This is a genomic window from Pseudomonas sp. GW822-FHT06D10 (assembly GCF_058799535.1).
Map to the genome: position 1 here is coordinate 87,518 of NZ_JBXALN010000005.1, position 224,115 is coordinate 311,632.

The 224,115-nt window shown below is 63.4% G+C and carries 206 protein-coding genes and 2 tRNA genes (1 of these 208 running past the window's edge); 97 read left to right on the forward strand and 111 right to left on the reverse strand.

The features are described from left to right. The 5 genes from AC1RL5_RS17715 to AC1RL5_RS17735 all read left to right on the forward strand — a co-directional run. Positions 1 to 165 (forward strand): RebB family R body protein (locus AC1RL5_RS17715; protein WP_368994943.1); only part of this gene is annotated, 165 nt, incomplete at its 5' end. A gap of 54 nt (positions 166 to 219) precedes the next feature. Beyond that, the gene (locus AC1RL5_RS17720) at positions 220 to 534 is read left to right on the forward strand and encodes a RebB family R body protein (protein WP_011058564.1); all 315 of its coding nucleotides are present in this window, start codon (positions 220 to 222) and stop codon (positions 532 to 534) included. A 379-nt stretch (positions 535 to 913) separates the two neighbouring features. Beyond that, positions 914 to 2,356, forward strand: a complete 1,443-nt coding sequence (gene gabD, locus AC1RL5_RS17725) for an NADP-dependent succinate-semialdehyde dehydrogenase (protein WP_011058565.1) — start codon at positions 914 to 916, stop codon at positions 2,354 to 2,356. 177 nt (positions 2,357 to 2,533) lie between these two features. Next, positions 2,534 to 3,811: a 4-aminobutyrate--2-oxoglutarate transaminase gene (gabT, locus tag AC1RL5_RS17730; protein ID WP_011058566.1), complete on the forward strand. Its 1,278-nt coding sequence runs from the start codon at positions 2,534 to 2,536 to the stop codon at positions 3,809 to 3,811. Positions 3,812 to 3,949: 138 nt separating this feature from the next. Beyond that, positions 3,950 to 5,164 carry a response regulator gene (locus tag AC1RL5_RS17735; protein WP_011058567.1) on the forward strand — a complete coding sequence of 405 codons (1,215 nt, stop codon included), beginning with the start codon at positions 3,950 to 3,952 and terminating at the stop codon, positions 5,162 to 5,164. Between the two features lie 94 nt (positions 5,165 to 5,258). On the opposite strand, the gene AC1RL5_RS17740 is transcribed toward AC1RL5_RS17735, so the two are convergent. Then, the gene (locus AC1RL5_RS17740) at positions 5,259 to 6,251 is read right to left on the reverse strand and encodes a GGDEF domain-containing protein (protein WP_103407940.1); all 993 of its coding nucleotides are present in this window, start codon (positions 6,249 to 6,251) and stop codon (positions 5,259 to 5,261) included. A gap of 216 nt (positions 6,252 to 6,467) precedes the next feature. Next, complete coding sequence (desA, locus tag AC1RL5_RS17745; protein WP_011058569.1) at positions 6,468 to 7,652, reverse strand: delta-9 fatty acid desaturase DesA; 1,185 nt, start codon at positions 7,650 to 7,652, stop codon at positions 6,468 to 6,470. Between the two features lie 146 nt (positions 7,653 to 7,798). Between desA and dibA the strand changes: the two genes are divergently transcribed. From dibA to AC1RL5_RS17775, 6 genes are all read left to right on the forward strand, one after another. Then, complete coding sequence (gene dibA / locus AC1RL5_RS17750; protein ID WP_011058570.1) at positions 7,799 to 9,718, forward strand: phosphodiesterase DibA; 1,920 nt, start codon at positions 7,799 to 7,801, stop codon at positions 9,716 to 9,718. Between the two features lie 300 nt (positions 9,719 to 10,018). Beyond that, the gene (oscA, locus tag AC1RL5_RS17755; RefSeq protein ID WP_011058571.1) at positions 10,019 to 10,201 is read left to right on the forward strand and encodes a sulfur starvation response protein OscA; all 183 of its coding nucleotides are present in this window, start codon (positions 10,019 to 10,021) and stop codon (positions 10,199 to 10,201) included. A gap of 171 nt (positions 10,202 to 10,372) precedes the next feature. Next, a complete protein-coding gene (locus AC1RL5_RS17760) occupies positions 10,373 to 11,383 on the forward strand; it encodes a sulfate ABC transporter substrate-binding protein (RefSeq protein ID WP_011058572.1) in 1,011 nt (336 codons plus the stop codon). Between the two features lie 150 nt (positions 11,384 to 11,533). Continuing rightward, a complete protein-coding gene (gene cysT / locus AC1RL5_RS17765; RefSeq protein WP_011058573.1) occupies positions 11,534 to 12,352 on the forward strand; it encodes a sulfate ABC transporter permease subunit CysT in 819 nt (272 codons plus the stop codon). A 12-nt stretch (positions 12,353 to 12,364) separates the two neighbouring features. Beyond that, complete coding sequence (cysW, locus tag AC1RL5_RS17770) at positions 12,365 to 13,237, forward strand: sulfate ABC transporter permease subunit CysW (protein ID WP_011058574.1); 873 nt, start codon at positions 12,365 to 12,367, stop codon at positions 13,235 to 13,237. 3 nt (positions 13,238 to 13,240) lie between these two features. Further along, positions 13,241 to 14,230, forward strand: coding sequence for a sulfate/molybdate ABC transporter ATP-binding protein (locus AC1RL5_RS17775; protein WP_011058575.1), 990 nt, complete (start codon positions 13,241 to 13,243; stop codon positions 14,228 to 14,230). 141 nt (positions 14,231 to 14,371) lie between these two features. On the opposite strand, the gene AC1RL5_RS17780 is transcribed toward AC1RL5_RS17775, so the two are convergent. Next, positions 14,372 to 14,896, reverse strand: a complete 525-nt coding sequence (locus tag AC1RL5_RS17780) for an Mpo1 family 2-hydroxy fatty acid dioxygenase (RefSeq protein ID WP_041115120.1) — start codon at positions 14,894 to 14,896, stop codon at positions 14,372 to 14,374. Positions 14,897 to 14,998: 102 nt separating this feature from the next. On the opposite strand from AC1RL5_RS17780, the gene AC1RL5_RS17785 reads away from it, so the two are divergent. After that, positions 14,999 to 15,685, forward strand: a complete 687-nt coding sequence (locus tag AC1RL5_RS17785) for a Crp/Fnr family transcriptional regulator (RefSeq protein WP_011058577.1) — start codon at positions 14,999 to 15,001, stop codon at positions 15,683 to 15,685. Positions 15,686 to 15,770: 85 nt separating this feature from the next. Here AC1RL5_RS17785 and uraH read toward each other — a convergent pair whose 3' ends face one another. Together uraH and AC1RL5_RS17795 are read right to left on the reverse strand one after the other, a co-directional pair. Beyond that, on the reverse strand, positions 15,771 to 16,181 hold the full coding sequence (gene uraH, locus AC1RL5_RS17790) for a hydroxyisourate hydrolase (RefSeq protein WP_011058578.1): 411 nt from the start codon (positions 16,179 to 16,181) through the stop codon (positions 15,771 to 15,773). Between the two features lie 99 nt (positions 16,182 to 16,280). Beyond that, positions 16,281 to 16,769, reverse strand: a complete 489-nt coding sequence (locus AC1RL5_RS17795; protein ID WP_011058579.1) for a GlcG/HbpS family heme-binding protein — start codon at positions 16,767 to 16,769, stop codon at positions 16,281 to 16,283. A 136-nt stretch (positions 16,770 to 16,905) separates the two neighbouring features. Between AC1RL5_RS17795 and AC1RL5_RS17800 the strand changes: the two genes are divergently transcribed. Both AC1RL5_RS17800 and AC1RL5_RS17805 read left to right on the forward strand, forming a co-directional pair. Next, the gene (locus tag AC1RL5_RS17800) at positions 16,906 to 17,586 is read left to right on the forward strand and encodes a heavy metal response regulator transcription factor (protein WP_072452174.1); all 681 of its coding nucleotides are present in this window, start codon (positions 16,906 to 16,908) and stop codon (positions 17,584 to 17,586) included. After that, positions 17,573 to 18,961, forward strand: a complete 1,389-nt coding sequence (locus AC1RL5_RS17805) for a sensor histidine kinase (protein ID WP_492589473.1) — start codon at positions 17,573 to 17,575, stop codon at positions 18,959 to 18,961. The genes AC1RL5_RS17800 and AC1RL5_RS17805 overlap by 14 nt, the downstream gene beginning before the upstream one ends. 124 nt (positions 18,962 to 19,085) lie before the next feature. Here the strand turns inward: AC1RL5_RS17805 and AC1RL5_RS17810 are convergent, their stop codons facing one another. Next, positions 19,086 to 20,090, reverse strand: coding sequence for an AraC family transcriptional regulator (locus AC1RL5_RS17810; RefSeq protein WP_041751902.1), 1,005 nt, complete (start codon positions 20,088 to 20,090; stop codon positions 19,086 to 19,088). A gap of 99 nt (positions 20,091 to 20,189) precedes the next feature. On the opposite strand from AC1RL5_RS17810, the gene AC1RL5_RS17815 reads away from it, so the two are divergent. Next, the gene (locus AC1RL5_RS17815) at positions 20,190 to 21,263 is read left to right on the forward strand and encodes a fatty acid desaturase (RefSeq protein ID WP_093407334.1); all 1,074 of its coding nucleotides are present in this window, start codon (positions 20,190 to 20,192) and stop codon (positions 21,261 to 21,263) included. Between the two features lie 113 nt (positions 21,264 to 21,376). After that, entirely contained in the window at positions 21,377 to 21,823 is a 447-nt protein-coding gene (locus AC1RL5_RS17820; RefSeq protein ID WP_072452171.1) for a pesticin immunity protein, read from the forward strand. Between the two features lie 82 nt (positions 21,824 to 21,905). Here the strand turns inward: AC1RL5_RS17820 and AC1RL5_RS17825 are convergent, their stop codons facing one another. Genes AC1RL5_RS17825 through AC1RL5_RS17835 form a run of 3 tightly spaced genes read right to left on the reverse strand, consistent with a single transcriptional unit; the run spans position 21,906 to position 25,938 of the window. Beyond that, complete coding sequence (locus tag AC1RL5_RS17825) at positions 21,906 to 23,516, reverse strand: arylsulfatase (protein ID WP_123577285.1); 1,611 nt, start codon at positions 23,514 to 23,516, stop codon at positions 21,906 to 21,908. 14 nt (positions 23,517 to 23,530) lie between these two features. Next, positions 23,531 to 24,346 (reverse strand): ABC transporter ATP-binding protein, encoded by an 816-nt coding sequence (locus AC1RL5_RS17830; RefSeq protein WP_011058586.1) that lies wholly within the window; start codon positions 24,344 to 24,346, stop codon positions 23,531 to 23,533. Further along, the gene (locus AC1RL5_RS17835; protein WP_011058587.1) at positions 24,343 to 25,938 is read right to left on the reverse strand and encodes an ABC transporter permease; all 1,596 of its coding nucleotides are present in this window, start codon (positions 25,936 to 25,938) and stop codon (positions 24,343 to 24,345) included. Before AC1RL5_RS17835 ends, AC1RL5_RS17830 begins: the two co-directional genes overlap by 4 nt. Before the next feature lie 368 nt (positions 25,939 to 26,306). On the opposite strand from AC1RL5_RS17835, the gene AC1RL5_RS17840 reads away from it, so the two are divergent. Next, positions 26,307 to 27,329, forward strand: a complete 1,023-nt coding sequence (locus AC1RL5_RS17840) for an ABC transporter substrate-binding protein (protein WP_041115133.1) — start codon at positions 26,307 to 26,309, stop codon at positions 27,327 to 27,329. 151 nt (positions 27,330 to 27,480) lie between these two features. Here AC1RL5_RS17840 and AC1RL5_RS17845 read toward each other — a convergent pair whose 3' ends face one another. Beyond that, positions 27,481 to 28,401: a LysR family transcriptional regulator gene (locus tag AC1RL5_RS17845; protein ID WP_011058589.1), complete on the reverse strand. Its 921-nt coding sequence runs from the start codon at positions 28,399 to 28,401 to the stop codon at positions 27,481 to 27,483. 183 nt (positions 28,402 to 28,584) lie between these two features. On the opposite strand from AC1RL5_RS17845, the gene AC1RL5_RS17850 reads away from it, so the two are divergent. Continuing rightward, a complete protein-coding gene (locus AC1RL5_RS17850) occupies positions 28,585 to 29,490 on the forward strand; it encodes a TauD/TfdA dioxygenase family protein (RefSeq protein WP_072452203.1) in 906 nt (301 codons plus the stop codon). Positions 29,491 to 29,613: 123 nt separating this feature from the next. Here AC1RL5_RS17850 and AC1RL5_RS17855 read toward each other — a convergent pair whose 3' ends face one another. Together AC1RL5_RS17855 and AC1RL5_RS17860 are read right to left on the reverse strand one after the other, a co-directional pair. Continuing rightward, complete coding sequence (locus AC1RL5_RS17855; RefSeq protein WP_492589474.1) at positions 29,614 to 31,230, reverse strand: alkaline phosphatase family protein; 1,617 nt, start codon at positions 31,228 to 31,230, stop codon at positions 29,614 to 29,616. Positions 31,231 to 31,470: 240 nt separating this feature from the next. Beyond that, positions 31,471 to 32,415, reverse strand: a complete 945-nt coding sequence (locus tag AC1RL5_RS17860; RefSeq protein WP_011058592.1) for a LysR family transcriptional regulator — start codon at positions 32,413 to 32,415, stop codon at positions 31,471 to 31,473. Between the two features lie 154 nt (positions 32,416 to 32,569). Here AC1RL5_RS17860 and AC1RL5_RS17865 point away from each other — a divergent pair, with 154 nt between their 5' ends. Both AC1RL5_RS17865 and AC1RL5_RS17870 read left to right on the forward strand, forming a co-directional pair. Beyond that, positions 32,570 to 34,942, forward strand: coding sequence for a TonB-dependent receptor (locus AC1RL5_RS17865; RefSeq protein ID WP_492589475.1), 2,373 nt, complete (start codon positions 32,570 to 32,572; stop codon positions 34,940 to 34,942). Positions 34,943 to 35,008: 66 nt separating this feature from the next. After that, on the forward strand, positions 35,009 to 36,346 hold the full coding sequence (locus AC1RL5_RS17870) for an aryl-sulfate sulfotransferase (RefSeq protein WP_236185408.1): 1,338 nt from the start codon (positions 35,009 to 35,011) through the stop codon (positions 36,344 to 36,346). Positions 36,347 to 36,410: 64 nt separating this feature from the next. Here AC1RL5_RS17870 and AC1RL5_RS17875 read toward each other — a convergent pair whose 3' ends face one another. The 5 genes from AC1RL5_RS17875 to AC1RL5_RS17895 form a co-directional block, all read right to left on the reverse strand. Then, a complete protein-coding gene (locus AC1RL5_RS17875; protein WP_492589476.1) occupies positions 36,411 to 36,752 on the reverse strand; it encodes a hypothetical protein in 342 nt (113 codons plus the stop codon). Further along, a complete protein-coding gene (locus tag AC1RL5_RS17880) occupies positions 36,749 to 37,186 on the reverse strand; it encodes an SMI1/KNR4 family protein (protein WP_011058596.1) in 438 nt (145 codons plus the stop codon). The genes AC1RL5_RS17875 and AC1RL5_RS17880 overlap by 4 nt, the downstream gene beginning before the upstream one ends. Before the next feature lie 95 nt (positions 37,187 to 37,281). After that, entirely contained in the window at positions 37,282 to 37,953 is a 672-nt protein-coding gene (locus AC1RL5_RS17885; RefSeq protein WP_047335383.1) for a hypothetical protein, read from the reverse strand. A 75-nt stretch (positions 37,954 to 38,028) separates the two neighbouring features. Continuing rightward, positions 38,029 to 38,244: a helix-turn-helix domain-containing protein gene (locus AC1RL5_RS17890; RefSeq protein ID WP_011058598.1), complete on the reverse strand. Its 216-nt coding sequence runs from the start codon at positions 38,242 to 38,244 to the stop codon at positions 38,029 to 38,031. 9 nt (positions 38,245 to 38,253) lie between these two features. Then, positions 38,254 to 38,832: a hypothetical protein gene (locus AC1RL5_RS17895; protein WP_065364767.1), complete on the reverse strand. Its 579-nt coding sequence runs from the start codon at positions 38,830 to 38,832 to the stop codon at positions 38,254 to 38,256. 227 nt (positions 38,833 to 39,059) lie between these two features. On the opposite strand from AC1RL5_RS17895, the gene AC1RL5_RS17900 reads away from it, so the two are divergent. Continuing rightward, positions 39,060 to 39,311 (forward strand): helix-turn-helix transcriptional regulator, encoded by a 252-nt coding sequence (locus tag AC1RL5_RS17900; protein WP_072452164.1) that lies wholly within the window; start codon positions 39,060 to 39,062, stop codon positions 39,309 to 39,311. Further along, positions 39,311 to 40,507: a type II toxin-antitoxin system HipA family toxin gene (locus tag AC1RL5_RS17905; RefSeq protein WP_093407305.1), complete on the forward strand. Its 1,197-nt coding sequence runs from the start codon at positions 39,311 to 39,313 to the stop codon at positions 40,505 to 40,507. The genes AC1RL5_RS17900 and AC1RL5_RS17905 overlap by 1 nt, the downstream gene beginning before the upstream one ends. A 179-nt stretch (positions 40,508 to 40,686) precedes the next feature. Here AC1RL5_RS17905 and AC1RL5_RS17910 read toward each other — a convergent pair whose 3' ends face one another. The 4 genes from AC1RL5_RS17910 to AC1RL5_RS17925 form a co-directional block, all read right to left on the reverse strand. Then, a complete protein-coding gene (locus tag AC1RL5_RS17910) occupies positions 40,687 to 41,163 on the reverse strand; it encodes a DUF6392 family protein (RefSeq protein ID WP_019095364.1) in 477 nt (158 codons plus the stop codon). A 150-nt stretch (positions 41,164 to 41,313) separates the two neighbouring features. Continuing rightward, positions 41,314 to 42,519: a CynX/NimT family MFS transporter gene (locus tag AC1RL5_RS17915; RefSeq protein WP_072452162.1), complete on the reverse strand. Its 1,206-nt coding sequence runs from the start codon at positions 42,517 to 42,519 to the stop codon at positions 41,314 to 41,316. Beyond that, positions 42,506 to 42,967 (reverse strand): nucleoside deaminase, encoded by a 462-nt coding sequence (locus AC1RL5_RS17920; protein WP_072452161.1) that lies wholly within the window; start codon positions 42,965 to 42,967, stop codon positions 42,506 to 42,508. The genes AC1RL5_RS17915 and AC1RL5_RS17920 overlap by 14 nt, the downstream gene beginning before the upstream one ends. A gap of 28 nt (positions 42,968 to 42,995) precedes the next feature. Next, positions 42,996 to 43,658 (reverse strand): ankyrin repeat domain-containing protein, encoded by a 663-nt coding sequence (locus AC1RL5_RS17925; RefSeq protein ID WP_011058603.1) that lies wholly within the window; start codon positions 43,656 to 43,658, stop codon positions 42,996 to 42,998. A gap of 108 nt (positions 43,659 to 43,766) precedes the next feature. Between AC1RL5_RS17925 and AC1RL5_RS17930 the strand changes: the two genes are divergently transcribed. The 11 genes from AC1RL5_RS17930 (at position 43,767) to AC1RL5_RS17980 (ending at position 53,638) form a co-directional block, all read left to right on the forward strand. After that, positions 43,767 to 44,630: a LysR substrate-binding domain-containing protein gene (locus tag AC1RL5_RS17930; RefSeq protein WP_011058604.1), complete on the forward strand. Its 864-nt coding sequence runs from the start codon at positions 43,767 to 43,769 to the stop codon at positions 44,628 to 44,630. Positions 44,631 to 45,142: 512 nt separating this feature from the next. Beyond that, positions 45,143 to 45,958 carry an energy transducer TonB gene (locus AC1RL5_RS17935; RefSeq protein WP_011058605.1) on the forward strand — a complete coding sequence of 272 codons (816 nt, stop codon included), beginning with the start codon at positions 45,143 to 45,145 and terminating at the stop codon, positions 45,956 to 45,958. 55 nt (positions 45,959 to 46,013) lie between these two features. Next, positions 46,014 to 46,739, forward strand: coding sequence for a MotA/TolQ/ExbB proton channel family protein (locus AC1RL5_RS17940; RefSeq protein WP_011058606.1), 726 nt, complete (start codon positions 46,014 to 46,016; stop codon positions 46,737 to 46,739). 1 nt (position 46,740) lies between these two features. Next, positions 46,741 to 47,142: an ExbD/TolR family protein gene (locus AC1RL5_RS17945; RefSeq protein ID WP_011058607.1), complete on the forward strand. Its 402-nt coding sequence runs from the start codon at positions 46,741 to 46,743 to the stop codon at positions 47,140 to 47,142. A 315-nt stretch (positions 47,143 to 47,457) separates the two neighbouring features. Then, positions 47,458 to 48,039: an alpha/beta hydrolase gene (locus tag AC1RL5_RS17950; protein WP_103407121.1), complete on the forward strand. Its 582-nt coding sequence runs from the start codon at positions 47,458 to 47,460 to the stop codon at positions 48,037 to 48,039. Positions 48,040 to 48,096: 57 nt separating this feature from the next. Beyond that, entirely contained in the window at positions 48,097 to 49,029 is a 933-nt protein-coding gene (locus AC1RL5_RS17955; protein ID WP_011058609.1) for a sigma 54-interacting transcriptional regulator, read from the forward strand. A gap of 392 nt (positions 49,030 to 49,421) precedes the next feature. Further along, positions 49,422 to 50,204: a MetQ/NlpA family ABC transporter substrate-binding protein gene (locus AC1RL5_RS17960; RefSeq protein WP_011058610.1), complete on the forward strand. Its 783-nt coding sequence runs from the start codon at positions 49,422 to 49,424 to the stop codon at positions 50,202 to 50,204. Positions 50,205 to 50,672: 468 nt separating this feature from the next. Next, a complete protein-coding gene (locus AC1RL5_RS17965; RefSeq protein ID WP_011058611.1) occupies positions 50,673 to 51,338 on the forward strand; it encodes an amino acid ABC transporter permease in 666 nt (221 codons plus the stop codon). Next, positions 51,319 to 51,978, forward strand: coding sequence for an amino acid ABC transporter permease (locus AC1RL5_RS17970; RefSeq protein ID WP_015633731.1), 660 nt, complete (start codon positions 51,319 to 51,321; stop codon positions 51,976 to 51,978). Before AC1RL5_RS17965 ends, AC1RL5_RS17970 begins: the two co-directional genes overlap by 20 nt. Next, positions 51,975 to 52,757 (forward strand): amino acid ABC transporter ATP-binding protein, encoded by a 783-nt coding sequence (locus AC1RL5_RS17975; RefSeq protein ID WP_011058613.1) that lies wholly within the window; start codon positions 51,975 to 51,977, stop codon positions 52,755 to 52,757. Before AC1RL5_RS17970 ends, AC1RL5_RS17975 begins: the two co-directional genes overlap by 4 nt. Next, a complete protein-coding gene (locus AC1RL5_RS17980; protein WP_019095357.1) occupies positions 52,754 to 53,638 on the forward strand; it encodes a transporter substrate-binding domain-containing protein in 885 nt (294 codons plus the stop codon). Before AC1RL5_RS17975 ends, AC1RL5_RS17980 begins: the two co-directional genes overlap by 4 nt. Before the next feature lie 224 nt (positions 53,639 to 53,862). Here the strand turns inward: AC1RL5_RS17980 and AC1RL5_RS17985 are convergent, their stop codons facing one another. Further along, positions 53,863 to 55,059: an AAA family ATPase gene (locus tag AC1RL5_RS17985; protein WP_093407285.1), complete on the reverse strand. Its 1,197-nt coding sequence runs from the start codon at positions 55,057 to 55,059 to the stop codon at positions 53,863 to 53,865. A gap of 274 nt (positions 55,060 to 55,333) precedes the next feature. Between AC1RL5_RS17985 and AC1RL5_RS17990 the strand changes: the two genes are divergently transcribed. The 3 genes from AC1RL5_RS17990 to AC1RL5_RS18000 are packed head-to-tail and all read left to right on the forward strand — an operon-like array spanning position 55,334 to position 60,578. Then, positions 55,334 to 56,428, forward strand: coding sequence for an efflux RND transporter periplasmic adaptor subunit (locus tag AC1RL5_RS17990; RefSeq protein WP_011058616.1), 1,095 nt, complete (start codon positions 55,334 to 55,336; stop codon positions 56,426 to 56,428). After that, complete coding sequence (locus AC1RL5_RS17995) at positions 56,425 to 57,495, forward strand: efflux RND transporter periplasmic adaptor subunit (protein WP_093407280.1); 1,071 nt, start codon at positions 56,425 to 56,427, stop codon at positions 57,493 to 57,495. Before AC1RL5_RS17990 ends, AC1RL5_RS17995 begins: the two co-directional genes overlap by 4 nt. Further along, positions 57,492 to 60,578, forward strand: a complete 3,087-nt coding sequence (locus tag AC1RL5_RS18000; protein ID WP_011058618.1) for an efflux RND transporter permease subunit — start codon at positions 57,492 to 57,494, stop codon at positions 60,576 to 60,578. Before AC1RL5_RS17995 ends, AC1RL5_RS18000 begins: the two co-directional genes overlap by 4 nt. A gap of 174 nt (positions 60,579 to 60,752) precedes the next feature. On the opposite strand, the gene AC1RL5_RS18005 is transcribed toward AC1RL5_RS18000, so the two are convergent. The 11 genes from AC1RL5_RS18005 to AC1RL5_RS18055 all read right to left on the reverse strand — a co-directional run bounded on the left by AC1RL5_RS18005 (position 60,753) and on the right by AC1RL5_RS18055 (position 72,158). Further along, on the reverse strand, positions 60,753 to 61,379 hold the full coding sequence (locus tag AC1RL5_RS18005; protein WP_125062558.1) for a class I SAM-dependent methyltransferase: 627 nt from the start codon (positions 61,377 to 61,379) through the stop codon (positions 60,753 to 60,755). 152 nt (positions 61,380 to 61,531) lie between these two features. Then, the gene (locus AC1RL5_RS18010) at positions 61,532 to 62,176 is read right to left on the reverse strand and encodes a methionine ABC transporter permease (RefSeq protein WP_015633738.1); all 645 of its coding nucleotides are present in this window, start codon (positions 62,174 to 62,176) and stop codon (positions 61,532 to 61,534) included. Then, positions 62,166 to 63,290 (reverse strand): methionine ABC transporter ATP-binding protein, encoded by a 1,125-nt coding sequence (locus AC1RL5_RS18015; protein ID WP_492589477.1) that lies wholly within the window; start codon positions 63,288 to 63,290, stop codon positions 62,166 to 62,168. The genes AC1RL5_RS18010 and AC1RL5_RS18015 overlap by 11 nt, the downstream gene beginning before the upstream one ends. A 1-nt stretch (position 63,291) precedes the next feature. Further along, a complete protein-coding gene (locus tag AC1RL5_RS18020) occupies positions 63,292 to 64,101 on the reverse strand; it encodes a MetQ/NlpA family ABC transporter substrate-binding protein (protein WP_019095353.1) in 810 nt (269 codons plus the stop codon). 112 nt (positions 64,102 to 64,213) lie between these two features. Next, the gene (locus AC1RL5_RS18025; protein ID WP_047335399.1) at positions 64,214 to 65,581 is read right to left on the reverse strand and encodes an LLM class flavin-dependent oxidoreductase; all 1,368 of its coding nucleotides are present in this window, start codon (positions 65,579 to 65,581) and stop codon (positions 64,214 to 64,216) included. Beyond that, complete coding sequence (locus tag AC1RL5_RS18030) at positions 65,581 to 66,780, reverse strand: SfnB family sulfur acquisition oxidoreductase (protein ID WP_015633742.1); 1,200 nt, start codon at positions 66,778 to 66,780, stop codon at positions 65,581 to 65,583. Before AC1RL5_RS18030 ends, AC1RL5_RS18025 begins: the two co-directional genes overlap by 1 nt. 39 nt (positions 66,781 to 66,819) lie before the next feature. After that, a complete protein-coding gene (locus AC1RL5_RS18035; RefSeq protein ID WP_072452150.1) occupies positions 66,820 to 68,061 on the reverse strand; it encodes an SfnB family sulfur acquisition oxidoreductase in 1,242 nt (413 codons plus the stop codon). A 599-nt stretch (positions 68,062 to 68,660) separates the two neighbouring features. Beyond that, positions 68,661 to 69,422 carry an L-cystine ABC transporter ATP-binding protein TcyN gene (tcyN, locus tag AC1RL5_RS18040; protein WP_093407270.1) on the reverse strand — a complete coding sequence of 254 codons (762 nt, stop codon included), beginning with the start codon at positions 69,420 to 69,422 and terminating at the stop codon, positions 68,661 to 68,663. A 4-nt stretch (positions 69,423 to 69,426) separates the two neighbouring features. Further along, positions 69,427 to 70,092: a cystine ABC transporter permease gene (gene tcyL / locus AC1RL5_RS18045; protein WP_492589478.1), complete on the reverse strand. Its 666-nt coding sequence runs from the start codon at positions 70,090 to 70,092 to the stop codon at positions 69,427 to 69,429. Further along, positions 70,092 to 70,889, reverse strand: coding sequence for a cystine ABC transporter substrate-binding protein (gene tcyJ, locus AC1RL5_RS18050; protein ID WP_011058628.1), 798 nt, complete (start codon positions 70,887 to 70,889; stop codon positions 70,092 to 70,094). Before tcyJ ends, tcyL begins: the two co-directional genes overlap by 1 nt. A gap of 273 nt (positions 70,890 to 71,162) precedes the next feature. Further along, positions 71,163 to 72,158, reverse strand: coding sequence for a D-cysteine desulfhydrase (locus AC1RL5_RS18055; RefSeq protein WP_072452149.1), 996 nt, complete (start codon positions 72,156 to 72,158; stop codon positions 71,163 to 71,165). A gap of 189 nt (positions 72,159 to 72,347) precedes the next feature. On the opposite strand from AC1RL5_RS18055, the gene epsC reads away from it, so the two are divergent. Together epsC and betT are read left to right on the forward strand one after the other, a co-directional pair. Next, positions 72,348 to 73,274: a serine O-acetyltransferase EpsC gene (epsC, locus tag AC1RL5_RS18060; RefSeq protein ID WP_011058630.1), complete on the forward strand. Its 927-nt coding sequence runs from the start codon at positions 72,348 to 72,350 to the stop codon at positions 73,272 to 73,274. A 386-nt stretch (positions 73,275 to 73,660) separates the two neighbouring features. Then, a complete protein-coding gene (gene betT, locus AC1RL5_RS18065; protein ID WP_161466434.1) occupies positions 73,661 to 75,622 on the forward strand; it encodes a choline transporter BetT in 1,962 nt (653 codons plus the stop codon). Positions 75,623 to 75,631: 9 nt separating this feature from the next. On the opposite strand, the gene AC1RL5_RS18070 is transcribed toward betT, so the two are convergent. Together AC1RL5_RS18070 and AC1RL5_RS18075 are read right to left on the reverse strand one after the other, a co-directional pair. Next, positions 75,632 to 75,889 carry a hypothetical protein gene (locus tag AC1RL5_RS18070; protein ID WP_015633747.1) on the reverse strand — a complete coding sequence of 86 codons (258 nt, stop codon included), beginning with the start codon at positions 75,887 to 75,889 and terminating at the stop codon, positions 75,632 to 75,634. Positions 75,890 to 75,941: 52 nt separating this feature from the next. Beyond that, positions 75,942 to 76,682 (reverse strand): SDR family oxidoreductase, encoded by a 741-nt coding sequence (locus AC1RL5_RS18075; RefSeq protein WP_019094920.1) that lies wholly within the window; start codon positions 76,680 to 76,682, stop codon positions 75,942 to 75,944. 133 nt (positions 76,683 to 76,815) lie between these two features. On the opposite strand from AC1RL5_RS18075, the gene AC1RL5_RS18080 reads away from it, so the two are divergent. Beyond that, a complete protein-coding gene (locus AC1RL5_RS18080) occupies positions 76,816 to 77,706 on the forward strand; it encodes a LysR family transcriptional regulator (protein ID WP_011058633.1) in 891 nt (296 codons plus the stop codon). A gap of 145 nt (positions 77,707 to 77,851) precedes the next feature. On the opposite strand, the gene AC1RL5_RS18085 is transcribed toward AC1RL5_RS18080, so the two are convergent. Further along, positions 77,852 to 78,898 (reverse strand): LacI family DNA-binding transcriptional regulator, encoded by a 1,047-nt coding sequence (locus AC1RL5_RS18085; RefSeq protein ID WP_492589479.1) that lies wholly within the window; start codon positions 78,896 to 78,898, stop codon positions 77,852 to 77,854. A 205-nt stretch (positions 78,899 to 79,103) separates the two neighbouring features. Between AC1RL5_RS18085 and AC1RL5_RS18090 the strand changes: the two genes are divergently transcribed. The 3 genes from AC1RL5_RS18090 (at position 79,104) to mgrA (ending at position 84,021) form a co-directional block, all read left to right on the forward strand. After that, entirely contained in the window at positions 79,104 to 81,362 is a 2,259-nt protein-coding gene (locus AC1RL5_RS18090; RefSeq protein ID WP_492589480.1) for a TonB-dependent receptor, read from the forward strand. Between the two features lie 143 nt (positions 81,363 to 81,505). Further along, complete coding sequence (locus AC1RL5_RS18095) at positions 81,506 to 82,834, forward strand: LLM class flavin-dependent oxidoreductase (RefSeq protein ID WP_492589481.1); 1,329 nt, start codon at positions 81,506 to 81,508, stop codon at positions 82,832 to 82,834. Between the two features lie 149 nt (positions 82,835 to 82,983). After that, positions 82,984 to 84,021 (forward strand): L-glyceraldehyde 3-phosphate reductase, encoded by a 1,038-nt coding sequence (gene mgrA / locus AC1RL5_RS18100; protein WP_019094917.1) that lies wholly within the window; start codon positions 82,984 to 82,986, stop codon positions 84,019 to 84,021. Positions 84,022 to 84,116: 95 nt separating this feature from the next. Here mgrA and AC1RL5_RS18105 read toward each other — a convergent pair whose 3' ends face one another. Continuing rightward, on the reverse strand, positions 84,117 to 85,304 hold the full coding sequence (locus AC1RL5_RS18105; protein ID WP_072452145.1) for an HlyD family secretion protein: 1,188 nt from the start codon (positions 85,302 to 85,304) through the stop codon (positions 84,117 to 84,119). Positions 85,305 to 85,381: 77 nt separating this feature from the next. Here AC1RL5_RS18105 and AC1RL5_RS18110 point away from each other — a divergent pair, with 77 nt between their 5' ends. Continuing rightward, entirely contained in the window at positions 85,382 to 86,977 is a 1,596-nt protein-coding gene (locus tag AC1RL5_RS18110; RefSeq protein ID WP_492589483.1) for a DHA2 family efflux MFS transporter permease subunit, read from the forward strand. Between the two features lie 14 nt (positions 86,978 to 86,991). Here the strand turns inward: AC1RL5_RS18110 and AC1RL5_RS18115 are convergent, their stop codons facing one another. Next, positions 86,992 to 88,038, reverse strand: a complete 1,047-nt coding sequence (locus tag AC1RL5_RS18115) for a GlxA family transcriptional regulator (protein ID WP_011058640.1) — start codon at positions 88,036 to 88,038, stop codon at positions 86,992 to 86,994. Positions 88,039 to 88,328: 290 nt separating this feature from the next. Here AC1RL5_RS18115 and AC1RL5_RS18120 point away from each other — a divergent pair, with 290 nt between their 5' ends. The 8 genes from AC1RL5_RS18120 to lpdA all read left to right on the forward strand — a co-directional run bounded on the left by AC1RL5_RS18120 (position 88,329) and on the right by lpdA (position 97,105). Next, positions 88,329 to 90,191 carry a fatty acyl-AMP ligase gene (locus tag AC1RL5_RS18120; RefSeq protein WP_011058641.1) on the forward strand — a complete coding sequence of 621 codons (1,863 nt, stop codon included), beginning with the start codon at positions 88,329 to 88,331 and terminating at the stop codon, positions 90,189 to 90,191. Then, positions 90,188 to 91,096: an acyl-CoA desaturase gene (locus AC1RL5_RS18125; protein WP_015633759.1), complete on the forward strand. Its 909-nt coding sequence runs from the start codon at positions 90,188 to 90,190 to the stop codon at positions 91,094 to 91,096. The genes AC1RL5_RS18120 and AC1RL5_RS18125 overlap by 4 nt, the downstream gene beginning before the upstream one ends. A 31-nt stretch (positions 91,097 to 91,127) precedes the next feature. Next, positions 91,128 to 92,084 (forward strand): acyl-CoA desaturase, encoded by a 957-nt coding sequence (locus AC1RL5_RS18130; protein WP_015633760.1) that lies wholly within the window; start codon positions 91,128 to 91,130, stop codon positions 92,082 to 92,084. A 52-nt stretch (positions 92,085 to 92,136) separates the two neighbouring features. Next, positions 92,137 to 92,457: an acyl carrier protein gene (locus AC1RL5_RS18135; RefSeq protein WP_011058644.1), complete on the forward strand. Its 321-nt coding sequence runs from the start codon at positions 92,137 to 92,139 to the stop codon at positions 92,455 to 92,457. 18 nt (positions 92,458 to 92,475) lie between these two features. Next, on the forward strand, positions 92,476 to 94,455 hold the full coding sequence (locus tag AC1RL5_RS18140) for an alpha/beta fold hydrolase (RefSeq protein WP_015633761.1): 1,980 nt from the start codon (positions 92,476 to 92,478) through the stop codon (positions 94,453 to 94,455). Positions 94,456 to 94,492: 37 nt separating this feature from the next. Beyond that, entirely contained in the window at positions 94,493 to 94,690 is a 198-nt protein-coding gene (locus AC1RL5_RS18145; RefSeq protein WP_011058646.1) for a rubredoxin, read from the forward strand. A 202-nt stretch (positions 94,691 to 94,892) separates the two neighbouring features. Further along, positions 94,893 to 95,654 carry an alpha/beta hydrolase gene (locus AC1RL5_RS18150; protein ID WP_169892889.1) on the forward strand — a complete coding sequence of 254 codons (762 nt, stop codon included), beginning with the start codon at positions 94,893 to 94,895 and terminating at the stop codon, positions 95,652 to 95,654. Further along, positions 95,651 to 97,105 (forward strand): dihydrolipoyl dehydrogenase, encoded by a 1,455-nt coding sequence (lpdA, locus tag AC1RL5_RS18155; RefSeq protein WP_011058648.1) that lies wholly within the window; start codon positions 95,651 to 95,653, stop codon positions 97,103 to 97,105. Before AC1RL5_RS18150 ends, lpdA begins: the two co-directional genes overlap by 4 nt. Before the next feature lie 57 nt (positions 97,106 to 97,162). Here the strand turns inward: lpdA and tauD are convergent, their stop codons facing one another. From tauD to AC1RL5_RS18190, 7 genes are all read right to left on the reverse strand, one after another. Further along, complete coding sequence (gene tauD, locus AC1RL5_RS18160) at positions 97,163 to 98,002, reverse strand: taurine dioxygenase (protein ID WP_072452143.1); 840 nt, start codon at positions 98,000 to 98,002, stop codon at positions 97,163 to 97,165. Positions 98,003 to 98,264: 262 nt separating this feature from the next. Continuing rightward, on the reverse strand, positions 98,265 to 99,104 hold the full coding sequence (gene tauC / locus AC1RL5_RS18165) for a taurine ABC transporter permease TauC (protein ID WP_492589485.1): 840 nt from the start codon (positions 99,102 to 99,104) through the stop codon (positions 98,265 to 98,267). Beyond that, complete coding sequence (gene tauB / locus AC1RL5_RS18170) at positions 99,101 to 99,895, reverse strand: taurine ABC transporter ATP-binding subunit (RefSeq protein ID WP_011058651.1); 795 nt, start codon at positions 99,893 to 99,895, stop codon at positions 99,101 to 99,103. The genes tauC and tauB overlap by 4 nt, the downstream gene beginning before the upstream one ends. Positions 99,896 to 99,922: 27 nt before the next feature. Further along, positions 99,923 to 100,897 carry a taurine ABC transporter substrate-binding protein gene (gene tauA, locus AC1RL5_RS18175; protein WP_492589487.1) on the reverse strand — a complete coding sequence of 325 codons (975 nt, stop codon included), beginning with the start codon at positions 100,895 to 100,897 and terminating at the stop codon, positions 99,923 to 99,925. 173 nt (positions 100,898 to 101,070) lie between these two features. Further along, complete coding sequence (gshA, locus tag AC1RL5_RS18180) at positions 101,071 to 102,654, reverse strand: glutamate--cysteine ligase (RefSeq protein ID WP_026020196.1); 1,584 nt, start codon at positions 102,652 to 102,654, stop codon at positions 101,071 to 101,073. 215 nt (positions 102,655 to 102,869) lie between these two features. Then, on the reverse strand, positions 102,870 to 103,253 hold the full coding sequence (locus tag AC1RL5_RS18185) for a PaaI family thioesterase (RefSeq protein WP_011058654.1): 384 nt from the start codon (positions 103,251 to 103,253) through the stop codon (positions 102,870 to 102,872). Beyond that, positions 103,253 to 105,577, reverse strand: coding sequence for a Tex family protein (locus AC1RL5_RS18190; protein WP_207239915.1), 2,325 nt, complete (start codon positions 105,575 to 105,577; stop codon positions 103,253 to 103,255). The genes AC1RL5_RS18185 and AC1RL5_RS18190 overlap by 1 nt, the downstream gene beginning before the upstream one ends. A 359-nt stretch (positions 105,578 to 105,936) precedes the next feature. On the opposite strand from AC1RL5_RS18190, the gene ompR reads away from it, so the two are divergent. Further along, a complete protein-coding gene (ompR, locus tag AC1RL5_RS18195; RefSeq protein WP_011058656.1) occupies positions 105,937 to 106,677 on the forward strand; it encodes an osmolarity response regulator transcription factor OmpR in 741 nt (246 codons plus the stop codon). A gap of 105 nt (positions 106,678 to 106,782) precedes the next feature. Then, on the forward strand, positions 106,783 to 108,096 hold the full coding sequence (locus AC1RL5_RS18200; protein ID WP_011058657.1) for an ATP-binding protein: 1,314 nt from the start codon (positions 106,783 to 106,785) through the stop codon (positions 108,094 to 108,096). 81 nt (positions 108,097 to 108,177) lie between these two features. Here the strand turns inward: AC1RL5_RS18200 and rimK are convergent, their stop codons facing one another. From rimK to rimA, 3 genes are read right to left on the reverse strand one after another with little or no spacing between them, the layout of a single operon-like run. Beyond that, positions 108,178 to 109,083 (reverse strand): 30S ribosomal protein S6--L-glutamate ligase, encoded by a 906-nt coding sequence (gene rimK, locus AC1RL5_RS18205; RefSeq protein ID WP_007931744.1) that lies wholly within the window; start codon positions 109,081 to 109,083, stop codon positions 108,178 to 108,180. After that, positions 109,080 to 109,562 carry a retropepsin-like aspartic endopeptidase RimB gene (gene rimB / locus AC1RL5_RS18210; protein ID WP_007931742.1) on the reverse strand — a complete coding sequence of 161 codons (483 nt, stop codon included), beginning with the start codon at positions 109,560 to 109,562 and terminating at the stop codon, positions 109,080 to 109,082. The genes rimK and rimB overlap by 4 nt, the downstream gene beginning before the upstream one ends. Positions 109,563 to 109,578: 16 nt before the next feature. Next, a complete protein-coding gene (gene rimA / locus AC1RL5_RS18215) occupies positions 109,579 to 110,358 on the reverse strand; it encodes a S6 modification regulatory phosphodiesterase RimA (protein WP_011058658.1) in 780 nt (259 codons plus the stop codon). Positions 110,359 to 110,473: 115 nt separating this feature from the next. Here rimA and AC1RL5_RS18220 point away from each other — a divergent pair, with 115 nt between their 5' ends. Next, the gene (locus AC1RL5_RS18220) at positions 110,474 to 110,878 is read left to right on the forward strand and encodes an RNA-binding S4 domain-containing protein (protein WP_011058659.1); all 405 of its coding nucleotides are present in this window, start codon (positions 110,474 to 110,476) and stop codon (positions 110,876 to 110,878) included. Positions 110,879 to 110,916: 38 nt separating this feature from the next. On the opposite strand, the gene AC1RL5_RS18225 is transcribed toward AC1RL5_RS18220, so the two are convergent. Then, entirely contained in the window at positions 110,917 to 111,729 is an 813-nt protein-coding gene (locus AC1RL5_RS18225) for a phosphatase PAP2 family protein (RefSeq protein WP_011058660.1), read from the reverse strand. 98 nt (positions 111,730 to 111,827) lie between these two features. Between AC1RL5_RS18225 and hslO the strand changes: the two genes are divergently transcribed. Together hslO and AC1RL5_RS18235 are read left to right on the forward strand one after the other, a co-directional pair. Beyond that, positions 111,828 to 112,730 (forward strand): Hsp33 family molecular chaperone HslO, encoded by a 903-nt coding sequence (gene hslO / locus AC1RL5_RS18230; protein WP_011058661.1) that lies wholly within the window; start codon positions 111,828 to 111,830, stop codon positions 112,728 to 112,730. A gap of 179 nt (positions 112,731 to 112,909) precedes the next feature. Further along, a complete protein-coding gene (locus AC1RL5_RS18235) occupies positions 112,910 to 114,454 on the forward strand; it encodes a phosphoenolpyruvate carboxykinase (RefSeq protein WP_011058662.1) in 1,545 nt (514 codons plus the stop codon). Between the two features lie 115 nt (positions 114,455 to 114,569). Here AC1RL5_RS18235 and AC1RL5_RS18240 read toward each other — a convergent pair whose 3' ends face one another. After that, positions 114,570 to 115,424: an EamA family transporter gene (locus AC1RL5_RS18240; protein WP_176876777.1), complete on the reverse strand. Its 855-nt coding sequence runs from the start codon at positions 115,422 to 115,424 to the stop codon at positions 114,570 to 114,572. A 40-nt stretch (positions 115,425 to 115,464) separates the two neighbouring features. Next, positions 115,465 to 115,818 carry a DUF1493 family protein gene (locus tag AC1RL5_RS18245; RefSeq protein WP_072452140.1) on the reverse strand — a complete coding sequence of 118 codons (354 nt, stop codon included), beginning with the start codon at positions 115,816 to 115,818 and terminating at the stop codon, positions 115,465 to 115,467. Positions 115,819 to 116,051: 233 nt separating this feature from the next. Between AC1RL5_RS18245 and AC1RL5_RS18250 the strand changes: the two genes are divergently transcribed. From AC1RL5_RS18250 to AC1RL5_RS18270, 5 genes are all read left to right on the forward strand, one after another. After that, the gene (locus tag AC1RL5_RS18250) at positions 116,052 to 117,209 is read left to right on the forward strand and encodes a YfaP family protein (RefSeq protein ID WP_093407248.1); all 1,158 of its coding nucleotides are present in this window, start codon (positions 116,052 to 116,054) and stop codon (positions 117,207 to 117,209) included. Between the two features lie 67 nt (positions 117,210 to 117,276). Continuing rightward, positions 117,277 to 118,407 (forward strand): polysaccharide deacetylase family protein, encoded by a 1,131-nt coding sequence (locus tag AC1RL5_RS18255; protein WP_492589488.1) that lies wholly within the window; start codon positions 117,277 to 117,279, stop codon positions 118,405 to 118,407. Positions 118,408 to 118,575: 168 nt separating this feature from the next. Beyond that, the gene (locus AC1RL5_RS18260; RefSeq protein ID WP_492589489.1) at positions 118,576 to 120,510 is read left to right on the forward strand and encodes a RecQ family ATP-dependent DNA helicase; all 1,935 of its coding nucleotides are present in this window, start codon (positions 118,576 to 118,578) and stop codon (positions 120,508 to 120,510) included. A 104-nt stretch (positions 120,511 to 120,614) separates the two neighbouring features. Beyond that, the gene (locus AC1RL5_RS18265) at positions 120,615 to 121,841 is read left to right on the forward strand and encodes a 3-hydroxyacyl-CoA dehydrogenase (protein ID WP_492589490.1); all 1,227 of its coding nucleotides are present in this window, start codon (positions 120,615 to 120,617) and stop codon (positions 121,839 to 121,841) included. A 67-nt stretch (positions 121,842 to 121,908) separates the two neighbouring features. Further along, positions 121,909 to 122,343, forward strand: a complete 435-nt coding sequence (locus AC1RL5_RS18270) for an acyl-CoA thioesterase (RefSeq protein WP_072452135.1) — start codon at positions 121,909 to 121,911, stop codon at positions 122,341 to 122,343. A 188-nt stretch (positions 122,344 to 122,531) separates the two neighbouring features. Here AC1RL5_RS18270 and AC1RL5_RS18275 read toward each other — a convergent pair whose 3' ends face one another. The 3 genes from AC1RL5_RS18275 to AC1RL5_RS18285 form a co-directional block, all read right to left on the reverse strand. Next, positions 122,532 to 123,005 carry a glycine zipper domain-containing protein gene (locus tag AC1RL5_RS18275; RefSeq protein ID WP_011058670.1) on the reverse strand — a complete coding sequence of 158 codons (474 nt, stop codon included), beginning with the start codon at positions 123,003 to 123,005 and terminating at the stop codon, positions 122,532 to 122,534. A 299-nt stretch (positions 123,006 to 123,304) separates the two neighbouring features. Next, positions 123,305 to 125,653: an FdhF/YdeP family oxidoreductase gene (locus AC1RL5_RS18280; RefSeq protein WP_072452134.1), complete on the reverse strand. Its 2,349-nt coding sequence runs from the start codon at positions 125,651 to 125,653 to the stop codon at positions 123,305 to 123,307. Between the two features lie 281 nt (positions 125,654 to 125,934). Continuing rightward, positions 125,935 to 126,822 carry a LysR family transcriptional regulator gene (locus tag AC1RL5_RS18285; protein ID WP_072452133.1) on the reverse strand — a complete coding sequence of 296 codons (888 nt, stop codon included), beginning with the start codon at positions 126,820 to 126,822 and terminating at the stop codon, positions 125,935 to 125,937. A 136-nt stretch (positions 126,823 to 126,958) separates the two neighbouring features. Here AC1RL5_RS18285 and lysM point away from each other — a divergent pair, with 136 nt between their 5' ends. Beyond that, the gene (lysM, locus tag AC1RL5_RS18290) at positions 126,959 to 127,399 is read left to right on the forward strand and encodes a peptidoglycan-binding protein LysM (protein WP_011058673.1); all 441 of its coding nucleotides are present in this window, start codon (positions 126,959 to 126,961) and stop codon (positions 127,397 to 127,399) included. Between the two features lie 68 nt (positions 127,400 to 127,467). On the opposite strand, the gene yrfG is transcribed toward lysM, so the two are convergent. Then, positions 127,468 to 128,130, reverse strand: a complete 663-nt coding sequence (gene yrfG / locus AC1RL5_RS18295) for a GMP/IMP nucleotidase (RefSeq protein ID WP_015633779.1) — start codon at positions 128,128 to 128,130, stop codon at positions 127,468 to 127,470. Positions 128,131 to 128,354: 224 nt separating this feature from the next. Here yrfG and nudE point away from each other — a divergent pair, with 224 nt between their 5' ends. Together nudE and cysQ are read left to right on the forward strand one after the other, a co-directional pair. Continuing rightward, positions 128,355 to 128,921, forward strand: coding sequence for an ADP compounds hydrolase NudE (nudE, locus tag AC1RL5_RS18300; protein ID WP_011058675.1), 567 nt, complete (start codon positions 128,355 to 128,357; stop codon positions 128,919 to 128,921). Between the two features lie 11 nt (positions 128,922 to 128,932). Further along, positions 128,933 to 129,760: a 3'(2'),5'-bisphosphate nucleotidase CysQ gene (gene cysQ / locus AC1RL5_RS18305; RefSeq protein WP_011058676.1), complete on the forward strand. Its 828-nt coding sequence runs from the start codon at positions 128,933 to 128,935 to the stop codon at positions 129,758 to 129,760. 141 nt (positions 129,761 to 129,901) lie between these two features. On the opposite strand, the gene AC1RL5_RS18310 is transcribed toward cysQ, so the two are convergent. The 7 genes from AC1RL5_RS18310 to rfbB form a co-directional block, all read right to left on the reverse strand. Further along, a complete protein-coding gene (locus AC1RL5_RS18310) occupies positions 129,902 to 130,357 on the reverse strand; it encodes a YiiD C-terminal domain-containing protein (protein ID WP_011058677.1) in 456 nt (151 codons plus the stop codon). A 37-nt stretch (positions 130,358 to 130,394) separates the two neighbouring features. Then, positions 130,395 to 131,801: a sigma-54-dependent transcriptional regulator gene (locus AC1RL5_RS18315; RefSeq protein WP_041115218.1), complete on the reverse strand. Its 1,407-nt coding sequence runs from the start codon at positions 131,799 to 131,801 to the stop codon at positions 130,395 to 130,397. 74 nt (positions 131,802 to 131,875) lie between these two features. Then, positions 131,876 to 133,684: a sensor histidine kinase gene (locus AC1RL5_RS18320; protein WP_011058679.1), complete on the reverse strand. Its 1,809-nt coding sequence runs from the start codon at positions 133,682 to 133,684 to the stop codon at positions 131,876 to 131,878. A gap of 34 nt (positions 133,685 to 133,718) precedes the next feature. Next, positions 133,719 to 134,600, reverse strand: a complete 882-nt coding sequence (rfbD, locus tag AC1RL5_RS18325) for a dTDP-4-dehydrorhamnose reductase (RefSeq protein ID WP_015633783.1) — start codon at positions 134,598 to 134,600, stop codon at positions 133,719 to 133,721. Beyond that, positions 134,597 to 135,142: a dTDP-4-dehydrorhamnose 3,5-epimerase gene (rfbC, locus tag AC1RL5_RS18330; protein WP_072443790.1), complete on the reverse strand. Its 546-nt coding sequence runs from the start codon at positions 135,140 to 135,142 to the stop codon at positions 134,597 to 134,599. Before rfbC ends, rfbD begins: the two co-directional genes overlap by 4 nt. Continuing rightward, the gene (rfbA, locus tag AC1RL5_RS18335) at positions 135,139 to 136,014 is read right to left on the reverse strand and encodes a glucose-1-phosphate thymidylyltransferase RfbA (RefSeq protein ID WP_072452131.1); all 876 of its coding nucleotides are present in this window, start codon (positions 136,012 to 136,014) and stop codon (positions 135,139 to 135,141) included. The genes rfbC and rfbA overlap by 4 nt, the downstream gene beginning before the upstream one ends. Further along, entirely contained in the window at positions 136,011 to 137,093 is a 1,083-nt protein-coding gene (rfbB, locus tag AC1RL5_RS18340; RefSeq protein WP_072452130.1) for a dTDP-glucose 4,6-dehydratase, read from the reverse strand. The genes rfbA and rfbB overlap by 4 nt, the downstream gene beginning before the upstream one ends. A gap of 231 nt (positions 137,094 to 137,324) precedes the next feature. Between rfbB and AC1RL5_RS18345 the strand changes: the two genes are divergently transcribed. From AC1RL5_RS18345 to AC1RL5_RS18360, 4 genes are all read left to right on the forward strand, one after another. Then, positions 137,325 to 140,243, forward strand: coding sequence for an aminotransferase (locus tag AC1RL5_RS18345; protein WP_207239918.1), 2,919 nt, complete (start codon positions 137,325 to 137,327; stop codon positions 140,241 to 140,243). Between the two features lie 265 nt (positions 140,244 to 140,508). After that, complete coding sequence (aguB, locus tag AC1RL5_RS18350) at positions 140,509 to 141,387, forward strand: N-carbamoylputrescine amidase (RefSeq protein WP_011058685.1); 879 nt, start codon at positions 140,509 to 140,511, stop codon at positions 141,385 to 141,387. Positions 141,388 to 141,392: 5 nt separating this feature from the next. After that, complete coding sequence (aguA, locus tag AC1RL5_RS18355; RefSeq protein WP_011058686.1) at positions 141,393 to 142,499, forward strand: agmatine deiminase; 1,107 nt, start codon at positions 141,393 to 141,395, stop codon at positions 142,497 to 142,499. A 244-nt stretch (positions 142,500 to 142,743) separates the two neighbouring features. Further along, the gene (locus tag AC1RL5_RS18360) at positions 142,744 to 142,944 is read left to right on the forward strand and encodes a hypothetical protein (RefSeq protein WP_011058687.1); all 201 of its coding nucleotides are present in this window, start codon (positions 142,744 to 142,746) and stop codon (positions 142,942 to 142,944) included. Between the two features lie 82 nt (positions 142,945 to 143,026). Here AC1RL5_RS18360 and AC1RL5_RS18365 read toward each other — a convergent pair whose 3' ends face one another. Further along, positions 143,027 to 145,126: a TonB-dependent receptor gene (locus tag AC1RL5_RS18365; RefSeq protein ID WP_207239919.1), complete on the reverse strand. Its 2,100-nt coding sequence runs from the start codon at positions 145,124 to 145,126 to the stop codon at positions 143,027 to 143,029. A 262-nt stretch (positions 145,127 to 145,388) separates the two neighbouring features. Between AC1RL5_RS18365 and AC1RL5_RS18370 the strand changes: the two genes are divergently transcribed. The 3 genes from AC1RL5_RS18370 to AC1RL5_RS18380 all read left to right on the forward strand — a co-directional run bounded on the left by AC1RL5_RS18370 (position 145,389) and on the right by AC1RL5_RS18380 (position 148,023). Further along, positions 145,389 to 146,084 (forward strand): DsbA family protein, encoded by a 696-nt coding sequence (locus AC1RL5_RS18370; RefSeq protein ID WP_093407220.1) that lies wholly within the window; start codon positions 145,389 to 145,391, stop codon positions 146,082 to 146,084. A 27-nt stretch (positions 146,085 to 146,111) separates the two neighbouring features. Further along, a complete protein-coding gene (locus AC1RL5_RS18375; protein ID WP_093407216.1) occupies positions 146,112 to 146,501 on the forward strand; it encodes a nuclear transport factor 2 family protein in 390 nt (129 codons plus the stop codon). A gap of 238 nt (positions 146,502 to 146,739) precedes the next feature. Further along, on the forward strand, positions 146,740 to 148,023 hold the full coding sequence (locus AC1RL5_RS18380; RefSeq protein WP_072443798.1) for an OprD family porin: 1,284 nt from the start codon (positions 146,740 to 146,742) through the stop codon (positions 148,021 to 148,023). An 80-nt stretch (positions 148,024 to 148,103) separates the two neighbouring features. Here AC1RL5_RS18380 and AC1RL5_RS18385 read toward each other — a convergent pair whose 3' ends face one another. Then, the gene (locus AC1RL5_RS18385; RefSeq protein ID WP_041774032.1) at positions 148,104 to 148,952 is read right to left on the reverse strand and encodes a hypothetical protein; all 849 of its coding nucleotides are present in this window, start codon (positions 148,950 to 148,952) and stop codon (positions 148,104 to 148,106) included. Positions 148,953 to 149,088: 136 nt separating this feature from the next. On the opposite strand from AC1RL5_RS18385, the gene AC1RL5_RS18390 reads away from it, so the two are divergent. Beyond that, positions 149,089 to 149,754, forward strand: coding sequence for a hypothetical protein (locus tag AC1RL5_RS18390; protein WP_232643933.1), 666 nt, complete (start codon positions 149,089 to 149,091; stop codon positions 149,752 to 149,754). A 5-nt stretch (positions 149,755 to 149,759) separates the two neighbouring features. Then, a complete protein-coding gene (locus tag AC1RL5_RS18395) occupies positions 149,760 to 150,455 on the forward strand; it encodes a tetratricopeptide repeat protein (protein WP_011058694.1) in 696 nt (231 codons plus the stop codon). 72 nt (positions 150,456 to 150,527) lie between these two features. On the opposite strand, the gene AC1RL5_RS18400 is transcribed toward AC1RL5_RS18395, so the two are convergent. The 13 genes from AC1RL5_RS18400 to AC1RL5_RS18460 all read right to left on the reverse strand — a co-directional run bounded on the left by AC1RL5_RS18400 (position 150,528) and on the right by AC1RL5_RS18460 (position 163,659). Then, entirely contained in the window at positions 150,528 to 151,658 is a 1,131-nt protein-coding gene (locus AC1RL5_RS18400; RefSeq protein ID WP_492589492.1) for a lysozyme inhibitor LprI family protein, read from the reverse strand. 24 nt (positions 151,659 to 151,682) lie between these two features. After that, positions 151,683 to 152,069, reverse strand: coding sequence for a c-type cytochrome (locus tag AC1RL5_RS18405; protein ID WP_011058696.1), 387 nt, complete (start codon positions 152,067 to 152,069; stop codon positions 151,683 to 151,685). A gap of 79 nt (positions 152,070 to 152,148) precedes the next feature. Next, the gene (locus AC1RL5_RS18410; RefSeq protein ID WP_492589494.1) at positions 152,149 to 152,943 is read right to left on the reverse strand and encodes a hypothetical protein; all 795 of its coding nucleotides are present in this window, start codon (positions 152,941 to 152,943) and stop codon (positions 152,149 to 152,151) included. Positions 152,944 to 152,956: 13 nt separating this feature from the next. Further along, a complete protein-coding gene (locus tag AC1RL5_RS18415; RefSeq protein WP_492589496.1) occupies positions 152,957 to 153,784 on the reverse strand; it encodes an acid phosphatase in 828 nt (275 codons plus the stop codon). A 35-nt stretch (positions 153,785 to 153,819) separates the two neighbouring features. Next, positions 153,820 to 154,671 (reverse strand): MipA/OmpV family protein, encoded by an 852-nt coding sequence (locus AC1RL5_RS18420; protein ID WP_492589498.1) that lies wholly within the window; start codon positions 154,669 to 154,671, stop codon positions 153,820 to 153,822. 213 nt (positions 154,672 to 154,884) lie between these two features. Then, a complete protein-coding gene (locus AC1RL5_RS18425; RefSeq protein ID WP_093407193.1) occupies positions 154,885 to 155,919 on the reverse strand; it encodes a DUF1254 domain-containing protein in 1,035 nt (344 codons plus the stop codon). A gap of 161 nt (positions 155,920 to 156,080) precedes the next feature. After that, entirely contained in the window at positions 156,081 to 157,064 is a 984-nt protein-coding gene (locus tag AC1RL5_RS18430) for a helix-turn-helix domain-containing protein (protein ID WP_011058701.1), read from the reverse strand. 578 nt (positions 157,065 to 157,642) lie between these two features. Beyond that, the gene (locus AC1RL5_RS18435; protein ID WP_492589499.1) at positions 157,643 to 158,557 is read right to left on the reverse strand and encodes a toll/interleukin-1 receptor domain-containing protein; all 915 of its coding nucleotides are present in this window, start codon (positions 158,555 to 158,557) and stop codon (positions 157,643 to 157,645) included. A gap of 262 nt (positions 158,558 to 158,819) precedes the next feature. Further along, positions 158,820 to 159,791, reverse strand: a complete 972-nt coding sequence (locus AC1RL5_RS18440; RefSeq protein ID WP_492589500.1) for a hypothetical protein — start codon at positions 159,789 to 159,791, stop codon at positions 158,820 to 158,822. A 148-nt stretch (positions 159,792 to 159,939) separates the two neighbouring features. Then, positions 159,940 to 160,422 carry a TIR domain-containing protein gene (locus AC1RL5_RS18445; protein ID WP_286836842.1) on the reverse strand — a complete coding sequence of 161 codons (483 nt, stop codon included), beginning with the start codon at positions 160,420 to 160,422 and terminating at the stop codon, positions 159,940 to 159,942. A 1-nt stretch (position 160,423) separates the two neighbouring features. After that, entirely contained in the window at positions 160,424 to 161,854 is a 1,431-nt protein-coding gene (locus AC1RL5_RS18450; RefSeq protein WP_492589501.1) for an SIR2 family protein, read from the reverse strand. Positions 161,855 to 162,406: 552 nt separating this feature from the next. Beyond that, the gene (locus AC1RL5_RS18455; RefSeq protein WP_492589502.1) at positions 162,407 to 162,682 is read right to left on the reverse strand and encodes a hypothetical protein; all 276 of its coding nucleotides are present in this window, start codon (positions 162,680 to 162,682) and stop codon (positions 162,407 to 162,409) included. After that, the gene (locus tag AC1RL5_RS18460) at positions 162,679 to 163,659 is read right to left on the reverse strand and encodes an integrase domain-containing protein (protein ID WP_492589503.1); all 981 of its coding nucleotides are present in this window, start codon (positions 163,657 to 163,659) and stop codon (positions 162,679 to 162,681) included. Before AC1RL5_RS18460 ends, AC1RL5_RS18455 begins: the two co-directional genes overlap by 4 nt. A gap of 1,108 nt (positions 163,660 to 164,767) precedes the next feature. Between AC1RL5_RS18460 and AC1RL5_RS18465 the strand changes: the two genes are divergently transcribed. Next, positions 164,768 to 165,115 carry a hypothetical protein gene (locus AC1RL5_RS18465; RefSeq protein ID WP_492589505.1) on the forward strand — a complete coding sequence of 116 codons (348 nt, stop codon included), beginning with the start codon at positions 164,768 to 164,770 and terminating at the stop codon, positions 165,113 to 165,115. 31 nt (positions 165,116 to 165,146) lie between these two features. On the opposite strand, the gene AC1RL5_RS18470 is transcribed toward AC1RL5_RS18465, so the two are convergent. The 4 genes from AC1RL5_RS18470 to AC1RL5_RS18485 all read right to left on the reverse strand — a co-directional run bounded on the left by AC1RL5_RS18470 (position 165,147) and on the right by AC1RL5_RS18485 (position 169,200). Further along, positions 165,147 to 166,466 (reverse strand): tyrosine-type recombinase/integrase, encoded by a 1,320-nt coding sequence (locus AC1RL5_RS18470; protein WP_492589507.1) that lies wholly within the window; start codon positions 166,464 to 166,466, stop codon positions 165,147 to 165,149. A 173-nt stretch (positions 166,467 to 166,639) separates the two neighbouring features. After that, positions 166,640 to 166,715 (reverse strand) — tRNA-Thr (locus AC1RL5_RS18475). Between the two features lie 113 nt (positions 166,716 to 166,828). Further along, positions 166,829 to 167,785, reverse strand: a complete 957-nt coding sequence (gene speB / locus AC1RL5_RS18480) for an agmatinase (protein ID WP_015633801.1) — start codon at positions 167,783 to 167,785, stop codon at positions 166,829 to 166,831. Between the two features lie 29 nt (positions 167,786 to 167,814). Continuing rightward, positions 167,815 to 169,200: a sodium:solute symporter family protein gene (locus tag AC1RL5_RS18485; RefSeq protein ID WP_072452123.1), complete on the reverse strand. Its 1,386-nt coding sequence runs from the start codon at positions 169,198 to 169,200 to the stop codon at positions 167,815 to 167,817. Positions 169,201 to 169,398: 198 nt separating this feature from the next. Between AC1RL5_RS18485 and AC1RL5_RS18490 the strand changes: the two genes are divergently transcribed. Beyond that, on the forward strand, positions 169,399 to 170,043 hold the full coding sequence (locus AC1RL5_RS18490) for a hypothetical protein (protein WP_011058704.1): 645 nt from the start codon (positions 169,399 to 169,401) through the stop codon (positions 170,041 to 170,043). 53 nt (positions 170,044 to 170,096) lie between these two features. On the opposite strand, the gene AC1RL5_RS18495 is transcribed toward AC1RL5_RS18490, so the two are convergent. From AC1RL5_RS18495 to AC1RL5_RS18535, 9 genes are all read right to left on the reverse strand, one after another. Beyond that, positions 170,097 to 170,318 (reverse strand): formate dehydrogenase subunit delta, encoded by a 222-nt coding sequence (locus AC1RL5_RS18495; protein WP_011058705.1) that lies wholly within the window; start codon positions 170,316 to 170,318, stop codon positions 170,097 to 170,099. Continuing rightward, entirely contained in the window at positions 170,315 to 173,212 is a 2,898-nt protein-coding gene (gene fdhF, locus AC1RL5_RS18500) for a formate dehydrogenase subunit alpha (RefSeq protein ID WP_072452121.1), read from the reverse strand. The genes AC1RL5_RS18495 and fdhF overlap by 4 nt, the downstream gene beginning before the upstream one ends. Further along, entirely contained in the window at positions 173,209 to 174,768 is a 1,560-nt protein-coding gene (locus tag AC1RL5_RS18505; protein ID WP_103407094.1) for a formate dehydrogenase beta subunit, read from the reverse strand. The genes fdhF and AC1RL5_RS18505 overlap by 4 nt, the downstream gene beginning before the upstream one ends. After that, entirely contained in the window at positions 174,768 to 175,244 is a 477-nt protein-coding gene (locus tag AC1RL5_RS18510) for a formate dehydrogenase subunit gamma (protein ID WP_019093898.1), read from the reverse strand. The genes AC1RL5_RS18505 and AC1RL5_RS18510 overlap by 1 nt, the downstream gene beginning before the upstream one ends. Positions 175,245 to 175,648: 404 nt before the next feature. Continuing rightward, positions 175,649 to 176,464, reverse strand: coding sequence for an ABC transporter permease (locus AC1RL5_RS18515; RefSeq protein WP_072452119.1), 816 nt, complete (start codon positions 176,462 to 176,464; stop codon positions 175,649 to 175,651). Between the two features lie 7 nt (positions 176,465 to 176,471). Beyond that, a complete protein-coding gene (locus AC1RL5_RS18520) occupies positions 176,472 to 177,308 on the reverse strand; it encodes an ABC transporter permease (RefSeq protein WP_011058710.1) in 837 nt (278 codons plus the stop codon). Positions 177,309 to 177,318: 10 nt separating this feature from the next. Then, entirely contained in the window at positions 177,319 to 178,431 is a 1,113-nt protein-coding gene (locus AC1RL5_RS18525) for an ABC transporter substrate-binding protein (RefSeq protein ID WP_072452118.1), read from the reverse strand. A gap of 85 nt (positions 178,432 to 178,516) precedes the next feature. Further along, on the reverse strand, positions 178,517 to 179,608 hold the full coding sequence (locus tag AC1RL5_RS18530) for an ABC transporter ATP-binding protein (protein ID WP_019093895.1): 1,092 nt from the start codon (positions 179,606 to 179,608) through the stop codon (positions 178,517 to 178,519). Between the two features lie 149 nt (positions 179,609 to 179,757). Further along, positions 179,758 to 180,675: a LysR substrate-binding domain-containing protein gene (locus tag AC1RL5_RS18535; RefSeq protein WP_053155967.1), complete on the reverse strand. Its 918-nt coding sequence runs from the start codon at positions 180,673 to 180,675 to the stop codon at positions 179,758 to 179,760. A gap of 283 nt (positions 180,676 to 180,958) precedes the next feature. On the opposite strand from AC1RL5_RS18535, the gene AC1RL5_RS18540 reads away from it, so the two are divergent. After that, positions 180,959 to 182,542 (forward strand): zinc-binding metallopeptidase family protein, encoded by a 1,584-nt coding sequence (locus AC1RL5_RS18540; RefSeq protein WP_161466411.1) that lies wholly within the window; start codon positions 180,959 to 180,961, stop codon positions 182,540 to 182,542. 383 nt (positions 182,543 to 182,925) lie between these two features. Here AC1RL5_RS18540 and AC1RL5_RS18545 read toward each other — a convergent pair whose 3' ends face one another. The 6 genes from AC1RL5_RS18545 to AC1RL5_RS18570 form a co-directional block, all read right to left on the reverse strand. Further along, positions 182,926 to 184,557: a BBE domain-containing protein gene (locus tag AC1RL5_RS18545; protein ID WP_093407164.1), complete on the reverse strand. Its 1,632-nt coding sequence runs from the start codon at positions 184,555 to 184,557 to the stop codon at positions 182,926 to 182,928. Between the two features lie 294 nt (positions 184,558 to 184,851). Then, on the reverse strand, positions 184,852 to 186,063 hold the full coding sequence (locus AC1RL5_RS18550; RefSeq protein ID WP_072452201.1) for a methyltransferase: 1,212 nt from the start codon (positions 186,061 to 186,063) through the stop codon (positions 184,852 to 184,854). A gap of 49 nt (positions 186,064 to 186,112) precedes the next feature. Further along, positions 186,113 to 186,802: an ABC transporter permease gene (locus tag AC1RL5_RS18555; protein ID WP_072452116.1), complete on the reverse strand. Its 690-nt coding sequence runs from the start codon at positions 186,800 to 186,802 to the stop codon at positions 186,113 to 186,115. Continuing rightward, entirely contained in the window at positions 186,802 to 187,494 is a 693-nt protein-coding gene (locus AC1RL5_RS18560) for an ABC transporter permease (RefSeq protein ID WP_011058717.1), read from the reverse strand. Before AC1RL5_RS18560 ends, AC1RL5_RS18555 begins: the two co-directional genes overlap by 1 nt. Positions 187,495 to 187,559: 65 nt before the next feature. Continuing rightward, positions 187,560 to 188,312, reverse strand: a complete 753-nt coding sequence (locus AC1RL5_RS18565) for an ABC transporter substrate-binding protein (RefSeq protein ID WP_011058718.1) — start codon at positions 188,310 to 188,312, stop codon at positions 187,560 to 187,562. Between the two features lie 13 nt (positions 188,313 to 188,325). Further along, positions 188,326 to 189,099: an ABC transporter ATP-binding protein gene (locus tag AC1RL5_RS18570; RefSeq protein WP_011058719.1), complete on the reverse strand. Its 774-nt coding sequence runs from the start codon at positions 189,097 to 189,099 to the stop codon at positions 188,326 to 188,328. A gap of 565 nt (positions 189,100 to 189,664) precedes the next feature. On the opposite strand from AC1RL5_RS18570, the gene gabP reads away from it, so the two are divergent. From gabP to AC1RL5_RS18585, 3 genes are all read left to right on the forward strand, one after another. Then, on the forward strand, positions 189,665 to 191,056 hold the full coding sequence (gabP, locus tag AC1RL5_RS18575; RefSeq protein WP_011058720.1) for a GABA permease: 1,392 nt from the start codon (positions 189,665 to 189,667) through the stop codon (positions 191,054 to 191,056). Positions 191,057 to 191,244: 188 nt separating this feature from the next. Next, a complete protein-coding gene (locus AC1RL5_RS18580; protein ID WP_492589510.1) occupies positions 191,245 to 193,275 on the forward strand; it encodes a DKNYY domain-containing protein in 2,031 nt (676 codons plus the stop codon). A 358-nt stretch (positions 193,276 to 193,633) separates the two neighbouring features. Then, positions 193,634 to 193,954 (forward strand): hypothetical protein, encoded by a 321-nt coding sequence (locus AC1RL5_RS18585; protein WP_011058722.1) that lies wholly within the window; start codon positions 193,634 to 193,636, stop codon positions 193,952 to 193,954. 82 nt (positions 193,955 to 194,036) lie between these two features. Here the strand turns inward: AC1RL5_RS18585 and AC1RL5_RS18590 are convergent, their stop codons facing one another. Beyond that, entirely contained in the window at positions 194,037 to 194,447 is a 411-nt protein-coding gene (locus AC1RL5_RS18590) for a hypothetical protein (RefSeq protein WP_011058723.1), read from the reverse strand. A 259-nt stretch (positions 194,448 to 194,706) separates the two neighbouring features. Between AC1RL5_RS18590 and AC1RL5_RS18595 the strand changes: the two genes are divergently transcribed. From AC1RL5_RS18595 to gltS, 3 genes are read left to right on the forward strand one after another with little or no spacing between them, the layout of a single operon-like run. Next, entirely contained in the window at positions 194,707 to 195,432 is a 726-nt protein-coding gene (locus tag AC1RL5_RS18595; protein ID WP_019093890.1) for an IclR family transcriptional regulator, read from the forward strand. Positions 195,433 to 195,450: 18 nt separating this feature from the next. Next, the gene (hutG, locus tag AC1RL5_RS18600; protein ID WP_093407147.1) at positions 195,451 to 196,389 is read left to right on the forward strand and encodes a formimidoylglutamase; all 939 of its coding nucleotides are present in this window, start codon (positions 195,451 to 195,453) and stop codon (positions 196,387 to 196,389) included. A gap of 52 nt (positions 196,390 to 196,441) precedes the next feature. Continuing rightward, a complete protein-coding gene (gene gltS / locus AC1RL5_RS18605; RefSeq protein ID WP_065364941.1) occupies positions 196,442 to 197,650 on the forward strand; it encodes a sodium/glutamate symporter in 1,209 nt (402 codons plus the stop codon). Here the strand turns inward: gltS and AC1RL5_RS18610 are convergent, their stop codons facing one another. Continuing rightward, positions 197,651 to 198,628 carry an alpha/beta hydrolase family protein gene (locus AC1RL5_RS18610; protein WP_041115266.1) on the reverse strand — a complete coding sequence of 326 codons (978 nt, stop codon included), beginning with the start codon at positions 198,626 to 198,628 and terminating at the stop codon, positions 197,651 to 197,653. A 49-nt stretch (positions 198,629 to 198,677) separates the two neighbouring features. After that, positions 198,678 to 199,007 (reverse strand): hypothetical protein, encoded by a 330-nt coding sequence (locus AC1RL5_RS18615; protein WP_065364819.1) that lies wholly within the window; start codon positions 199,005 to 199,007, stop codon positions 198,678 to 198,680. 122 nt (positions 199,008 to 199,129) lie between these two features. On the opposite strand from AC1RL5_RS18615, the gene AC1RL5_RS18620 reads away from it, so the two are divergent. From AC1RL5_RS18620 to AC1RL5_RS18635, 4 genes are all read left to right on the forward strand, one after another. After that, positions 199,130 to 199,471, forward strand: coding sequence for an isochorismate lyase (locus AC1RL5_RS18620; RefSeq protein WP_011058729.1), 342 nt, complete (start codon positions 199,130 to 199,132; stop codon positions 199,469 to 199,471). Between the two features lie 252 nt (positions 199,472 to 199,723). Then, a complete protein-coding gene (locus AC1RL5_RS18625; RefSeq protein ID WP_103407092.1) occupies positions 199,724 to 200,182 on the forward strand; it encodes a hypothetical protein in 459 nt (152 codons plus the stop codon). Positions 200,183 to 200,384: 202 nt separating this feature from the next. Beyond that, the gene (locus AC1RL5_RS18630; protein WP_207239929.1) at positions 200,385 to 201,425 is read left to right on the forward strand and encodes a DMT family transporter; all 1,041 of its coding nucleotides are present in this window, start codon (positions 200,385 to 200,387) and stop codon (positions 201,423 to 201,425) included. Positions 201,426 to 201,720: 295 nt separating this feature from the next. After that, entirely contained in the window at positions 201,721 to 201,999 is a 279-nt protein-coding gene (locus tag AC1RL5_RS18635; RefSeq protein WP_103407090.1) for a hypothetical protein, read from the forward strand. Positions 202,000 to 202,061: 62 nt separating this feature from the next. Here the strand turns inward: AC1RL5_RS18635 and AC1RL5_RS18640 are convergent, their stop codons facing one another. The 5 genes from AC1RL5_RS18640 to AC1RL5_RS18660 all read right to left on the reverse strand — a co-directional run bounded on the left by AC1RL5_RS18640 (position 202,062) and on the right by AC1RL5_RS18660 (position 207,277). Next, positions 202,062 to 203,216 (reverse strand): Fic family protein, encoded by a 1,155-nt coding sequence (locus tag AC1RL5_RS18640; RefSeq protein WP_072452109.1) that lies wholly within the window; start codon positions 203,214 to 203,216, stop codon positions 202,062 to 202,064. 321 nt (positions 203,217 to 203,537) lie between these two features. After that, positions 203,538 to 203,613, reverse strand: a tRNA-Phe gene (locus tag AC1RL5_RS18645). A gap of 105 nt (positions 203,614 to 203,718) precedes the next feature. Next, positions 203,719 to 203,991: an oxidative damage protection protein gene (locus AC1RL5_RS18650; protein WP_011058732.1), complete on the reverse strand. Its 273-nt coding sequence runs from the start codon at positions 203,989 to 203,991 to the stop codon at positions 203,719 to 203,721. After that, positions 203,988 to 205,055, reverse strand: coding sequence for an A/G-specific adenine glycosylase (gene mutY, locus AC1RL5_RS18655; RefSeq protein WP_011058733.1), 1,068 nt, complete (start codon positions 205,053 to 205,055; stop codon positions 203,988 to 203,990). The genes AC1RL5_RS18650 and mutY overlap by 4 nt, the downstream gene beginning before the upstream one ends. Beyond that, complete coding sequence (locus AC1RL5_RS18660) at positions 205,052 to 207,277, reverse strand: AsmA family protein (protein WP_072452108.1); 2,226 nt, start codon at positions 207,275 to 207,277, stop codon at positions 205,052 to 205,054. The genes mutY and AC1RL5_RS18660 overlap by 4 nt, the downstream gene beginning before the upstream one ends. Positions 207,278 to 207,619: 342 nt before the next feature. Here AC1RL5_RS18660 and AC1RL5_RS18665 point away from each other — a divergent pair, with 342 nt between their 5' ends. From AC1RL5_RS18665 to AC1RL5_RS18695, 7 genes are all read left to right on the forward strand, one after another. Continuing rightward, a complete protein-coding gene (locus tag AC1RL5_RS18665; RefSeq protein WP_072452107.1) occupies positions 207,620 to 209,281 on the forward strand; it encodes an OFA family MFS transporter in 1,662 nt (553 codons plus the stop codon). A 237-nt stretch (positions 209,282 to 209,518) separates the two neighbouring features. Continuing rightward, entirely contained in the window at positions 209,519 to 210,112 is a 594-nt protein-coding gene (gene hisB / locus AC1RL5_RS18670; protein ID WP_011058736.1) for an imidazoleglycerol-phosphate dehydratase HisB, read from the forward strand. Beyond that, a complete protein-coding gene (hisH, locus tag AC1RL5_RS18675; RefSeq protein WP_019093880.1) occupies positions 210,112 to 210,750 on the forward strand; it encodes an imidazole glycerol phosphate synthase subunit HisH in 639 nt (212 codons plus the stop codon). The genes hisB and hisH overlap by 1 nt, the downstream gene beginning before the upstream one ends. Next, the gene (locus tag AC1RL5_RS18680; RefSeq protein ID WP_011058738.1) at positions 210,751 to 211,011 is read left to right on the forward strand and encodes a DUF2164 domain-containing protein; all 261 of its coding nucleotides are present in this window, start codon (positions 210,751 to 210,753) and stop codon (positions 211,009 to 211,011) included. It begins immediately after the preceding gene. 42 nt (positions 211,012 to 211,053) lie between these two features. Continuing rightward, positions 211,054 to 211,791 (forward strand): 1-(5-phosphoribosyl)-5-[(5-phosphoribosylamino)methylideneamino]imidazole-4-carboxamide isomerase, encoded by a 738-nt coding sequence (gene hisA, locus AC1RL5_RS18685; protein ID WP_019093879.1) that lies wholly within the window; start codon positions 211,054 to 211,056, stop codon positions 211,789 to 211,791. A gap of 9 nt (positions 211,792 to 211,800) precedes the next feature. Beyond that, a complete protein-coding gene (gene hisF, locus AC1RL5_RS18690; protein WP_015633827.1) occupies positions 211,801 to 212,571 on the forward strand; it encodes an imidazole glycerol phosphate synthase subunit HisF in 771 nt (256 codons plus the stop codon). A gap of 63 nt (positions 212,572 to 212,634) precedes the next feature. Next, complete coding sequence (locus AC1RL5_RS18695; protein WP_011058741.1) at positions 212,635 to 213,390, forward strand: substrate-binding periplasmic protein; 756 nt, start codon at positions 212,635 to 212,637, stop codon at positions 213,388 to 213,390. A 38-nt stretch (positions 213,391 to 213,428) separates the two neighbouring features. On the opposite strand, the gene AC1RL5_RS18700 is transcribed toward AC1RL5_RS18695, so the two are convergent. The 5 genes from AC1RL5_RS18700 to gpmI form a co-directional block, all read right to left on the reverse strand. Further along, positions 213,429 to 214,235, reverse strand: coding sequence for a divergent polysaccharide deacetylase family protein (locus tag AC1RL5_RS18700; protein WP_492589512.1), 807 nt, complete (start codon positions 214,233 to 214,235; stop codon positions 213,429 to 213,431). A 115-nt stretch (positions 214,236 to 214,350) separates the two neighbouring features. Further along, the gene (locus AC1RL5_RS18705) at positions 214,351 to 215,661 is read right to left on the reverse strand and encodes a S41 family peptidase (RefSeq protein WP_011058743.1); all 1,311 of its coding nucleotides are present in this window, start codon (positions 215,659 to 215,661) and stop codon (positions 214,351 to 214,353) included. A 31-nt stretch (positions 215,662 to 215,692) separates the two neighbouring features. Beyond that, the gene (locus AC1RL5_RS18710; RefSeq protein WP_093407104.1) at positions 215,693 to 216,979 is read right to left on the reverse strand and encodes a murein hydrolase activator EnvC family protein; all 1,287 of its coding nucleotides are present in this window, start codon (positions 216,977 to 216,979) and stop codon (positions 215,693 to 215,695) included. 174 nt (positions 216,980 to 217,153) lie between these two features. Further along, on the reverse strand, positions 217,154 to 218,068 hold the full coding sequence (locus AC1RL5_RS18715) for a DUF1460 domain-containing protein (protein WP_207239932.1): 915 nt from the start codon (positions 218,066 to 218,068) through the stop codon (positions 217,154 to 217,156). 165 nt (positions 218,069 to 218,233) lie between these two features. Then, complete coding sequence (gene gpmI / locus AC1RL5_RS18720; RefSeq protein ID WP_011058746.1) at positions 218,234 to 219,775, reverse strand: 2,3-bisphosphoglycerate-independent phosphoglycerate mutase; 1,542 nt, start codon at positions 219,773 to 219,775, stop codon at positions 218,234 to 218,236. Positions 219,776 to 219,939: 164 nt separating this feature from the next. On the opposite strand from gpmI, the gene AC1RL5_RS18725 reads away from it, so the two are divergent. Genes AC1RL5_RS18725 through secB form a run of 3 tightly spaced genes read left to right on the forward strand, consistent with a single transcriptional unit; the run spans position 219,940 to position 221,129 of the window. Then, a complete protein-coding gene (locus AC1RL5_RS18725; protein WP_011058747.1) occupies positions 219,940 to 220,353 on the forward strand; it encodes a rhodanese-like domain-containing protein in 414 nt (137 codons plus the stop codon). After that, positions 220,353 to 220,607: a glutaredoxin gene (gene grxC / locus AC1RL5_RS18730; protein ID WP_492589513.1), complete on the forward strand. Its 255-nt coding sequence runs from the start codon at positions 220,353 to 220,355 to the stop codon at positions 220,605 to 220,607. The genes AC1RL5_RS18725 and grxC overlap by 1 nt, the downstream gene beginning before the upstream one ends. A gap of 42 nt (positions 220,608 to 220,649) precedes the next feature. Next, positions 220,650 to 221,129, forward strand: a complete 480-nt coding sequence (gene secB / locus AC1RL5_RS18735; RefSeq protein WP_011058749.1) for a protein-export chaperone SecB — start codon at positions 220,650 to 220,652, stop codon at positions 221,127 to 221,129. Between the two features lie 95 nt (positions 221,130 to 221,224). On the opposite strand, the gene trmL is transcribed toward secB, so the two are convergent. After that, complete coding sequence (gene trmL / locus AC1RL5_RS18740; protein WP_047283558.1) at positions 221,225 to 221,680, reverse strand: tRNA (uridine(34)/cytosine(34)/5-carboxymethylaminomethyluridine(34)-2'-O)-methyltransferase TrmL; 456 nt, start codon at positions 221,678 to 221,680, stop codon at positions 221,225 to 221,227. Between trmL and AC1RL5_RS18745 the strand changes: the two genes are divergently transcribed. Continuing rightward, positions 221,679 to 222,119, forward strand: coding sequence for a hypothetical protein (locus AC1RL5_RS18745; RefSeq protein ID WP_011058751.1), 441 nt, complete (start codon positions 221,679 to 221,681; stop codon positions 222,117 to 222,119). The genes trmL and AC1RL5_RS18745 overlap by 2 nt on opposite strands. 765 nt (positions 222,120 to 222,884) lie before the next feature. Here AC1RL5_RS18745 and ntrC read toward each other — a convergent pair. Further along, a protein-coding gene (gene ntrC / locus AC1RL5_RS18750) for a nitrogen regulation protein NR(I) (RefSeq protein ID WP_047283560.1) crosses the window boundary here: on the reverse strand, positions 222,885 to 224,115 show its 3' portion. 206 nt of this gene lie beyond the right edge of the window; 1,231 of the gene's 1,437 nt are visible here — the last part of the coding sequence; the start codon falls outside the window, past its right edge; its stop codon occupies positions 222,885 to 222,887.

Consider the following 224,115-nt stretch of genomic DNA (forward strand, 5'->3'; position numbering starts at 1 on the left):
CAGCAGCAAAACACCCTGGCCCAGGCGGCCACCAACCAGGGCGTGATGCAGATCTACAGCGTCGACACCACCGCCGGGGCGGCGGCCACCGAAAAAGTCGCCCAGGGCGGGGTCTCCGACAACCTCACCAGCCTGTTGACGGTTCTCAAGTCCTTTCAGAGTTGATGGCTGAAAGCCTGATTTTCCGTTGAACCTACCTGCTGAAAAAATGGAGTTTTTATGAGCACAGTCAGTCCGCAAATCACCGATGCCGTCACCCAGACCAACGTCAAGGTCGTCGCCGAAGCGCCAGCCATGTCGATGGGCACCATCTACCAGTCCATGGGCCAGTCCGTGGCCATCCTGTTCCAGAACTCGGTTTCGGCGCAGCAGCAGCAAAACACCCTGGCCCAGGCGGCCACCAACCAGGGCGTGATGCAGATCTACAGCGTCGACACCACCGCCGGTGCGTCGGCCACCGAGAAAGTCGCCCAGGGCGGTGTGGCCGACAACCTCACCAGCCTGTTGACGGTGCTCAAGTCGTTCAGTAGCTGACCGTTCCCCAGGCGCCATGCCAGCGCCCCCGCCGCCTGCCTAGGCTGCGGGGGCGTTGTCTTTTGCCCGGCGGCATGGGAGGTTGAAGCGGATTTTTTACCGCTAGGCGCCTTTACGTTCTTTTTTTCGAACAGCCTATTGTCCTTTACCCCCGTTGACCCTAGGATTCGTTTGAGATTTCAAACGCTCTTGCCTGGGTGCCCAAACGCACGTCTATTCTTGTGTGCGACTTTTTCGTGCTTTTACCCAGTGAACGATTTTCCTGACGGCAGCCTGGCCACGGGCTGGTGACAGCGCCCCGGCGCTCTCCTCCTGACCTGGCGCCTTTCTACAATCACAATTCGCCCCGCGTATGCGCGGTGCTGTTAAGGAAGCCGACATGCAGCTCAAAGACGCCCAGTTGTTCCGCCAACAAGCCTTCATCGATGGAGCTTGGGTCGACGCGGACAACGGCCAGACGATCAAGGTCAACAACCCCGCTACCGGTGAAATCCTCGGTACCGTGCCAAAGATGGGCGCTGCCGAAACCCGCCGCGCCATCGAGGCCGCCGACAAGGCCCTGCCGGCCTGGCGTGCCCTGACTGCCAAGGAGCGCGCCACCAAGCTGCGCCGCTGGTATGAATTGCTGATCGAGAACCAGGACGACCTGGGTCGCCTGATGACCCTGGAGCAGGGCAAGCCGCTGGCCGAAGCCAAGGGCGAAATCGCCTACGCCGCCTCCTTCATCGAATGGTTCGCCGAAGAAGCCAAGCGCATCTACGGTGACGTGATTCCCGGCCACCAGCCCGACAAGCGCCTGATCGTGATCAAGCAGCCGATCGGCGTGACCGCGGCCATCACCCCGTGGAACTTCCCGGCGGCGATGATCACCCGTAAAGCCGGCCCGGCCCTGGCCGCCGGTTGCACCATGGTCATCAAGCCCGCTTCGCAAACCCCGTTCTCGGCCCTGGCCCTGGTGGAACTGGCGCACCGTGCCGGCATCCCGAAAGGCGTGCTGAGTGTGGTCACCGGCAGCGCCGGCGACATCGGCGGCGAGCTCACCAGCAACCCGATCGTGCGCAAGCTGTCGTTCACCGGCTCTACCGAGATCGGTCGCCAGCTGATGGCCGAATGCGCCAAGGACATCAAGAAAGTCTCCCTGGAGCTGGGCGGCAACGCGCCGTTCATCGTGTTCGACGACGCGGACCTGGATAAGGCCGTCGAAGGCGCGATCATCTCCAAGTACCGCAACAACGGCCAGACCTGCGTCTGCGCCAACCGCCTGTACATCCAGGATTCGGTCTACGACGCCTTCGCCGAGAAATTGAAGGCAGCAGTGGCCAAGCTGAAGATCGGCAACGGCCTGGAAGAAGGCACCACCACTGGCCCGCTGATCGACGAAAAAGCCGTGGCCAAGGTCCAGGAACACATCGCCGACGCCCTGAAAAAAGGCGCGACCCTGCTGGCCGGCGGCAAGTCCATGGAAGGCAACTTCTTCGAGCCGACCATCCTGGTCAACGTGCCCAAGGATGCAGCCGTGGCCAAGGAAGAAACCTTTGGCCCACTGGCGCCGCTGTTCCGCTTCAAAGACGAAGCCGAAGTCATCGCCATGTCCAACGACACCGAGTTCGGCCTGGCCTCGTACTTCTATGCCCGTGACCTGGGCCGTGTGTTCCGTGTGGCCGAGGCCCTGGAATACGGCATGGTCGGGGTCAACACCGGCCTGATCTCCAACGAAGTGGCGCCGTTCGGCGGCATCAAGGCCTCGGGCCTGGGCCGTGAAGGTTCCAAGTACGGGATCGAGGATTACCTGGAAATCAAATACCTCTGCCTGGGTATCTGATCCGGTTTCAAGCGCCGGGGGCACGAGAGCGCTGTCCCCCTGCGCAGCTTTAAAAAACGCACTTTTCAAGGTGGCCCGGGACCGCTCCGACAGTCGATCATCGCATGCTGTCGCAGGCGCTTCCCCGCCCCGCAACCCTTGAATCACACCGCTGCCGCAGCGGTGAATGAGGACACTATGAGCAAGACCAACGCATCTTTGATGAAACGCCGTGAAGCCGCTGTACCGCGCGGTGTTGGCCAGATTCACCCGATCTTCGCCGACAGCGCGAAGAACGCCACCGTCACCGACGTTGAAGGCCGCGAGTTCATCGACTTCGCCGGCGGTATCGCGGTACTGAACACCGGTCACGTGCACCCGAAGATCATCGCCGCAGTGACCGAGCAATTGAACAAGCTGACCCACACTTGCTTCCAGGTCCTGGCCTACGAGCCTTACGTGGAGCTGTGCGAGAAAATCAACGCCAAGGTGCCAGGTGATTTCGCCAAGAAAACCCTGCTGGTGACCACCGGTTCCGAAGCCGTCGAGAACGCCGTGAAGATTGCCCGTGCCGCCACTGGCCGCGCCGGCGTGATCGCCTTCACCGGCGCCTACCACGGCCGCACCATGATGACCCTGGGCCTGACCGGCAAGGTCGTGCCGTACTCGGCTGGCATGGGCCTGATGCCAGGCGGCATCTTCCGCGCGCTGTACCCGAATGAACTGCACGGCGTGAGCATCGACGACTCCATCGCCAGCATCGAGCGCATCTTCAAGAACGACGCCGAGCCTCGTGATATCGCCGCGATCATCATCGAGCCAGTACAGGGCGAAGGCGGCTTCTACGTCGCGCCCAAAGAGTTCATGAAGCGCCTGCGCGCCCTGTGCGACCAGCACGGTATCCTGCTGATCGCTGACGAAGTGCAGACCGGCGCTGGCCGTACCGGCACCTTCTTCGCCATGGAACAGATGGGCGTTACCGCCGACCTGACCACCTTCGCCAAGTCCATCGCCGGCGGCTTCCCGCTGGCCGGTGTCTGCGGCAAGGCCGAGTACATGGACGCCATTGCTCCAGGCGGCCTGGGCGGCACCTACGCCGGTAGCCCGATCGCCTGTGCGGCGGCCCTGGCGGTGATGGAAGTGTTCGAGGAAGAGCACCTGCTGGATCGCTGCAAGGCTGTTGGCGAGCGCCTGGTGACCGGCCTCAAGGCCATCCAGGCCAAGTACCCGGTGATCGGTGAAGTGCGTGCCCTGGGCGCGATGATCGCGGTGGAACTGTTCGAGAATGGCGACAGCCACAAGCCGAACGCCGCTGCCGTGGCCCAGGTCGTGGCCAAGGCTCGCGACAAGGGGCTGATCCTGCTGTCCTGCGGCACCTACGGCAACGTTCTGCGGGTTCTGGTACCGCTGACCTCGCCGGATGCCCAGCTGGACAAAGGCCTGGCCATCATCGAAGAGTGCTTCGCTGAACTCTGATGACGCTGTGACCTGATCGACAGAAAAACCCGCTTCGGCGGGTTTTTTTTCGCCCTCAGGCGGCTCCAGGGGGATTTGCGTTGTATGGAAGCCCGCGCATTGACTAAGGTGCAAGGGATTGCCTAGGGAGCGTGCTGCATGACCGCTGTTGATTTACCCGCTGTACCTCGCGTGCTGATTGCCGAGGCTGATCCCTGGTCTCGTGATTTGCTCAAGCAAGTGCTGTTGAACGTGCGCTGTGATGCGCGTCTGGACTTGTGTGCCGACGGTCAGGAGGCCATGGACCTGCTGAGCGCCAAACCCTATGACCTGATCATTGCCGATTGGGAGCTGCCGGGCATCGATGGCCTGTCGCTGCTGCGCGCGGTGCGCCAGCGCAAGCGCAACCCGGTGCAGCCGTTCATCCTGTTGAGCGTGCGCAGCGACAGCGCCAGCGTGCGCGAGGCCTTGCCCCTGGCGCCCACTGCCTACCTGACCAAGCCCCTGAACATGGAAGGGCTGACCCAGCGCCTGCAGGGCCTGCTGCTGGACGCCGGCCAGGAAGTCTCCTGCGAGGTGCCGGCCCTGGCGCCGGGCATGACCCTGTGGCCCTTTCTCGAACGCCGGCGCGATGTGGCCGACGGCGCGCCGCTGCTCACCGACGTGCAACTGGCGGTCAAGCGCAGCCTCAACCCCGAAGGCCTGGACCTCAAGGTGCTGGAGGAAGAGATCCGCACCGATCCCCAGGTCACCGCGGTGCTGATCGCTGCAGCCAACAGCGCCGCGCAGCACCATGGCGACGGCGTGCAGACCCTGTCCCAGGCCCTGCATCGGCTGGGCACCGGGCAGAGCATGAACCTGATCCTCGGCCTGACCCTCAAGCGCAGCGCGCGCCTGAGCGATCCGGCCCTGGCCGACTATGCCGAGCGCTATTGGGAGCTGTCCCTGCATACCGCGGAATACGGCCGGACCCTGGCGCGCCTGCTGGACCTGGACCAGGAGCGCTGCTACTGCGCCGGGCTACTGCATCGCCTGGGCGACCTGGCGCTGCTGCGTTGCCTGCAGGAGTGGAAACAGGCCGGCGGCGAGCTGGACGACCAGGAAGAAATCGGCGATGCCCTGGAGCGCTTTGGCGCGGCCTACGGCTCGGCGCTGCGGACCCGCTGGCGCATGCCCCTGGAACTGCGGGAACTGATTGCCTCGATCTACCAGTTGGGCGGTGGGGTGTATTCCCGCGAGGCGCTGGTGATGAACCTGGCGGCGCAGCTGGCGCGGCTGACCGAGCACGAAGGGGTGGAAGAGATCGCGCGCTGCAAGACCGCGCGGCTGCTGAAGGTCGGGCTGCCGGAACTGACCCGCCTGCGCAAGGGCTGAACCACTGTAGGAGCCGGCTTGCCGGCGAAGAGGCCTTCGAGTCTTGTGCAAGCCTTGCGGGCCAGCCAGCTCCTACGGGCGAGTGATCGCGGGTTTATCCGGTGATGATGCGGTTCTTGCCCTGGCGCTTGGCTTCGTACATGGCGCTGTCGGCGCGGGCGAACAGGTTGTCCAGGCTTTCGTCTTCCGCCAGCAGGCCGGTCAGGCCCTGGCTCACGGTGATGGTGAACGTCTGGCCCTGGTGGCTGAAATTCTGGCGCTGGATCTCCCGTTGCAGGCGCTCGGCTACCTGGCGCGCCATGTCCGCGGTGCAGCCGGGAAAAACCGCGGCGAACTCCTCGCCACCGATCCGCCCGAACAGGTCGCCGCGACGCAGGGCCGCGCGCCCGCTTTCGGCGATGCGCTGCAGGACGATGTCGCCTTCGGGGTGGCCGTAGGTGTCGTTGATCACTTTGAAGTCATCGATATCCAGCAGCAAGAAGGCCAGGGACGAACCTTGCAGGCGCGCCTGCTCGAACTCGCGGTGGGCGCATTCGAAGAAGTGCCGACGGTTGCTGCTCTGGGTCAGCACGTCGGTGGTGGCCAGGCGTTGCAACTCGGTTTCCAGCTGCTTCTTTTCGGTGATGTCTTCGGCGATGCCGACCACGATCAGGCGTTGCCCGGGCTCGGCATTGCGGTTGATGAAGCATTTGTCGCTGAGCCAGCGCACCTGGCCCTGGGCATCGATGATGCGGTACTCGCGATCTTCCACCGCGCCCTTTTCCAGGACCTGGGCCAGGCTGCGCTCGGCGTACTCCAGGTCATCGGGGTAGATGCTGTCGCGCCATTGATTGCAGTCCGCCAGGAGCAGGCCTGCGGGGCGACCGAAGATCCGTTCATAGGCCGGGCTGACGTACAGCACCTGGCGGCTGTCCCAGTCGAAGGCCCAGAGTACCGCGTTGACACTGACCAGCAGCGAGCTGAACAGCTGCTCGCGTTCGGTCAGGCGGGCCACTTCGCCCTGTGCATGCATCAGGGCCATCAGGGTTTGCGCGGCTTCGGGCCACTGTGGAAGCGCAGAGGGAGTGTGTGGGTTCTTGTTGACCATCGGCACAGATCTCAAAGGGCGTGCCGCGCGCCGTTAGGCAGCGGCTACAACCAAGCCCGCCTGGATGGCGAAGTGTTGTTTGAGATAGGGGATCGGGCGCTAAGTTCCCGGCCGCTACAGCGATAGCGCGAGCGCCCGCCAGACGGTCGAGAGGGGCCTGCAAGGCTTGATTTCAGAAGGGCAGCCCCTCGCCACGGGAGTGGCGAGGGGCTGGGGTCAGGCGGTGGTGGGACGCAGGGAATAGGTCTTGAGCTGATGGGCGAAATCGCGCAGGGACTGAATGCCGCTGGCCTCGGCCTCGTGTACCCAATCCTTGATGGCCGCGAGCATGTCGTGGCCGTTGGAGCTGGTCTTGACCCAGATCTGCTGCAGGGCCAGACGCTTCTCGTAGATCACCTTCAAGGCCTGGCTGTGCTCCAGCATGCTCTGGATGCGCAGGTGGTGGCGGTCTTCCAGCAGGCTGGTTTCCCGGGACAGCAGGCGCTTGGCACGGTGGAACTGGTGGCGCACCGAATGATCGACCTTGGCCAGTTCCTGTTTCACCAGCGGGCCGATCACCAGCTTGCGGTACTGGGCCATGATCTGGAACCGGTTGTTGAGGATGGCCATGGCGGTGTCCATGTCCAGGTGGCCCTTGCCTTCGACCCGGTGGGCGATGGGCGCCACGCGCTGGACCCTGGCCAGACGCAGGAAGCTGAAGACCTTGATCCAGGCCCAGCCCAGGTCGAACTCCCACTTCTTCACCGAGAGCTTGGCCGAGTTGGGGTAGGTGTGGTGGTTGTTGTGCAGCTCTTCGCCGCCGACGATGATGCCCCAGGGCACCAGGTTGGTGGCGGCGTCGCGGCATTCGAAGTTGCGGTAGCCCACCGCATGCCCCAGGCCATTGATGACCCCGGCGGCCCAGAACGGAATCCACATCATCTGGATGGCCCAGATGGTGATGCCGATGGTGCCGAACAGCAGCAGGTCGATGGCTGCCATCAGCGCCACGCCGCCCAGCTTGTAGCGGCTGTAGAGGTTGCGTTCGATCCAGTCTTCCGGGCAGTTCTTGCCGTAGATGCGCAGGGTCTCCGGGTTCTTCGCCTCTTCGCGATACAGCTCTGCGCCCTTGCGCAGCACGGTGGACAGGCCCTTGACCACCGGGCTGTGGGGGTCGTCGGCGGTTTCGCACTTGGCGTGGTGCTTGCGGTGGATGGCGGTCCACTCGCGGGTGTTCTGCGCCGTGGTCAGCCACAGCCAGAAGCGGAAGAAATGTTTCAGGCCGGCGTTGAGTTCCAGGGAACGGTGCGCGGAATAGCGATGCAGATAGACCGTGACCGCGACAATGGTCACGTGGGTCATCAACAGGGTGACTGCCACCAGTTGCCAGGCGGACAAGCCAAGTAAACCTTCATACCACATAGGCGATAAGGCCCTCGATAAAGAAAAAAACAGCCCAGGCATTATCACTAAGCCCACTGAGAAAACCAGTCGCCCTTTCAGATAAGAGTGGCGGAATGTTTCTTCCTCTATAATCCCAAACTTTTCGTGTGGAAATAGACGGACTTATGTCGGTTTCTTATCGCAATGGTTTGCGTGCCGCGCTGCTCTATCTGCTGTTGTCGCTGGTCTGGTTGCAGTTCAGTGGTTATTTATTGAGCAGTTTCTTCGATGAGTTTTCCGATCGGGCCCATTGGCAACTGGTTGGCGGCTATGCCTGGGCGGTGGTCAGCGCGGTGCTGATCTTCTTCGCCCGGGCCCGTCTGCTGCGGGTGTTGGGGGCCGATCGCTGGCTGCGCCACCAGCAGAAGGACCGCGAGCGCCTGCGCCAGGCGGCGGCGGTGTTCGACTGCACCCGCGAAGGGGTGCTGGTGAGCGATACCCAGGGGCAGATCGTCCACGTCAACCGCGCCTTCATCGAAATCACCGGCTACCAGCGCGAAGAGGTGCTGGGCCGCCAGCCGAGCCTGTTCAAGTCCGGGCATCATTCGGCGCAGTTCTATCAATCGATGTTCGACTCGTTGCAGAAGACCGATGAGTGGAGCGGTGAAATCTGGAATCGGCGCAAGAGCGGCGAGATCTACCCGCAATGGCAGACCATCCGCGCGATCCGCGATGAGCAGGGCGAGCTGACTCATTACGTTGCGGTATTTTCCGACATCAGCGCGATCAAGGATTCCGAGCACGAGCTGGCTCACCTGGCCCATCACGATCCGCTGACCGACCTGCCCAACCGCCTGCTGTTCACCGACCGTGCCGAACAGGCCCTGGCTTCGGCGCAGATCCACAAGCGCGGCTGCGCCATGCTGATGATCGATCTGGACCACTTCAAGATGATCAACGACAGCCTGGGGCACAACGTCGGCGACCAACTGCTCAAGGCGGTGGCCGAGCGCCTGGGCGGGATGTTCGGCCCGGGCATCACCCTGGCGCGCCTGGGCGGCGACGAGTTCGCGGTGCTGGCCGAAAGCTGCCCGCAGCTGGTGCAGGCGGCGGCCCTGGCCCAGCGCATCATCGACGGCCTCAAGGAGCCCTTCCAGCTCGGCGAGCAGCAGGTGGTGATCAACGCCAGTATCGGTATCAGCCTGTTTCCCAGCGACGCGCTGAGCGCCAGTCAACTGCTGCGCAACGCCGATGCGGCGCTGTTCAAGGCCAAAAGCGCCGGGCGCAACGGTTACGCCCTGTACACCGAGGAGCTCACCGCCCATGCCCAGCAGCGGGTGGAAATCGCCTTCGAGCTGCGCCGCGCTCTGGACCAGCAGGAACTGCGGGTCTACTACCAGCCGGTGCACGACCTCAAGACCAGCCGCCTGGTAGGCGTCGAGGCCCTAGTGCGCTGGGAGCATCCCGAGCGCGGGCTGGTGTCGCCGGCGGAGTTCATACCGATTGCCGAGCGCACCGGGATGATCGCCGAGATCGATGCCTGGGTCATGCAGCAGGCTTGCCGGCAGATGTGCCAGTGGCAGGCCGATGGCGTGGTGCTGTCGTTTATCGCGGTGAATGTCTCGACCCGCCTGTTCGCCCGCAGCGAGCTGTACCAGCAGGTGGCCCAGGTGCTGCACGAGACCGGGCTGGACCCGGCCTACCTGGAGCTGGAGGTCACCGAAAGCGCGGTGATGGACGATCCCGAAGTGGCCCTGGAGCAGATGCACCGTTTGCGCGAGCTGGGTATTCGCCTGGCCATCGACGACTTCGGCACGGGCTACTCCTCCCTGCTGCGGCTCAAGCGCCTGCCGGTGCAGAAGCTCAAGATCGACCAGGGTTTTGTCGCCGGCCTGCCGTTCGACGAGGACGATGCAGCGATATCCCGGGTAATCATTGCCCTGGCCCAGAGCATGGGCATGCAGGTGCATGCCGAGGGTATCGAGCAGGTGGAACAGGCGCGTTTTCTTCTGGAACACGCCTGCGACCTGGGCCAGGGCTACTGGTTCGGCCGGCCGATGCCGGCGGCGCAACTGGTCTGGAGCAACGCCCCGCAGATCCGTTGATCCCTGTAGCCGCTGGCGCAGGCTGCGAACGGTTTGGGCGGCATACCGACGTGGCAGGCGCGGTGTTGAGGTTTGGCGCAAGGGCGCCAGGCAAGGCCCTGGGGGCCTTTGCGCAGCCTCGCTGAAGCTCGGCAGCGGCTACAGGGTTGGGGCTAAGCTGCTGTCAGCTCGAATAATTTCTTCTGGTTATATAAACATTCTTAAATAGTATTTTTAAGAATATCCGGCCCTATCTAGTATTGCTCCCACGCCGCAAGCAGTGCCGCCACTGCCAGGCACATCCCACTCAGGAGCAACACCATGAGCGCATCTCTACGCAGCGTTGACGGCCAGGACGAAGCAACCATCTTGCGGGAAATTCAAAGCGCACTGCGCGACCTGCGCTTCGGTGCGGTGGAAATCACCGTGCACAACGCCCAGGTCGTGCAGATCGAACGCAAGGAAAAATTCCGTCTGCAGCAGCCCGGCCACAAACCGAGTTGAAAGTACCTCGCTGAACACCGCGTCACCCTCTCGCGAACGAGAGGCCCGACTGGTCAACCGGAGGGCGTCATCCATGACCCCCTGCACGAATCCCAGCGTTCCTTTTCGAATGCGGGCTGAAATCGCCATAAGAAAAATGCCAGCACCTTAAAAAATTTCAGGAGCTTCACCATGTCGTCGATTCGCCGTTATGCCCTGGCCGCCCTCGCCAGCGCCGTTTTCGCCGGTTCCGCCGTTGCCAAGGACTATGAGCTGCTCAATGTGTCCTATGACCCGACCCGTGAGCTGTACCAGGATTACAACGCCGAGTTCGTGAACTTCTGGAAGAAGGACCACCCGGGCGACAACGTGAAGATCCAGCAATCCCACGGTGGCTCCGGCAAGCAGGGCCGGGCGGTGATCGACGGCCTGCGCGCCGACGTGGTGACCCTGGCCCTGGCCGGTGACATCGACGAAATCGCCAAGCTCGGCAAGACCCTGCCGGCGGACTGGCAGAAGCGCCTGCCCGACGCCAGCACGCCCTACACCTCGACCATCGTGTTCCTGGTGCGCAAGGGCAACCCCAAGGGCATCAAGGATTGGGGCGACCTGATCAAGAAAGACGTCTCGGTGATCACCCCGAACCCGAAAACGTCCGGTGGTGCACGCTGGAACTTCCTCGCCGCCTGGGCCTACGGCCTGAAGGCCGGTGGCAGTGAGGCCAAGGCTCAGGAATACGTCAAGGAGCTGTTCAAGCACGTACCGGTGCTGGATACCGGGGCCCGCGGCTCGACCATCACCTTCGTCAACAACGGCCAGGGCGACGTGCTGCTGGCCTGGGAAAACGAAGCTTTCCTGGCCCTCAAGGAAGACGGCGGCGCCGACAAGTTCGATATCGTCGTGCCTTCGCTGTCGATCCTCGCCGAGCCGCCAGTGGCGGTGGTGGACAAGAACGCCGAGAAGAAAGGCAACACCCAGATCGCCGAGGCCTACCTCAAGCACCTGTACAGCCCGGCCGGCCAGGAAATTGCCGCGAAGAACTTCTACCGCCCACGGGACAAGGACATCGCCGCCAAATATGCCCAGCAGTTCCCGAAACTGGACCTGGTAACTATCGACAAGGACTTCGGCGGCTGGAAAACTGCCCAACCGAAATTCTTCAATGACGGTGGCGTGTTCGACCAGATCTACACGGCGCAATAACCCTGTTGTAGGGGCTGGCTTGCCAGCGAAGGCGCCCCTGAGGGCAAAGCACGACTTGCGGGCCCTTTGGCCGGCAAGCCGGCTCCTACCAGGCAGAGCCCGCATTGAGTTGCGGGTTTTGCGTATCCGTTCCGTTAACCAAGGACTCTTATGTCGCGTCGTATCTCCCCCGTCATACCCGGCTTCGGGCTGACGCTGGGCTACACCTTGGTGTACCTCAGCCTGATTGTGCTCATCCCCCTGGCGGCGATGTTCGTGCATGCCGCGCAACTCACCTGGGAACAGTTCTGGGCGATCATTTCGGCGCCACGGGTGCTCGCCGCGCTCAAGCTGAGCTTCGGTACCGCGTTGTATGCGGCCATCATCAACGGCGTCATCGGCACCCTGCTGGCCTGGGTCCTGGTGCGCTACAGCTTCCCCGGGCGCAAGATCATCGATGCCATGATCGACCTGCCATTCGCCCTGCCCACCGCCGTGGCGGGCATTGCCCTGACCGCGCTCTACGCGCCCACCGGCCTGGTGGGGCAGTTCGCCACCGACCTGGGTTTCAAGATCGCCTACACCCCCCTGGGCATCACCCTGGCACTGACCTTCGTCACCCTGCCATTCGTGGTGCGCACGGTGCAGCCGGTGCTGGCGGACATCCCCCGTGAAGTGGAAGAAGCCGCCGCCTGCCTGGGTGCCAAGCCGTGGCAGGTGTTCCGCCATATCCTGGTACCGGCCCTGCTGCCGGCCTGGCTCACCGGTTTTGCCCTGGCCTTTGCCCGGGGCGTGGGCGAGTACGGTTCGGTGATCTTCATCGCCGGCAACATGCCGATGAAGACCGAGATCCTGCCCCTGCTGATCATGGTCAAGCTCGACCAGTACGATTACACCGGCGCCACTTCCATCGGCGTGCTGATGCTGGTGGTTTCCTTCATTCTGCTGCTGCTGATCAACCTGCTGCAGCGGCGCATCGAACGACCTTAAGGAGGCGCGACCATGTCCCAATCGTCCATTTCCGCCGCGTCCTCCGCCAACGCCGCCCGCCGTGGCAGCGCCACCTCGCGGCGCCTGCTGATCGGCCTCGGCTGGCTGATCTTCGCCCTGTTCCTGCTGCTGCCGCTGTTCATCGTGGTGTCCCAGGGCCTGAAGCTCGGCCTGGGGGCGTTCTTCGATGCGATCTTCGAGCCCGACGCCCTGTCGGCGCTGAAACTCACGGTGATCGCGGTGCTGATCTCGGTGCCCCTGAACCTGGTGTTCGGGGTCAGCGCGGCCTGGTGCGTGAGCAAGTACTCGTTCCGCGGCAAGAGCATCCTGGTGACCCTGATCGACCTGCCGTTCTCGGTGTCGCCGGTGATCGCCGGCCTGGTCTATGTGCTGATGTTCGGCGCCCAGGGCCTGTTCGGCCCGTGGCTTTCGGACCACGACATCCAGATCGTCTTCGCCTTGCCGGGCATTGTCCTGGCCACCATCTTCGTCACCGTGCCCTTCGTTGCCCGGGAACTGATCCCGCTGATGCAGGAGCAGGGCACCCAGGAAGAGGAGGCCGCCAGGTTGCTGGGGGCCAATGGCTGGCAGATGTTCTGGCACGTCACCGTGCCCAACATCAAATGGGGCCTGATCTACGGCGTGGTGCTGTGTACCGCCCGGGCCATGGGTGAGTTCGGCGCGGTGTCGGTGGTTTCCGGGCACATTCGCGGGGTCACCAACACCCTGCCGCTGCACGTGGAAATCCTCTACAACGAGTACAACCACGTCGCCGCCTTTGCCGTCGCCAGCCTGTTGCTGATCCTTGCGTTGTTCATCCTGCTGCTCAAGCAGTGGAGCGAATCCCGAATCAACCGCCTGCGCGCCAGCGCCGCGGAGGAATAAGTCATGTCGATCGAAGTCCGTAACGTCAGCAAGAACTTCAACGCCTTCAAGGCCCTGAACAGCATCAACCTGGACATCCAGAGCGGCGAGCTGGTGGCCCTGCTGGGCCCGTCCGGCTGCGGCAAGACCACCCTGCTGCGGATCATCGCCGGGCTGGAAACCCCGGACCAAGGCAGCATCGTGTTCCACGGCGAGGATGTCTCGGGCCACGACGTGCGTGATCGCAACGTCGGTTTCGTGTTCCAGCACTACGCCCTGTTCCGCCACATGAGCGTGTTCGACAACGTTGCCTTCGGCCTGCGCATGAAGCCGAAGAACCAGCGCCCCAGCGAGAGCAAGATCGCCGAGAAGGTCCACGAGCTGCTGAACATGGTGCAGCTGGACTGGCTCTCCGACCGTTACCCGGAACAGCTCTCCGGCGGCCAGCGCCAGCGTATCGCCCTGGCCCGCGCCCTGGCGGTGGAGCCCAAGGTGCTGCTGTTGGACGAACCCTTCGGCGCCCTCGACGCCAAGGTGCGCAAGGAGCTGCGGCGCTGGCTGGCGCGGCTGCACGAAGACATCAACCTGACTTCGGTATTCGTTACCCACGACCAGGAAGAAGCCATGGAAGTGGCCGACCGCATCGTGGTGATGAACAAGGGCGTGATCGAGCAGATCGGTTCCCCGGGCGAGGTCTACGAGAACCCGGCCAGCGACTTCGTCTACCACTTCCTCGGCGACTCCAACCGCCTGCACCTGGGGGAGGACAACCACGTGCTGTTCCGGCCTCACGAAGTGTCGCTGTCGCGTTCCGAACTGGAAGACCACCACGCCGCCGAAGTACGGGATATCCGTCCGCTGGGGGCCACCACCCGGGTGACCCTGAAGGTGGAAGGGCAGAGCGAACTGATCGAAGCCGAAGTGGTGAAGGACCACGACAGCCTGATCGGCCTGGCCCGTGGCGAAACCCTGTTCTTCAAGCCCAAGGTCTGGCAGAAACACGCCAGCCTCTGACCCCGCCGACATCACGCCCGCTGTAGGAGCTGGCTTGCCAGCGAAAGCGTCCTTCAGGTTTGCACCTGGCTCGAAGGCCTCTTTGCCGGCAAGCCGGCTCCTGCGGGGGCCGGCCCAATATTCCCGAAGCGTTCCCGGGCTTCAGACCATGGCTTTCTTGTGCCGCAGGGCCACCGGCCCGGAACGCTGCTCGATGGCCTGCTTCAGGTCATGGCGCAGCCCCAGCAGGAAGGCCAGTTCGGCCACCACGAACAGCGGGCCGACAATCAGCCCCGAAAGGTCGTCGACGAAGGCCGGCTTGCGGCCCTCGTAGTAATGGCCGATGAACTGGATCACCCAACCGATCACGAACAGGCCCAGGCCGCTGCTCAGCCAGAGCCCGGTACTTTGCGCCGCCAGCACCTGGCCGGCCCACACCGATAGCGCCATCAGCACCGTCATCAGCACCCCCAGGCGCACTTCCAGGCGCAGGTAGAACACTGACGCGGCCAGGGCCAGCAGCAACGCCGGCGACCACGACAGCCCGGCCATGCTCCAGGCGGGACGCGACAACAGCACGGCCACCGCCACCACAATCATCGGAATGCCGATAAAGTGGCTGGCGATATTGCGCGGGTCGCGGTGGTAGGCGGCGTATTGACTGAGATGATCAACGAGGCTTTTCATTGTTGTTCCTCCGTTAGGGTGGCTCGATCATGCCCGGCGGCGGTGCTCGGCTCTGTCAGCTAGGCGACAATCATTGCGATGCCCTGAGGGAAAGACCTGTTCATGGACCTGCACCAGTGGCGTGAATGCCTGATGACCGGCCAGTGGTTCAGCCACCTGCCGGCTTCCTTACAGAATAGTTTGCTCGACAGTGCGCGCCTGCGCCGGCTGACGGCGGGGCAGTGCCTGTTCCGGCGCGGCGATCCGCCCTGCGGGCTGTACGCGGTGCTGGAGGGCACGGTGCGGGTGGGCGCGGTCAGCGAGCAGGGCAAGGAGGCCTTGCTGAGCCTGATGGAAGCGCCCCACTGGTTCGGCGAGATCTGCCTGTTCGACGGCCAGCCCCGTACCCACGATGCCTACGCCGAGGGCGCCTGCACCCTGCTCCAGGTGCCGCAGGCGAACCTGCTGCAACTACTGGAGCAGCAGCCGCAATACTGGCGCCAGTTCGCCCTGCTGATGAGCCACAAACTGCGCCTGGCCTTTATCAACCTGGAGCAGTTGAGCCTGATGCCGGCCCCGGCGCGGGTGGCCAGCCGCCTGCTGGCGATGGCCGCCGGCTACGGTGAAGTGGCCCAGGCCCGCCGCGTGCTGCAACTGCCCCAGGAACAACTGGCGCTGATGCTCTCGCTGTCGCGCCAGACCACCAACCAGATCCTCAAGGAGCTGCAGCACCAGGGCATCCTGCGCCTGAGCTATGGCGAGATTGAAATCCTCGACACCGAGCGCCTGCGCGCCCTGACCTCGCCATAGAAGCCCCCGCGATGTCCCGGCCTCCCGTAGGAGCTGGCTTGCCAGCGAAGAGGCCCGCGAGATCGCCTTCGCCGGCAGCCGGTTCCTACGAGCCACGATAGGTCGAGAACCCATAAGGGCTGAGCAACAACGGAATGTGGTAATGCTGCTCGGTCTGCCTGACCTCGAAGATCACCGGGATCTCCGGAAAGAAGGTCTCGCGCTTGGCTTGCCTGAAGTACTCGCCGGTCTTGAACACCACCCGATACTCGCCGGCCGTCAGCGCCCGGCCCGCCGGAAACAGCTCGGCAATCCGCCCCTGCTCATTGGTCACCCCTTCGGACAAGGGCTTCCAGTCCTGGCCCACCTGCTGCTCCAGGGTCACCTTGACCCCCGGCGATGGCAGGCCGTTCTCCAGGTTCAGCACGTGCACGCTCAACGGATTGCCTGCCGCCAGGGCCAGGCTCGACAAACCACACAGGCCGATGGCCGCCAGACTATTACGCAAAACATTCATGCCCCACTCCTTCCTCGATTGAACAAACAACAGAACCTGTAGCCGCTGCCGAGCCCGCGAGGCTGCGAACGACCGCAACGCGGGCGCAGGCTTTCACGATCACTCACGCCCGGCCTCGGCAGCCAACCCCACCCGCTGCGCGGCCTGGAGCGCACATGCCTCGTCCTGCGCCGCGCCACCGGCCCCGGCAATCCCGATGGCCCCCACCAACTGCTTGCCGGCAAACAACGCAAGGCCGCCGCCGAGCAACAACAGCTCCGGCAAGGTATTGAGATTGGCCGCCTCGGGGTTGTTGCGCGCCCGTTCGGCGAACAGCCGGCTCGAAGTCTTGGTCGACAGCGCGGTGTAGGCCTTGCGCTGGCTGGCCGGGCCGTTGTGCGGGCCCACCCCATCGCCGCGCATCGCCACCAGCAGGTTGCCGCCACGGTCCAGCACCGATACCGCCGCGGTGCACTGGGCCAGGCTGGCATCGGCCAGCTGGCGGGCGGTGGCCAGGTCCAGTTCGGCATGGCGCGGCAGTTCGAGCGCCGCCAGGGCCGTGCCGGCGAGGCTCAGGCCGAGGCCCAGGACAAGAGGTTTGCAGATCATCGAACGAGCTCCATAAAGACCGGTGGCCACCTTAGCCAGCGCACTCCGTCAGAACTCCGTCGTCTTGATTACAAGTTTGTAATGGGCAAGCGCGCGCCGGGCGCCTAGCCTGTGCCGATCATTTCCGAGGTGCACCATGCGTTTGCTGGTAGTTGAAGACGAATCCAAGACCGCCCATTTCCTTGCCAAGGGCCTGGGAGAGTCCGGCTTTGCCGTGGACGTGGCCCTGAACGGCCTTGACGGGCGCTATTTCATCGAGCAGCAGGAGTACGACCTGATCATCCTCGACGTCATGCTCCCCGGCCTCAACGGCTGGCAGTTGCTGCAACTGGTGCGCCAGCGCGGTGCCACCCCGGTGCTGTTCCTCACCGCCCGCGACGCTATCGAGGACCGGGTCCGCGGCCTGGAACTGGGCGCCGACGACTATCTGCTCAAGCCCTTCGCCTTTGCCGAGCTACTGGCCCGGGTGCGCACCCTGCTGCGCCGCGGACCGCTGCGCGAGGCCGAGTCCTTCAGCATCGCCGACCTGGAGATCGACGTGCTGCGCCGTCGCGTCAGCCGTGGCGGCCAGCGCATCGCCCTGACCAACAAGGAGTTCGCCCTGCTGCACCTGCTGGCCAGCCGCCAGGGCGAAGTGCTGTCGCGGACCCTCATCGCCTCCCAGGTGTGGAACCTGAATTTCGACAGCGACACCAATATGGTGGAAGTGGCGGTACGAAGGTTGCGGGCCAAGGTCGACGACCCCTACATGCCCAAGCTGATCCACACCGTGCGTGGCGTCGGCTACCAGCTGGAAGCCCCGGATGAAGCGCTCTAGTTCCATCGCCTGGCGGCTGGCCCTGGCCTTTGCCGCGGTCTGCGCCCTGGTGCTCAGCGTGATCGGGGTGTTCCTCTACCGTTCCCTGGCCGGGGAAATCGCCTACCGCGACGACCTGGCCCTGCTCGGCCGCCTGGAACAGGTGCGGGCCCTGCTGCAGGACAGCGACAGCCTGGATGCCCTGCAAGCCCGGCCCCGGCTGTACCAGAACATGCTGGGCAACCAGGAAAGCCTGCTGCTGGTGCTGCGGGCCGATGGCTCGACGGTGATCGACATCAACCCGCGCCGGCAGCCCCTGCCCGCGCTCGACCCCATTGCGCTGCAACAGGCGCCGCAACGCACCGATGTCCGCCTCTGGCCGGGGGCGGACGATGTGCCGGTGGCGCTGCTGGCGGGCCAGGCCCGGGGGCCCAAGGGCGAAGCCCTGACCGTGGTCGCCGGCAAGGTACTCAGCGAGCGCGAGCAGATGCTCGCCAGTTACCGCCTGCGCCTGTACCTGGCGGTGGGGCTGGGGGCCTTGCTGGCCTTCGCCCTGGGCCTGCTGCTGTTGCGCCGGGGCTTGCAGCCCTTGCGCCAGCTCAGCGAAGCGGCCCGCCAGATCGACCTGCGCAGCCTCGACCGGCGCCTGCACACCAACGGCATCCCGGCGGAATTCCACGAGCCGGTGCAGGCCCTGAACGCCATGCTGGCGCGCCTGGAAGAGAGTTTTGAGCGCCTGTCGCAATTTTCCGCCGACCTGGCCCACGAGATCCGCACGCCGTTGCACAACCTCCTGGGCAGCAATGGCCTGGCCTTGAACCAGCCGCGCAGTGCGGCGGAGTACCAGGAAGTGCTGGCCTCCAACATGGAAGAGTTCGAGCGCCTGGGACGCATGGCCGAGAACCTGCTGTTCCTGGCCCGGGCCGAGCAGGCCGATGCGGTGCTGGACCTGCAGGCACTGTCACTGGCCGGTGTCGGGGCGCAACTGTGCGACTACTTCGAAGCCCTGGCCGACGACCGCCAGTTGCGCCTGGAGAACGGTTTTTCCGGCGAGCTGCGGGCTGACCAGCAATTGCTGCAACGGGCCCTGGGCAACCTTCTGGCCAATGCCGTGCGTCATGCCGATGCAGGGTCGCTGATCCGCCTGCGGCGCCACGACGAAGCGGGCTGGTGCTGGTTGCAGGTGCACAACCAGGGCCCGGCGATCGCCCCCGAGCACCTGCCCCGGCTGTTCGACCGTTTCTACCGGGTCGACCCGTCCCGAGCCGAGCCGGGGGACTCCGGGGGTCTGGGGCTGGCCATCGTGCACTCGATCATGCTGCTGCATGGCGGCCAGGTGCGGGTCACGAGCGATGAGCAGGCCACGGTATTCGAACTGGGCTTCCCCCTCCTGTAGCCGCTACCGAGCCTGCGAGGCTGCGACAAGGCCGCCAGGCCTTCAGCGGCCTGCAGTATTTGCGCCCGCGTTGCGGTCGTTCGCAGCTTCGCAGGCTCAGCAGCGGCTACAAGGCTGCTGGGGCTTAGCGCAGGCCGTCGCGAAACTGCCCCGGGGTCATCCCGGTCCAGCGCTTGAATGCCCGGCTGAAGCTGCTGGCATCGGCAAACCCCAGCAGGTAGCTGATCTCGCTCAGGGAGCATTCCAGGTCCCGCAGGTGCAGCAGGGCGAGGTTTTCCCGGCATTCGTTGAGCAGGGTGTCAAAGCGCGTGCCTTCATCCGCCAGGTGCCGTTGCAGGCTGCGCAGGCTCAGGTGCAGGGCCTGGGCCACTCGCTCGGCCGAAGGTTCGCCTTCGGGCAATTGGGCTTCGATCACCCCGCGTACCTTGCGCTCCCAGGTCAGGGGCCGCAGTTGCAGGAGGGTGCGCTTGAGCACCGCTTCGTTGTGCTCGGCCAGCTCCGGGTTGGCGTCGTCCAGGTGGCTGTCGAAATCGTGCAGGCCGAACTCCAGGCAGTCGTCCACGGCGGCGAATTGCACCGGGCAGCGGAATACCTTGTGCCACTGGCTCGGGTCCGCCGGGGCCGGGCGCCGCAATTGCACGGCCAGCGGCGCGTAGTCACGGCCCAGGCGGTTGCGGCAGGTGCGCACGTAGATCGCGGCAAAGGCGTCGATGGCTTCGAAGGCCGGTTGCGGCGAGCCTTCCGGCACCTTGAGGAAGAACCGGTAGCGGTCCGCTTCCCGGGTCAGGGCCAGTTCCAGGGCGTCGCTGACCACCTGGTGATAACGCACGATGCGTTCGAACACTTCCCGCAGGCTGCCGCTGGCCACCAGGGCGTAGCCCAGGGCATGGAAGGTGGTGGGGCTGACAAAGCGCGACACCCGCAGGCCGATGGCCGGGTCGCCGCTGGCCTGCACGGCGAGATGCCACAGGCGGGTGGTGGCCGACAGCGGGTAGCGGGCGTTGGGGTCGTCCATCAATTGCGGGTCGAGCCCGGCTTCGCGGCACAGTGCGGCGCTGTCGAGGTCCAGAGCGTCCAGTTGCTTGCGCAAGGCGCGGGTCCAGCTGGCAAGGGAAGTGGCTTCGGTCATGCGATTGGCGCGTCCGGTCAACAGGTTGGCGTTTACGGCTAGCGCCCGGAGCCGGGGCTCGGGGCAGGATGCACACATCACTGACCAGAGGATGGAATCATGCAGGGTATTTCTGCAAGCCCCGAGCGGATGAACGCGCAACAGCGGGCGGCGCATGTACGCCTGGTGGTCCTGGCCCGGGGCGATGAACTGCGCCGGCGTTTTCCCTTGCTGCGGCACCAGGACGCGCTGGGCGCGGGGATCCTTGCGTTCGCTCTGTCGGGGATGCTGGGGTCAGCGCTGCTCTATGTCACGGGTCACCTGGCCTGGTGGGCGTGCCTGCTGCTCAATGCCTTTTTCGCCTCCCTGACCCACGAGCTGGAACACGACCTGATCCACAGCATGTACTTTCGCAAGCAGCGCCTGCCCCACAACCTGATGCTGGGGCTGGTGTGGCTGGCGCGGCCGAGCACCATCAACCCCTGGGTGCGCCGCCACCTGCACCTGAATCATCACAAGGTGTCCGGCAGCGAGAGCGACATCGAGGAGCGCGCCATTACCAACGGCGAGCCCTGGGGCATCGCCCGCCTGCTGATGGTGGGGGACAACATGATGGCGGCCTTCATCCGCCTGCTACGGGCGCCGGGGGCCAGGCGCAAGCTGGGCATCCTGGTTCGTACCCTGGCGGTGTACGCGCCGCTGGCATTGCTGCATTGGGGCGCCTGGTATGTGTTCCTGGGCTTTCATGGGGCCAACGGCGTGGCCGCCCTGCTGGGCAGCCCGATCCAGTGGTCGCAAGACACCGCGTCGCTGATGCACTACGTCGATATCGCCGTGGTGGTGATCATCGGCCCCAACGTGCTGCGCACCTTCTGCCTGCACTTTGTCAGTTCCAACATGCACTACTACGGCGACATCGAGCCGGGCAACGTGATCCAGCAGACCCAGGTACTCAACCCCTGGTGGATGTGGCCGTTGCAGGCCTTCTGCTGCAACTTCGGCAGCACCCACGGCATCCACCATTTCGTGGTCAGGGAGCCGTTCTACATCCGCCAGATGACGGCATCGGTGGCGCATAAAGTGATGGCCGAGATGGGCGTGCGCTTCAACGATTTCGGCACCTTTGCCCGGGCCAACCGCTTTACCCGGCAGGAGCGCGAAGCGATGCAACCGGCGCATAACGCCCGGGCTTGAGGGGGCGGACTGTCTTTCTGGTTAAATATCCAAGGACCGATAACGTTAAGCCAAGGTCACGCGGTGCCGGGAAACGCCCGGAATCCGCGAAGAGGCAACGACAGGGAGACAGTATGAGCAGTGCGGTAAGGCGATTGATCGCCGTTGCCTTGATGAGTGTGGGCAGCGTGTCGCTGGCCGACTCGGTGGCGCAGGGCAGTGACGAGGCACTGGCGCTGAGTATCTTGAAGCATCTGGAAGTGAACGGTTTTCGCAATTCCTTGCGGCCGCGGCATTACCCGGACGGCACCACGCTGGGCCAGACGCCCTATCGGATCTACGAGAAGGCCGCAGGCGCCGAGGGCACCTACAGCGCGGTGGACGAAGAGCAAAGCTGGGTCTACAGCGTCAGAGTGATGGAGCAGGGGAAGCAGGGCATCGCCATCTGTTTTGTCGACCAGAGCCTGCGCGGCAGCTACTTGGCCGCTTCGCCGTTGCGGGTCGAGAAAAACCGGGCTGGGCATTACATCGTGGTCAAGGAACTGCCGAATACCCCGGCTTGCCGCATCACCCGAGGCTGAGGCCAGCGCCTGGCGCAGCCCGGGGGACGCTTTTCGCTGGCAAGCCAGCTCCTACATGGTCCGATTGCCAGCTCCCCCCGGGTCAATCGGGCTGGAACGGTGATTCGCTGAGGATCACTCCGGTTTCATCCACGTAGCGCTGCCATTCTTCCAGCAGGGTGCGCAGTTTTTCCGGCTGGCTGTGGGCCAGGTCGTGAATCTCCCCCGGGTCCTGGCCCAGGTCGTACAGCTGCCACGTCGCCGGGCCCACGGGGCCGGGGATGTACACCGCCTTCCACTGGCCCTGGCGAATTGCCCGGCGGCCGAACAGCTCCCAGCCGGTTACCGTTTGTTCATCATGTACCCGGGCGGTTTCGCCGGAGAGAAAGCCCAGCCAGGACTTGCCCCGCAGCGGCGCCACATCGCGCCCGCGCCAGCGCTTGCCCGGGTGGCGCACGCCGGCCAGGTCGAGCAGGGTCGGAGTAATGTCCATCACCGTGCCGAAGCCGTGGCTGATCTGCCCCTTGAGCGGCAGTTGCGGGTAGTGCAGCAGCGCCGGCACGCGAATTCCGCCCTGGGTGGTGAAGGCCTTGAACAGCCGCGATGGCGCAGTGGCCGCCTGGGCCCAGGCCGGGCCGTACCAGACGTAGGAGTTGGCCCGGCCGATGTTCTCCAGGCGGTTGTCGTAGTGCTGGTTGAGGTAGGTCAAAAGCTCCGGGCCGAACTTGGGGAAGGCTTCCAGCAGCGCGCCCTCGGCACCGTTGTCGGACATGAACAGGATCAGGGTGTTGTCCAGCTGGCCCTGCTGGCGCAGGTAGTCCACCACCCGGCCGATGTTCCAGTCCATGCGCTCGACCATCGCCGCATACACCTCCATGGCCCGTGCCGACACCTGGCGCTGTTCGTCGCTGAGGGCGTCCCATTCGGCGTTGAGGTTGATCAGCGGATGGGGCTCGACCTGCGGGTCAACCAGGCCCAGGGCCTGGAGTTTTTCCAGGCGCTCGCGGCGCAGCACTTCGGGGCCGGCGTCATAGCGGCCCCGGTACTTGGCGACGATTTCCTCCGGAGCCTGCAGCGGCCAATGGGGCGCCGAGAACGGCAGGTAGGCGAAGAACGGCCGGCTCTGGTCGCGCTCTTTCAGGTACTGCAAGAGCTTGTCGCCAAAGGCATCGGAGGAATAGAAATCCGCTGGCAGTTCATCGATGAAGCGGTCGTCCTCGATGTACAGCGCCGGCGTGGATTTGAGCAGCCCGGGGGTGTGCTCGTCGTAGGTCGGCTCGAAGCCGTAGTGGTTGGCCGCCCCCGGCAACAGCGAGAACGAGCGCTCGAAGCCTCGGGCATGGGGCGCGCGTTCGGCAGTCAGCCCCAGGTGCCATTTGCCGCTCATCAGGGTCTGGTAGCCGGCCTCGCGCAGCAGTTCCGGCAGGGCCACCACGCGGTCGTTGAGGTAACCCTCGTAGCCCGGCTTGCCGATCAGCTCGGGGGTCAGGGCTTCGGCCATGGTGCCGATCCCGGCAATGTGGTGGTCGGTGCCGGTGAGCAGCATGGAGCGGGTCGGCGAGCAGGTGGGGGCGGTATGGAAATCGGTCAGGCGCAGGCCACCTGCGGCCAGGGCGTCGAGGTTCGGCGTGGCGATCTCGCCGCCGAAGGCGCCGAGGTCGGAGAAGCCCAGGTCGTCGGCCAGGATCACCAGGAAGTTGGGACGTTGCGGCATCGAGTCACTCCTGTTCAGCAAGCAATGAAGGTCAGGGGCAGGTCGCGGATCTGTACCGGCGAAGGCGCCTGGTAGAGCTCGTCGCGGGTCAGTTCGTGAAGCAGCTCCTCACGCAGTTGGTGGAAGTCGAAACTGCTGCGCTGGCGCGGGTGGGGCAGGGCCACCTCGACCACGCGCTTGATCCGCCCCGGGCGCGGTTCCATGACCACCACCCGGTCGGCGAGGAAAATCGCTTCCTCGACATCGTGGGTCACCAGCACCGTGGTGATCTTGGCCCGCTCGCGGATCGCCAGCAGTTCGTCCTGCATCTGTTGGCGGGTCAGGGCGTCGAGGGCGCCGAAGGGTTCGTCCAGCAGCAGGATCCGCGGGCTGGCTACCAGCCCCCGGGCAATGGCCACTCGTTGCGCCATGCCGCCGGACAGTTGGTGGGGATAGGCCCGGGTGAAATCCTTGAGGCCCACCAGTTCGATGAATTCGCCGACCCGCTGCTGGCGCTCGGCGGCGCTCAGGGGCTCGTTGACCAGCCCCAGGCCGATGTTCTCGGCCACCGTCAGCCAGGGGAACAGGCGGTGTTCCTGGAACACGATGCCGCGCTCGCCGCCGATGCCGCTGACGGCCTTGCCGTCGACCCGGATCTGGCCACGAAACTCGGTGTCCAGGCCGATCAGCAGGCGCAGCAGGGTGGACTTGCCGCAACCGCTGGAACCGACGATGGCGACGAACTCGCCTTCGGCGATGTCCAGGTTGAATTCGCGGATCGCCTCCACCTCGCCACCGGCGACGGCGAAGGTCTTGCCCACGTGAGTGAAACTGACCAGGGGTGCGTTCATGCGTGTCTCCAGCGGGTGGCGCGAAGTTCGAGTTGTTGCCCGATCAGGTTGAGCAGGGCCCCGGTAAGGCCTACCAGGAGCATGCCGGCCATGATCAGGTCCATGCGTAGCAGTTGCTGGGCGCTGATCATCTGGCTGCCGATGCCGCCGTTGGACGGCATGAAGTATTCCGCGCCGATGGTGCCCAGCCAGGCGTAGATCAGGCTGATGCGCAGGCCGGCGAAAATCCCCGGCGCGGCGCCGGGCAGCACCAGCCGGCGCAGCCGTTGCCAGAGGTTCAGGCGCAGTACCTGGGCGGCTTCCGCCAGTTGCGGCGAGAGCTGGGCGACGCTGCGCTGGGTGGCGATGAACAGCGGGAAGAACGCGGCCAGGGCGACGAACACCCACTTGGCCAGTTCCCCCAGGCCGAACCAGGCGGTGAGCAGCGGCACCCAGGCGAAGATGGCGATCTGGCGGATGGCGGCCAGGGTCGGGCCCAGCAGGCGTTCACTGAACCGCGACAGGCCCAGCAGCAGGCCAAAGGCAAAGCCCAGGCCGCCGCCCAGCAGCAGGCCGCCGAGGGTGCGGCCCAGGCTCAGGCCCATGCCTCCCAGCAGGCTGCCATCGAGCAGGCCGTTGCCGGTGGTGGCGAGTACCGCCAGGGGGCTGGGCAGGATGTTCGGGTCGACCCACTGCTGGTCGCTCGCCACTTGCCACAGGGCCAGCAGCGCCAGGGGCAGCAGCCAGGGTTGCAGGCGCTGCCAGCCCTGGTAGCGCGGGCCGCGACGGAATTCGGCGGTGGCCGGGTGCGGCCAGTGCACCAGCCGGCGATCGAGCCAGCCGATGCCGCGGTCCATGCACACCCCCAGCAGGCCGATCACCAGGATGCACACGAAGACGATGTCCAGCATGAACAGCTGGCGTGCCCAGACCATCAGGTAGCCGATGCCTTCGCTGGAGGCCAGCAGTTCCACTGCCAGCAGCGAGGTCCAGCCGGTGGCCAGCGCCAGGCGCACCCCGGCCATGAATGCCGGCAGCGCAGCGGGTAGCACCAGGCGGCGCACCAGCAGCGCCGGCGGCAGGCGCAGCACCGCGGCGGCTTCCCGCAGCCGGGGCTGGGCATCGCGCACGCCCACCAGGGTGTGCAGGGTCACGGGCACCACCACCGCCTTGATCAGTACCACCAGCTTGAGCACCTCGCCGATGCCGAAAAACACCATGAACAACGGGATCCAGGCCAGGGTGGGGATCTGCGACAGGGCGCCGAAGGTGGGAAACACCAGGCGCTCCAGGCGTCGGCTGAAGCCCAGGGCACCCCCCAGCAGGGCGCCGGCGGCGATACCCGCCAGCAGGCCCCAGAACAGCCGTTGCAGGCTGATCGCCAGATGGCTCCACAGCTCGCCATGGGCCAGCTCCAGGGCACTGCTCCAGACCAGGGCCGGGGCCGGCAGGATCTGTTCGCTCATCCATTGATTGCGGCTGGCCAGCCACCACAGGGCGAACAGGCTGATGGGCAACAGCCAGGGCAGCAGCCGCTGGCTGATCAGGGGCCAGCCCGGGCGTCCGTCGGACGGCGCCGCCAGGGGCAGGCTGAGCAGGGAAACACGGGCCATGGATGACCTCCGTCGTCGGGTACTGCATGGCGTGGGTCGATGCCGTAGGGGCTGGCTTGTCGGCGAATCAGCGTTTGAGGGCCTCTTCGCTGGCAAGGCGGCTTCTACGTGTTATGCATTTGTGATCTATTAAAATTCTTATCGATTCTATTAAGAGATAAGAAAGGCCATTTAAGGCTTCTCGCCGACACGCATCCAATGCATTTGAAGAATATTTTTCATGCATTTCATGCATATCCCCGGGGACGCCCGTGGCAGCTGATTTATTCGATATGGTTATTAAAATGTGAATTTATAGTATTTAAATGTTGAGCGATTCCGTGCCTACCTTTTGCTCCTCTCAGCCTTTGCCACCAGGAGCCGCACCCATGAACCTTCCCTTCAAACGCGTCATCAGCCTGTTCGCCGCCCCGGCCCTGGCGGGGCTCCTGGGCTGCCTGCCGCTGCTGGCCCAGGCCGACGAACTCAAGGAAATCCGCATTGCCGTGCCCGACCTCAGTGCCGGCACCCAGCACAGCGGCGGTGGGGTGGTGGATGTGCTGCGCCAGCAACAGATCTTTGAAAAGGCCTTCGCCGACCAGGGCATCAAGATCCAGTGGAATTTCTTCAAGGGCGCAGGCCCGGTGATCAACGAGGCCTTCGCCAACGGCCAGGTGGACCTGGCGTACCTGGGGGACCTGGCCGCCATCATCGGCAAGTCCAACGGCCTGGATACCCGCCTGCTCAGCGCCTCGGCCCGTGGGGTCAAGCACTATCTGGGGGTGGTGCCGGGTTCCGGGATCAAGACCCTGGAAGACCTCAAGGGCAAGCGCGTGGCAGTGTTCCGTGGCACCGCCACCCAGCTGTCGTTCGACGCGGCCCTGGCCAGCCGGGGCCTGAGCGAGAAGGACCTGAAGGTGGTCAACCTTGACTTCAACGCGGCGGTAGCTGCATTGGCGGCCAAGCAGATCGACGCCTCCTGGGGCAGCACCGGGCTCTCGGCCCTGCGCAGCAAAGGCCTGGCCGAACTGCCCCTGAGCACCAAGGACCTGGGCGGCGCCGGCAGCGTGCAGAGCGTGCTGGTGGGCGCCGGCAAGTTTGTCGACGAACATCCCGAGGCCGTGGCAAAACTGCTCAAGGCCCAGCAGCAGGCCGTAGAGTGGCTGACCCAGGACAGCAACAAGGAAGCCTACATCCAGCTGGTTTCGGGGCTGGCCAGCTACCCGCCGGTGATCTTGCAGGATGACCTCAAGGACCAGCGCCTGAGCGAGATCTTCCCCTCGACCCTGGACCCGGTGTTCCTCGGCAAACTGCAGGATTCGGTAGACCTGGCGGCCAAGGAACGCTTGATTCGCAAGCCGTTCAAGGTGGATGCCTGGGTCGCCCCGCAGTTGGCCGCTGCCGGCCTGTAAACCCCTTCCTGAACCCCTGTAGCCGCTGCCGCAGGCTGCGTTCGGTACCGTAGGGGCCGCCAGGGCCGGCAACGCGGTCTACCTGGAGGAACCGGGTGCCGTCTTGCGCCGACTGTGTCGTCGTTCGCAGCCTTCGGCAGCGGCTACAGGGTCAGACGGCGATGCTGTGGGTTTGCTGGTCGACCGCCACCAGCACTTCGATCATCTTGCGCGCCGCCGGCGACAGGCGAAAACCGCTGCGGCTGACGATGCCGCAACGGGCATTCAGGCTGTCGATGTTCTGCGGCAGGTTGCGCCAGTGCAGCAGCGCCAGCGAACCCTGGGCGATGTCTTCGGCAAAGGCCTCGGCGGTGCCCACACCGATGGCATTGGACTGGCGGACGATCTTCACCAGCGCCGGAAAGTGCTCGGTCTCGATGGTCGGGGAAAAATCGATGCGCCCGCTGAGGTTGGCCAGCAGCTTGCGGATCCCCGGGGGGATCAGGGTGGTGGCCAGGGGGTAGTCGAACATGTCGTTGGTGGACAGGCTCTCCTTGGCCAGCAGCGGGTGCCCGGGGCGGCAGAAGAACACCCCGCGCTTGGGCGTCAGGGGCTGGGTCTGGTAGTTCGGGTCGGCCTCGAAATGGCGGATGTCGGCGATAAAGAATTCGATCTCTTCGCGGTTCAGGCTGCGGCTGAGTTTTTCCCAGTTGTCCACGGCAAAGCAGGTGCGCACCTTCGGGTGGGCACTGGTGAATTGCGCCACCGCATCGGGCACCAGTTTCACCGCCGGGGCCGGGCCGCAGCCGAAGCGCACTTCGCCGGCGTCGAGCTTGGTCATCTGGGTCACTTCGCTGCTGAGCAAGGCCGCGCCCTGCACCAGGCTCAAGGCGTGCTGCAGCACCACCTGGCCTTCCGGGGTGGGGCGCAGATCCTTGTTGCCGCGGTCCACCAGCACGCAGCCGAACTCCTGTTCCAGGCCCTGGATACTGCGGCTGAAGGCCGGCTGGGTGATGCCCATGGCGTCGGCGGCGCGGACAAAACTGCGGTGTTCATTGAGGGCGATGAAGTAACGCAATTGGCGAAGATCCATATGCTTTCCCGGCATCCGAAAAATAGCTCGAAGGCATTTGCGACGAGTGAGGAATGAGGTTTTAAATGCAAGCTCTTATTCCGTCAACGAAGCATGTAGTTATCTATTAGATCTAAATTGAATATAGATAGAGCGTTGTTTCGCGGCGGTTCCACCGTAAGCAGTCCGATGAGGGTGTACCTGATGAGCAATGCCGCCTTAGCCGTTCAACCTGCTGTTCATGCCCTTGATATTCACCCGGTGGCCGGCCGTATCGGCGCCGAGATCCGTGGCGTGCAACTGTCCGGCGATCTCGACGCCGCCACCGTGGAAGCGATCCAGCAAGCGCTGGTGCAGTACAAGGTGATTTTCTTCCGTGGCCAGACCCACCTCGACGACCAGAGCCAGGAAGCCTTCTCGCACCTGCTGGGCGAACCGGTGGCCCACCCCACCGTGCCGGTACGCGACGGCACCCGCTACCTGCTGGAACTGGATGGCGCCGAGGGCCAGCGGGCCAACTCCTGGCACACCGACGTGACCTTCGTCGACGCCTACCCCAAGGCCTCGATCCTGCGCTCGGTGGTGGCCCCGGCCTCCGGTGGCGACACCGTCTGGGCCAACACCGCCACGGCCTACAACGAACTGTCGGCGGAACTGCGGGAGCTGGCGGACAAGCTCTGGGCGGTGCACAGCAATGAATACGACTACGCCGGGGCCAAGCCGGACGTTTCGGCGGAGAAGCTGGAGCGTTACCGCAAGGTGTTCACCTCCACGGTGTTCGAGACCGAGCACCCGATCGTTCGCGTGCACCCCGAGAGCGGTGAAAAGAGCCTGGTGCTGGGGCACTTCGTGAAGCGCATCAAGGGCTATTCCCAGGCGGACTCGGCGCATCTGTTCGGTTTGCTGCAAAGCCACGTCACCCGTCTGGAAAACACCGTGCGCTGGCGCTGGAGCGCAGGGGACGTGGCGATCTGGGACAACCGCTCGACCCAGCACTATGCCGTGGACGACTACGGCACCCAGGACCGCATCGTGCGCCGCGTGACCCTCAAGGGCGACGTTCCGGTGGGCGTCCACGGCCAGCGCAGCCAGACCATCAAGGGGCTCTGACCGCTGCCCCATCCCCGTAAGCTGGCTTGCCAGCGAAGGCGCCTTCGATAGCGCTGCAAGGTCCAAGGGCCTCTTCGCCGGCAAGCCGGCTCCTACGGGGGAAGGTGCAGGTACGGGTGGGGGTTACCACACGCCGATCTGTACCAGCTTTTCGCTTTCCGGCTCGCCGTAGCGAAAACGCTGGCCGCGCAGGTCGATTTCTTGATGGCTGATGGTGGTACGGCGTTTCAGGCCGCGCAGCCATTCCAGCACATACCCCAGGTGTTCTTCGCGCACCGCGGCATAGGCCGGGTCGGCCCCCAGGTCGTGCAACTCCTGGGGGTCGTTGTGCAGGTCGAACAACTGCGGGCGCAAGCCATCGTAGGCCAGGTACTTCCAGCGCTCGCTGCGCACCATGGTCATGCGGCAGCGGTCGATGGGCTGGCCCAGGCGCTCTCGCGCAGGGGCCTGGAAGGCGTAGTCGTATTCGCTGATGGCGTAGCGGCGCCAGGCCGGTTCGGCGCCGTGCAGCAGGGGGATCAGCGAGCGGCCTTCCAGGCGATGCTCGGCCCCCGGCAGGCCCAGGGCCTCGAGAAAGGTCGGCAGGGCGTCGATGGTTTCCACCAGGCGTTCGTCCACGGTGCCGCGGCTGCTGTCTGCCGCCGTGCGCGGGTCGCGGACGATCAACGGCACGCCCACCGCCGGTTCCAGCAGAAATTCCTTTTCCCCCAGGTAGTGGTCGCCAAGGAAGTCGCCGTGGTCGCTGGTGAAGACGATCAGGGTGTCGTCCCAGCGGCCGTTGCTCTGCAGGAAGTCAAACAGCCGGCCGAGCTGGTCATCCACCTGCTTGATCAGGCCCATGTAGGTGGGCACCACGTTCAGGCGCACTTCGTCCCGGGAAAAATTCAGGCTCTCTTCATGCTGGCGGAAGGCGGCGTAGACCGGGTGATCGCTGAGCTGCCCTGGCGCGGCGCGCACCGCCGGGATCACCTGCTCGGGGCCATACAGTGCGTGGTACGGGGCAGGCGCGATATAGGGCCAGTGCGGCTTGATGTAGGACAGGTGCAGGCACCAGGGCTGCTCGCCTTGTTCGCTGATGAAGTCGATGGCGCGGTCGGTGGTGTAGACGGTTTCCGAGTGCTCTTGCGCGACCCGGGCCGGCAGGTGGGCGTTGCGCATTTTCCAGCCGCTGCGGATTTGCCCCTGCTCGCCGGCCCCGGCGTTGGCCCAGTCGTGCCAGGGGTTGCGCCCTTGGTAGCCGAGGTCGCGCAGGTAGTGTGTGTAGGGCGCCGACTCGCGCTTGTCGTCGAATACCGGGTCGTCGGGGTAGATGCCGTCATGGCGGAAATAGGGCTCGAAGCCGACTTCGTTGAGCACCTCGGCCTGGGCACTTTCGGGGTCGATGGCCAGGCGTTGCAGGGCGTCGAGGTTGGGCGTGGCGTGGGTCTTGCCCACCAGCGCGGTGCGGATGCCGTGGGGCCGCAGGTAGTCCCCCAGGGTCAGTTCTTCGAGGGGCAGGGGCACGGCGTTCCAGGCCACCTGGTGGCTGCTGACGTAGCGCCCGGTGTAGGCCGACATGCGCGACGGGCCGCAGATGGTGCCCTGGGTGTAGGCGCGGCGGAAGCGCACCCCGGCGTTGGCCAGGCGGTCGATGTTCGGGGTATGCAGGTGCGGGTGGCCGTAGCACGAGAGGTAATCCCGGCGCAGCTGGTCGCACATGATGTAGAGCACGTTGCGCACGGGCGGATGGGTATTGGACATGGGGTTCACCGAGGGGAAGACAGGCGAGGTTTTTCGCCTCCGGCGGGGGCTTCCGGCAAGCGCATTTGCCGAATAGTTTCGATGCGTTTCATGCAATGCCGGCCGGCCCCCCACGTCGTGTGCGGACGGCGGGGTCTTGTAGGAGCTGGCTTGCCAGCGAAGGCGTCCCTGAGAGCGCTGCAAGGCTCAAGGGCCTCTTCGCAGACAAGCCGGCTCCTACGGTGAGAGCATGCAGGTGGCTCAGACCGCCAAGTTGTCCAGGCTGCACACGTCCTCGTCCTGTTCGTCGATGCGCTTGATCTCGTCGATCATCGCCGCGGCCAAAGGCGACAGGCGATAGCCGGCACGGCTGACGATGCCGTAGCGGGTGTAGAGCTCTTCCAGGTCGTCGGCCAGGCCGTCGATCTTCAGGCACACCAACTCGCCCTTGGCGTTGTGCAACGCGTCGCTGTAGGAACCGACGATGCCGATGGCGTCCGAGCGCATGACCACCCCCAGCAGGCTGTAGCTGTTTTCGCATTCCACATTGGGCGTGAAGTCCGGCTTGCCGCTCAGGTCGACAATGACCTTGCGCAGGTTGGGCGGGCGGATGGTCACCGCCAGTGGGTAGCTCATCAGTTCGCTGGCGCTGACACTTTCGCGCTGGGCCAGGGGGTGTCCGGCGCGGCAGCAGAAATGCCATTTGCGCGGGCGCAGGCGCTGGGTCAGGTAGTCCGGATCGGCCTCGAAGTGCCGGGTGTCGGCAACGAAGAATTCGAACTCTTCGCTGAGCAGGCGCTTGCTCAGGCTTTGCCAGTCATCCACCTGGAACTGCACCCGGGCCTTGGGATAACGCCCGATAAAGCTGCCGATGGCCCGGGGGATCAGCCCTGCGGCTGGCGCCGGGCCACAGCCGAAGCGCAACTCTCCCGCTTCCAGGCCATTGAACTGGCTGATCTCGTTGGCCATCTGCTGGGCGCCGCTGACCAGCCGGCGCGCGTGCTCCAGCAGCAACTGGCCCTGCTTGGTCGGCGCCAGGTCCTTGCGCCCGCGATCCACCAGTTGGCAGCCGACGCTGTGTTCCAGGGCCTGGATGCTGCGGCTGAAGGCCGATTGCGAGAGGTTCACCGCCGCTGCGGCCGCGACAAAGCTGCGCTGTTCGGCGAGGGCGATGAAGTGGCGGAGCTGGCGCAGGTCGATATGCATTTTTCACATAAAAAATATCGGGGAAATGCATTGGCTATGCATTAGGTCGACTCCTTATAAAGGCAATCTCTTATGCAGTAAATCTTTGTAAAAACATAAATAAATAACTTTAAGGAATATACAAGGCTGTATATTTTCTGACCAGGAGCCGCCCATGAGCCCGTTGTCCCTCGCTTCACCCCTCTCGCCCCGGCGGCTCAAGCGCCTGCCCCTGGCGCTGTTGCTGGCCGGCAGTGCCAGTTGGACACCGACCTGGGCCGAAGAGGCCCCGGCGCCGCAAGCCACCCCGGCCAAGAGCAGTGCCAACAAGGCCAAGGCCGATGATGGCCAGCTGCAGACGGTGACCGTCACTGCCCGTCGACGCGAGGAAAGCTCCCAGAGCGTGCCCACCCCCATGAGCGTGGTCAGCGGCCAGGCCCTGGAGAGCCAGCGGGTGTACCGCATCCAGGATCTGCAGCAACTGGTGCCCAGCGTCAACGTCGCCTACATGCATGCGCGCCAGTCCAGCGTGTCGATCCGTGGCCTGGGCAACAACCCGGCCAGCGACGGCCTGGAAGGCAGCGTCGGGCTGTACATCGACAACGTCTACCTCGGAAGGCCGGGGATGGCGGTGTTCGACCTGATGGACATCGAGCAGCTGGAAGTGCTGCGCGGCCCCCAGGGCACCCTGTTCGGCAAGAACACCACCGCCGGGGTGATCAACATCAGCACCCGGGCGCCGAGCTTCACCCCGGAGCGCAGCATCGAAACCTCCCTCGGCGAGGATGGTTACTTCCAGACCAAGGGCACGATTTCCGGGCCGCTGACCGATGAGCTGGCGGGGCGTTTTTCCGCCTACCGCACCCGCAGCGACGGCGACATCAAGAACGAATTCGACGGCCACGACCTCAATGGCGGCTCACGCCAGGGCTTTCGCGGGCAGTTGCTGTACAAGCCCAATGACAGCTTCAACCTGCGCTGGATCGGCGACTACAACGAAGAGGATTCCAGCGCCGGCACCCGAGTGCTGTACAGCACCGGGCCGACCATCAACGGCACCAATGTCTACGAGTCGCGCGCGGCGGCGGCCGGCGCGACCCTGGTCAATGGTTCGCACCGCAAGGTCAACCTGGACAACGACCAGCACGTGACGGTGTTCCAGGGCGGCACTTCGCTTGAGGCCAACTGGACCCTGCCCAGCGACTTCACCCTGACCTCGGTCAGCTCCTACCGCTGGTGGAATTTCACCCCGCGCAACGACGATGGCCTCAACGTTCCGGCCAGCTACAACGCCGGGGTTTCAGTGCAAGACAAGCAGTGGTCCCAGGAATTTCGCCTGGCCTCGCCCACCGGCGGCTTCTTCGACTACGTGCTGGGTGCCTACTACTTCGGCTCCGACCTGGACAACAAATCCTTCGCCTATTACGGGCCCAAGGCGGACATCTGGAATGGCACCCCGGCCGGCGCCCTGAGCAACGTCACCAGCATCGGCAACGGGCATATCCAGACCAACAGTTTCGCCCTGTTCGCCCAGGGCACCTGGCACCTCACCGAGCGCCTGGATTTCACCGCCGGCCTGCGCGGCACCTACGAGGAGAAAAGCGCCTGGGTCAGCCGCAACGCCCCGCTGGGTGGCGCGGCGGTGGCCGGCGCCGCCGCCAACGCGCGGCGCGGGCGCACCGGAGCCTATGACTCCGGCGACCTCAATCAGTACAGCACCAGCCCCTCTGGCCTGCTCAACCTCAGCTACCGCATCACCGACGACCTGCTGGGCTACGCCACCCTGTCCCACGGCGAGAAGTCCGGTGGGGTCAACCTGACGGTGGGGTCGGCGCCTACCGCCGGGGCCGATTCGCTGCTGATCGGCACCGAGCGCGCCAACAACGCCGAGCTGGGTTTCAAGAGCACCCTGTGGGACCGCCGCCTGCAACTCAACGCCAACCTGTTCTGGACCCAGGTCAACGGCTACCAGACCAACGCCTACGACGACGTCAACCGCGTGCAGTACCTGACCAACGCCGGTTCGGTGCGCTCGCGCGGGGTGGAAGTGGAAAGCACCCTGGTGCCGATCCGTGGCCTGACCCTGAACCTCAACGGTTCCTACAACGACGTGCGCTACCTCTCCTACAAGGATGCGCCGTGCCCGCCGGAAGTCAGCCTGCGCCCCGGTGCCCCGGCCTCGTGCGATCTCAGCGGCCACCAGGTAGTGGGCGCCTCGAAATGGATCGGCAACGCCAACGGCGAATACAAGTGGAACCTGGACAACGGCCTGGAAGAGTACGTCACCGCCAGCTATGCGTTCCGTTCCAAGGCGGTGGGCACCGTGGAGGATTCCGAGTACGGGCAGATCCCCAGCTACGCCGTGGTCAACCTGTCCACCGGCTTGCGCGGCAACTACGAGCAGGGCCAGTGGGACGTTTCGCTGTGGCTGAAGAACGCCTTCGACAAGACCTACTACACCACCCTCTGGACCGGCGGCAACGGCGGTTACGAAGGCCTGCTGGGCACCCCGCGGACCTTGGGCGTGACCGGTCGCTACGACTTCTGATACCCGGCTTTTCGCACCTTGCGCCGGGTTCTCCGGCGCCTTTCGACTTGAACAGGAGTGCTTGTCATGTTGCGCCTCACCACCGCTTTGCCCCTGCTGCTGTCCACCGCCCTGCTGGCCTCGGCGGTGCAGGCCGCGCCCAGCGTCTACCCCACCGGCGTCACTCGCTACGACCCGGCCAGGGCCTATAACCAGTACGTGATCTTCAGTGGTGCCGATAAGCAGACCCACCTGATCGACATGAACGGCAACGAAGTGAAGAACTGGCCCCAGGCCGGTTTCCCCTCGGCCATCATCGACCCGCAGCTGGTGGGCGGCGAGCGTGGCCGGGTGCTGTTGCAGCTCAAGGACAAGGAGCCCGGGCCCCTGGGTTCGGCGGGCAACGGCCTGGGCAACCAGAGCGTCGGCGAGCTGGACTGGAACGGCAAGCTGGTCTGGCAGTGGGGCGACCAGGCCCCGGGCGGTGCGGCCCAGCAGCATCATGACCAGCGCCGGCTGAGCAACGGCAACACCCTGGTGCTGGCCAACAAGGTGCACAAGGTGGCGGGGTTCAAGGTGCCCCAGGTGATCGACGACGCGATCTATGAAGTCAGCCCCGAGGGCCAGGTCAAATGGCAGTGGCTGGCCTCCGAACACCTCAAGGAATTCGGCTTTACCCCGGCGCAACTGAAGCTGGTGTACGGCACCGACAACCCGGACTACCTGCACATCAACAACCTCAGCGTGGTGGGCCCCAACCAGTGGTTCGACGCCGGTGATAAACGCTTCGCCCCGGACAACCTGCTGATCGACTCGCGCAACGCCAACTTCATCGCCATCCTCGACAAGCACAGCGGCAAGGTGGTCTGGCGCCTGGGGCCGAACCTGTCGCCGATCAACCCGAAGACCGCCGCCAAGGTGCCGCGCCCGGTGGACCAGTTCGTCGGCCAGCATGATGCCCACATCATTCCCGCCGGCTTGCCGGGGGCCGGGCATCTGCTGGTGTTCGACAACCAGGGCACCGCCGGTTACCCCTCGGTGCCCCTGGGGTTGATCGCCGGCTCTCGGGTGCTGGAGATCGACCCGATCAAGAACCAGATCGTCTGGCAGTACAGCGCCGCCAGTTCCCGGCAGCCGGGCTGGGCTTTCTACAGCTCGTTCATCAGCAGTGCGCGGCGCCTGCCCAACGGCAACACCCTGATCGATGAAGGCATGAACGGGCGCTTCTTCCAGGTGACGGCCGCAGGTGAAATCGTCTGGGAATACGTCAGCCCCTATCTGGGCAAGGCGCCGGGCAGCGAGGCCATCAGCAACTGGGTGTACCGGGCTCTGCCGGTGAGTTACGACTGGGTGCCCCAGGGCACGCCGCGTTCGGAAACGGCAGTGAGCGTGCCGGACTCGGGGCTCAAACAGGCGGGGATTTGAGCAGGTTCCCGGGGGCGGGCGGCCTCGCCACAAATCAGGTGCGGGAGCAGCCCTGGGGATGGCCTCAGAAGTAGAAAAACAGGCCGGTGTCGCGTTCCAGGGCCAGTCGATTCAAGGCGATCAGCTTGGGGAGCAGTTCGTCTTGCGCCGTAGCGGCCCGGGTCAGGATCGACAGGGCCGTGGCCAGGGCGGCCTGGCCCTGGATCGAAGCGTCTTCGTAGTCGTCGATCAGAGTGCCCAGGGCACGGTTCAAGCTGGGCAGCAGGTCGCTGTGGGACAGGGTTGCCCACTGCTCCGGGGACAGCGCCAGTTCCTCCAGGTCTCCTGGCAGGCACTGGTCCAGGTCCAGGCGTTGCTGGGCCTCTTTGCTGGTGGGCACGACTATCCATTTGCGCGGTGTGTTCATGGCTGCCACAGCTCGACAAAGGCCTTGAAATCGGCGGCCACCGGGTAACGGCTGGCGCTCTCGGGGTCAAAGATTTCCACCGCTACGGCCGGGCTGTTGAAGTCCAGGCAGATCAGCAGGCCGCCGGCATCCCGGGCAATCGGCAGGCAGCCTGCGGCGAGCCCCGGCACACGGCCAGGGCTGGCGTACCAGAGCAGGGTCCAGGGCTGGCTGCTCAGGCCGAATTCGAAGAACTCGCTGATGCAGGTGTAGCCGCCGTCATAGGCGAAGCCGCCGATCCCCGGCGTGGCGGCCTCGGCGTACTGCACCAGCTCCAGGTACAGCGACGGAAACTCGACGCCGAGGCGATGCTGCACCTGGGCGATCAGCTGTTCGTCCACGATAGATCCGGGTTCTATTTCCCAGGCATTCCAATCCAGGGTCATGCTCGACATGCGCCTTGTCGTTGAGGGACCGCGCCCGCCCGATGGAGGATCGGGCGAGCGTCGAGGGGCGATTGTAGGCGTGTCGCCCGGTGCGGGGTAGGCGCTTATTTGCAGCTATGGCCTTCGGGCAGGGTGACGGTGTATTTGCGCTGCACCCGGTTGCGGAAGTCGAGGTTGTCCAGGCTTTCCTGCACCAGGAAATCCTCGACCTTGGCGTCCTGGCAGTCCTCGTTATAGGACGAGGCCCGCAGCAGGAATACCGTGCGCCGGCTCTGCTCGTCCTTGGCCTTGATGTTGAAGGTACTGAGGGTGGTGTAGCCGGTGCGCTCCGAGGAACCCACCGGGCCCCAGGTGGTGGTCGGGGTGCTGTTGCACACCAGATTCTTGTCTTTATGGGTGCTCTGCTTGCACACCGTCTTGGTGCTGCTGGGCACCTGGCCGTAGTCGGTGGCGGTGTAGCGGTAGCTGACCTTTTCACTGCCCACGTCGAGGGTGAAGTTCATTCGGAACGGCGGATGGTTCTTGGGCAGCGACGTATCGGTGTAGACCTGCTTGAAACCCATGCCATGCAGGGCGGCGACCATGTCGCGCAGGTAGTAGCTGGCGTTGAGGCCGTGGGCATCGTTGGCTCCGTTGATGCTTACCAGCACCGGGGCCTGAGGGTCGAAGTAGTAGTCCGGGGCCGGAGTGGCGGCAATCGCCACTTCGAGTTTGTTGGCGCAGCCGGTCAAAAGACAGGCGAGCAAAAGCAGCGGGCAGAGCAGGTAGCGAGTCATGAATAAGCCAATGTGCAACGTGAGGAGTGGTAAGGCTTTAACGATCGGGACTCGGATCAAACAAACGCGGGGGTGTCACGCGGGCTCGGTGGCCTGATATTCCAGCAGGTCGCCGGGCTGGCAGTCGAGTGCGGCGCAGAGTTTGTCCAGGGTCTCGATTTTCATCCCCTTGACCTTGCCATTTTTCAGCAACGACAGATTGGCCTCGGTAATGCCCAGGATGGCGGCCAACTCTTTCGAGCGAATCTTGTTTTTAGCCATGACAACGTCAAGCCGAACGATAATGGTCATCTCATTGTTCTATATGTAGTGACTGTGCTCATCACTGAGGACTTTGGCGTCGCGCATGATAATGGAAAACGAGCAGAGCAAGATTCCTTTGACCACCTCGTAGGCCGCGTAGGACGAGAAGCCCGCGGAAATCTGCAGGATGCGCTGGCCGGGCGGCAGGTCGATGGACAGGGCCAGGCCTTGCAGGGTTTCCATCATCGGGAACGTGGCCGGGGCGACTATCCACAGCATGCCCACGCGCCAGAGGATGCGGATGTTGCGATCGCTCCAGGTTTCGCCACGGGACAGGCGCAGGAAGAACACGCCGGTCAGGTACAGGGCGAAGCTCGACAGCAGCAGTGGCAGGAAGTCGAGGATCACCAGCAGGGCGAAGCTCAGCGACGAGAGCTTGAAGTCGGCTTCCAGCAGGCGCGGCGAGTGTTCGGCAAATACGCTGAGCAGGGCGCCCAGGACCTGGTCCTTGCTGTAGATCCAGAGCCCGGCATTGCCGCCCAGCTCCACCACGCCCATGACCCAGGCCAGGATCGCGGCCAGCAGGCCGACCCGTCGTAAGCGGTACTGGGCCGAGCCGTTGATTTGGGAGTTCATGCGTTATTCCTTGCAAAACTTTGGGGGTGGCAAATTATTGATAAAAAATTATCGAATTACAATAATTTATTTTCAATAATCGTCACGACTCCAAGCCGGGAATCATGCTGTGGCGAGGTAGCTTGTTCCCGTGCGTGCGGCCGGCGTCCCGGCGCGCAGTGGTGCTTTGATTTTCTGCTATGTTAGGTATACGTTACATACCTTAAATTTTGTTACGTATATAGAACATGGACTACTTTCTTATCACCGCGCGCCTTGGCGAGCAGGTTCGCCAGCGCCGCCTGCATCGTGGCCTGACCCAAGCCGGCCTGGCCGCCTTGGCCGGCGTGACCCGGCAGAAGGTCATCGCCATCGAGCGGGGCGATTTGTCGGTGGGCATGGCGGCCTATGCGCGGGTGCTGGGAGCCCTGGATTGTGAACTCACCCTGGTGCCGGCTGCCATGCCGACATTGGACGAGATCCAGAGAGTGTTCGACTGATGGCCACGGTGCTGCAGGTATCAACCCCGGCCGGTGAGAGCGGAAAAATCCACCGTGGCGCTGGTGATTATCTGTTTCGCTATCAGGATGATGCCCGGGTGCAGGCGGCGATCAGCCTGTTGATGCCTGTGCGTCTGGATGACTACCGTTATCGGGAGTTGCACCCGATCTTCCAGATGAACCTGCCCGAAGGCTATGTGCTGGAACAATTGCGCAACCGCCTGGCCAAGGTGGTGAAGGTCGACCCGATGTTGCTGCTGGCGCTGTCCGGCAGCAGTGCGCCGATCGGGCGGGTCGCGGTGAGCTCGCCCGAAGTCGATGGGCTGTTGCAGCGACAGCAGTTTCCCGGGGAAAAACTGGAAGAAATCCTCGCGTGGGATGGCGCCGAGGATATTTTTGCCGACCTGGTGGACCGCTACATCCTGCGTGCCGGGATATCTGGCGTGCAACCCAAGGTCATGGTGCCCGAGCGGCCTGATGCTGGAGCGCGGCGCTTTACCTCGAACACCTGCGAACTGATCATCAAGAGCGGCCGGGATGAGTTTCCGGGGTTGGCAATCAACGAGTTCCTTTGCATGTCGGTGGCCAGGGAGGCGGGGATCGCGGTGCCCGAGTTCTACCTCTCCGATAACGCCAAACTGTTCGTCATGCGCCGCTTCGATCGGGACGAGCAGCTCGGTTGCCTGGGGTTTGAAGACATGGCGGCGTTGATGGGACTGGGGGCGGAGCAGAAATACAGCAAGAGCTATTCGGCCATTGCCAAGGCCGTCCGCCTGTTTTGCCCGCCTGAGCAGGTGCCAGGTTCACTGGCGCAGTTGTTTGCCATGGTCAGCCTGAGCTGCATTGTGGGGAATGGCGATGCCCACCTGAAAAACTTCGGGCTGTTGTATTCCGATCCTGGCCAGCGCGATGCGCGGTTGGCGCCGGCCTACGACATCGTCAACACCACGGCCTACATCCCGCAGGACGTGCTGGCCCTGGATCTGCTGGGCAACAAGTCCCTGTTTGCTTCGCGGCAGGGGTTGCTGGAGTTTGCCAAGGTCTGTGATGTGGCTCGTCCGCAAGAGGTCATTCGCGGGCAGCTGGCAGCACTGGAGCGGGTGTTGAACCGATCGGCCGAATGGGCCGAACGGGCCCCGAATGTCGTCGCCGCGATCCGGCACTGTGCCGAGCCCTTTATGAAAACCTTTGGCTAATGCCTTTGTCGCCGGACCGTGCGTGGCGGCGGCCTACCGGCCGCCACGTACCCTGTCGCCGCTGCCGAGCCTGCGAGGCTGCGAAAAGGACCGCAGGGCCTTGCTTGGCGATCTCGCGCCGGTCCTCTGATGCCTGGCGGATCGCCGCGAGTTTCCACGAGCCACTCTGTGTGGCCGAATCAGTCGCGCTGCGGCTCCAGCAAGTCGAACGACAGGACCTTGATCTGCCGGTCGGCGCTATAGACGAACCCAACCCGCGCACCGGGATGCAGGTGCTCCGGCAGGCGGTAGCTCTCCCAGGCGTTGAGCGTGTATTGCCCATCTGCTGATGGCCTGCGCTCCCCCGATCGCAGGGGCGTACCCAGCAGCTCGCGAATATCGGCGTGGGTCATGCTGCGCGAGAACGGGGCGGGCAGCTCGCCCCTGTAGAATGAGCGCCCCTGTTCAAGGGGCATGAGTTCGATCAATACCTTTTCCAGGGCCAGGCTGTCTTCCCAGAAGTCCAGCATCAGGCCGGGCTCGACGATCACGGTCAGCCAATCGAATTCGTCGTAGATCTTGTCCGTCGGGGTCTCGATGCGTTCTCCCCGGGCGATCAGTTCTTCATGGCTGAGCCCCAGGCTGCTTACCCAGCGGCCGATCGTTGCGGCGTCCATCGCTATTCCTGTGTCCTGAGTTGAGTGTGTGCCCGTTGTCGCGGGTGGCGTTGGCGGCCGATCTTAGCCGTTCGAGAAGGATAGTGGTGCTGTGGCGACATGAAGAACGCCGCCTGCCGTGCTGGCAGGCGGTGGGTTGGAGGGCCGGTGTCAGGCCGGTTGGGGCGCGGTATCGAGCTGGGCCCGGGCCTGATAGCTGGCGGGGCTGAAGATCCGGGTCAGGAGCAGCATCGCCAGGACACCCACGATCAGCACCCACCAGGCGCTGACAAAGCTGCCGGTGACTTGCCGCAGCCAGCCACTGAGCCATGGCGAGACGGCGTTGATCAGAAAGCCCACGCCCTGGACAAAAGCCGCCAGTTGCCCGGCTTCCCGAGGGGCGCGCCGGTGATCCAGGGTGAGGATCAGGCTCAGGGCAAAGCACGCTCCGAGGCCGAAGCCGATCAGCGCCACCCACAGGTGCGGGCTCTGCAAGGGCCACAGCACCAGCCCGAGAAAACCCGCGGCCTGGGCCGCGAGGCTGATGCCCAGCAGCGGGCGGCGGTCGCTGCTGCGCTGGGCCAGGGCCGGCATCAGCAGGGCGGCGCTGACTTGGAAAATGGTCATGAAGGCCAGCAGCGAACCGCTCTGGCTGGCGCTCCAGCCCATCTGCAGGTAGTAGGCCGGCAGCCAGGCCACCATGCTCATGTAGCCGCAGTTCACCAGGCCGAAATACAACGCCAGCAGCCAGGCGCGGCGGTTGTTCCAGAGCCCGGCCAGGGGAGCCGGGCTGCCGTTGCGGCGGCCGGCCCCCAGGGGCAGGCAGGCCCAGAGCAGCAGCGCCGCCATCGCCGGTAGCAGCCAGACGCCAAGCCCCGCCTGCCAGTTGGCGAAGTGGCTGGCCACCTGCGGGCTGAGCAGGGCGGCAATGCCGCCACCGCCCATCAGCGAGGCCGAGTAGACGCCCATGGCCAGGGCTACGCGCTGCTGGAACTGGCGCTTGATCAACGCCGGCACCAGGGCCTGGATCAAGGCCACCCCGGCGCCGCCGAGCAGGGCGGTGGCGAGCAAGGCCGCGGCCTGGCCGAAGAACAGCCGCACCAGGCAGGCCAGCAGCACCAGCAGCAAGCCCAGGGAAACGCCCCGGCGCTCGCCCAGGCGGGCTTCGATGCGTACACCGAGCAAGGCCACCAGGCCCATGCAGATCACCGGCAGGCTGGTGAGCCAGGCGCTGCTCTGGAAGCTCATGCCGGTGGCGCCGCGGATCTCGTTGAGCAGCGGGCTGACCGAGCTGAGGATGGGCCGCAGGTTCAGCCCCAGGCACACCAGCAGGGCCCAGCCGGCCCAGCGCCGGAAGGTGGATTCAGTTCGCTGCATGACGCTCCTGCCAATCCTGGTAGAGGGCGCTCATCGCTGCCTGGGGCAGGTGCAGCACCGGCAGGCGCTGGGCTTGCAGGGGTTTGCTCAGTTGTTGGTAGATGGCCGCGGTGGAAAGGCCGAACGGCTCAGCTTGCTCATTGCTGGCAGCGAATACCGCGCGGGACACGCCGCACAGGTACATGGCGGCCAGGCACATGGGGCAGGGCTGGCCGCTGGCGTAGATCACGCAATCATCCAGGCGCGGGCCCAATTGCCTGCTGGCGGCGCGGATGGCCAGCATCTCGGCGTGGGCGGTGGGGTCCTGGCTGAGGTGGATTTCATTCACCGCCTCGGCCAGTACCCGGCCGTTGCGCACCAGCAATGCGCCGAACGGGCGGCCGCCCTGTTCGACATTGCGCCGGGCCAGTGCCACGGCCTGTTGCAGGTAGTGTTGATCGTCGTGCATGCAAGGTTCCTTCAAAAGAGGGGCGGGCTCAGGCAGCGCCGGCATCGCGCAGCAGCTTGGCGATGGCGCCCTGGCCACGGCGCTCGGCCTGTTGCAACGGGCTGAGGCCGGCGCGGTCCGGCAGGTTCAGGTCGGCGCCGGCGGCAATCAGTTGGGCGACGATCTGTTGGTGCGCCGGGCCGCCGTCGGACAGCACTATGGCTTCCATCAGGCAGGTCCAGCCCAGGTGGTTGACGTGGTCCAGCTCGACGCCGGCCTCGATCAGCAGGCGCACGGTTTCCACGTGGCCGCGTTCGCAGGCCGGGATCAGCGCGGTGCCGCCGTAGCGGTTGGTGCTCTTGAGGTCGGCGCCGTGGGCCAGGGTCAGCTTGAGGATTTCGTTGTGACCGCTGGCGCCGGCCAGCAGGTAGGGGCTGTCCTGGATCAGGTTCTTGCGGTTGACGTCGGCCCCGGCCTCGATCAGCGCCCGGGCGATGTCGATGCGGTTGTCCCGGGTGGCCACCAGTAGCGGGCTGCTGCCGTCCAGGCCACGGCCATCGAGCGCCGCGCCTTGCTCAAGCAACTGTTGCACCTGTTGCAGTTGCCCCTTGCGTACCGCTTCCAGCAACGCGCCATCGCTGGCCATGACCACCCCCGCAGTGAACAGGCCGGCGGCGATCAGGCCGCGTTTGAGAAAACGCTTGAGTTGCATGAGAACCTCCCGTTCCGGCTGATGAAAGGGAAGTATGGTGACGGCCCTGGGTATTCTGAAATTAAATATAATCATGCCAACCAGTGGCAGTCAGGATGGTAGGTCAACATGTTGGATCCGGTGTTGTTACGCAGTTTTGTCGCGGTCGCCGACAGTCAGAACTTCACCCGCGCCGCCGAGCGCCTGCACCTCACCCAGTCCACTGTGAGCCAGCAGGTGCGGCGCCTGGAAGAGAGCCTGGGCTGCCAGTTGCTGGACCGTGACCAGCGCCGGGTGGTGGCCACGGTGGAGGGCGAGCGGCTGCTGGCCTACGCCCGGCGCATCCTGGCGCTGCATGAAGAGGCCAGCGATATGCTGGTCAACCAGCGCGGCGAAGAAGTCCTGCGCCTCGGGGTGCCGGAAGATTTCGCCGCCGAGCGCCTGATGCCCATGCTCTCGCGCTTTGGCCTGGATTACCCGGCAGTGCGCCTGGAGGTCAGCAGCGGCCTGGGCCCGGAGCTGTTGCGCCAGTACCGGCGGGGTGAGTTCGACCTGCTGCTGGTCAAGCAGATGGGCCACAGCGATGACTGCGTGGACTCCTGGCCCGAGCCGCTGTGCTGGGTCGATAGCGTTCGCCAGCCCGCCTTTGGCCGCGATCCGCTGCCTTTGGTGGCGTTCCCGGTGGGCGGCCTGTACCGCCAGGAAATGCTCCATCACCTGGAGGTCGGAGGCTGGCCGTGGCGCATCGCCTATTCCAGCGCCAGCCTGGCCAGCGTCTGTTCGGCGGTGGCGGCGGGCCTGGGCATCAGCCTGTTGCCGGTGCGGGTGCTGGGCAAGGGGCATCGCGTGCTCGACGCCGACAGCGGTTTGCCGGACATCCAGGGCGTGCGCCTGGCGTTGTACGCCGGCAGTGGCTTGAGCCGGGCCGGCAAGGAGCTACAGGAACAGTTGCGGGCAGTGGCAAGCGTCAAGCCGCAAGTGGCCAGGCGATGACTGTCTGCTGGTTGGCCAGGTTCGTCTGCACCAGGGCTGTGCAGGCCGATCATCCGGGGGGCAAGTTGCGGAACAGCTTCGTCTAGCCGTCGCGCGTTCGATAACAGGCGGCCGCCGGGATCTCGTCGCCTCATGCCGGCAGCACAGTGCCCCAGCGGCCCTGGAATGCCCCTTCACAAGATTGTTCAAGCAGCGCAAGGGCTGATCTTGAGGGGGCGCTGCTGCTTGGAGAGCTGTTCCATCCCCCGCCAAGCGTCTTGTTTCGATGCTTTGCGGGAATATTTTCGATGCCCGCAAGGCATGGTGTTTTTCCCTCTTGGCTGCAGCCCTTGAACCACGGGGCCTGGGGCTTTTTCGCGAAATCATGTATTCGATTTCGATCTATCTATAACTTGAAAGATTACTTTAAGAGATAAGCACGGGGCACTGATCATTGACCCCGCGGCACCGTTGCGTGGGGGCAGTTCAAACGCCGGTGCCGGGTTTTTCAAAAGATCGTAGGGAGTGAATCCATGGGCAATGTCCAGACCGCCGCCAGTGCACACGAGGTGCTGTGGCGCCAGGCACCGAGCGGCGAGTTGGTCGACCTCGGCCGGCCTCACCGCTTGCCGCTGGGCCAATTGCGTCTGCAACGCACGCCCAAGGGGATATTGCGTCGCCGTGAGGCCATCATCCTCGGCGCCGCGGCCCTGGTACTGCACGCGGCAGTGATCTACTGGCTGAGCCAGAAGCCGACCCCGGTGCTGCCGATCGTGCCGCCGGAAATCCCGCCCATGACCATCGAGTTCTCGCGTCCGGCGCCGCCGGTGGTCGAGCCCCCACCGCCACAGCCGGTACAGCCGGTGGTGGAGCCGCCACCTCCGGTGGAGGACGAGCTGGCCGTGAAGCCGCCACCGCCCAAGCCGGTGCCCAAACCCAAACCCAAGCCGGTGCCCAAGCCCGAGCCGAAACCTGCGCCCAAACCGGTGCAGCAGACTCCGGCGCCGCCACAGCCCGCGGCCCCGGTAGCCGCTCCGGCTCCGCCCGCGCCACCGGCCCCGGCGCCCGTGACCCCGGCTTCGGCGAATGCCGCGTACTTGAAGAACCCGGCGCCGGAATATCCGTCGCTGGCCCAGCGTCGCGGTTGGGAAGGCACGGTGCTGCTGCGGGTGCATGTACTGGCCAGCGGCAAGCCGGGCGAGATCCAGATCCAGAAGAGCAGTGGTCGCCAGCAACTCGATGACGCCGCCCTGGCCGCGGTCAAGCGCTGGAGTTTCGTCCCGGCCAAGCAGGGCGACGTGGCCCAGGACGGCTGGGTCAGCGTACCCATAGATTTCAAGATTCATTGAGCCACAAGGCCGATCAACCAACACGCGCTAAACGCTTACACAGAGGGAACACATCATGACGTTACTGGCATCTCCACTGGAATCCATCGAAAGCGCGGTGATCTGGCTGTTGGTGGTCTTCTCCGTCGCCACTTGGGGCCTGGCCCTGGTCAAGGGCGTGCAGTTCGCCCGCCTCAAGTCCCAGGATCGCAAGTTCCACAATCAGTTCTGGGCAGCGTCCAGCCTCGACTCCGCTGCCTCGTTGAGTGAAACCCAGCCCGGCGCGGCGGCCCGGGTGGCCCAGGCCGGCTATGCGGCGATCCAGGTTGGCGAAGCGCCCCACGCCGCGGACCTGAGCCAGGCAATCAACCACCAGGACCGTCTCGAACGTGCCCTGCGCCAGCAGATCGTGCGTGAGCGTCGTTCCCTGGAAACCGGCCTGGCGGTGGTTGCCAGTATCGGCAGCACCTCGCCCTTCATCGGCCTGTTCGGCACCGTGTGGGGGATCATGGAAGCCTTGAAAGGCATCAGCGCTGCTGGTTCGGCGAGCCTGGAAACCGTGGCCGGTCCCATTGGCGCAGCCCTGGTGGCGACGGGGGTGGGGATCGCCGTCGCAGTGCCGGCGGTGCTGGTCTACAACTACTTCCTGCGGCGCCTGAAGCTCACGGCCGCGGACCTGGACGACTTCGCCCACGACTTCTACAGCCTGGCGCAGAAGAACTCCTTCCGCGTGCTGATCCACCCGAGCGTGCACAAGGCCGCGGCCCAGGGCAGCCCGCAAAAAGTGAAGGAGGCGTCCTGACATGGCCTTTTCCACCCAAGACAGCGATGAAGTGCTGAGCGAGATCAACGTCACACCGCTGGTGGACGTGATGCTGGTGCTGCTGGTGGTGTTCATCGTCACCGCACCGCTGCTGACCAACGCCATTCCGATCAACCTGCCCAAGACCGAGGCCGTGGCCCCGGTGGAGCAGAAAGACCCGCTGGTGGTGAGCATCGACGGTGCCGGCAAACTCTTTATCAACAAGGACGAGATCCAGCCGGACCTGCTGGAAACCAACTTGCAAGCGGCCAAGGCCAAGGACCCGCAAGTGCGGGTCCAGCTGCAGGCCGACGATGGCGTCAACTACGGCGAAGTGGCCCGGGCCATGGCGTCCATCGAGCGTGCGGGCATCACCAAACTGTCGGTGATTACCGCGCGCTGAGACCGAGCAACAACGCCACGACTTTTCAGGCCGTCTCCTTGGCAGGGTGCGGCCTTTTTTTTGCCTGGCGAAAAAGCCCCCGCAAGGCCCCCACCGGAATCGCGCCAGCCGTAGGCGCTGGCTTGCCAGCGAAGGCGTCCTTGAGCGCGGTGCAAGGCTTGCGGGCCCCTTCGCCGGCAAGCCGGCTCCTACGGAGGCCGGGGGGGAAGTTTTATATTCGTTTAAGGTATTAATAAATAGCTTCTTATTCCTTAACGAATATAAATCCCCTCCCTATACTCGTCCGGGAACAGACACGCAGCAGGAGAGTTCCCCATGCGCAACGAATCCATTCGCTACTTGATTGTGCCGGGCTGGCAAGGATCGCCAGAAGATCATTGGCAAACCCACTGGCAGAACAGCCTGCCCAACAGCGCGCGGGTGGAGCAGGCCGACTGGCTGACGCCGCGCCGCGAAGATTGGGTGGCGGCCCTGGCCGAGGCCATTGCCGCCGACGACACTCCGGTGATCCTGATTGCCCACAGCCTGGGTTGCATTACCGTGGCTCATTGGGCCGCGCGCGCGCCCGTAGCGGCCCTGCGCCAGGTGTGCGGTGCGTTGCTGGTGGCCCCGGCGGACGTCGAGCGCCCGGCCTGTGCCCCGGCGCTGCGCAATTTCGCGCCGATCCCCCGGCACCTGCTGCCATTCCCCAGCCAAGTGGTCAGCTCGGATAACGACAGTGCCGTGAGCGCGCCGCGGGCCCTGGAGCTGGCCCGTGACTGGGGCGCCGAAGCCGGGATCCTGGCTGGCGCCGGCCATATCAACGTCAAGTCCGGCCACCATCGCTGGGAGCAGGGTTTCGCTTATCTGTACCGCTTGCAGAACCGCATGGAACAACACGCCCTGCGTCGTGCCTGATCGTCCTTTTTTCGTTTAAACGCCCCGTCCCCCGGCGGTCTGGGGCGGGAGCCTGCCATGAGTGCCCATACCCCATTCGGTCAGCCGTTGCTGACCTTCCCCGATGCCGAGAAAAGCCCCCTGAGCATCCGCGCCAAGGCGCTGGTGTTCGTCGACCCGCGCTCGCGGCAGTTGCGCGAAGAGCTGGAGCAACTGGCGCCGCGTTCGGTCTCGGTACTGATCCGTGGTGAAACCGGCACCGGCAAGGAGCTGCTGGCCCGGCACATCCACCGTGCCAGCGATCGCAGTGGCCTGTTCGTCTCGGTGAACTGCGGCGCCATCAGCCCGACCTACGCCGACGCCGAACTGTTCGGTTATGCCGCCGGCAGTTTCAGCGGTTCGGCCAGCAGCCGCGCCGGCTGGTTCGGCTCGGCCAACGGCGGGACTCTGTACCTGGATGAAATCGGCGACCTGCCGCTGCCGATCCAGACCAAGCTGCTGGCCGCCCTGGAGAACCACGAAGTGACCCGGGTCGGCGCCCAGCAACCGAGCCCGGTGGACGTGCGCCTGGTGGCGGCCACCAGCATCGACCTGGCCCAGGCGGTGGCGGCGGGCAAGTTTCACGAGCGCCTGTATCGCTACCTCAGCGAGGGCCAGCTGGAGCTGCCGGCGCTGCGGGAACGGGTGGGAGACATCGAGTCCCTGGCCGAATACTTCCTCGGCATCTACAGCCAGCGCCTGGACCTGCCGGTGCCGCTGATCAGCGAAGCCGCGCAGCAGGCCCTGAATCGCCACAGCTGGCCGGGCAACACCCGGGAGCTGGAGAACGTCATCCACTTTGCGCTGCTGGTCAGCAGCGGCGAGGAGATACTGCCCGAGCACCTCAACCTGCCGCCGACGCCCTCGCCGCTGGAGCAGATCCAGCAGTTGTTGCAGCAGATCGCCGAGATCGGATCCGCTGTCGAGCGCCAGGCGCTGCACCAGTTGCTGCAACGCACCGCCCTGACCTGAAACCCCGGCCACCGTAGGAGCTGGCTTGCCAGCGAAGGCCTCCGCTAGGGCGACGTAGGGCCGGAGGGCCTCTTCGCCGGCAAGCCGGCTCCTACCAAGACGACTTCAGATCCGACCCGTAGGAGCTGGCTTGCCAGCGAAGGCGTTCGTTAGGGTGATGCAAGGCCTCAGGGCCTCTTCGCCGGCAAGGCTGGCCTGGCAGGTGGGAAATCGCAGGCTAGAGCGCCGGGAGGCTGTATGAACAAAATGGAATATGAACGTGAATAAAAGATATTGTTCGGGAATAAAAAATCTCGGTATTGTCCGCCTCACGCCAGCAGTGGCACTTCACTGGCACCTCAATCAGTTCCCTATTTGAAGCCGTCGTCGACCTCGACACCTAAGGACCTTGCATGAAAAAAGTTCTGTTGTTCACCGCACTGGCGGCAGCCCTGAGCGCAGGTATCGCCCAGGCTGGCGAGAAGCTGGTGGTCGCCGCGACCCCGGTGCCCCACGCCGAGATCCTCGAGCTGATCAAGCCGACCCTGGCCAAGGAAGGCGTGGACCTGGAAATCAAGGTCTTCACCGACTACGTGCAGCCCAACGTGCAGGTCGACCAGAAGCGCCTGGACGCCAACTACTTCCAGACCCTGCCCTACCTGAAAAGCTTCAACGAAGGCAAAGGCACCCACCTGGAAACCGTGATCGGCGTGCACGTCGAACCTTTCGGCGGTTACTCGAAGAAGGTCAAGACCCTGGCCGAGCTGAAAGATGGCGCAACCATCGCCATCCCCAACGAAGGCAGCAACAGTGGCCGCGCCCTGATCCTGCTGCAGAAGGCCGGCCTGATCGAGCTCAAGGACCCGAAGAACGCCGTGGCCACGCCCAAGGACATCGCCAAGAACCCGCACAACTTCAAGTTCAAGGAACTTGAGTCGGCCATGCTGCCGCGGGTCCTGGACCAGGTTGACCTGGACATGATCAACACCAACTACGCCCTGGAAGCCGGCCTGAACCCGGCGAAGGATGCGCTGATCATCGAAGGTTCCGATTCGCCTTACGTGAACTACCTGGTGGCTCGCCCGGACAACAAGGACAGCCCGGCCATCCAGAAGTTGGCCAAGGCCCTGACCAGCCCGGAAGTCAAAGCCTTCATCGAGAAAAAATACAGCGGCGCAGTACTGCCGGCGTTCTGATGAACTAGGCTACTGACGCGACAAACCCCTTCAAGGTTTAAACGCCGACGGCTAGCGCAGCGTCGGCGTTTTTTATTGCGCCCGAAAAAACCGTAGGAGCCGGCACCTACACAGGGGCGTTTTTGGCAGTGGGCTGGGTGGCCCGGCGCAGGGCCGCCAGCCATTTCATCAGTTCATGGGGGTCCAGGGGTTGCGGGGTCTTTGCATCGGCCATGGTGGTCGTCCTTGAGAGGTGCAGCGTCCAGTGGGGGGATGGGCGCGAAAGCTCCGTTCGACCCGGTAGAAAAGGTAGTAGCCCTGCGCCAGCCCGGCAAATCCGCGGGTTAGGTTTTTGGGTGATATCAATATGCCTTAACGGTATTTAAATTCTGCTTTTTATAGCTATAAAGTCGCGGCAGCCGGGCGGTTACCCATCGCCCCATGGACTGCACCACCGCCGCTGTATCCCAGCGGCGTCCAGGACTTTCAATGACCCTCGACTACGCCTTTATCCTCAGCACCCTGCCGGCCTTTCTCAAAGCCGTTGGGGTAACCCTGCAGGTCGGCCTGATCGCCATCGGCACTTCCCTGCTGGTGGCCCTGATCAACGCCACGCTCCTGGTATTTCGCACCCCTTACCTGCACCGGCTGATCGGCCTGTACGTGGAACTGGCGCGCAATACACCGCTGCTGATCCAACTGTTCTTCGTCTACTTCGCCTTGCCGGCCCTGGGGATCAAGGTCTCCGGCTTCACCGCGGCGATCATCACCATGACTTTTCTTGGCGGCGCCTACCTCACCGAGGTGCTGCGGGCCGGCGTGGAAGCCGTGCCCCAGGCGCAGCTGGAGTCGGGGCGCTCCATCGGCCTGTCGCAGTGGCAGTTGCTGCGCTACGTGATCCTGCCCCAGGCCGGGATCCTCAGCCTGCCATCGCTGTTCGCCAATTTCATTTTCCTGCTCAAGGAAACCACCGTGGTCTCGGCGGTGGCGGTGCCGGAAATTCTCTACACCACCAAGAGCTACATCGCCCTGTACTACAAGACCTACGAAATGCTCGCGGTGCTGACGCTGATCTGCGTGCTGTTGTTCCTGCCCCTGTCGCTGTTGCTCAGCCGTCTGGAAAGGAGGTTGCAGCATGGCCAGTTCGGGTCTTGAGCTGTTGCTGGTGTCCCTGCCGCAACTGGCCAGGGGCGCTGCGCAGACCTTGTCGATTTCCTTGCTGAGCATTGCCTTCAGCACCCTGGGCGGCGTGCTCTATGGCGTGCTGCGCAGCCTGCAGCGCAAGGTGCTGGACGTGCCGCTGCGGATCTACCTGGAGCTGTTCCGGGCCATTCCGGTGCTGGTCTGGCTGTACCTGCTGTTCTTCGGTTTTCCGATCTTCTTCGGCATCAGCATTCCCAGCTTTACCTGCGCGGTGCTGGTGCTGTCGCTGTGGGGCGCCAGCGAGGTCGGCGAGGTGGTGCGCGGGGCGCTGCAGTCCCTGCCCCGGGGCCAGCGTGAGGCAGGGCTGTCCATCGGCCTTTCCGGTGCCCAGTTGTACGGCTACGTGTTGCTGCCCCAGGCGCTGAAACGCATGACGCCACCGACCATCAACGTCTACACGCGGATCATCAAGACCAGCTCCCTGGCAGTGCTGATCGGCGTGGTGGACGTGATCAAGGTCGGCCAGCAGATCATCGAGCGCACCTACGAGTCGGTACTGATATACGGCGTGCTGTTTCTGTTTTTCTTCTTTATCTGCTACCCGTTGTCAGCCGCCTCCCGCGTGCTGGAACGGCGCTGGACGCAAGCATGAGCGCATTGATCGAGTTCCAGGGTTTCAACAAGTTCTTCGGCCCGCAGCAGGTGCTAAAGGAAGTGGACCTCTGCGTGGCGGCGGGTGAGGTGATCGTCATCCTCGGCCCCAGCGGCTGCGGCAAGAGCACCCTGTTGCGCTGCCTCAACGGCCTGGAAACCGCCCACAGCGGCCACCTGCGTTTTGCCGGGCGCGAACTGCTGAGCCCCGCCACCGACTGGCGCCAGGTGCGCCAGCAGATCGGCATGGTGTTCCAGAGCTATCACCTGTTTCCCCACATGAACGTGCTGGACAACATCCTCCTGGGGCCGCTCAAGGTGCAGAAGCGCGAGCCCCGGGAAGCCCGGGCCCAGGCCGAGGCGCTGCTGGAACGAGTGGGCCTGCTGGACAAGCGCGAGGCCTTTCCCCGGCAGCTTTCCGGCGGCCAGCAGCAACGCATCGCCATCGTCCGTTCGTTGTGCATGAACCCCCAGGTGATGCTGTTCGACGAGGTCACCGCGGCGCTGGACCCGGAGATGGTCAAGGAAGTGCTGCAAGTGATCCAGGGCCTGGCCCGCGACGGCATGACCCTGTTGATCGTCACCCATGAAATGGCCTTCGCCCGGGCCGTGGCCGACCGTGTCGTGTTCATGGACGGCGGGCGCATCGTGGAACAGAACACCCCCGAGGCTTTCTTCACGAACCCGCAGAGCGCACGCGCGCAGCAGTTCCTGGAGAAGTTCTCCTTCGTTGAAGCACTGCCCAAGAAAGCCCCTAAAAAGGAACTGGAGCTCTTATGAAAACTGCCAAGTCTTCGCTGTTGTTACTGCCGCTGTTCGGTCTGGCCCTGCTGGCCGGCTGCGATAAATCCAATGATGCACCCAAGCCTGCGGCCACGGCCGCCAGCGCCGCGCCGGCGGCCGGCTACCTGGACAAGATCAAGGCCCGGGACAAGCTGATCGTCGGTGTATTCACCGACAAGCCGCCGTTCGGTTTCGTCGATGAAACCGGGCGCTACGTGGGCTTCGATACCGACATCGGCCGGCAATTCGCCAAGGACCTGTTGGGGGACGAGAACAAGGTTGAATTCGTCGCCGTGGAACCGGCCAGCCGCATTCCCTTCCTGCAGAGCGACAAGGTCGACCTGATCCTGGCCAACATGACCGTGACCCCGGAGCGCAAGGAAGCAGTGGAGTTCACCAACCCCAACCTCAAGGTGGCGGTCCAGGCCCTGGTGCCTGAAGGCAGTGAAGTGAAGAGCCTGGATGACCTGGCGAGCCGCACCACCATCGTCACCACCGGCACCACCGCGGACATCTGGCTGACCCAGAACCACCCGGACTGGAAGCTGCTCAAGTTCGAGAAGAACACTGAATCCCTGCAGGCCCTGGCCAACGGTCGTGGTGACGCCTATGCCCAGGACAACCTGATCCTGTTCAGCTGGTCCAAGCAGAACCCGGGCTACCGCGTATTGCCGCAGACCCTGGGCGAACAGGCGCCGATTGCACCAGCGGTGAAGAAAGGCAACATCGAACTGCGGGACTGGGTGAATGCCGAACTGGCCAAACTGGGCGAGGAGAAGTACCTGCTCAAGCTGTATGACCAGTACGTGCGCAAGGAACTGAGCGACGACACCAAGCCCGAAAGCGTGATTGTCGAAGGCGGCAAGTGGCAGGGCTGATCCTGCCCGACCTGTAGGAGCTGGCTTGCCAGCGAAGGCGTCCGCGAGGACGGTGCAGGGCTCGAGGGCCTCTTCGCCAGCAAGCTGGCTCCTACAGAGGGTGTATTTGTAGGAGCTGGCTTGCCAGCGAAGGCGTCCGTGAGGACGGTGCAGGGCTTGAGGGCCTCTTCGCCAGCAAGCTGGCTCCTACGGGGGGCATGGCAGTCGGGGCCGGCGGGGAGGGGTCAGTCAGGCCAGTTCCACGCCGGTTCGTCCAGCATGCGCTGGCCGACGATGCCGGTCTGGCCCAGTTGTTTCTCCAGCACGATGCAGTTGCATTCGGGGTCTTGCTGCAAGGCTGCGATCAGCCGCCGGGCGTGGGACACCACCCACACCTGGCACTGCTGCGAGGCGCGAATGATCAGGCGCGCCAGGGCCGGCAACAGGTCCGGGTGCAGGCTGGTCTCCGGTTCGTTGAGCACCATCAGGGTCGGTGGTCGTGGGGTCAGCAGGGCCGCTACCAGCAACAGGTAGCGCAAGGTGCCGTCGGACAGTTCCGCGGCCGACAACGGTCGCAACAGGCCTTCCTGATAGAACTGCACCCCGAACAGCCCCCCCGGAACGGCATCGATCTCCAGCCGCGACTCCGGGAAGGCATCGCTGATGGTTTCGTGCAATGCCTGCTGATCGCCCACTTCGATGATGGTCTGCAACGCGGCGGCCAGGTCCCGGCCATCGTGGTGCAGCACCGGGGTGCGGGTGCCCAGTTGTGGTCGGCGCGCGGGTGCCTGGCTGTCGGTGCGCAAGTGATCATAAAAACGCCAGCCACGGATCTGCTCGCGCAGATGCAGGACCTCGGGCGATGAACTCAGGTTGCCCACCCGGTCGAACAGGCTGTCGCCGCTGCTCGTGTGCTGCGCCAGCACCTCCCATTGGCGGCCCGCACGGGCTCGTATCATCGGGCCCTGGCGGTCCACCAGGGCACTGGCCGAGCGGTACAGGGGCCCGCCCCAGATGCTCTCGCGCTTGATCCACGGATCGAGAGTGAAGCGCGAGGGAATCGGCGAGCTGTGCCCGGGCAACATGAAATGGCCGCTGGAATCCGGCAGCCCCAGGCTGATCGCGTACCCGAAGTCCTCACCGGCAAAGCCCAGTTGCAGGCGTCTGGCGGCCTTGCGCGGCCCGCCCTGGATCGGCACCTCGCCCTGGCTCATGCGTCGGCTGATCTGTTCCGGCCCGGCCCAATACGTCGATTCCAGCCCGCCTTCCTTGGCCAGGGCGTTGACCACGCCGCCCTGGGCGGTCTCCGCCAGCAGGCGCAGGGCGCGGTACAGGTTGGACTTGCCGCTGCCGTTGGCGCCGGTGACCAGGTTCAGCCGACCCAGGGGGATCACCAGTTTGTTGATGGAGCGGTAGTTGGCCACCGCCAGGGTCTTGAGCATGCCGGGTCTCCTGTTGCGTGGTGCGCAGTGTGCCTGATTTGTGGAGCCGCAGCTTGCTTGCGGCGGCCCTCGAAACCGACGTTGTGCTTGCCAGGATAGAGCGCGTCGAGGGCCGTTGCGGCTGCTGCGCCCCGGGGCGCCGGCCGGCCAGCGGGAGCAAGCTCCGCGCCACCGAAACCCTCTCTGATGAGACTGGCGTGCAGCGGTTGAACCCTGTTCTAAGCTCACAGTCGTAACGTCACTGGCGAGACAGCATCACGCAAAAGGAGCCTGCATGGCTGCGTTCAATTCGAAGTGGATAGTGGGATTGACCCTGTTGCTGCTGCTTGGCGGCTGCGGGGCGGAAAAGCCCGGGGAAAAGGAGCGCCCGCGGGTGCGCATCCTGGAGGTGCAGAGCAGTGACTTCGCCCCTTCGGTGACCCTGACCGGTGACGTTCAGGCCCGGGTGCAGACCGAACTGTCGTTCCGCGTCGGCGGCAAGATCATCCAGCGCATGGTCGATGTCGGCGATCGGGTTACCGCGCAACAGGTGCTGGCCAAGCTCGATCCCAAGGACCTGCAGACCAATGTCGATTCTGCCGCGGCCTCGGTGTTCGCCGAGCAGGCCCGGGTCAAGCAGGCCGGCGCGGCGTTTGTCCGCCAGCAGAAGCTCTTGCCCAAGGGCTACACCAGCCAGAGTGAATACGATTCGGCCCAGGCTGCCCTGCGCAGCAGCCAGAGCGCCCTGAGCGCGGCCCAGGCGCAACTGGCCAACGCCCGCGAGCAACTGAGCTACACCGAGCTGGTGGCCGAGGCTCCTGGGGTGATCACCGCGCGCCAGGCCGAGGTCGGCCAGGTGGTGCAGGCCACGGTGCCGATCTTCAGCCTGGCCCGGGATGGCGAGCGCGATGCGGTGTTCAACGTCTACGAGTCGCTGCTGATGCAGCCACCGGGCCAGGAAACCATTCACATCAGCCTGCTGGACAACCCCAAGGTGACCACCACCGGCAAGGTGCGCGAGGTGACGCCGGTGGTCTCGGCCCAGAGCGGCACGGTGCAGGTCAAGGTGGTGCTCGATTCGTTGCCGGCGGGCATGGACCTGGGCTCGGTGGTCAGCGCCACCGCCCGGGCCCATGGCAAGGCCAGTGTGGTGCTGCCCTGGTCGGCCCTGACCAAGAATCTCAGCGAGCCTGCCGTGTGGCTGGTGGGCGAGGACGGCAAGACGGCCCTGCACACGGTGAAGGTCGGGCGCTACCTCACCGGCAAGGTGATCATCAGCGACGGCCTCAAGGGCGGCGAGAAAGTGGTGGTGGCGGGTGGGCAGTTGCTGCACCCGGGGATGTTCGTGGAGATCGCCTCGCAAACGAGCGACCAGGGAGCACAGCCATGAAGCGCCTGCTGCCGTTGTTGTGTGCCAGTGCCTTGTTGCTGGGCTGCTCCAGGGAAGAGCCGGCGCCGGAGCCGGTGCGCCCGGTGCTGTCGTTCCGGGTGGCGCCCCAGGCCGAGGAAAGCCTGGGGCGTTTTGCCGGCACCATCCAGGCCCGCTACGAGACCAACCTGGGCTTCCGGGTGCCGGGGCGCATTGCCAACCGCAATGTCGATGTCGGTGCCGAAGTGGGCCCCGGGGACTTGCTGGCCACTCTGGACCCCACCGACCAGCAGAACCAGCTGCGGGCCGCCCAGGGCGACCTGGCCAAGGTCGAGGCGCAGTGGATCAACGCCCAGGCCAATGCCCGGCGCCAGCAGGAACTGTTCGATCGCGGCGTGGGCGCCCAGGCGCAACTGGACATCGCCCAGACCGACCTGAAGACCACCGGTGCCTCCCTGGACCAGGCCAAGGCCTCGGTGCGCCAGGCCCGGGACCAGCTCAACTACAGCGAACTGCGCAGCGATCACGGCGGCGTGATCACCGCCTGGAACGCCGAGGCCGGGCAGGTGGTGACCGCCGGCCAGCAAGTGGTGACCCTGGCCCGGCCGGAGATCAAGGAAGCGGTGATCGACCTGCCGGCCAGCCTGGTGGACCAGTTGCCGGCCGGTGTGGAATTCAAGGTCGCGGCACAGCTGGATCCGAGCATCAGCACCACCGCCACGGTGCGTGAGATCGAACCCCAGGCCCAGAGTGCAACCCGTACCCGCCGCGCCCGCCTGACCCTCAAGGACACGCCCGAGGCCTTTCGCCTGGGCACCGCCATCAGCGTGACCCTGAGCTCGGCCATCGAGCCGCGCACCGAGGTGCCGCTGACCGCCCTGCAAGAGGTGCAGGGCCAGACCCGGATCTGGGTCGTCGACCCCCAGAGCCAGACGGTGGCTCCGCGCGAGGTCACGGTGCTCAGCCGCGACAGCGCTTCGGCGTTGATCAGCCAGGGCGTCAAGCCCGGCGAGCGGGTGGTCAGTGCCGGGGTCAACAGCCTCAAGCCGGGGCAGAAAGTCAAAATCGATGAGGACCGCGCACAATGACGCCCGACAGCAAAGGGAGCTTCAACCTGTCCGAGTGGGCGATCAAGCATCAGTCCTTCGTCTGGTACCTGATGTTCGTCGCGCTGCTGATGGGCGTGTTTTCCTACATGAATTTGGGGCGCGAGGAAGACCCCTCCTTCACCATCAAGACCATGGTCATCCAGACCCGCTGGCCCGGCGCGACCCAGGAAGAAACCCTGAAGCAGGTCACCGACCGCATCGAGAAGAAACTCGAAGAGCTGGACTCGCTGGACTACGTGAAAAGCTACACCCGCCCCGGCGAATCGACGGTTTTCGTCTACCTGCGCGACACCACCAGTGCCAAGGACATTCCCGAGATCTGGTACCAGGTGCGCAAGAAGATCAACGACATCCGCGGCGACTTTCCCCAGGGCCTGCAGGGCCCGGGGTTCAACGATGAGTTCGGCGATGTGTTCGGCTCGATCTACGCCTTCACCGCCGATGGCCTGAGCATGCGCCAGCTGCGCGACTACGTGGAGCAGGTACGGGCGCAGATCCGCGAAGTGCCGAACCTGGGCAAGGTGGAGATGGTCGGCGAGCAGGACGAAGTCATCTACCTGAACTTCTCCACCCGCAAGCTGGCGGCCCTGGGCATCGACCAGCGCCAGGTCCTGCAGAGCCTGCAATCGCAGAACGCGGTGACCCCGGCCGGGGTGATCGAGGCAGGGCCGGAGCGCATCTCGGTGCGCACGTCCGGGCAGTTCGCCTCGGAGAAGGACCTGGCCACGGTCAACCTGCGGCTCAACGACCGCTTCTACCGGCTGGCGGACATCGCCGAGATCAGCCGCGGCTATGTCGACCCTTCCACGCCGCTGTTCCGCTTCAATGGCAAGCCGGCCATCGGCCTGGCGATCGCCATGAAGAAGGGCGGCAACATCCAGGACTTCGGCAAGGCCTTGCACGCCCGCATGGACCAGCTCACCGCCGACCTGCCGGTGGGCGTCGGGGTGCACAAGGTTTCCGACCAGGCCGAGGTGGTGGAAGAGGCAGTGGGCGGTTTCACCAGTGCCCTGTTCGAGGCGGTGATCATCGTGCTGGTGGTGAGTTTCATCAGCCTCGGGGTCCGCGCCGGGCTGGTGGTGGCCTGCTCGATTCCGCTGGTGCTGGCCATGGTCTTCGTGTTCATGGAGTACAGCGGCATCACCATGCAGCGGATCTCCCTGGGGGCGCTGATCATCGCCCTGGGGCTGCTGGTGGATGACGCGATGATCACCGTGGAAATGATGGTCACGCGGCTGGAGAAGGGCGAGAGCAAGGAGCAGGCAGCGACCTTCGCCTACACCTCCACCGCCTTTCCCATGCTCACCGGGACCCTGGTGACCGTGGCCGGCTTCGTGCCCATCGGCCTCAACGCCAGTTCTGCCGGTGAGTACACCTTTACCCTGTTCGCGGTTATCGCGGTGGCCATGCTGGTGTCGTGGATAGTCGCGGTGCTGTTTGCCCCGGTGATCGGCATCCACATCCTCAGCACCAACGTCAAACCCCATTCCGATGAGCCGGGGCGTATCGGACGCGCCTTCAACGGTGGCCTGCTGTGGGCCATGCGCAACCGCTGGTGGGCCATCGGCATCACCGTGCTGCTGTTCGTGGCTTCGGTGTTCTGCATGCGTTTCGTGCAGAACCAGTTCTTCCCGTCATCGGACCGGCCGGAGATCCTCGTTGACCTCAACCTGCCGCAGAACGCTTCGATCAACGAGACCCGCCAGGCCGTGGACCGCCTGGAGGCCACCCTCAAGGACGACCCGGACATCGAGCGCTGGAGCACTTATATCGGCGAGGGCGCGATCCGTTTCTACCTGCCCCTGGACCAGCAACTGCAGAACCCCTACTACGCCCAGCTGGTGATCGTCAGCAAGGGCCTGGAGCAGCGCACGGCCCTGACCCAGCGCTTGCAGAAACGCCTGCGGGAAGATTTCGTCGGCATCGGCAGCTATGTGCAGGCCCTGGAAATGGGCCCGCCGGTGGGGCGGCCGATTCAATACCGGGTCAGTGGCAAGGACATCGACCAGGTGCGCAAGCACGCCATCGAACTGGCCACCGAGCTGGACAAGAACCCGCACATCGGCGAGATCATCTATGACTGGAACGAGCCCGGCAAAGTGCTGCGCATCGACATCGCCCAGGACAAGGCGCGGCAACTGGGGCTGTCCTCCGAAGACGTGGCGCAGTTGATGAACAGCATCGTCAGCGGCTCCACCGTGACCCAGGTGCATGACGACATCTACCTGATCAACGTGGTCGGTCGCGCCGACGACAACGAGCGCGGCTCCCCGGAAACCCTGCAGAACCTGCAGATCGTCACCCCCAACGGCACTTCGATCCCGCTGCTGGCGTTCGCCAGCGTGCGCTACGAGCTGGAGCAGCCGCTGGTGTGGCGTCGCGACCGCAAGCCGACCATCACCATCAAGGCCGCGGTGCGCGATGCGATCCAGCCCACCGACCTGGTCAAGCAACTGAAGCCGGACATCGACCATTTCGCCGCGCAACTGCCCGCCGGCTATTCGGTGGCCACCGGCGGCACCGTGGAGGAAAGCGGCAAGGCCCAGGGGCCGATCGCCAAGGTGGTGCCGCTGATGCTGTTCCTCATGGCGACCTTCCTGATGATCCAGCTGCACAGCGTGCAGAAGCTGTTCCTGGTGGCCAGCGTGGCGCCCCTGGGGCTGATCGGCGTGGTCCTGGCCCTGGTGCCCACGGGCACGCCCATGGGCTTTGTGGCGATCCTCGGGATCCTGGCGCTGATCGGCATCATCATCCGCAACTCGGTGATCCTGGTGACCCAGATCGACGAATACGAGCGTGAGGGCTATCACCCCTGGGACGCGGTGCTGGAAGCCACCCACCATCGACGGCGGCCGATCCTGCTGACCGCGGCGGCGGCCAGCCTGGGGATGATCCCGATTGCCCGGGAAGTGTTCTGGGGGCCGATGGCCTACGCCATGATCGGCGGCATCATCGTTGCCACCTTGCTCACCTTGCTGTTCCTCCCGGCGCTGTACGTGGCCTGGTACAAGATCAAGGAACCGAGCAAGGACACCGAGCGCACCCGGCCCACGGCCTCGTAGGCGCTGGCTATTTCCGTAGGAGCTGGCTTGCCAGCGAAGAGGCCCGAGAGACAGGCGCCTGATCTGAAATCGCCTTCGCCGGCAAGCCGGCTCCTACGGGGTATGCGGCGTTGCAGAGGGCGTAGGCCCCCCACGGCCTCGTAGGAGCTGGCGAGCCGGCTCCTCGCAGGGGGATCAGGCCTTGCGCCAGACGCTGGCCAGCCACGGTTGCTGTTCCCGAGGCAGGCCGGCGGGGCGGTAGTAGTGTTCCAGCTCGACGAACCCGGCATCCGTCAGCAACGCCTGCCAGGCCGCCAGGTCGTGGTAGGCACCATAGCGCGGGCCGTTCCAGCCTTCCTGGTTGTCACCCCGGGGATTGGAGCTGAACAGTACGCCGCCGTCCTTGAGGCTGGCATGCAGTTGCTTGAGCACCCGCGGCAGTTCCTGGCGGGGAATGTGGAACAGCACCGCGTTGGCGAAGATCCCGTCGAAGCGTTCAGCCGGCAGGTCGAGCTTGAGGAAGTCCTGCTGCCACACCTCGCAGCCGCTGTCTTCCCGGGCCATCTGGGCGAAGCGCTCGCAGCCGTCGAGGCCGACGGCGACATGGCCCAGGCGGGTAAAGGCCTGCAGGTCGCGGCCGGGGCCGCAGCCAAAATCCAGCACGGTGAATGGCGCCGGGCCCTGAATGTGCCGCAGCAGCGCGTCGATGTTCTGGCTCACATCGTGGTCGCGGGTGCCTTCGCGAAAACCTTCGGCCACCTGGTTGTAGTGGCCGAGGGTGGTGGCGGTGATGCTGTCGAGATCGTCGGGGGCGAGTTTCATGGCGGGCTGCGTGGCTAGAGAGGAGGCGGCCAATATACCGCCAATGACGGCCTGGCGGCCTTTTCGCGAGCGAGCTCGCTCCTACGGGATGATCACGGTCCTTGGTAGGAGCGAGCTTGCTCGCGAAGGCGTCCGAACCTACACCACAGCCCTCAACGCTTGTTCAGCACCCGCGCCAGGCGGTCGCCACCCAGCTGGATCGCCGCTACCAGGATCACCAGCAGCACGATCACCGTGAGCATGATCTGGCTGTCGAACCGCTGATAACCGTAGCGGTAGGCAATGTCCCCCAGGCCGCCCGCGCCAATCGCCCCGGCCATGGCCGAGGAGTTGATCATGGTCACCAGGGTGATGGTAAAACCGCCGACGATGCCCGGCAGCGCCTCGGGCAGCAGCACGTGCCAGACGATATGCCAGCGTCGGCAACCCATGGCCTGGGCGGCCTCGATCAGGCCGTGGTCGACCTCACGCAGGCTGACTTCGGCGATCCGCGCAAAGAACGGCGTGGCGGCGATGGTCAGCGGCACCACGGCGGCCCACACGCCGTAGGTGGTGCCGACGATCATCCGGGTAAAGGGGATCAGCGCCACCATCAGGATCAGGAACGGGATCGAGCGGAACAGGTTCACAAAGGCCCCCAGCGCCCGGTTCAGGTTCGGCGCCTCGTAGATCCCGCCCTTGCCGCTGGTGACCAGGATCACCGCCAGGGGAATCCCCGCCAGCAGGGCAATCAGCGAGGACACGCCGACCATCAGCAGGGTGTCGAGAATGCCCTGCAACAAGCGATCAAACCACATAGCCCAGTACCTCCACCTGTTGTGCCCATTGCCCGGCGCGCTGGCGCAGTTCCGCCGCCCCCAGGGACGAGCCCTGGACCGCCAGCAGCAATTGCCCCAGGGCGTGGCCCTGGATGCGTTCCACGCCGCCTTGCAGCAGGCGTACGCGGCCGCCCAGGGCGCCGAACAGCGCCGCCAGGTCCGGTTCCTCATGGCTGCTGCCGGTGAAGCGCAGGCTCAGCACCAGCGCCGCATCGGAAGACGTCGGATGGCTTTGCAGACGGTTCTGAAGTTCTTCCGGCAGGCCGTGCTGCAGGGGCGCCAGCAGGGTCTTGCTGACCTCGTGCTGCGGGTTGCCGAAGACTTCCCAGACCGGCCCCTGCTCGACGATGCGCCCGTGCTCCAGTACCACCACCCGGTCGCAGATATCGCGGATCACCGCCATCTCGTGGGTGATCAGGATGATGGTCAGGCCCAGGCGCTGGTTGATCTCTTTCAGCAGGCCGAGGATCGACTGGGTGGTTTCCGGGTCCAGGGCCGAAGTGGCCTCGTCGCACAGCAGGATCTCGGGATCGTGGACCAGGGCCCGGGCGATCCCCACCCGCTGCTTCTGGCCGCCGGACAACTGCGCGGGGTAGGCCCGGTGCTTGTCCTTGAGGCCCACCAGCTCCAGCAGCTCGCGCACCTTGCGCTGGCGCTCGGCCTTGGGTACCCCGGCCACCTTCAGCGGCAGCTCGACGTTGTGCCACACGGTCTTGGCCGACATCAGGTTGAAGTGCTGGAAGATCATGCCGATGCGCCGGCGCAGGGCCACCAGGCGGTCTTCGTCGAAGTCGCCGATGTCCACCTGGTCGATCAGCACCCGGCCGCTGCTGGGCTGCTCCAGGCGGTTGATGGTGCGGATCAGCGACGACTTGCCGGCGCCGCTGCGGCCGATGATGCCGAACACCTCGCCGCGCTGGATCGACAGGTCGATATCGTGCAAGGCCTGCACCGGACCCTGCTGGCCCTGGTAGGTCTTGCCCAGGCCGATAAAGCGCACCTGGGCGCGATTCAGTTCGGGGTGCAGCTCGGTCTGCCCGGCGCGCCGGGGCGCGGCTTCCGGCAGCTTGCGCTGTAGCGTCGCGACACTCATCTCAACCTTCCCAACCGGCTTGGTAGAGCTTGCCGTGGGCTTTGTCCAGAGCGGCGCGAACGGCAGGCGAGTGCTGGTAGATATCGACGAACTTGATCAGCCGCGGGTCGTTCTTGCTCTTGGGCTGGATCACGAACTGGATCACGTATTCCTTGTGGTCCAGGCCGTCGAACAGCAGCGCCGAGCCGGCATCGAAGGTCTTGGCCAGGCGGATGTAGGCCGGGTAGCCCTGGACCAGGTCAGCGTCGTCATAGGCGCGCACCAGCTGCACGGCTTCGACCTGGAGGATCTTGATCTTCTTCGGGTTGCTGACGATGTCTTCTTCGGTGGCCTTGTAGCCCACGCCCGGCTTGAGGGTGATCAGCCCGGCCTTGGCCAGCAGTTGCAGGCCGCGCCCGCTGTTGATCGGGTCGTTGGCGATGGCCACGCTGGCGCCTTGTGGCAGTTCAGCGAAGCTTTTGTATTTCTTCGAGTACAGGCCGACGTTGTTGATGATGCCCGGGGCGAAGGGCACCAGGTCGAAACCGGCGGCGGCCTTGGCGTTTTCCAGGAACGGGATGTGCTGGAAGTAGTTCACGTCGATATCGCCGGCGGCCAGGCTGACGTTGGGCGCGATCCAGTCGGTGAACTCCACCAGCTCGACTTTCAGGCCCTGCTTGCCGGCCTCTTCCACGGCGGCCTCCAGGGGAATGGCGAAGGCGGCGGTGGTGCCGACCTTGAGCGGCGCGTCGGCGGCGAAGACGGCGCTGCTGAACAGGCCGAGGGCGAGGGCCAGGGCTTTGAGCGGGTGGCGCAGGCGTTTGGTTTTCATAGGGGTCAGGGTCCGAGTCGGGGCCAGGGAATGGGGTGTGGTTGCGGGCCTCTTCGCCAGCTAGCCAGCGCTTACAGTGAGGTGTGCAGGAGCCGGCTTGCCGGCGAAGCATTTAGCGGCGGTAGGCCGCGCCGGTGTGTTGTTCGGGCAGCTTGCGGCCCTGGCGGAAGAGCTTTTCCCGCAGGGTGCCGTCGTCGTAGGCGGTCTTGTAGGAGCCGCGGCGCTGCAGTTCGGGGATGACCAGGTCGATGAAGTCGACGTAGCTTTCCGGGGTGACGATGCGGGTCAGGTTGAAGCCGTCCAGGCCGGTTTCGGCGATCCAGGATTCCAGGTCGTCGGCCACCTGCTGCGGCGAGCCGACCACGGTGAAGTAGCGGCCGCCCAGGGCGTGCTGGTCCAGCAGCTTGCGTCGGGTCCAGTCGTTGTTCTGCAGGTTCTTGGTGGCCGACTGGATGGCATTGCTCTTCACGTACTGGATCGGCTCGTCGATCTCGTACTGGGAAAAATCGATCCCGGTGGACGCGGAAAAATGCGCCACCCCGGCTTCGGCGCTGGCATGGCTGCGGTATTCGGCGTGCTTCTTCCAGGCCAGTTCCTCGGTCTCGCCGACGATCACGTTGAGGCCCATGAACACCTTGATGTCTCCGGGGTTTCGCCCGGCGGCCACGGCGCTGGCGCGGACCTTGTCCACCTGGGCCTTGGTCGCGGCCTTGTTCTGCCCGCTGATGAACACGCACTCGGCGTGGCGCCCGGCGAACAGCAGGCCGCGGTCCGAGCTGCCGGCCTGGAACAGCACCGGGGTGCGTTGCGGCGACGGTTCGCACAGGTGGTAACCACTGACCTGGTAGAACTCGCCCTGGTGCTCGACCTTGTGCACCTTGCCCGGCTGGGCGTAGATGCGTTGCTCGCGGTCGTTGAGGACCGCGTCGTCCTCCCAACTGCCTTCCCAGAGTTTGTACAGCACCTCCAGGTACTCGTCGGCCTGGTCGTAGCGGCGGTCGTGCTCGATCTGCTCCTTGAGCCCCATGGCCTGGGCGGCGCTGTCCAGGTAGCCGGTGACGATGTTCCAGCCGACCCGGCCACGGCTCAGGTGGTCGAGGGTGGAAAGGCGCCGGGCGAACAGGTAGGGCGCCTCGTAGGTGAGGTTGGCGGTGAGGCCGAACCCCAGGTTCTTGGTAACCGCGGCCATGGCCGAGACCAGCAGCAGCGGGTCGTTCACTGGCAGCTGGATCGACTCCTTGAGGGGCACGTCCACCGAGTTCTGGTAGACGTCGTAGACCCCGACGATGTCGGCGATGAACAGCCCGTCGAACAGCCCGCGCTCCAGCAACTGGGCCAGCTCGGTCCAGTACTCGAGGGTCTTGTACTGGGTCGAGTTGTCCCGCGGGTGGGTCCACAGGCCGTGGTTGATGTGCCCGACGCAGTTCATGTTGAAGGCGTTGAGCAGGATCTTCTTCTTGGTGGTTTGTGGCGCGGCCATCAGATAGTCCCCCGCAGCGGCGGGTTCTGCTGGTTCAGGTAGTAGTTGCCCACCGCGTGGTACTTCCAGCGCACCGGGTCGTGCAGGGTGTGTACCCGGGCATTGCGCCAGTGGCGGTCCAGGCCGTGCTCGGCCAGAGTCGCCTGGCTGCCCGCCAGTTCGAACAGGGTGCTGCCGGCGGCCAGGGAGATTTCCGTGCTCAGGGCGCGGACCTCGGCCACGGCGATGGACGCGGCGGCCACGGTGTCGGCGTTGGTGTCGGCCTGGGCCCGGTCGAGGAATTCCCCGGCGCGCTCCAGCAGGGCCTCGGTGGCGTGCAGGCGGATGCTCAGGTGGCCGAAGCTCTTGATGGTCAGCGGGTCGTCGGTGGCCTTGTCGTTGCCGGAGTCGATCCACGGCCGGGTCTTGGTGCGCACAAAGCGCAGGGCGTCTTCATAGGCGGCGCGGGCGATGCCGGTGTCGATGGCGGCGTGAAGAATCTGCGCCAGCGGCCCGACTGGGGTCGGGCGCTCGAAGGCGCTCTGGAACGGCACCACGTCGGCCTCGTCCACCCACACGTTGTCGAATTGCACCGAGCCGCTGCCGGTGGTGCGCTGGCCGAAGCCGCTCCAGTCGTCGATCACGTCCAGGCCCTGGGCGTCGGCGGGGACGAAGGCCAGTTGCTGCACGCCGTGTTCATCCACCACCGAGGTGGGGATGCGCTGGGCGTAGAGGGCGCCGGTGGCGTAGAACTTGCGCCCGTCGATGCGGTAGCCCGGGCCGTTGCTGTCGCGGCTCAGGCGGGTGGTGCGGTCGTGGGCGGTCTTGGTGCCCAGCTCGGCCAGGGCGTTGCCGAAACGCCGGCCGGCCAGGACTTCGGCATACAGCCGCTGCTTCTGCGGCTCGCTGCCATTCACCCGCAGCACTTCCAGGGCGTAGAAATGGTTCTGCGGGATCTGCCCCAGGGAGGCGTCGGCCTCGGCGATCAGCGCGATGACCTTGGCCAGGGTGACGTTGGAAACCCCGGCGCCGCCGTATTCCTTGGGCACGCTGATGCCCCACAGGCCGGAGCGGGAAAAGGCTTCCAGCTCGGGGTGCGGCAGGCGCCGCTCGCGGTCGCGCAGGGCGCTGTCGCGCTTGAAATCTTCCGCCAGGTCGCTGGCGACAATCAGGGCTTGCTCATCGCTGGTAATGACCGCGACGTGTTGGGAAAGAGACATGTGTTTCTCCAGAGATCTGGTCAAAAGCGTTCTGGGCGGTTAAATCCAGGAGTGCCGGGCAGGCAAGGTGCCGTTCAGGTGATAGGTGCCCACGGCGTGGTACTTCCAGCGCACCGGGTCGTGCAGGGTGTGTACCCGGGCGTTGCGCCAGTGACGGTCGAGGTTGAATTCGGCGAGGGTGGCGCGGCTGCCAGCCAGCTCGAAGAGCTTTTCACTGGCCAGCAGCGAGATCTCGGTGGTCAGCACCTTGGCTTCGGCCACGGCGATGGAGGCGCGGGCCGCGGACTCGGCAGTGATCGGCGCCGCGCTGACCTGGTCCAGCACCTGCCCGGCCTTGCGCAGCAGGGCTTCGGCGGCGTGCAGTTCGATCTGCAGCTTGCCGATGTCGGCGATCACATACAGGTCATCGCTGGCCCGCTCGACGTTGGCATCGATCCACGGGCGTGCTCGTTCACGAACGAAACGGATGGCGTCGGCCACGGCTTCCCGGGCGATGCCGGCGTCAATGGCGGCCTGGATCAGCTGGGATACCGCGCCCTGGATATTCGGTGTTTCATTGATCCGCCAGTTGTCCAGCACCAGCTCGGCGTCCACCCGCACATCGTTGAGCAGGATGGTGCCGCTGGCGGTGGTGCGCTGGCCGAAGCCCGACCAGTCGTCGACGATGCGCAGCCCCGGGGTGCCACGACGGACGAAGGCCAGCACCTGGCGGCCTTCCTCGTTGAGTGCCTTGACCGCCACCCAGTGGGCGAACAGGGCGCCGGTGGAGTAGAACTTCTGGCCATTGATCACGTGGCCGTCGGCGTCGGCGGTGATCCGTGCCTTGAGTTCCAGGGTGTTCTTGGTGCCGCGTTCCGGGCCGGCATTGCCGATGCGCCAGCCTTCCAGGACGCTCTGCAGCAGCTGTTTCTTCTGCCGCTCGGTGCCGCAGCCGAGAATCAGACCGAGGATGCCGAACTGGTTCTGCGGGATCTGCCCCAGGGCCGGGTCGGCCGCGGAAATGATGGCGAAGACTTCGGCCAGGGTGACGAAGGAAACCTGTGGCCCGCCGTAGGCCCGGGGCAGGGAAATACTGCCCAGGCCGCTGCGGGTGAATTGTTCGATCTGCGCCCAGGGCAGCTTGCGCTGGCGGTCGCGCTGGGCGGCCTGCTGGCGGGCCGCGTCGGCCAGTTCATGGGCAGCCTGAAGGGCTTCGGCGTCGTTGCGCAGAACCCGAGCGGGCAGCAAAAGGGGAGCGATATCCAGGTCACTCTGGACCTGGGCTTCGATCAGACTGGACATCAGTGCCACTCCTTGGCTGCACGCAATGCCCTGGCGATCTGCACTGGGGTGATTGTGTTCCGGACCATACCTACCTCACATCTTTTGGATAGGCCGCGTCATGCGGCGAAATCAGAATCAAGAATGTCCGGTGGTCCGGTGCATATACCCTATGCGCGTATAAAAATTAAATAAACTAACTTTTAGGAATATGAATAGAAGGGTTGAATCGAAGCCCGCAGGCGTTATGGATCAAGGCCTTAGCGTGCTTCCACGGCTGTGGTTTTAGCGACGAACGTCCCCCAAAACCACCCCGTATCTACACGTATCTGCTGTAGGAGCTGGCTTGCCAGCGAAGGCGTCCGCGAGGGTGGTGCAAGGCTCGAGGGCCCTTTCGCCGGCAAGCCGGCTCCTACGGGGGAGGGGGCGTGATCTGCTGTAGGAGCTGGCTTGCCAGCGAAGGCGCCCGTGAGGGCGGTGCAAGGCTCGAGGGCCTCTTCGCCGGCAAGCCGTCTCCTACGGGGGAGGGGGCGTGATCTGCTGTAGGAGCTGGCTTGCCAGCGAAGGCGTCCTTGAGGGTGGTGCAAGGCTTGAGGGCCCTTTCGCCGGCAAGCCGGCTCCTACAAGGGGGCGTGGCTTGCGCCGAGGAACTTGCTGAGAAACTGTCGGGTGCGTTCGTGCTGGGGGTTGGCGAACAGCGCCTTGGCTTCGCCCTGTTCGACGATCACCCCCTTGTCGAAGAAGATCACCCGGTTGGCCACGTCCCGGGCAAAGCCCATCTCGTGGGTGACGATGACCATGGTGCGTTTCTCTTCGGCCAGGCTGCGGATGGTGGCCAGTACTTCGCCCACCAGCTCCGGGTCCAGGGCCGAGGTGGGTTCGTCGAACAGGATCACCCGCGGTTCCATGGCCAGGGCCCGGGCAATCGCTACCCGCTGTTGCTGGCCGCCGGACAGGCGCCTGGGGTAGGCATCTTCCTTGCCTGCCAGCCCGACCTTGGCCAGCAGCGCGCGACCCAGGGCGACGGCTTGCTCCCGCGGGGTCTTCTTCACTACCAGCGGGCCTTCGATGACGTTCTCCAGGGCGGTGCGGTGGGGGAACAGGTTGAAGTTCTGGAACACGAAGCCCACTTGCTGGCGCAACTGGCGGATCCGGCCCTGCTGATGGCTCAGGGGGATGGTGCTGTCGATGCTGATGTCACCGATGCGGATGCGGCCGCTAGTGGGTTCTTCGAGAAAATTCAGGCAGCGCAGGAAGGTGGTCTTGCCCGAGCCGCTGGGGCCGATGATGGCGACCACTTCGCCTTCCTTGACCTCCAGGTCGATGCCATTGAGCACCGTCTGGCCCTTGAACTGCTTGGTCAGTTTTTCCACCACGATCATGGCTTCAGGACTCCTGGTCGTGCCGATTGACCCGCTCTTCAAGCCGGTTCTGCAGGTGCGCGAGCACGCTGGCGAGAATCCAGTAGATCAGGGCGGCGGCAAGATACATGGTGAAGATTTCGAAGGTGCGGGCGGTGATCAGCTGCGCCTGGCGGAACAGTTCAGGCACCTGGATGGTGGCGGCCAGGGCCGTGTCCTTGACCAGGGAAATGAAGCTGTTGCCCAGCGGCGGCAGGGCCGTGCGCATGGCTTGGGGCAGGATCGCCCGGCGCAGGGTCTGCGCGCGGGTCATGCCGATGCTGGCGGCGGCTTCCCATTGGCCACGTTCGATGGAGCCGATGGCAGCCCTGAGGATTTCACAGGCATAGGCCGCCATGTTCAGGGAGAAACCGATCAGTGCCGCGGGCAGCGGGTCCAGTTCCAGCCCCAGTTGCGGCAGGCCGTAATAGATCACGAAGAGCTGCACCAAGAGCGGCGTGCCGCGAAAGAACGACACGTAGATGCGGGCGATCCAGCTCACCAGGGCCAGGCGCGACAGGCGCATCAAGGCCAGGCCAAAGCCCAGCAGCAGCCCGAAGAACATGCCGCCGAGGCTGAGGATGACCGTGTGGTACGCGCCTTTGAGAAGAAATGGCGCTGATTCCAGCGCCAGTTGCAGGCCTGCTTCCATTATTGGGTGACGTCAGCGTTGAAGTATTTTTCCGAGAGTTTTTTCAACGTGCCGTCCGCCCGCAGTTCCTCGATGGCCTTGTTCACCGCCGCCAGCAGCTCAGGTTCGCCCTTGCGCAGGGCCACGCCGGCTTCCTGGCGGGAGAAGGGTTCGCCGGATACCACCAGGGTGTCCTTGGTTTTCTTGATCAGCTCGAAGGCCGCCAGGCGGTCCACCAGGATGGCTTCGATACGGCCTACGCGCAGGTCCTGGTACTTGGTCGGATCGTCGTCGTAGGTCTTGATGATGGCGGTGGGCACGTTGTCCTTGAGCCACTGCTCGTAGTTGGTGCCCAGGCCCACGCCGACCTTGTGCCCACCCAGGTCGGCGGCGGTCTTGAACTTGCCTTCGTCCTTCTTCTGGGTCAGGGCCTGGATGCCGGAGACGGTATAGGGGATGGAGAAATCGTACTTTTTCTTGCGCTCTTCAGAGATGGTCACCTGGTTCACCACGGCGTCCAGGCGCTTGGACTCCAGGGCGGCGAGAATGCCGTCCCACTTGGTCGGCTGCAGCTTGACCTTGACCCCGAGCTTGTTCGCCAGGGCTTCGGAGAATTCCACCTCGAAGCCGGTCAGCTTGCCGTTTTCGTCCACATAGCTGAACGGTGGGTAGGTGCCTTCCAGGCCGACGTTGATGACTCCGGCATCCTTGATTTTCTGCAGTTGCTCGCCGGCAACCGCTTGCCCCATCAGTCCGGCACCCAAGGCCAGGCCCAGTGTGCCAATCAGCAGATTGCGACGCAGTACGGAAAAATTCATGACAAGCCCCTGTGTGTTTTCTTATGCACGATGCGGGTGGAGTTGCAGGTCAATCGGTGAGGCGCGAACTGTGCTTTATCCTGCCTTAAATGCGCGTGGCGCGTCTCGTGGCAATTGGGCCTGCGGCGCGACTATAAGACGGCATTTATAGGTTTAAAAATAATATAAATTTACTTTGTTATTCCTTTTTGTTTGGTTCTCCTCGCACCATCCTTCCGCAGGAGCTGGCTTGCCAGCGAAGGCGGCGTCGAGGGCGATGCAAGGCTTGCGCTGCTACGAGAAGGCGCCGGCGTAGGCGAACAGGGCCGGGGCGCCGCCGGTGTGCAGGAAAATCAGCGGGCCATCGTCGAAGCGCTGGCGGCCGACCCCGTCCAGCAGACCGGCCATGGCCTTGCCGGTGTATACCGGGTCCAGCAACAGGCCTTCCTGGCTGGCCAGCAGCTTGACCGCCGCCAGCGTCCCGGCATTGGGTTCACCGTAGCGCGGGGCGAAGTACTCGTCCCACAACTGCACGTTGAAAGCGTCGGGCAGCTTCACTCCCAGCAACTCGGCGGTACGCTCGGCCAGGCCCTGGACCTTGGGCCGCTGGTCTTCTTCGCTGCGCGACACGGTGACCCCGATCACCGGCAGTTGCGGCAGCACTTCGCTCAAGGCCAGGGCCAGGCCGCTGTGGGTGCCGGCGCTGCCGGAGGCCAGGACCACGGCGGCAAACTCCAGGCCGCTGTCTTCGATCTGCTGCGCCAGCTCCAGGCCGGCGCGCACGTAGCCCAGGGCCCCCAGGGCGTTGGAGCCGCCGATGGGCACCAGATAGGGTTTCTTGCCGTTGCTGCGCAGGCGCGCGGCCAGGGCGTGCAGTTGCTCGTCGGCCTGGTCGAGGTTTTCCACCAGCTCCACCTTGGTGTCGAACAGGTCCAGCAGCAGGCGGTTGCCATTGCCCAGGTAGTTGGGGTCTTGGGTGCCGGTGGGGTTTTCCAGCAGGGCCACGCAGCCCAGCCCCAACTTGGCAGCCAGGGCTGCGGTCTGGCGCACATGGTTGGACTGGATGGCACCGGCGGTGATCAGGGTGTCGGCGCCCTGGGCCAGGGCATCGGCGGCCAGGTATTCGAGCTTGCGCAGCTTGTTGCCGCCCATGGCCAGGGGTGTGCTGTCGTCACGCTTGACGTAGACATCGCGACCGATCCAGGCCGACAGGCGTTCGAGTTTTTCCAGGGCGGTGGTAGACCTGAGCAGGTCGAGACGATTAAAGCGGGCGAGCTGTTGTTTGATCATGGGGCCGCACGGAACAGGGAAGGTGCAAGGACTATAGGCAGCCCTTTTTGCCCGGGCAACCGCCAATCGCTTATGCGAAAAAGTGCTTGGAGCCAGACAATTAGTTCTTAAGCGCCGCCGTCGCCGGGCGTAAAGTGATCGCCGTTTGCGCGGCCCGATTGTCCGGCCGCCCGAGTAAGGAGTCTTATCGTGAGCGAGCGTTCCAGCCATTGGCAATTGCAGACCATCGTTGGCCAACTGCGTGATGCCCGTGACCAGTGGCGTACCCGCAACGGTCGGGTCAGCGGCGAGCAGGGCGGGCGTGAGCTGCCGTCGCGGGCGGCCATGGCGGAAATCCTCGAGGCCCTGTGCGGTGCCCTGTTTCCCATGCGCCTGGGGCCGGTGGACCTGCGCGAAGAGAGCGAGGATTTCTACGTGGGCCACACCCTGGACGCGGCGCTCAACGCCTTGCTGGCCCAGGCGCGCCTGGAGCTGCGCTATGTGGCCCGGCAGAGCGGCGAGGCCGATGCCGAAGTCAACGCCCGGGCGATCCGCCTGATCCAGGATTTCGCCCTGGCCCTGCCCGGCCTGCGGGTGCTGCTGGACACCGATGTGCTGGCGGCCTATCACGGCGACCCTGCGGCCCGCAGCGTGGATGAGGTGCTGCTGTGCTACCCCGGCATCCTGGCGGTGATCCACCACCGCCTGGCGCACCATCTGTATCGCGCCGGCCTGCCGCTGCTGGCGCGGATCAGCTCGGAAATCGCCCACTCGGCCACCGGCATCGACATCCACCCGGGTGCGCAGATCGGTCGCAGCTTCTTCATCGACCACGGTACCGGCGTGGTGATCGGCGAGACCGCGATCATCGGCGAGCGGGTGCGCATCTATCAGGCGGTGACCCTGGGCGCCAAGCGCTTCCCGGCGGACGAGGACGGCCAGTTGCAGAAGGGCCACCCGCGCCACCCGATCGTCGAGGACGATGTGGTGATCTACGCCGGCGCGACCATCCTGGGGCGCATCACCATCGGCAAGGGCTCGACCATTGGCGGCAACGTCTGGCTGACCCGCAGCGTGCCGGCCGGCTGCAACCTGACCCAGGCCAACCTGCAGCACGACGATGGCTCGCAGAAGTAGGCGCTGGCTTGTGTAGGCGCTGGCTTGCCAGCGAAGGCGTCCCTGAGGGCGATGCAGGGCTTGCGGGCCTCTTCGCCGGCAAGCTGGCTCCTACGGGAGAGAGGCCGGCCCGGCAAGGGGCTTTTTCTGCTGAACGATTGCGTCCGCCATACGTCATACCCTTCCCTGAGCTAGCGTACAAAAGGTACCGCTGAGCCCTGCGATTAGTCCTGAGCCCCCTATCCATGTTTAACTTGAACGCTTGTTCAAGTTAAACCGGTGGTTCGCTGCCCGCTCACAACAGGAGGCTTGCCTTTGCTGAGTCCGTCTATTTCAGCCATGTTTCATCCCTTCGAGGTGCACCGTTCATGAGTGCACCATCCACCTCCGCGAATGCTCTGATTCGCATGAACCCTCCGGTGTTCTACTTCGCCGCGAGCTTTATCCTGATCTTCGGCGTGGTGGTCATTTCCATGCCGGAACAGGCCGGCGCCTGGCTGCTGGCGGCGCAAAACTGGGCGGCCAATACGGTCGGCTGGTACTACATGCTGGCGATGACCCTGTACCTGGTCTTCGTGGTGGTCACCGCCTTGTCCGGCTACGGCAAGATCAAGCTCGGTGCCGACCACGACGAACCCGAGTTCAGTTACCTGTCCTGGGCCGGCATGCTGTTCGCCGCCGGGATCAGCATCACGCTGTTCTTCTTCTGCGTTTCCGAGCCCCTGACCCACATGCTGCAACCGCCCCAGGGCGAGGCCGGCACCGCCGAGGCGGCGCGCCAGGGCATGCAGCTGCTGTTCCTGCACTGGGGCCTGCACGGGTGGGGCGTGTTCGCCTTCGTCGGCATGGCCCTGGCGTACTTCGCCTATCGGCACAACCTGCCGCTGGCCCTGCGTTCGGCGCTGTACCCGCTGATCGGCAAGCGCATCAACGGCCCTATCGGCTACGCGGTGGATGGCTTCGGCATCATCGCCACGGTGTTCGGCCTGGGCGCCGACATGGGCTTTGGCGTACTGCACCTGAACTCCGGCCTCGACTACCTGTTCGGCATCGCCCACACCCAGTGGATCCAGGTTGGCCTGATCACCCTGATGATGGGCGCGGCGATCATTGTCGCGGTGTCCGGGGTCGACAAGGGCGTGCGGGTGATGTCCGACATCAACATGCTGCTGGCGGTGGCGCTGCTGCTGTTCGTGCTGTTCGCCGGGCCCACCCAGCACCTGCTCAACACCCTGATCCAGAACCTGGGCGACTACCTGGGCGCCTTGCCCACCAAGAGCTTCGACGTCTACGCCTACAACAAGCCCAGCGACTGGCTGGGCGGCTGGACGGTGTTCTACTGGGCCTGGTGGATTGCATGGTCGCCGTTCGTGGGCCTGTTCATCGCGCGGATTTCCCGGGGCCGGACCATCCGCGAGTTCGTGTTCGGCGTACTGCTGATTCCCCTGGGCTTTACCCTGGCGTGGATGTCGATCTTCGGTAACAGCGCCATCGACCAGGTGCTCAACCACGGTATGAGCGCCCTGGGCATGTCGGCTATCGACAACCCGTCGATGACCCTCTACCTGCTGCTGGAAACCTACCCCTGGAGCAAGACCGTGATTGCGGTCACGGTGTTCATCAGCTTCGTGTTCTTCGTCACCTCGGCGGATTCCGGCACCGTGGTGCTCTCGACCCTGTCGGCCAAGGGCGGCAACGCCGATGAGGACGGGCCGAAATGGCTGCGGGTGTTCTGGGGCGCGATGACGGCGCTGGTTACCAGCGCGCTGTTGTTCGCCGGCAGCATCGACTCGCTGAAGTCGGCGGTGGTGCTGACCTCGCTGCCGTTCTCGCTGATCCTGCTGTTGATGATGTGGGGGCTGCACAAGGCGTTCTACCTGGAGTCCCAGCGGCGCATCGCCCAGTTGCATTCCCTGGCGCCGGTTGCGCCTTCGCGGCGGGGCAAGGGTGGCTGGCGCCAGCGCCTGAGCCAGGCGGTGCATTTCCCGTCACGGGATGAGGTGTATCGCTTCCTCGACCAGACAGTGCGCCCGGCCATCGAAGAGGTGACCGCGGTGTTCGTCGAGAAGGGCTTGAACGTGGTGACCCAGCCCGACCCGGCCAACGACAGCGTGAGCCTGGAAATCGGCCATGGCGACCAGCACCCGTTCATCTACCAGGTGCAGATGCGCGGTTACTTCACCCCGTCCTTCGCCCGTGGCGGCATGGGGCCCAAAGAGCTGCGCAACCGCCGTTACTACCGGGCCGAGGTGCATCTGGCCGAGGGCAGTCAGGATTACGACCTGATGGGCTACACCAAGGAACAGATCATCAACGACATCCTCGACCAGTACGAACGCCATATGCAGTTCCTGCATCTGGTGCGCTGAGCCGTTCGCTCAGGCCTTGGTGAGCAACAGGTAGAACACCAGGGCCAGCACCGGCACGGCAAACACCAGGCTGCCGACCGCCAGCTCCGAACGCAGGGGCTGGTGGGCGGTGACCATGCCCACCGCACCGTTGATGACCGTCAACGCCAGCCACAGCCCCGAGAAGCCATAGCCCAGGGTCTGGCGGCTGAAACCCAGCCGCTCGCCGATAAACAGCACCAGTGCCAGCAGGATCAGGCCAAAGGTGATGATGATGGTGGTGTGCATGATGGGTACTCCCCGGGAGCCGGTGTGCCGGCGCATGTATCGAGCATAGGCGTCAAACCAGCCCGCCATTGGCCCGCAGGATCTGCCCGTTGACCCAGGCCGCCGCCGGGCTCGCCAGGAAGCTGATGATGCTGGCGATATCCTCCGGCTGCCCCAGGCGTTCCAGGGGTGGCATCCTGGCGAAGCTGGCCACCTGCTCGGCAGTCTTGTCCTTGAGGAACAGTTCGGTGGCCACCGGCCCCGGCGCCACGGCATTGACCGTGATCTGGCGCCCGCGCAGCTCCTTGGCAAACACCTGGGTCAGGGATTCCACCGCCGCCTTGCTGGCGATGTACACCGCGTAGCCCGGCAGGTTGAGGCCGACGGTGCTGCTGGAGAAATTGACGATACGGCCGCCGTCATTCAGGCGCCCGGCGGCTTCGCGCAGGGTGTTGAAGGTACCGCGAGTGTTGATGGCGAAGGTCTGCTCGTAGAGCTCGTCGCTGTGCTCGGCCAGGGGCAGCACCTTGAGGATGCCGGCGTTGTTGATCAGCACATCGACCTTGCCCAGTTGGGTCTCGGTCTCTTCGAACAGCCGGCGCACATCGCTGGCGCTGGCCACGTCGGCCTTGACCGCTATGGCCCGGTGCCCGGCCTGGCGCAATTCCACCACCAGCCGGGAAGCTTCCTCGCTGCTGCTGGCGTAGTTGATCGCCACGGCGTAACCCTCCTTGGCCAACTGGCGGGCGATCACTGCGCCTATGCCTCGGGAGGCTCCAGTGACAATGGCGACTTTTGCGGCTTGAGCGGTCATGGGGGTCAGTCCTTCTCGGAGGTTGAACGGCTTGTCTGGGCAACAGGTTCACGGATTTACCGTGCTGGATAAATGCGCCAGAGTTGCCTTGACTGTTCAATATTCGCCAACAATCGAGCTTCTGGAGCCACCTGTGGACCAAGTCAAAGGGATGAAAGTGTTCGTAAGGATCTACGAACGCAGCAGCTTCACTCTAGCCGCCGATGACCTGAACCTGCCCCGGGCGACCCTGACCCACACCCTCAACCAGTTCGAGGCCTGGCTCGGTACCCGGCTGCTGGAGCGCAGCACCCGCCGGGTACGCCCGACTCTGGATGGCCAGGCCTATTACCCCCGTTGCGTGCAACTGCTGGCGGAGCTGGAAGAGGCTGAACTGGCGTTTCGCACTGTGGAGCCCCATGGGCGCTTGCGGGTGGACATGCACGGCACCCTGGCCAAGCACTTCGTGATCCCGCGGCTGGGGGAGTTCATGCAACGTTATCCACAGATCGAACTGGCCATCAGCGAGGCCGACCACTTTGTCGACCTGGTCGCCGAGGGCGTGGACTGCGTGCTGCGTGCCGGCAACCTGGAAGGCTCCTCGCTGATTGCCCGGCGGGTGGCGAACCTGCAGCAGGTGACCTGCGCCAGCCCCGCCTACCTGGCGCGATACGGCGAACCGCAGAGCCTGGACGAACTCGGCGCGCATCGGGCGGTGAACTACGTTTCGCGTACCGCCACCCGCTCGTTCCCCTTCGAGTTCCTGGTCGAGGGGCAGGTGCGCGAAGTGGCCATCGATGGCGCCTTGTCGGTGTTCGGTGCGCAGATCTACGGCGCCTCGGCCCTGGCGGGGCTGGGGATCATCCAGTGTCCGCGTTATCACGTGGCGCGGCAGATCGAGCAGGGATCGATGCGCGAGATTCTCTGTCACACGCCGCCCCCGGCAATGCCGGTGTCGGTGGTCTACCCCCATAGCCGGCACATGTCGCCGCGGGTGCGGGTGTTTGTCGACTGGCTGGCGCAGGTGTTTACCGAGGCGCATTGACGCCCCCGCTGGCACGCCGTCTCCTGCAGGGTGGGGCTATGGGCCGCCAGCGTATTGATCAACCCATTGGATCACCTGGACAACCCCGACTACGCCGGTGGCGTATGGGGCGCTGCGCGAGCTCTCTGCCTGAGGGGCGGTGGGCTCAACTGCTTTCGCGCTCGATCAGCCGGCATTGCAGCAGGTTCAGGCGTTGCACCGTGCCTTCCACTGGCAGCACTCCCAGGCTCTCCAGCACCCGGGTCGCGGCCAGTACGCCGATCTGAAGCGCCGGTGGCTGGATGGTGCTCAGGCTGGGCAGCAGCATCTGCGCAAAGGGGTAGTCGCCAAAACCCAGCACCGCACATTCCTCGGGGATCTTCAGCCCGGCTCGTTGCCCCGCCAGCAGGCCGCCGGCCGCCAGGTTGTCGTTGGCGAAGATGATCGCGTCGGGGCGTTCCGGGCTGCCCATCAGCGCTTCCATGGCCTGTTTGCCGGCCTCGAAGGGCGCGCGGTCGGCATCCGGGGCAAACACCCGGGGCGCCAGCCCCAACTCGGCCAGCGTTGCCAGATAGCCGGCGCGCCGCTCCAGGGCACTGAAGTCTCCCGGGGCGCTGTTCTGCACGAAGGCGATGCGCCGGTAGCCTTTGGCGTGCAGGTGGCGAGCGGCCGTGACCCCTACCTGAAAGTGCGAAAAGCCGATCTGCAGCGGTTGGCGCTGGGGCTGGTAGTCCCAGGTTTCGATCACCGGGATCTCGGTGTCGGCGAGCATCTTTTCCGTGCCCGGGCTATGGAAGTGGCTGGTCAGTACCAGGGCTGCCGGCGACCAGCCGAGAAAGGCCCTTACCGCGCTCTCCTCCTGCCTTGCGTCGAAGTAGCTGGAAGCCAGCAGCAGTTGGTAGCCATGGCGGCTGAGGGTGTCGCTGAAACCCTGGATGGTCTGGGCGAAAATCGGCCCGGAAATGTTCGGGATGACCATGGCGACAATCCGCCCGCGGGCCGAGGCCAGCCCGCCGGCCACCAGGTTCGGTACATAGCCGAGTTCGGCGACCACCGCGGCGATGCGTTCACGGCGCTCGGGGGAAACACTATCGGGCTGGTTGAAATAGCGCGAAACGGTGATCGCCGACACCTCGGCCTGGCGCGCCACGGTGTTCAGGGTTACGCGGCCGGCGCCGCGGCGCTTGCGGCCAGGCGCTTGGTCAGAGCTCATGAGCGCATTCCTTTGGCTGAACAAAAAGGCATATAAAAGTAATTTTTCAGTATTGGACGCTCTATCAGGAGCCTGTCGATACTGGCGATGTTAGCGCTAACAAAGCGCCATGTCTGCTACTCGCTCGAGCGAATGCCCAAGACAGTTTTCAGGCGCTGCCGGCACAGATCGGCAGCGGTTCGGGGCATTTTTCAGCAGGTGCAGCATGCAGAACTTTCTTGGGGAACAGCACAGTCTCACGCAGTCGATCCGTGGTGCCACGCCATTGCGACCCCATCTGGGCTGGTTGCTGGCGGGGCTGGCCGCCTTGCCGCTGCCGGCGGCTTATGCCGCTGGCAGCGGCGCCAGCGCACAGGATCAGGAACCGACCCTGAAGTCGGTGACCGTCACCGCCACCCGCCGCGAGGAATCGCTGCAGAAAGTCCCGGTGGCGGTCTCGGTGGTGGAGGGCGAGCAGCTGGAGCGGGATAACCGCAACGGCGTTGCAAGCATCGTGCAGCAGGTGCCATCGCTGAACTTCCGCACGGGTGCCTCGAACAAGGACACCTCGCTGTTCATCCGTGGCGTGGGCACCATTTCTACCTCACCGGGGGTGGAGCCCACGGTGGCGACGGTGATCGACGGCGTGGTCTACGGCCGCCCCGGCCAGGCCACCCTGGACCTGCTGGATCTGGAACGGATCGAAGTCCTGCGCGGGCCCCAGGGCACCCTGTTCGGCAAGAACGCCTCGGCCGGGGTGCTGAATGTCATCACCAAGGCGCCTACGGCCGAGACTCATGGCTACATCGACCAGGCCTACTACAGCGGCAATGAAAGCCGCACCCGTTTCGGCATTGGCGGCAGCCTGATTCCCGACACCCTCAAGGGCTCGTTCACCACCTTGTTCGGCGGTTACGACGGCAATGTGGATAACCGCCACAACGGCCAGGAGGTCAACGGCTACAACCGCAAGGGCGTGCGCGGCAAGCTGGAGTTCACCCCCAGCGAGGACCTCAAGTTGACCTTCGCGGCGGACTACATGCAATCCCATGATGACGCCCCCAACGGGGTGGTGAGCAAGGCCCTGACACCCGCCTTCGCCAATGCCCTGAACCCCGTGCGCGCCAGCAGCGACAACCGGGACATCAACACCGACACCCGTACCCATGTGGACGATATCAACAAGGGCCTTTCCGGCCAGCTGGACTGGAGCCTGGGCGACTACACCCTGACCTCGATCACCGCCTGGCGCGGCTGGAGCAATACCCAGTACCAGGACGGCGACCGTCTTGGCACGGTCACTGCGGCGTTCCCCGGGACCGCCGACAAGGGGGACCTGGACTACAACCAGTACTCGCAGGAGCTGCGCCTGGCATCGCCCAAGGGGCGGTTCCTGGAGTACGTCGGCGGCCTGTTCTACATGCACGGCAAGGATGAAGAAACCTACCAGCGCACCCTGACCACGACCACCGGCGCCAACCGGGGCATTGCCGACTACAGCACCACCAACGACAGCTACGCGGTATTTGGCGAGAGCACCCTGAATTTCACCGAGGACTTTCGTGGCATCGCCGGCCTGCGCTGGACCCACGATGACCTGAAGTACGATCACCGCCGGGTCTCGACTTCGGCGACCACGGTCAGCGGTATCCAGCCGGGCACCCAGAGTTCCGGCTCGGTGGACGAGGATGGCTGGTCCGGGCGCCTGGGCCTGCAATATGACCTCAGCGCCACGGTCACCAGCTACCTGACCTATTCCCGGGGCTACAAGGGCCCGGCCTACAACGTGTTCTTCAACATGCAGCCGCGGGACACCCAAGCACTGAAACCCGAAACCTCCAACACCTGGGAGGTGGGGATCAAGGCCAGCAGCTGGAACAACCGGCTGACCACCAACCTCGCGGTGTTCCACAGCGAATACGACAACTACCAGGCCAACTTCTTCGACACCGTGGCCGGGCAGGTAGTGACCCGCCTGATCAATGCCGGGAGCGTCAGCAGCGAGGGCGTGGAACTGGATTACGCCCTGCAGGCCACCCAGCAACTGAAGTTCTCCGGGGCCCTGGCCTACACCCGGGCGCGCATCGACGAATTCGCTTGCCCGGCGGGCGCGGCGGCTTCGTGCAATGTCAACGGCAAGCCGTTGCCTTTCAGCCCGGACTGGAAAAGCTACGTGCGCGCCGACTACAGCATTCCCCTGGATAACGGCCTGGATATCGAGTTGGGCACTGACTACAGCTGGCAAAGCGAAGTGCAGTACGACATCAGCCAGAACCTCGACACCCGGCAGGGCGCCTACGGCATCTGGAACGCCAGCATTGCCCTGGCCGACTACAACGATGGCTGGCGCGTGGCATTGCTGGGCAAGAACCTTGCCGACAAGTCCTATTCGCCCCTGCTGGCCAGTGGCGGCAACTACATCTACCGCGCCGTGCCCCGGGATGACGAACGTTATTTCGGCGTGCAGTTGCGCAAGGATTTCTGATGCCCTGCCGTTGTAGGAGCCGGCTTGCCGGCGAATGGGTCGGCGAGCTGGGAGCATGTCCCGAGGGCGCTTTCGCTGGCAAGCCAGCTCCTACAGCGGGCTTTGGCGGTGCCCTTTTTGCAGCATGAAACAAGGAGTGATCCATGTCCCGTTCCACTCGCCAGCTCAAGCTCGGCGCCTTTCTCATGGCCACCGGTCACCACGTTGCCGCCTGGCGTCATCCGGATGTTCCGGCCCAGGCAGGGCTGGATTTTGCCGTCTATAAAGAACTGGCGCAGATCGCCGAAGCCGCGCGCTTCGATGCACTGTTCGTCGCCGACAGCCTGGCAGCCCCTACCGGCCCCATCGCCAGCCGCATGGCCCGCTCCGATTACTTCGAACCCTTGACGTTACTGGCGGCCCTGGCGGCCGTGACCGAGCGGATAGGGCTAATTGCCACTAGCACTACGAGCTATAACGTACCGTACCACGTAGCACGTAAATTCGCGTCGCTGGACCATCTTTCAGGTGGTCGGGCGGGGTGGAACCTGGTGACTTCCGACAATGCCGCCGAAGCGCGGAATTTCGGTCGGGAGGAACATTTTGGGCACGCGGAACGTTATCGCAGGGCCCGGGAGTTCCATCGGGTGGTCACCGGGCTCTGGGACAGCTGGGAGGACGACGCCTTTGTCCGCGACAAGGCCAGTGGCGAGTATTTCGACCCAGACAAGCAGCATTTACTGGACTATCGCGGTGAATTCTTCCAGGTCAAAGGGCCACTGAATGTGGCGCGCCCACCCCAGGGATACCCGGTGATCGTCCAGGCCGGTTCTTCCGAGAGCGGTCGTGAGCTGGCGGCCCAGACCGCCGAAGTGGTATTCACCGCCCAGCCTTCCATGGCCGCCGCGCAGGCCTTCTATGCCGACCTGAAAGGACGCCTGAAGCAGTACGATCGTAGTACGCAATCCCTGAAAATCATGCCTGGGGTATTCGTGGTGGTGGGGGACAGCGAAAGTCAGGCCCGGGAAAAGTTCGAAGCCTTCCAGGACCTGGTGGAGCCCGAGGTGGGCGTGGCCCTGTTGGGGAGGATGCTGGGCAACTTCGACTTGTCCGGCTACCCGCTGGATGCACCGTTGCCGGCGCTGCCACTGACCGAGAGCGGCCAGCAGAGCCGCCAGCAATTGCTCACCGAGCTGGCCGGCAAGGACAACCTGACCCTGGCCCAGCTGGGGCGCAGGATTGCCGGTGGCCGTGGGCACTACAGCCTGATCGGTACGCCCGGGCAGATAGCCGACGAACTGCAAGCCTGGTTCGAGGAGGGCGCGGCCGATGGTTTCAATGTGCTGGTGCCGCATCTCCCTGGTGGGCTACGGGACTTTGCCGGCGGGGTGATTCCGGAACTGCAGCGGCGCGGGCTGTTCAGAACTGAATACGAGGGCCGAACCCTGCGGGAAAACCTGGGGTTGGCGCGACCGAAAAATCAGTTTGTGTGACAACGCGGCTGGCGCAGGGGCCGGCTTGCCAGCGAAAGCGCTCGTGGTGGCCAAGGCTTGCGGGCCTTTGGCCGGCAAGCCGGCTCCTACCGTGGGGCGCTTTGATCGACGTTAGTCGTTTTGGAAAGACCTGACTCAGAGAGGATTCGATGACTTACATAGCTGCTGAAAACCGCTACGACTCCATCCCCTATCGCCGTGTCGGCCGCAGTGGCCTGGTACTGCCGGCGCTGTCCCTGGGGCTGTGGCACAACTTTGGCGACAGTACGCCGATCGACACCCAGCGTGCCTTGCTGCGCACCGCCTTCGACCTGGGGATCAACCACTTCGACCTGGCCAACAACTACGGCCCGCCCTACGGCAGCGCCGAAATCAACTTCGGCCGCCTGCTGCGGGAAGACTTCAAGGCCTATCGCGATGAATTGATCATCTCCAGCAAGGCCGGTTGGGACATGTGGCCCGGGCCTTACGGCCAGGGCGGCGGTTCGCGCAAGTACGTGCTGGCCAGCCTCGACCAGAGCCTGCAGCGCCTGGGCCTGGACTATGTGGATATCTTCTATTCCCACCGCTTCGACCCGGATACGCCGCTGGAGGAAACCGCCAGCGCCCTGGCCACCGCCGTGCAGCAGGGCAAGGCGCTGTATATCGGTATTTCTTCCTATTCGGGGGCCAAGACTCGGGAAATCGCCGCGTTGCTCAAGGAGTGGAAGGTGCCGCTGCTGATCCATCAACCGGCCTACAACATGCTCAACCGCTGGGTCGAGAAGGACCTGCTGGACACCACCGAGGAACTCGGCGCCGGGGTCATCGCCTTTACGCCGCTGGCCCAGGGCCTGCTTACCGACAAGTACCTCAATGGCATTCCCGAGGATGCGCGGGTCAATCGTCCGGGGGGCGGCTCGTTGCAGGCTTCGCACTTGTCGGAGGCCAATATCGCCCATGTCCGCGCGCTCAATGAGATCGCCAAGAACCGCGGCCAGAGCCTGGCGCAACTGGCCCTGGCCTGGACCCTGCGCGACCCGCGGGTGACCTCGGCGCTGATCGGCGCCAGCCGGCCGGAGCAGATCATCGAGAACGTCGGGGCGTTGCAGAACTTGAGCTTCAGTGTCGAGGAACTGGCTGAAATCGATCATTTCGCCAAAGAAGGGCGCATCAACCTGTGGGAAAAACCTTCGACGGCAGAGTGAGGTAAGTCTGCCCCTGCACCGATAAAACAGCCCCCGGCAGAGCGATCTGCCGGGGGCTGTTGGCTTTGCCGCCTGGAGCGGGGCGGCAGGCGTCGTTACCTGGTCGTGCTGCTGACTTTCAAGGAAGACGGATTGCCGGCCACGGTGCGGTCCTGGGGGGCATCGAGGTCGACCTTGGCGGTCACCGACAGGCCCGGCCGCAGGCGTTCGAGGCCGGACTGGTTGGCGTCGAAGCGAATGCGCACCGGCACCCGCTGGACGATCTTGGTGAAGTTGCCGGTGCCCGGTTCGAAGGGCAGCAGGGCAAAGGTCGAGCCTGAACCCGGAGCCAGGCTTTCCACGGTGCCGGTGATGCTGACGCCCGGCAGGGCATCGATCTTGATCTGCGTCGATTGCCCCGGGTACATGTGCTGGGTCTGGGTCTCCTTGAAGTTGGCCAGGACATAGAGGTCATGCAGCGGCACCAGGGTCAGCAGGCGCGAACCCGGTTGCACGTAATCGCCGACCTGAATCTGCCGATTGCCAACGGTGCCGTCCATCGGTGCATAGATGGTGGTGTGGCGCAGGTCCTGCTGGGCCAGTTCCAGCCGCGCCTTGGCGGTTACCACCTTGGCCTTGGCCATCTGCAATTGCGCTTGCAGGCGTTGCCGTTGCGCGGTGGTGACCGCAAGGTCGTTCTCCGCCACTTGCAACATGGCCTGGGCATAGGCCAGGCCTTGTTCGGCGGAGATGGCCTGGGTGCTGTATTTCTCCACTTCATTGCGCGCCACGGCGCCGGTGGTGACCAGGGTATCGAAGCGATTGCGCTCCGCACCGGCACGCTTGGATTCGGCCTGGTTGGTGCGGATCGAGGTGCGCGCCGCCTGCACGCGGGCACTGGCCAGGCGCTGCTCGGCGTCCTGGATGGTCAGCGCGGCCTCGGCCAGGGCGACCTGGGCCTGGTTGTCCGCCAGATCGCCTTCGGCCAGGGATACCCGGCTGTCGAACTCTTCGCTGTTGATGCGCACCAGGGGCTGCCCGGCGGTGACGTTCTGGTGATCCTTGACCAGCACCTCTGTCACCAGGCCATGGACCCGCGGCGCGACGGAGGTCGCATCGGCGGCGATGTAGGCATCGTCCGTGGCCTGTGTCGACGGCGCCATCAGCACCCAGCCAACCCCGACTGCTACCAATGTCAGGGCGATAGCGCCGGCGATCAGCGGGCGCTTGGAACGCTTGCGCGGCTTCTCGGACTCTTGGGCGGCTTGCAGGATGGCGTTCTGAGTCTGGGTGCTCTGCTCCATGTTGAAGCTCCATGCTGTTTTGAATTACGATCATAATATTCACATGTCGGTCGCAATACTACAGGGAAGTACCTACCGTGACGACAAGCGTAACTGACCTCTCCGAAGCGGGTGCCCAGCCCGGCCAACAGTCCACCAAGCGCAAGTTTCTGGTCTTCACGATCATGGCTTTCGGCATGTTCATGGCACTGATCGACATCCAGATCGTGGCGGCCTCGCTCAACGACGTGCAGGCCGGGCTCAGTGCCGGCCCTGATGAAGTGAGCTGGGTGCAGACCGCCTATCTGATTGCCGAACTGATCATGATTCCCTTCTCGGCGTTTCTCGCCCAGGCGATTTCCACCCGCTGGCTGTTCGCTGCCAGCGCGGCGTTCTTTACCCTGTTCAGCGTGGGTTGCGGCATGGCCTGGAACATCGAGTCGATGATCGTGCTGCGGGCCCTGCAAGGCTTTGCCGGCGGGGCGATGGTGCCCACGGTATTCGCCGTGGGGTTCGTGTTGTTCGAAGGCAAGCAGCGGGCGATGGTCCCGGCAATCCTTGGCATGACCGCGGTGCTGGCACCGACCCTGGGCCCCACGGTGGGCGGCCTGGTGACCTTCTACCTGGACTGGCGCTGGATCTTCTTCATCAACGTGCTGCCGGGGCTGGTGATCTGCATCGGCGCGGCGTTGCTGATCGATGTGGATCGCCCGGACCTGTCCATGCTGCGGCGTATCGACTGGCTGCATTTCGTCGCCATGGCGCTGGCCCTGGGGTGTTTTGAATACGTGCTGGAGGAGGGGCCGCGCAAGGACTGGTTCAGCGATACCGGGATCGTCATCGCGGCCTGGGTGTCCCTTGTGTCCTTTGGTTTGTTTATCGAGCGCTCGTTGTATTCGAACAACCCGATCGTGTCCCTGGTGCCGTTTCGCGACCGCACCTTTTCCATTGCCTGCCTGTTGAACCTGGTGATCGGTTTTGGCCTTTATTCGTCGACCTACCTGGTGCCGGTGTTTCTTGGCCGGGTGCGTGGCTTCGATAGCCTGGAAATCGGCACCACGGTTTTTGTCGTGGGCATCGGGCAGTTGGTCAGTACGATTATTGCAGCCCGGGCCTCGGAAAAAGTTGATCGGCGCCTGATCATCTCGGTGGGCTTCCTCGGCCTGGCGCTGAGCCTGTGGCTGACTTCCCGGGTCACCTCCAACTGGGGGTTCGATGAGTTGCTGGTGCCGCAGGTGGCGCGTGGGCTGTTCCTGATGCTGTGCATCGTGCCGAGCGTGAACATGGCCTTGAGCTCGTTCCAGGGGGTTGAACTGCGCCAGGCCTCCGGGCTGTTCAACCTGATGCGCAACCTGGGCGGCGCCATTGGTATTGCTACGGTCAACACCTGGCTGCAGGACGATGCCCGGACTCAGGTCCTGCGCCTGTCCGAGTCGCTGGGGAGCAAGGCTGTCGCCGCCCAGGAACTCATGGGCCAACTGGCGCTGAAGATTGCCGCCGATACACCGGATGCCAGCCACGCTTTCCTGATGGCTCAGGGCATTCTCGGCCGCCTGGTGGGGCGTGAAGCGCTGACCCTGGCCTTTGGCGATGTGTTCCGCCTGATGGCGATGATGTTCGTGGTGGCGTTGTTGCTGGTGCCGTTGTGCAAGGTGCCCCCGGCCGCGCCAGGCGCAGCCGAGGAGGAGAAGTGATAAGCAGCCGGGGCCTAGATGATCGGCGGCCCGGAGCGGGTCTTGCGCAACTGGCTGGGGGTGCAGCCCATGTTTTTCCACATCAGGCGGCGTAGAGCGGTGGAATCGGCATAGCCTACTTTGAAGGCAACTTCTTCAATGCTCATATTGGTGGTTTCCAATAGGCTTTGAACATGTTGCAGGCGAACTTTCTGAATGAAGGCCATGGGCGGCTTTCCCGTGGCGCTACGAATTCTGCGGGATAAGGTCTTCTCGGTTATACGCAAATGTTCGGCAATGGTGCTCAGTGGCGGAACGTTGGGCAGGCAATCCTCGATGAACTTCTCCATTAACAAAACTTCACGGTTTTCCGTTTGCAAGTTGGACAGGGCCATGTAGTGATATTGCGCCGGTCGACCATCTATCAACAGATAACGCATGGTCAATTCAGCAATCTGATTGCCCATCTTATTACGCAATATGTAGAGCATTAGATCCATTTGCGACATGCCTGCGCCTGCTGTAATCATATTTCCGTCATGAATAAGCATGCGTTTTGTGTCGAGTATCGCTTCGGGATAACGCTCTTTGAAAGTTTCATACAGTTGCCAATGAGTGGTGACCGTATGCCCCTCCAGAACCCCCGCCTCACCCAGGACGAAAACTGCTGAACAGGACGCCGCCGTCTGTTGCCCGCGGCGGTGATGGTCATGCACCAGCTGGCTGAGCTTGCGGATATCGGCGTGCCCGAGCCGGGTGATCAGTTCGCTGGACAGGCTGAGCCCAGGCAGCCTTTTTTCCCGGCGACAGCCAAAGAAATCCAGCTCCTGGGTGTTCTCCAGCCCCAGTCCCGGGATCACCAGCATGCTGCCTTCGATGGCCTGGACCTTGTCCAGTGGCTGGGCATCCAGACGCATGCCGTTGCGCATGCGAACCGATTCGCTGCTGCCGATAATCTTCCAGGTGATGGTTGGCCGGCCCATGACTTCGGCGACCTGGTTAGCTGTTCGCAGCACATCCAGGGTGATCGCGACACTCGATCCCATGGCACCTTCCAGCGCAATAAGCGTGAGCACATCCATGTCCATTTTCTCCCTGTAAGTGTCCATTTGTGCATTAGCAAAATATACAAGCTGGTGGCAGACTTCTCAACGCATCCAGATTTCACTTTCCTGCCCACGCTATTCCCTGTGGGACATAAAAAAATATGCATTCATCAAGTGAATGCGTTGCTCTGTCAATAAAATGACATCTTTGTCTACTGCCTAGTAAGAGCTCCCCTTCTTAGGGGCGTTTGTTCGGTTCCTTAGTGCTGAAAATAATAAACGACCTTCAGGTCAATATATGGCTCTCCATTTAAAAAGGATTTTGAATGAACTACGCCGTGCCTCGTGATTATCTCAATGATGTCAATCCAGCCATCTCAGCGCATGTAGCAGTTGATGATCTGCCGTTGGCCGAAGTCCCGGGCATCGAATGTTTAAGTTCGGTTACCGAAGTACTGGCCTATCGCGCATGGCGGCAACCCGATGCCATTGCCTTCATCCATCTGCTCGATGGCGAGCGGGAGGAGGCGTCGATCAGCTACGCCGAACTGTGGAAGCGTAGTCAACGATTGGCCGCCGCGCTGCAGATCTTCGAGCCCCGTGAAAAACGGGTGCTGATGCTGTTCGAGACCGGTATCGACTACATCGTTTCACTGTTCGGCCTGCTGCTGGCCGGTGCCGTGGCGATCCCGGCCTTTCCCCCAGTGGGGACCCGGGGGCTGGAGCGGCTGGCACTGATCTGCGCTGATGCCCATCCGCAACTGGTGCTCACCAGCTCGCGCTTCATGCGGTCCCAGGAGCGGGTCAACGCTCTGCTCCAGGGTGATTTGCCCGTGCCCCAGTGGGTTGACCCGGAGCAGTTGGCCGAGGCGGATTCATCCTGGCGCGGGCAGGCGCTCGCCCACGGCCAACTGGCCCTGCTGCAATACACCTCGGGCTCCACCTCGGCGCCCAAGGGCGTGATGCTGACCCACGACAACCTCTACAGTAATTGCCGCAGTGCCAGCCAGTGGATGGGCCCGGCCAGGAATCGCGTGGGTTGCAGCTGGCTGCCGCCCTATCACGACATGGGCCTGATGGGCGGAATCCTGCAGCCGATCTTCGATGCCTTCCCTACCGTGCTCATCAGCCCCGGGCACTTTGTCCAGCGGCCGCTGCGCTGGCTGGATGCGGTGTCCAGGTACGGCGCCGACGTCACCATCGCGCCCAACTTCGCCTTCGACCTGTGTGTCGAAAACATCACCGACGAGGAACTGGCAGAGCTCGACCTGAGCAAGCTCAAGGCTATCTATTGCGGGGCCGAGCCGGTGCGCCAGAGCACCCTGGCACGCTTCTCCGAACGTTTTGCCGCCGCCGGTTTCAACCCGGCGGCCCTGGGCCCCTGCTACGGGTTGGCCGAGGCCACCGTACTGGTCTCGGGCAAGCGCCACGATGAGCCGGCGTTCAATACCCAGGTGGATCGGGACCAACTCGCCAGTGGCACCCTGGCCATCGTCGATGCCGAGGATGCCCGGGCCCTGCCGCTGGTCAGTAGCGGCAGGGTCGCTCCGGGCCTGCGCGTGGCGATTGTCGACCCTGTCAGCCTGCAACCGGTGGCCGACGGCCAGATCGGCGAGATCTGGGTCCAGGGCGACAACGTGGGCGCCGGCTACTGGGGCAAGGAAGCGCTGAGCCAGCAGGTGTTTCGCGCCAGCCTGCCGGGCATCCATGGGCGTTTCATGCGCACCGGCGATCTTGGCGCGCTGCACCGCGATGAGCTGTTCGTCACCGGGCGCCTCAAGGACCTGATCATCATTGCCGGGCGCAACCTGTATCCCCAGGACCTGGAGCTGGCGGTGGAAAGCGCCGACCCGCGCATCCGCAGCAACGGCTGCGTGGCGGTGGGCATCGATAACGGCCAGCAGGAACAACTGGCGATCGTGGCCGAGGTCAAGCGCAGCGAGAAACTCGATGAAGCCCAGCAGGAACAGCTGCGCCAGGTGATCACCAGTGCGCTGGTCAGCCAGTTCGGCGTGGCCCCGGCGCGCATCCACCTGGCGCCCATGGGCGGCATTCCACTGACCACCAGTGGCAAGGTCCAGCGCCAGGCCACCCGCAAGGCCCTGCTCAACGACACGCTGGCGCGCTATGGCGCCAGTCGCGCGGCTGCGGCACCTACCCTTAAAACTGCAACGGATGCCCTGTCATGACGGCCATGAATCCTCATATCGACCGCACCGGCCAGCGCGAGCGGCAATTGGCCTGGCTGACGGTCGCAACTCCGGCAGTGGGCACCGTGGTGGCCCTGGTGCTGGCCTGGCATCAGGGCATCGGCTGGCTGGAAATCGGCGCGCTGGCCAGCATGTACCTGCTGACCGCCCTGGGAGTGGAAGTGGGCATGCACCGGTTCTTTTCCCACCATGCGTTCAAGGCCGGCCCGGTGATCACCGCATTCTTCGGCATCGCCGGTTCGATGGCGGCGCAGGGCCCGATCCTGTTCTGGGCGGCGACCCATCGCCAGCACCACGCCTTCACCGACAAGGAAGGCGACCCGCATTCGCCGCGCCCGCTCAAGGCGGGTTTTATCGGCAATATCCAGGGCTGGTGGCACGCTCACCTGGGCTGGCTGTTCAGCCTGCGCAAGCAGAACTGGAGCCAGTTCGTGCCGGACCTGCTGCGCGATCGACTGATCATGCAGATCAACCAGCGCTACTACCTGTGGATCATCCTCGGCCTGCTGCTGCCCAGCCTGGCATGCGGGCTGATAACCCGCAGCTGGGAGGGCGCGCTCAGCGGCCTGCTGTGGGGCGGCTTCGTGCGGATCTTCCTGGTGGACCACGCCACCTGGTGCATCAACTCCTTTGCCCACCGGGTTGGCGGCCGCGACCACAAGACCCGGGACACCAGCCGCAACGTGTTCTGGCTGGCGATTCCGACGGTAGGGGGCGGCTGGCACAACAACCACCACGCCTTCCCGGCGCTGGCCCATGCCGGCCTGAAACCCTGGCAGTTGGATATTGGCGGCCTGTTCATCGAGCTGCTCGCCCTCTGCGGCCTGGCCTGGGATGTCAAACGGCCCGGCCCGACCGTGGCTGCAGAACCTTCAGAAAGCTGATTGCCGGTCCCTACCTCACAGGAAGCAATTCATGGACGAGATACTCACCAACACAGCGACACCAGAGGTCGGCGGGGTTGCCCAGCTGAGCCCGAGTGCGGCCAGGACCAAGGCGCGGATCGCGCTGGCAGTCATGCTGGTGCCCCTGTTCGGGACTTTCGAGGCAATCCGGCTATGGTTCACCGGCCAGGTCCATGCCCTGGATTTCATCCTCTTCGCGGTGTTCTACGCGGTGCAGATGTTCGGGGTTTCCATGGGCTACCACCGTTACCTGGCCCATCGTGCGTTCAAGACCTCGCGGCTGATGAGCAGCCTGATGCTGATCGCCGGTTGCATGGCGGCCCAGGGGCCGATCCTGTTCTGGGTCACCACCCATCGCCGGCACCACACCTACAGTGACCAGCACGGTGACCCGCATTCCCCCAACCTCATGGGCCAGAGCCGCTGGCAACGGGCCAAGGGGCTGTGGCATGCGCACATGCCGTGGATGCTGGCCCCGGACATGTCGAGCTGGAACTTCTTCGCCCCGGACATCCTGCGCGACCGCCGGCTGTTCTTCTACAACCAGACCTACCTGTTCTGGGTGGCCCTGGGGGTAATCCTGCCAGGGGTGATCGGCGGGCTGGTCAGCCAGAGCTGGTCCGGTGCCTGGAGCGGCCTGATCTTCGGCGGCCTGGCGCGGATCTTCGTCGCCAACCAGGCGGCCTGGTGTGTGGGCTCCATCTGCCACCGCTACGGCGCTCGCCCGTTCGTGACCCACGACCAGAGCACCAACAACTGGATCGTGGCCTTCCTCACCTTTGGCGAGGGGCTGCAAAACAATCACCACGCATTCCCTGCCTGGTACCGGCATGGCGTGCACTGGTGGGAGCCCGACCTGTCGGGCTGGACACTGGCGTTAATGGGCAAGCTGAGACTGGTCTCAGACCTGCGTTCCCCGTCCCAGGCAATGATCGACAAAGTCCGCAAGCGCCAGGCCTCGTCCTGAAACGCCCAATCGGCTGATCGTATTAACCACCTCACTCATCAAGGAAGATCCTATGTCCAATTTCATCTCCAATTTGCTGAGCACTCTGAGCTTCTCAGAGAAAAAACAGGCGGCGGTCGAACTCAACGAGGACAGCATCAAGCATTGGCTGGTGCAGAAGATGGGCGCGCTCTTGAAGATCGATCCTTCCCAGGTCGATACCGCCCGCAGCTTCGAGTCCTACGGCCTCGATTCGCTGGTAGCGGTGAAGGTGGCGGGTGACCTGGAGAAGTTCATGGAGCAGCGCCTGTCGCCGGCCCTGCTGTTCGAATACTCCAGCATCGATGACCTGTCCAAATACCTGGCCAATGAACTGACCACATCCGAAGTTTGACTTCGCAGGAGCTTGGCCATGGCCATTGCACAGATGCCCTCGCAAAAAAACGATAAATTCAATGACCTGCTCCGACGCTCTCAGGAGATCGAGGGCCTGCGTCTGACCGACGCAATCCCCAAGCACCTGTATCAGCCGCGGGTATGGCGCGGGATGCTCAGCTTCGTCGTCAGCTACATGCTCTACATCGGTGCCATCGTGGCGGTCGCCCACGTGCACTGGATGTTCTACCTGCCGCTGTGGCTGGTGGCGGGCCTGGGCGGCTGGGGCCTGTTCTGTGTCGCTCACGATTGCGGGCACAACTCGTTCTCGCGCAACCGCAGCTTCAACCACATCCTCGGGCACATCGCGCTGCTGCCGTTGCTGTACCCGTTCCACGGCTGGCGCCACATGCACAACATGCACCACGCCAACACCAACAACCTGGAAATGGACGTCGACTGGCGCCCGGTGCTGCGCGTGCAATATGACGCCATGCCCTGGTGGGACAAGCTGGTCTACAGCAGCACCCGCACCTGGCTGTTCTGGCTGGGCACGGTCAACTACCAGCGTCACTCGGGCTTCCGTCCGTCGATGTTCCACAAGCTCGAAGCGCGCAACGAAGTGCGTCGCTCGATCCTGTTCATGGTGGTGGCTGCGCTGATCTACCTGCCGACCCTGGTCTACTTCACCGGCTTCACCGGTCTGTTCCTGTACTTCATCGCCCCGTGGCTGGCGACCCATGCCTGGTTCAGCCTGACCACCATGATGCACCACATCAGCGACGAGACCCCGTTCCTCACCAAGGAACACTGGAGCTTCAACAGCAGCCGCCTGCTGCTGACCACCGACTACATGTACCCCAAGTGGCTGCTGTTCCTGACCCACTACATTTCGGTGCACACCGCGCACCATGTGGCGCCGATCATTCCCCACTACAACCTGCCCGAAGCCCAGGCCGCGTTGAAGACGGCCTTCCCCGGCATGGTCCGGGAAAAGCCCATGACCGTGCAGGACGTGTGGCACGTGGCGCGTAGCTGCCACCTGTACGATCCGGTGAACGGTTTCTATGAGTCCTTCGACCAACCAGCCCAGGCGGCCGGTGACCCGAGCACCCCCGGAGCCCGGGCCGCCAACGGCCCGTTGACCATGAAGCAGCAGATGCTGCGCAGCTACATGGGCGTGCTGGGATCGGTGTCGCTGGAGACCGCCGGGGCCAAGGCCACCGACCTGTTCGGCTACACCCGGGAATACATCAAGCAGCCGGACAAGGAAATGAGCCCCCTGGGCGCCCAGCGTTTCCATATCAAGGGTATCCCCGGCGTTCCCCACGGCTATCAGTGGGGCACGGGCAACCAGACCATCCTGCTGGTCCATGGCTGGGGTGCGGACAGCCGCAGCCTGTATTCCTTCACCCGGGTCCTGCAGCGCCAGGGCTTCAAGGTCGCGACCTTCGATGCGCCGGCCCACGGCATCTCGCCGGGCTCGCTGAGCACCATGACCGAGTTCAAGGACGCGGTGAAAGCGGCGATTGTCGCCCTCGGTGACGTGGTGGGTATCGTTGCCCATTCCCTGGGCGGGATCGCCGCCACCGGAGCCCTGGCCGAACTGGCCGAGACTCATCGGATCAAGGCCTTGTGCCTGCTGGGCTCGCCGGCCAACCTGCCGGTGGTGATCCAGCGCTGGGCCAACGGCTACCTGAAGCTCAAGCCGGCGGTGGTCCAGGCCATGCACCGGGAACTGTGGAAACGTAACGGCGTGCCGGTGGAGCACTGGGATATCCCGGCGCTGGGCAACGCCCTGCAACTGCCAACCCTGGTGCTGCATGACCTCAACGACCCGATCGTGCCGTTCTGCGAAGCGCAGCAGATCACCACGCTGATGCCATGGGCCAAGCTGGAGCCGGTGTCCGGGCTCGGGCATGTGCGGATCCTCTCCGATGCCGCGGTACTGGAGCAGGTGGCGCAGTTCCTCGTGGAGAACGTCAAGGTGGCCGAAGTGGCTCAGGCCAGCGCATGAGAACAACGCATAACCCTTTGATGATGGTTGACCACCCATGAGCACCTACGCTGAAAACGCTGTGGCCGAGTCCGGCCTGTGGATGTGCCTGATCTGTGGCTGGATCTACGATCAACGCCTTGGCGATCCGGATTCGGGGGTGCCTCCGGGCACCGCCTGGGACGACATTGCCGAGGATTGGACCTGCCCGGAATGCGGCGTGAGCAAGTTGGACTTCAACATGGTGAAGCTGTAGCCCAGCGCTTGAATTCTGTAGTCGATGAGGAAGGAAGATGGCGACCCAAGAGCCAAGGCCGGCACCTGCCAGGGGCCGGCGCAACAGCTTCAGGAAGATGCTCTTCAAGGGCATTTACAACGGGGTTCTGGGGCTGCTTCGCTGCAGCTTCTGGATTGAGTCGCGGCTTTTTCCCCAGCGCGCTGCAGCACGGGCGCTGAAGATGTTCACGACGCCACAACGGCTGCGCCAGCATTTTCCGCAGACCTTGCCCAGCGCCACGGTGCAGGACCTGGAAACCGACCAGGGGCGCCTGCGCTGCTTTCGCTGGACTCCACCGCAGGTCCGGCGCCGGGTGGTGCTGGTGCACGGTTGGAGTGGCGCCAGCACCCAGTGGCAGTACCTGATCCCGCTGTTGCTGGAGGAGGGCTGCGAGGTCCTCTCCTTCGACTGCATCGGCCATGGCGGCAGCGGCGGTCGGCAGGCCTCGCTGCCGACCTTCGTCAGCATGCTCGACCAGGTGCAAAAGCAACTGGGGCCCTTCGACACCGTGATTGGTCACTCCCTGGGCGGCGCTGCCGCCGGGTATGCCTTGAGCACTCCGGTCGGCAAGGGTTTCCAGCGGGCGGTCCTGGTGGCCGCGCCGGCCGATATCGAAAACGTGGTCCGGCGCTTTGGCGCATTTTTGTGGATCAACGATGACGTCAGGCAACGCATGCAACTTCTGGTTGAGCAACGCTATCAGAAGGACATGGCCAGCCTGGCGGTCAGCCGTTATGGGCGCCAGGTGGAGGTCCCGGTGCTGCTGGTGCATGACCAGCAGGATCAGGAAGTCCCGGCAGATGACCTGCAATCCTTCGCCGAAGGCTTGCGACACCGGCGGGTCTTGCAGACTCGCGGGTTGGGCCATCTGAAAATTCTCAAGGACAGCGCGACCATGGAGGCCGTGGTCGAGTTTGTCTGTGCAAAGGACGGCAACCTATGAGTGAAAGTTACGATGTGATCGTTATTGGTGCGGGTCCCGGCGGCTATGTCGCCGCCATCCGGGCCGCGCAACTGGGGCTCAAGACAGTCTGCATCGAGCGCTACAAGGGCAAGGATGGCAAGACCGCCCTGGGCGGGACGTGCCTGAACGTTGGCTGCATTCCCTCCAAGGCACTGCTGGACAGTTCCCACCACTACTACGAAGCGCGCAACGGATTCGAAGTGCACGGCATCGCCATCAGCAATCCGCAGATGGATGTGCCGGCCATGCTGGCGCGCAAGGACAACGTGGTGCGCAATTTCAACGGCGGCATTGCCTCGCTGTTCAAGGCCAATGGCGTGGCGCTGCTGGAAGGTCACGGCAAGCTGCTGGCCAACAAGGAAGTGGAAGTCACCGCCGCCGATGGCAGCACGCAACGCATCAGCGCCGGCAATATCATCCTGGCTCCCGGCTCGCGGCCGATCGACATTCCCGCGGCGCCCCTGGCCGGCGAGGTGATAGTGGACTCCACCGGCGCCCTGGAATTCACCCAGGTGCCCAAGCGCCTCGGGGTGATCGGTGCCGGCGTCATCGGCCTGGAACTGGGGTCGGTCTGGGCACGCCTGGGGGCTCAAGTCACAGTGCTGGAAGCCCTCGACAGCTTCCTCCCGGCGGTGGATGCGCAGATCGCCAAGGAGGCGCAGAAGATCCTCGGCAAGCAGGGCCTGGATATCCGCCTGGGCGCCCGGGTGACGGCCTGCGAAGTGCAGGGCGACAGCGTCAAGGTCAGCCTCAGTGAGGCCGGCGAGGACAAGCAGCAGGTGTTCGACCGGCTGATCGTCGCCGTCGGTCGCCGCCCGCTGACCACCGATCTGCTGGCCGCCGACAGCGGCGTGCACCTGGACGAACGCGGTTTTATCCACGTCGATGGCCAGTGCTGCACCAGCGTCCCCGGGGTGTTCGCCATTGGCGACGTGGTACGCGGCCCGATGCTGGCGCACAAGGCTTCTGAAGAGGGGGTGATGGTGGCCGAGGGGATTGCCGGGCATCGGCACCCGTTGAACTACGACCTGATCCCCTCGGTAATCTACACCCACCCGGAAATCGCCTGGGTCGGCCAGACCGAGCAGGCCCTCAAGGCCGAGGGTGTCGAGTTGAACATCGGCACCTTCCCGTTCGCTGCCAGCAGCCGGGCCATGGCGGCCAACGACACCGCCGGGCTGGTCAAGGTGATTGCCGATGCAGGCACCGACCGCGTGCTGGGCGTGCATGTGATCGGGCCGGGCGCGGCGGAGCTGGTTCAGGAAGGGGCCATCGGCATGGAGTTCGGCACCAGCGCCGAGGACCTGGGGATGATGGTGTTCTCCCATCCGACCCTGTCCGAAGCCCTGCATGAAGCCGCGCTGGCCGTGAATGGCCAGGCGATCCATATCGGCAATCGCAAGAAGAAAGCCCCCGCCGGCGTCAAATAGCCAGTGGCCCCGGCCCCGCTCATGCAGCGCGGCCGGGGTTTGCTGCATCCCCGCGTTTCAGCGCAAGAACGGCACATCCCCAAGAATGGTCGCGCGCTGCATCACCCGGCGCTGTGGACGGTAGTCGTCCACCGCATAGTGCTGGGTCACGCGGTTGTCCCAGAAGGCAATGTCGTTCTCCTGCCAGCGCCAGCGAATGGTGAATTCCGGGCGGGTGGCGTGGGCGAACAGCAGTTGCAGGATGGCTGCGCTTTCGCTTTCCGACAGCTCGTTGATCCGGGTGGTGAAGCCGTCGTTGACGAACAGCGACTTGCGCCCGCTCACCGGGTGCGTGCGGATCACCGGGTGCGACAGCGGCGGGTTCTTGCGCCGGGTTTCTTCCCAGCGCGCCAGGTCCTCGGGGGTGTTGCCGAAGCGCTCCAGAGGGAAGGACTTGGTGAAGTCGTGGGTCGCGGTCAGGCCCAGCAGCAGATTCTTCATTGGCTCCGACAGCGCCTCGTAGGCGGCAATGCCGCTGGCCCACAGGGTATCGCCGCCGAACTCCGGCAGCAGCTTGGCGCTGAGCACCGCGCCCAGGGCCGGGGTCGGCAGAAAGGTTACGTCGGTGTGCCAGATGGCGTTGTCGCGCACGTCGGTCTCGGCGGTATCGAGGATCAATACCTCCGGCTGCTCCGGCACATTGGGGTAGATCGGGTGGATGTGCAGGTCGCCGAAGCAGGCGGCGAAACGCGCCTGCTGCTGCGGGGTGACCGGCTGGTTGCGAAAGAACAGCACCTGGTGCTTGAGCAGCGCCTGCTCGATGGCGTCACGATGTTCGATGCTCAAGGGCTGGCTGATATCGATGCCGCCGATCTGGGCGCCGAGGGCGGAGCTTAGAGGAGTGATGGTCAGGCTCATGGTCGTTCTCTTGTACGGCGCCGGACGTCGGCGTGGTCGGATTCGGTTTATCTGCATCAATCTTGAAATCGCTGGCATGCACGGCTCTTGTAGCCGCTGCCGAGCCTTGGCGAGGCTGCGAACGGCTGCGCAGCAGACGCAAATCCTTGCAGCGCGGTCGTCCTGGTCGATCGCTGCGAGCGCTGCGCGCTCGGTCGCAGCCTCGCGGGGGCTCGGCAGCGGCTACAGACAACCGGGGCAATCGACGCAAGGCAGGCGCCAGTCAGTGGCTCTGGCCATGCCAGGGCACCAGCTTGCGCTGCAGGGCGCGCAGGCCCATTTCCATGGCGAAGGCGATCAGGGCAATCACCAGGATCCCCAGCACCACCACATCGGTGACCAGGAATTGCGCGGCGGACTGCACCATGAAACCCAGGCCGCTGGTGGCGGCAATCAGCTCTGCCGCCACCAGGGTCGACCAGCCCACGCCCAGGCCGATGCGCACGCCGGTGAGGATGTCCGGCAAGGCGCTGGGCAGGATCACATGGCGAATCAGCTGGGCCCGGGTAGCCCCCAGGGACTGGGCGGCGCGCAGCTTCGCCGGGTCCACGGTGCGCACGCCGGTGGCGGTGGCGATGGCGATCGGGGCGAAGATCGCAAGGTAGATCAGCAGCACCTTGGACAGCTCGCCAATGCCGCACCAGATGACGATCAGCGGCAGGTAGGCCAGGGGCGGAATCGGCCGGTAGAACTCGATCAAAGGGTCGAGCACGCCACGGGCGATGCGGTTGGCGCCGATGGCGATGCCCACCGGAATCGCCGTCAGCACGGCAAAGCCCAGGGCCAGGCCGATGCGTTGCAGGCTCGCCGCCAGGTGCTGCCATAGGGTGGAATCCATGTAGCCGCTGGTGACCAGCAACCAGCCCTTTTGCAGCACCGCAGAAGGGGGCGGCAGGAACAGCGGCTCGATCAGGCCGGTGGCGGTGACGGCCCACCACAAGGCCAGCAGGACCACCAGGGTCAGCACGCTGATCCAGCGGGTGCTCAGGCTGCGGCGCGCGATTTGTGGCGCTTTGGGGTTGGCCTCGCCGGTGGCGGTGGCGGGAATCTCGTAGCTGCTCATGGCCGCTCCTGCTGCTGGGTGGCGCTGCGCTGGGAGAACACCCGGGCCAGCACGTGTTCGCGGGTTTCGATGAACCGCGGGTCGGACTTGATCGCCCGCGCCGACTCGCCGGCGGCGTAGCGCTGGCCGAAGTCCAGGTTCAGGCGTTCGACGATCTGCCCCGGGTTGGGCGCCAGGAGAATCAGGTCGGTGGCCAGGAACACCGCTTCCTCGATGTCGTGGGTAATCAGGAACACCGGCTTGGCAGTGCGCCGCCAGACTTGCAGCAGCAGCTCCTGCATCTGCTCGCGAGTGAAGGCATCCAGGGCACCGAAGGGTTCGTCCATCAGCAGCACCCGCGGGTCGGCCGCCAGGGCGCGGGCCAGGCCTACACGCTGCTTCTGGCCACCGGAGAGCTGCCAGATGCGGCGCTTGTCGAAGCCGGCCAGGTCCACCAGGGCAAGCATTTCCCGAGCCCGGGCTTCGCGCTTGTCGCGGGCCACGCCGGCCAGCTCCAGGCCGAAGGCGACGTTGCCCAGCACGTCCTGCCAGGGCAGCAGGGCATCGTCCTGGAACACCACGCCGCGTTCGGCGCTGGGGCCCTGCACCGGTACGCCATCGAGCTGGATGCGCCCGGCGCTGGGTTCGACGAAGCCGGCAATAAGGTTCAGCAGCGAGGTCTTGCCGCTGCCGGAAGGGCCCAGGGCGACCAGCAGTTGCTGTGGCCCCAGGGTCAGGGAAATATCCGCCAGCACCGGTTCGGCGGCGCCGGGGTACTGTGCGCTGATGCGCTCCAGTTGTAGCAAGGCCATGACGGCTATCTCCTGTCCTGACGCGGGTTATTCAGGGATGAACTTGGCGCTGACGTAGGGGGCGTAGTCCGGCAGCACTGCCTCCACCTTGCCTTGCTCCTTGAGGAACGCGGCGGTGTCGGTGATGGCCTTGGTGGTCGGCGCACCGAGGCTGACCACCTGGTCGGCGGCCAGCGGGTAGACGTTGCCCTGCAGCAGCGGGATATCGCTGGCCTTGGCCCCGGAGAGTTTCACCAGCTTGTCGACGTTGCCCTGGTTGGCCAGCCAGGCTTGCGGGTCCTTGCGGTACTGGGCGTAGGCATCCAGGGTCACCTTGGCGAAGGCCGTGACGATTTCCGGATGCTTCTCGGCAAAATCCTTGCGCACGATCCAGGCATCGAAGGTCGGCGCGCCGAACTTGGCCAGTTCACCGGAGGTGATCAGCACCTTGCCGTTTTCCTTGGCCACGCCCAGGGCCGGGTCCCAGACGTAGGTGGCATCGATATCGCCGCGCTTCCAGGCGGCGATGATCGCCGGTGGCGCGAGGTTGAGGATCTGCACTTTCGAGGGGTCGATGTTCCAGTGCTTCAGGGCTGCCAGCAGGCTGTAGTGGCCGGTGGAAACGAAGGGCACGGCGACTTTCTTGCCGACCAGATCCTGAGGGCTGTTGATCCCGGAACCGTCCCGGGCCACCAGGGCTTCGGCGGCGCCGATCTGGGTGGCGATGAGGAAGGTCTGCACCGGCACCTTGCGGGTGATGGCGGCGGTCAGCGGGCTGGAGCCCAGGTAGCCGATCTGCACATCGCCGGAAGCGATGGCGGCGATGACGTCGGCGCCGTTATCGAATTTGCGCCAGTTGATCTTGGCCTGGGTGGCTTTTTCATAGCTGCCGTCGGCCTGGGCCACTTTGGCCGGGTCGACGGTGGTCTGGTAGGCGACGGTGACGTCGGCCGCCTGGGCGAAGAAACTCGCTGCGGCCAGGGACGCGGCCGCCAGGAGGCGAAGGGGGAAATGCAGTTTCATGGGAGGCTCCTCATAGGCGGCCGGTGATCGGCGTGGGAGGAGACTAAATGATCTAAGAATGCAGAAATAAATAACTTATTTGCATTAGCTTATGAGGGGAATAGGCAGCGTGTTGTTCGCCGGCCAGCCGGCTCCTACGGGAGGGGTGTAGGAGCCGGCCGGCCGGCGAAGCGTCAGTTGCTGATGGCCAGGATGCTGGCCTGGTAGGCACCGACGAACACGTCGAAATCACCCACCTCGTTCTGTTCAAGCTCGGTCTGCTGTTCCAGGGATTTGCGCGCCGCTTCTTCGAACGCGGCTTGCTCTTCCTTGCTCAGGGCCTGGCTGCGGAAGTACTCGGCATGGGCCTGGCTCTGGCGCAGGGAGAACTGGGTGAAGCTCTCCTTGTGCTCGCTCATGGCCGCCAGCACCTGGGCCGAAGGGGTCAGGGACGAATCCTTGACCTTGGCCAATTGGGCGTCCAGGGCCTTGCTGTGCACGTCGCTGCCATGGCTCTGGTCGAGCAGGGCGGCCAGAGGGGCGATCTGCTCCAGCAGTTGGGCGGCCCACTCCTTCATTTCCACCGGCTGGCCCTGGCGTTGCAGCTGCAGGCCCGGGCGCCGGCCTTCCTTGACCACGGCGAGGAAGTTCGAGGTGGCATTGCCGCACTCGTTGTTCTCGAACAGCGGGCTGTCGTTGAGTGCGCAATACAGCAGGAAGGCGTCGAGGAAGCGGGCTTCCTGGATGTCGATGCCCAGTGGCAGGAACGGGTTGATGTCCAGGCAGCGTACTTCGACGTACTGGATACCCCGGGCCATCAGCGCCTGGATCGGCCGCTCGCCGGTGTAGGTCACGCGCTTGGGGCGGATGTTGGAGTAGTACTCGTTTTCGATCTGCAGGATGTTGGTGTTCAGTTGCACCCATTCGCCATCCTTGTGGGTGCCGACTTCCACATAGGGCGCGTAGGGCGTGGCCACGGCCTTGCGCAGGCTGTCGGTGTAGCTGTTCAGGTCGTTGTAGCAAGGGGTCAGGCCGGCCTGGGCCTTGCTCTGGTAGCCCAGGTCGCTCATGCGCAGGCTGGTGGCGTAGGGCAGGTACAGGGTCTCGGCGTCCAACTGTTCCAGCTGGTGCGAGCGGCCGCGCAGGAAACCCGCGTCCAGGGCCGGCGAGGCACCGAACAGGTACATCAGCAGCCAGCTGTAGCGACGGAAATTGCGGATCAGCGCGATATAGGCCGAGGACTGGTAGTCACGGTCGGTGCCGACAAAGCCCTCGGCCTGCTTGAGCAGCGGCCATAGCTGTTCCGGCAGGGAAAAGTTGTAGTGGATCCCGGCAATGCACTGCATGGTCTTGCCGTAGCGCAGGGCCAGGCCCTTGCGGTACACGTACTTGAGCTGACCGATGTTGGAGGTGCCGTAGTAGGCGATGGGGATATCTTCCTCGGCCGGCAACGGGCACGGCATCGATGGACTCCACAGGTACTCGTTGCCGAGCTTGCTGTAGGCGAAGCGATGAATCTTGTCGAGGCTGGCCAGGGTGTCCGCCGGGTCCTTGAGGGCCGGGGTGATGAACTCCAGCAGCGACTCGGAGTAGTCCGTGGTGATCTGTTCGTTGGTCAGCGCGGAACCCAGTTCTTCCGGGTGCGGGGTCTGTGCCAGGCGGCCTTCGCCGGTGACACGCAGGCATTCACGTTCGATACCGTGCAGGCACTGCTCGAGCAGAGAGAGGTTAGCGCGCTCGCCGAGCAGAGCCAGGCGGCGGTTGAGAAGTTCGCTCAAGTTGGATTCCTTCACGCGTCAGTCGCCCCAATATGGGGGTGGGCAGGACGGTCTACAAGGGTGAAGTTAAAACTGGCGTTTTCGCCTGGTTTTTGAGTCAAGCCGACTCGCCTGAAAACGCCAATCCTTCATCCCTGAATCTGGCTTTAGCGCGGGCAGAAAACTCCGACGCCGCTTTTGCAGCGCCGAAATTAACCCAAATACATGACAGGGAGCTATAGGACCGCGAAGGTGCCTTGTGCTTTTGCGACCAGTTTGTCGCCCTGGATCACATCCGCTTCCACCACCAGGGTGCGGCGGCCGGGGTGGATCACCTTGGCCCGGCACAGCACCTCGCCCTCGGCCACGGCGCGGATGTAGTTGATCTTGCACTCGATGGTGGCGCTCTGCTGGTCGAAGCCGTGGGTGCTGGAGCAGGCCAGCCCCATGGCAATGTCCACCAGGCTGAAGATCGCCCCGCCGTGCAGCTTCTGCCCGCGATTGCGCAGTTGCGGGGTCAGCTCCAGGGCGACGTCCGCTTCGCCGGTTTCCAGGCGTTGCAGACGGCAGCCGAGCAATTGGCTGAAGGCGCTTTCGGTCAGGCCGGCAGGGATCTGCATCAGCGTTTCTTCAACTGCTTGGCGTTGGCGAACAGCGAGGCCATGGCGTTGTTGCTCGGGGCGGGCGCGGCGCTCTCCTTGCGCGGTGCATTGCTCTGGGAGGAGCGTGGCGCCGAGCCGGGGCGGGAGCCACGGGCACCGTCGATCTTCTCGCCCGGGGTGTCGCCCATGCGCATCGACAGGCCGACGCGTTTGCGCGGGATATCGACTTCCATGACCTTCACTTTCACCACGTCACCGGCCTTCACCGCTTCGCGTGGGTCCTTGATGAACTTCTCCGACAGCGCCGAAATGTGCACCAGGCCGTCCTGGTGCACGCCGATGTCGACGAAGGCCCCGAAATTGGTGACGTTGGTCACCACGCCTTCGAGGATCATCCCCAGTTGCAGGTCCTTGAGGTCTTCGACACCGTCCTGGAACTCGGCGGTCTTGAACTCGGGGCGCGGGTCGCGGCCGGGCTTGTCCAGTTCCTGGAGGATGTCGGTGACGGTGGGCAGGCCGAAGGTTTCGTCGGTGAACTTTTTCGGGTCCAGGCGCTTGAGGAAGCCGCTGTCGCCGATCAGCGAGCGGATGTCGCGGCCGGTGTCGGCAGCGATGCGTTGTACCAGCGGGTAGGCTTCCGGGTGCACTGCGGAAGCGTCCAGCGGGTTGTCGCCGTTCATCACACGCAGGAAGCCGGCGGCCTGTTCGAAGGTCTTTTCACCCAGGCGGGCGACTTTTTTCAGCGCGGCGCGGGTCTTGAAGGCACCGTGTTCGTCGCGGTGGCTGACGATGTTCTGCGCCAGGGTCGCGTTGAGGCCGGAGATCCGCGCCAGCAGGGCCACGGAGGCGGTGTTGACGTCGACGCCCACGGCGTTCACGCAGTCTTCCACCACCGCGTCCAGGCCACGGGCCAGTTTCAGTTGCGAGACATCGTGCTGGTACTGGCCGACACCGATGGACTTGGGATCGATCTTCACCAGCTCGGCCAGTGGATCCTGCAGGCGGCGGGCGATGGACACCGCGCCACGGATCGATACGTCCAGGTCCGGGAATTCCTTGGCCGCCAGCTCCGAGGCCGAGTACACCGATGCACCGGCTTCGGAGACCATGACCTTGGTCATCTTCATGGCCGGGTATTTCTTGATCAGCTCGGCCGCCAGCTTGTCGGTTTCCCGGCTGGCGGTGCCGTTGCCGATAGCGATCAGGTCCACCGAGTGCTTGGCGCACAGGGCAGCCAGAATGCCCAGGGTCTGGTCCCACTTGTTGTGCGGCACATGGGGGTAGACGGTGGCGTGGTCCAGCAGCTTGCCGGTGGCATCCACCACCGCCACCTTGCAGCCGGTGCGCAGGCCCGGGTCCAGGCCCAGGGTGGCGCGCGGGCCGGCCGGAGCGGCCAGCAGCAGGTCGTGCAGGTTGTGGGCGAAGACGTTGATCGCCTCGGTTTCCGCGCCATCGCGCAGCTCGCCCAGCAGGTCGGTTTCCAGGTGGGTGTAGAGCTTGACCTTCCAGGTCCAGCGCACCACTTCGCCGAGCCATTTGTCGGCCGGGCGGTTCTGGTTCTGGATGCCGAATTGCTGGCCGATCATGCCTTCGCACGGGTGCATGGTGCCCGGCAGCTCGTCACCGACTTTCAGCGCGGAGCTGAGAATGCCTTCGTTGCGGCCACGGAAAATTGCCAGGGCGCGGTGCGACGGCATGCTTTTGAGTGGTTCATCGTGTTCGAAGTAGTCGCGGAACTTGGCGCCTTCCTCTTCCTTGCCGGCGATCACGCGGGCGCTGATGGTCGCTTCCTGCTTGAGGAAATTGCGCAGCTTTTCCAGCAGGCTGGCGTCTTCGGCGAAGCGCTCCATCAGGATGTACTTGGCGCCTTCCAGGGCGGCCTTGACGTCGGCCACGCCTTTTTCGGCGTCGACGAAGCGTGCGGCTTCGGTTTCCGGAGCCAGGTTCGGGTCGTTGAACAGGCCGTCGGCCAGTTCGCCGAGGCCGGCTTCCAGGGCGATCTGGCCTTTGGTGCGGCGCTTCTGCTTATAAGGCAGGTAAAGGTCTTCGAGGCGGGTCTTGGTGTCGGCCAGCTTGATGTCGCGCGCCAGCTCCGGGGTCAGCTTGCCTTGCTCTTCGATGCTGGCCAGGATGCTGATCCGCCGTTCGTCGAGTTCTCGCAGGTAGCGCAGGCGCTCTTCCAGATGGCGCAGCTGGGTGTCATCGAGGCTGCCGGTGACTTCTTTCCGGTAGCGGGCGATGAAGGGCACGGTGGAGCCTTCATCCAATAGAGCGACGGCCGCTTCGACCTGTTGTGGGCGTACGCCGAGTTCCTCGGCAATGCGGCTGTTGATGCTGTCCATAAAACCACCTGACAAATTGTGAAAGCAGGCCCGCGGGCACGAAAATAAGGCCCGGCGAGTCTGGTTGAGCGGCCTGGCACGCGCCGCCACCTGGATCAAAAGGCTGCCTGTTGACCCGTGAAATCGAAAAAATACTGCCGGCCCGGGTAAAAAAATAAACCGGCCGCAGGCGTACTGATCAGATATTGCCCAACACAAAAGGCGGCGCATTATACCCAGCGTTAGCCGTTGCGGGGTGATCGCCAGCCTCAGGCCGACAGCGGGTTTGCTGGCGATAGAGGAAAAATCTGCTAACAATGCACTCGGTGCGTATAACGGCAGCTACGCCATAATGCGCACCGAGATTAGAGGAGCATCCAATGAGCAGCACTGTACAAACTGCTGAAGGCGAAAAAATTCTTATTGTTGACGACGACCCGGGGCTGAGCAGCCTGCTGGAGCGTTTCTTCGTCAGCAAGGGCTACCGTGCCCGCGCAGTACCGAACACCGAGCAAATGGACCGCCTGCTGGGTCGCGAAGTGTTCAACCTGGTGGTACTCGACCTGATGCTGCCCGGCGAAGACGGCTTGACCGCATGCCGCCGCCTGCGCAGCGCGAACAACCAGATTCCGATCATCATGCTCACCGCCAAGGGCGACGAGCTGAGCCGCATCAAGGGCCTGGAACTGGGCGCCGACGATTACCTGGCCAAGCCGTTCAACCCCGACGAGCTGATGGCGCGGGTCAAGGCCGTATTGCGTCGCCAGTCCGCCCCGGTGCCGGGTGCGCCGGGCAGCGAAGACGAAAGCGTGACCTTCGGCGACTACGAGTTGTCCCTGGCCACCCGCGAGCTCAAGCGCGGCAATGAAGTGCACATGCTCACCACCGGTGAATTCGCGGTGCTCAAGGCGCTGGTGATGAACGCCCGCCAGCCGCTGACCCGGGACAAGTTGATGAACCTGGCCCGTGGTCGTGAATGGGACGCCCTGGAGCGCTCCATTGACGTGCAGATCTCCCGCCTGCGTCGGATGATCGAGCCCGATCCTTCCAAGCCGCGCTACATCCAGACCGTCTGGGGCGTGGGTTATGTCTTTGTGCCGGATGGCACCGCGACCAAGTGATCATTGATTTGTAGGAGCCAACGCCCGGGCCGGTAACGACCCGGGCGTTCGCATTCCGCAACGGTGCGAGCGCGAGTCGCTCCTGCAAAGTGTGTAGTGGCTGTTATGAAAACCCCGCTGTGGTTCCCCCAGAGTTTCTTCTCCCGCACCCTGTGGCTGGTGCTGATCGTGGTGCTGTTTTCCAAGGCATTGACCCTGGTTTATCTGTTGATGAACGAGGACGTGCTGGTGGACCGGCAGTACAGCCACGGCGTGGCCCTGACCCTGCGCGCCTACTGGGCCGCCGATGAATCCAACCGTGACCAGATCGCCGAGGCTGCCGGCCTGATCAAGGTGGTGGGCAGCGGCGTACCGGCCGGCGAGCAGCATTGGCCCTACAGCGAGATCTACCAGCGGCAGATGCAGGCCGAACTGGGCGCCGACACCGAAGTGCGCCTGCGCATGCATGCGCCGCCGGCGCTCTGGGTGCGGGCGCCGAGCCTGGGGGACGGCTGGCTCAAGGTGCCGCTGTACCCCCATCCGCTGCGGGGGCAGAAGATCTGGAGCGTGCTGGGCTGGTTCCTGGCCATTGGCCTCTTGTCCACCGCCTCGGCCTGGATCTTCGTCAGCCAGCTCAACCAGCCCCTCAAGCGCCTGGTGTATGCCGCCCGGCAACTGGGCCAGGGACGCAGCGTGCGCCTGCCCATCAGCGATACGCCCAGCGAAATGACCGAGGTCTACCGCGCGTTCAACCAGATGGCCGAGGACGTGGAACAGGCAGGGCGAGAACGGGAGTTGATGCTGGCCGGGGTGTCCCACGACCTGCGCACGCCGTTGACCCGGCTGCGCCTGTCCCTGGAATTGATGGGCGATCACACTGACCTGACCGACGACATGGTGCGGGATATCGAGGACATGGACGCCATTCTCGACCAGTTCCTGGCCTTCATTCGCGATGGGCGCGACGAGTCGGTGGAAGAGGTGGACCTGGGCGATCTGGTGCAGGAAGTGGCGGCGCCCTACAACCAGAACGAAGAACGGGTGCACCTGCGCCTGGAGCCGATCCAGCCGTTCCCGTTGCGCCGGGTGTCGATGAAGCGCCTGCTCAACAACCTGATCGGTAACGCCCTGAATCATGCGGGTACGGAAGTGGAAGTGGCGGCCTATGTGTCCGGTGACACCAATGCGCCCTATGTGGTGCTCAGCGTGATGGACCGTGGCGCGGGGATCGATCCTTCGGAACTGGAAGCGATCTTCAACCCCTTCACCCGTGGCGACCGTGCCCGCGGCGGCAAGGGCACCGGGCTGGGGCTGGCCATCGTCAAGCGGATTGCCGCCATGCATGGTGGCAATGTCGAACTGCGCAACCGCCCCGATGGCGGCCTGGAAGCGCGGGTGCGCCTGCCGCTGGGCTTGCTGCTGCCCCGTGATGCGGATTGATCGGGGCTTCGCTCCTGCAGGCAGCACATAGCCCGTAGGAGCTGGCTTGCCAGCGCAAGGCCGGCAACGCGATCCCTAGCCCTAGCCCTTGCCCTTGGTCCGAGTCATGTTCGGCCCGCCGTTCTTCTCGATGTGCTCGATGATGATTCCCGCCACGTTCTTGCCAGTGGTGGTCTCGATGCCTTCCAGGCCCGGCGAGGAATTGACTTCCATCACCAGCGGCCCGTGATTGGAACGCAGGATATCCACCCCTGCCACGCTCAGGCCCATGACCTTGGCCGCCCGCAGCGCGGTCATGCGTTCTTCCGGGGTGATCTTGATCAGGCTGGCGCTGCCGCCGCGATGCAGGTTGGAGCGAAACTCCCCCGGCTTGGCCTGGCGTTTCATTGCCGCGATCACCTTGTCCCCCACCACGAAGCAGCGAATGTCGGCGCCGCCGGCCTCCTTGATGTACTCCTGGACCATGATGTTCTGCTTCAGGCCCATGAAGGCCTCGATCACCGATTCCGCCGCCGTGGCGGTTTCACACAGCACCACGCCGATGCCCTGGGTGCCTTCCAGCACCTTGATCACCAATGGCGCGCCGTTGACCATCTCGATCAGGTCGGGAATGTCGTCCGGGGAATGGGCGAAGCCGGTCACCGGCAGGCCGATGCCACGCCGCGACAGCAACTGCAGCGAGCGCAGCTTGTCCCGGGAGCGGGCGATGGCCACCGATTCGTTGAGGGGGAACACCCCCATCATTTCGAACTGGCGCAGCACCGCGCAGCCATAGAAGGTCACCGAGGCACCGATCCGCGGGATCACCGCATCGAAGCCTTCCAGGGGCTTGCCGCGGTAGTGGATCTGCGGCTTGTGACTGGCGATGTTCATGTAGGCCCGCAGGGTATCGACCACTACCATTTCATGGCCACGCTCGGTGCCGGCCTCGACCAGACGACGAGTGGAATACAGACGCGGGTTACGCGACAGCACAGCGATCTTCATGCAACACCTGTGGCAGAGGTAGTGGATACCGGGAACACCGGTTTGTCTTGTACGTACTTGATGCCCGGATTGACCACCAGTTGGCCGTCGATCAGAGCCTTGGAACCCAGCAGCAGGCGATAGCGCATGGCCTTGCGGCAGGCGAGGGTGAACTCCACCCGCCACACCCGATCGCCCAGGGCCAGGGTGGTGCTGATCACGTAGCGCACCTGGGCCTGGCCGTTGGAGCTTTTAATGGTTTTCATCGCCACCAGCGGTGCTTCGCAGCGCCGGTGACGCAACTGCACCACACTGCCCAGGTGGGCATTGAAGCGCACCCACTGCTCACCGTCGCGCTCGAAGGGCTCGATCTCGGTGGCATGCAGGCTGGAGGTGCTGGCCCCGGTGTCGATCTTGGCGCGCAGGCCGGCCACTCCCAGATCCGGGAGCGCCACCCACTCGCGCAGACCGACAACGGTCAAATGGTCAAAAGTCTTCAATAAGGAAAATCCGCAATTAGCTGTTCCAGGCCGCGGCCGGAACCTCGGCCAGGGCTTTGAATGCAGGTTTGGCGAACCAGTAGCCCTGCATCAGATAAATTCCACAGTCGCTGAGAAAGTCCCGTTCACCGGCGCTTTCAATACCTTCGGCGATGACTGTAACCCCCAACTCCGCACACATTGTGACAATCGCGCGGATGATCGCCTGGCGTACGCGATCCTGGTCCACATCGCGTACCAGCGCCATGTCGAGCTTGATCAGGTCGGGTTGGAAATCCGCCAGCAGGTTCAGCCCCGAGTACCCCGAGCCGAAGTCGTCGATGGCGGTCTTGAAGCCGAATTCGCGGTATTCACGCAGAATATTGGTCAAATGGCGATAGTTATCTACGTGCTGGCTTTCCAGGGTTTCGAAAATCAGCCGGTCCAGGGGAAAACGCTGGGCCCGGGCCGCCTCCAGGGTGCTGCGGATGCACAGTTCCGGCCGGTACACGGCGTTGGGCATGAAGTTGATCGACAGGTGGCTTTGCATCCCCAACTGGGCGGCGAGGGTGATTGCCTGGGTCCGGCAGCGCTGGTCGAAACGGTAGCGATTGCTGTCATTGACCTGGCCCAGCACCGTTCCCGCCCCTTCGCCATTGACCCCGCGCACCAGGGCTTCATGGGCGAAGACCGAGTGGTCCCGCAGATCGACTATGGGCTGGTAGGCGAAGGAAAAATCGAAGCCCAGTGGCTGGCTTTGCTGGCAACCTTCGCAACGGTTGCCGGGCGAGGTCAGGGAAGTGGGGAAGTCAGTCACGGGGACTCCTCGCGTATCAGGGCGCAACCTGGGTTATTTTAGGTGAGCGACAGGGTTTATGAGAGCCCGCTTGCAGGCGGTAAAGTTGCGACATTTTTCAGCGAGGGGAATTCCAGTGGCGCACAAGCAGGAAGAAGAGGACAAGGTTCGTCTGGATAAATGGCTGTGGGCAGCGCGCTTCTACAAGACTCGTGCCCTGGCCAAGACAGCGATTGAAAGCGGCAAGGTGCATCACCGGGGCGAGCGCTGCAAACCGGGCAAGGAGCCGCGGGTAGGCGATGAATACCAGATTCGCGCCGGTTTCGACGAACGTACCGTGGTGGTCCAGGCCCTTTCCATCGTCCGCCGTGGCGCTCCTGAAGCACAGGCTCTGTACGCGGAAACCGAGGCCAGCATCGCCAAGCGCGAAGCCGCTGCGGCCCAGCGCAAGGCTGGTGCCCTAGGAGTGAGCACCGACGGTAAACCGAGCAAGAAACAGCGCCGGGACCTGTTCAAGTTCCACGGCAGCAACCACGAATGAAACCGTAGGAGCCGGCAAGCCGGCTCCTACGGGGCTGCTTAGCGCAGCAGGCTGCTGGCGCGCACCACGCTCATGCGCGAGAGCACGGGCATCCGGCTCAACAGGTTGAACAGCGGATGGGTCAGGCGCAGCAGGAAGTTCGACATCCGCGCCGCGTACGGGGTGTAGTAGCCCCAGCCCAGGGCCAGCACCGCCAGCAGCACACCGCCGATGTAGTCGTCCTGGCCCCAGTGGGCGCCTGCCACCAGGCGCGGCATCATGAACAGCAGGGTCAGGCCCCAGACGATCAGGAACTGGCCGATGCTGCGGCTGAAGATTCCCATGAACAGGCCCCAGATCAGCAGCACCGAAGCGTGGTCGCCCGGGAAGCTCTGGCTGGAGCGGTCCTTGAGTTCCCAGGTCTTTTCCCAGCCCGGGAAGTAGTCGCTCATGTGCACGGCGCCTTCCAGCACCATGGACGGGCTGTTGTGCTGCCAGTTCATGACGGCCACCAGCTTGGAAAACAGCGCGCGAATCACCACCATCAGAATCAGGATCGATAGAAAGCCGAAGAAGGCCCGGCGCACGTCCACCGCCTTGAACACCCAGTCACCGCGAATCAGCAGGCCGAGCATGATCAGCCCCACCACGATATCGAACGGCCGCAGGCTGGCCACGGCCCAGATATGCAGCCAGGTCGAGTTGCTTGCCAGAGGGGCGTTGAGGTGGTGGAACAGCCATTCGTCGAAGACCGTGCAGAGCGCCTGCCCGGTGGGCCACAACCAGAAACCCAGCAGGGCCAAAGGGAGTAAATTGCACAGAACCAGCTTGCCGAGGTTCCACCTTGCTTGGAACAAACCCGGATTGTTCATAAAATATCTCCAATCACCGCAAAACTGCACCCTCATGGTGCAAAGCCGCAATTTTCGGTGCTTGTCACCTTTTTGTCATCATTCAGATACCCAGACCTATGACTGATTTGCCGGATACCGACTTCACTCAACGCTTCATCTTCGATGAGAGCGACACCCGCGGCGAGCTGGTGGCGCTGGAGCGCAGTTACGCGGAAGTCCTCGCCAAACACCCCTATCCCGAGCCGGTTGCACAGCTGCTTGGCGAACTGATGGCGGCGGCATCGTTGCTGGTCGGCACCCTGAAATTCGATGGCTTGCTGATTCTCCAGGCCCGCTCCGAAGGCCCGGTGCCGCTGCTGATGATCGAGTGCTCCAGCGAGCGCGAGATCCGTGGCCTGGCCCGTTACGACGCGGAGCAGATCGCCCCTGATGCCACCCTCGCCGACCTGATGCCCAACGGCGTCCTGGCCCTGACCGTGGACCCGACCAATGGCCAGCGCTACCAGGGCATCGTCGACCTGGACGGCACCAACCTGGCGGAATGCTTCACCAACTACTTCGTCATGTCGCAACAGACCGGCACCCGTTTCTGGCTCTATGCCGACGGCCGCAGCGCCCGTGGCCTGCTTCTGCAACAACTGCCTGCCGACCGCCTGCGTGATCAGGAAGAGCGTGACGCCAGCTGGCAGCACCTCACTGCTCTGGCCAGCACCCTGACCGCCGATGAGCTGCTGAGCCTGGACAACGAAACCGTGCTCCACCGCCTGTACCACGAAGAAGCCGTGCGCCTGTTCGACGTGCAGCCGCTGCGTTTTCGCTGCAGTTGCTCGCGGGAACGCTCGGGCAATGCGCTGGTCAGCCTGGGTCTGGAAGATGCCCAGCAACTGGTGGTCGAACATGGCGGCAGCATCGAGATCGATTGCCAGTTCTGCAACGAACGCTACCTGTTCGATGCCGCTGATATCGCGCAATTGTTCGCGGGGGCGGGCGTGGACACGCCGTCAGATACTCGTCACTAAAACGATTCAGCGCAGGTAAATCACCTGGCAAACGCCGGAATTACGCCGTGCTGACGGGAGGGCCCTACTATTTTGGGGCTTTTCTGGCATAATCCGGCGCACTTTTTTCGCGGTAGTAGTGCGCGAGTTTCTACTACAAAACGTTTGGAGCACTCGGCCAATGGCCGACGGGGAACCTCATGACGCAAGCCAATAACGCCGTGTACACCGATCTGAGTGTGGATGATCTGGTCAAAGAAGCCCTGAACCGCGGTGAGGGCGAGCTTGCCGATACCGGCGCTCTGGTGGTTCGCACCGGTCATCGTACCGGCCGTTCGCCAGTGGATCGTTTCATCGTAGAAGAGCCCAGCACCCAGGACGCTATCGCCTGGGGCCCGATCAACCGCAAGTTCCCGGCGGCCAAGTTCGACGCCCTGTGGGACCGCGTTGAAGCCTACCTGGGCGAGCGCGAGCGTTTTGTTTCCCATGTGCATGTAGGTTCCGATCCGGCGCACTACCTGCCGGTGAAAATGACCACCGAGACCGCCTGGCACAACCTGTTCGGCCGCTGCCTGTTCATCAACCCCGAGCAGTACAACGCCGGTGGCAAGGATGAGTGGCAGATCCTCAACGCGCCGAACTTCGTCTGCGAGCCAGAGCGCGACGGCACCAACTCCGATGGCACCGTGATCCTCAACTTCGCGGCCAAGAAAGTGCTGATCGCCGGCATGCGCTACGCCGGTGAAATGAAGAAAGCCCTGTTCTCCGTGCAGAACTTCCTGCTGCCGGCTGCCGACGTACTGCCGATGCACTGCGCCGCCAACATGGGCGAAGAAGGCGACGTGACCCTGTTCTTCGGTCTGTCGGGCACCGGCAAGACCACCCTGTCTGCCGACGAAAGCCGTTACCTGATCGGTGACGACGAACACGGTTGGGGCGTGGGCGTGGTGTTCAACATCGAAGGCGGTTGCTATGCCAAGTGCATCGACCTGTCGGAAAAGAACGAGCCGGTGATCTGGAAAGCCATCCAGCACGGTGCCGTTCTGGAAAACGTGGTGATCGACCCGGTCACCAAGAAAGCCGACTACGCCGACGACAGCCTGACCCAGAACAGCCGCGCCGCCTACCCGCGCGAGCTGATCGAAAAACGCGCACCGAAGAACCTCGGTGGCGAGCCTAACGCCGTGATCTTCCTGACCTGCGACCTGACCGGCGTACTGCCACCGGTGTCGATCCTCAGCGAAGAACAAGCCGCCTACCACTTCCTGTCCGGCTACACCGCTCTGGTGGGCTCGACTGAAATGGGTTCGGGCTCGGGCATCAAGTCGACCTTCTCCACCTGCTTCGGCGCACCGTTCTTCCCGCGTCCGGCGGGCGAATACGCCGAGCTGCTGATCAAGCGCATCCGCGGTTTCGGCTCCAAGGTCTACCTGGTCAACACCGGCTGGACCGGCGGTGGCTACGGCGTGGGCAAACGCTTCAACATCCCCACCACCCGTGGCGTGATTGCAGCGATCCAGAGCGGCGCGCTGATCGGTGCCGAGACCGAGCACCTGGACATCGTCAACCTGGACGTGCCAAAAGCCGTACCGGGCGTCGAGACCGGCCTGCTCAACCCACGCAACACCTGGGCTGACAAAGCCGCCTACGACGAAGCCGCCAAGGCCCTGGCCGGCCTGTTCATCGAGAACTTCAAGAAGTTCGACGTGAGCGACGCGATCAAGGCAGCCGGTCCAAAGCTTTAAGCCTCGACCTGCAATGAAAAAGCCGCCCCTCGGGGCGGCTTTTTTGTGCGCAGCTGTAGCCGCTGGCGCAGGCTGCGATGGGATGCGCGGCATCCCCTGGGCCAGCCAGACACCCTCACGTCTTCAAGTGCAACACCAGCGCCCCCAGCAACACCAGCACCACGCCCGTCACTTGCACCGCCGTCAGTCGCTCCTTGAAGAACACATAGCCCAGCACCGCGGCGATGCCGCCGGACAGGGTGCTGATCACCGTCACCACCGACACCGAGCCGCTCATGGCACCCCAGGAAAAGGCAAAGAAGGCGCCCAGGTTCATCAGGCTGGTGGAGGCCAGCAGGCCGCAGTTCTTCAGTGGCGGAATCTTCAGCCCGTCCGCGACTTTCAGCACCATCAGCAGCATCACGCCGCTGCCCACCGCGTAACCCAGCCAGAGCATGCTGATCGGCCCCAGTTGCGGCAGGGTGTAGCGGCCCTGCAGCCAGAAGCTGGTGCCATAGAGGAAGGCCGAGAGCAGGGCGAAGAAGATCGAGCGGCCGGCGGCGGTGCTGTGGGGCAGCTTGGAGTCCGAGTGCAGGCTGGAGAGGATCACGCCGATAACGCACAACAGAATGCACATGAGTTGCAGCAGGCTGATCTGCTCGCCACTGGCCCAGGACAGCAAGGTGGTGACCACACCGTAGGAGGTCACCAATGGGGCGACGATGGAGGCTTTGCCCAGGGCGAAGGCCTTGCCCAGGGCCAGGGCGCCGGAGACGGTGAAGGCCGCGGCGAGCACGCCCATCAGCCAGACCTCCAGGGGCGCGGCCATGGCCTTGAGCAGGAAGGCGGGAAAGATCGCCAGCAGCAGGCTCATCAGGGTGAACCCCAGGCTCTGGCTGAAGAACACCGCACGTTTCACGCCCACGGCGCGCACGTTGAGCCCCACGAGAAAATCGGTGCCGCCCCAGAGCAGGGCGGCGAGCAAGCCCATCAGTACGTCCACGGCATTTCCTTATGTACTGCCGTGGACCTTAGAGGCCTTCCAGCTCCTGAGTATCCCAGCGTTGCTCCTTGAGCGCCCGGTACAGCATGCCGATAGTCAGCGGGAGCTTGTCTCCCCGACCCTTGGCGCGCCGTTTGAGGGACACATCGTAGCCTTCGGGCTGGAAGTAGCGATAGCTGTCGAAATCGACAAAATCGATATCGAACTGTTCTTCCAGAGCGTTGAGTAAATGCCGGGCGTCGGCGCCGTCGCAACCCAGGTCGAAATTGATCGCGGTGTTCAGGCGAAGAGTCTTGCGCTCGGGCAGGCCTATTTCCTCATGCAGCAGTTGCATGAGCTGGCGCATGATGGCGTCGTCGGGAAAGCCGGGGGCCAGTTGCATGGTCGGGGTTCACTTGCGGTTTCCAGGAGCTGCAGTGTAAGGCGAGTTGGGGTTTGGCTTGCAAGTGCTCGGAGGTCGGGACGGGGGGCGTTGCTCCGGGTAGGCAAGACTGCCGTTTTGCGCTGTATTTACGGCTCCAGGCCGAGCATTGGCGGGCAAAACTGTGTATGGTTCGCCGCTGATGGGTGGGGCGGGACAGAGGTCCGGCCATCGTTATCTACAGGGATCTTGTTATGGCTTTTTTCCGCCTGGCGGCGTTGCTTTGGCTAGGGATGCTGATGAGTCCGGTGCAGGCTCAGTCGTTGTCGCTCCAGGTGCTGGATGCGGTGGTCAAGGACGCGGTGCTGGCCGATGCCGAAGTGCAGTTGGGGCAGGCTTCCGGGCGGACCGATGCCCAGGGGCGAGTGACGCTGGAGGCCGCCGATTCGCCGGGCAGTGAACTGCTGATCCGCAAGCTCGGTTATACCGACCTGCGGGCCAAGTGCCCGTGCCAGGGGCTGAGCTACGCCATGAGCCCGGTGCTCAAGGATCCGCAAAGCCTGCGCGTGGTGTTGAGCTGGAGTGCACCGGGGGAAGACCTGGATGCGCATTTGAGCTATCCCCACCGGTTGCTGTATTACGCCACCGGCACCGGGCCGGGGGCGCGGATGAATGTGGATAGCACCGACAGCCGCGGGCCGGAGACCCTCACCATCGAACAGCCTGTGCCGGGCGATGCCTACGTGTATGCCGTGCACGACTTTACCAACGGCAATAACCCCGAATCCTTGCGCCTGGGCCGCAGCCAGGCGCAGGTCTTTGTCTATAAGGGCCCGACGCTGATGCGCAGCTACCGGGTGCCACAGAACCGCCAGGGCAACCTCTGGGTAGTGTTTCGCCTGACGGCCAATGGCCAACTGCAGGACATCGATCGGGTGCTGCAAGGCAACGAGGAAGTGGAGTCGCGGATGAGCAACCTCGATCCGCTGCTACTGGCCAATGGCAAGCCCATCGATGAAGTGCTGGCCAGGGACGAGGGGCCGGTGGATGCCAAGAGCCTCAACCAGAAAGGCGAGGCTTCCTACCGCAAGGGCGACTTCGGCAGTGCGGGTATCTACTATCGCGAAGCCATCGAGCTGGATCCAGGCTTTGCCCAGGCCTACAGCAACCTTGCGCTGTCCAACCGCAAGAACAGCCGCCCCGACGAGGCCGTGGCCGCCGATCGCCAGGCAATCGCCCTGGCCAGTGGCCCATCGGCGCCCACCATACGCGCCAGCGCCTACTACGACATGGGGCGCATCTACGAAGATGCCGGGCAATTGGTCACGGCGCTGGAGCACTACCGCAAGGCCCGGGAGCAGAAGGCCAACCCGGTGTACGACAAGGCGATAGAGCGGTTGCAGAACCGCTGATCACACAGGCAGAAGTTATCTCCACAACGCGCCGGCAGTGGCGCGTTGTGCATTTATGGAGGTTGGTATGCGAATTCGTGTTTTCCCCTGGTTGCTGGCGCTGTGTCTGACCACAGGGGTGGCCCAGGCGGCCGGGCCGCTGGTGTTCGCCACCATCGACCGCAGTGGCTGGCCGAATCCGCTGACCAGAGCCGCAGATTTCGATACCGCCTCGCGGGCCGAGATTCTGATGTTCAGCAAAGCCCTGCTGGCCACCGAGGCCTTGGATGACACGGCCCTCAAGCAGCGGCTTGGAGTGCGGCAGCTTGACCGCAAGTCGGTGGATCGACTGCGCCAGCGTTTTTGGGACCAATTGCTGGGCAACTACCGGCAGGCCAGCCAGGACTGCGACGGCCAGCCTTTCTGTCTGCAGGTACGCAACCTTGGGGAGCTGCGGCAACTGGCGGCCAGTTTCACCGGCGCCAGCAAGGCGGCCTACGGCGCCTGGGGTGAGGCCAGTGGGCAGTTTCATCAGCAGTACCTCAATGAACAGCTGCGCCTGGCCGCCTTGTTTCCCGCCGTCAGCAGTGAGATCCAGCGCATGGACCCGACAGAGCGCCTGGGCGACGAACTGGCAGACCGGCAGTTTCTGCTGACCTTCGATGACGGGCCGAGCCTGAGCGACGGGCCTACGGATCAGTTGGTCGAGGTGCTGCGGGCCTACGATCTGCATAGCCTTTTCTTTGTCCTGGGGGACTCGTTTCAGGCGCGCCTGAGCCCGTCTTCGGCAGGGAAAATGCGCGAGTTGTACGACGGCCAGTGTGTGGGCGTACATGGCTGGGAGCACAAGTCCCACTCCTCCTGGAGCGAATGGCAAAGCTCGGTGATTCGCAGCGCCAACTTGGCCAACCGCACGTTGACCGATGAGTACCTGCCGCTGTTCCGGCCGCCCTACGGGCAGCGTCGCAGTGACAGCGCCGGGTTCTTCAAGGCCCAGGGGGTGCAGGTGATGCTGTGGAACATCGACTCCCAGGACTGGAGCAAGAAGGTCGGCGCCGAGGCGGCCGCGCAGCGGGTGCAGACACTGATGCTGCTCTGGCGCCGGGGCATCATTCTGTTCCATGACACCCATGCCAAGGCCGCCCAGGCGGTGCCGGCCTTGCTCAAGGCCAATCAGCACAACGGCGTGCAGTGGCTGGATTGCCGGACCTTGCGCTAGCGGTGGCCTCCTTTAGCGGCAAGCCGGCTCCTGCGCTGGGGCTGGCTTGCCGATGAAGCTTCTTGTGCCCGGTATCATCCGGTAGCGCTTTTCCTTCGACCTTTTCTGGCCCCGCCGACCTGCCCCGCTAGTCTTCAAGACAGGTCAGCGGTCCAAGGAGTGACCCTTATGCACAGCACCCTGGAACAGGTCTTCGGTTATCCACAGTTTCGTCCGGGCCAGGAGGCCGCGGTCAGCGCGGTGCTCGCCGGGCGCTCGGCGGCAGCGATCTTTCCCACCGGCTCGGGCAAGTCCCTGTGCTACCAGTTGCCGGCCCTGCTGCTGCCGCACCTGACCCTGGTGGTCTCGCCACTGCTGGCGCTGATGCAGGACCAGTTGGCCTTCCTCCAGCGCCACGGCATTGCCGCTGCCAGCATCGACTCGGCCCAGGGCCGGGATGAAGCCAATGAGGTCATGGCCCGGGCTCGTTCCGGGGAGCTGAAGATCCTGATGATCTCGGTGGAGCGGCTGAAGAATGAACGCTTTCGCAATTTTCTGCAGCAGGTGCCGATTTCCCTGCTGGTGGTGGACGAGGCGCACTGCATTTCCGAGTGGGGCCACAACTTCCGCCCCGACTACCTGAAACTGCCGGACTACCAGCGCCAGTTCAACATCCCCCAGGCCCTGCTACTGACGGCCACGGCGACCCCCAAAGTGATCGCCGACATGCAGGCCAAGTTCGCCATCGCGCAGCAGGACGTAGTAACCACCGGTTTCTACCGGCCCAACCTCAACCTGCTGGTGGAGCCGGTACCGGGCGCCGACAAGTGTGGGCGGCTGGTGCAGTGGATGAGCGACCGGGCCGGGCAGCCGAGCATTGTCTACGTGACCCTGCAGAAAACCGCCGAGCAGATCGCCGAGCACCTGAGCCAGCAAGGCATCGCCGCCGAGGCCTACCACGCCGGCCTGCCCCACGAGCAGCGCGAGTCGATCCAGCGTCGTTTCATGGAGGGCCGCAGCCACTGCATCGTCGCCACCATCGCCTTCGGCATGGGCATCGACAAGAGCGACATCCGCAACGTGGTGCACTTCGATCTGCCCAAGTCCATCGAGAACTACAGCCAGGAAATCGGTCGTGCCGGGCGCGACGGCCAGCCTTCGGATTGCCTGGTGCTGGCCAACCGCGACAGCCTCAATGTGCTGGAAAACTTCGTCTACGGCGACACCCCGGAATTGAGTGGCATCCGTTGTGTGCTGGAGGAGTTGCAGGCATCGGCGGCGGACGGGCAATGGGAGTTCCTGCTCGGCCCCCTGGCGGACCAGAGCAACATTCGCCAGCTGCCACTCAAGACCTTGCTGGTGCAGTTGGAACTGCGGGGCCTGATCGCGCCGCGCTATGCCTATTTCGCGGAATACCGCTTCAAACTGCTGCTGGAAACCGAGGCCCTGCTGGCGCGTTTCGAAGGCGAGCGGAGGGACTTCGTCGAGGCCGTGATCAACACTTCAAGCCGCGCCAGGACCTGGGCCACGGTGAATTTCGACGCGCTCTACGAGCAGTACCAGGCGCCGCGCAACCGGGTGGTCAAGGCCCTGGACTACTTCCAGGAAAAAGGCTGGGTAGAGCTGGAAAGCAAGCAGATGACCGAGGTCTACAGCCTGTTGCAGACGGACTTTGACCTGGCGGCACTGAGTGCCGACCTGCACGGTTATTTCACCCGCCACGAGGGCAGTGAAATTGCGCGGATCCACGCCATGCTCGACCTGTTCGCCACCGAGCAGTGCCTGGGTTACCGCCTGGCGGAGTATTTCGGCGACCGGCAGGCACCCCAGCGTTGCGGGCATTGTTCGGTGTGCCATGGCCAGGTGGCGCGGCTGCCGGAGCCGCCGGTTCTGCCCGCGCTTGTGTATAAGAGTTTCGACGGGCTGTGTGGCCACTTTATCCACAGGCACCAGCAGCACACCGGCGATGTACCCGGGGCGGAACGCCTGACCCGTTTTCTCTGTGGTATCAGCGTGCCGTTGTTCACCCGGCTCAAGGCTCGGAGCATCCCCGGGTTCGCGGCACTGGAAGATTACCCTTATGCCGCGGTGCGGGCGTGGTGCGAGGCCCATTTGCCAGGCTGAAAATCCATCTGCTGAATGCTGCTCATCACAGGAATAAATTTCAAAAATGATGAGGGCCTGACTATGGTGGGGACTGTCTTTGGATCGCCCACAAGAGAGCCAACATGAGCCAGACAGCTTTCGATATTCAGCGCGCCGCCGTGATCGGTGCCGGCACCATGGGCCGTGGCATTGTCATGTGCCTGGCCAATGCCGGCCTGCCGGTACTGTGGCTGGACAACAACCCGCAGATGCTCCAGCAGGCCCTGGCGGCGGTGGCGGACACCTATGCCCACAACGTGCGCCAGGGGCGTATCGATCAGGCCGAGGCCGATGCGCGGGTGGCGCGGATCAAGCCGGCGGCGGATTATCCACAGCTCGCCGACGTGGACCTGGTGATCGAGGCGGTCTACGAAAACCTCGAACTCAAGCAGCAGATCTTTCGCCAGCTGGACGCGACCCTCAAGCCCGAGGCGATCCTTGCCAGCAACACCTCGGCCCTGGATATCGACGCGATTGCCGCAGTCACCCAGCGGGCGCCACAGGTGCTGGGCCTGCATTTCTTCAGCCCGGCCCACATCATGAAACTGCTGGAGGTGGTGCGCGCGGCCAATACCGCTCCTGCGGTGCTCGACGCTGCCCTGGCCCTGGGGCAGCGCATGGGCAAGGTCAGTGTCGTGGCGGGCAACTGCTTCGGCTTCATCGGCAATCGCATGCTCAACACCTACGTGCTCGAGGCGCGCAAGATGCTGCTGGAAGGGGCGTTTCCCTATCAGGTGGATGGCGCCTTGCAGGGGTTCGGTTTCGCCATGGGCCCGTTCCGCATGTATGACGTGGTGGGCATCGACCTGGGCTGGCGCGCCCGGCAACTGGACGGTGTGGGCCAGGATGTGCCCGAGGTGCAGATCGACAACCGGTTGTGCGAGTCGGGTCGTTTCGGCCAGAAGAGTGGCGACGGCTACTACCACTACGAACCCGGCAGCCGCCAGGCCGAGCATGACCTGCAGGTGGATGCGCTGGTGCTGCAGGTCAGCGAGGAGCTGGGTTACCGGCGCCGGGACATCGGCCCCGAGGAGATCCTCGAGCGCTGCCTGCTGGCGCTGGTCAACGAAGGGGCGAAGATTCTCCAGGAGGGCATCGCCCAGTCGGCCGCCGACATCGACCGGGTCTATCTCAATGGCTACGGTTTTCCCAAGGAGCAGGGTGGGCCGATGAGCTGGGCGGATGCCCAGGGGCTGGAGCAGATCCGCCAGCGTTTGCTGCACCTGCAAGCCGAACACGGGGCGCATTGGCGCCCGGCGCAGTTGATCGAGGAACTGGCCGCGGCCGGAAAAGGGTTTGCCCAGGCTTAGCTGCCTGGGGTGAAATGCCGGGCGATCAACCGATCGCCCGGCCTTCAATCGATGGGAGAGAGCCCTGATGTCCGAGCCTATGCTGCAACGCGGCGACTATCGCCATTTCCAGCCGATCATCACCCGCTGGCATGACAACGATGTCTACGGCCACGTGAACAATGTCACCTACTACAGCTTCTTCGACACGGCGGTGAACACCTACCTGATCGAACGGGGTGGGCTGGATATCCATGACGGCGAGGTGGTGGGGTTCGTGGTCAGCTCGGCCTGCGATTACTTTGCATCCATCGCCTTTCCCGAACGCATCGAGATCGGTTTGCGGGTCGGCAAGCTGGGCAACAGTTCAGTGCAGTACGAGCTAGCGGTGTTCAAGGCGGGAGAGGCGGATGCCTGTGCGGCGGGGCGTTTTGTCCATGTGTTCGTGGATCGGGCATCGAACCAGCCGGTGCCGATTCCGCCCGCATTGCGGGCGGCGCTGGAACAGCTGCTGGTGGCGTGAACGTCGATAGTCGATCTGGAATCTGGAATCTGGAATCTGGAATCTGGAATCTGTAGCCGCTGCCGTAGGCTGCGATCGGCTGCGCAGGAGACGCTAACCTGTCTCCACGAGCCGCCTGACACACCGCAGCGCCTGCTCTGGCGAGTCCTGCGGCCTCGTTCGCAGCCTGCGGCAGCGGCTACAGGGGATCAGTCGCGGTAGTGGCGGTGCTTGCGATGCCCGTAGGCATGGCCACGGCCACGGTGGCCGTCGCGGTAGTAGCGGCGGTCGTCGCGGCCCCGGTAGTCGCGATCTTCCCGGGCACTTTCATTGCCCATGTAGTTGCCCAGCGCGCCGCCGGCGCCACCGCCTGCCGCTGCGCCGATCAGGCTGCCGGTGTTACCGCCCATGCTGCGGCCCACCACGTTGCCGCCGGCTGCGCCCAGGGCGCCGCCAATGGCTGCCTGGCCACGGCTGCGTTTGTCCGCACCCACTGCGCTACCGCCGGCGCCGCCCAGGGCCGCACCGATGGCGGAACCGGTATTGCCGCCGATCTGCTGACCGACCACCGAGCCTAGAACCCCGCCCAATGCGCCGCCCACACCTGCTTCAGTGGTGCCACCGGCAGAGGCGACGCCGCTGACCAGGCCAAGGGACAACAAGAGAATCGAGGAGAACTTCATAGAGGAGCCTCAAAGGGATGACGGCGCGATCCTGAGGCTGTATCGAGGGGCTTACAAACGAAATCCGACGAATAGCACGAATTGTACACAATCTCGTAACTTATTGTTTTTAATGCGGAACTTAAGTGATTTTTGCAGGTCTTTAACTACTTCGGAACGGCCGCTTTGATACAAAAGCGGCCTTTTTTGTGCCTGCGGTTCAAGGCTGCGCAGCGGCTGTCGCCGGCAGGCCGGCTCCTACGGTTCACGCGCTAACCGTAGGGGCTGGCTTGCCAGCGAAGAGACCCTCATGCCAGGAGTCAGGCCGAGCGAGCCATGATCAGGCCGCTGTCGCTGGCCGCTTCCAGGCGAATGGCGATGAACTTGGAAGTCGGGGTGTGACTGCCGTCGCCGGTGCTTTCCAGCGGCACCAGGGGGTTCACTTCCGGGTAGTAGGCCGCGGCCTGGCCGGCCGGAATATCGAAGGCCAGCAGGGTGAAGCCCTTGACCCGGCGCTCGCGGCCGTCGTCCCAGAGCGAGACGATATCGGCCTTTTGCCCCGGCTTGAAGCCCAGGCGGATGATGTCCGCCTCGTTGGCGAACAATACGTCGCGCTGGCCCTTGACCCCGCGGTAGCGGTCGTCCAGCCCATAGATGGTGGTGTTGTACTGGTCGTGGGAACGCATCGATTGCAGGATCAGGTCCGGCAGTTGGCCGGTGGCCCGGGTGCGCTCGTGGATCAGGTCCTTGGGCAACGAGTTGGCGCGGAAGTTGGCGCGCCCCGACGGGGTGTTCCACTGGCGGGCGCCGGCACTGTTGCCCAGGTAGAAACCGCCAGGATGCTTGAGCCGTTCGTTGAAGTCCTTGAAGCCGGGAATGGTGTCGGCGATCAGGTCGCGGATGCGTCCGTAGTCGGCCGCCAGCCAGTTCCAGTCCACCGGCCGGCTGCCCAGGGTTGCAGCGGCGATACCGGCGAGGATCCACGGCTCGGAGCGCATCTGCGACGACAGCGGCTGCAACTGGCCGTTGGAGGCGTGGACCATGCTGAAGGAGTCTTCCACGGTCACCGCTTGCGGGCCGCCCGCCTGCTGGTCGATATCGGTACGTCCCAGGCACGGCAGGATCAGTGCGTCCTTGCCGTGGGCCAGGTGGCTGCGGTTGAGCTTGGTGCTGATCTGCACGGTGAGGTCGCAGTTGCTCAGGGCCTGGAAGGTGCGCGGGCTGTCCGGGGTAGCCTGGGCGAAGTTGCCCCCCAGGCCGATGAATACCTTGGAGCGGCCTTCGAGCATGGCGTGGATCGCCTCGACCACGTTGTGGCCGTTGTCCCGGGGGACCTTGAACTGGAAGCGCCGCTCCAGGGAGTCGAGGAAGGCCACTGGCGGGCGTTCGTTGATGCCCATGGTGCGGTCGCCCTGCACGTTGCTGTGGCCACGCACCGGGCACAGCCCGGCGCCGGGCTTGCCGATGTTGCCGCGTAGCAGCATCAGGTTGGCGATTTCCTGGATGGTCGGCACCGAGTGGCGGTGCTGGGTGATGCCCATGGCCCAGCACATGATGACGTTCTTGCCCTTGGCATACATGCGCGCCGCTTGCTCGATCTCCACCAGGGCCAGGCCGGACTGCTCGACGATCTGCTCCCACGGGGTGTCGTCGATGGTGCCCAGGTAGTCGAGCACGTTGGCGGTGTGGGCGTTGAGGAAGTCGTGGTCGAACACCGACGCCGCGCCGGCTTTCTGCGCATCGCGCTCCCACTGCAGGAGGAACTTGGCCATGCCCCGCAGCAGCGCCATGTCGCCGCCCAGGGCCGGGCGGAAGTAGGCGGTATTGGTCGGGCGGTTGCCGTTGGTGAGCATCTCGATCGGGCTTTGCGGGTGCTGGAAGCGTTCCAGGCCGCGCTCCTTGAGCGGGTTGATGCACACCACCTGGGCGCCACGCTTCACTGCTTCACGCAGCGGTTCGAGCATGCGTGGGTGGTTGGTGCCGGGGTTCTGGCCCCAGACGAAGATGGCGTCCGCGTGTTCGAAGTCGTCGAAGGTCACCGTGCCTTTGCCGACCCCGACGCTCTGCGCCAGGGCCACGCCGCTGGCCTCGTGGCACATGTTCGAGCAGTCGGGGAAGTTGTTGGTGCCATAGGCGCGCACGAACAGTTGGTACAGGTAGGCCGCTTCGTTGCTGGCCCGGCCCGAGGTGTAGAACTCGGCCATGTCCGGGCTGGGCAGGTTGTGCAGGTGCCTGGCGATCAGGCTGAAGGCATTTTCCCAACTGATGGGCTGGTAGCGGTCGGTCTCGGCGTTGTAGCTCATCGGCTCGGTCAGCCGGCCCTGGTATTCCAGCCAGTAGTCGCTCTGCTCCAGCAGCGAAGTGACGCTGTGCTTGGCGAAGAACGCCGCGTCCACCCGACGCTTGGTGGCTTCCCAGTTGACCGCCTTGGCGCCGTTCTCGCAGAACTTGACCATGCCGCTTTCCGGCGAGTCGCCCCAGGCGCAGCCCGGGCAGTCGAAGCCGCCGTTCTGGTTGGTCTTGAGCATCATGCGGATGTTCTTCAGCGCGTTGTCGCTGGTCAGCCAGGCCTGGGCCACGCTGATCAGGGCGCCCCAGCCACCGGCGGGTCCCTTGTAGGGCTTGTAGCGGGCTACGGGTTTCTGATCGGCTTGGTTATGTGTACTCACGGGCGACTCTCCATCGCAGGCTGCTGACCCGCAGCGCACGCTCGGCGGCAGGTGGACAAGGTTGAGACGCTGCTCGCGCGGCCAACGTCTGGCCGGGCAAATGCCTTCGCGTACTGGCGTTCGAGGGATGCTGTGGGGCTGGCTGGCAGCGAGTGCGGGTGCCCGTTTCGCCGGGGCTGGCGCCGCGCCGGGGTGACCAGCGGCGTAACGGCTCCCAAGACTAAGCGCGGCAATCTGTCGCGTCTAATTGCTAGTACTGATCTATTGATAGATGGCGTCGATCAAGAATCGCCGAAGGATTGCTGGTAGAGGGCGAAGCAGGCTTGCGCCAGGGCCGAGCGCGGCGCGCTGCGGCGCATGATCAGGCCCAGGCGGGCCAGGGTCTGGGCATCGGAGATGGGTTGCAGGCGCAGGTGCTCGGTGAGGGTTTCCAGGCCGCTGTCCAGAGGCATCACGGCGCAGCACAGGCCGCCATGGACCATCTGCACCAGCTGATGGACGGCGTCGGTCTGCAGCACCGGTTGCGGTTGCAGGCCGCGGATGTGGAAGTTGTGGTCGATGGACTGGCGAAAGTGCATGCCGCTGGTGAGCAGGCCCAGGGGCAGTTCGATCAGCGCCTCCCAGCTCAGGGGCTGCTCGCCGAAGCTGAAGTGCCGGTGGTCGTAGAGCAGGCCCATGTGGGTCGGTTCCAGGGGCAGGGAGTCGAAATTCTCGCTGTCCAGGCGCTCCAGGTAGGAAACCCCGAGGTCCAGGCGATTGCTGGCCAACTGTTCGAGGATCTGTTCCGAGCTCAGGGACGAGAGTTCGAAGCGCAGGTTCGGGTGCTCGGCATGCAGGCGCTGCAGCAGTGGCTGGGGATTGAAACTCGACAGCGGCACCACCCCTACGCGCAGGGTGCCCACCAGGTTGCCGCGGCAGGCGGCGGCCTCGGCCAGTAGCCCGTCATGGGCGGTGAGCACGGTGCGGGCCCACGCCAGCACCCGCTCGCCGGGTGCGGTGAAGCCTTCGAAACGCTGGCCGCGCTTGACCAGCGGCAAGTCGAGCTCTTCTTCCAGGCTGCGCAGGCGCATGGAGAGGGTCGGCTGGGTGATGTGGCAGCGCGCGGCGGCTTGGCCGAAATGCCGGGTTTCGTCGAGGGCGATGAGGAATTTCAGCTGCTTGAGGTCCATCTTCGCTCCGGAGCGGCAAAAGGCCGGGATTCTACCGCGGGCCTGTGACCTTGGGTCACTGGTCGCCCGGGAACCTCATCCGGCCAGGCTGGTCTAGTCTTTCGCGTCTGGATCTATCAACCAAGGAGTGTGCGACATGAGCATTTTCAGCTTTGTGAAGGAAGCCGGTGAGAAACTGATCGACCTGTTGACCCCGGGTAACGCCAATGCCAGTGAGCAACTCAAGGAGCACATCGAAAAGGTTGGCCTGGGCAATCCCAATGTTCATGCCACGGTGGAAGGTGACAAGGTGATTGTCAGCGGTGAAGTGGCGAGCCAGGAAGAGAAGGAGAAGATCCTGCTGGCCCTGGGCAACATTTCCGGCGTCGGCAGTGTCGAGGACCAGATCACCGTGACCGGTCCGGCGGTGGTTTCTGCGGTATTCGTCACCGTGAAGAAAGGCGACACCCTGAGCGCCATCGCCAAGGTGCAGTACGGCGATGCCAACAAGTACAACAAGATCTTCGAGGCCAACAAGCCGCTGCTGTCCCACCCGGACAAGATCTACCCGGGCCAGGTGCTGCGTATTCCCGAATGATCGGTTCTCTTCGCGGGCAAGCCCGCTCCCACGGGGTTCTGTAGGAGCGAGCTTGCCCGCGAAGGGCTTCACAAGCCTTCGATCAACGCCCGGTAATCCCCCACCGCCGCGAACTCCGCGGTGTCTTTCGGCCCTCTGCGGCTGTCCGGCTGGCTCACCGCCAGCAACTGCGCCACACCAAAGTCCCGCGCACTGCGCAGGATGGGCAGGGTGTCGTCGATGAACAGGCTGCGGGCCGGGTCGAACCGGATATCGGCCTGCAAGGCGTCCCAGAACTGTGGGCTTTCCTTGGGGAAACCGTAGTCGTGTGAACTGATCAGGCGTTCGAAGTATGGCGCCAGTTCGATCCGTTCCAGCTTCAATGACAGGGAGTCGCGATGGGCGTTGGTGATCAGGATCACCCGCTTGCCGGCTTGCTTGATGGCTGCAAGAAAGGTGTCTGCGTCCGGACGCAGGGCGATCAGGTGCGCGGTTTCCAGCTTCAACTCGCGCACCGGCAGTTGCAGTTCGGCGCTCCAGAAGTCCAGGCAATACCACTGCAACTGGCCGGCGTTGCGTTCGAACAGGGGCTGCAGTTCCAGCTCGGCCATGGCCCGGCTGACCCCGTGCAGCTCGGCGTAGCGCTGGGGCAGGTGTTCCATCCAGAAATGGTTGTCGTAGTGCAGGTCCAGCAAGGTTCCGTCCATGTCCAGCAGGACGGTATCGATCTGGTGCCAGGGCAGTAGGGCCATCGAACACTTCTCCAGTGGTAAGAAAACAGCCGACCGGCGGGGTCGACAAGGCCAGTGGGGCAGGGAGGCCCGGTCACTAGAACGGATAGAAAGGAGCCGCCTCGAAGAGGGCGGTCACACGCAGTAAACAATAGGTTCCGCCGTGGTGCCGTGCACCGGCAATCTGCAACCCAGTCACTTTAAAACAGGCTGTATAGTAACCCGCTATCGCCAAGGAGCCCGCTATGCGCCAGAAACCCACCGTACTCGCCCGCGAGATCGTCGCCACCAGTCGTCTGTTCTGTGTCGAAGAGGTGCAGTTGCGGTTTTCCAATGGCGTCGAACGTACCTATGAGCGCCTGGTGGGCAAGGGCGCCGGCTATGGCGCGGTGATGATCGTGGCAATGCTCGACGCCGAGCATGCAGTGTTGGTGGAGGAATACTGCGGCGGCACCGACGCCTACGAGCTGTCGTTGCCCAAGGGCCTGATCGAGCCGGGGGAGGATGTGCTGGCAGCGGCCGAGCGCGAGCTCAAGGAAGAGGCCGGGTTTGGCGCGCGGCAACTGGAGCACCTGACCGAGCTGTCGCTGTCCCCGGGCTACATGAGCCAGAAGATCCAGGTAGTGCTGGCCACCGATCTGTATGAAGAGCGCCTGGAAGGCGACGAGCCGGAGCCGATGCGGGTCGACAAGGTCAACCTGCGCGAACTGGCGAGCCTGGCGCAGAACCCTCAGTTCAGCGAAGGCCGGGCTCTGGCTGCGCTGTACCTGACCCGCGACCTGCTGAGCCAGCGCGGGGTCTTTCAAGCATGAGCGAGACGTCAATGAATTTTCCCCATCCCTTGCTGGCGCCGGTTGCCGAGCTGGCCCTGCGTGCCGGTGAAGCGATCCTGCCGTTCTGGCGCGCCGATGTGGCGGTCAATCACAAGGCCGACGAGTCGCCGGTGACCGCCGCCGACCTGGCCGCCCATCACCTGATCGTGGCCGGCCTCACGGCCCTGGACCCGAGCATCCCGGTGCTGTCCGAAGAGGATGCGGACATTCCCCAGGCCACCCGCGCCAGTTGGCAGCGCTGGTGGCTGGTGGACCCGCTGGACGGCACCAAGGAATTCATTTCCGGCAGTGAAGAATTCACCGTCAATATCGCCCTGATCGAGCAGGGGCGGGTGGTGTTCGGCGTGGTGTCGATGCCCACCAGTGGCCGCTGCTACCTGGGAGGCGCAGGCCTTGGGGCCTGGCGCGTGGATCGCGGGCAGGCACCGCAGGCGATCCAGGTGCGTGAGCAACCGGGGGCCGGCGAGGCGTTTACCGTGGTGGCCAGCCGCCGGCATTCGAGCCCGGAGCAGGAACGTCTGCTCAGTGGTTTGAGCGCCGCCCTGGGTGAATTGCAACTGGCCAATATCGGCAGTTCGCTGAAGTTCTGCCTGCTGGCCGAAGGCGCGGCGGACTGCTATCCGCGCCTGGCGCCCACCTCGCAGTGGGACACCGCGGCGGCCCAGGGCGTGCTCGAAGGCGCGGGCGGCGAGGTGCTGGATCTCAGCGGTGCGCCGTTCTGCTATCCACCTCGGGAGTCGTTGCTCAACGGCTTCTTCCTGGCCCTGCCGGCCAAGGCGCCCTGGCGCGCCAAGTTGCTGGAACTGGCTCGCTCCTGATCACCTCGCGGCGACTTGCCTCTGCCACCCTTGTGCAGGAGCCGGCTTGCCGGCGAAGGGGCCCTTGGGCCCTGTGCAAGCATTTCCGGCCTCTTCGCTGGCAAGCCAGCTCCTACAGATTTGAGCCGGGTCGCAAACGGGTTAGCGGTGCAGGACGTACTGGCCGGTAAAACGCACGGCGTCTTCTGCGCTGCCGGCATTGACGACCCGGGTGTGCAAGGTCAGCCGGGCACGGCCGTAGCGCTGATACATGGCGAGGAATTTGTTCCAGACCTTGTCATCCGGTGCGGCGCAGATCGCCACGGCGTCGCCGGTCACCGGCAGCGGGTAACTGATCTGGCCTTCCTGGATGACGATATGCCCGTCATCGATGCCCTGTTCCTTGAGCCGCAGGTGCAGCCAGCCCCAGCCGGCGAGCACCGCACCGCAGTACAGGCTGCCGCCGAACATGGTGCTCTTGTGGTTGACGTTGGCCTCCAGGGGCAAGTGCAGGCGCAACTCTTGCCCCTGCCAGTCGAGCACCTGCAGACCCATGTCCCGTGTCAGGGGGATGTCGTGGTGGAGGATGGATTCCAGGTATCGACTGTCGCGATTCATGCCGGGGCCTCAGGGGTCAAGGGAATAACGGAACGCTTCATTCCGATTCGTCGCCGGGCTGGTTGGCGCCGCCGTCGGCGAAGTTCAAACCGTGCTTGCGCAGCTTGTCGTGCAGGGTCTTGCGCGGAATCCCCAGGGCTTCGGCGAGGCTGCGCATGGAGCTGTGGGGCTGGGCCATTTCAGCGGCGATCAGGGTCTTTTCGAAATGCTCCACCTGCTCGCTCAAGCCACCTTCGATCAGGCTCGGGGCCGCAGCCGCGGGAGTACCCGGCTCGTTGTTGTCCAGGGCCAGTTCCAGGCCCAGGGCGAAGCGTTCGGCGGCGTTTTGCAGCTCGCGCACGTTGCCCGGCCAGCTGTGGCGCAGCAGCAAGGCACGGTGTCCGGGTTGCAGTTCCTGGGGGGGCAGGCCGTGGCGGGTGCTGGCTTCGTCGGCGAAGTGCTGGAACAGCATCAGCACGTCTTCGCCACGCTCGCGTAGCGGCGGAATGCGTAGCGGCGCGACGTTCAGGCGGTAGTAGAGGTCGGCGCGAAAGCGTCCCTGGTCCGCGGCCTGGCGCAGGTCTTCCTTGGTAGCGGCGATGATGCGGATATCCAGCGGGATCAATTGATTGCCCCCCAGGCGTTCCACCACCCGCTCCTGCAGCAGGCGCAGCAGCTTGACCTGGACATCCAGGCTCATGCTTTCGATCTCATCGAGGAACAGGGTGCCGCCGTTGGCAAATTCGAACTTGCCGATGCGGCGTTTCTGCGCGCCGGTGAAGGCCCCCGGCTCGTGGCCGAACAGCTCGCTTTCCACCACCGACTCCGCCAGGGCCCCGGCGTTGATCGCCACGAACGGCCCGTTGCGCCGTCCGGAGAGATCGTGCAGGGCACGGGCCACCACTTCCTTGCCGGCGCCGGTCTCGCCGAGGATCAGCACATCGGCCCGGGTCGCCGCCAGGGCGCCGATCTGCTGGCGCAGGCGTAGCATCGGCGCCGACTGACCTACCAGCCGTGCACTGAGTTCCTGACGGTCGCTGAGGGCCAGGCGCAGGCTGCGGTTGTCCAGCACCAGGCGCCGCCAGTCCAGGGCGCGGCGCACACTGTCCAGCAGGGCATCGCTGGCGAAGGGCTTTTCCAGAAAGTCATAGGCGCCGGCACGCATGGCCTGCACGGCCAGGGGCACGTCGCCGTGGCCGGTGATCAGCAGCACCGGCAGTTCCGGGTCCTGGGCATGCAGCTGGTTGAGCAGCTCCAGGCCGTCCATGCCGGGCATGCGGATGTCGCTGACCACCACCCCCGGCCAATCCCGCTCCAGGCGCGGCGCCAGGCCCTGGGCTTCGGCCAGGGACAGCACCTTGAGCCCCGCCAGGTCCAGGGTCTGGCTCAGGGCCTGGCGCAGGTGGGGATCGTCGTCGATCAGCACCACTTGCAACTGAGGATCGAGGCTCTCGGGATGGCTCATCGCTCACTTTCCAGATCGTGTCGGGGCCGGGAGCGCCGGGCCGGACAGGGTTGATATCGGGTTGCCGCTCTGCTTCATACCCCGCGGTCCTCGGAAGGCTGCAGGCTGACCCCGGGGGCCCCGGCCCGCAGGCGCAGGGTGATCAGGGCCCCGCCTTCGCGGTGGTTGGCGAATGACAGTTCACCACCGAAGGCACGCATCAGGGTGTCGCAGATGGCCAGCCCCAGGCCCAGGCCCTGAGTACGGGTCTTGGTGGTGTAGAACGGCTCTCCGGCGCGACCCAGCGCTTCCATGCAGAAGCCCGGACCGTTGTCGCGAATGTACAGGTTGACGCCGGTGGCGGTGGATTCGGCACTCAGCCAGAGTTTGCGCGGGGGGCCTTTTTCGGTCAGGGCATCCAGGGCGTTGGCCAGCAGATTGCCAAGCACCTGGCGCAGGCGGGTTTCCCCGGCTTCGACCCACAGGGTGGCGGCCGGCAGGTCGCGGATCAGCTCCACTTCCATGGCCCGGCGGCGCTTGGCCAGCAGAGCCAGGGCATCGTCCAGGGCCGGTTGCAGGGCCACGCTTTCCGGGGCGTGGTGATCGCGCCGGGCGAAGGCCCGCAAGTGGGCGATGATCGAGGCCATGCGCCCGGTCAGTTCGCTGATCAGCTTGAGGTTGCCCCGGGCGTCATCGGTGCGTTGGTGGTCCAGCAGCACTTCGGCGTTTTCCGCGTAACTGCGGATGGCCGCCAGGGGCTGGTTGAGTTCGTGGCTGATGCTCGCGGACATGGTGCCCAGAGCCGAGAGCTTGCCGGCCTGGACCAGGTTGTCCTGGGCCCGCACCAGTTCCTGCTGGGCGGTTTCGCGCTCCAGCACTTCCTGCTTCAGGCGCCGGTTGAGGCTTTCCAGGTCGCTGGTGCGCTCGGCCACACGCATCTCCAGCTCGCGCCGCGCCTTGGCTTCGAAGGCGATCCGCTCCAGGTAGTGGCGGCGGCGCTGCATCATCAGGCCGAGCAATAGCATCAGCACCAGCAGCGCGGCGGCGCCCACGGCCACTACCGTGCGCACCGGCCGGTCGATCAGAGTGCGCGGTGCGAGGATGCTCACGGCCCAGCGGGTTTCGTCGATCTGCTGGGTCTGGGTCAGCCAGGCATTGGGGTTGAGGTTCAGCGGCCTTGGGTCGCGAGTCGGATAGGGCTGGATGGCGACGATCGCCTGGCGTTCCTCGTCGCTCAGCGGCCGGGTCGCGCGAAAGCGCCATTCCGGGCGCGAGGTGAGGATCACCACGCCATTGTGGTCGGTCATCAGCAACTGTTCCGGGGTCTTGCCCCACAGGCTTTCGGTGTGGTCCAGGTCGACCTTGACCACCAGCACGCCAAGGATCCGCTCGCCATCGCGCACCGCGGCAGCAAAGAAGTAACCGCGCTTGGCCGAGGTGGTGCCCAGGCCGAAGAAGCGCCCCAGGCGCCCGGCCATGGCCTCACTGAAATAGGGGCGGAAGGCGAAATTGCGGCCGACGAAGCTGTCGTGCTTGTCCCAGTTGGAGGCCGCCAGGGTCTTGCCGCTGGTGTCCATCAGGTACATCACCTCGGCGCCGGTCTGGGCACTGATGTTCTTCAGCAGGCGGTTGGCGTTGCCCTGGGTCACGCCATCGTCCGGGGCGCCGAGTACCGCGCGCAGTGCCGGCAGGTCGCCGAGGATCTGCGGCAGCACTTCGTAGCGGTGCAGAGTGCCCAGCAGGTTGGCCACGTACAGGTCGAGGGTCTGGCGGTTCTGGCTGGTCAGCTCGTTGCGGTAGTAGCGCTCCGCCAGATGCTCCAGCGGCCACAGCAACGGCGCCAGGCACAGTGCCAGCAAGGCCAGGCTGCGCCAGCGAGGGCGACGGGGAAGGGGTGGGGTCATGGAAAAGGCGCCTGTGGATACAGGCGCATTATGCCTAGCCCTGCTCGGCAAGACACTCGCGCAATGCGGTGTGCCAGTCCGGCTGGACCACGCCCCACTCCCGTGCCAGGCGGCTGCAGTCCAGGCGTGAGTTCAACGGCCGCGGCGCCGGTGTCGGGTAAGCGCTGGAAGGGATGGCTTCAAGGACGGCGCAGGGTTTGTCCATGGCCAGCAACTGCTCGCCGATGGCCTGGGCAAAGCCGAACCAGGAAGTCTCGCCGTGGGCGGTGAGGTGGTAGGTGCCCCAGGCGCCGGGCTGCCCGGCTCGCCAGCGCTCGATCAGCGCCCGGGTGCTGGTGGCGATGGTGCCGGCCCAGGTGGGCGCGCCGATCTGGTCGGCCACCACCCGCAGCTCGGGTTTTTCCTGCAGCAGGCGCTGCATGGTCAGCAGGAAGTTCTTGCCATGGCTGGAATAGACCCAACTGGTGCGCAGGATCAAATGCTGGCCCTGGACCAGCCGGATCGCCCGTTCGCCAGCCAGCTTGCTCTCGCCGTAGACACTCAGCGGGTTGGGCTCGTCGTCCTCAACATAGGGCGTTTCCTTGCTGCCATCGAACACGTAGTCGGTGGAGTAGTGAATCAGCGGCACACCCAGCTCGAAGGCTTCCTGGGCGAAGATCCCGGGGGCTGTGGCGTTGATCGCAAAAGCCAGCTCCGGCTCACTCTGGGCCTGGTCGACGGCGGTGTGGGCGGCGGCATTGATGATCAGGTCCGGGCGAATGGCGCGCACTTGCTGGCGGATCTGCTCCGGGTGGCTCAGGTCCAGTTGCTCACGACCCAGGACCACCAGCTCGCCCAGGTCGCCGAGGCGCTGCTGCAGCTCCCGGGAGACCTGGCCGTGCTGGCCGCTGATAAGGATTTTCAGAGGAGCGTTCATGGGAACAGATCAGCCTCGGTCAGAAGGGCGCCGGCCTGATCCTTGGCGGACAGTTGCGGGGGCTCGTCGAGCTCCCAGTCGATGGCCAGGGTCGGGTCGTCCCAGCGGATGCAGCGCTCGGCGGACGGGGTGTAGTAGTCCGTGGTCTTGTAGAGGAACTCGGCGAAATCACTGAGCACCACGAAACCATGGGCAAACCCTTCGGGCACCCAGAGCTGGCGATGATTCTGTGCGCAAAGCCGTACCGCTACCCATTGGCCGAAGTGGGGGGAGCTGCGGCGGATATCCACCGCAATGTCGAGCACCTCGCCCTGGGTCACTCGCACCAGCTTCCCCTGGGTGTTCTGCAACTGATAGTGCAGGCCACGCAGCACGCCTTTCTGCGAGCGGGAATGGTTGTCCTGGACGAATTGCGCGTCGATGCCGGTGGCCTCGGCAAAGGCCTTGGCATTGAAGCTTTCGTAGAAGAAGCCACGCTCGTCGCCAAAGACCTTGGGCTCGATGATCAGTACGCCGGGCAGGTCGGTGGGGATGACCTTCATTGCGCTTCCCCCGCCAGAGTGAACAGGTACTGGCCATAGCCGGTCTTGCCGAAATAAGCGGCGCGCTCCAGCAGGTGCTCGCGGCTGATCCAGCGGTTCTCATAGGCGATCTCTTCCAGGCAGGCGACTTTCAGGCCCTGGCGATGCTCGATGGTCTGCACGTACTGCGAGGCCTCCAGCAGGCTGTCGTGGGTGCCGGTGTCGAGCCAGGCAAAGCCCCGGCCAAAACGCTCCACGTGCAGGTCGCCACGCTTGAGGTAGGCGTTGTTGACGTCGGTGATCTCCAGTTCGCCTCGGGGCGAAGGCTTGACCGCCTTGGCGATCTGCACCACGTCGTTGTCGTAGAAGTACAGGCCGGTGACCGCGTAGCTGGACTTCGGCTTCTTGGGCTTTTCTTCGATGGACAGGGCACGGCCCTCGCTGTCGAAGTCGATGACCCCGAAACGCTCCGGGTCCTTGACCCAGTAGCCGAACACCGTGGCGCCGCTGGTGCGCTTGGCGGCGTCGCGCAGCTGTTCGCCGAAGTACTGGCCGTGGAAGATGTTGTCGCCCAGGATCAGGCACACCGGGTCATTGCCGATGAACTCCTCGCCAATCAGGAAGGCCTGGGCCAGGCCATCCGGCGAAGGCTGTTCGGCATAGCAAAAACGCACGCCGAACTGGCTGCCGTCACCCAGCAGGTTGCGGTATTGCGGCAGGTCCTGGGGGGTGGAGATGATCAGGATGTCCTGGATGCCGGCCAGCATCAGTACCGAGATCGGGTAGTAGATCATCGGCTTGTCGTAGATTGGCAGCAGTTGCTTGGACACACCGAGGGTGATGGGGTGCAGACGGGTGCCGGAGCCGCCCGCCAGAACAATGCCTTTGATCATGCAATCAGATCCTTGATGTCGGTGGAACCCAGGCGTTCGCCCTGGTAGCTGCCGTCTTGTACCCGGCGGCACCACTCGAGGTTTTCCAGGTACCACTGCACGGTCTTGCGCAGGCCACTGGTGAAGGTTTCTTCCGGAACCCAGCCCAGCTCGCGCTCGATCTTGCCGGCGTCGATGGCGTAGCGCAGGTCGTGGCCGGGGCGGTCCTGGACGAAGGTGATGAGGTCGGCGTAGTGAGCCACACCCTGGGGTTTCTGCGGGGCCAGCTCTTCCAGCAGGCTGCAGATGCCGCGTACCACGTCGATGTTTTTCTGTTCGTTGTGGCCGCCGATGTTGTAGGTCTCGCCGACCGCGCCTTCGGTCATCACCTTGAACAGGGCCCGGGCGTGATCCTCGACATACAGCCAGTCGCGCACCTGCAGGCCGTTGCCGTACACCGGCAGCGGCTTGCCTGCCAGGGCGTTGAGGATCACCAGCGGAATCAGCTTTTCGGGGAAGTGGAACGGGCCGTAGTTGTTGGAGCAGTTGGTGATCAGCACCGGCAGCCCATAGGTACGCTGCCAGGCACGGACCAGGTGGTCGGATGCGGCCTTGCTGGCGGAGTAGGGCGAACTGGGGGCGTAGGGCGTGGTTTCGGTGAACAGGTCATCGACGCCATGCAGGTCGCCATAGACTTCATCGGTGGAAATATGGTGGAAACGGAAAGCGGCTTTTTCCGCCTCGGGCAATGTGTGCCAGTAGGCGCGGGTCGCTTCCAGCAGGCTGTAGGTGCCGACGATATTGGTCTGGATGAAGTCGGACGGCCCGTCGATGGAGCGGTCGACATGGGACTCGGCAGCCAGGTGCATGATCGCGTGTGGCTGGAAGCGCGCCAGCACGGCGCTGACGGTGGCCTGGTCGACGATATCGGCCTTGACGAACTCATAGCGGCTGTTGCTGGCGATGCTGTGCAGCGATTCCAGGTTGCCTGCGTAGGTCAGTTTGTCCAGGTTCAGCACTTCGTGTTCCGTGTGCTGAAGCAGATGGCGGACCAGGGCCGAGCCGATAAAACCGGCTCCGCCGGTAACGAGAATGCGCATGTTGGGGGGCCTGTATCCTTAGAAAACGATCAATAACCTGAGCGAATGCAGCATAGCTTGTCGGTACAGCCCCCGAGGCGCAATAGGCACCACCAGTCGAATTTGTCCCAGCTGGCGCCCCCAGCCCCCGCGACGGACGTGGCTTTGCACCCTCGCGATGGCCCGAGGGGTTGCGTATCGCTCTAGGCAGTGGCGATATAAGCGCCCTATAACAATTCCAGGGGTCGTTGTATGTTGCTCGCCACCTTGATCCACCGTGCCAGTCTGCCCAGCCCGCAAGTCTTAGCGCAGCAAGCGCTGGAGTTGCTGGAAAGCCACTACGGCCTGCACGGTACCCTGCACTCGCTGGGCAGCCAGCAAGACCTCAACTATCGCGTCGACAGCCCCCAGGGGCGGTTTGTCCTGAAGATCTGCCGCGGCGACTACTCGGTCCTGGAGTTGCAGGCGCAGCACGCCGGCCTCAAGCATCTGCAACAGCACCCGGAGCTGCGAGTGCCCAGGGTCATCCCGGCGACAAACGGCGCAGACCTGCTGTCCCTGGAGATCGCCGGGCAAGCGCTGCACGTGCGCCTGCTGGACTATATAGAAGGCCGCTCCCTGACCCAGCTGCCGCACCTGGGCGGTGAGCTGGTGGCGGGCCTGGGCCGGCTGTGCGGGCAGATGGACCTGGCCCTGGCGGATTTCGAGCATCCGGGCCTGGAGCGCACCCTGCAATGGGACGCCCGGCATGCCCAGGCATTGATCGGGCATCTGCTGCCGGTCATTGCCGACCCGCAGCAACGAGCGGTGATCGCCAGTGCCGCGCAACGCGCCGAGCGCCGCTTGCATCCGCTGCTGGAGCAACTGCCGGTGCAGGCCATCCATATGGACATCACCGATGACAACGTGGTCTGGCAGCGGGATGAAGCACGGCATTGGCAGGTGCAGGGGGTGATCGATTTCGGCGACCTGATCCGCACCTGGCGCATCACCGACCTGTCGGTGACCTGCGCGGCGCTGCTGCATCACGCCGAGGGCGACCCGCTGCGCATCCTCCCGGCGATCCAGGCCTACCATCAGGTCAACCCGTTGCAACGGGCGGAGCTGCTGGCGCTCTGGCCTCTGATCGTGGCCCGGGCGGCGGTGCTGGTGCTCAGTGGCGAGCAGCAGGTCAGCATCGACCCGGGCAATGCCTACAGCCGTGCCAACCTGAGCCACGAGTGGGAGATTTTCCAGGTCGCCAACTCGGTGTCGTTCGAGTTCATGGAGGCGGCGATTCTCACCGCTGTCGGGCACGCACTGCCTGCCATCGGCGGTGAGGGGTTCGCCCCGCTGTTGCCGAGCCTGGTGGGGCGCGAATTCGCCCTGATCGACCTGGGCGTGCTCAGCCCGCACTTCGAGGCGGGCAATTGGGAGCAGCCGGGGATCGACGATCGCCTGTTGGCCGAAGCCGGCGCCGCCCATGGCCTGGCGGCCAGCCGCTATGGACAGTACCGCCTGTCGCAGACCCGTCCCGATAGCGCCGAGGAACCCTCGACCTGCCCCTTGCATGTACAACTGCAAGTGCCGCCAGGCACCGCTGTGGAAGCGCCGTTCGCCGGGGTCCTGCACCGCGGCGAGCAAGGCCTGTTGCACCTCGATGGCCCGACCCTGAGTGTGCACCTGTGGGGCGTCGAGCCTTCGCTGCACCCGGGAGCGGCGCTGGTCAAGGGCCAGGTGCTGGGCGCCGTGGCGGCGGATGGTCGGCTCAAGGTGCAGCTGTGTCGCGCTGCCGAACTGGATCCGCCGCTGTTTTGTACACCGTCCCGAGCCCCGGCCTGGCAAGCCCTTTGCCCCTCGCCGGCGGCGCTGCTGGGGCTGGCCTGCGATGCCGAACCGGAACTGGATCCGCAAACCCTGCTGGAGCGTCGTGACGCCAGTTTTGCCCGCTCGCAGAAGCACTATTACCTCGATCCGCCGCGGATCGAGCGCGGCTGGCGCAACCACTTGATCGACATGCAGGGGCGTTCCTACCTGGACATGCTCAACAATGTCGCGGTGCTGGGCCACGGTCACCCGCGCATGGCCGCTGAAGCGGCGCGGCAATGGTCGCTGCTCAACACCAACTCGCGTTTCCACTATGCGGCGATCGCCGAGTTCTCCGAGCGCCTGCTGGCCCTGGCACCGGATTCCATGGATCGGGTGTTCCTGGTCAACAGCGGCACCGAGGCCAATGACCTGGCGATCCGCCTGGCCTGGGCCTACAGCGGCGGGCGCGACATGCTCAGTGTGCTGGAGGCCTACCACGGCTGGTCGGTGGCGGCTGACGCAGTGTCCACCTCCATCGCCGACAACCCCCAGGCGCTCACCAGCCGTCCGGAGTGGGTGCACCCGGTGACCGCGCCCAACACCTATCGCGGCGAGTTCCGCGGCCAGGACAGCACCCCGCACTACCTGCGCAGCGTCGACCAGCAACTGCACAAGCTGGATGAGCAGCAGCGCCAACTGGCCGGTTTCATCTGCGAACCCGTGTATGGCAACGCCGGAGGGATTTCGCTGCCACCGGGCTACCTGCAGCAGGTCTACGAGCGGGTGCGGGCCCGGGGCGGGGTGTGCATCGCCGACGAGATCCAGGTCGGCTACGGGCGCATGGGCCAGTTCTTCTGGGGCTTCGAGGAGCAGGGCGTGACCCCGGACATCATCACCATGGCCAAGGGCATGGGCAACGGCCAGCCCTTGGGTGCGGTGATCACCCGGCGGGAAATCGCCGAAGCGCTGGAGGCCGAAGGCTATTTCTTCTCCTCGTCCGGCGGCAGCCCGGTCAGTTGCCGCATCGGCATTGCGGTGCTGGACGTGATGCAGGAAGAGAAACTCTGGGAAAACGCCCAGGTGGTCGGTGAACACTTCCGGCAGCGGCTGGAGGCGCTCAAGGAAAACCACCCGCTGGTGGGAGCGGTGCATGGTTCCGGTTTCTACCTGGGGCTGGAACTGATCCGCGATCACGCCACCCTGGAACCGGCCACCGAGGAAACCACCCTGCTGTGCGAACGCCTGCGCGAGCTGGGGATTTTCATGCAACCTACCGGCGATCACCTGAACATCCTCAAGATCAAGCCGCCGATGGTCACGACTCGCCAGAGCGTGGATTTCTTCGTCGACATGCTGGCCAAGGTGTTGAGCGAAGAGCTGTAGGCGCAGGGCTCTGCTTTGCGTTGACCTCCATTCGCCGGCCGGCTCCTGCAACGCTTGGCAGGAGCCGGCTTGCCGGCGAATACGTTTCTTGATAGTTCGATTGTTATCGGCTTTTTGTCGGTAATTTATCGTGAATAATGATTTTTCAGCTTTCAAAGTCGATATTTATCGGATATAAAGTGGCCATATCCAGGCCCGGCCTCGCCGTGCCCGGTGCCTTGTGTCCGTTGTCATCGACCGCTTCGCCTTGCCCAGGAGTTGATCCATGAGCCGTACCGTTACCGTCGCCGCTACCCAGATGGCCTGTTCCTGGGACCTTGAGGCCAACCTCGAAACCGCCGAGAAACTGGTGCGCGAAGCCGCGGCCAAGGGGGCGCAGATCATCCTGATCCAGGAACTGTTCGAGGCGCCTTACTTCTGCCAGAAGCCCAACCCGGATTACCTGCAACTGGCCACCACGGTGGACAGCAACGCCGCCATCGCGCACTTCCAGAAAGTCGCCAGGGAGCTGCAAGTGGTGCTGCCCATCAGCTTCTACGAGCTGGCCGGGCGGGCGCGTTTCAACAGCATCGCGATCATCGATGCCGATGGCAGCAACCTCGGGATTTATCGGAAAAGCCACATCCCGGATGGCCCCGGCTACCACGAAAAGTACTACTTCAACCCGGGCGATACCGGCTTCAAGGTATGGAACACCCGCTACGCGAAGATCGGCGTGGGCATCTGCTGGGACCAGTGGTTCCCCGAGTGCGCCCGCAGCATGGCCCTGCAAGGCGCGGAAATTCTCTTCTACCCCACCGCCATCGGCAGCGAGCCCCACGACCAGACAATTTCCTCCCGCGACCACTGGCAGCGGGTGCAGCAGGGCCATGCCGGGGCCAACCTGATGCCGCTGATCGCCAGCAACCGCATCGGCAACGAAGAGCAGGACGGCTACGACATCACCTTCTACGGCTCGTCCTTCATCGCCAATCAGTTCGGCGAGAAGGTTCAGGAGCTCAACCAAACTGAAGAAGGTATCCTTGTGCACAGCTTCGACCTCGACGAGCTCGAGCACATCCGCAGCGCCTGGGGCAGTTTCCGTGACCGTCGTCCGAACCTCTATGGCGCGCTGAAAACCCTCGACGGTTCCCTGGAGTCCTGAACACTATGAGCACTTTGCACAGCACGCCGCGCGCCGACGGTTTCTACATGCCCGCCGAATGGGCGACCCAGACCCAGGCCTGGATGATCTGGCCCGAGCGCCCGGACAACTGGCGCCTGGGCGGCAAGCCGGCGCAGGCCGCCCATGCCGCGGTGGCCAAGGCCATCGCGCGCTTTGAACCGGTGACAGTGGCGGTGTCCGCGGCCCAGTATGAAAACGCCCGGGCACGCCTGGACGTGCCCAATATCCGTGTGGTGGAAATGTCCAGCGACGACGCCTGGGTCCGCGACACCGGCCCGACTTTCGTCATCAACGCCAGCGGCGAAGTGCGCGGCGTGCACTGGGGTTTCAACGCCTGGGGCGGCTTCGAAGGCGGCCTGTATTCGCCTTGGAATCGTGACGAGCAGGTCGCCAGCAAGGTGCTGGAAATCGAACGTTGCCAGGAGTACCGCACCGAGGGCTTCGTGCTCGAAGGTGGCTCGATCCACGTCGATGGCGAAGGCACCCTGATCACCACCGAGGAATGCCTGCTCAACCACAACCGCAACCCGCACCTGTCCCGCGAAGAGATCGAGGCGGTACTGCGCGAGCATCTAGCGGTGGAGCAGATCGTCTGGCTGCCGGACGGCCTGTACAACGACGAAACCGACGGCCATGTGGATAACTTCTGCTGCTATGTGCGCCCGGGCGAAGTGCTGCTGGCCTGGACCGACGACCCCCAGGACCCGAACTACCCGCGTTGCCAGGCCGCCCTGCAGGTGCTGGAAAACACCCGTGACGCCAAGGGCCGCACCTTCAAGGTGCACAAGATGCCGATTCCCGGCCCCTTGTACGCCACCGAAGAGGAATGCGCCGGGGTCGACGCGGTAGAGGGCAGCCAGGAGCGCAACCCTTCGGTGCGCCTGGCGGGTTCCTACGTGAACTTCCTGATCGTCAATGGCGGGATCATCGCGCCCAGCTTTGACGACCCGATGGACGCCCAGGCCAAGGCCATCCTGCAGCAGCTGTTTCCCGAGCACGAAGTGGTGATGGTGCCGGGCCGTGAACTGTTACTGGGGGGCGGCAATATCCACTGCCTTACCCAGCAACAGCCCGCGCCACAGCGGATTTGAGTGCCGTTGTAACAGCCGATGCCGGTTGTTTGCCGGTGCCGGCCCGGCCCATGGCCTGAGCTTCGCCAGCCAGCCCGCAGCCTAGACAGGCCGCGGGCTTTTTCATGGCCGTATATCGGCACGGGTGGCACATTGGCATAGCTCTTGTATCTCTCCTGGGGTGATTCTGAGACATGGAGAACGGTGTTGTTCTGTCATAAAGCTTGGATAAGTTAGGCCGCTCAGATACCAGGAGAGCGCTGGAATGAACATGGTCAGCGAGCGGGCGTCCCATCCCTTGGCAATGAATAACGAGTCGCTGCAGGTGCTGGCCCAGTGGTTGAAGTCCAATGGAACGCGTCAGATCAGGGAACCTGATCCGCGCCGGATCATCATTGAGCGTTACCCCGCTGGATTGCTCAGCGAGGCGGAACTGCAGGCGTTGTGGGATGTGGTGAAAGGATAGACAAACAAGGGATTGTGCGAAGCGCTGCCGGGATGGCAGCGCTTTTTTTTTGCCTGGCATTCAGATGCCGGGCATCCGGGCGTCAGAAGCGGTAGTTGCCGGTGACCACCAGGCTGCGAGGGTCGCCCGGCTGGATCTGGAAGGCGCTGGTGGCGGAACTGTAGTACTCGCGGTCGGCGATATTGTTCAGCGCAGCGCGTACGTCCCAGTCCTTGTGCCGGTAACCGGCCAGGGCGTCCCAGCGGCCATAACCGGGCAGCGCCACGGTGTTGCTGCTATCGGCGAAGCGGTCGCCGACCAGGGTCAGGCCGGTCTCGGCGTACCAGCCCAGTTCCGGCTTCCAGGTGATGAACAGGCTGCCATTGCGCTTGGCGACGTTGTTCACGCGCTTGTCTTCGAAGCCGTTGTTGTCCTTGACCACCACGGCGTCCTGCAGGCCGATGCCGCCGCGCAGGTACCAGTTGCCGACGATCTTGCCGGTGCCCGTCAGCTCGATGCCGCGGGAGCGTTGCAGCCCGGTGAGCAGGGTGATGCTGCGGTCCTGCGGATCGGAGGTGCGACGGTTGTAGAGCTCCAGCTCATACACCGCCAGGGTGGTGCTCAGGCGTTCGCCCAGCCAGTCGCTCTTGACTCCGACTTCCTTCTGCCGGGTGAGCTCAGGGCTCAGGTCGTTGCCGTTACCGGCGGCGTTCGGGGTGATGCCGATCAGGCCGCCGCCCACCGGTGAGAACGACTTGCTCCACGAGGCATAGAACGAGTGGTGCTCCAGCGGCGTCCAGACCACCCCCAGGCGCGGGCTGACGCTATGGCTCTCGCGGCTTTCGGAGAGCCCGTTCTTGCGGTTGCTGGTCTGCACATCGAAGTTGTCGTAGCGCAGGCCGGCGAGCAATTGCCATTGATCGTTCAGGCGCAGTTGGTCCTGCACATAGAGGGCTCGGCTTTCGACCTCGGTGTGGTTGTTGCTGGAGACCTGCATGCGGCCGGTGTGGCTCTGGTACGGGTTGGGGTTGTACAGGTCGACGGCGGGCACCGCCTGGCTGCCCGGCCCGGAAGTGGCGACGTTGTAGAGGACCGGGTCGCGGCGCTGGCTGCCGAGCTCCAGGCCGGTGAGCAGGCGATGTTCCAGGCCGAAGGTGTCGAAACGGCCCTCCAGTTCGGTGTTGTTGTAGACGTTGCGGGTCTTCAGGTCCTGCTGCCAGCGTTGGCGTTGGACCTTGCCGGTCGTGGCGTTGTAGCCGGTCTGGTAGGTGTTGTCGAAGTCGCTGTCGAGCTTGAATACCCCCAGGGTGTGGCGCAGTTGCCAGTTCTCGCTGAGCTCGTAGCTCAGCTTGGAGCGCAGGGACTGGGACTTGTCGTCGATGTAGTCGCGGTGATCGCCGTAGGTGGTGTCGCGGCTGACGTCCGCCGGGCGTCCATTGACCCCGGGGATGCCGCGGTCCGGGGTGCGGTTGTAGCGGCTGTATTCATACTGCACCAGCCAGTTCAGGTCCGGGGTCAGTTGCCAGCTCATGGACGGGGCGAACAATTGGCGGTTGCCGCTGACGCCTTTGCGGAAACTGTTTCGGTCCTCGTTGCCCAGGTTCAGGCGCAGGCTGATGTTCTCTGTCGGGTCGGCGCTGAGATCGGCATACAGGCTGCGCAGGTCCTGGCTGCCGCCCTGGACTTCGACGCTGGAGCGGCGGCCGAATTCCGGCAGCTTGCTCACCCGGTTGATGATCCCGCCCTGGCTGCCACGGCCGTAGAGCACTGCTGCCGGGCCCTTGAGCACTTCGATGCGCTCGATGTTGTGCAGGTCGCGCACGTATTGGCTGTCGTCGCGAATGCCGTCCAGGTAGAAGTCGTTACTGGCATCGAAGCCGCGGATCCGCAGGCTGTCGAAGCGCGTGTCCGAGCCGCTGCTGACGTTGGGAATGCCACTCAGGGCGCTGCCCAGGTCGTTGACGCCGTAGTCCAGCACGTTGGCGGTCTTGATTGTGTCGATGGCCTGGGGCACGTAGCGCGCCGGGGTCGAGGTACGGGTTGCAGTGCTGACTTCCTTGACGCGAGGGTCATCGGGGTCGGCTTCGGCCTCGGCACTGATGGAGGTCATCGGCAGGGTAGTGCTGGCAGCGCAGGCAAAACCGCTGGCCAGCAGGGTGCAAAGACCCAGGGACAGGGGCATGAGGCGGAAATGGGCAGGCATCTGAAACGCATCCGAGAAGGGGAAATTCGAGGGTGCGAATGGTAATGCTTGTCATTAACAGATGTTAAATATTCCCTAATAAGTTCCCCAGGCTATTTGTTTCTGAATGTATCTTTCGGGTATCGGTTCGCATACTGAAGCTAAACAGACGGATTCGACCGGTTACAGCAACAGACTAAAAGCCAATTCGAGGTTTTTCCCTTGGCGCGCGCGGCCTAGTCTGCGTGACATCGAATTTTCAAGACCTTGCTGGAGCCCAGATATGTCCTTGGCCACCCTTCACTATATTTATGATCCCCTGTGCGGCTGGTGCTACGGTGCCAAGCCGCTGGTGCAGGCCGCCCAGGCGGTGGTGCCGGTGGTGGCCCATGCCGGCGGCATGATGACCGGGCGCAACCGCCAGCCGGTCTCGCCGCAACTACGCGATTACGTCATGCCCCATGACCGGCGGATCGCCGAGTACACCGGGCAGCCTTTTGGCCAGGCCTATTTCGAGGGCCTGCTGCGGGATGAGACGGCCACCTTCGACTCGGCGCCGCCGATTGCTGCCGTACTGGCGGCCCAGGCTATGGAAGGGCGGGGCCTGGAATTTCTGGGCCGGTTGCAGACGGCGCATTATCTGGAAGGGCGCAGGATCGCCGACCGGCAGGTGCTGCTGGAGCTGGCGCAGGCCCAGGGGTTTGCCCCGGCCGCCTTCGAGGCGGCCTTCGACCAGGCGGGGGCCCATGAACTGGACAACCATATAAAGGCCAGCCGGGCCCTGTTGGCCAAGGTCGGCGGGCAAGGCTTCCCGACCCTGGTGCTGGAGCGCGATGGTCGTTACCAGTTGCTCGACATCAGCCCCTGGCTGGGCAAACCCGAGGCCTTCGCCGACTGGCTGAAGACCTCCCTGGGCGCCGATAGCGGCCCTCACGATGGCGTGGTCCAGGCCTGTGGCCTGGACGGTTGCACACCCTGAACTCACCTGACCTGCGTGGAGTCACCCATGGATAACCTAGCGTTGATCAAGAGCACCTACGAAGGTGCCAACTCCCAGGAAAATGCGCGCAACACCGCAGCGGCCCTGGCCCCCGATGCCCGCTGGACCGAGGCGGCAGGCTTTCCCTATGCCGGCACCTATGTAGGATTCGAGGCGGTGCTGGAGCACGTCTTCAAGCGCCTGGGCTCGGAATGGCAGGACTTCACCTTCAAGGTCGAGAACTATGTGGCCCAGGGCGACAAGGTGTTCGCCTATGGCAATTACCAGGGCGTCTACAAGGCCTCGGGCAAACCGATCGATGTACGGGTGGCTCACTTGTGGACACTTAAAGATGGCAAGGTCACCCACTTCGAACAATTCGTGGACAGTCACAGTGTGCAGCTGGCAATGCTCTAGCCCGCAGTTCTTAGAATATTTTCAGCTATTCAAAGACGATTCACGAAATTGACACGTTGTTAAAGGCGCAGATAGGATTCGCCCCAACGCCTGTGGCCAGGAGCCATATTTCAGAATAATAAAAGGCCCACCGTGCTCACCCGCGGTCGGGCTTTTTTGTTTCAACGGTAGAAGAGCGTTCAATCGCCATAGCCGCGGAGCTCACAGCGCGTCACCAAACCGTAATAAGGAAAATAAAATGTTTAAACAGCGGATCTGCTTGATTGCACTGGGGATTTTGAGCGCTACACAGGCCATGGCCGACGGCCAGGCCGACGCCAAGGGTTTTGTTGAAGACAGCAGCCTGAAAGTGCTGCTGCGCAACGCCTACATCAACCGTGACTATAAAGACCGTAACAAGGACAAGGCCGAGTGGGGCCAGGCTGCCATCGGCACCTTTTCTTCCGGTTTTACCCAAGGCACCGTGGGCGTGGGCGTTGACGCCTTCGGCCTGTACGCACTGCGCCTGGACGGCGGCAAGGGTCGCAGCGGTGCCGGCGGCATCGACTTCTTCAAGCAGGGTGACAGCGGTAGCGCTGCAGACGACCTGGCCAAGGCCGGTGCTGCAGTCAAGTTCCGTTTCTCCAACACTGTGCTGACCTACGGTGACCAGATGCCGGCCCTGCCGGTGCTGAACTACGACAACTCGCGCCTGCTGCCGGAAAGCTACACCGGTACCCTGATCACCTCCAAGGAGATCAAGGGCCTGGAGCTGAACGCCGGTCACTTCACCGCCGAATCGCGCAAGAGCGCCGAAGGCCGTGACAGTGGTGGCCTGAAGTCGATCAACGTATTGGGCGGTAGCTACCAGTTCACCGAACAGTTCAAGGGCGCGCTGTACGCATCCGACGTCGAAGACGTGCTGAAGAAACAATACGTGAACCTCAACTACGTGTTCCCACTGGCCACCGACCAGTCCCTGACCCTGGACTTCAACGGTTACCGCACCAAGCTGGACAAATCCTTCGCCAAGGACCTCAACGCCGGCGGCCAGGACAACAAGATCTGGAGCCTGGCGGCGACCTTCGCCACTGGCCCGCACTCGTTCACCGTCGCCCATCAGCGCAGCACCGGCGACAGCCACTTGGGCTACGCCTATGGCGGTTATCAGAAGTCCGGCTATGTGGGTGATGGCGGCAACACCATCTACCTGGCCAACTCCTACTGGTCCGACTTCAACGCCGAAGACGAACGCAGCTGGCAACTGGGCTACGGTCTGGACTTCGGCGCCTTCGGCGTACCGGGCCTGACCTACAACGTGGCCTACGTGCGTGGCGACAACATCACCACCGTCAACAGCACTGGTGGCAGCGAGCGAGAAATCTTCAACCAGCTCAAGTACGTAGTGCAGAGCGGCCCGGCCAAGGACCTGAGCGTCAAAGTGCGCAGCTCGGTTCTGCGTGTGTCGCAGAAGTCGTATGAGTACAACAAAGGTGGCAACGAACTGCGTGTGTTCGTCGACTACCCGATCAACGTGTTCTGATGAACGCCTGATCACCCCCTGATACCAGGTGGTTGCCACACGAAAAGCCCCGACTGGTTTGGGGCTTTTTCATGTCCGGGTTATTGTTTCTGGGGTTTTGCCTGCGAGGGCAGGTAGGTGTTTTCGTACCACTGTCGTTTCAAGGCGTCGCCTTCACGCTTGTAGGCAAACATTGCTTGCCACTGTTCACTGGCGAGCTGGAGCATTTTTCCCGGAATGTTTTGCGTCAGGTGGGTGAAGTAGCGCAGGTGATGAAGGTCCAGAATCTTCATGAGTTTGTTCAGCTGTATGGTTTCTGCGTCTTCACTTGTGTCTCTCAAGGCTTCATTCAAGAGGAGCGTCGGGATCACCAGGATGTAAGTGCCGGTGGCGCCCGTGAAGTCGGGAAGCCCGTCATCGAGTTGGTAGAGGATGTAGACGTACAGGTCTGCCCAGCGGCGCTTGAGCTGGTTGCTGATCAATTCCTCGCCGTTGCGGGTCTGCATCCAGGCTGTCTTGCGCGCCACGGGCAGTGCGGTGTTCAGTTCCCCGGCAAAGGCCAGGTGATGCAGCGGCCTATCTGTTTTGTCGACGCGCTTGGTTTTGACCTCCACTGCCCAGCCGTTCCAGGTTGTCCGGCAGAACCAGCTCTGGTCCTCTACCAACGGATCTGTGGTGATCTTGCACGCATCCAGCAGCGGTTGTGGGTAGCCAAAATAGATATCCGCCACATCGGTTTCGCCATTGTCTTCACTGGCCGGGTCGAACAGCTTGTTGTGCCGGTATCCGTAAGGCCGCTGGTTGGTCTTTGGATCAAAGTCGGGGCTATGGGCCGGCGGATTGTTGCGCTCGAATTCCTTGATCGCGGAAATGATGAATGACTCATACACCCGCCCGATCCAGCTGGGGTTGTTTTTGAGGATATTCAGCAGTCGTTCCGAGAGTTCCATTTGATAGGGGGTCCTTGGGGCAGGGAAAGCTAGGGCATGAATGGCCAAGTCGCGGGGCGCCGGGATTTTCAGCGAGTGGTTGGCGCATATCAATCTTGTTACAGTCCACCCCCCTGTCTCGTCACGGATGATTTCGATGTTCCGTACCCTGCTATCCGGCCTGTGCCTGCTGAGCGTCGCCAGCATCGCCCACGGCCAGCAAGCGACTGCGCCCGAGCAGTTGCTGAGCGACTTCTCCCGCTGCGATGCGCAGTTCTTCCAGAACCTGAATACCGCCCGACTGCCGACCGGCACCTTGAGCCTGGCCCGGTACGGTGCGGTAAGCGCGCCCAAGGTCATGAACCCTTTGCAGGAGGGCGGGCGCTACCAGGCCTTCGAACAGCCGCTGCTGGTCAATGGCGTGCGCCTGGTGGGCTACTACAACGAAGCCCAGTCGCTGAAGTCGGTGGGCAACCTGCTGTTCTGGGGCTTTGTCGCCGAGGGCCAGCCCAAGGACGTGGCCGCGGCGCTCAAGCCGCTGCTGGTGGACAACAGCCGCCTGAAGGCAGACCGCAGCGCCATGAGCCGGGTGGAGATCCGCCGGGTCGGCGACCCCATCGACCAGTGGCGCACCGAAGGCCTGGCGGGCGGTGGCGTGGCTACGCCGTTCGGTTATGTCGAACGCATCCTGAGCATCGACATCGGTACCACCCACGCACCGATTGCCGGACGCACCACGATCTTCTGCAGCTTGCAGGGTACGGTCACCGCGCCGTTGCTGCAGGTGTATCGCCCAGACCTCAACGCCCATCTGCTGGATTGAAAAACATGCCTTCATTGTCTGTACGCGGGTCGCTCCTGCTTGTGTGTGCCCTTGCTGTGACTGGCTGCGCCAGCCTGCAGAGCCAGGACCAGATCAACTACGCCCATTGCCGCATGGTGGGCCAGGCTTCCAAGGCCGAAAAATTCGACGTGGTGCTGCAAGAGGCCGACCTGTGCCTTGAGAAGAACCAGCTGAGCCAGCCCATGCAGAGCCTGGTGTACTGGCTCAAATCCGATGCCTACGCCAGCTTCAAGCGTTACCCGGAAGCCATCGCCGCCAAGGAAAAATCCATCGAGCTGGGCCCCAAGCCCGATGCTCGGGCGGTGCTGGACCTGAGCCGTCTGTATCGCGAAGCGGGCAACCCGCAAAAGGCCCTGGAGCTGGTGCAGTCCAACCTTGACAACAACCTGGGCGAGGCGGGCAAGGGCAGCGGTTTCAACATGCCGACCTACTACCACCTGGGCCAGACGCTGTACGACCTGGGTCGCTATCGCGAGGCCGCGGAAGCCTACAGCACCGGCCTGTTGAAGCAGCCCGACTATGCCTGGGCCTTCTACCACCGCGGCCTGGCCTACGACAAACTGGGCCAGACCGACGACGCCCGCGCCGACTTTGCCCAGTTCGCCAAGCTGGTGAACCAGAAGTACGTCGAGCCGCAGCACCAGGCCAAGCTGGCCGAGTACAAGATCAAGCTGCCTTGAATGCAGCGTGGTTGATGCAATAAAAAAGGCTCGCCGGATCGCGAGCCTTTTTTTATCCGCGAACGCTGTTCGTCAGTCGTCCGGATTGATGGCGAACTTCAGCTGGTTGCCCTGCAGGTAGACCACCGCTTCACGGCCATGGATATCCACCGGCCGGGCCGACATTGCGTCGTGATCGGTGACTATCTTCGACAACTCCTTGCCCCGCATATCGACCCGCCAGATACAGGCCCGGGGCCCTTGGTTATCGAAGTACAGCACCGGGCGCGTGGTGCTCCAGGTCGGGTTGACGATGGCCCATCCGGCATCGGGCTGTTTCTGCTCGGTGATGTTCTCCGAATGGCTGCCCGCGTTGGCGCGGTCATAGTTCAGGGACAGCTGGCTGCTGTCGCGATTGAGGTCCTGCTCCACCCGCGCCCGGGCGTGCATGAAGGTGTTGGAGCCAACCTGGAACACCTGCTGGGTGCTGGCGGGCGCGCTGCGCGAACCCAGGCGGTAGACCATGCTTTGCTGCAACTGGCCCGCCAGCTGCCCGCGGTAGTAGAACTGGCCATCGACTATCCCGGCATAGCGCGGCCCCTGGTCGTTGGCCCCGGGATTGGCCCAGCCGGCGAAGGCGATGTCCTGGGCGATGGGATGCAGCCCCGGCTGGTCATCGGCGTACTCATACAGGGTGCCGACATACACCGGCTTGCCCTGCTGATAGCGCCCGACAAACAGCACCACATGCAGCACCCCGGCTATCACCTGGGCATCGACGATCTGCTGGTCGCCCTGGGGCAGGGTACTGTTGAAGGTGGCCAGGGTGAAGTTCTGCCAGTCGTCCGGGTCATAGACCAGGTACGCCTCGCCGGGAGCCAGTGGGCGCAGTGCGTTCGGGGCGGGCTCGGGAGGAATCGGCAGCGACGTGAGCATTTTCACCTGGGCCCGGTAGACCGACTCCAGGCAATCGGTGTCGGGGCAGGTATTGCGGGTGTTCTTCAACCAATGGCCTTGCAGCAGGCGGAACACCTGCAAGTGCTTCAGCGCCTGGTAGCGGCGGGTCATCTCCTCGTCCTTGGCGGACAGCGTCGGCGTGGCGCAGACAGTCTTTTCCACTTGGGTCGAGGCCTTGGCGCAGTCGAAGCCGGCGGCCTGCAGATCGGGCGTCAGCGCGCCCAGGGCGAGGCTCATGGCCGCCAGCGAGAGCAAAGGGAGCTTCATCAACACATCCTTGTCGAAAACGGGTCAGGGGGTCTGGAACGTCTGCAGATAGGCCAGCAGATTATCGATTTTTTCCTCATCGCTCAGCCCCCAGAAAATCATCCGGGTACCGGGCACCACGGCCTTGGGGTCTTCCAGGTACTGGATGAGCTTGTCCCGGCTCCAGACAATGCCCGAGGACTTCATGGCCGTCGAGTACTGGTAGTCCGCGGCGCTGCCGGCGGGGCGGTCGATGATGCCATTGAGCTGCGGCCCGAAGGAACTGCGTACCGAAGGCCCGATGTTATGGCAGCCGCTGCACAGGCGCTTGAACAGCTTGGCGCCGGCTTCGGCATCACCGGCCAGGGCCGGGGCGCTGAATAGCAGGGAGTGGAGCAACAGGGTCAGGATCGATACGGCGATGGGCTTCATGGGCGGCCTGCGTGCAGCTGGAATCGGCGGCTATTGGAGCATGAAGCGCATGCCTGGGGGGAGCCTTGCGATACAAGGCTCAGAAGCGCCCACTGATACCCAGCAGCGGGCCCTTCTGGACGATGTCGTAGACAAACCCGTCATGGCGATAATCGACCCCCATGGCCCGGTAGCCGGCCACCGCCGAAAAGCCCGGCAGGAACTCCCAGCCCGCCAGTGCGGCCAGGTCCCAGTCTTCCCGGGACTGCCCGGCGCCCGCCATGCCCCAGGCGGAGAGCCAGAACCGCTCGTTCACGGCGTAGTGCCCGCGCAACCCCGCCATCGCGTCGGCCCAGGTGGCCTTGTCCGAGCCCGACAGGCCTCCGGCCGGCCCACCGTGCAGGGTGATGCTGGTGCTGCTGTACCAGACGCGCACGCCGCCGGCGATGTCCAGGCGATGATCGTCATCCCCCAGCACCTGGTAGCCGCCCCCCAGGAAACCCGAGGCGGTCTTGCTCTGCACCTCAAGCTTGGACGCCAGCGCTCCGGCTGGCAGCCGGTTGCGGGTGTCGGTGTCGATGTACATCAGGTCGGCGAGCACGCTGTAGGGGCCGCGCCGCGCTTCGCCCATCAGCATCACCGACATGTCGACACTGCGCGCGATGTCCGAGAAGTCGGACTTGATGAACTGGGTCCCTGTGCTGCGGTGGCCTACGTGCCCGCGGATCCCGGCGCCCCACACGTACGGGCCGCCGTTGAACCGCCAGCCATCGTCGTCTGCCGCCATGGCCACGGGCGGCAGGCTGGTTTCGGCGGTCGTCAAGGCGCCCAGCAGCAGCGCCAGGCGGGTACGCCGGTGCCGCAACGGTGAGTGCGGATGGTCACGGTGGATCATGCTGTTTCTCCGATCAGTGCTGGGTCAGCCCAAGAGCCACGCCTTCGGCTGCGCAGTCCTCGGCAGGCTTCAGGCCGGCCTGCTGCGCGGCCTTGACCTCCTCCTTCGCGGCCGCCAGGTCGGCGAGGAATGCCGGATTGCCATGCAGGCTGGCCACCGTCGCGGCCCCCATGATGCGGCCAGCGTCCACGTCGCTCTGCCAGTGGGCGTCGCAGATGACCCGGCTCTGGCCGTATGCCAGGCCACGGGTCATCAGTTCGGTGGCGCGGGCCGGGCTGATCTCGGCCAGGACCAGGCCCCAGGCCCAACCCGCGGCGGAGTGGCCGGAGGGCCAGGAGCCATCCGTGCGCAGCAGTGGCTCCATGTCCTTGCGGCACGTGCCTTCGTCGTGCACCACGAAGGGGCGTGTACGGTTGTAGGCATTCTTTCCGGCGTAGGTGGAGCCCCCCGCATCCGTCAGGGTGCGCTGCATCAAGGTGTATAGATGGGGGGTGCTCTTTTCGCTGATCTGCGTGCCCAGCGCGCAAGAGAAGGTTTTCGCCGGGCCGGGGAATGACAGTTCTGCATCGGTTGCCGCGAGTTTCTCCCGGCTCGAGCCACGCAGCGCCAGCGCCGCACGCCGTGCTTCTTCATCCCGCGCGAGGGCCGCGGAGCCTGGTTTTGGCGGGGCTCCGAGCAAGGCCAGGCGTACAGGCACGTCAGCCGGTTCAAGGTAGCCTGGCGCCAGCTTGAAGTGCGGGTCGGTGACCTTCGTGGCGGCGTCCTCGGCCAGCGCCCATGCCGACCAGAGCAGGCCGGCCAGGGACAGTGTCACCGCGAAGGGTTCAGGTATTTTTTTCATCGTGCGTTCTCTTTTCTATCCATGACCACGGCTGATCAGAACCGGTACAAGGCGTCCAGATAGGCTCCGGCACCGACCTTTTCCCCCGTCAGCGGGCTGTCACGGGCGTCGGAGACCAGGGCGTAGGTCTTGATGCCACCTTCCAGCGCCAGCTGTGGCTGCCATTGCCAGGTCAGGCCCAGTTTCAAGGACACGTCGCGCATCCCGCCACCGGGGTGGTATTCATCGAACCGGGTGCGTGCGGCTTGCTGGGCGGTGACGCCGAAGCGGGCCATCATGTCGTTCTCGTTGCTCCAGGTGCCGTACAGCGTCGAGTCCAGGGTCAAGGTCGAAGACAGCGGGTAGGTGGTGGCGACCCCGGCTTCCAGGTACGTCGTACGGCCCAGGCTTTCGCCACCGTAATTGCGCCTCTGGCTCGATTGCAGGCCGCGTACGAACAAGCGGCCGGCGGGCAGGATCCAGTACGCTTCCGCCCCCACCAGGGCGGTGCTGTCCAGGTTGCCCATGCCCCGCAGGTAGTCATCACGGCCGTCCAGGGTGTGAATGCGTTCCTTGCGCCCCGGGTCATAACCCACCAGCAGGGCCACGCCGAAAGGCGCCAGCCCCGGCAGATCCCACCGCAGCCCTTCCGGAAAGGCTGCGGTAAAGGTGCCCCAGTCCTGGGTCGGCATGACCGCCTTGAGCTTCAGTGACGGGAAGGCGGCGTAGTGGGAAGCGCCCTGGTACAACGGGCCAACAGCCAAGCCACCGCCTACCGTCACCGATGGCGTGCCGCCTGAATCGGCCGGGGCAGCCTGGGCAGGCGGCACTAGCATCAATGCAAGGGCTGCACTTAGGGAGAACACCACGGGAGACCTGAAAGAATGTGAATGATCCTTGAGTGTCATTGTTCATTTCCTTGGGGGTGAACTCTGTAGTGCAGAGCCATTGCTGAGTTGATCACCACTATTCAACTTGCAGGTGCTGGTATCCGAGGCGAGTGCAGGCCGGTAAACCCCCGGCGCAAGCGCTGGCCTCATGGATCGCTCCAGTGCGTTTACAAGTACCGATGGCAGGAGTCCGTCGTTTCGACAAACTTGCACTTGCTCGAATACTCGAATTTACAAATCGACGGGCTCGGGCGTTGGAAAACGCCATTGGCCACTGAGTATTTCGTTACTCGGTCGATAGAGCCTGACGGTGTAGTTCCAGCCGGGTGTCGTAACCAGGCAATTGACGACCTTGGCCTCGCACCCCCCGAACTGGATGACAATTGAACCATCGGCACTTTTCTTGGCAGTGAGGTTGTTCAGCGAATAGGCGTCATAGGGGTTTTTCTGAAAGTACCCGTCGGCGTTGTAAACACTCACAGACCAGAAACTCTTGACCGGTACCTGTTCAACCTTGAGCCGGTAGACGGTTTTTCCATCGTTGTGCGGCAATACTGCTCCGAGGTAGATGGCGTCCCTGCTCGGGTTGCCGCCCCAGCCCGTTGCGGTTCCGATCAGGTGGCGCACCGGATCGACCCTGCCTTTCGGGCCAAAGGACTGGTTGTAGTCGGGAAGGGTCGAACCCAGAACAGCCAGGGCATCACGCACTTTTTTCTGGCTCGCCTGATCCCACTTCGGAACCACGAACTCCCCGTGCCTGGCCTGACTGACCTGGATGGCGTCCTGCAGCGCATGCACCTGCTCGAGGTCTTTGCGATTCGTGGGGTCGAAGAACAGGCGGATAGCGACAAATACATAGCGTGTGCCGATGTCCTCTTTCGCCAGCGTATGGGGACCGGGCCCATAAATGACTGCCGGCACGTAGTGATCTTCGTTGACCACTTGCATCGACATGAACCTCTCACCGGCTTCAGGCAAGGTGACAGTCACCGGGCCGGCATCGAGATCGAACACCGCTGACGAGTAAAGCGTGTCCCTGTTCATGCGGATGACATCCTGAGCGTCGATGGCAACCGCTTCGCGGCTGTGAACAAACCGCCCCAAGCCTCCACTCTTCACACTCTTGCCCATGTAGAGGTCGGACTCGGCGCGAGCAAAGTTATCGACATTTACCCGCACCGGCGCATCAGCGGATGACTGAGCGTGTGCACTGGCAAAAGTGGCCAGCGTCAGGGCGACGATGCAGGCCGTGGATGAATCGGGCATGTAAACCTCTAGCTCTTTTAAGTGGGCATTACCTTTTCAGACTTTATAAGAACACCCTGCTTGAAACTTGCCATTTGGTGCCAAAAGCACAACAGGCAAGTACCGCGAAGTGGGTTATTTGAAGGCGCCCGATAGTGGGGCGGGAGGGTCAGGCGAAGAGGTTAACGATCATCTTTCAAGAGCGAGCGGTAGCGCGACGGCGAACTTCCGGTCCAGCGCTTGAAGGCTCGGGTAAAGTGCGCCTGATCACTGTAGCCCACCATGTAGGCAATCTCGGTCGCGGTGTATTTGCCGCTGGCAATCAATTGCAGTGCTTCGCTGCGACGGGTCTCGTCACGCAGGTCTTCGAAGTCGATGCCGCAGTACTTGAGGCGCCGCTGTAGCGTTCGGGAAGACAAGCCGATGTTTCTTGAAATAGCGGTAAGTTTGGATCGATCCTGATCCGCGATCCGTTCGATCAGCACACCGGCGGCTTGCGCGGTCGACTTCAAGGCCTCGGTGACTTTCCAGGCGTCATCCCGGGCAGGTTGCAGAGGGGTGTCGAGCAGCTCACGGTCGAATTCGATCATGTTGTGCTTCGCGTTCATGTGCAGATTCGGCCCCAGGTACTCCTCCAGCGCCTCATCTCCTCGCTCCCGCGGGTTTTGCAGATGCACCCGTATGGCGCAAGGCTCGCCGGACATGAGCGGCACTTTCCTCAGCAGCGCCAGAGTGCCGAGAATGACCTGTTTCGGATCAGCCCCGTGCTGCCCGGTGAATTGCTGGATCAGCTTCGTCGTACGGCCTTCGGTAACGATTCTTACGTCACTTCCTTGATGCAGTAAGTCCGTATGGATCGCCGCCACTGCGCACGCCTGGGCAAGGTTGGTCGAACCCAGGATCAACCCGCCCCAGGCGCCGAGTGAGCGTACTTCGATCAAGTGCCCCACCGTTGCACCCGCGAAGGGGTCCTGTGCGACCGCGGCCATTTCATTGGCGATGTGAAAACAGGTCGCTCGCGGCACCCAGGCATCCGGGTATTGAAAAACCTGCGGGGAAATCCCGTAACGCCGGAAGAACTCCAGCGGCGACACCCCGCGCATGCTCAGGTAGGGCGCTATTTGCTGAAGCGTGCTGAGTTTGATGGAGGGCGTTGCATGGGTCATGAGCGGTTGCACCTGGTTCAAAGGCCGTGCACGTGAAGAACGTCCGAGTCCGCAGGAAACACTAGCGCAAAACACCTGCCGGAGTCGTGCTGGCGATGTGCATTAAACACGAAGGACATTGTGCTTGTGGGACTTGCGAAGAAGGGTGAGGGGGCTGAAGCGCGGCGATACCGGGTCCAGCAAGGTGCTGAAGGCATCGGGAGAGGATTGTTTGACCCTGGAAACAACAAAGCCCTCGCATCGCTGCGAGGGCTTTGTTTTGTATGGTGCGGCACCAGGAGTCGAAAATTACCATAACAACATGAATAATAATGGTTTCCTTTTTAAAGGTTCGGTCGTGTATCCCGAAAACTATCCTCAAGCATCCGCCCGGTCGGTCACAGACGCGAGGAAAGACAAACCTGGATCGAAAAAAATCACCATGCCTCCCATATGGGGCAGTCTCTCGCGCATGCATGGTTGGGGCCCGGCTCTCGGGGGCAGCGGCAGCAAGCGGCCCGAAACGGAACCAGATAGGCATGGAGCAGATGGCTGCGTCGACTCGCGTCATGAGTAGGTCGCCGACGAGGTGATACCGCTTATCGCCCCGTTAGGATTTCATAGCTGAAAGTTACCGCTGAGGGAACGTGTACCGCAGCATTGACCTCAAGCTGCACTCCTTCGATCTTCATGATGCACAAAGCCCCTATTAAATTCATCATTACAACGCTTTGTCCCACGACTGGCTCTACGAATCGCCCTTGTCTCAAAAAAGTCTCAACGGTGCGCGGATCGAAATCGGAAGTCGTGACCAGTCCGACAGCCTTGAGGTCACTATCGATGTATACGTAGACCCCATCACTACCTCGATCGCTGAACTCTACTTTGAACTCGTACTCCCCGTGACCCAATGTGTAGTGTTTGTGGTCTTTGTAGGGAAAAGTGATCCGGTCTTTCAGTGCCGGGTTTGCATAGTTTGCTGGATCGCGCATCGCATCGATTCGCTCAATCCGCGCCATACGTTCAAGTAACACTGCTGCCGAGAGCGCATGCGCTTTGTCGGCTGGCAACCCCTCTATCCATCGCCAGAGATCGTCCATCTGTTCAATCCCAGGGAAGTTATTCAGGTCCGGCTTTGAGTTGAAGTTGAACCCCTTGGGTCCCCGATCAATTAACCAGGCAGGCAAACTAAACCGAGGGTTATTCACGAAAAGAACTGAAAGCCAAGAGACCGGTTGTTCTTCAAATACGCTCCTGATCCACTGGTTTTCGATACCGACTCCTGACCCGGGATGTTGGTCTGCACGTTCAACATAATTCTCGTCGATAATCAGCAGTACCCGATCAGCTTCCGTAACTTCTCGCATGAAACCGCTTAAGCTAGCTCCGTATTCCACGGCACTATCAATCTGCACCGTATAACCGAGCAATCGTAATTGAGTTGCTAATAGCCTAACCCATTCACGGTGAGCGCCCGATGTCCAAGCGTACGAGATAAAAAGCTTAGTCTTCATACGCTACACTCCTATGAGAAATAAAGTTATAAATGATTTTTAGGATGAACGGCTCAAATATCACCGTCAGTTTCACGCTGCCAGTCTATAAACTACTCGCCACCTTGTACAGCCTTGCTTGGGCCATAAGTACGGAAAAAACAGGGATAGACCACGATTGATTTAGCGTCTATATATTTATTTGAGCCAGGAACCATGTCCTGTCCCCGAATTAGTCTTGATCCTAGTGGATGGAGGTCGTTGTAGAGGGCACTCTAGATAATCAAAACTGGACTCCGAAATTCCATTTAAGAGTAATATCCGGTGTTGTTATCTTGTTTCTCAGCAACTGCATCGCTGAATCAGCAGCCTTAAAGCAATCATCAGGCAGGCAGACGGCTGTGACGGGCTGGTGCATCAGCACATTTCGTACACGATCTCGGAGATCATCTATAGCTCCGTATTGAGCAGAGCTAATGATACTGTCCTTTTCTAGGTCAATCAGGATTTCATATATTGTAGGTTTTTTGGCTTTTTTACCTTTTACTTTTAGTAGCCATAGCTCTTTAGCTACAGACTCGATCACAAACCAAAGCATTGTAAATGAACCTCTAAAATCGTGATTTTGGTATGCAGATTTGGCCCTAGCGATGAACGCAAGACGTTTAATCAATACAGGATCATCAACGGCTTTCTCAAATTGTTGTAGGGCAGCGCTTATGGTGGTTTTTTTAACTTTGGTAAAGTTCGACCATGTTCCAATGTCGTGATGGGTCACGTGTGCCCCATCCATTACTAGAGATGTACATCTTGCTGCCATTAGAGATATATTATTTGAATGGCTTTTTCGTACAGGTATGCCTCCCCAGAACCCTACTCGACAAGTGTTTGCAATTGAAACTGCGGAAAAAGAAATTTCACCGGAGTCCAGGCATTTTATAGACTCTGACTCTATAAATAACTGCATTACATTTGCATAATCCATATGCTCGTCCCACCATTGAACGGCCTGATTTATTTGGTCTGGATCACTCATTGGCGGTCTTGTTTTGGCAAGTTCTGTCATTCGAAGGAGCATCATTCCATCAATGCATACAGCCGCAGAGAATTTTCCCGTGTGATGCCAGATGACGGGTTCCGGAATTATACCTCTAAGTTTTTTACGCTCGACTTGGTCATCAAAATCAATCAATTCCTCAACCCAAAAGCCTTTCTCATCGTAGAATCCAATAAAATCTTCAATCCCATCGTTCATTGACTCTAAGTTCAAAATTAACATCCATAAAAGTTCACGTGTAAAAACGTAAAAAACGTGGTCACAAAAAAAACGGGGTCAGACCATGGTTTTCGTTATTTAACTGAAAACGTGGTCTAACCCCTATTCCCGCGTTGTCACCTATGATTCAGCCTTTACTGATCTTGATTGCATCTGAAATCCAACTTTCTATGTTATTTTTAATATCGTTATAAGCATCTGAAGCTTTTGGGGTGATACAAGGAGGTGTTTTGGATACGCCATTCCGTTTGTATGTAAAGTGATCGAGAGGGTTTTTTCCTTTTTTACCAACTCCGTCGTTAGGGTCCTTGAGATCGTTTACATGTATCGCGAGCAAACCTTTTTTGTCATTCCATGCTTTTTTGATCTCATGCTTGACCCAAGGCCGTTCAGAAGTTTTTTCACCCACTAGAACAACCACGCAGTCACAGTCTTTCATTTTGCTATCGATCCAATCTTCAATAGCTTTGTCTCCTTTCTTTTTAACAGTCTCCCAATCGTTGGCTTCTACAGGCTGATTGCTTTCTAATGCGCCAATGTTACGCACTAGTTGGGTTCTCATTACGTCATTGTCAAAGTGGAAACTATAAAAAACTTTCGTCTTGGCCATTTTATTTTCCTAGGCGTTGGATGATGTTAATGGTTTTTTTGATTATTTCATGTTGTGTAAGTTTTTCGTCGTTTAGTTCCTTTATTAACGGATAAATCCAAGTGTTTGTTCCGAAATATTTAGTCGGATTTTCTTCCAGTTGTGAAGTTATGATTTTTGCCATATATCCTGTTGCTCCGATAGGGATCGGGATGACGCCATTACCAATCGCAATCTCAAACTCTCGCATTACGCCATTTGCTGGAATGATAGTGCCGTTATCACTTTTTTTATTTCCGAAAATGAAGAGTGCGATCCCCGACAGCGCGATCATTCTTTGGCGATAATCTTCCCATAGGTCGGCGAGATTTTTGTTGTTAGTCTCAAATTGTGGGAAAGGCCTAACAATCAATTGGTCTTCTGAGAATTTTTCAGGGGCAGAGTAGATTGCCTCAAGCGCACCGTTTATTACTGCGCTCCCGACTCCCCATCCAAAACCATTTACAATTCGTAAATTACTGATGATGAGCTTTTTGCTTAGTTCGTGAATAAAAGATTGCGCTTCAGATCTTTGCCAGTCGCCATATTCCTCGGCACTTCCTGATATGAATATAGTTTTCTTTCTGAAACGTATTTCTATCTCCTTAAGTATCTCTGTTATGGTTTCGTATTCGTCTACGAGTACCGTCTGAATTTTATATCTTTTCAGGTCGTTTATTTTAAGTTCTTGTTTTCGGGTTTTATATTTAAATGTTTCGTCGCAGTCATTGCTAAGTCGACTTTCACGTTTCATGAAGCAGTAATGTTGTTTGTTGCTGCTGGTACGAAGCCTGCTTAAAACATAGTCTAAGTTTGGATCGGTGAAGCTGAAGCCGATAAAAAGAAATGTCTTTGATATTAAATCGCCGCTCAGAGCTGTGATGAACTGCTCATGTGTCTTGTAGTATTCTTCATACTGCTCCTTTGCAATTATTGCCTTGGAAGGAGAGCTTGCATCTCCATGCATCTTGTAAACGACAACATCTCGTTTAGGTTTAGTGTTCGCTAACTGATCCACTTCATGCTTTATATCAACAACTTTAAGTGCTTCTTTAAGGCTGTCTTCGATCAATGTGTCATAATTTGTTGTCCAATATGTAGGTATTGGGAGTCTTGCAAGTATTTTATGGTTGATCGAGCTTTCAGCTTGTTCGGAAAACTCCTCAAGGATTTTTTTGGTTATTCCTGCCTTGCTGGCTCGGTGATTTACATGGTATTGCGCAAGTGAAATTAAGTCGTGTTCATCATCAATTTTTAAACCAAGTTCGTCCGCGATGTCCCTTAGTAGTTCTTTCCAATCTACATAACCTGAACTTTTTGACATCCCTGCGCCAGCAAAGATAGCAACGTTCTTTTCGGCAATATCCTTCACAAACTCTTTTATGAAGGCCTCAATTTCGTGATCGAAAGCCATGTTGTTCTCGTTGTTGAAAGTTGACTGGGTTTAAGTTTTCATCACAGCGCTGACTCGACAATCTTTTGTGTGATGTGTTTGGGTGTGCGGGGTTTTAATCTTTTGCGCGCTAATAGTGTTAAATATGCTTAAACTTATCGGGCTAAGTTTTATTGGCTTTTGTCTGCCTGAAAAAAATCAACAGTAAGTTGAGGCTTACGCGGTTCTATGCGTTGTTCTGCATGGCAGACAAAAAAAATTCCGAAGACTGGGAAGCGGTAAAAATGTACACATTGACGTCCTTGTCGCAACCAGCAGCAAGCCAGTGGGTGGCACTATGCTATCCGCGTCTGGGCTGCTCGAATAGGTACCTAGACTAAAGAAAGGCTAATGATCTACCTCAAATTGTAAGACGAGGAACACGTACTCTGAAAAATCTGGCCAGCCTCTCCACCACAAGGAGGTGGGGAGGCCGGCCGGATGATTCTCAGATCTATTTTTGGAAGAAAAGGGGACGAAGAAAAGGGCAGATCTATTCTTAGCCCTCTGCCTGTGCCGTTTTCTGACCTTCGCTTAGCGGATGAGCTGCCAGGATTTTCCGAGGCGATGGGTGAGTAATTGCGTGGTCAGCAAGTAGTAATAGCGCGTCGATTCAGTGCGCTGGTTTAGGTGGTGATTCAAAAACCACTCAAGGTGTTTTCTCTGCCAAGTCCATGGATTGTCGCGTTGCCAGCGCTCAGCTATAGCTGTTTGGATAGTCTTCGCCTGACGAAGGTGACGTTGGCGTGTTGCATGTGACCCAGTCAGGGCGCCCGCCAGGAACAGCGCCATATCGAATGGCTTGCTCATGCTCGCCCCCCAATGTAAGCCGATATCACATCCATACGGCCGTGTCCGAGTTCATCGCTGATTTGTACTCGGGCTGCCTGATCGAGGCGTCGATCGAGTTGGTAGTTACGGCCACCGTTGACGGGCGCGGGATAATGAGTGATTTGTTCATAGCGTTCGCACGCATAGGCCGCCCGCAAGTCGTGAAAGCCTTTGAGGTTAAGCGTATGTAGGATATCCCTTGCGGGGCGCACGATTCGCTGTTGAAAATCGAGGTAGCTTTCGTTCGGTGCAAGCAGGTTGCGGCTACCGTCGGGCGAGATCTGTTCGGCAAACCTCAGTGCATCACGAATATGATCATCTGCCGTAATCCAGCGAGGTGCCGATGCACCTGAGCGGCCACCTTTGGTGCCATCCTGGATGTTGATCTTTCCGTACTGTTCGGCCTCACGTTTTAGACGTGGTAGGTCGGCCAAAATGGCCTCACGTAAGCGCATGCCGGTGGCTCGCGCTAATTGAGCGATGGCCGCGGCACGCGGCTGCTGGTGTGCGCAAAGCACCTCTACGACCCTCTTCACATGTTCGCGGTCTTGGCCTTGCGGCGCCGAACGACGAACACTGGTGCGCCGCATTCCTAGCGCCTTGCTCGGACTCGGTACTTTCACATACTGATCACCGCGAAGCGCTGCCAGGGTCCGATTGACGCTGGACAATCGGTTTTGCGCAGTGGCGATGGCGAGATCGCTGCGCTCAACCAGGTGACGCAGATGCTCCGCGTAATCTAGCAAGGTCTGCCGATCAATCTGCCGTGCGTCATTAATTCCCGGGCCATCCTCCGACCGACACCAGCGTACAAACGCCAGCCAACGATCACTGTGTGCTTTGACCGTCGCGTAATGCCCGCCGCCAAACAGATCACGTAGCGCCTGCGGCCCGGCATAACTCAGTTGTCGGCCACAGCCAAAATTTCGTCCATCCCGTCTACCTACCAATGCCATGATCAAACTCCTCTCGAAGCCAAAATTTTTAAAACCTTCCTCACGTCATCCCGCCAAGAATGCTGAGTGTTATCAGGGATCGAGGCCCCTGCGACCTGTGAGGGTGTCCACTGACGCGGGACTGACGGCTCTTTACGACCGGGAGCTTGGGCACCTCATGACCTGGCCTCCTGAACACTTCAGATGACGTGGGCGGGTGGAGGCTGCACTGGCTGACGAGACCGGCGCCGCGAGATCCTGAGTCAGGTGAACGCAGTGAAGCGATGACCGGGGCATGCCTGACTGTCAGTCAGGTGCAGTCCGTTCCCTGGGCTGCGGCACCATCATCTGCATCGCTGTTGCTGGTGACTTCGGTGTTTGTCACGCCGATTGTCACGAGGGGGAATGCCGCAAAGCCTTGTACGAGGTGGCCTGCAGCAGTGGTAGGAGCGCCCGTCTCTTTCCAGGAGAAAGAGACGGGCGCAGGTTGGCGCAAGGAATGGCCAAGCGGATAGGTTGCTTCAGGGCAGCTATGCAAGGGGATGAGTTGCCGCAGTGGGCACACTGGTAAAAGTAGGCATCCATCACATCGCTGTGACCGTGCGAGCCGCCGGACGCTAATCGCACTTTGGGAGAACCACCACGGTGTGGCATAGCCTTAAAGGTTCTGGCTACCTGGGTTGCTGTCAACGACAGCGCTTTACCCGATCTTTTCTACGCCTGTGGATAATTCGGGTCAAGGCTCGAATTTTTGGGAGTTCTGGGGCTGTGGATGAAATTATCTACCGGTGGAAATCTGTGGTTTTCCACAGAAAGTTGCGTGGACTTTAGATTTTTTAAGTGAGGTCCATCCAAGCAGGGCGGCTTTGCAGCCCTGCTTGGATGGACCCGCGTGGACAAGCGGATCACTGAGATATGAAGACCGAGCGCTTACTCGGTTGCGCCACGTTTTGCTTTTAGGCGAGTGACGTTCGCTCCGGTCTGATTTGCGAATTCGTGTGGAGTGACATGCTCCTGTCAATTTGCGGGGGTAATGCGCCTGCTTTGGGTGGAAACGGTCAGAGAGAGTTCTTAATCTGTGACTGGATGACATGGTGATAGGCACTGTGATCTCAAAAGGAGCATATCAATGAGACCGAGTTTCTTTCTGGACGATGAAGATGAAGCCATCGCCAAGAGCTATTTCAAGAAGGTTAATAGCATTGGTTTTGTTTGTGTCGGTTTGGCGTTGACGATAATCACAATGCCTCATCCCGAGCGCGCCGCATGGTTTGTCTTCGCGGTAGCGATCATTTATGCGTTTAGCCACGGCGATGGTTACAGGAAGATTGTTGCCAGCTATTTGTTGCGTCATAAAGGATTCGGCGGTGGTATTCGTTTGGTGTTGAAAGTAGCTCTCTTCGTGTTGGGCACAAGTCTGTTGTCTGGGATTGGGCTTCAGATCTTGACGCCTGAGGTTTTAGGCATCCTCCCATAGCAGGACTGTCTCAGTGACCTGGGTAGCGGATTCAATCATTGATCCGCTTCACCTTCATCCGGGTAACATTCACCCCAATCTGATTAGCGAACTCATGCGGAGTGACATGCTCTTCACGGTTGGCCTCCAGGTACCGGCTCCACCAGTTCATGATCAGCCTGCGCTCCTCGATGAACTCGGCCTTGTGGATGTAAGCGGCGCGGACGTTGTTGCGTTCCTTGTGGCTCATCTGCCTTTCAATGGCGGTCTCGGACCACAACCCTGACTCAATCAGTGCGCTACATGCCATCGAGCGGAAGCCATGGCCACAGATTTCGGTTTTGGTGTCGTAACCCATATTTCGAAGCGCGCTGTTCACCGTGTTCTCAGACATCGGTTTCGACGGGTTGGCATCGCCCGCAAATACCAGGTCGAATTCGCCGGTGAGGATGCGGATCTGTTCAAGCAGGGTCACGGCTTGCGGCGATAAGGGTACAAGGTGGATGTCCCCGGCCATCTTCGTACCTCTTGTTGAAAAGGGTACTCCGTCCAGCGCGGGTCGAGTGTCCGGTATCTCCCAAGTGCCGCGCTTGAGGTCGAACTCGCTCCAGCGGGCGAAGCGTAGTTCGCTCGAGCGGACAAACACATGTAGAGAGAGCATGACTGTCAGCCGAGTCAGAGTTCGTCCTTTGTAGGTGTTGATGCGCTCCTGCAATTCAGGCAGGCGCGATAAGGGTAAAGCTGGGCGGTGCACTACCCTCGGGGCTTTGATCAAACCTTCAAGGTCGGAGGCAGGGTTTGCTGCGATCTGTCGAGCACGTTTCGCCTCGCGCATGATGCTTTGCAGGTAGTTTTGTACCCTTAACGCGACGTCAATCGTGCCACGCCTCTGGATTGCTTCCAGAGGTTGCATTAAGTCGTGAGTGTCTAGGTCGACAATGGCGCGATCACCGATCAGTGGAAGAACATGGGTTTTGAGACGGCTAAGAACCGTCTTGGCATGGCCCGGAGCCCATTTGGCAGACATCGCTTTGTGCCAGTCCAGGGCAGCGTCCTCAAAGGTTCGGCCTCGGATTGTGGCTTGCGTCTTGGCTTGATGTTTGGACTCGATGGGGTCGATGCCTTCCGCCAGCATCCGCTTGACCTCCAGCCGCTTCTTGCGCGCATCGGCGAGGCCGACCACGGGGTAATTGCCAAACGAGGTCAGTCCTTCACGACCATCAGGTTTTACATACCTGAAACGCCAGCCTTTGCGGCCATTGGGTTGGACTAGAAGGTAGAGGCCGTCACCGTCGAAAAGCTTGTAGGCGCGGTCGGTGGGCTTGGCTGAACGGCAAGCCGAATCGGAGAGTGGGGCAGTGGTGCGCGACATAAGGGTACTCCTCCCTTTATCGAATGACCTTACCCCTATCTTTATCCTTAAAACGGCTGGTATCCATAAGATTTTGGCGGAATCCGACGGAACGCCAAAACGAAAAAACCCGCCAGAAGGCGGGTTTTTCGGGGGGTTTCAGAGATTTTGAAAGCCTTCTCTGGAACCTTGTATGGTGCCGGCACCAGGAGTCGAACCCGGGACCTACTGATTACAAGTCAGTTGCTCTACCAACTGAGCTATACCGGCGTGTCAGGGCGACGATTATAGCGATTGGCGGGCTTCTGTAAACCCCTGAAATCTGACTATTTTTGCGAAGCGCTCAGGGCCGCGTCCGCTGGCAAACGATTGGCTGGCCCTCCTCAGGAGCCTTGCGCTATCGATTCGGCGAGGATGCACAGCAACTCGAACATCAGGGTCGCGCCCACCAGGGCGGTGGCGCCGCCGACGTCGAAGGGCGGCGAGACTTCCACCACGTCGGCGCCGACCAGGTTCAGGCCGCGCAGGCCGCGGATCATCTGCTGGGCCTGGAGGGTGTTCATGCCGCCGATCTCCGGGGTGCCGGTGCCGGGGGCGAAGGCCGGGTCGAGCACGTCGACGTCGAAGCTGATGTAGGTCGGGCCGTCGCCCACCACGCGCCGGGCTTCGGCCAGGGTGGCTTCGACGCCGATGTCGGCGAACTCTTCCATGTGGATCACGCGAATCCCGCAGTCCCGGGCGAAAGCCTCGTCGTCGGCGCTGTAGATCGAACCGCGAATGCCGATCTGCACCGTGCGCTTGGGGTCCAGCAGGCCTTCTTCGATGGCGCGGCGAAAGGGCGTGCCGTGGGTGTAGAGGTTGTCGCCGAAGTAGCGGTCGTTGGTGTCGGAGTGGGCATCGAAGTGCACCATGCCGATGGGGCGGTGGCGGGCCAGGGCGCGGAAGATCGGCAGGGTCACCAGGTGGTCGCCACCCACCGCCAGGGGCACGGCGCCGGCCTGGTGCAATTGGCTGAAGAAACCTTCGATCTGTTTCAGCGAATCCAGCAGGTCGATGGGGTTCACCGGTGCATCACCCAGGTCACCGACCCGGACCAGGTCATAAGGGGCGATGCGGCTGACATGGTGCACCTTGCGCATCAGGCTCGACTGGTTGCGCACCTCCCGCGGGCCGTGGCGGGCACCGGCACGGTTGGTGGTGCCGCCGTCCCAGGGCACGCCCACCAGGGCGATCTGCACCTGGGCCGGGTCGTTGAACAGCGGCAGGCGCATGAAGCTTGGAATGCCGGCGAAGCGTGGGACCAGGGCGGCATCCACGGGTTGGGGAAAGGGCTTGGACATGGCGGGGTTCCTTGTTCGCTGTGAAGGATTTATTCGGTGGCGCTGCGCAGTGCCGGTGCCGCCCGGCTTGTCAGGCTGACGCCGACAAAGGTCAGCAGGCTGACCCCAAGCCCGTAGTAGATCGGGGTGTTGGCGAGAATGCCGTCGCGGACCATGAACGCGATCACCGTCAGGCTGCCGGTGAGCATGCAGGCGATGGCGCCCCTGGCCGAGGCGCGGCGCCACAGCAGCGCGCCCATGATCGGCACCAGCAGGCCGCCCACCAGCAGGTTGTAGGCGATGCTCAGCCCGGCGATCACGTCGTTCACCAGGCACGCCATCAACAGCATCGCCGCCCCCAGCCCGAGGGTGATCCAGCGGCTGCTGGCCAGGTGGTTTTCCCCGCCCCGGGTAAGGAAGCGGCTGTAGATGTCTTCCTTGAGCACCGTGGCCGAAGCCAGCAGGCAGGCGCTGGCGGTGGACATGATGGCGGCCAGGGCAGCGGCCACCACCAAGCCGCGCAGGCCGGCGGGCAACACGCTGCGGGTGATTTCGGCGAAGGCGTTTTCCGCCACCGCCAGGTCCGGCAACAGCAGCTTGGCGGCGGCCCCCACCAGGGCGCAGGCGGCGCCATAGAACATGCAGTAGATCCCGGCGCCGAGCCCGGCGTAGCGCACCACGCTTTCACTGCGGGCGGTGAACAGCCGCTGCCAGATGTCCTGGCCGATCAGGGCGCCGAAGAAGTACAGCAGGAAGTAGGTGAGGATGGTGTCCAGGCCGATATTGCCCAGCTCGAAGAAGCCCGCCGGCAGGTTGGCCTGCAAGGCTTCCAGGCCGCCGGCCTGGCCCAGGCTCATGGGCAGCAGGACGCCGAAGATCCCCAGGGTCATGATCACGAACTGGATGATGTCGGTGAGGGTCAGCGACCACATGCCGCCGATCACCGAGTAGAAGATCACCAGGCCGCCGCCGCAGAGGATCGCGGTGATCCGCGGGATCTCGAACACCACTTCGGTGATCGAGCCGATGGCGATGGTGGCGGTCACCGCCACCATCAGGTCGTAGGCCACCATCACGCAGCCACCGATCAGCCGCGAGGACGCCTGATAGCGCTGCTCCAGGATCTGGGTCACGGTAAAGACCCGCAACTGGGCGATCTGCCGGGAGAACACCAGGCTCAGCACGATGATCCCCAGGCCCAGCATGAACACCAGCCACAGCCCGGAAATGCCGTAGCTGTAGCCCAGGCGCACCGAGCCTATGGTGGAAGCGCCGCCGAGCATCACTGCCGACAGCGTGCCCAGGTACAGGGCCGGGCCCAGGCGGCGCCCGGCCACCAGAAAGTCATCCTGGCTTTTCACTTTGCGCATGCCCCACCAGCCGAGGCCGGCCATCAGCAGGACGTAGATCGCCATTACCAGATAATCGAGTGCCATAACCGTCGCTTCCTTTTGTTTTTGTTGTTGAAGGCAGGTCGGCGCAGCGTAGGTGGCAGGGGTTGCCGGGTACATCCCGGCGGGCACAAGCTGGCTTGTGTTTTGTGGAAAGTGCCTGGGTGGCAGTGAAGGCTGCGGGCACTTGGCCGATAGCCTGTGCGGGCCCGGTGGCCGCCTCAGTCAAAGGAAACTTCAGTGATGAATCTCGCAACTCCGACCCTGCTGGCCGCGTTGGCGTTGCTCGGCGCTTGCAGTGTCAAACCGGTACAGCCCTATTCGGAACCGCCCCTGAGCGTGCCGACCGCGCAGTTGCGGGTGATCACCAACGGCGAGGTGCGCGGGGACGCCTATGCCGGGTGCCTGGGGGACAGCAAGCGCCTGGCCAAGGCCGGGCGTTTCGGCAGCGATCAACAGGCCAACATCAACTACCCGCAGTTCCCGGTGCAGCCCCGGCAGATCGACATGCTGCCCAGGTTCGCGCCGAAACTGCCGGCCTACGCAGGGGCGATCCGCAGGGGCGAGGGCGCCTACAACGAGATCGCCACCGAGTACCGGGTACCGGCGGGCCGGCCTTTCCTGCTGGAAGGCGGGGGCGTGGCGGCAGGTGGCTATGGCAGCACCTACAGCACCTGCCCCGAGGTGAGGAAGGTGGTGCTGTTCGAGCCGGGCAAGAGCTACGAGGCCTATGTCGGCCTGAACTACATCCCCCAGGCGAACGGCGAAACCGCAGCCATGTGTGCCTTTGCGGTGTACCAGTTGTTGCCCCTGGGCAAGCCGGGAGCGGTCATGCCTATGGCGGTCCAGGCCAAGCCGCCGGTGGACAGCAAGTGCCCGGGTAGCTGAGCCGTTGGACGGTAGCCCCGGCCTGGGGTAGCAGGCCGGGGGTGAGGGCAGGTCTAGGCCTCCCAGCCCGCGTCGCGCACCGCCTGCTGCACGAGTGGATGCAGTTCGGCCCCTTGCTGCTCGGTCTGCCAGGCCAGCAGTTCCTTGCGCATGCCTGGGGTCCAGAACATCTGCATGTGGTTGCGCACGCTGAGCACGGCCTGCACCTGGTCCGGCTCATTGGCGAAGTACGAGGCGATCTGGTTGGCCATCTTGATCAGGTTGGCGGTGCTCATCGGCGCACCTCCGCCTTGCCGCCCCGGGAGCGGCCACGCTTGTCCAGCAGGCGATGCTGCTCTTCGCTGAATGCCTGGTAGCGCTTCTGCCATTCGGAAGGGTGGTAGACGCGGCTGACTTCCACCGCGGTGACCTTGTATTCCGGACAGTTGGTGGCCCAGTCGGAGTTGTCGGTGGTGATCACGTTGGCCCCCGATTCGGGGAAGTGGAAGGTGGTGTAGACCACCCCCGGTGCCACCCGCTCGGTGACCCGGGCCCGCAGCACGGTCTGCCCGGCGCGGCTGCCGATGCCCACCCAATCGCCTTCGTTGATGCCCCGGCTCTCGGCATCGGTGGGGTGGATTTCCAGTCGGTCCTCGGCGTGCCAGGCGACGTTGTCGGTACGCCGGGTCTGGGCGCCGACGTTGTACTGGCTGAGGATGCGGCCGGTGGTCAGCAGCAGCGGGTAGCGACCGTTGACCTTCTCGTCGGTGGGCACGTAGCCGGTGAGCATGAAGCGCCCCTTGCCACGCACGAACTCGTCGATGTGCATGGTCGGCGTGCCGTCCGGCGCGGCGTCGTTGCACGGCCATTGCAGGCTGCCGTGGCGGTCCAGGCTGGCGTAGCTGACGCCGGTGAAGGTCGGGGTCAGGCGGGCGATCTCATCCATGATTTCCGAGGGATGGCTGTAGTGCATCGGGTAGCCCAGGGCCGCGGCCAGGGCCAGGGTGCCTTCCCAGTCGGCCTTGCCGCCCAGCGGTTCCATGACCTTGCGCACCCGGGAGATGCGCCGTTCGGCGTTGGTGAAGGTGCCGTCCTTTTCCAGGAACGAGCTGCCCGGCAGGAACACGTGGGCGAACTTGGCGGTTTCGTTGAGGAAGATGTCCTGCACCACCACGCATTCCATGGCCGACAGGGCCGCGGTCACGTGCTGGGTGTTGGGGTCGCTCTGGGCGATGTCCTCGCCCTGGCAGTACAGGCCCTTGAAGCTGCCGCCCAGGGCTGCTTCGAACATGTTGGGAATGCGCAGCCCGGGATCGGCCTGCAGGGTGACGTTCCAGGCCTGCTCGAACTGCTGGCGCACCACCTGGTTGGAGATGTGCCGATAGCCCGGCAGCTCGTGGGGGAAGGAGCCCATGTCGCAGGAACCCTGGACGTTGTTCTGCCCTCGCAGCGGGTTCACGCCCACCCCTTCGCGGCCGATGTTGCCGGTGGCCATGGCCAGGTTGGCGATGCCCATGACCGAGGTGCTGCCCTGGCTGTGCTCAGTGACCCCCAGGCCGTAGTAGATCGCCGCGTTGCCGCCAGTGGCGTAGAGGCGGGCAGCGGCACGGATATCGGCGGCGGGCACGCCGCAGATGGCGCCGAGCACTTCCGGCGAGTTGTCCGCGCGGCTGACGAAGGCGCTCCACAGGGCGAAGGCCTCGGGCTCGCAGCGGGCGCTGACGAACTCCTGGTCGACCAGCCCTTCAGTGACTATCACATGAGCCAGGGCATTGAGCATGGCCACGTTGGTGCCCGGGCGCAGGGCCAGGTGCAGCTCGGCGCGGGCGTGCACCGAGTCCACCAGGTCGATGCGCCGCGGGTCGATGACGATCAGCTTGGCCCCTTCACGCAGGCGCCGTTTGAGCTGGGAACCGAACACCGGGTGCGCGTCGCTGGGGTTGGCGCCCATCACCAGGATTACGTCGGCCTGCATCACCGAGTCGAAGCTCTGGGTCCCGGCGGATTCTCCCAGGGTCTGCTTGAGGCCGTAGCCGGTGGGCGAGTGGCAGACCCGGGCGCAGGTGTCGACGTTGTTGTTGCCGAAGGCCGCCCGCACCAGCTTCTGCACCAGGTAGGTTTCCTCGTTGGTGCACCGGCTGGAGGTGATGCCGCCGATGGAGTCGCGGCCGTACTTGAACTGGATGCGCCGCAGTTCGCTGGCGGCGTAGGTCACTGCTTCGTCCCAGCTGACTTCCTGCCACGGGTCGCTGATGTGCTTGCGAATCATCGGCTTGGTGATGCGGTCCGGGTGGGTGGCGTAGCCCCAGGCGAAGCGGCCCTTGACGCAGGAGTGGCCGTGGTTGGCCTGGCCGTTCTTGTCCGGAACCATGCGCACCAGCTGGTCGCCCTTCATCTCGGCGCGGAACGAGCAACCCACGCCGCAGTAGGCGCAGGTGGTGATCACCGCCCGCTCCGGCTGGCCCATCTGCACCACGCTCTTTTCCATCAGGGTGGCGGTGGGGCAGGCCTGCACGCAGGCGCCGCAGGACACGCATTCGGAGTCCAGGAAGTTGTCGCCACCGGCCGCCGCAACCCGGGATTCGAAGCCCCGGCCGCTGATGGTCAGGGCGAAGGTGCCCTGGGTTTCCTCGCAGGCGCGCACGCAGCGGTTGCAGACGATGCACTTGCTCGGGTCGTAGTCGAAGTAAGGGTTGGAGGTGTCTTTCTGATCCTGCAGGTGGTTGGCGCCGTCATAGCCGTAGCGCACTTCCCGCAGGCCCACCTGGCCGGCGACGGTCTGCAGTTCGCAGTTGCCGTTGGCCGAGCAGGTCAGGCAGTCCAGGGGGTGGTCGGAGATGTACAGCTCCATCACGTTGCGGCGCAGGGTCGCCAGTTTCGGCGTTTGCGTATGCACCACCATGCCTTCGCTGACCGGGGTGGTGCAGGAGGCCGGGTAGCCGCGCATGCCGTCGATCTCCACCAGGCACATGCGGCACGAGCCGAAGGCTTCCAGGCTGTCGGTGGCGCAGAGTTTGGGAATGGTGGTGCCCATCAGGGCCGCGGCGCGCATCACCGAGGTGCCCTGGGGCACGCTGATGCTGCGCCCGTCGATGTTCAGGCTGACCTGCACCTGGCTGTCGCGGGCCGGGGTGCCGAAGTCCACGGCATTGAGATCGATATCTGTGGCTGGGTCGAAAAGAGTGATCATTGCTCGGCCTCCGAGGGCGCCAGACCGAAGTCGGCGGGGAAGTGCTTCAGGGCGCTGGCCACCGGGTAGGAGGTCATCCCGCCCAGGGCGCACAGCGAGCCGTATTGCAGGGTGTCGCACAGGTCCTTGAGGATCAGCGCCTGCTCATCGCGGCGGCCTTGATCGGGAGCGGCCAGCAGGCGGTCGATGACCTCCACGCCGCGGGTCGAGCCGATGCGGCACGGGGTGCATTTGCCGCAGGATTCCTCGGCGCAGAACTGCAGGGCGAAGCGCGCCATGCGGGCCAGGTCCAGGCTGTCGTCGGCCACCACCACGCCACCGTGGCCGAGCATCGCGCCCATGGCGGCGAAGGCTTCGTAATCCAGCGGCGTATCGAACTGCGAAGGCGGTACCCAGGCGCCGAGCGGGCCGCCGACTTGCGCAGCCTTCAGTGGCCGGCCGCTGGCGGTGCCGCCGCCATAGCCTTCCACCAGCTCGCGCAGGGTCAGGCCGAAGGCCCGTTCCACCAGGCCGCCGTGACGCACGTTGCCCGCCAGTTGGAAGGGCATGGTGCCCAGGGACCGGCCCATGCCGTAGTCGCGATAGAACGCCGCGCCCTTTTCCAGGATCAGCGGCACCGAGGCCAGGGTCAGCACGTTGTGCACCAGGGTCGGCTGGCCGAACAGGCCTTGCAGCGCCGGGATCGGCGGCTTGGCGCGGACGATGCCGCGCTTGCCTTCCAGGGAGTCCAGCAGGGCGGTTTCCTCGCCGCAGATATAGGCCCCGGCACCGACCCGCACTTCCATGTCGAAGGCCTGGCCGCTACCGCCGGCATTGGCCCCGAGGTAACCGGCATCCCGGGCGATGTCCAGGGCCTCGCGCAGGGTGGCCACGGCCTGGGGGTATTCCGAGCGCACGTAGATATAGCCGTAGCTGGCACCGACCGCGAGGCCGGCAATGGCCATGCCTTCGATCAGCAGGAACGGGTCGCCCTCCATCAGCATGCGGTCGGCGAAGGTGCCGGAGTCGCCTTCGTCGGCGTTGCACACCAGGTATTTCTGCTGCTGCGGCGTGTCGCGCACGGTGCGCCATTTGATCCCGGCGGGGAAGGCCGCGCCGCCACGGCCGCGCAGGCCGGAATCGAGCACCGCGGCCACGGTCTGCTCGCCGCCCAGGGCGATGGAGCGGGTCAGGCCCTCGAAGCCGCCGTGGGCCCGGTAGTCGGCCAGGGACAGCGGCCGGGTAATGCCGGCGCGGGCGAACAGCAGGCGTTGCTGGTTCTTCAGGTAGGGCAGGTCTTCGACCCGGCCCAGGGCCAGGGGATGGCTTGCGGCATCGCCTTGCAGGGCGTCCAGCAGCGCCGGTACGTCGGCGGCGCCCACCGGGCCGAAGCCCAGGCGCCCGTCCGGGGTATCGACTTCCAGCAGCGGCTCCAGCCAGTACAGGCCACGGGAGCTGGTGCGTTGCAGTTGCAGCGGCAGCTGGCGCTGTTCGGCCTGGGTGGCGATGGCCTTGGCCACTTCATCGGCGCCCACGGCGCGGGCCAGGGAATCACAGGGCAGGTAGAGGCTGGGCATCACGCGTCCTCCCGGCAGCTGTCGAGCAGCGCGTCCAGGCGCTCGGCGCTCAGGCGTGCATGCAACTGGCCATCCAGCTCCAGGGCGGGCGAGCAGGCGCAGGCCCCCAGGCAATACACCGGCCGCAGGCTGATGTTGCCATCGGCGCTGCTGCCGTGGTCGTCCAGTTGCAGGCGCTCGCGCAGTTGCGCCGCCAGTTGCTCGGCGCCGCGGCTCTGGCAGGATTCGGCGCGGCACAGGCGCAGGATGTGCCGCGCCGGCGGCGAGGTACGAAAGTCATGGTAGAAGCTGATTACCCCGCGAACTTCGGCCTGGCTCAGGTTGAGGCTGTGGGCTATTTCCGGGATGGCGGGATCGGGGATGTAGCCGAGCTCTTCCTGGATCTGGTGGAGGATCGGCAGCAGCGCGCCCGGGGAGTCTTTGTGGCGCTCCAGCAGGCGGTGGATCAGAGGCAGGTGCAGTGTTTCATCAGGCATACAGCATTCCTCACGGTCACGGACACACCTGGTGGTTGTCGGCTGTCCGAAAGTGTCGGCTGCGGCGCTGGTTGCCGCGTCACGGTAGCGCGGCGTTTCAGGCCGTTGGCCATGCACCCTGAATGGGCATCTTGTTGTACCCGGCGCGGTCGTTGCCGCACCTGTTCAGGGCATAAAGGGCAGCTTGACACGCTGCTTCTGGTTCATCTGCACGAAAGCGACTTGTTCGGTTCCATCTACGACCACCCATTGAGTCTAGAAGAGCCTGGGCAACCGGGTGGGCGAGCGGGGCACTATCGGATAAAACGCGGGGAGTGAGGGATGACTTCGGTCAGCTCGGAAGCGAATAGCCAGGGAGTAGGGTGGGCCCTGTGGCGAGGGAGCAAGCTCCCTCGCCACAGGCGCTAGGAGCGGGCGCGGCGCTGGGCGGCGTACTGCAAGGCCAGGCGGCCCACGAGTACCAGCAGGGTCAGGCCGATCAGCAGCACCGAGATCGCCGCCACGCTGGGGTCGACGTTATCGCGCAGGCCGCTCCAGATCCGCCGCGGCAGGGTGTTGACGTCGACACTGGTGATGAACAGGGTCACCGCCACTTCCTCCCAGGACAGGGCAAAGCTCAGCAGCGCGGTGGAGAAGATCCCCAGCTTGAGGTTCGGCAACATCACCAGGAAGGTGGTCTGCATCAGGCTCGCCCCCAGGTTGCGCGAGGCCAGTTCGATGCGCCGGTCCACCTGGCTCAGCGCCACCAGCATGGTCACCACGCCGTAGGGCACCACCATCACCACATGGGCGATCACCACCCCGGGCAGGGTGTCGTAGCCCCAGCCCGGGGCGATGCGCCCGAGGTTGGTTTCCATGAAGTACAGCACCAGCGCCGAGATCACCGGCGGAATGGCCATGGGCAGCAGCACCAGGCCGATCAGCAGGGTTGCCAGGCGCGAACGCAGGTACCAGATGCCGAGGCTGAAACTCACCGCCAGCAGGGTGGCGATCAGGCTGGTGGCGCTGGCGATGGCCAGGCTCTGGCCGATGCTCGACAGCCAGTCGGGGTTGCTCAGCAGCGCCTCGTAGTGGCGCAGCGACCAGTGGCCGTCGGGCATCGACAGGTAGCGTTTGGCGGTGAAGGAAACCGGGATCACCGTCAGCAGCGGGAACAGCATGAAGGCCATGGCGACCACGGCGATCAGCCGGGTACTCAGGGCAGTGCGATGTGTATTCATAGTGACCTCAACCCACCAGTCGATTGACACGGGTGATGCGCATCAGCAGCCAGATCAGCGCGCTGACCAGGGTCAGCAGCACCAGGCTCAGGGCCGCGCCCAGGCCCCAGTTGCTGGTCTGGAACATCTGCAGGAACACGTATTCGGCAATCATCACCGTCTGCCCGCCACCCAGCAGCACCGGGGTGATGAAGAAGCCCAGGCAGAACACGAAGACCATGATGAAGGCCCCCAGCAGCCCCGGCAGGGTCTGCGGCAGCAGCACCTGCCAGAAGGTGCGCAGGGCGCCGGCCCCCAGGCCGCGTGAGGCCAGCAACACCCGTTGATCCAGCTGGCGCATGCTCGACAGTAGAGGGAACAGGGCATAGGGGATCATGAAGTGCAGCATGCCGATCACCACCCCCAGTTCGTTGCGGGTCAGTTGCAAGGGGTGATCGATCCAGCCCAGGGACAGCAGGCTGTCGTTGACCACGCCGTTGCTGCGCAGGGCGATCAGCCAGCCGAAGGCCCGCACCAGCACCGAGATCCAGAACGGGATGAACACGCAGATCTCCACCATGCGTTGCCAGAACGGCGGGCTGAACACCCAGCAGTAGGCCAGCAGGTAGCCGATCACCAGGGCCAAGAGGCTCACGGTCAGGCACAGGCGCAGGGTGCGCAGGAGCATGTCGTGGATCGCCGGATCGGTTGCGATGCGCTGGTACTGCCCGAAGCCTGTCTCCGGCAGGGTGAAGCTCCAGCTCACCACGCCGAAGAACGGCAACAGGTAGAACACCACCAGCAGCAGCGGCAGCGGGAACAGCAGCAGGCTGCGTTCCAGGCGTGCGGTTCGGGTTGCACTCATGGTCGGCGGCTCATTTGGACAGGTGGGTCAGGTACTGCTCCAGGGTGCTGGAGTAGTGGTCGGCGTACCACTGGGTGTCGAGGAAGATCTGCTTCTTCATGTTGGCTTCGGAGGCGCAGTTGATCTCCCGCTGTTCGGCGCTCATCAGTTGCTGGGTGGCGGCGTTGGACGGGCCGTTGCCGAGGGCCTCGAACAGCTTCAGTTGCCCGGCCGGCTGCAAGGCGTGCTGGATGAACTGCATGGCCGGTGCGGTGCCCGCGGGGTTGCCCTTGAGCACGCCCCAGCTGCTGGCGTTGAGGAAGGCATGGTCGAAGCCCCACTTGATGCGGCCGCCGCTGTCTTCGTGGAGCAGGGTGGCGCGGGTGTGCCAGATGGCGCCCATGGAGGCTTCGCCTTCGATCATCAACTGCTGGCTTTCCGCACCCGAGCCCCAGAACGACAGGACATGGGGCTTGAGCTCATCGATCTTGCGCAAGGCGCGGGGCACGTCCAGCGGGTACAACTGCTCGGCGGCCACGCCATCGGCCAGCAGCGCGGCTTCGAGCATGCCGTTCATCCACTTGTAGAGGGTGCGCTTGCCGGGGAATTTCTCCACGTTCCAGAAATCCGCCCAGTCCTTGGGGCCGTTGTCGCCGAACTTCTGGCTGTCCCAGGCGATCACGTAGCTGAACAGGTAGCCGGCGATGCCGTGCTCGTGGGACAGCGACGGCGCCACCAGGTCCCGCTGCACCACGCTGTAGTCCAGGGGTTGCAGGACCTTGTCGCGGCCCAGGGTCATGGCGCTGTAGCTGTCCACGTCGACCACGTCCCAGCTCGGCCGGCCGCTGGCCAGCTGCGAACGGATGGCCCCTTCGGTGGGGCCGGCGCCGTCGATGCGCACCGGGATGCCGGTGCTCTTGGTGAAGCTGTCGGTCCAGGCGCTGCGAAAGGCATTGAGTGCGTCGCCGCCCCAGTTGACCACCACCAGGGGCTTGTCGGCGGCCCAACTGATACCGCTGCGCAATGCCAGGGGCACCGCCGCCAGCAGGCCCATTGCCTGGAGGAAGGTGCGGCGGCTGACCTGCCCGCCGCGGGCTTTTTCGATGAGGATTTCAATGCAGTCGCGTTGATGGTGCTGGCTCATGGGGCAAGTCCTCGCGAGGCCGGTGCAGGGCGCGCCGGCCGATTATTGTTATGGGAGAGCTGTGCGCGATGGGGGAGCGGCCGGCTCAGGCTTCCAGCAGGAAGCTGTGGCGTACCGGCCAGCTCAGCCACACCGGGGTGCCGCTGGGCAATCGGGCGCCGGGGTGGTCGCCGGGCACCGAGAGGTTCACCGGTGCCAGTTCCGGGCTGATGTTCAGCGCCAGGTGGGTGCTGGAGCCCTGGTACACCCGCTCGCCGAGGCAGGCGGGCAGCACGTTGTGCTCGCCGGCTTGCGGGCGCTCGGTGTGCAGGGTCATGTGTTCCGGGCGTACCGCCAGCAATTGCGGCTGGCTGCTGATTTCCCCGGACGTGGTGGCCTGCAGCGGGCTGTCGCCAAAGCGTCCGCTGGCCTGGCTGCCGTTGCGGGAAATGCCCTGCAGCGGGAACAGGTTCATCTTGCCCAGGAACTCGGCGACGAAGCGGTTGCGCGGGCGGTCGTAGATGGTTTCCGGGGTGTCGATCTGTGCCAGCCGCCCCTGGTTGAAGATGGCGATGCGGGTCGACAGCGCCAGGGCTTCACCCTGGTCATGGGTGACGAAGACGAAGCTGGTGCCGACCTGGCGATGAATGCGCTGCAGCTCGGTCTGCAGTTGCTCGCGCAGGTTCTTGTCCAGGGCCGACAGCGGTTCGTCCAGCAGCAACATGTCCGGCTCGAATACCAGGGCCCGGGCAATGGCCACGCGCTGTTGCTGGCCACCGGAAAGCTCGGACGGCTTCTTGTTCAGGTGAGCACCCAGGCCCACCACCTCGAGGATGTGCTTGACCCGGCGCTGGCGCTCCTCGGCCTTCACGCCTCGGATGCGCAACGGGTAGGCGACGTTGTCGGCCACGCTCATGTGGGGAAACAGCGCGTAGCCCTGGAACACCATGCCGTAGTTGCGTTTTTCCGCCGGGCGCCGGCTGATGTCCACACCGCGCTCCAGCAGCTTGCCGGCGCTGGGGGTGAGGAAGCCCGCGAGGATCATCAACAGGGTGGTCTTGCCTGAGCCCGAGGGGCCGAGCAGGGTGAGAAATTCGCCTTGGCGAACGTCGAGGTCGATGCCGTCCAGGGCAGTGAAGTTGCCGTAGAACTGGCTGATTCCTTGGGCGCTGAGTTGAGTCGAGGGACTGCTGGACACTACGGAGATCTCCCGCAAAGCCGGCCTGCGCTATGGAATTTTTATTGTCGGAACAGCAGGCGGTCGGCTCATTATTGTGAAAAGCAACGCCACATCAATGGAATAATTTTTGTCTCATTGGTGAGTGAAATTTCCCAGTCGCGAGCGCCTCAGGGTTCGCCGGAGGGGGCGTCCGAGATGTGCTGGGCGCTGGTCTGCAACTGGTTCTTCAACCAGGCGCTGAAGGCCTGGACCACCGAGCGCTCGGCCTTGGCCGGATCGATCACCAGGAAATAACCGCGCAGGGCGCTGATGCTGATGTCGAACGGACGCACCAGCAGCCCCCGGGCCAGGGCATCGCCGCTGAGCAGGTTGTCGCCGATGGCCACGCCCTGGGCGGCGATGCAGGCGGACTGCGCGCAATGGGCGTCGGAGAAGGTGATGCCGCTGTCGGCGTTGACCTGGCTGGCGCCCGCCGCTGCCAGCCAGACCCGCCAGTCGCTGGTGTCGCTCATGTGGATCAGCGGGAAGTCCTTGAGGTCCAGTGGGGTCTTCAGGCCGCCGATGGCGTTGATCAGGCGCGGGCTGCACACCGGCGAGAAGCGCAGGGTAACGATCTGCTCCACCAGCAGCCCCGGCCAGTCGCCGATGCCATAGGCGATGAACAGGTCGGCTTCGGCGTCGCTGGTGTCGTCCTGGGCCCGAGGGCTGACCACCTGCAGCTGCACCTGGGGGTATTGGCGCAGGAAGCCGTTGATGTGGTTGCACAGCCAGAAACTGGCGAACCCCGGGTTGCAGCTGATGCGCAATTTGCCCGACACCGCCAGGCCGTCGAAGCGCCGTCCGGCGTCCTGGATGTCGGCCAGGATGCGCCGCACTTCCCGGGCATAGCACTGGCCCTGGTAGGTCAGGCCGATGCCGCGTCCCACCCGTTCGGTGAGGGCAAAACCCAGGCTCTGTTCCAGGCTGATGATCTGGTGGCTGATGGCGCTGCGGGTCAGGCTCAGTTGCTGGGCGGCAGCAGTGACGCTGCCCAGCCGGGCGACCGCGTCGAGGGCGCGCAGGGCGGTGATCGAGGGGTAGCGCATACAACCTCCGGGTCAAGGGAACCTGTGTTCGACGGCGTTCGTATTCCGCACATAGTGCGGCGCAGTATGGGCCGACCTCTCGGCAAACTGGTCAATTTACTTTGACATTGCCGCCTAAAAAATTCGATTGATGTAATCGGCGCTTCACCAATACTGAGCCTCGATCCGGCCTTTAGCCGACCGGACAAGCCTAATAACAACAAGAGGTCCCGCAGGCCGAGTGGGGGCGCTGTGGCGTCCTGGCGCCGGCCGGCCGGAACCTGGATAACCAGGAGTGCCGCGGATGTCCCGTTACAAAGAATTCGCCATGGATTGGGTTGAACGCCACCGCCAGCAATTGTCGGACTGGCACCAGATCATCTGGCATTACGCCGAGCCGGCCTTTCGTGAATACAAGTCCAGCGCCTGGTACGTGCAACTGCTGGAAGCCGAGGGCTTCACCGTCGAGCGCGCCAGCGGTGGCATGCCCACGGCCTTCTGCGCCACCTTCACCCAGGGCCAGGGACCGCTGCTGGCTACCTACGGCGAATACGACGCGGTGCCCGGCAACTGCCAGGCGGCCACTACCCGCAAGCAGCCGCGCGATGGCCTGTCGCGCTTCGCTCCGGGGCACACCGACCCGCACTCGGCCCTGGGCATCAGCGCCCTCGGCGGGGCCCTGGCGGCCAAGGCGACCATGGTGGAATTCGGCCTGCAGGGCAGCATCAGGTTCTTCGGCGAGCCGGCGGAAAAGCTCCGCGCCTCCAAGCCGGTCCACGCCGCCAAGGGCTACTACGATGACCTGGATGCCGCCATCAGCTTCCACCCCACCTACATGTTGCCGCTGAACAACACCACCACCTGGGACACCCACTGCGGCATCGCCTACGCCTACATCTACAGCTTTACCTGCGAGGATCCGCAGAACTGGATCGCCGCCGATCGCTACAGCCCGATCCCGCAGAACCATCTGGCGGCCCGGGCGCCGGGGGCCAACGACGCCCTGGTGCATTTCTACACCCTGAACGAAAGCCTGCGCCGCTCGACCCTGCCGTTCACCGGCCTGTGGAGCTACAACGAAGCGATCCTCACCGCCGGCCAGGCCACCGCGGACAACCTGCCGCCGCACCTGTCGCAGATCCAGTACCTGCTGCGCTGCGATTCCATCGAGCAGGCCGAGACCATCTCCCAGGTCATGGACAACAACGCCGCAGCGGCCGCCATGGCCACCGGCTGCCGCTGGAAAAAGACCTGGGTGTGCAAGTCCCGGGGCGGCCTGCCCAACCACGTCATGGCCCAGGCCACCTACGACAACCTGGCGGCGGTGGGCGCTCCACAGTGGGACGAAGAAGCCCGGGAGATCGCTCGGGAAATCCAGCGCAACCTTGGCCTCGAAGCCATGGAGCGGCCATTTCTGCCAGCCACCGAAGCCTTGATCGAACCCCAGGAGTGCGAGCGCCAGATGCGCCTGCAAATGCCCGCCTGGCAGAACTACCTGACCTCCGATGACTACCCGGAATACACCTGGCACTGTCCCACCGTGCGCCTGCTGGTGGCCCGGCCGATGCTCAGCGCGCCAGCTGGCACGGTCTATCCGGACTGGGTGTCCAACGCCCTGGGCGGCATCCGCCAGACCATCGACCCGATGATCGAAGTGGCGGCCAAGACCATTGCCGCGACCCTGGTGGACCTGCTGACCGACGAAGCCCTGTTGAGTGCGGCCAAGGCCGAGTTTGTCGAGCGCACCGGTGGCGGTATCGGCGGCAGTCGCTGGCAGGCACCACTGCTGCCCGAGGACTTCAAGGTGCCCCACGATTTCCGCTGGCCGGAGTACATCAGCACGGCCCGGGGCGAAGAGTGGTGGATTCCGGCGCGGGCCGATGAGTAGCCGCCGCTATCAGGCCCTTGCCTGAGATCGTCCCATGGCACCTGGGCGAATGGCGTTATGCCCGTTCGCTAAGGTGTTTATGCACAACGGATGGGTTGCCAGGGCCGAGAAGTGTCGAATTTGTGGAGCCGTTCTCATCTTTATGCAACTGGCTGTTTTTTCGGGATTTTATTTTGTGAACAAAAAATGACCAGTCTGTGAAGGTCGTCCAAAGCCAAGCAATCCAAGGCTTTTCCAGAATTCCATCAACAGACTTATCCACAGGTCGCGACAGCCTGTCGCACAAGCGCACAGCATGCTCATCGAGCCAATGGCGCACGGACGCCTGGAGGCTCAACCGAGCACGCTGTGCTTATGCCGTTGTGCTGTGCCCGGGTCGGAACCTATTCCGCCTTTGTGGCCGGGATGGACATTTCATGACGGAACAGGTTGTTGGGGTCAATTGAGGCCTTCAGGTTGCAAAGTGTGTTGATGAGTGGTGTGTTCCAGCCGTAGTACAAGTTCAACCAGTCGGGGTCTACAGCGCCTGTAGCGGTGTACTTCATATCGACATCGGGGTAGTTGATGTAGCAGCCATCGTAGGCGGGTCTTTTCGGCTTGCCGCCGTGTACGGCATTGAAGATGTTGCGAATCCAGGCTATTTGCACCGCGTCATCGGCAGCGTTGGTCCAGTACGTCTGGTATTGGGCTTTAAGCAGTGAGCTTCTTTGAGGAACGGCAGTTGTTCCCATGCCCTTTTTATTGATCGCCCCGCCGTAGGAGTCGATCTGTACCAGCGACTGACTGAAGCGTTTGTCTGGCGTGGCTTCGGTCAAGTGCGTCAGCAACGCGTTGCAGGCCTGCTCGGAGAACTGTTCGACCTGATAGTCAGACTTGTATTTGCCCCGCTGGTTGTTGCCCGAGCCGTTGATCATTTGAGTGACGTACAGCCAATCCATCGCCGTGTGTTCAGCCACCGCCCCTTTGAACTTCCTGCCGGCAAGCGGGTGCCTGAGCGGTGCAATGTTGGGTGCGATGAAACCGTCATGGAGAGTCGGCGTGATGCCCGCCGCGGCATTCATCTTGCTGATGAAGTCGTTGAGCGGTACATCGTTTGCGCCGCCGACCAGGCCATTGGGACCGGTGTATTGGATCGCCAGCACCACATGGTCGGAGGTATCCACATGGTTCAGTTTCAGCAGGGTGAACAATCCACCATTGCCAACCCCTTCCACTGGGCTGGTCGCGGCGGCGTCGTTATCCGAGAACCATTGCCAATAGGCCCGCAGGAAGTTCGAGAAGTTGGGAATCAGCTCTTTCCACGGGTAGGCCAGGGGAATCCAGTAGGCTTGTTGCGGGGCTTGGGGCAGTTGGTCGAAGTAGTAGCCGATGATGATGCCGAAGTTGCCACCGCCGGCCCCGCAACAGGCGGTAAACAATGCCTTGTCTTCTTTCGATGGACTGTCTGCGCGAACATGCCGGAACTTCAGTTGCCGCGAGTTTTCCACAGGCACAAGAATGTCGACGCCGGTTACCCAGTCCACGGTCAAGCCCTGAAGGCGCGATAACAAACCGTAACCGCCGCCGCTGATGTGCCCGCCCAAACCGACCGAATAGCATGAGCCGCCAGGAATGGTGCGCCCGGCCTGCTTGTACAGCGACAGGTAACCGTCCCAATTCTGATTGCCGGTCAATGCCATGAATCGATACTTCTTGTTCTGGTTGTCCCAGGGAGATGTGATGGATTGGCTCTCTTCGTACTTCAGGCCTTTCATTTCACCGATGTCGATAATTGCCAGGCTTTCTGTTTCGCCGCTTAACTTGTTGGAAACAAAACCCTCGTAGCAGTGGCCGCCACTGCGCACCGTGATGCGATAGCCGTCACGCAGTGCCGTATTGGCTGCGGCCAGAACTTCATCGGGTGTCGTACACACATAAATCCGCTTTGCGCCCTGTTCGATACTGGGCGGCCAGCGCAAGTTGAACCCCTTTTGCAGGGTTTCGTAGGTGTGTGACTGAGGGTCTATGACGTTCATGAGTAACTCCCTGTATGTGTGTTGGGACTTGGCGACTTCCTGTCGAAAAATGACCGCTTTAGTTGCGCCAGAGCTGTGGCTTGAGTGCTGCTGGTGTCCAGCTCGCCTTAGAGACTAGTAGGCGTAATGAGCTTGGTTTTTTTCTTTCGTGAAGTTGAGGGACATCCCCCGGCTTGATCGGCGACTTTCAATGGGTTGCGGGTTACCCAAGGGGTGCCCGACGTCCGTTAGTGAGGTCACTGGTCGCAGTGGTTATGCACAACGAGCGTGAGTCGGACCTGTCGTACCAGGCGGTTACGGGCGCTCTGCCAGCAGCAGCAGATTGCGCGGGGTCAAGGGGGCCTCGCAGAAGGTTCCGAGGCGCACGGCATAGCCCTGCTCTTGCAGGAACAGCCCGCGGTCCAACGCCAGCCACAACTCCATGGGACGGCGGAACAGGCCCCGCAGCAGTTCCAGGTTGCGCACCTGGCCCAGGCGCTGCCAGCCGGCCGCTTCGAGCGCGGCCCAATCCTGGCAATCGACTGTGGATAAGTCCTTGAGGGCGGCGAGGTCGCGGCAGTAGTCGGCGAAGGGTTTGTTCAGCCAGTGGCTGGGCAGGGACGGCGTCGGCAGGTATTCGTCGAGGCCACGTACTTGCCGTTGCAGCAGGTCGAATGCCAGGCGCCGGGCCATGGAGGTGTCGCGCTGACGCCGAACTCGGGCACCGGCAGTGACGGTTTCGCTCATGGGCAAGGCCAGGTCTTCCAGGGACAGGTCCAGGCGTGATGCCTGGGCGGCTGTGGATAAGCCCTGGTAGTGGCTGGCGCGGGTGCGGTTGTAGCAGCACGGGGCGATGGCCAGCTGTGGACAACCCTGCTGGCTGGCCAGCTGGATCAAGCGCACATGCAAATCGCCGCACGCGTGCAGGGCCACCGGGCTGTGCTCGGCGTGCAGGCGCAGGGCTGTGTCATCGGCCAGCACGTCCTGTTGCAGATGGCGGGCGGGCAAACCGTGGTGCCGGCTCAGTTGTTCGCCACTCTCGATCAGCGCCGGGTCGTATTCCAGGCAGGTCAGTTGCTGCTCGGGTTGCAGCAGGCGCCTGCCGAGGTGGCCCTTGCCGGAGCACCAGTCGAGCCAGTGAGTCGGTGTGCGGTCGAATTGCAGGCAGGCGGCGAAGGCTTCGATCTGCTGCCACTTGCGCCCGGGTACGTCGACATTGAGACGTGGGTGAGGCGCGGGCAGTGCCTTTATGGGGAGTTCGCCCACCGCTCCAAGTGCTCGGGCCTGCTCCGCCAGTGGGGTAAAGGGGGCCGGTGCCTGGAGGTGCTCCGGGTGGTTGTGGGCCGCTTCGGCGTCTTCCAGGGAGCGCTGGCGCAACCACTGGGCGAGTTCGGGATGAGCGGTTTCCCACGGCAGTTGCAGGTGGTTGAACGGACGCGGGCGCCAGAGGGTCTGGTGTTCCAGCAAAAAACGGTCAAGGGCCTGGAAACGGCTGAGCAGCGCAGGGCCTTGGAGAATCGCAGGCATGGTCATGGCGTCCGGGGCAGACCCGCTCCCTGGCGGGAGCGGGAGAAGATCAGCGTCCCTGGCAGGCGTCGACCCGCAGCCAGCGTTCCAGTTGGCGGAAGGCCTGGACCAGCATGAACGACATCAACAGGTAGAACACCCCGGCGGTAAAGAACATGTCCACCGTCAGGTAGTTGCGGGCAATGATGGTGCGCGCCATGCCGGTCAGTTCCAGCAGGGTCACGGTACTGGCCAGGGAGCTGGCCTTGAGCATCAGGATCACCTCGTTGCTGTAGGCCGGCAGGCCGATGCGCGCCGCCCGCGGCAGGATGATGTAGAACAGCGCCTTGGGCCGGGACATGCCCAGGGCCCGTGCGGCTTCGATTTCACCGGGGGGAATGGCCTGGATGGCGCCGCGCAGGATCTCGGCGATGTAGGCCGCGGTGTGCAGGGTCATGGTGGCGGTGGCGCACCAGAACGGGTCGCGCAGGTAGGGCCACATGAAGCTGTCGCGCACCGCGTCGAACTGCGCCAGGCCGTAATACACCAGGAACAGCTGCACCAGCAGCGGCGTGCCGCGAAAGAAGAAGATGTAGGCGTAGGGCAGGGCGCGCACGTACCAGAGCTTGGACGAGCGGGCGATGCCCAGCGGGATGGCCAGCAGCAGGCCGAGAATCACGGCGATGCCCACCAGCTCCAGGGTCAGTGTCGCGCCCTGGATGAACTTCGGCAGCCATTTGTAGATGACTTCCCATTCCATTACGTCGTCCTCACAAAGCCGCGGGCGGCGCGTTTTTCCAGGAAGTGCATGCCGGTCATGGCCAGCACGGTCAGGCCCAGGTACATGAAGGCCGCGACCATGAAGAAGGTGAAGGGATGCTTGGCGAAGGTCACGGCGTTCTGCGCGTGGCGCATGATTTCTTCAAGGCCGATCACCGACACCAGCGCGGTGTCCTTCATCAGGATCATGAACAGGTTGCCCAGGCCCGGCAGGGCGATGCGCCACATCTGCGGCAGGATCAGGCGGCTGAAGATCCGAAACTTGGAAAGGCCCAGCGCGGTGCCGGCCTCGCGGTGGCCCTTGGGGATGGCCAGGATCGCGCCACGAAACACTTCAGTGGCATAGGCGCCGAAGCACAGCCCGAGGGCGATCACCCCGGCGAGAAACGGACTGAGGGCCAGGTCGGGGTTGCCGAAATGCTCGCCCAGCGCGCTCATCATGTTCACCGTGCCGTAGTAGATCAGCAGCACCCACAGCAGTTCCGGGACGCCGCGCACGATGGTCGAATAGGTTTCGCCAAGCCAGCGCAGTGGCTTGTACGGGGAAGTCTTGGCCAAGGCGCCGAGCAGGCCGAGCACCAGCCCCAGGCATAACGCCGAGAGGGCCAGCTTGACGGTCATCAGCGCGCCGGCGGCGAGCGCCGGGCCGAATCCGTAGAGATCGATATTCATGGGGTCTGGATGGCTTTGCTAAGGACCGGCGCCCAGGGGGCGAGCGCCGGTCAGGCAAGTCAGTATCAATAGATGCTGAACGGGAAGTACTTGTCGTTGATCTTCTTGTAGGTGCCGTCGGCCACGATTTCTTTCAGGGCGGCGTTCAGCTTCTCGCGCAGTGGATCTTTCTTGCGCACGGCAATCCCGATCTTGTCGCTTTCCACCATTGGCTCGCCCTTGAACTCATAAGGCTTGCCCGCGTCGCTCTTGAGCCACTCGTAGTTGACGTACTTGTCGGCCAGGATCGCGTCCAGGCGGCCGGAGGTCAGGTCCAGGTAAGCGTTTTCCTGGGTGTCGTAGAGCTTGATGGTGATGTCGTCGCCCAGGTTGTCTTCCAGCCAGGTGCCGGCCAGGGTCGCCCGTTGCGCGCCGATGATCTTGCCCTTGAGCGAGGCCTTGTCGGTCTTGAAGTCGGTCTTGGCCTTGGGCGCGATGAACTGCAGCTTGTTGGAGTAGTACGGGTCGGTGAAGTCCACCGCCTGCTTGCGCTCATCGGTGATCGACAGCGAGGAGATCAGGAAGTCGAACTTCTTCGCGTTCAGGGCCGGGATGATGCCGTCCCAGTCGGAGGTGACCACGGTGCACTCGACTTTCATCTTGGCGCACAGGGCGTCACCGATGTCCTTGTCGAAGCCCACGACCTGGCCGCTGGCGTCCTTGTTGTTGAACGGTGGGTAGGCTGCTTCGATGCCCATCTTCAGGGTCTCGGCGGCAGCGCTGGCGCTGAAGGCCAGGGTGACGGCAGCGGCCAGGAGGATTTTCTTATAGCTCTGCATGCGTGTAGCTCCGTTAGCGGTTGCTGGACATGAATTGTTTGCAGCGTGCCGAAAGCGGGTTCTCGAAGACCTGCTGTGGCGATCCTTGCTCTTCTACCAGACCCTGGTGCAGAAACACCACTTCGCTGGAGACCTGACGGGCAAAGCTCATTTCGTGGGTGACCAGCAGCATGGTGCGGCCTTCTTCGGCGAGGGCGCGGATCACGTTGAGGACTTCCTGGACCATTTCCGGGTCCAGGGCCGAGGTCGGCTCGTCGAACAGGATGACTTTGGGTTGCATCGCCAGGGTCCGGGCGATGGCGGCGCGCTGCTGCTGGCCGCCGGACAGCTGTGCCGGGTAGGCGTGGCGCTTGTCGGCGATGCCGACCTTGGCCAGCAGCGCCTCGGCCACTTCGATGGCCTCGGCCTTGCTCTGGCCCAGCACCCGGCGTGGCGCCTCGATGATGTTGTCGAGCACGCTCATGTGCGGCCAGAGATTGAAATTCTGGAAGACGAACCCGATTTCGCTGCGCAGGCGGTTGATCTGCTTGCCGTCGGCGGCTACCAGCTCGCCGTTTTTCGCGGCCTTGAGCTTGAGCTCTTCGCCGGCCACCAGGATCTGGCCCTGGTGCGGGTTTTCCAGCAGGTTGATGCAACGCAGGAAAGTGGACTTGCCGGAGCCGGAGGAACCCAGGATCGATATCACGTCACCGTCGCGTGCGGTCAGCGAGATACCCTTGAGTACCTCCTGAGTGCCGTAGCGTTTGTGCAAGTTGCGGATTTCAAGCGCGGGCGTGGCCTCAGCCATGTGCGGTCCTCATTGAGTTCATTGTGCTCCTGCTGTTGGGCGGCCTTCCTGGCGAGGCGCCAAGCTAGCATAGGGTTCCAAGCGCAGCCAACAGCGCTACCGGAGGTAAACAGACGGCGTGTGGCAGGTTGTCGCATCAGCACAGAAGACTGTCGCCCCATCAACAACCGAACGCCTGTTTGAACCCTGGATCCGCCTGAAATCCGGTAGGTGTCGCGTAAAAAAAGGCGCGATGGTGCCAGCTTTGGCCGGGTGTTGGAAGGGTTAACGGGCCAAAGGTCATGGATCTGCACTCTAATCGCTCATCGGCTGCTTTTCGGGTGTGTTTTTGGTGCGCCATTTCGTCCTGCAAGTGAGTCGGCCGGTAACGAAATGGCGAAATGCCATTGTTCTCAATGACTTGGGATTTCCATCGGTCGGCTCGCCAACCCTTGTTGCCCGGGGTTCTGTAACATTTTGGCGCAATTCTTGCGTGCGATATAAAGAACGCCCTGTTGGATTCTTTTTACGAGAACGAATGCAGACCGGGTGGAGTTACTCTTTTTTCGTTGCAAAGGTGCTTTTCATGAGCGGTACGCAACTCTCCAATGACCTCGAACAGGGGCTCAAACCGCGGCATGTGACCATGCTGTCGATTGCCGGCGTGATCGGCGCAGGCCTCTTCGTCGGCTCCGGCCACGCCATTGCCGAAGCCGGCCCCGCCGTGCTGCTGGCCTATGCTGCCGCCGGCACCCTAGTGGTGCTGGTGATGCGCATGCTGGCGGAAATGGCCGTGGCTTCGCCGGACACCGGATCGTTCTCCACCTACGCGGACCGCGCCATCGGCCACTGGGCCGGTTTCACCATCGGTTGGCTGTACTGGTGGTTCTGGGTGCTGGTGATTCCCCTGGAAGCCAACGCTGCCGCGACCATCCTGCATGCCTGGTTCCCCAACGTGGCGATCTGGGTCTTCACTCTGGTGATCACCCTGCTGCTGACCGCCACCAACCTGTTCAGCGTGAAGAACTACGGTGAGTTCGAGTTCTGGTTCGCCCTGATCAAGGTGGTAGCCATCATCGGCTTCGTGATCCTCGGCCTCGCCGCCATCTGCGGCCTGCTACCCAACAGCCAGGTCAGTGGCGTATCGCATCTGGTGGACACCCAGGGCTTCATGCCCAACGGCATGGGCGCGGTACTGGCCGCCATGCTGACCACCATGTTCTCCTTCATGGGCACCGAGATCGTCACCATCGCCGCGGCGGAATCCCACAACCCGGGCAAGCAGATCTCCAAGGCCACCAATTCGGTGATCTGGCGGATCGGCCTGTTCTACCTGGTATCGATCTTTATCGTTGTGGCGCTGGTGCCTTGGAACGACCCGAGCCTGGCCCAGGTCGGCTCCTACCAGACCGTGCTCGACCGCATGGGCATCCCCAATGCCAAGCTGATCGTTGACCTGGTGGTGCTGGTGGCCGTGACCAGTTGCCTGAACTCGGCGCTCTACACTGCCTCGCGCATGCTGTTCTCCCTGGGCAAGCGTGGCGATGCCCCGGCCGCCGCCAAGCGCACCAACGCCAGCGGCACGCCTTATTGGGCGGTGATCCTGTCCACCGCTGCGGCCTTCCTTGCGGTGTTCGCCAACTATGTCGCTCCGGCGGCGGTGTTCGAATTCCTCCTGGCCAGCTCCGGCGCCATTGCCTTGCTGGTGTACCTGGTGATTGCCGTCTCGCAACTGCGCATGCGCCACAAGCGCATGGCTGCCGGCGAGAAGATCGCCTTCCGCATGTGGCTGTTCCCGGGCCTGACTTACGCTGTGATCGTGTTCATCGTCGCGGTGCTGGGCATCATGCTGTTCCAGGAAGAGCACAGGGTGGAGATCCTCGCCACTGGCCTGCTCAGTGTCATCGTCATCGCTGCCGGCCTGATGGTGGCCCGTCGGCGCAAGGCCGAGCGCAATGGTGCCCTGGCACTGAACTGACGGTTTGCTCCGCTCTTTATGAAAAGGCCGCGCTCAGAAATGACCGCGGCCTTTTTCATGTCCGGATGCAACTTGGGGGGGGGCTGCTGGTGGCGGGCAGAGGCTCGCTCGCGGCCTGGCGACGGGGCGCTTTACCCACCCGGGGCGCCTGCTGATAATCCGCCACTCGGTTAGCTTGGGATGCAGCGATGAAAGACCTGGATATGGATGATGCCGAGTGGGAACTGCTCGACCTCGAATGGCATCAAGGGTTCGCCTTCGTGGAGGGGGCGCTGTTGGTGGAGGAGCGAGCCCGGGATGTGTACCTCATGCTGCAGCGTGAAGGGCGGACCCCGGCTGAGCAGGCTTGCCAGGCCGCGACCGAGCAATTCCCGGCTTCCCCCCTGGTAGAGGGCGAGCCGCTCTGGCGACATCGTGTTCATCGGCACCTGCTGCGTGATGCGCGGGCCGATTATTATGCGTTGCCCCGTTACTTCGCGCGTTATGGCTACCACCCGTTGCAAGCCTTGCCGGTGCGTGCGTGTCGGGGCTTGCAGAGCCTGGGCCATGACCATTGGCGTGATCAGTGCCGTGCCTACTTCTGTCATGATTACGGGCAGGAGGTGATCGACGGCGCGCAGCCTGAGCGCCTGGCGCTTGTGCACCCGGTGCCAGAAAACTGGCCTGCGGGGTCGGTGCTGTTCAGTGACGGGGACAAGGTCTTCCTCGGCGCCCGGGCGATCGCCGGGGCGGAGCAGCAGGTACGCGGTACCAACCATCCGGCTTATCAAGTGATCAGCGGCCAGGTCTGCCGGGGCGGCGTTGTGCTGCATCAGAAGGACGGTTCGCCGTTGCCGATTGCCAATCCGGATGGCTTCCAGATGCTGGCCTGGCGCTGGGGTACGGATGGGCATTCGGTGATCGTCCAGGCGCAGCAGGGCTCGAGCATCGCCTATGAGTATTTCTACCGCATCGACAACGTCGATCTGGCGACTTTCAGCGTGCTCAACGAGCGCTACGCCAAGGATGCGCGGCGGGCTTATTACCTGACCGGAAAAACCCTGCGCTATGTCGGTGACTTCCGCCTGCTGAACCGTGTTCAGTCGGTGTTCGACGCTGGTGGCCGGATCTTGAGCCAGAGTGAAGCGGCGGACCCGTACTTTGCCGTGGACGATCAGTTCGTCTACTGCAATGGCACCCGCCTGCGTGGTGCCGATGGCCCGAGTTTCCGTCACCTGGGATTCGACTACTACGCTGACCGGCATCGCGTCTACCGGCGCAGCAAGCCGCTGGACGTGGATGTAGAGAGTTTTGTAGTGGCCCAGCTGGAGCGTGGCGAAGGCAACTATTCGCCGTTGCTGGTGGGTGACAGGCACGGCCCGCTCGGTTCGGATGGGGTGATCGATGACACCATGCTGCAAGAGTGGTCGGCGTACTTCGAGGCGCATCCGCAGTTGCAAGATTATTGGTGGCATCGCTTGCAGGCACCATCGGTGTCAACAGCCCAGGCCTTGCGTTCCATCGGCTCCGGGTTCGAGCTGGGGAGCCAGGTGCACTTCCATGGCCGCCCCATCAATGGTCTGGATGCCGGCAGTTTCAAGCTGCTGGACACACACCTGTGTGGCGATGCCAACGGCTTGTACCTGATCCCCTTTCATCGCGCCGAGACCCGGGTGCCGGAGCGATTCTCTTCGGCCTGCGCCGATCATTACCGTGCCCTGGGCGGCCCGTACCTGACAGATGGCCAGAGGGTTTTTTGCCACAGTGTCTTTTATCAGGTGCCCGAGCCTATGGCCAAAGCGGATCTGGCCAGCTTCGAGTCATGCGGGCATGGCTGGGCCCGGGACAAGGGGGCGGTGTATTACTACGGCGCAAGAAAGAAGCCCCTCGACCCGGCGCACACTCGCGTCATGGGCAGCTACGCCTTCACCGCGACACTGATGTTTGCTGCCGGCAAACCGCTGGAGGTGGAATTCAGCCCGGAGGAAGTGATGGTTCCACATCCGGACTTTCTGCAATTGGGCACGCGCAAGCTGTTCTGTGGCCGGCGGCCGGTGAGTGCCAAGCGCATCGACCTGGCCAGCCTGGAGTTTGTTGCCCAGCGCTATGCCCGGGACAAGCAGCGTTTCTACCAGTACGACGGTTACGCGACGCTCAGCGAAATCAGTGCCCAGCAATACCACCAGGCACTGACGAAGGCCTCGGCTGGGGATACCGGCTCTGAGAGTTTGGCGTTCTGAAAGGCAAAAAAGGCTGCCGTCAGCATTGACGGCGGCCTTTTTGCTGGATTTGTGACTTGTTACATGGCGTTTCATGGACAGCCCGCTGGCGAAATAGTAGCCTGCGCGCTCTTCGATAAGAGCTCTTGCGTGCCAGCGTGAGAGGAGCTATGGAATAGCGCTGTATTGCAAGGGATTGAATGCTTGTCGGGGCCCTGAATCCGCCTTCTGCTTCTGTCCCTTGTTCCCTGCGTGGCCGCCATGGTTCCTGAGTGTCAGCGCCTGCCTGACAGTCCCGGTTCGAAGAACGAGCATTCAGGGTTCAATGGTGATCGCCCGGCCATTGGTCCCTTAAAGAAAGGGCGGCAAGGAGACGCGCATGGCGTTCACTAAAATCATCTTCAAAAACCCGAACACCGGAGCCATCAAGGAAGCGCCAGTTGGTTTCTCCTGGACCGTGTTCTTCTTCGGCTTCATCCCGGCGCTGTTCCGCGCCGACTGGAAATGGGCTGCCATCATGTTCCTGCTGGCCATGTTCACCTTCGGCCTGAGCAACCTGGTGTTCATGTTCATCTACAACAAGCTGTATGTACGCGACCTGATCGGCGCAGGCTTCAAGGCCCAGTCCATCGCCAGCGGCGACCTGAACTTCGCCAGCTCGCGCATCGGCATGGAAATCCCTCGGCTGGAAGCTGCCTGAGCATCACGCCAGGCTGTTTGGCTGAAACGAAAAAGGGCGCATTCATTGCTGAATGCGCCCTTTTTTTATGCCCGGAAGAAACTCAGCCTTCGGCGCTGAACAGTGCCTGGGATGCGGCCATGTAGTCGGCCTGGAAGGCCTCGGACTCGATCCAGGCCAGGGCCGTGGCCTCGTCGGCCTCGGTGGACCAGTTACGGTATTCGATCAGCGCCGCAAGGATGAAGTCCGTGGCGCCCTGTTCGCCCTCCTGCTCATAGACCAGCTCCAGCAGCGGGTCCGAGAGGAAGACCGTGCACAGCGCCTGCTGGCTGGTTTTCTCGGCGTCGCGCATCTTCACGAACAGCTCGGTCAGGTCCACCGATTCGAAGTCGATGCGGCTGTCGTTGGGGTCCAGTTCCAGTTCCGAGGTCGGTGCAGTGCGCTTGGCGCGGTTCTGCTTGGCCTTGGCCTTTGCCCGGGCGGCACGTTTGTGTTGTTTGTCGATCGATGCCATGGGCGTCTTACCTTGTTGCGCAAAGGGGCGGCGCTCGCGGATTCGGGGCGAACGGCCGGTCAGGCGGGAAAGGATGCCAGCAAATCGCTGCGCTGGCACCCGCCAAGGCCTCAAGGCGAGTACCGACGATCCTGCATGGGCCGAGGTCCATTGCGGCGCAGCACCTGTGCCAAAGGTTTTTTGCAGCCTTTTCCCATTGCCTGGGAATCTGATTTCATTTGCCGGGAAACTCCATGCACCATGGCTGCAAGAGGCCGCTATGCACTACCACACGCCCACTGACCGTCTGCTGCAAATACTCGTGGCCCTGGGGCAATCCCCGGAGGCCATGTCTGCCAAGGAGCTGTCGCTGAACCTGCAGCAGCCCCTGAGCAGCACCTATCGCCACCTCAAGACCCTGCTGCGCTGGGGGCTGGCCCAGGACAATGGCCAGGGCCGTTACCTGCCCGGGCCTGCTTGCCTGCAACTGGCGAAGAAGTTCGACCGCGAAGGCCTGCTGGTGACCCTGGCCAAGCCGGAGCTCAACCGTCTGGCCGAACTCAGCCAGGAAAGCGTCGCGCTGATGGTGCCAAGCAACGGGCAGGCGATCTGCATCGAGCTGGTGGACAGCCCGCAGCCCTTGCGCTGCTGCTACCAGAAAGGCCTGGCGCAGCCGCTGCTGCTGGGCGCCTCGGCCAAGGTGTTGTTGGCCTACATGGAGCCTGAGCTGTGCTTGTCGATCCTGCGCCAGCAGGGCGTCGAGGAGGCGGATTTCGCCGCGCACCTGGACAGCTACGGGGCCATTCGCGCCGCCGGGCATGCGGTGAGCCTGAGCGAGATCGATCTGGGCATCTGGGGTGTCAGCGCGCCCTTGCTGGACAGCCGTGACCGCTTGCAAGGCGCCATCAGCCTCATGGCCCCGGCGTTCCGCGCCGAACAGCGCAGTGAGCGGCTGATCCGCTGGACCCGCGAAGCGGCCCAGCGCCTGAGCGCCCGACTGGATTGAATTGACTGGAGCAAGACCATGATCAGCACCGCCCCCATGCACCTGTGGCAGGGTCGTATCGACCTGTCCGAAGGCCTTGCCGCCCGGCGCTGGCACCAGTGGGTGCAGCCCTGGGCCGAACAGCAGCCGGCGGGTATCGCCTTGCTCGGGCTGGCCTGTGACGAAGGGGTCAAGCGCAACCAGGGGCGCACCGGTGCCAGCCAGGGCCCGGCAGCCTTGCGCGCGGCCCTGGCCAACCTGGCCTGGCACGGCACCGGCCCGCTGTATGACGCAGGGGACGTGACTTGCACCGACCACCACCTGGAAAGCGCCCAGCAGCGCTACGCCGAGCGCCTCGGCCTGTTGCTCGAACAGGGGCACCTGGCCCTGGGGCTGGGCGGTGGTCATGAAATCGCCTTTGCCAGCTTCAGTGGCCTGGCCGATCACCTGCGCCGCCAACAGCCCTGCCCGCGCATCGGCATTCTCAATTTCGATGCCCACTTCGATCTGCGCCATGCGCCGCAAAGCAGCTCCGGTACGCCGTTCCGGCAGATCGCCGAGTACTGCCGGCAGGCCGGCATGCCTTTCGAGTATTGCTGTCTGGGGGTCAGCGAGTTGAGCAACACCCAGGCGCTGTTCGAGCAAGCCCGGGAGCTCGATGTGCGCTACCTGCTGGACCGGCAGATGCAGGGCTGGAACCTGCCGGCAGTCGAGGCCTGCCTGGACGCTTTTCTCGACGGTATCGACGTGCTCTACATGACCCTGTGTCTGGATGTGCTGCCGGCCAGCCAGGCTCCCGGCGTCAGTGCGCCCTCGGCCCACGGGGTGGATGTACAGGTGGTCGAGCACCTGGTACGCCGTGCTCGGGCCAGCGGCAAATTGCGCGTGGCCGACATTGCTGAACTCAATCCCGGGCTCGACCAGGACCAGCGCACCGCCCGCGTGGCCGCGCGTCTGCTGGCCAGCCTGATTCACTGAGGGGCATGCCCCTCGCCGCGCAACACCACAATGACAAGAAGAGATGTTTGCCATGCCGACTTTTGAATTGGACGCGCTGACCACCCTGGCGCTAGCCCTGATCCTGCTGGGGGTGGGAGCCCAGCTGAAGAAACGCAGCCGCTGGCTGACCCAGCTCTGTGTCCCGGCGCCGGTGATCGGCGGTTTCGGCTTTGCCCTGATCGTCTGGCTGCTGCGCGATCAGCAACTGCTGGCGATCAAGCTCGACACCGCGATCCAGACGCCCTTGATGGTGGCGTTCTTCACCACCGTGGGCCTGGGGGGCAGCCTCGGCCTGCTGCGTCGTGGCGGCAAGATCCTGTTCGTCTACCTGGGGGCCTGCTGGTCCCTGGCGCTGCTGCAGAACCTGGTGGGGGTCGGTGCCGCCAAGGCGCTGGGCATCGACCCGCTGCTGGGCATCATGGCCGGTGCGGTGTCCCTGGAGGGTGGCTTTGGCGCGGCGGCGGCCTTTGGCCCGATCGCGGAAAACCTCGGGGCGGTGGGGGCCACCACGGCGGCCCTGGCCTCGGCCACCTTCGGCATGGTTGCCGGCGGCTTGTTGGGCAGCCCGCTGGCGCGCTGGCTGATCGAGCGCAACCGCCTGCAGATCCAGGCCGATCAGGTCAGTACCCTGCAGCACCTGGAAAACGCTGCCCAGGGTTCGGTGGCGCCTTTGGATGCGCCGACCCTGCTGCGCCTGCTGACCTGCATTCTGCTGATCATGGTGCTGGGTTTCTGGATCGGTAGCGCGCTGAACGAGCACCTGGGCATCGTCCTGCCAAGCTACGTGGGGGCGATGTTCGTGGCGATCATCCTGCGCAATCTCAATGACCGGGCGCGGATCATCGACATCCCCGACAGCGCCGTGAGCACCCTGGGCGACGTATGCCTGGGGGTGTTCCTGACCATGGCCATGATGAGCCTGAAGTTCTGGGAACTGGAACAGCTCGGCCTGCCGCTGCTGGTGATCCTGGTGGTGCAGGTGCTGGTGATGGTGCTGCTGTGCGTGTTCCTGCTGTTCCGCCTGTTTGGCGGCAACTACGACGCGGCGGTGTTGTGTGCCGGCTTCATGGGCCACGGCCTGGGGGCCACGCCCAATGCGGTGGCCAACATGGGCGCGATCTGTGATCACTACAAGGTCTTTTCCTACAAGGCCTTCATCATCGTGCCGCTGTGCGGTGCGGTATTGATCGACATCGTGGCGATCCCGCTGATCACCTGGTTCATCAACGCCTTTGCCTGATCAGCGCCCCGGCGTCAGCTCTTGCCCCGGGCTGTTCGGGGCCGGGCTTGCGTGCTGCAGCCAGTGCAGCAGCAGCGGCCAGAGCCGGCTTTCGAAGCGGCTGTGGAAGAAGGCGAAGTGGCCGATCTCGACCTCACCGATGTCCTCGGGGCGAATGCGCCAATGGGTGCGCGTGCTGTTGTCGAAGTAGCCCAGTAGCCGCTCGATGGCTGCCACGGTGCCGAAGGGGTCGTCGCTGACGCTGATGGCGAGGATCGGGGCGCTGACCTGGGCGAAGGGCTGCCCACTGCGCTCTGCGGCCAGCCTGCGGCCGCTGGGGCGGCCTTCGTAGCGCGGGTGCGGGGTGGCCCAGTCGCGGACCACCCCGGCGGGGGTGTCTTCCATCCAGCCCAGGCGCTTGCCGGGGAAGTAGCCGTACAGGCGGGTCAGCAGGGGCATCAGCACATGCCACTTGCCCAGCATGCGCCAGCGCTGGGCGGGCACGTAGTCGCGCCAGTAGGCGAACTGCGCGCCCATGGTGGCCGCGCGGCGGATCACCCCGGCGGAGGCCGCCAGGCCCAGGGCGCAGCCGCCGAAGCTGTGGCCCACCACGTCGATCGGTTGCCCGGGAAACTCGCGCCGGGCGCGTTGCAGCATGGCTTCGAAATCCAGCGCGCCCCAATCCGACCAGGATGCCTTGAGCCCCTTGAGCGAGGCCGGGCGCGACTCGCCGATGCCGCGGTAGTCGTAGGTCATCACGTCGAAGCCGTTGGCGAACAGGTAGTCGGCGAAGCGAAAGTAATAGCGGCAGCGCACCGAGGTCGCGGCGTTGATGATCACCACTGCGCGCGCCGGATCGGCTTGCGCGTGGCGCCAGCTGAAGCCGCCAAGGCGGAAACCGTCCGCCGCCACTTCGCTGAAGCGTTCACTGGGGCCGGGCGCCGGCTCGGCAGTGGCGGGGCGGGCGGCAGGCAGGTCGGGCGAGGACAGCAGGGACATGGGCGGTTGTTCCTTGGCGGCTGTAACGGACCGGAGCGACCCCAGGCGTTCAGCGACGATTTTTTTGTGCGCCCATTAATACCCGGGCGATCCACAGCGCGGCAACTGCCAGGGCTCCCAGCAACAGGGTGCTGGTGCCCTGCCAGAGCAGCTCGATATAAAACTGGGTGGGCTGCAACGCCTGGCTGTAGGCGAGCTTCGGCCCGGCACGGTTGCTGGTGACGATCTGTCCGTCCAGCAGCGCGCTTACCAGGGTCCAGCCCAGCAGCGCAGTCAGTGCCAGCAGCACGCTGCCGATCAGCAAAAAAAACCAGGCCCCGCTGCGGGTCTTGCCGGGCTGGGGATGGGGCAGGCGGACTCGGGTTCGTTTCTGGTTCACGAGAGCAGTTCCTTTGCGCCCGGATGGGCGGATGCCTGCAACTTTACTCCCAGGCGGGCCCATGGGAATAATCCGGGCCCGGTCGAGCCCGGGTACCCCTATACGTCGATGGAGCCTTGAGCATGGAAGTGAAGAATCAGATGAGCCCGGAACAATGCCAGGGCATGGACGATATCCGCCGGGAAATCGATGCCCTGGATCGAGCGGTCATCGCCTTGCTCGGCGCGCGCTTCCAGTACGTACTGGCGGCATCGAAATTCAAGACCTCGGCGGCCACCGTGCGCGCCGAGGAGCGTTTCAAAGCCATGCTGGCCACTCGTCGCGACTGGGCGGCGGCCGAAGGCCTGAACCCGGATGCCATCGAGAAGATGTACAGCGATCTGGTGCAGCACTTCATCGCCGAGGAGATGAAGCATTGGCAGGCGGCGCAGGCTCCGAGCCGAGGGGCTGGTCCCCTAGCCTAGGCTCCTTTGGTTAAAGGCCTCACGCCGAATCGATCTAAACCGCCCTGTGTCAGGTTTTACACTCAATAGCAGGAGCTATGGGCGAGCCTGGTTGCACAAGGCGAGCGAGGGTTTTCATTCGGCTTCTGGCCTGAGACATGGCCTGGCCATTCAAGATGAAGCAGGGGAGACCCGGGCGCTGCCGTCCCGGGGCCAGAGGCCTGACGGTGGCGTCCCATTCAGTGGTTCGAGACGAGCCCGGGAGTGGTCATCATGAAGTCCTTTTCTATGAGTGTCCTGTCAGGTGTTATCGCGGTGCTGCTATTGGCCGCACCAGTGAGCGTGCGCTCCGCCTCCACCAGCAATGAGCCGATCGACCCGGCTGGCGTGCAATTGGAGCCGCTGCAACAGAACGGTATTTCCTATGTCAGCGGCGGCATCGGCCTGGACGAGTCGCGGGCCATTCAGCAGGCCAAGGGTTACAACCTGCACATGACCTTTTCCGTCGGCTCAGGGAACGAATACACCTCGGATGTCGATGTGCTGATCCAGAACCCGCAAGGGCATCAGCTGTTGAGCCTGAGCGGAGTGGGCCCGATCGTCTTTGTGCAGTTGCCGGCCGGCAGATACCAGGTCATCACCACCCGCAAAGGGCTGGAACAGCGGAGCATGGTCGATATGAAAGTGGCGGCTATGCGCGATCTCAACGTCCACTGGAATAACGGTTACTGAGAGAGGGGTGGTGGGGTGCCCGGCGTTGAGCATGGGTGATGCCCAATTCCAGGTCTGAAAACCCTGAATCGAAAGGTTCAGGGTTTTTGCTATTGGCTGGGAGAGGGCGCGCTTGTCTGGTGCGGGGCGATTCACATCATTTCCACACAGGCCAAGCCATCATGCGTCACCGCACGCAACGAGCCTGACAGGCGATCCGAATATGAATCTGAGTGTTCTCTATGCATTGGCTGCCGCCGCCTTGTTCGGCGCCAGTACGCCGCTGGCCAAGCTGTTGGGGGTGGATGTTGCGCCGATGCTCCTGGCCGGGTTGTTGTATCTGAGCAGTGGTGTCGGCCTGGCCATTGTTCGTTTCGCTCGGGATCGAGGTTGGCAACGTACGGGGCTGACGGTGCGCGAGTGGCCGTGGCTGATGGGAGCCATCCTCTTTGGCGGCGTGCTTGCCCCGGTCGCCCTGATGTTCGGCCTGACACGGACGCCGGGTGCCACCGCCTCATTGATGCTCAACCTGGAGTCGGTACTCACGGCGTTGCTGGCGTGGGTGGTGTTCAGGGAGAACGCCGATCGACGGATCGTGATCGGCATGATTGCCATCGTATTAGGCGGGATCGTTCTGTCATGGCCGCACCAGAGCGCCACTGCGCATGACTGGACGGGACCGCTGGCGGTGGCTTTCGCCTGTCTTTGCTGGGCCATTGATAACAACCTGACCCGGAAAGTCTCCGCCTCGGATGCGCTGTTCATTGCGGGCAGCAAAGGCTTGGCGGCGGGGGTGGTCAACACCAGCCTGGCGTTGGCCATCGGCGCGCAACTGCCTGCTGTGACCACGCTGAGCCCGATACTGCTGGTGGGGTTTCTGGGGTACGGCGTCAGCCTGGTGTTGTTCGTCCTGGCCCTGCGTGGGCTGGGCAGTGCGCGAACCGGGGCGTACTTCTCCACGGCGCCATTCCTGGGAGCAGTGATCTCGATTCTGATCCTGGGCGAGCCGGTTTCTCTGTGGTTCCTGGTGGCGGCGGCACTGATGGCCATCGGCGTGTGGATTCACCTCATGGAGAATCATGCCCACGAGCATCAGCATGAGCCTCTCGCGCACAACCATCGCCACCGGCATGACGAGCACCACCAGCATGAACACGGCTTTGAGTGGGACGGCTCAGAGCCCCACAGTCATCCCCATGAGCACGCGCCGATCCGGCATAGCCACGCGCACTTCCCCGATATTCATCATCGACACAAGCACTGAGCGGGCCGGTTACTTTCAGTCACCAGGTGAGGGCTTGCGCTGATCGGACCTGCTCTTTACTCTGCGCCGGTCGCTGCCAAATCAGCGGCCGGGTGTAGGAGCCCGAGAGTCGCACCGTGCACAGGCGCCCAGCTTTTCTTGGGTGCTTCTTGCTGCCCTGTGTTTTATGGCGGCTGTGCGCGGGCACGCTTCGGCGTGGCCGGGTTGTGCGACCGGTCTCCTACCCCGCGTACAGCTGCCACCCGGCTTGTAGGAGAGCTTGGGGGGAGCTTCCCTAACGCACGGAGCTACACCAATGAACGGATATATCCCTCTTCAACACACGCCAGCGGACAACCCCGTCCTGCTGATCAATCCCCATGCGCCGCTGGTCGATCTTCTGGCCTGCGCCGATCAGCGCATACGCGCCCTTCACAAACTGATGAACAGCCTGTCCTGCATGACCGCGCAAACGGCCGACGCCAGCGACCTGTTCCAGATCGCCGACATCGCCTCGCTACTGCTCGGTGATGGCGTGGCCCTGCTCGATGTGGCTCGGGGGCGGGCGATGGAGAGTGCCGACAGGGCCTCCTGATCGGCGCAGGCGGTGCGCCAGCGAGTTTGATTCTGGGCACCCTTGGAGAGCCCGAGAGAGTGTCACGGCGCCTCAAGCGGTGCTGGTATGAACCCTTGCTCTCGAAGCGCCTTGATCATTCCTCTGATGAGGTAGCTGTTGGAGAAACCGATGGTGTACTGCCGGGCGTTGGTGCTGATGGGTAACAGCATGCCCTGGTCCACCAGTTTCTTTATTTGATAGGTCCTTTGCCCGGCAGTCAGCTTGGGCAGCGCCTGGGCGATATCGCTCGATTTAACAACACCTGACTTGATCGCCGTGGTCAGTACCGTTTCTTCCGCAGCAGTGATCCATTGTCGATCCCGAGCAAAGGTAATGGCGGGAGCCAGGATGTACCGGGTCAGGTAGCGATAGTCGGTGAGGCGGTTGACCTTTTCCAGATCGTCCCTAATGCCCTCTAGAGCATAGGTACACCAGGTCTCCAGCCCGGCCTTGGTTCCTTGGTCCGCGGTGGCGAGCATGGCGTAGTAGCGTTCCCGATCATTGAAGAAAACAGCGGTAGGGTTGAGTACGCGGCCACCCGTATCGACGTTGAAGCCATATTTCATCAGCTGTGCGTAAGTCAGGAGGCGCACCACGCGACCATTGCCGTTGCCAAAGGGGTGAATCCAGCCAAACCGGTGATGGGTCAAGGCCACTTTCATCAAGTCGTATTTGGGCAGGTCCTCCCGATTGACGAACTCCACCAGCTCTTGCATGTAGCTGGGCACCATCAGGGCATCAGGAGGTAGGTGGGTGGCCTGAGCGATCTGCACTGCGCCCTGGCGATAAGCTCCAGGCGTCCTATCGCCCTCTCGCTCCAGGTCTTGGACGGTCATCGCGTGCAGCTCTCTGATGGTGAGCTCGGTAATCGGTGTTCCCGGGCGAATGGTTTGCTCGATGTAGTCCAAGGCTTTTTCGATGTTCGCCACTTCGCGTAGCTGATCGGTGTCCTCGGCTGTGCCTTCAACCTTGCTCTCGATGTAGTCGGCAAGTGTTGTGTGGTTGCCTTCGATGCGCGCCGAACCCAGGCTTTCCAGGATGTGGAAGATCGTTTTCAGCTGATAGAAGACCGCAGGAGGCGTATCGCCTTCCAGTCGCAAGCGCCGAAGGTGCTCAAGCTCGCTGAGCACGTCCACCAGATGGGAGTCGAAGGACGGGTTTAGCAGCTCAAGATCGTGATGGAAGAATGCAGGCATTGTGCAAACATCTCGAAAGCCGAAAAAAACATCTATGATTTTTTTGCTGTAGGCCCTGTTCTATAGGGGTTTTGGTCGAATATCAAAAGATGATTATCTCAAGATGGTTCTTCATTTAAGTGAACGCTTGAGAAAAGCTGAGGCGAGATGCGCTGTGTTGGCGGCGTGATGGTCGTGCAGGGGGCTTGGTTGTGCAGGAAAGAAAGCGGAGGTATCGCGCAGGGGGGAGGGAAGGGCCAAATCTCAGGCAACAAAAAACCCGCACTAGGCGGGTTTCTTGGTTGCTTTCACGTGATGCGTTCACCACGTGAAAGCTGAAGGTGGTGCCCAGAGACGGAATCGAACCGCCGACACGGGGATTTTCAATCCCCTGCTCTACCGACTGAGCTATCTGGGCAACGGGGCGCATTAAACGGGTTTTTCAGGGGGGCGTCAAGCAAGTTTTGAAAAAAATGTTTAATTATTACCGTCGCTTACGTTCCACCCCCGATTTTCAACAGCTTTACTCAGCCGGCGGCACGTAGCCGTCGGCCTTGGCGTATTCCTCGCCGGAGAAAAACTTGTCCATCTCGCCCTGCAGATATTTGCGATCGTCGGCATTCATCATGTTCAGGCGCTTTTCGTTGATCAGCAGGGTCTGGTGTTTCTGCCAGTCGGCCCAGGCCTTGGCCGAGACGTGATCGAAAATATCCTGGCCCTTGGCCCCCGGGTAGGGAGGGCGCTCCAGGCCCGGCAGTTCTTCCTGGTACTTGCGGCACATTACGGTGCGGGTCATGACGACTCTCCTGCATTCAAGACTTCGGCCGCGCGTTTGAGCAGTGTTTTCACCGGGGCGGCAAGGCCCAGGCGCGGCGGGGTGGCGAGGTTATACCAGAGCCAGTCGGCCTCGGCGACGTGCAGGGCCGACTCTTCGACCCGGATCAGCCAGGGTTCGATGGCCAGTTGGAAGTGGCTGAAGGTGTGCACCAGCCCGGGCATCTGCTGTTGCTGGCCCAGTTCCAGGGAGTGCTGCAGGGCCAGGTGCTGGATGTCGTCCAGGCCATCCAGCTCCGGCAGGCTCCACAACCCGCCCCAGAGGCCGCTGGAGGGCCGCCGGTAAAGCAGGATGGCGCCTTCGCGGTTGGCCAGCATCGGCATCAGGGTGCGCTTCTGAGGCACTTCCTTGCGTGGCTTGGGGATCGGGTAGCGGGTTTCCAGGCCGAGCATGTGGGCTTCGCAGCCGCGCTCCAGGGGGCACAACAGGCAGCTGGGCTTGCTCCGGGTGCAGAGGGTCGCCCCCAGGTCCATCATCGCCTGGGTGTAGTGGTTGACCCGGCTGTGGGGCGTGAAGCGCTCGGCGGCGGCCCACAGCTGCTTGGCCACCTTGGGCTCCCCGGGGTAGCCCTCCTGGGCCGTGAAGCGTGCCAGCACCCGCTTGACGTTGCCGTCGAGGATCGGCGCCCGCAGGCCCATGCTGATGCTGGCGATGGCGCCGGCGGTGGACAGGCCGATGCCCGGCAGTTCGGTGAGCTTTTCCACGTCCCGGGGGAACTCGCCGCCGTATTCGGCCATGACGATCTTCGCGGTCTTCTGCAGGTTGCGCGCCCGGGTGTAGTAGCCCAGGCCGGTCCACAGGTGCAGCACTTCGTCTTCCGGGGCTTCGGCCAGGGCCTGCACCGTGGGCAGCGAGGCCATGAAGCGGTCGAAGTAGTTGAGCACGGTGCTGACCTGGGTCTGTTGCAGCATGATCTCCGAGACCCACACCCGATACGGGTTGATGTCCTGCTGCCAGGGCAGGTCATGGCGGCCGTGGCGGTCGTACCAGTCCAGCACCGCCGTTGAAAACGCCTCGGCTCTCATCGCTTGAACAGCCCCTTGAGCGCGTTCTTCAGTTCCGGGCTGACCTTGTCCCCCAGTTTCTCGTCGATCTTTTGCTGCAGGCGGTCACCAGCCAGCTTGGCTGCTACCTGGCCCAGGCCGTCCTTGTCCAGGCGGCAGGCCTTGGCCCCCAGCTCCAGCGGGCCGCGGCAGCGCAGCGGCAGCTCGATGCCGGTAAAGCGCTCGCCCACCTGGCAGGCCGGGTCCGGGTTATCCCGCAGGTCGCCTTCGACAATGATGCCGACCCGGTAGTCCATGCCCAGCACTCGCAGGTCGATGTCGCCGTTGCCGTTCACCGTCATGCCGGGGATGCGCACTTTCAGGTCCGGGTTGCTGGCCACGCCATTGCGCAGCGTCAGGTTGCCCTTGAGTTCCTGGAAGGGCGTGTCCTTGCCCCGTGGCGTGCTGCTGAGGTTCTTGCGGTTGAGCACGGCGATGCCCTGGCACAGCTGCTGTTCGATATTGGCGTTGAGCAGCACGCCGTTGTTGATGACGAAGCTGGCGGTGCCGTTGAGGCTGTCGATCAGTGCCTTCTGGCTGTTGCCGCTGCCGCTGAGGTTGCTGTTCAGGGTCACCAGGCCCTTGACCGGAGGATTCTGGCCCTGGCTTTCGAGGATGCGTTCCACCGGCACCCGGTTGATCTTGGTCTGCAAGCTCAACTGCGGTGTGCTCTGGCGCACATCGAGGTTGCCGCTGGCATCGAAGCTGCCGTTGTACAGCTCGCCGCGCAGGCTGGAGAGCTTGAGCAGGCCACCCTGGCCGGAGGCCTTGAGTGCGGCATTCTGGATCGGCAGCTTGTCCAGGGTCAGTTGGCCGAAGTTCAGGTCGGCATCGACGTCGAGTTTGCTCAGGCGTTCCACCGGCAGCAGGCGGTCAGTGCTCCAGGCGCCCTTGGTCGGTGCGTTGGGCAGCGGGGTGCTGCCGGCTCCGGCCATGGCATCGGCTTCGCTGCTCTGCACTTCGGCCTTGCGTGCCGATGCCGCGCTGTTGGCTTCGGCGGACTTGGGCGGCAGGTAGCGGTCGACATTGAAGGTGTCGGCCTTGAGCTGGGCGCGCAGGGATTGCTTGTCGAAGTCCTCGATGGCCAGGCGGCCGCTGAAGGTGCTGTCGTCGAGCTTCAGGTTCAGGTCTTCCAGGGCCAGGCTGCTGGGCGTGCCTTGCAGGCGGCTGACCAGCTCGACCTTGCTCAGGCTGCCTTCACCCATGGTGGGCAGGGTCTGGCCGATGCTGTCGACGAATCTCGCCAGGTCGAACTGGGCAATGGAGATGCCGCCGCTGATCTGCGGAGTCTTGTCCAGGTCGTTGACCTTGAGCTCACCCAGGGCGCGCAACTGATTGAGGGAGACCTTCAGGCCGGTCCACTGGGCAACGTTGGCGGCCTGGTCCAGCAGCAGCTGGCCCTGGGCTGCGAAGGTCAGGGTCTTGCCTTGTAACGGGTCGCCGGCGGCTTCGCCGGACAGGCGCATGTCTTCAAACTGGTAGCGCTGCAGGGCGCGGTCGAAGCGCAGTTCGCCATTGAGCTCGGTGCGCACGCGCACTGCGGGTTGGCTGCTGGCGAGGAAGGCCGTGAGCTTGACCGGGGTGTTGGTGGCTTCGTGAATCGGCCCGGTACTCAGCTGGATGCTTTCGGCGGTGAACTGCTTGTCGGTCTGTTCATCGTTGTACTCAACCCGGGCGTTGTTCACGGTCAGGCTGTCGATGTCCAGGCGGATCGGCTGCGCGGGTTTGTCCGCGCCGGCTGGTGGTTGGCTGGCTTGGCCGGTGCTGGCGGCCGGAGTCTCGGCCTGCTTGTCGGTCGGTGCGGCCTTGCCAATGTCCTGCCAGTTGCCGTGGCCGTCCTTGTTGCGGGTCAGGCGCAGGTTCAGGCCTTCGACACGCACATCGCTCATCTGCACTTCGCGGCGCAGCAGCGGCAACACCCGGACCGACAGGCCGAGCATCTGCAGGTCGGCGAAAGGTTGGGTCGGGTTGGCCAGGGTGGCGACGCCGGCATCGTGCAGTTCCAGGCCCAGCCAGGGGAACAGGCTCCAGCCGATGTCGCCATTGAGCGTCAGCTCGATGTGGGCCTTGTCGCGGGCAATCTGGCGAATCTCGTCTTTGTAGTCGTTGGGATCAAACAGGTGGGTCAGGGCGAAGCCCAGAGCCACGATGATCAGCAACAGCCCGAGAATTACCAGACCCAGGATTTTGCCGAACGCTTTCATGGGCGAGTCCTTGTATGTCGAATTCAAAATTTAGCGGGGGAGTATAGCGCTCTGAACCTGACGACTGGTCACCCATTGCAGTTAGAGGTTTTTTCGTTGTAGCGGTTTTTTTTGGCCAGCGGCCTGGCCTGTGGGCAAAGCAGCGGCGGGAAAAAAGGTGATGTCAGTTTGGTTTTTTAGTTTGTCGCAAATGGTAACCTCTCGCGGTTCGTCCGCCCTTGTGCGACTTAATGTCGCGTCTGCCCAAATGGAGCTTTACTCAATAAAACGACCGCGCCGGTGTGCCAAGGTCGTCGCAGAAGAGTGGCCGATGAACAATTCTAATAATTGGGGGAAACATCCATGAGCACTAGCAATGCGGCGGCCAGTCCGTCCGCTCAGCCAGCGTTCTTGTCCAAAGAACGCATCATCGCCAAGCCCGGTTTCAACCGCTGGCTGGTTCCACCGGCCGCTCTGGCCATCCACCTGTGCATCGGCATGGCCTATGGCTTTTCGGTGTTCTGGCTGCCGTTGTCCAAGGCCCTGGGCGTCAGTGCGCCCGTGGCTTGCGAGCCCGGCATGGGCTTCATCGCGCAGATCTTTTCGTCCCAATGTGACTGGCCGATCTCCATGCTCGGCTGGATCTACACCCTGTTCTTCATCTTCCTGGGGTGCTCGGCGGCGATCTGGGGCGGCTGGCTGGAACATGCCGGCCCGCGCAAGGCCGGTGTGGTTTCGGCACTGTGCTGGTGCGGCGGCCTGCTGATCTCGGCGCTGGGGATCTACACCCACCAGATCTGGCTGATGTGGATAGGCTCAGGGGTCATCGGCGGTATCGGCCTGGGCCTGGGCTATATCTCCCCCGTGTCGACCCTGATCAAGTGGTTCCCGGACAAGCGCGGCATGGCCACCGGCATGGCGATCATGGGCTTTGGCGGCGGCGCCATGGTCGGTGCGCCCCTGGCGGCGGCCCTGATGGGCCACTTTGCAACGCCGACCAGCGTTGGCGTGTGGCAGAGCTTCCTGGTGATGGCGGCCATCTACTTCGTGTTCATGATCGGTGGCGCCCTGGCCTACCGGGTTCCGCCTACCGGCTGGAAGCCTGAGGGCTGGAACGCACCGGCGAAGAAAGCCGCCAATGCGATGATCACCCACCGCCACGTGCACGTGAACGTGGCCTGGAAGACCCCGCAGTTCCGCCTGGTGTGGCTGGTGCTGTGCCTTAACGTTTCGGCCGGTATCGGCATCCTCGGCATGGCCTCGCCCCTGCTGCAGGAAGTGTTTGCCGGCAAGCTGCTGGGCAATGGCCTGACCTTCAGCCAGCTGGACGCCGGGCAACTGGCGCAGATTGCCGCGATTGCCGCCGGCTTCACCGGTTTGCTGAGCCTGTTCAACATCGGCGGGCGGTTCTTCTGGGCGTCGTTCTCCGACTACCTGGGCCGCAAGAACACCTATTTCGTGTTCTTTGCCCTGGGCTTTGCCCTTTATGCGCTGATCCCGAACCTCGGCCACCTGGGCAATATCGCCCTGTTCGTGGCGGCGTTCTGCATCATCCTGTCGATGTACGGCGGCGGTTTCGCCACGGTGCCGGCCTACCTGGCGGACCTGTTCGGCACCCAGATGGTGGGCGCTATCCACGGCCGCCTGCTGACCGCCTGGGCCGCGGCGGGCGTGCTGGGCCCGGTGCTGGTGAACTACCTGCGCGAGTACCAGCTGAGCATCGGCGTCGAGCGCGCTGCGGCTTACGACATCACCCTGTACATCCTCGCCGGCCTGCTGGTGCTGGGCTTTTTGTGCAACCTGCTGGTGCGCCCGGTGGCCGACAAGTACTTCATGACCGACGAGCAACTGGCGGCCGAGCAGGCCCTGGGCCATGACAAGGGCGCCGACAACAGCGTCGTGCTGGAGTGGAAGGCCTCATCCGCCAGCCTGCCGCTGGTGATCGCTGCCTGGCTGGCCGTGGGCATTCCCCTGGCGTGGGGCGTGTGGGTCACCCTGCAGAAGACCGCGGTGCTGTTCCATTAAGGGCTTCGCCGGCCAGCCAGCTCCTGCGCAGGAGCCGGCTGGCCGGCGAACAAGGTGCCCGGGCCTGCCAGGCCTGGCGCCTTCACCGGCAAGCCGTTTTCTATAGTTGTCATGACAGGTACAGCCCCGCAGCCATTGGCTGGCGCCCGTCAGGATATTGTCCATCGTGTTTCTGTTTAGCCGCCGTGGGGCCTATACTATTCGCCTTTTTCGCCCAATGATTTTGCGGAGCTGGTGATGGCCGAACGTAAGGCATCTGTCGAGCGCGACACTCTGGAAACCCAGATCAAAGCCTCGATCAACCTGGATGGCACCGGAAAGGCCCGATTCGATATCGGCGTGCCCTTCCTTGAGCACATGCTGGACCAGATCGCCCGGCACGGGCTGATCGACCTGGACATCGAAAGCAAGGGCGACCTGCATATCGACGACCACCACACCGTGGAGGATGTCGGTATCACCCTCGGCCAGGCGTTCAGCAAGGCCATCGGCGACAAGAAAGGCATCCGTCGCTACGGCCATGCCTATGTGCCGCTGGATGAAGCCCTGTCCCGCGTGGTGATCGACTTCTCCGGCCGCCCCGGCCTGCAGATGCATGTGCCGTTCACCCGCGCCACCGTCGGTGGTTTCGATGTCGACCTGTTCCAGGAGTTCTTCCAGGGCTTCGTCAACCACGCCAACGTGACCCTGCACATCGACACCCTGCGCGGCACCAACACTCACCACCAGATCGAGACCGTGTTCAAGGCCTTCGGCCGTGCACTGCGCATGGCGGTGGAGCTGGACGAGCGCATGGCCGGCCAGATGCCGTCGACCAAGGGCGTGCTGTAATGCAGACCGTCGCCGTCATCGACTACGGCATGGGCAACCTGCACTCGGTGGCCAAGGCCCTGGAGCACGTGGGCGCCGGCAAGGTGCTGATCACCAGCGATGCCAGCGTGATTCGCGAAGCCGACCGGGTGGTGTTCCCCGGAGTGGGCGCGATCCGTGACTGCATGGCCGAGATCCGTCGCCTGGGCTTCGATGCCCTGGTGCGCGAGGTCAGCCAGGACCGTCCGTTCCTCGGTATCTGCGTGGGTATGCAGGCGCTGCTCGACCACAGTGAAGAGAACGAAGGCGTGGACTGCATCGGCCTGTTTCCCGGCCAGGTGAAGTTCTTCGGCAAGGGCCTGATCGAGGATGGCGAGCACCTGAAGGTGCCGCACATGGGCTGGAACGAAGTGAAGCAGGCGGTGGATCACCCGCTGTGGCACAACATTGCGGACCTGGCGCGCTTCTACTTCGTGCACAGCTACTACATCAATGCCGGTAACGCGCGGCAGGTGGTGGGCAGCGGTCACTATGGCGTGGATTTCGCCGCGGCGCTGGCCGACGGCTCGCGTTTCGCCGTGCAGTTCCACCCGGAGAAAAGCCATACCCACGGCCTGCAGCTGCTGCAGAATTTCGCCGCCTGGGACGGTCGCTGGTAAATGGCGATCAAGAAACCCAAGCCGCCGATCCTGAGCCTCACTGCCGAACAGGAGAGCGAGGCGACGCACAAGATCAAGCGTTTCCTGGAGGATCGGTTCGAGCTCGAGCTGGGCTCGTTCGAAGCGGCGGAGGTTCTTGAACTGTTTACCCGCGAAATTGCTCCGCACTATTACAACCGGGCGATTTTCGATGTGCAGGCGCACCTCAAGGAGAGGTTCGAAAGCATCGAAAGCGACCTGTGGGCGCTCGAGAAAAACTGATTTCCGAGTGAAGCTGAACAATCGAACTTGAAGGTTTGCCAGATGCTGATTATTCCCGCTATCGATCTCAAGGACGGCGCCTGTGTGCGTCTGCGCCAAGGCCGCATGGAAGACTCCACGGTGTTCTCCGATGACCCGGTGAGCATGGCCGCCAAATGGGTTGAAGGGGGTTGCCGACGCTTGCATCTGGTGGACCTGAACGGTGCCTTCGAAGGCCAGCCGGTCAACGGCGAGGTGGTCACCGCAATCGCCAAGCGCTACCCGAACCTGCCGATCCAGATCGGCGGCGGCATCCGTTCCCTGGAAACCATCGAGCACTACGTCAAGGCTGGCGTGAGCTACGTGATCATCGGCACCAAGGCGGTCAAGGAGCCGGAGTTCGTCGCCCAGGCCTGTCGCGCGTTCCCCGGCAAGGTGATTGTCGGCCTGGACGCCAAGGACGGTTTCGTCGCCACCGACGGCTGGGCTGAAGTCAGCAGCGTGCAGGTCATCGACCTGGCCAAGCGCTTCGAAGCCGACGGCGTGTCCGCCATCGTTTATACCGACATCGCCAAAGACGGCATGATGCAGGGCTGCAACGTTCCCTTCACCGCAGCCCTGGCGGCGGCCACCAAGATCCCGGTGATCGCTTCCGGCGGTATCCACAACCTTGGCGACATCAAGGCCCTGCTGGATGCCAAGGCGCCAGGAATCATCGGCGCCATTACTGGCCGCGCGATCTATGAAGGCACCCTCGATGTCGCAGAAGCCCAGGCTTTCTGCGATTCGTACCAAGGCTGAGGATTCGCCATGGCACTGGCCAAACGCATCATCCCTTGCCTGGACGTGGACAACGGCCGGGTGGTCAAGGGCGTCAAGTTCGAGAACATCCGCGACGCCGGTGACCCGGTGGAAATTGCCCGTCGCTACGACGAGCAGGGTGCCGACGAAATCACTTTCCTCGACATCACCGCCAGCGTCGATGGGCGTGATACCACCCTCCATACCGTCGAGCGCATGGCCAGCCAGGTGTTCATCCCGCTGACCGTGGGCGGTGGCGTGCGCACCGTGCAGGACATCCGCAACCTGCTCAATGCCGGCGCGGACAAGGTTTCGATCAACACCGCAGCAGTGTTCAACCCGGAGTTCGTCGGCGAAGCGGCACAGCACTTTGGTTCTCAGTGCATCGTGGTCGCCATTGACGCGAAGAAAGTCTCCGGCCCGGGTGAAACCCCGCGCTGGGAAATCTTCACCCATGGCGGGCGCAAGCCCACCGGGCTGGACGCGGTGGAGTGGGCGAAGAAGATGGAAGGCCTGGGTGCCGGCGAGATCCTGCTCACCAGCATGGATCAGGACGGCATGAAAAACGGCTTCGACCTGGGCGTGACCCGGGCCATCAGCGATGCCCTGGGGATTCCGGTGATCGCTTCCGGCGGTGTCGGCAACCTCCAGCACCTGGCCGACGGCATCATTGAAGGCCATGCCAGCGCGGTGCTGGCGGCGAGCATTTTCCACTTCGGCGAATACACGGTTCCCGAGGCCAAGGCCTATATGGCTCAGCGCGGGATTGTTGTGCGGTAGCCACTGGACAGCATGGCGGGCTCACGGCACTCTTGAGCACGCCATGGATTCCGGTAGCCCGTCATGTTCAAACGTCTTCTAGTGGTTGTCGCCAGCGCTTCGCTTGTTCTTTGCGGCCTCGCCCGCGCTGATGAACCCGCCGACACCTCCCTGGTGTTGCTGACGGAAAACTTCCCCCCCTACAACATGGCCAAGAACGGCAAGAACTTCGCCCAGGGCGAGAATATCGACGGCATCGCCGTGGATATCGTCCGTGAAATGTTCAAACGCGCCGGAATCAACTACAGCCTGACCCTGCGTTTTCCATGGGAGCGTATCTACAAGATGGCGCTGGAGCAGCCGGGCTATGGTGTGTTCGTCATGGCGCGCCTGCCGGACCGCGAGCCGCTCTTCAAGTGGGTCGGCCCCATCGGCCCGGATGACTGGATCATGCTGGCCAAGGCCGGCAGCAAGATCACCCTAGAATCCCTGGAACAGGCGCGCAAATACAAGATCGGCGCCTACAAGGGCGATGCCATTGCCGAGACCCTGACCAAGCAGGGCCTGGCGCCCCAAGTGGTACTGCGTGACCAGGACAATGCCAGGAAGCTGGTGGCGGGGCAGATCGACCTCTGGGCCACCGGCGACCCGGCCGGGCGCTACCTGGCCAAGCAGGAGGGCATCAGCGGCCTCAAGACGGTGCTGCGCTTCAACAGCGCCGAGCTGTACCTGGCCCTGAACAAGGATGTCTCCGATGAGGTGGTGGCCAAGCTCCAGGCGGCCCTGGACCAGATGCGCCAAGAGGGGCTGGTGGAAGAGATCATGGGGCGTTACCTGTAGGCGCTTCGCTGGCAAGCCAGTTCCTGTGGCGAAGGCCTCTAGCGATAAACCCCGTTCTTGCCATGCCCGGCCATGGCCTTGTTGCTGCGCAGGCTGATCATCGACTTGATATCGATCCACTCGATGCCCTGGGCCTTGAGCCTGGGCAGCTCACGTTCGAGCACTGCCAGGGTCTGTGGATAAGGGTGGCCGATCATCACCGCCGAACCCTGTTTGCGCGCCAGTTTGATCGCGGTCTGCAACTGTTGGCTGATCGCCGCTTCGGTACGTTCGTCATCCAGGAACACATCCCGGGAAACACTGGCCAGGCCGACCTTCTGCGCTTCGGCAGCGGCCACCGTCTGGGCGCTGGTGCGGCTGTCGACAAAGAACTTGTGCCGCCGTTGCAGCTCGCCCATCAGCCAGGCCATGGCCTGGGGCTGGGCGGTCATGCGGCTGCCCATATGGTTGTTGATGCCGCTGGTGTAGGGCACGGCCTGGAAGGCGGCTTCCAGGCGTTTTTGCAGTTCTTCGACGGGCAGCTCGGGGTGCCAGGCGAACGGCCCGGTGGCCGGGTCCATGGGCATGTGCAGGATGACGATCTTGCCGGCGCGATGAGCTTCACGGGCGAACTCGGCGGCGTGGGGCGTGTCCGGCATGATCGCCGTGGTGACCGGGCCGGGCAGGGCCAGTACCCGGCGGTCACGGGGCAGGTTCTGGCCCAGGTCGTCGATGATCAGGCTCAGGTAGGCCTTGGGCGCGACGGCTGTGGGTTCGGCGGCTTGGGTCGCGAGGGGCAAGAGGCACAGCAGGGTGAGCAGCGGGGCCTGGAGCGAGCGCAACAGCAGTGAGCAGCGGGAAATCATGGGGATCGGGATCAGGCCTTTAGGGGAATGGGCACCCTGGCGGGCGCTTGGCTGGCGAGCCAGCTCCTACGCAAGCCGGCTCCTGTAGGAGCCGGCTTGCCGGCGAAGGGTTCAATCATTTGCCGCGGGTGATGCTCAGCCCTTTGAGCAGGCTCAGGGCCTGGGCCAACTGGTAGTCGTCGTCCTGCGGCATCGGCTTGGCCTTGCTCGCTGCACCACTGGGCTTGTCGGCGCCACCGTTGCCATTGCCCAGGTGACCTTGCAGGTCGGCTTCCTTGAAATACTCGCCGTCCTGGGACTCGCTGGTGATCTTGGCGCGGCGCACTTCGATGTCCGGAACGATGCCCTGGGCCTGGATCGAACGCCCGTTGGGGGTGAAGTACAGGGCGGTGGTGATCTTCAGCGCCCGGTCGTTGTTCAGCGGCAGCACGGTCTGCACCGAGCCCTTGCCGAAGCTGGTGGTGCCCATCAGTACTGCGCGCTTCTGATCCTGCAGGGCACCGGCGACGATCTCCGAAGCCGAGGCGCTGCCGCCGTTGATCAGCACCACCATCGGCACGGCTTCGCTTTCGTCCTTGCCGGTGGCGGAGAAGCGCAGCTCGGAGTTGGCGATGCGGCCCTTGGTGTAGACGATCAGGCCCTTGGTGATGAAGTGGTCCACCACCTCCACCGCGGCTTGCAGCACGCCGCCCGGGTTGTTGCGCAGGTCGAGGATGATGCCGTTGAGCTTCTTGCCGTTGTCCTTGCGCAGCTTGGCCAGGGCCTTGGAGACTTCCTCGCCGGTCTTGACCTGGAACTGGGTGATGCGGATGTAGCCGTAGCCCGACTCCAGCAGCTGGCTCTTCACGCTTTTCACCTGGATGGTGGCGCGGGCCAGGGTCACGTCGAACGGCGTGCCGCCGTCGCGCACCAGGGTCAGGGTGATCTTCTGGCCGATCTTGCCGCGCATCTTGTCCACGGCTTCGGTCATGGTCTGGCCACGGGTCGGCTGGCCGTTGATCTTGACGATCAGGTCGCCGGCCTGGATCCCGGCCTTGGATGCCGGGGTGTCGTCGATGGGCGAGACCACCTTGATGAAGCCATCCTCGGCGCCGACTTCGATGCCCAGGCCGCCGAATTCGCCGCTGGTGCTTTCCTGCAGTTCGGCGAAGTCTTCCGGGCCCAGATAGGCAGAGTGCGGGTCGAGGTTGCTGAGCATGCCCTTGATGGCATTCTCCAGCAGGGTCTTGTCGTCTACGGGTTCGACATACGCGGCCTTGATGCGGTCCATGACCTCGGCGAAGGTGCGCAGCTCTTCCAGCGGCAAGGGCGCCTTGGTGGTCGCGGCGGTTGCTGCTTGAGCGGTTTCGGCGGCAAACGCCTGAGGCGCTCCGATCACCAGGGCGATCGTCAGGGCCAGCGAGGTAAGGCGGGACAAATGCAGCATGTCGAACGAACTCCTAATTTAGATGCAGCGCTTATCCTTGCGCGTGGCACCACTGTGCCGGGTCGCTGGGGCGGCCCTGCTGACGAATTGCAAAGTACAGCGCAGGAGTGTCCTGTCCGCCACTATTACCGACGGTGGAGATGGACTCTCCGGCCTTGACCACGTCGCCGGCTTCCTTGAGCAGCGTCTGGTTGTGTCCGTAGAGGCTCAGGTAACCGTTGCCGTGATCGAGGATCACCAGCAGGCCGGCGCCGCGCAGCCAGTCGGCGAACACTACCCGGCCACCGTGCACGGCGTGCACCTGGCTGCCGGCGGCGGCGCTGATCATCACGCCGTCCCACTTGGAGCGGGAGTCGTCGCCACGGGTTTCACCAAAGCGTGCCAGTAGTCGACCATCAACGGGCCATGGAAGTTTTCCCCGGGCTGAAGCAAATGCCCCGCCATAGGAAGGGCCGGCGCTGGAAACCAGGGCTCCAGGGCTTGATCTTGCGGGTTTGCGCGGCTCATCGCTGGCGTCGGCCTGAGCCTCACGCAAGCGCTTTTTTTCGGCTTCCTGCTGGGCGATCAGCGCTTTCTGCCGCGCTTCCTCTGCCTCGCGAGCCTGGCGTGCCAGGGTTTCCTCGATGGTTTTCAGGACCTTGGCCAGGTCGGCCTGGTCCTGTTCACGGGCCTTGAGCTTGTCGTCCCGGGCCTTCACGTCGTTGTTCAGCTTGGCCAGGGCCAGCTGGCGCTCCTTGCGCACCTTGTCGAGTTCTTCGCGCTGGGTGTCGAGGCTGCTTTTCTGCACCAGCAACTGGGCCTGCTGCAGGGAGATGTCCTTTTCCACATTGGCCAGCTGGCGCAGGGTCTCGTTGAAACTCTTCAACTGCTCCAGGCGTGCCTGGCTCAGGTAGTCGTAATAGGTCAGGGTGCGGGCGAATTTTTCCGGGTTCTGCTGGTTGAGCAGCAGCTTGAGGTATTCCTGGCGCCCGTTCTGGTAGGCCGCGCGGGCCTGGATGGCGATCAGTCGCTGCTGTTCAGTGCGCGCGCTCTGGAGTTTTTTTTTCTCCTCATCGAGTCGCTGCAGCTCGGATTCGCTTTTTTTCAGCTCTTTTTGCAGGGCCTCGACCTGCTTTTCCAGCTTGCCCATCTCGGTCTCGGTGCCGCGCAGTTCTTTCTGCACCCCGGACTTCTCTTCCTGCAGCTTGCCCAGCAGCTTTTTCAGCTCGGCAATGTCCTGACGCGTGGCGTCCAACTGTTGTTGGGTTTGCGCGCGCTCGTCGGCGAAAGCCGGTTGGAGCAGGCAGATCAGAGCAAGGGTAATCAGGGCGCGAAGCATAGAGGCGGGCGACACCAGGGAAAGGGACGGCCTAGTATGCCCGCCCATCGCTGCAAAAAAAACGCCTCAAAGCCAACTGCTTTGAGGCGTTCGTCATAAAAAGCCGTTTCCGGGCCGTTATTGGGCCATTTGCTATCAGCGTGCCGCCGCCGTGGCCTGGGGCGGCGCCGCCGATCAACCTTGTGCGGGCGAGCGAGCCTGATGCTGCAGCGCTTGGGTGCCGGCCTGCGCGGCCGAGGCATCCTGGCTGGCCTGGCTGTCTTGCCGGGCCCGCAGGACCACGATTCCCGGGACGTTGTGAACGTACTCCATGAAGGGCGAGTCGATCACCGCGCCCTGGTCCTTTTTCGAGGAGGCGTTGCGCAGGACCGGGCCCTGGGCCGTCTGGATGAACAGCCCGGTATGGGTGACGTCCAGGCCCGAGAGGTGGGTATAGATGCCGATGTAGTCGCCGGTTCGCAGGTGGCTGAGCAGATGCTGGTCAATCAATGCGCTGGGAATGTAGGTGATGTCGCGTTCGGCCACGGGCAGGCCGGGCAGGTAGCGGCCGCCATCGGCCTTTTGATTGAGGCGCTTGGCCACGGTCACCGCGTTCGCACTCAGCTGGGCGGTCACATCCTCGGCCATGGGTTGCCCGGCATGGGCCCAATCGGTGAAGAAGTGGCGGCGGTTGAGGAAGTTGATATCGCCGTTCACGTAGCGAATCTGTACCAGGTTGTTGATGAAGCCGGCCTCGTCGCTGGACTGGCGCAAGGCCTCGACGTAATCCAGGTAGGTGAAGCAGTCCAGGCCCCTGAAGTCGACCACCAGCTTCTCGGCCAGGGTTGCGGAGCCGTGCAACCGGTTCGCCGCGTAAGGCGTGTGCAGGAACTCCCGGGAAATCAGGTCGTTCATCTGGCCTATGTCGGTAGAGCCCCGAGGAGGCTGGATCTTCAGCAGTGCTTTCAATTTATCGGCGGTCTGAGCATCCATTTTCACCGGGCTGTGTTGCTGTGCGAGGGCACTGGCATCCACCGGCTGTTGAGCAGGAATCTGGCTTGCACAGCCTGACAGGAGGGAGGCCAGAAGCAGCGTAGCCGTCTTGTTCATGGAGATTCTCTCTGCTGTTATTGATAACGATAATCATTATTCAATAAGTGCCCGGCGCTTGTCTGCTTTTACTTCCATGGCCCTGGTTCGCCCTGTGCAAGGCCACCATGAAAAACGCCCGACGGTTGCATCGGGCGTTTTTGCCTGCAATGGCGAGCTGGAGGATCAGTGCGCCGGGTCCACCAGGATCGACGTGCCGGTCATTTCCGCGGGCTTGGGCAGGCCCAGCAACTTGAGCATGGTGGGCGCCACGTCCGCCAGAACCCCGCCCTCACGGACTTTCAACGCGCGTTTGCCGACATAGATGAATGGCACCGGCTCGGTGGTGTGGGCGGTGTGGGCCTGGCCGGTGGATTCGTCGGACATCTGCTCGACGTTGCCGTGGTCGGCGGTGATCAGGGCTTCGCCGCCGACCTTTTCCAGGGCATCGACGATACGTCCGACGCACAGGTCCAGGCATTCCACGGCTTTGACCGCCGCCTCGAACACGCCGCTGTGGCCGACCATGTCGCCGTTGGCGTAGTTGACGATGATCACGTCATAACGCTGGTGCTCGATGGCGTCGACGATCTTGTCGGTGACTTCCGGGGCACTCATTTCCGGCTGCAGGTCGTAGGTGGCGACTTTCGGCGACGGGATCAGGATGCGCTCCTCGCCCGGGAACGGCTCTTCGCGGCCACCGGAGAAGAAGAAGGTGACGTGGGCATACTTCTCGGTCTCGGCGATGCGCAGTTGGGTCTTGCCGTTTTTCGCCAAATAGTCGCCCAGCACGTTCTCCAGGCTGCCCGGGGCAAAGGCCGATGGCGCGGGGATGCTGGCGGCGTACTGGGTGAGCATGACGAAGCCGGCCAGCTTAGGCTGGCGTGGGCGTTCGAAGTCCTTGAAGTCGTCCTCGACGAAGACCCGGGTCAGCTCCCGTGCACGGTCGGCGCGGAAGTTCATGAACACCACGGCATCGCCGTCCTCGACCTTGACCGGTTCGCCGATGGTGGTGGCCTTGACGAATTCGTCGCTCTCTTCACGTGCGTAGGCGGCTTGCAGGCCTTCCTGGGCGGTGGCGGCGTTGAACTGGCCCTGGCCGTCGACGATCAGGTTGTAGGCCTGGGCCACACGGTCCCAGCGGTTGTCGCGGTCCATGGCGAAGTAACGGCCGATCAGGCTGGCGATGCGGCCCTTGCCCAGGGTCTTGAAGGTTTCGTCCAGCAGTTCGATGGACGACTGGGCGCTTTTGGGCGGGGTGTCGCGGCCATCGAGGAAGGCATGCAGGTAGATTTTCTCGGCGCCGCGCTTGAAGGCCAGTTCGGCCATGGCGATCAGGTGGTCCTGGTGGCTGTGCACGCCGCCGTCGGACAGCAGGCCGAGGATGTGCACCGCCTTGCCGGCATCCACGGCCTTGTCCACGGCCGCGCAAATAGTCGGGTTCTCGAAGAACTCACCGTCACGGATGGCCTTGGTCACCCGGGTGAAGTCCTGGTACACCACGCGGCCGGCGCCGAGGTTCATGTGGCCGACTTCGGAGTTGCCCATCTGCCCGTCCGGCAGGCCGACATCCATGCCCGAACCCGAGATCAGGCCGTTGGGCATGCTGGCGCACAAGCGGTCCAAGACCGGCTTCTTGGCCGCATAGACGGCGTTGGATTCGTGGCTTTCGCTGTGACCGAAGCCATCCAGAATCATCAGGACCAAAGGTTTAGGCGTGGTAGTCATGGCGTCCACTCGTGGCTGGATAGGAAAGAGATGAAAGGGAGGTGTTGAAAAAGGGAGTGGCAGTTTAAAGCGAAGTTCCGGTGGAGTCACCGCCGGGCGGGGTTTGGTCGACCCGGAGGGCTGTGTATACTGGCCGACATTTTAACGCCCTGGAACCTCCTTAGATGGTTGCTCACCTGATTCAATTCGCCACTGAACACTACTTGCTCGTCGGCGCCTTCGCCATCCTGCTGGCTCTGTTGATCGCTCATGAATTGAGCCGCGGTGGCCGCAGCCTCAGCACCCGTGAACTGACCGCGCTGGTCAACAGCGAGCAGGGCGTCGTGATCGATATCCGTCCATCCAAAGACTATGCCGCCGGCCATATCGTCGGTGCACTGAACATTCCCCAGGACAAGCTGGCCGCCCGTGTCGGCGAGCTGGAGAAGCACAAGTCCAAGACCATCATCCTGGTGGACGCCCAGGGCCAGCACGCCGGCACCCACGCCCGCGAGCTGCTCAAGTCCGGTTTCACCGCGGCCAAGCTGTCCGGCGGCGTGGCCAGCTGGAAGGCCGATAACCTGCCATTGGTGAAGTAATGTCCAAGGTCATCGTCTACTCCAGTGATTACTGCCCTTACTGCTCGCGCGCCAAGCATCTGCTGGTGAGCAAAGGCGTAGCCTTCGAAGAGATCAAGGTCGATGGCAAGCCCCAGGTACGCGCCGAGATGGCCCAGAAGGCCGGGCGTACGTCCGTGCCGCAGATCTGGATCGGCGCCACCCACGTAGGTGGCTGTGATGATTTGTTCGCCCTGGAGCGTGCCGGCAAGCTCGACGCGCTGCTAGCGGCCTGAAATTCCCAACCCTATAGACCCAAGATCAAGAAGGACTCTGAGATGACTGACCAACAGAACACCGTTGCCGACGACGAAAGCGCACCGCAATTCTCCCTGCAGCGTATCTACGTGCGTGACCTGTCCTTCGAAGCGCCGAAAAGCCCGGCGATCTTCCGTCAGCAGTGGGAACCTAGCGTCGGCCTGGACCTCAATACCCGCCAGACAGCGTTGGAAGCCGACTTCCACGAAGTGGTGCTGACCCTGTCCGTGACCGTGAAGAACGGCGACGAAGTGGCCTTCATCGCTGAAGTCCAGCAGGCCGGTATCTTCCTGATCAAGAACCTGGATGAGGCTTCCATGAGCCACACCCTGGGTGCTTTCTGCCCGAACATCCTGTTCCCTTACGCTCGTGAAGCGCTGGACAGCCTGGTGACCCGCGGTTCGTTCCCGGCGCTGATGCTGGCCCCGGTGAACTTCGATGCGCTGTACGCCCAAGAGCTGCAACGCCTGCAGTCCGCTGGCGAAAACACCGTTCAGTAAGTGCTGGTTGCGGTACGAAAAAAGCGCCTGTAACGGCGCTTTTTTCATGCTCGGGCAAAACCTGTAGGAGCGGGCTTGCCCGCGAACCCCAGGCTCTACTTGAACCCCAACTGTCTCCAGCCTTCATAGACCGCAACGGCCACGGTGTTGGACAGGTTCAGGCTGCGGCAGCCTTCGCGCATGGGCAGGCGCAGGCGCTGTTCGCCGGGCAGGGCGTCCAGCACGTCCGCCGGCAGGCCCCGGCTCTCGGGGCCGAACAGGAAGGCGTCGCCCTCCTGAAAGCTGGCGTCGTGGAACGGCCGCGAGCCCTTGGTGGTGAAGGCGAACAGGCGCGGCTGGCCGAGGCTCTCCAGGCAACTGGCAAGGTCGGCATGGCGTTGCAGGGTGGCGTATTCGTGATAGTCGAGGCCGGCGCGGCGCAGGCGCTTGTCGTCCATTTCGAAACCCAGCGGCTCGATCAAATGCAGGTGGCAGCCGCTGTTGGCGCACAGCCTGATAACGTTGCCGGTATTCGGCGGAATTTCTGGTTGAAAGAGGATGACGTGAAACATGCACGGCTCCGAAGAGAAAGACAGGCTGCATTCTACGCCTGAAGCGTACTCGCGACCGAAGCTAATGCTGCGGGTGTTCGGCTCCCTGGCGATTGTCGGGGTGATGGTAGGGCTGATGATCGGCCGCCTGACCCAGCCTGATCCGGTGGCGTTGCAGCAGGTCGAGGTGGCGCCCGATGGGCTGGTGCTGTGGTTCAACCATGAGCCCAAGCTCCATGGGGAACACATCGATGGCACCGTGGCGCTGCTGTTCGATGCCCAGGGGCAGGCACAGAAGGGCCAGTTGCAGGTCAATCAGCGCAATGTGAACTGGCGGGTGCGCCGGGCGGACCAGGGCCTGCTGCTGAACCTGGTGGCCGCGCGGCCGCTGCGGGGGCAGTGGGACGGGAGCGAGGTGGAGGGGCGCTGGCGCCTGGCGATCCACCTGCGGGAGGAATAAAAGAGGGAAACCCCGGCCTGCCTGTACCAAGGCCCCCAAAAGCGGGAGGGGCTGAGCGCCACGAGGGCGATGAGTCCCGGTGTAAAGAAGGGGATTCCCGGCCTGCCTGTACCAGGGTCCCCAAAAGCGTGGCCCGTCGCGATGCGCGGGATGGGCCGGGTATTAAAGAGGGAAGTCCCGGCCTGCCTGTACCGGGGTTCCCGAAAGCGTGGCCCGTCGCTGTGAGCGGGGTGGGCCTGGTGTTAAAGAGGGAAGTCCCGGTCTGCCTGTACCGGGGTTCCCGAAAGCGTGGCCCGTCGCTGTGAGCGGGGTGGGCCTGGTGTTAAAGAGGGAAGTCCCAGCCTGCCTGTACTGGGGTTCCCGAAACCTTTGGCCGTCGCGATGTGCGTGCCGAGCCAGGTGTTAAAGAGGGGAATCCCCGGCCTGCCTGTACCAAGGTCCCCGAAACTGGGTAGTGACTGGGTTATTGCAGGTGGCGTGCCAGTTTTGGCTGCAGAGGCGTTGATTGCTGGGATAAAAAGCCGAAAGCCCCGTAATCCGGGGCTTTTGCGTTTTCGACGGAGGGCTTTTCAGAGCTGAGGCGCGGGTTGTACCCGGGCTGGATGGCACTGCAGCGCGCCTTCGGGCAGTGCATGCACCCCATCCTGGTGCACGCACATCCTCATCGTAGGAGCCGGCTTGCCGGCGAAAGCGCCTGTGGGCGCACTGCAAGGTTCAAGGGCCTCTTCGCTGGCAAGCCAGCTCCTACATGCCGCGGCCGGGGCTTCAGCCTTCCTCGCCTTCATCCTCGTCGCCACCGTCGACCTTCATCCCCAGCTCCTTGATCTTGCGGGTCAGGGTATTGCGCCCCCAGCCCAACAGGACCGCGGCATCGCGGCGGCGGCCGGCGGTGTGCTTGAGGGCGGTCTCGATCATGATCCGCTCGAAACTCGGTACCGCGCTGTCCAGCAGGTTCGATTGCCCGCGGGCCAGGGCCTGGTCGGCCCATTGGCGCAGGGCCTGTTCCCAATTGGTGACCGGCGCCGAATCCTGGGGCAGGCTCAGCAACTCCGGTGGCAGGTCGCTGATATGCACCTCGCGACCCGAGGCCATGACCGTGATCCAGCGGCAGGTGTTCTCCAGCTGGCGCACGTTGCCCGGCCACGGCAGGTTCTTCAGGTATTCCTCGGTTTCGTTTTTCAGCAACTTGGGTTCCACCGCCAGCTCCTGGGCGGCGCGGCTGAGGAAGTGCCTGGCCAGGGTCGGGATGTCTTCGCGACGGTCCGACAGGCGCGGGATATGGATGCGGATCACGTTGAGGCGGTGGAACAGGTCCTCACGGAACTTGCCTGCGTGCACCAGGGTTTCCAGGTTCTGGTGGGTCGCGGCGATGATGCGTACATCGACCTTGACCGGGGTATGGCCACCGACCCGATAGAACTCGCCATCGGCCAGGACCCGCAGCAGGCGGGTCTGGGTGTCGGCTGGCATGTCGCCGATCTCGTCGAGGAACAGAGTGCCGCCGTCCGCCTGCTCGAAGCGCCCGCGCCGCAGGTTGGCCGCGCCGGTGAAGGCGCCCTTTTCATGGCCGAACAGCTCGGATTCCATCAGGTCCTTGGGGATCGCCGCCATGTTCAGGGCGATGAACGGCGAAGCCGCACGCGGGCTGTGGCGATGCAGGGCATGGGCTACCAGTTCCTTGCCGGTACCGGATTCGCCGTTGATCAGCACTGTGATGTTGGAGTGGCTCAGGCGCCCGATGGCTCGGAACACCTCCTGCATGGCCGGCGCCTCACCGATGATTTCCGGAGTGCGAGTCAGGGTCGGCGGCACTTCCAGGCCTTGCTGTTCCTGGGCGTGCTGATTGGCGCGCTTGACCAGCGACACCGCTTCATCGACATCGAACGGCTTGGGCAGGTATTCGAAGGCGCCGCCCTGGTAGGAAGCGACAGCGCTATCCAGGTCCGAATGCGCGGTCATGATGATCACCGGCAGGCGCGGGTGCTGCTCGCGAATC

Bases quoted from the DNA above. Each gene is read 5' to 3' on its own strand.
- AC1RL5_RS17720 (WP_011058564.1), top strand. From the start codon at position 220: ATGAGCACAGTCAGTCCGCAAATCACCGATGCCGTCACCCAGACCAAC.
- gabD (WP_011058565.1), top strand. From the start codon at position 914: ATGCAGCTCAAAGACGCCCAGTTGTTCCGCCAACAAGCCTTCATCGAT.
- gabT (WP_011058566.1), top strand. From the start codon at position 2,534: ATGAGCAAGACCAACGCATCTTTGATGAAACGCCGTGAAGCCGCTGTA.
- AC1RL5_RS17735 (WP_011058567.1), top strand. From the start codon at position 3,950: ATGACCGCTGTTGATTTACCCGCTGTACCTCGCGTGCTGATTGCCGAG.
- AC1RL5_RS17740 (WP_103407940.1), bottom strand. From the start codon at position 6,251: ATGGTCAACAAGAACCCACACACTCCCTCTGCGCTTCCACAGTGGCCC.
- desA (WP_011058569.1), bottom strand. From the start codon at position 7,652: ATGTGGTATGAAGGTTTACTTGGCTTGTCCGCCTGGCAACTGGTGGCA.
- dibA (WP_011058570.1), top strand. From the start codon at position 7,799: ATGTCGGTTTCTTATCGCAATGGTTTGCGTGCCGCGCTGCTCTATCTG.
- oscA (WP_011058571.1), top strand. From the start codon at position 10,019: ATGAGCGCATCTCTACGCAGCGTTGACGGCCAGGACGAAGCAACCATC.
- AC1RL5_RS17760 (WP_011058572.1), top strand. From the start codon at position 10,373: ATGTCGTCGATTCGCCGTTATGCCCTGGCCGCCCTCGCCAGCGCCGTT.
- cysT (WP_011058573.1), top strand. From the start codon at position 11,534: ATGTCGCGTCGTATCTCCCCCGTCATACCCGGCTTCGGGCTGACGCTG.
- cysW (WP_011058574.1), top strand. From the start codon at position 12,365: ATGTCCCAATCGTCCATTTCCGCCGCGTCCTCCGCCAACGCCGCCCGC.
- AC1RL5_RS17775 (WP_011058575.1), top strand. From the start codon at position 13,241: ATGTCGATCGAAGTCCGTAACGTCAGCAAGAACTTCAACGCCTTCAAG.
- AC1RL5_RS17780 (WP_041115120.1), bottom strand. From the start codon at position 14,896: ATGAAAAGCCTCGTTGATCATCTCAGTCAATACGCCGCCTACCACCGC.
- AC1RL5_RS17785 (WP_011058577.1), top strand. From the start codon at position 14,999: ATGGACCTGCACCAGTGGCGTGAATGCCTGATGACCGGCCAGTGGTTC.
- uraH (WP_011058578.1), bottom strand. From the start codon at position 16,181: ATGAATGTTTTGCGTAATAGTCTGGCGGCCATCGGCCTGTGTGGTTTG.
- AC1RL5_RS17795 (WP_011058579.1), bottom strand. From the start codon at position 16,769: ATGATCTGCAAACCTCTTGTCCTGGGCCTCGGCCTGAGCCTCGCCGGC.
- AC1RL5_RS17800 (WP_072452174.1), top strand. From the start codon at position 16,906: ATGCGTTTGCTGGTAGTTGAAGACGAATCCAAGACCGCCCATTTCCTT.
- AC1RL5_RS17805 (WP_492589473.1), top strand. From the start codon at position 17,573: ATGAAGCGCTCTAGTTCCATCGCCTGGCGGCTGGCCCTGGCCTTTGCC.
- AC1RL5_RS17810 (WP_041751902.1), bottom strand. From the start codon at position 20,090: ATGACCGAAGCCACTTCCCTTGCCAGCTGGACCCGCGCCTTGCGCAAG.
- AC1RL5_RS17815 (WP_093407334.1), top strand. From the start codon at position 20,190: ATGCAGGGTATTTCTGCAAGCCCCGAGCGGATGAACGCGCAACAGCGG.
- AC1RL5_RS17820 (WP_072452171.1), top strand. From the start codon at position 21,377: ATGAGCAGTGCGGTAAGGCGATTGATCGCCGTTGCCTTGATGAGTGTG.
- AC1RL5_RS17825 (WP_123577285.1), bottom strand. From the start codon at position 23,516: ATGCCGCAACGTCCCAACTTCCTGGTGATCCTGGCCGACGACCTGGGC.
- AC1RL5_RS17830 (WP_011058586.1), bottom strand. From the start codon at position 24,346: ATGAACGCACCCCTGGTCAGTTTCACTCACGTGGGCAAGACCTTCGCC.
- AC1RL5_RS17835 (WP_011058587.1), bottom strand. From the start codon at position 25,938: ATGGCCCGTGTTTCCCTGCTCAGCCTGCCCCTGGCGGCGCCGTCCGAC.
- AC1RL5_RS17840 (WP_041115133.1), top strand. From the start codon at position 26,307: ATGAACCTTCCCTTCAAACGCGTCATCAGCCTGTTCGCCGCCCCGGCC.
- AC1RL5_RS17845 (WP_011058589.1), bottom strand. From the start codon at position 28,401: ATGGATCTTCGCCAATTGCGTTACTTCATCGCCCTCAATGAACACCGC.
- AC1RL5_RS17850 (WP_072452203.1), top strand. From the start codon at position 28,585: ATGAGCAATGCCGCCTTAGCCGTTCAACCTGCTGTTCATGCCCTTGAT.
- AC1RL5_RS17855 (WP_492589474.1), bottom strand. From the start codon at position 31,230: ATGTCCAATACCCATCCGCCCGTGCGCAACGTGCTCTACATCATGTGC.
- AC1RL5_RS17860 (WP_011058592.1), bottom strand. From the start codon at position 32,415: ATGCATATCGACCTGCGCCAGCTCCGCCACTTCATCGCCCTCGCCGAA.
- AC1RL5_RS17865 (WP_492589475.1), top strand. From the start codon at position 32,570: ATGAGCCCGTTGTCCCTCGCTTCACCCCTCTCGCCCCGGCGGCTCAAG.
- AC1RL5_RS17870 (WP_236185408.1), top strand. From the start codon at position 35,009: ATGTTGCGCCTCACCACCGCTTTGCCCCTGCTGCTGTCCACCGCCCTG.
- AC1RL5_RS17875 (WP_492589476.1), bottom strand. From the start codon at position 36,752: ATGAACACACCGCGCAAATGGATAGTCGTGCCCACCAGCAAAGAGGCC.
- AC1RL5_RS17880 (WP_011058596.1), bottom strand. From the start codon at position 37,186: ATGTCGAGCATGACCCTGGATTGGAATGCCTGGGAAATAGAACCCGGA.
- AC1RL5_RS17885 (WP_047335383.1), bottom strand. From the start codon at position 37,953: ATGACTCGCTACCTGCTCTGCCCGCTGCTTTTGCTCGCCTGTCTTTTG.
- AC1RL5_RS17890 (WP_011058598.1), bottom strand. From the start codon at position 38,244: ATGACCATTATCGTTCGGCTTGACGTTGTCATGGCTAAAAACAAGATT.
- AC1RL5_RS17895 (WP_065364767.1), bottom strand. From the start codon at position 38,832: ATGAACTCCCAAATCAACGGCTCGGCCCAGTACCGCTTACGACGGGTC.
- AC1RL5_RS17900 (WP_072452164.1), top strand. From the start codon at position 39,060: ATGGACTACTTTCTTATCACCGCGCGCCTTGGCGAGCAGGTTCGCCAG.
- AC1RL5_RS17905 (WP_093407305.1), top strand. From the start codon at position 39,311: ATGGCCACGGTGCTGCAGGTATCAACCCCGGCCGGTGAGAGCGGAAAA.
- AC1RL5_RS17910 (WP_019095364.1), bottom strand. From the start codon at position 41,163: ATGGACGCCGCAACGATCGGCCGCTGGGTAAGCAGCCTGGGGCTCAGC.
- AC1RL5_RS17915 (WP_072452162.1), bottom strand. From the start codon at position 42,519: ATGCAGCGAACTGAATCCACCTTCCGGCGCTGGGCCGGCTGGGCCCTG.
- AC1RL5_RS17920 (WP_072452161.1), bottom strand. From the start codon at position 42,967: ATGCACGACGATCAACACTACCTGCAACAGGCCGTGGCACTGGCCCGG.
- AC1RL5_RS17925 (WP_011058603.1), bottom strand. From the start codon at position 43,658: ATGCAACTCAAGCGTTTTCTCAAACGCGGCCTGATCGCCGCCGGCCTG.
- AC1RL5_RS17930 (WP_011058604.1), top strand. From the start codon at position 43,767: ATGTTGGATCCGGTGTTGTTACGCAGTTTTGTCGCGGTCGCCGACAGT.
- AC1RL5_RS17935 (WP_011058605.1), top strand. From the start codon at position 45,143: ATGGGCAATGTCCAGACCGCCGCCAGTGCACACGAGGTGCTGTGGCGC.
- AC1RL5_RS17940 (WP_011058606.1), top strand. From the start codon at position 46,014: ATGACGTTACTGGCATCTCCACTGGAATCCATCGAAAGCGCGGTGATC.
- AC1RL5_RS17945 (WP_011058607.1), top strand. From the start codon at position 46,741: ATGGCCTTTTCCACCCAAGACAGCGATGAAGTGCTGAGCGAGATCAAC.
- AC1RL5_RS17950 (WP_103407121.1), top strand. From the start codon at position 47,458: ATGCGCAACGAATCCATTCGCTACTTGATTGTGCCGGGCTGGCAAGGA.
- AC1RL5_RS17955 (WP_011058609.1), top strand. From the start codon at position 48,097: ATGAGTGCCCATACCCCATTCGGTCAGCCGTTGCTGACCTTCCCCGAT.
- AC1RL5_RS17960 (WP_011058610.1), top strand. From the start codon at position 49,422: ATGAAAAAAGTTCTGTTGTTCACCGCACTGGCGGCAGCCCTGAGCGCA.
- AC1RL5_RS17965 (WP_011058611.1), top strand. From the start codon at position 50,673: ATGACCCTCGACTACGCCTTTATCCTCAGCACCCTGCCGGCCTTTCTC.
- AC1RL5_RS17970 (WP_015633731.1), top strand. From the start codon at position 51,319: ATGGCCAGTTCGGGTCTTGAGCTGTTGCTGGTGTCCCTGCCGCAACTG.
- AC1RL5_RS17975 (WP_011058613.1), top strand. From the start codon at position 51,975: ATGAGCGCATTGATCGAGTTCCAGGGTTTCAACAAGTTCTTCGGCCCG.
- AC1RL5_RS17980 (WP_019095357.1), top strand. From the start codon at position 52,754: ATGAAAACTGCCAAGTCTTCGCTGTTGTTACTGCCGCTGTTCGGTCTG.
- AC1RL5_RS17985 (WP_093407285.1), bottom strand. From the start codon at position 55,059: ATGCTCAAGACCCTGGCGGTGGCCAACTACCGCTCCATCAACAAACTG.
- AC1RL5_RS17990 (WP_011058616.1), top strand. From the start codon at position 55,334: ATGGCTGCGTTCAATTCGAAGTGGATAGTGGGATTGACCCTGTTGCTG.
- AC1RL5_RS17995 (WP_093407280.1), top strand. From the start codon at position 56,425: ATGAAGCGCCTGCTGCCGTTGTTGTGTGCCAGTGCCTTGTTGCTGGGC.
- AC1RL5_RS18000 (WP_011058618.1), top strand. From the start codon at position 57,492: ATGACGCCCGACAGCAAAGGGAGCTTCAACCTGTCCGAGTGGGCGATC.
- AC1RL5_RS18005 (WP_125062558.1), bottom strand. From the start codon at position 61,379: ATGAAACTCGCCCCCGACGATCTCGACAGCATCACCGCCACCACCCTC.
- AC1RL5_RS18010 (WP_015633738.1), bottom strand. From the start codon at position 62,176: ATGTGGTTTGATCGCTTGTTGCAGGGCATTCTCGACACCCTGCTGATG.
- AC1RL5_RS18015 (WP_492589477.1), bottom strand. From the start codon at position 63,290: ATGAGTGTCGCGACGCTACAGCGCAAGCTGCCGGAAGCCGCGCCCCGG.
- AC1RL5_RS18020 (WP_019095353.1), bottom strand. From the start codon at position 64,101: ATGAAAACCAAACGCCTGCGCCACCCGCTCAAAGCCCTGGCCCTCGCC.
- AC1RL5_RS18025 (WP_047335399.1), bottom strand. From the start codon at position 65,581: ATGGCCGCGCCACAAACCACCAAGAAGAAGATCCTGCTCAACGCCTTC.
- AC1RL5_RS18030 (WP_015633742.1), bottom strand. From the start codon at position 66,780: ATGTCTCTTTCCCAACACGTCGCGGTCATTACCAGCGATGAGCAAGCC.
- AC1RL5_RS18035 (WP_072452150.1), bottom strand. From the start codon at position 68,061: ATGTCCAGTCTGATCGAAGCCCAGGTCCAGAGTGACCTGGATATCGCT.
- tcyN (WP_093407270.1), bottom strand. From the start codon at position 69,422: ATGATCGTGGTGGAAAAACTGACCAAGCAGTTCAAGGGCCAGACGGTG.
- tcyL (WP_492589478.1), bottom strand. From the start codon at position 70,092: ATGGAAGCAGGCCTGCAACTGGCGCTGGAATCAGCGCCATTTCTTCTC.
- tcyJ (WP_011058628.1), bottom strand. From the start codon at position 70,889: ATGAATTTTTCCGTACTGCGTCGCAATCTGCTGATTGGCACACTGGGC.
- AC1RL5_RS18055 (WP_072452149.1), bottom strand. From the start codon at position 72,158: ATGATCAAACAACAGCTCGCCCGCTTTAATCGTCTCGACCTGCTCAGG.
- betT (WP_161466434.1), top strand. From the start codon at position 73,661: ATGAACCCTCCGGTGTTCTACTTCGCCGCGAGCTTTATCCTGATCTTC.
- AC1RL5_RS18070 (WP_015633747.1), bottom strand. From the start codon at position 75,889: ATGCACACCACCATCATCATCACCTTTGGCCTGATCCTGCTGGCACTG.
- AC1RL5_RS18075 (WP_019094920.1), bottom strand. From the start codon at position 76,682: ATGACCGCTCAAGCCGCAAAAGTCGCCATTGTCACTGGAGCCTCCCGA.
- AC1RL5_RS18085 (WP_492589479.1), bottom strand. From the start codon at position 78,898: ATGAGCTCTGACCAAGCGCCTGGCCGCAAGCGCCGCGGCGCCGGCCGC.
- AC1RL5_RS18090 (WP_492589480.1), top strand. From the start codon at position 79,104: ATGCAGAACTTTCTTGGGGAACAGCACAGTCTCACGCAGTCGATCCGT.
- AC1RL5_RS18095 (WP_492589481.1), top strand. From the start codon at position 81,506: ATGTCCCGTTCCACTCGCCAGCTCAAGCTCGGCGCCTTTCTCATGGCC.
- mgrA (WP_019094917.1), top strand. From the start codon at position 82,984: ATGACTTACATAGCTGCTGAAAACCGCTACGACTCCATCCCCTATCGC.
- AC1RL5_RS18105 (WP_072452145.1), bottom strand. From the start codon at position 85,304: ATGGAGCAGAGCACCCAGACTCAGAACGCCATCCTGCAAGCCGCCCAA.
- AC1RL5_RS18115 (WP_011058640.1), bottom strand. From the start codon at position 88,038: ATGGATGTGCTCACGCTTATTGCGCTGGAAGGTGCCATGGGATCGAGT.
- AC1RL5_RS18120 (WP_011058641.1), top strand. From the start codon at position 88,329: ATGAACTACGCCGTGCCTCGTGATTATCTCAATGATGTCAATCCAGCC.
- AC1RL5_RS18125 (WP_015633759.1), top strand. From the start codon at position 90,188: ATGACGGCCATGAATCCTCATATCGACCGCACCGGCCAGCGCGAGCGG.
- AC1RL5_RS18130 (WP_015633760.1), top strand. From the start codon at position 91,128: ATGGACGAGATACTCACCAACACAGCGACACCAGAGGTCGGCGGGGTT.
- AC1RL5_RS18135 (WP_011058644.1), top strand. From the start codon at position 92,137: ATGTCCAATTTCATCTCCAATTTGCTGAGCACTCTGAGCTTCTCAGAG.
- AC1RL5_RS18140 (WP_015633761.1), top strand. From the start codon at position 92,476: ATGGCCATTGCACAGATGCCCTCGCAAAAAAACGATAAATTCAATGAC.
- AC1RL5_RS18145 (WP_011058646.1), top strand. From the start codon at position 94,493: ATGAGCACCTACGCTGAAAACGCTGTGGCCGAGTCCGGCCTGTGGATG.
- AC1RL5_RS18150 (WP_169892889.1), top strand. From the start codon at position 94,893: ATGTTCACGACGCCACAACGGCTGCGCCAGCATTTTCCGCAGACCTTG.
- lpdA (WP_011058648.1), top strand. From the start codon at position 95,651: ATGAGTGAAAGTTACGATGTGATCGTTATTGGTGCGGGTCCCGGCGGC.
- tauD (WP_072452143.1), bottom strand. From the start codon at position 98,002: ATGAGCCTGACCATCACTCCTCTAAGCTCCGCCCTCGGCGCCCAGATC.
- tauC (WP_492589485.1), bottom strand. From the start codon at position 99,104: ATGAGCAGCTACGAGATTCCCGCCACCGCCACCGGCGAGGCCAACCCC.
- tauB (WP_011058651.1), bottom strand. From the start codon at position 99,895: ATGGCCTTGCTACAACTGGAGCGCATCAGCGCACAGTACCCCGGCGCC.
- tauA (WP_492589487.1), bottom strand. From the start codon at position 100,897: ATGAAACTGCATTTCCCCCTTCGCCTCCTGGCGGCCGCGTCCCTGGCC.
- AC1RL5_RS18185 (WP_011058654.1), bottom strand. From the start codon at position 103,253: ATGCAGATCCCTGCCGGCCTGACCGAAAGCGCCTTCAGCCAATTGCTC.
- AC1RL5_RS18190 (WP_207239915.1), bottom strand. From the start codon at position 105,577: ATGGACAGCATCAACAGCCGCATTGCCGAGGAACTCGGCGTACGCCCA.
- ompR (WP_011058656.1), top strand. From the start codon at position 105,937: ATGAGCAGCACTGTACAAACTGCTGAAGGCGAAAAAATTCTTATTGTT.
- AC1RL5_RS18200 (WP_011058657.1), top strand. From the start codon at position 106,783: ATGAAAACCCCGCTGTGGTTCCCCCAGAGTTTCTTCTCCCGCACCCTG.
- rimK (WP_007931744.1), bottom strand. From the start codon at position 109,083: ATGAAGATCGCTGTGCTGTCGCGTAACCCGCGTCTGTATTCCACTCGT.
- AC1RL5_RS18225 (WP_011058660.1), bottom strand. From the start codon at position 111,729: ATGAACAATCCGGGTTTGTTCCAAGCAAGGTGGAACCTCGGCAAGCTG.
- hslO (WP_011058661.1), top strand. From the start codon at position 111,828: ATGACTGATTTGCCGGATACCGACTTCACTCAACGCTTCATCTTCGAT.
- AC1RL5_RS18235 (WP_011058662.1), top strand. From the start codon at position 112,910: ATGACGCAAGCCAATAACGCCGTGTACACCGATCTGAGTGTGGATGAT.
- AC1RL5_RS18240 (WP_176876777.1), bottom strand. From the start codon at position 115,424: ATGGGCTTGCTCGCCGCCCTGCTCTGGGGCGGCACCGATTTTCTCGTG.
- AC1RL5_RS18245 (WP_072452140.1), bottom strand. From the start codon at position 115,818: ATGCAACTGGCCCCCGGCTTTCCCGACGACGCCATCATGCGCCAGCTC.
- AC1RL5_RS18250 (WP_093407248.1), top strand. From the start codon at position 116,052: ATGGCTTTTTTCCGCCTGGCGGCGTTGCTTTGGCTAGGGATGCTGATG.
- AC1RL5_RS18255 (WP_492589488.1), top strand. From the start codon at position 117,277: ATGCGAATTCGTGTTTTCCCCTGGTTGCTGGCGCTGTGTCTGACCACA.
- AC1RL5_RS18260 (WP_492589489.1), top strand. From the start codon at position 118,576: ATGCACAGCACCCTGGAACAGGTCTTCGGTTATCCACAGTTTCGTCCG.
- AC1RL5_RS18265 (WP_492589490.1), top strand. From the start codon at position 120,615: ATGAGCCAGACAGCTTTCGATATTCAGCGCGCCGCCGTGATCGGTGCC.
- AC1RL5_RS18270 (WP_072452135.1), top strand. From the start codon at position 121,909: ATGTCCGAGCCTATGCTGCAACGCGGCGACTATCGCCATTTCCAGCCG.
- AC1RL5_RS18275 (WP_011058670.1), bottom strand. From the start codon at position 123,005: ATGAAGTTCTCCTCGATTCTCTTGTTGTCCCTTGGCCTGGTCAGCGGC.
- AC1RL5_RS18285 (WP_072452133.1), bottom strand. From the start codon at position 126,822: ATGGACCTCAAGCAGCTGAAATTCCTCATCGCCCTCGACGAAACCCGG.
- lysM (WP_011058673.1), top strand. From the start codon at position 126,959: ATGAGCATTTTCAGCTTTGTGAAGGAAGCCGGTGAGAAACTGATCGAC.
- yrfG (WP_015633779.1), bottom strand. From the start codon at position 128,130: ATGGCCCTACTGCCCTGGCACCAGATCGATACCGTCCTGCTGGACATG.
- nudE (WP_011058675.1), top strand. From the start codon at position 128,355: ATGCGCCAGAAACCCACCGTACTCGCCCGCGAGATCGTCGCCACCAGT.
- cysQ (WP_011058676.1), top strand. From the start codon at position 128,933: ATGAATTTTCCCCATCCCTTGCTGGCGCCGGTTGCCGAGCTGGCCCTG.
- AC1RL5_RS18310 (WP_011058677.1), bottom strand. From the start codon at position 130,357: ATGAATCGCGACAGTCGATACCTGGAATCCATCCTCCACCACGACATC.
- AC1RL5_RS18315 (WP_041115218.1), bottom strand. From the start codon at position 131,801: ATGAGCCATCCCGAGAGCCTCGATCCTCAGTTGCAAGTGGTGCTGATC.
- AC1RL5_RS18320 (WP_011058679.1), bottom strand. From the start codon at position 133,684: ATGACCCCACCCCTTCCCCGTCGCCCTCGCTGGCGCAGCCTGGCCTTG.
- rfbD (WP_015633783.1), bottom strand. From the start codon at position 134,600: ATGAACGCTCCTCTGAAAATCCTTATCAGCGGCCAGCACGGCCAGGTC.
- rfbC (WP_072443790.1), bottom strand. From the start codon at position 135,142: ATGAAGGTCATCCCCACCGACCTGCCCGGCGTACTGATCATCGAGCCC.
- rfbA (WP_072452131.1), bottom strand. From the start codon at position 136,014: ATGATCAAAGGCATTGTTCTGGCGGGCGGCTCCGGCACCCGTCTGCAC.
- rfbB (WP_072452130.1), bottom strand. From the start codon at position 137,093: ATGCGCATTCTCGTTACCGGCGGAGCCGGTTTTATCGGCTCGGCCCTG.
- AC1RL5_RS18345 (WP_207239918.1), top strand. From the start codon at position 137,325: ATGTTGCTCGCCACCTTGATCCACCGTGCCAGTCTGCCCAGCCCGCAA.
- aguB (WP_011058685.1), top strand. From the start codon at position 140,509: ATGAGCCGTACCGTTACCGTCGCCGCTACCCAGATGGCCTGTTCCTGG.
- aguA (WP_011058686.1), top strand. From the start codon at position 141,393: ATGAGCACTTTGCACAGCACGCCGCGCGCCGACGGTTTCTACATGCCC.
- AC1RL5_RS18360 (WP_011058687.1), top strand. From the start codon at position 142,744: ATGAACATGGTCAGCGAGCGGGCGTCCCATCCCTTGGCAATGAATAAC.
- AC1RL5_RS18365 (WP_207239919.1), bottom strand. From the start codon at position 145,126: ATGCCTGCCCATTTCCGCCTCATGCCCCTGTCCCTGGGTCTTTGCACC.
- AC1RL5_RS18370 (WP_093407220.1), top strand. From the start codon at position 145,389: ATGTCCTTGGCCACCCTTCACTATATTTATGATCCCCTGTGCGGCTGG.
- AC1RL5_RS18375 (WP_093407216.1), top strand. From the start codon at position 146,112: ATGGATAACCTAGCGTTGATCAAGAGCACCTACGAAGGTGCCAACTCC.
- AC1RL5_RS18380 (WP_072443798.1), top strand. From the start codon at position 146,740: ATGTTTAAACAGCGGATCTGCTTGATTGCACTGGGGATTTTGAGCGCT.
- AC1RL5_RS18385 (WP_041774032.1), bottom strand. From the start codon at position 148,952: ATGGAACTCTCGGAACGACTGCTGAATATCCTCAAAAACAACCCCAGC.
- AC1RL5_RS18390 (WP_232643933.1), top strand. From the start codon at position 149,089: ATGTTCCGTACCCTGCTATCCGGCCTGTGCCTGCTGAGCGTCGCCAGC.
- AC1RL5_RS18395 (WP_011058694.1), top strand. From the start codon at position 149,760: ATGCCTTCATTGTCTGTACGCGGGTCGCTCCTGCTTGTGTGTGCCCTT.
- AC1RL5_RS18400 (WP_492589492.1), bottom strand. From the start codon at position 151,658: ATGAAGCTCCCTTTGCTCTCGCTGGCGGCCATGAGCCTCGCCCTGGGC.
- AC1RL5_RS18405 (WP_011058696.1), bottom strand. From the start codon at position 152,069: ATGAAGCCCATCGCCGTATCGATCCTGACCCTGTTGCTCCACTCCCTG.
- AC1RL5_RS18410 (WP_492589494.1), bottom strand. From the start codon at position 152,943: ATGATCCACCGTGACCATCCGCACTCACCGTTGCGGCACCGGCGTACC.
- AC1RL5_RS18415 (WP_492589496.1), bottom strand. From the start codon at position 153,784: ATGAAAAAAATACCTGAACCCTTCGCGGTGACACTGTCCCTGGCCGGC.
- AC1RL5_RS18420 (WP_492589498.1), bottom strand. From the start codon at position 154,671: ATGACACTCAAGGATCATTCACATTCTTTCAGGTCTCCCGTGGTGTTC.
- AC1RL5_RS18425 (WP_093407193.1), bottom strand. From the start codon at position 155,919: ATGCCCGATTCATCCACGGCCTGCATCGTCGCCCTGACGCTGGCCACT.
- AC1RL5_RS18430 (WP_011058701.1), bottom strand. From the start codon at position 157,064: ATGACCCATGCAACGCCCTCCATCAAACTCAGCACGCTTCAGCAAATA.
- AC1RL5_RS18435 (WP_492589499.1), bottom strand. From the start codon at position 158,557: ATGAAGACTAAGCTTTTTATCTCGTACGCTTGGACATCGGGCGCTCAC.
- AC1RL5_RS18440 (WP_492589500.1), bottom strand. From the start codon at position 159,791: ATGAACGATGGGATTGAAGATTTTATTGGATTCTACGATGAGAAAGGC.
- AC1RL5_RS18445 (WP_286836842.1), bottom strand. From the start codon at position 160,422: ATGGCCAAGACGAAAGTTTTTTATAGTTTCCACTTTGACAATGACGTA.
- AC1RL5_RS18450 (WP_492589501.1), bottom strand. From the start codon at position 161,854: ATGGCTTTCGATCACGAAATTGAGGCCTTCATAAAAGAGTTTGTGAAG.
- AC1RL5_RS18455 (WP_492589502.1), bottom strand. From the start codon at position 162,682: ATGAGCAAGCCATTCGATATGGCGCTGTTCCTGGCGGGCGCCCTGACT.
- AC1RL5_RS18460 (WP_492589503.1), bottom strand. From the start codon at position 163,659: ATGGCATTGGTAGGTAGACGGGATGGACGAAATTTTGGCTGTGGCCGA.
- AC1RL5_RS18465 (WP_492589505.1), top strand. From the start codon at position 164,768: ATGAGACCGAGTTTCTTTCTGGACGATGAAGATGAAGCCATCGCCAAG.
- AC1RL5_RS18470 (WP_492589507.1), bottom strand. From the start codon at position 166,466: ATGTCGCGCACCACTGCCCCACTCTCCGATTCGGCTTGCCGTTCAGCC.
- speB (WP_015633801.1), bottom strand. From the start codon at position 167,785: ATGTCCAAGCCCTTTCCCCAACCCGTGGATGCCGCCCTGGTCCCACGC.
- AC1RL5_RS18485 (WP_072452123.1), bottom strand. From the start codon at position 169,200: ATGGCACTCGATTATCTGGTAATGGCGATCTACGTCCTGCTGATGGCC.
- AC1RL5_RS18490 (WP_011058704.1), top strand. From the start codon at position 169,399: ATGAATCTCGCAACTCCGACCCTGCTGGCCGCGTTGGCGTTGCTCGGC.
- AC1RL5_RS18495 (WP_011058705.1), bottom strand. From the start codon at position 170,318: ATGAGCACCGCCAACCTGATCAAGATGGCCAACCAGATCGCCTCGTAC.
- fdhF (WP_072452121.1), bottom strand. From the start codon at position 173,212: ATGATCACTCTTTTCGACCCAGCCACAGATATCGATCTCAATGCCGTG.
- AC1RL5_RS18505 (WP_103407094.1), bottom strand. From the start codon at position 174,768: ATGCCCAGCCTCTACCTGCCCTGTGATTCCCTGGCCCGCGCCGTGGGC.
- AC1RL5_RS18510 (WP_019093898.1), bottom strand. From the start codon at position 175,244: ATGCCTGATGAAACACTGCACCTGCCTCTGATCCACCGCCTGCTGGAG.
- AC1RL5_RS18515 (WP_072452119.1), bottom strand. From the start codon at position 176,464: ATGAATACACATCGCACTGCCCTGAGTACCCGGCTGATCGCCGTGGTC.
- AC1RL5_RS18520 (WP_011058710.1), bottom strand. From the start codon at position 177,308: ATGAGTGCAACCCGAACCGCACGCCTGGAACGCAGCCTGCTGCTGTTC.
- AC1RL5_RS18525 (WP_072452118.1), bottom strand. From the start codon at position 178,431: ATGAGCCAGCACCATCAACGCGACTGCATTGAAATCCTCATCGAAAAA.
- AC1RL5_RS18535 (WP_053155967.1), bottom strand. From the start codon at position 180,675: ATGCGCTACCCCTCGATCACCGCCCTGCGCGCCCTCGACGCGGTCGCC.
- AC1RL5_RS18540 (WP_161466411.1), top strand. From the start codon at position 180,959: ATGTCCCGTTACAAAGAATTCGCCATGGATTGGGTTGAACGCCACCGC.
- AC1RL5_RS18545 (WP_093407164.1), bottom strand. From the start codon at position 184,557: ATGAACGTCATAGACCCTCAGTCACACACCTACGAAACCCTGCAAAAG.
- AC1RL5_RS18550 (WP_072452201.1), bottom strand. From the start codon at position 186,063: ATGCCTGCGATTCTCCAAGGCCCTGCGCTGCTCAGCCGTTTCCAGGCC.
- AC1RL5_RS18555 (WP_072452116.1), bottom strand. From the start codon at position 186,802: ATGGAATGGGAAGTCATCTACAAATGGCTGCCGAAGTTCATCCAGGGC.
- AC1RL5_RS18560 (WP_011058717.1), bottom strand. From the start codon at position 187,494: ATGAATATCGATCTCTACGGATTCGGCCCGGCGCTCGCCGCCGGCGCG.
- AC1RL5_RS18565 (WP_011058718.1), bottom strand. From the start codon at position 188,312: ATGCAGAGCTATAAGAAAATCCTCCTGGCCGCTGCCGTCACCCTGGCC.
- AC1RL5_RS18570 (WP_011058719.1), bottom strand. From the start codon at position 189,099: ATGGCTGAGGCCACGCCCGCGCTTGAAATCCGCAACTTGCACAAACGC.
- gabP (WP_011058720.1), top strand. From the start codon at position 189,665: ATGAGCGGTACGCAACTCTCCAATGACCTCGAACAGGGGCTCAAACCG.
- AC1RL5_RS18580 (WP_492589510.1), top strand. From the start codon at position 191,245: ATGAAAGACCTGGATATGGATGATGCCGAGTGGGAACTGCTCGACCTC.
- AC1RL5_RS18585 (WP_011058722.1), top strand. From the start codon at position 193,634: ATGGCGTTCACTAAAATCATCTTCAAAAACCCGAACACCGGAGCCATC.
- AC1RL5_RS18590 (WP_011058723.1), bottom strand. From the start codon at position 194,447: ATGGCATCGATCGACAAACAACACAAACGTGCCGCCCGGGCAAAGGCC.
- AC1RL5_RS18595 (WP_019093890.1), top strand. From the start codon at position 194,707: ATGCACTACCACACGCCCACTGACCGTCTGCTGCAAATACTCGTGGCC.
- hutG (WP_093407147.1), top strand. From the start codon at position 195,451: ATGATCAGCACCGCCCCCATGCACCTGTGGCAGGGTCGTATCGACCTG.
- gltS (WP_065364941.1), top strand. From the start codon at position 196,442: ATGCCGACTTTTGAATTGGACGCGCTGACCACCCTGGCGCTAGCCCTG.
- AC1RL5_RS18610 (WP_041115266.1), bottom strand. From the start codon at position 198,628: ATGTCCCTGCTGTCCTCGCCCGACCTGCCTGCCGCCCGCCCCGCCACT.
- AC1RL5_RS18620 (WP_011058729.1), top strand. From the start codon at position 199,130: ATGGAAGTGAAGAATCAGATGAGCCCGGAACAATGCCAGGGCATGGAC.
- AC1RL5_RS18625 (WP_103407092.1), top strand. From the start codon at position 199,724: ATGAAGTCCTTTTCTATGAGTGTCCTGTCAGGTGTTATCGCGGTGCTG.
- AC1RL5_RS18630 (WP_207239929.1), top strand. From the start codon at position 200,385: ATGAATCTGAGTGTTCTCTATGCATTGGCTGCCGCCGCCTTGTTCGGC.
- AC1RL5_RS18635 (WP_103407090.1), top strand. From the start codon at position 201,721: ATGAACGGATATATCCCTCTTCAACACACGCCAGCGGACAACCCCGTC.
- AC1RL5_RS18640 (WP_072452109.1), bottom strand. From the start codon at position 203,216: ATGCCTGCATTCTTCCATCACGATCTTGAGCTGCTAAACCCGTCCTTC.
- AC1RL5_RS18650 (WP_011058732.1), bottom strand. From the start codon at position 203,991: ATGACCCGCACCGTAATGTGCCGCAAGTACCAGGAAGAACTGCCGGGC.
- mutY (WP_011058733.1), bottom strand. From the start codon at position 205,055: ATGAGAGCCGAGGCGTTTTCAACGGCGGTGCTGGACTGGTACGACCGC.
- AC1RL5_RS18660 (WP_072452108.1), bottom strand. From the start codon at position 207,277: ATGAAAGCGTTCGGCAAAATCCTGGGTCTGGTAATTCTCGGGCTGTTG.
- AC1RL5_RS18665 (WP_072452107.1), top strand. From the start codon at position 207,620: ATGAGCACTAGCAATGCGGCGGCCAGTCCGTCCGCTCAGCCAGCGTTC.
- hisB (WP_011058736.1), top strand. From the start codon at position 209,519: ATGGCCGAACGTAAGGCATCTGTCGAGCGCGACACTCTGGAAACCCAG.
- hisH (WP_019093880.1), top strand. From the start codon at position 210,112: ATGCAGACCGTCGCCGTCATCGACTACGGCATGGGCAACCTGCACTCG.
- AC1RL5_RS18680 (WP_011058738.1), top strand. From the start codon at position 210,751: ATGGCGATCAAGAAACCCAAGCCGCCGATCCTGAGCCTCACTGCCGAA.
- hisA (WP_019093879.1), top strand. From the start codon at position 211,054: ATGCTGATTATTCCCGCTATCGATCTCAAGGACGGCGCCTGTGTGCGT.
- hisF (WP_015633827.1), top strand. From the start codon at position 211,801: ATGGCACTGGCCAAACGCATCATCCCTTGCCTGGACGTGGACAACGGC.
- AC1RL5_RS18695 (WP_011058741.1), top strand. From the start codon at position 212,635: ATGTTCAAACGTCTTCTAGTGGTTGTCGCCAGCGCTTCGCTTGTTCTT.
- AC1RL5_RS18700 (WP_492589512.1), bottom strand. From the start codon at position 214,235: ATGATTTCCCGCTGCTCACTGCTGTTGCGCTCGCTCCAGGCCCCGCTG.
- AC1RL5_RS18705 (WP_011058743.1), bottom strand. From the start codon at position 215,661: ATGCTGCATTTGTCCCGCCTTACCTCGCTGGCCCTGACGATCGCCCTG.
- AC1RL5_RS18710 (WP_093407104.1), bottom strand. From the start codon at position 216,979: ATGCTTCGCGCCCTGATTACCCTTGCTCTGATCTGCCTGCTCCAACCG.
- AC1RL5_RS18715 (WP_207239932.1), bottom strand. From the start codon at position 218,068: ATGAACAAGACGGCTACGCTGCTTCTGGCCTCCCTCCTGTCAGGCTGT.
- gpmI (WP_011058746.1), bottom strand. From the start codon at position 219,775: ATGACTACCACGCCTAAACCTTTGGTCCTGATGATTCTGGATGGCTTC.
- AC1RL5_RS18725 (WP_011058747.1), top strand. From the start codon at position 219,940: ATGGTTGCTCACCTGATTCAATTCGCCACTGAACACTACTTGCTCGTC.
- grxC (WP_492589513.1), top strand. From the start codon at position 220,353: ATGTCCAAGGTCATCGTCTACTCCAGTGATTACTGCCCTTACTGCTCG.
- secB (WP_011058749.1), top strand. From the start codon at position 220,650: ATGACTGACCAACAGAACACCGTTGCCGACGACGAAAGCGCACCGCAA.
- AC1RL5_RS18745 (WP_011058751.1), top strand. From the start codon at position 221,679: ATGCACGGCTCCGAAGAGAAAGACAGGCTGCATTCTACGCCTGAAGCG.
- trmL (WP_047283558.1), bottom strand. From the start codon at position 221,680: ATGTTTCACGTCATCCTCTTTCAACCAGAAATTCCGCCGAATACCGGC.